The 229746-nt window shown below is 56.4% G+C and carries 215 protein-coding genes, 1 tRNA gene, 3 pseudogenes and 2 riboswitches (2 of these 221 cut by a window edge); of the genes and pseudogenes, 108 read left to right on the plus strand and 111 right to left on the minus strand.

Annotated elements, in window-relative coordinates; translation table 11 throughout:
* Nucleotides 1–417 carry the start of a DUF6685 family protein gene (locus tag JQR90_RS08305; RefSeq protein ID WP_434140708.1) on the minus strand. It extends 519 nt beyond the left edge of the window, so the window shows 417 of its 936 coding nt (coding positions 1–417); its start codon is at nt 415–417; its stop codon lies beyond the left edge, outside the window.
* Between the two features lie 395 nt (nt 418–812).
* Here JQR90_RS08305 and JQR90_RS08310 point away from each other — a divergent pair, with 395 nt between their 5' ends.
* Nucleotides 813–1841 (plus strand): quinone-dependent dihydroorotate dehydrogenase, encoded by a 1029-nt coding sequence (locus tag JQR90_RS08310; RefSeq protein ID WP_404627642.1) that lies wholly within the window; start codon nt 813–815, stop codon nt 1839–1841.
* A gap of 94 nt (nt 1842–1935) precedes the next feature.
* Here JQR90_RS08310 and rmf read toward each other — a convergent pair whose 3' ends face one another.
* Nucleotides 1936–2151, minus strand: coding sequence for a ribosome modulation factor (gene rmf / locus JQR90_RS08315; RefSeq protein WP_010797981.1), 216 nt, complete (start codon nt 2149–2151; stop codon nt 1936–1938).
* A gap of 312 nt (nt 2152–2463) precedes the next feature.
* Between rmf and rlmKL the strand changes: the two genes are divergently transcribed.
* Both rlmKL and JQR90_RS08325 read left to right on the plus strand, forming a co-directional pair.
* The gene (gene rlmKL / locus JQR90_RS08320; protein ID WP_434140709.1) at nt 2464–4656 is read left to right on the plus strand and encodes a bifunctional 23S rRNA (guanine(2069)-N(7))-methyltransferase RlmK/23S rRNA (guanine(2445)-N(2))-methyltransferase RlmL; all 2193 of its coding nucleotides are present in this window, start codon (nt 2464–2466) and stop codon (nt 4654–4656) included.
* 210 nt (nt 4657–4866) lie between these two features.
* The gene (locus JQR90_RS08325) at nt 4867–5907 is read left to right on the plus strand and encodes an acyltransferase family protein (protein ID WP_434140710.1); all 1041 of its coding nucleotides are present in this window, start codon (nt 4867–4869) and stop codon (nt 5905–5907) included.
* Here the strand turns inward: JQR90_RS08325 and JQR90_RS08330 are convergent, their stop codons facing one another.
* From JQR90_RS08330 to JQR90_RS08370, 9 genes are all read right to left on the minus strand, one after another.
* Entirely contained in the window at nt 5908–6969 is a 1062-nt protein-coding gene (locus JQR90_RS08330; protein ID WP_434140711.1) for an oxidoreductase, read from the minus strand. It abuts the gene before it with no gap.
* Between the two features lie 110 nt (nt 6970–7079).
* On the minus strand, nt 7080–7505 hold the full coding sequence (locus tag JQR90_RS08335; RefSeq protein ID WP_010797985.1) for an HPF/RaiA family ribosome-associated protein: 426 nt from the start codon (nt 7503–7505) through the stop codon (nt 7080–7082).
* Between the two features lie 74 nt (nt 7506–7579).
* Complete coding sequence (gene xylB / locus JQR90_RS08340) at nt 7580–9085, minus strand: xylulokinase (RefSeq protein WP_434140712.1); 1506 nt, start codon at nt 9083–9085, stop codon at nt 7580–7582.
* A 63-nt stretch (nt 9086–9148) separates the two neighbouring features.
* Entirely contained in the window at nt 9149–10630 is a 1482-nt protein-coding gene (locus tag JQR90_RS08345; protein ID WP_434140713.1) for a mannitol dehydrogenase family protein, read from the minus strand.
* A 48-nt stretch (nt 10631–10678) separates the two neighbouring features.
* The gene (locus JQR90_RS08350; RefSeq protein WP_434140714.1) at nt 10679–11776 is read right to left on the minus strand and encodes an ABC transporter ATP-binding protein; all 1098 of its coding nucleotides are present in this window, start codon (nt 11774–11776) and stop codon (nt 10679–10681) included.
* A gap of 17 nt (nt 11777–11793) precedes the next feature.
* Nucleotides 11794–12627, minus strand: a complete 834-nt coding sequence (locus JQR90_RS08355; protein WP_010797989.1) for a carbohydrate ABC transporter permease — start codon at nt 12625–12627, stop codon at nt 11794–11796.
* A gap of 10 nt (nt 12628–12637) precedes the next feature.
* Nucleotides 12638–13573, minus strand: a complete 936-nt coding sequence (locus JQR90_RS08360) for a carbohydrate ABC transporter permease (RefSeq protein WP_010797990.1) — start codon at nt 13571–13573, stop codon at nt 12638–12640.
* Between the two features lie 116 nt (nt 13574–13689).
* Nucleotides 13690–14997, minus strand: a complete 1308-nt coding sequence (locus JQR90_RS08365; RefSeq protein WP_010797991.1) for an ABC transporter substrate-binding protein — start codon at nt 14995–14997, stop codon at nt 13690–13692.
* A gap of 290 nt (nt 14998–15287) precedes the next feature.
* Nucleotides 15288–16190: an AraC family transcriptional regulator gene (locus tag JQR90_RS08370; RefSeq protein ID WP_037030876.1), complete on the minus strand. Its 903-nt coding sequence runs from the start codon at nt 16188–16190 to the stop codon at nt 15288–15290.
* A gap of 211 nt (nt 16191–16401) precedes the next feature.
* Here JQR90_RS08370 and JQR90_RS08375 point away from each other — a divergent pair, with 211 nt between their 5' ends.
* Complete coding sequence (locus JQR90_RS08375; protein WP_010797993.1) at nt 16402–17691, plus strand: mechanosensitive ion channel family protein; 1290 nt, start codon at nt 16402–16404, stop codon at nt 17689–17691.
* A gap of 112 nt (nt 17692–17803) precedes the next feature.
* The gene (locus JQR90_RS08380) at nt 17804–18493 is read left to right on the plus strand and encodes a CatB-related O-acetyltransferase (protein ID WP_010797994.1); all 690 of its coding nucleotides are present in this window, start codon (nt 17804–17806) and stop codon (nt 18491–18493) included.
* Between the two features lie 74 nt (nt 18494–18567).
* Here JQR90_RS08380 and JQR90_RS08385 read toward each other — a convergent pair whose 3' ends face one another.
* Entirely contained in the window at nt 18568–18747 is a 180-nt protein-coding gene (locus JQR90_RS08385) for a hypothetical protein (protein WP_010797995.1), read from the minus strand.
* Nucleotides 18748–18845: 98 nt separating this feature from the next.
* The gene (locus JQR90_RS08390; RefSeq protein WP_010797996.1) at nt 18846–19964 is read right to left on the minus strand and encodes a GNAT family N-acetyltransferase/peptidase C39 family protein; all 1119 of its coding nucleotides are present in this window, start codon (nt 19962–19964) and stop codon (nt 18846–18848) included.
* 197 nt (nt 19965–20161) lie between these two features.
* Here JQR90_RS08390 and JQR90_RS08395 point away from each other — a divergent pair, with 197 nt between their 5' ends.
* Nucleotides 20162–21655 carry a RimK family protein gene (locus JQR90_RS08395; RefSeq protein WP_010797997.1) on the plus strand — a complete coding sequence of 498 codons (1494 nt, stop codon included), beginning with the start codon at nt 20162–20164 and terminating at the stop codon, nt 21653–21655.
* A gap of 156 nt (nt 21656–21811) precedes the next feature.
* Here JQR90_RS08395 and JQR90_RS08400 read toward each other — a convergent pair whose 3' ends face one another.
* Complete coding sequence (locus JQR90_RS08400) at nt 21812–22618, minus strand: hypothetical protein (RefSeq protein WP_010797998.1); 807 nt, start codon at nt 22616–22618, stop codon at nt 21812–21814.
* Between the two features lie 57 nt (nt 22619–22675).
* On the minus strand, nt 22676–23641 hold the full coding sequence (locus tag JQR90_RS08405; RefSeq protein WP_177325227.1) for an alpha/beta hydrolase: 966 nt from the start codon (nt 23639–23641) through the stop codon (nt 22676–22678).
* Between the two features lie 175 nt (nt 23642–23816).
* Between JQR90_RS08405 and aroC the strand changes: the two genes are divergently transcribed.
* The 9 genes from aroC to JQR90_RS08450 all read left to right on the plus strand — a co-directional run bounded on the left by aroC (nt 23817) and on the right by JQR90_RS08450 (nt 30918).
* The gene (gene aroC / locus JQR90_RS08410; protein WP_010798000.1) at nt 23817–24908 is read left to right on the plus strand and encodes a chorismate synthase; all 1092 of its coding nucleotides are present in this window, start codon (nt 23817–23819) and stop codon (nt 24906–24908) included.
* Nucleotides 24909–25034: 126 nt separating this feature from the next.
* Nucleotides 25035–26216: an MFS transporter gene (locus JQR90_RS08415; RefSeq protein WP_010798001.1), complete on the plus strand. Its 1182-nt coding sequence runs from the start codon at nt 25035–25037 to the stop codon at nt 26214–26216.
* Nucleotides 26176–26793, plus strand: a complete 618-nt coding sequence (locus JQR90_RS08420; protein WP_434140715.1) for a methylthioribulose 1-phosphate dehydratase — start codon at nt 26176–26178, stop codon at nt 26791–26793. The genes JQR90_RS08415 and JQR90_RS08420 overlap by 41 nt, the downstream gene beginning before the upstream one ends.
* Entirely contained in the window at nt 26790–27341 is a 552-nt protein-coding gene (locus JQR90_RS08425) for a 1,2-dihydroxy-3-keto-5-methylthiopentene dioxygenase (protein ID WP_074825355.1), read from the plus strand. Before JQR90_RS08420 ends, JQR90_RS08425 begins: the two co-directional genes overlap by 4 nt.
* Nucleotides 27338–28021 carry an acireductone synthase gene (mtnC, locus tag JQR90_RS08430; protein ID WP_434140716.1) on the plus strand — a complete coding sequence of 228 codons (684 nt, stop codon included), beginning with the start codon at nt 27338–27340 and terminating at the stop codon, nt 28019–28021. The genes JQR90_RS08425 and mtnC overlap by 4 nt, the downstream gene beginning before the upstream one ends.
* A 94-nt stretch (nt 28022–28115) precedes the next feature.
* Nucleotides 28116–28331, plus strand: coding sequence for a PLD nuclease N-terminal domain-containing protein (locus JQR90_RS08435; protein ID WP_010798005.1), 216 nt, complete (start codon nt 28116–28118; stop codon nt 28329–28331).
* Between the two features lie 102 nt (nt 28332–28433).
* Nucleotides 28434–29294, plus strand: a complete 861-nt coding sequence (speE, locus tag JQR90_RS08440; protein WP_019365086.1) for a polyamine aminopropyltransferase — start codon at nt 28434–28436, stop codon at nt 29292–29294.
* Nucleotides 29295–29544: 250 nt separating this feature from the next.
* A complete protein-coding gene (locus JQR90_RS08445; protein WP_010798007.1) occupies nt 29545–29880 on the plus strand; it encodes a ribonuclease E inhibitor RraB in 336 nt (111 codons plus the stop codon).
* 150 nt (nt 29881–30030) lie between these two features.
* Nucleotides 30031–30918 carry an AEC family transporter gene (locus JQR90_RS08450; RefSeq protein ID WP_312600438.1) on the plus strand — a complete coding sequence of 296 codons (888 nt, stop codon included), beginning with the start codon at nt 30031–30033 and terminating at the stop codon, nt 30916–30918.
* Between the two features lie 355 nt (nt 30919–31273).
* On the opposite strand, the gene JQR90_RS08455 is transcribed toward JQR90_RS08450, so the two are convergent.
* Nucleotides 31274–31969, minus strand: a complete 696-nt coding sequence (locus JQR90_RS08455) for a crotonase/enoyl-CoA hydratase family protein (protein ID WP_434140717.1) — start codon at nt 31967–31969, stop codon at nt 31274–31276.
* Between the two features lie 202 nt (nt 31970–32171).
* Here JQR90_RS08455 and JQR90_RS08460 point away from each other — a divergent pair.
* From JQR90_RS08460 to bcsG, 4 genes are all read left to right on the plus strand, one after another.
* Nucleotides 32172–32261 (plus strand) — tRNA-Ser (locus tag JQR90_RS08460).
* A gap of 798 nt (nt 32262–33059) precedes the next feature.
* Nucleotides 33060–34625 carry a cellulose biosynthesis protein BcsE gene (bcsE, locus tag JQR90_RS08465; RefSeq protein ID WP_312271055.1) on the plus strand — a complete coding sequence of 522 codons (1566 nt, stop codon included), beginning with the start codon at nt 33060–33062 and terminating at the stop codon, nt 34623–34625.
* A complete protein-coding gene (locus JQR90_RS08470) occupies nt 34615–34818 on the plus strand; it encodes a hypothetical protein (RefSeq protein ID WP_010798013.1) in 204 nt (67 codons plus the stop codon). The genes bcsE and JQR90_RS08470 overlap by 11 nt, the downstream gene beginning before the upstream one ends.
* An 89-nt stretch (nt 34819–34907) precedes the next feature.
* Nucleotides 34908–36593, plus strand: coding sequence for a cellulose biosynthesis protein BcsG (gene bcsG / locus JQR90_RS08475; RefSeq protein ID WP_434140718.1), 1686 nt, complete (start codon nt 34908–34910; stop codon nt 36591–36593).
* A 48-nt stretch (nt 36594–36641) separates the two neighbouring features.
* Here the strand turns inward: bcsG and JQR90_RS08480 are convergent, their stop codons facing one another.
* The 7 genes from JQR90_RS08480 to bcsR all read right to left on the minus strand — a co-directional run bounded on the left by JQR90_RS08480 (nt 36642) and on the right by bcsR (nt 48166).
* Nucleotides 36642–37682, minus strand: a complete 1041-nt coding sequence (locus tag JQR90_RS08480; RefSeq protein ID WP_434140719.1) for an NADP-dependent oxidoreductase — start codon at nt 37680–37682, stop codon at nt 36642–36644.
* A 132-nt stretch (nt 37683–37814) separates the two neighbouring features.
* Nucleotides 37815–41270: a cellulose synthase complex outer membrane protein BcsC gene (bcsC, locus tag JQR90_RS08485; protein WP_434140720.1), complete on the minus strand. Its 3456-nt coding sequence runs from the start codon at nt 41268–41270 to the stop codon at nt 37815–37817.
* Entirely contained in the window at nt 41258–42361 is a 1104-nt protein-coding gene (gene bcsZ / locus JQR90_RS08490; RefSeq protein ID WP_434140721.1) for a cellulose synthase complex periplasmic endoglucanase BcsZ, read from the minus strand. Before bcsZ ends, bcsC begins: the two co-directional genes overlap by 13 nt.
* A 5-nt stretch (nt 42362–42366) precedes the next feature.
* Nucleotides 42367–44622 (minus strand): cellulose biosynthesis cyclic di-GMP-binding regulatory protein BcsB, encoded by a 2256-nt coding sequence (bcsB, locus tag JQR90_RS08495; protein WP_434140722.1) that lies wholly within the window; start codon nt 44620–44622, stop codon nt 42367–42369.
* A 2-nt stretch (nt 44623–44624) separates the two neighbouring features.
* Nucleotides 44625–47213, minus strand: coding sequence for a UDP-forming cellulose synthase catalytic subunit (bcsA, locus tag JQR90_RS08500; RefSeq protein ID WP_434140723.1), 2589 nt, complete (start codon nt 47211–47213; stop codon nt 44625–44627).
* A complete protein-coding gene (gene bcsQ, locus JQR90_RS08505; protein ID WP_122042768.1) occupies nt 47210–47941 on the minus strand; it encodes a cellulose biosynthesis protein BcsQ in 732 nt (243 codons plus the stop codon). Before bcsQ ends, bcsA begins: the two co-directional genes overlap by 4 nt.
* A 3-nt stretch (nt 47942–47944) precedes the next feature.
* Nucleotides 47945–48166, minus strand: a complete 222-nt coding sequence (gene bcsR, locus JQR90_RS08510) for a BcsR/BcsP family cellulose biosynthesis protein (protein WP_010798021.1) — start codon at nt 48164–48166, stop codon at nt 47945–47947.
* Between the two features lie 433 nt (nt 48167–48599).
* Here bcsR and earP point away from each other — a divergent pair, with 433 nt between their 5' ends.
* The 3 genes from earP to JQR90_RS08525 all read left to right on the plus strand — a co-directional run bounded on the left by earP (nt 48600) and on the right by JQR90_RS08525 (nt 51183).
* Nucleotides 48600–49748 (plus strand): elongation factor P maturation arginine rhamnosyltransferase EarP, encoded by a 1149-nt coding sequence (earP, locus tag JQR90_RS08515; RefSeq protein ID WP_434140724.1) that lies wholly within the window; start codon nt 48600–48602, stop codon nt 49746–49748.
* A gap of 30 nt (nt 49749–49778) precedes the next feature.
* Nucleotides 49779–50345, plus strand: coding sequence for an elongation factor P (gene efp / locus JQR90_RS08520; protein WP_010798023.1), 567 nt, complete (start codon nt 49779–49781; stop codon nt 50343–50345).
* Between the two features lie 91 nt (nt 50346–50436).
* The gene (locus JQR90_RS08525) at nt 50437–51183 is read left to right on the plus strand and encodes a sulfite exporter TauE/SafE family protein (protein ID WP_125887970.1); all 747 of its coding nucleotides are present in this window, start codon (nt 50437–50439) and stop codon (nt 51181–51183) included.
* Here JQR90_RS08525 and JQR90_RS08530 read toward each other — a convergent pair whose 3' ends face one another.
* The gene (locus JQR90_RS08530) at nt 51184–52044 is read right to left on the minus strand and encodes a LysR substrate-binding domain-containing protein (RefSeq protein ID WP_010798025.1); all 861 of its coding nucleotides are present in this window, start codon (nt 52042–52044) and stop codon (nt 51184–51186) included. It abuts the gene before it with no gap.
* A 99-nt stretch (nt 52045–52143) separates the two neighbouring features.
* On the opposite strand from JQR90_RS08530, the gene JQR90_RS08535 reads away from it, so the two are divergent.
* A complete protein-coding gene (locus tag JQR90_RS08535; RefSeq protein ID WP_150347573.1) occupies nt 52144–52374 on the plus strand; it encodes a DUF1127 domain-containing protein in 231 nt (76 codons plus the stop codon).
* Between the two features lie 52 nt (nt 52375–52426).
* Nucleotides 52427–53656 (plus strand): winged helix-turn-helix domain-containing protein, encoded by a 1230-nt coding sequence (locus JQR90_RS08540; RefSeq protein WP_434140725.1) that lies wholly within the window; start codon nt 52427–52429, stop codon nt 53654–53656.
* Here the strand turns inward: JQR90_RS08540 and JQR90_RS08545 are convergent.
* Nucleotides 53637–54983: a class II 3-deoxy-7-phosphoheptulonate synthase gene (locus JQR90_RS08545; protein WP_010798028.1), complete on the minus strand. Its 1347-nt coding sequence runs from the start codon at nt 54981–54983 to the stop codon at nt 53637–53639. The genes JQR90_RS08540 and JQR90_RS08545 overlap by 20 nt on opposite strands.
* Nucleotides 54984–55108: 125 nt before the next feature.
* On the opposite strand from JQR90_RS08545, the gene JQR90_RS08550 reads away from it, so the two are divergent.
* The 3 genes and pseudogenes from JQR90_RS08550 (at nt 55109) to JQR90_RS08560 (ending at nt 58553) form a co-directional block, all read left to right on the plus strand.
* Nucleotides 55109–55858, plus strand: a complete 750-nt coding sequence (locus JQR90_RS08550; protein WP_434140726.1) for a spermidine synthase — start codon at nt 55109–55111, stop codon at nt 55856–55858.
* 239 nt (nt 55859–56097) lie between these two features.
* A pseudogene (locus JQR90_RS08555) lies at nt 56098–57805 on the plus strand (DEAD/DEAH box helicase).
* A gap of 94 nt (nt 57806–57899) precedes the next feature.
* Nucleotides 57900–58553 carry a thiopurine S-methyltransferase gene (locus JQR90_RS08560; RefSeq protein ID WP_434140727.1) on the plus strand — a complete coding sequence of 218 codons (654 nt, stop codon included), beginning with the start codon at nt 57900–57902 and terminating at the stop codon, nt 58551–58553.
* 32 nt (nt 58554–58585) lie between these two features.
* Here JQR90_RS08560 and JQR90_RS08565 read toward each other — a convergent pair whose 3' ends face one another.
* Nucleotides 58586–59971, minus strand: coding sequence for an adenylate/guanylate cyclase domain-containing protein (locus tag JQR90_RS08565; RefSeq protein WP_010798032.1), 1386 nt, complete (start codon nt 59969–59971; stop codon nt 58586–58588).
* Nucleotides 59972–60194: 223 nt separating this feature from the next.
* Here JQR90_RS08565 and JQR90_RS08570 point away from each other — a divergent pair, with 223 nt between their 5' ends.
* Nucleotides 60195–60755 (plus strand): NAD(P)H nitroreductase, encoded by a 561-nt coding sequence (locus JQR90_RS08570; protein ID WP_239380610.1) that lies wholly within the window; start codon nt 60195–60197, stop codon nt 60753–60755.
* Here JQR90_RS08570 and JQR90_RS08575 read toward each other — a convergent pair.
* From JQR90_RS08575 to JQR90_RS08590, 4 genes are all read right to left on the minus strand, one after another.
* Complete coding sequence (locus tag JQR90_RS08575; RefSeq protein ID WP_434140777.1) at nt 60736–62070, minus strand: HAMP domain-containing sensor histidine kinase; 1335 nt, start codon at nt 62068–62070, stop codon at nt 60736–60738. The two genes, JQR90_RS08570 and JQR90_RS08575, sit on opposite strands and share 20 nt — an antisense overlap.
* Before the next feature lie 70 nt (nt 62071–62140).
* Nucleotides 62141–62587: a hypothetical protein gene (locus tag JQR90_RS08580; protein ID WP_010798035.1), complete on the minus strand. Its 447-nt coding sequence runs from the start codon at nt 62585–62587 to the stop codon at nt 62141–62143.
* A 130-nt stretch (nt 62588–62717) separates the two neighbouring features.
* Nucleotides 62718–63395, minus strand: coding sequence for a response regulator transcription factor (locus JQR90_RS08585; RefSeq protein ID WP_010798036.1), 678 nt, complete (start codon nt 63393–63395; stop codon nt 62718–62720).
* 78 nt (nt 63396–63473) lie between these two features.
* Nucleotides 63474–64058 (minus strand): septation protein A, encoded by a 585-nt coding sequence (locus JQR90_RS08590; protein ID WP_150347566.1) that lies wholly within the window; start codon nt 64056–64058, stop codon nt 63474–63476.
* 62 nt (nt 64059–64120) lie between these two features.
* Between JQR90_RS08590 and JQR90_RS08595 the strand changes: the two genes are divergently transcribed.
* The 3 genes from JQR90_RS08595 to JQR90_RS08605 all read left to right on the plus strand — a co-directional run bounded on the left by JQR90_RS08595 (nt 64121) and on the right by JQR90_RS08605 (nt 66476).
* The gene (locus JQR90_RS08595; RefSeq protein ID WP_010798038.1) at nt 64121–64993 is read left to right on the plus strand and encodes a PHP domain-containing protein; all 873 of its coding nucleotides are present in this window, start codon (nt 64121–64123) and stop codon (nt 64991–64993) included.
* Nucleotides 64990–65622, plus strand: coding sequence for an L-threonylcarbamoyladenylate synthase (locus JQR90_RS08600; protein WP_010798039.1), 633 nt, complete (start codon nt 64990–64992; stop codon nt 65620–65622). Before JQR90_RS08595 ends, JQR90_RS08600 begins: the two co-directional genes overlap by 4 nt.
* A 119-nt stretch (nt 65623–65741) precedes the next feature.
* On the plus strand, nt 65742–66476 hold the full coding sequence (locus tag JQR90_RS08605) for a segregation and condensation protein A (protein WP_167517283.1): 735 nt from the start codon (nt 65742–65744) through the stop codon (nt 66474–66476).
* Here JQR90_RS08605 and JQR90_RS08610 read toward each other — a convergent pair whose 3' ends face one another.
* The 11 genes from JQR90_RS08610 to JQR90_RS08660 all read right to left on the minus strand — a co-directional run bounded on the left by JQR90_RS08610 (nt 66477) and on the right by JQR90_RS08660 (nt 75183).
* Nucleotides 66477–67202: a cobalt-precorrin-6A reductase gene (locus tag JQR90_RS08610; RefSeq protein WP_434140728.1), complete on the minus strand. Its 726-nt coding sequence runs from the start codon at nt 67200–67202 to the stop codon at nt 66477–66479.
* Nucleotides 67199–68290, minus strand: coding sequence for a cobalt-precorrin-5B (C(1))-methyltransferase (locus JQR90_RS08615; protein ID WP_434140729.1), 1092 nt, complete (start codon nt 68288–68290; stop codon nt 67199–67201). The genes JQR90_RS08610 and JQR90_RS08615 overlap by 4 nt, the downstream gene beginning before the upstream one ends.
* Nucleotides 68291–68369: 79 nt before the next feature.
* Complete coding sequence (gene cobM, locus JQR90_RS08620; RefSeq protein WP_074825396.1) at nt 68370–69158, minus strand: precorrin-4 C(11)-methyltransferase; 789 nt, start codon at nt 69156–69158, stop codon at nt 68370–68372.
* Nucleotides 69155–69919, minus strand: coding sequence for a precorrin-3B C(17)-methyltransferase (gene cobJ / locus JQR90_RS08625; protein ID WP_125887982.1), 765 nt, complete (start codon nt 69917–69919; stop codon nt 69155–69157). The genes cobM and cobJ overlap by 4 nt, the downstream gene beginning before the upstream one ends.
* Nucleotides 69916–70680 carry a cobalamin biosynthesis protein gene (locus tag JQR90_RS08630; protein ID WP_434140730.1) on the minus strand — a complete coding sequence of 255 codons (765 nt, stop codon included), beginning with the start codon at nt 70678–70680 and terminating at the stop codon, nt 69916–69918. Before JQR90_RS08630 ends, cobJ begins: the two co-directional genes overlap by 4 nt.
* A complete protein-coding gene (gene cobI / locus JQR90_RS08635) occupies nt 70674–71372 on the minus strand; it encodes a precorrin-2 C(20)-methyltransferase (protein ID WP_434140731.1) in 699 nt (232 codons plus the stop codon). The genes JQR90_RS08630 and cobI overlap by 7 nt, the downstream gene beginning before the upstream one ends.
* Nucleotides 71369–72631 carry a precorrin-6y C5,15-methyltransferase (decarboxylating) subunit CbiE gene (gene cbiE / locus JQR90_RS08640; protein ID WP_434140732.1) on the minus strand — a complete coding sequence of 421 codons (1263 nt, stop codon included), beginning with the start codon at nt 72629–72631 and terminating at the stop codon, nt 71369–71371. Before cbiE ends, cobI begins: the two co-directional genes overlap by 4 nt.
* Nucleotides 72628–73269: a precorrin-8X methylmutase gene (locus JQR90_RS08645; RefSeq protein WP_150347560.1), complete on the minus strand. Its 642-nt coding sequence runs from the start codon at nt 73267–73269 to the stop codon at nt 72628–72630. Before JQR90_RS08645 ends, cbiE begins: the two co-directional genes overlap by 4 nt.
* Before the next feature lie 4 nt (nt 73270–73273).
* Nucleotides 73274–74302 carry a sirohydrochlorin chelatase gene (locus JQR90_RS08650; RefSeq protein WP_434140733.1) on the minus strand — a complete coding sequence of 343 codons (1029 nt, stop codon included), beginning with the start codon at nt 74300–74302 and terminating at the stop codon, nt 73274–73276.
* On the minus strand, nt 74302–74988 hold the full coding sequence (locus tag JQR90_RS08655) for a CbtA family protein (protein WP_434140734.1): 687 nt from the start codon (nt 74986–74988) through the stop codon (nt 74302–74304). The genes JQR90_RS08650 and JQR90_RS08655 overlap by 1 nt, the downstream gene beginning before the upstream one ends.
* Nucleotides 74989–74997: 9 nt before the next feature.
* Entirely contained in the window at nt 74998–75183 is a 186-nt protein-coding gene (locus tag JQR90_RS08660; protein WP_019365051.1) for a CbtB domain-containing protein, read from the minus strand.
* Nucleotides 75184–75279: 96 nt separating this feature from the next.
* Nucleotides 75280–75495: riboswitch (cobalamin riboswitch) on the minus strand.
* A gap of 58 nt (nt 75496–75553) precedes the next feature.
* Nucleotides 75554–75743: riboswitch (cobalamin riboswitch) on the plus strand.
* A gap of 123 nt (nt 75744–75866) precedes the next feature.
* On the opposite strand from JQR90_RS08660, the gene cobW reads away from it, so the two are divergent.
* The 5 genes from cobW (at nt 75867) to JQR90_RS08685 (ending at nt 83805) form a co-directional block, all read left to right on the plus strand.
* The gene (gene cobW, locus JQR90_RS08665; protein ID WP_019365050.1) at nt 75867–76919 is read left to right on the plus strand and encodes a cobalamin biosynthesis protein CobW; all 1053 of its coding nucleotides are present in this window, start codon (nt 75867–75869) and stop codon (nt 76917–76919) included.
* A 4-nt stretch (nt 76920–76923) separates the two neighbouring features.
* Nucleotides 76924–80673, plus strand: a complete 3750-nt coding sequence (gene cobN / locus JQR90_RS08670; RefSeq protein ID WP_434140735.1) for a cobaltochelatase subunit CobN — start codon at nt 76924–76926, stop codon at nt 80671–80673.
* Between the two features lie 42 nt (nt 80674–80715).
* Complete coding sequence (locus JQR90_RS08675) at nt 80716–81726, plus strand: ATP-binding protein (RefSeq protein WP_434140736.1); 1011 nt, start codon at nt 80716–80718, stop codon at nt 81724–81726.
* Nucleotides 81708–82412 carry a VWA domain-containing protein gene (locus JQR90_RS08680; protein ID WP_434140737.1) on the plus strand — a complete coding sequence of 235 codons (705 nt, stop codon included), beginning with the start codon at nt 81708–81710 and terminating at the stop codon, nt 82410–82412. The genes JQR90_RS08675 and JQR90_RS08680 overlap by 19 nt, the downstream gene beginning before the upstream one ends.
* A 73-nt stretch (nt 82413–82485) precedes the next feature.
* On the plus strand, nt 82486–83805 hold the full coding sequence (locus JQR90_RS08685; protein WP_434140738.1) for a DEAD/DEAH box helicase: 1320 nt from the start codon (nt 82486–82488) through the stop codon (nt 83803–83805).
* 43 nt (nt 83806–83848) lie between these two features.
* On the opposite strand, the gene JQR90_RS08690 is transcribed toward JQR90_RS08685, so the two are convergent.
* From JQR90_RS08690 to JQR90_RS08705, 4 genes are all read right to left on the minus strand, one after another.
* Nucleotides 83849–85672 carry a sensor domain-containing phosphodiesterase gene (locus tag JQR90_RS08690; protein ID WP_150347553.1) on the minus strand — a complete coding sequence of 608 codons (1824 nt, stop codon included), beginning with the start codon at nt 85670–85672 and terminating at the stop codon, nt 83849–83851.
* 214 nt (nt 85673–85886) lie between these two features.
* Nucleotides 85887–86846: an L-histidine N(alpha)-methyltransferase gene (egtD, locus tag JQR90_RS08695; protein ID WP_434140739.1), complete on the minus strand. Its 960-nt coding sequence runs from the start codon at nt 86844–86846 to the stop codon at nt 85887–85889.
* Between the two features lie 2 nt (nt 86847–86848).
* Nucleotides 86849–88132: an ergothioneine biosynthesis protein EgtB gene (gene egtB / locus JQR90_RS08700; RefSeq protein WP_434140778.1), complete on the minus strand. Its 1284-nt coding sequence runs from the start codon at nt 88130–88132 to the stop codon at nt 86849–86851.
* 198 nt (nt 88133–88330) lie between these two features.
* Entirely contained in the window at nt 88331–89548 is a 1218-nt protein-coding gene (locus tag JQR90_RS08705) for a maltoporin (RefSeq protein WP_434140740.1), read from the minus strand.
* Nucleotides 89549–89750: 202 nt separating this feature from the next.
* Between JQR90_RS08705 and JQR90_RS08710 the strand changes: the two genes are divergently transcribed.
* From JQR90_RS08710 to JQR90_RS08720, 3 genes are all read left to right on the plus strand, one after another.
* Nucleotides 89751–91244, plus strand: a complete 1494-nt coding sequence (locus JQR90_RS08710) for an MFS transporter (RefSeq protein WP_010798063.1) — start codon at nt 89751–89753, stop codon at nt 91242–91244.
* Between the two features lie 116 nt (nt 91245–91360).
* The gene (locus JQR90_RS08715; RefSeq protein ID WP_434140741.1) at nt 91361–95731 is read left to right on the plus strand and encodes a DNA glycosylase AlkZ-like family protein; all 4371 of its coding nucleotides are present in this window, start codon (nt 91361–91363) and stop codon (nt 95729–95731) included.
* A 1040-nt stretch (nt 95732–96771) separates the two neighbouring features.
* Nucleotides 96772–97377, plus strand: coding sequence for a methyl-accepting chemotaxis protein (locus tag JQR90_RS08720; protein WP_376738964.1), 606 nt, complete (start codon nt 96772–96774; stop codon nt 97375–97377).
* Nucleotides 97378–97414: 37 nt separating this feature from the next.
* On the opposite strand, the gene JQR90_RS08725 is transcribed toward JQR90_RS08720, so the two are convergent.
* Nucleotides 97415–98143 (minus strand): TorF family putative porin, encoded by a 729-nt coding sequence (locus tag JQR90_RS08725; RefSeq protein ID WP_010798066.1) that lies wholly within the window; start codon nt 98141–98143, stop codon nt 97415–97417.
* A gap of 330 nt (nt 98144–98473) precedes the next feature.
* Nucleotides 98474–99397: a DUF6279 family lipoprotein gene (locus JQR90_RS08730; protein WP_019365038.1), complete on the minus strand. Its 924-nt coding sequence runs from the start codon at nt 99395–99397 to the stop codon at nt 98474–98476.
* A gap of 210 nt (nt 99398–99607) precedes the next feature.
* On the opposite strand from JQR90_RS08730, the gene JQR90_RS08735 reads away from it, so the two are divergent.
* Both JQR90_RS08735 and JQR90_RS08740 read left to right on the plus strand, forming a co-directional pair.
* Entirely contained in the window at nt 99608–99754 is a 147-nt protein-coding gene (locus tag JQR90_RS08735; protein WP_010798068.1) for a PA1414 family protein, read from the plus strand.
* Between the two features lie 312 nt (nt 99755–100066).
* Nucleotides 100067–101206, plus strand: a complete 1140-nt coding sequence (locus JQR90_RS08740) for a PQQ-dependent sugar dehydrogenase (RefSeq protein WP_010798069.1) — start codon at nt 100067–100069, stop codon at nt 101204–101206.
* Between the two features lie 24 nt (nt 101207–101230).
* Here the strand turns inward: JQR90_RS08740 and JQR90_RS08745 are convergent, their stop codons facing one another.
* The 3 genes from JQR90_RS08745 to JQR90_RS08755 all read right to left on the minus strand — a co-directional run bounded on the left by JQR90_RS08745 (nt 101231) and on the right by JQR90_RS08755 (nt 102362).
* A complete protein-coding gene (locus tag JQR90_RS08745; protein WP_010798070.1) occupies nt 101231–101380 on the minus strand; it encodes a hypothetical protein in 150 nt (49 codons plus the stop codon).
* An 85-nt stretch (nt 101381–101465) separates the two neighbouring features.
* Nucleotides 101466–102074 (minus strand): hypothetical protein, encoded by a 609-nt coding sequence (locus tag JQR90_RS08750; protein ID WP_010798071.1) that lies wholly within the window; start codon nt 102072–102074, stop codon nt 101466–101468.
* A gap of 78 nt (nt 102075–102152) precedes the next feature.
* On the minus strand, nt 102153–102362 hold the full coding sequence (locus JQR90_RS08755) for a cold-shock protein (RefSeq protein WP_010798072.1): 210 nt from the start codon (nt 102360–102362) through the stop codon (nt 102153–102155).
* 243 nt (nt 102363–102605) lie between these two features.
* Here JQR90_RS08755 and JQR90_RS08760 point away from each other — a divergent pair, with 243 nt between their 5' ends.
* Entirely contained in the window at nt 102606–103454 is an 849-nt protein-coding gene (locus JQR90_RS08760; RefSeq protein WP_010798073.1) for a CvfB family protein, read from the plus strand.
* A 34-nt stretch (nt 103455–103488) separates the two neighbouring features.
* On the plus strand, nt 103489–104028 hold the full coding sequence (gene def, locus JQR90_RS08765; RefSeq protein WP_010798074.1) for a peptide deformylase: 540 nt from the start codon (nt 103489–103491) through the stop codon (nt 104026–104028).
* Nucleotides 104029–104033: 5 nt separating this feature from the next.
* On the opposite strand, the gene JQR90_RS08770 is transcribed toward def, so the two are convergent.
* Nucleotides 104034–104663, minus strand: a complete 630-nt coding sequence (locus JQR90_RS08770) for a DsbA family oxidoreductase (RefSeq protein WP_010798075.1) — start codon at nt 104661–104663, stop codon at nt 104034–104036.
* Nucleotides 104664–104709: 46 nt separating this feature from the next.
* Complete coding sequence (locus JQR90_RS08775; protein WP_010798076.1) at nt 104710–105144, minus strand: NUDIX hydrolase; 435 nt, start codon at nt 105142–105144, stop codon at nt 104710–104712.
* Nucleotides 105145–105463: 319 nt separating this feature from the next.
* Between JQR90_RS08775 and JQR90_RS08780 the strand changes: the two genes are divergently transcribed.
* The 4 genes from JQR90_RS08780 to JQR90_RS08795 all read left to right on the plus strand — a co-directional run bounded on the left by JQR90_RS08780 (nt 105464) and on the right by JQR90_RS08795 (nt 108397).
* A complete protein-coding gene (locus JQR90_RS08780) occupies nt 105464–106378 on the plus strand; it encodes a hypothetical protein (protein WP_010798077.1) in 915 nt (304 codons plus the stop codon).
* Nucleotides 106379–106380: 2 nt separating this feature from the next.
* The gene (locus JQR90_RS08785; protein WP_010798078.1) at nt 106381–106818 is read left to right on the plus strand and encodes a phage holin family protein; all 438 of its coding nucleotides are present in this window, start codon (nt 106381–106383) and stop codon (nt 106816–106818) included.
* The gene (locus JQR90_RS08790; protein ID WP_150347541.1) at nt 106815–107708 is read left to right on the plus strand and encodes a DUF3618 domain-containing protein; all 894 of its coding nucleotides are present in this window, start codon (nt 106815–106817) and stop codon (nt 107706–107708) included. Before JQR90_RS08785 ends, JQR90_RS08790 begins: the two co-directional genes overlap by 4 nt.
* A 353-nt stretch (nt 107709–108061) precedes the next feature.
* A complete protein-coding gene (locus JQR90_RS08795; RefSeq protein ID WP_051370197.1) occupies nt 108062–108397 on the plus strand; it encodes a hypothetical protein in 336 nt (111 codons plus the stop codon).
* Here the strand turns inward: JQR90_RS08795 and JQR90_RS08800 are convergent.
* Nucleotides 108391–108912 (minus strand): hypothetical protein, encoded by a 522-nt coding sequence (locus JQR90_RS08800; RefSeq protein WP_100217730.1) that lies wholly within the window; start codon nt 108910–108912, stop codon nt 108391–108393. The genes JQR90_RS08795 and JQR90_RS08800 overlap by 7 nt on opposite strands.
* Nucleotides 108913–109188: 276 nt before the next feature.
* Between JQR90_RS08800 and galU the strand changes: the two genes are divergently transcribed.
* Entirely contained in the window at nt 109189–110019 is an 831-nt protein-coding gene (gene galU, locus JQR90_RS08805) for a UTP--glucose-1-phosphate uridylyltransferase GalU (RefSeq protein ID WP_010798082.1), read from the plus strand.
* Between the two features lie 130 nt (nt 110020–110149).
* Nucleotides 110150–111511 (plus strand): glutathione-disulfide reductase, encoded by a 1362-nt coding sequence (gene gorA / locus JQR90_RS08810; RefSeq protein ID WP_010798083.1) that lies wholly within the window; start codon nt 110150–110152, stop codon nt 111509–111511.
* 63 nt (nt 111512–111574) lie between these two features.
* Here the strand turns inward: gorA and JQR90_RS08815 are convergent, their stop codons facing one another.
* Nucleotides 111575–112588, minus strand: a complete 1014-nt coding sequence (locus JQR90_RS08815) for a bile acid:sodium symporter family protein (protein WP_010798084.1) — start codon at nt 112586–112588, stop codon at nt 111575–111577.
* Between the two features lie 83 nt (nt 112589–112671).
* Between JQR90_RS08815 and JQR90_RS08820 the strand changes: the two genes are divergently transcribed.
* Entirely contained in the window at nt 112672–113463 is a 792-nt protein-coding gene (locus tag JQR90_RS08820; protein ID WP_010798085.1) for an AraC family transcriptional regulator, read from the plus strand.
* Between the two features lie 11 nt (nt 113464–113474).
* Nucleotides 113475–114101 carry a trimeric intracellular cation channel family protein gene (locus JQR90_RS08825; RefSeq protein ID WP_010798086.1) on the plus strand — a complete coding sequence of 209 codons (627 nt, stop codon included), beginning with the start codon at nt 113475–113477 and terminating at the stop codon, nt 114099–114101.
* Between the two features lie 3 nt (nt 114102–114104).
* Here the strand turns inward: JQR90_RS08825 and JQR90_RS08830 are convergent, their stop codons facing one another.
* The 3 genes from JQR90_RS08830 to JQR90_RS08840 form a co-directional block, all read right to left on the minus strand.
* Nucleotides 114105–114845, minus strand: a complete 741-nt coding sequence (locus tag JQR90_RS08830) for a PIG-L deacetylase family protein (RefSeq protein WP_010798087.1) — start codon at nt 114843–114845, stop codon at nt 114105–114107.
* A 91-nt stretch (nt 114846–114936) separates the two neighbouring features.
* A complete protein-coding gene (gene ligD / locus JQR90_RS08835) occupies nt 114937–117504 on the minus strand; it encodes a DNA ligase D (protein WP_010798088.1) in 2568 nt (855 codons plus the stop codon).
* Between the two features lie 11 nt (nt 117505–117515).
* On the minus strand, nt 117516–118421 hold the full coding sequence (locus JQR90_RS08840; RefSeq protein WP_073449675.1) for a Ku protein: 906 nt from the start codon (nt 118419–118421) through the stop codon (nt 117516–117518).
* Nucleotides 118422–118606: 185 nt separating this feature from the next.
* On the opposite strand from JQR90_RS08840, the gene JQR90_RS08845 reads away from it, so the two are divergent.
* From JQR90_RS08845 to nadE, 4 genes are all read left to right on the plus strand, one after another.
* Entirely contained in the window at nt 118607–119596 is a 990-nt protein-coding gene (locus JQR90_RS08845; RefSeq protein ID WP_010798090.1) for an XdhC family protein, read from the plus strand.
* Nucleotide 119597: 1 nt separating this feature from the next.
* Nucleotides 119598–120260 carry a nucleotidyltransferase family protein gene (locus JQR90_RS08850; RefSeq protein WP_051370198.1) on the plus strand — a complete coding sequence of 221 codons (663 nt, stop codon included), beginning with the start codon at nt 119598–119600 and terminating at the stop codon, nt 120258–120260.
* 84 nt (nt 120261–120344) lie between these two features.
* Nucleotides 120345–120848, plus strand: coding sequence for a CinA family protein (locus JQR90_RS08855; RefSeq protein ID WP_010798092.1), 504 nt, complete (start codon nt 120345–120347; stop codon nt 120846–120848).
* Nucleotides 120849–120852: 4 nt separating this feature from the next.
* Complete coding sequence (nadE, locus tag JQR90_RS08860; protein ID WP_010798093.1) at nt 120853–121686, plus strand: ammonia-dependent NAD(+) synthetase; 834 nt, start codon at nt 120853–120855, stop codon at nt 121684–121686.
* A gap of 52 nt (nt 121687–121738) precedes the next feature.
* Here nadE and JQR90_RS08865 read toward each other — a convergent pair whose 3' ends face one another.
* Both JQR90_RS08865 and JQR90_RS08870 read right to left on the minus strand, forming a co-directional pair.
* Nucleotides 121739–122476 (minus strand): ferritin-like domain-containing protein, encoded by a 738-nt coding sequence (locus JQR90_RS08865; protein ID WP_010798094.1) that lies wholly within the window; start codon nt 122474–122476, stop codon nt 121739–121741.
* Between the two features lie 9 nt (nt 122477–122485).
* Entirely contained in the window at nt 122486–123652 is a 1167-nt protein-coding gene (locus JQR90_RS08870) for a hypothetical protein (protein WP_150347533.1), read from the minus strand.
* Between the two features lie 557 nt (nt 123653–124209).
* On the opposite strand from JQR90_RS08870, the gene JQR90_RS08875 reads away from it, so the two are divergent.
* Nucleotides 124210–124716: a ferritin-like domain-containing protein gene (locus JQR90_RS08875; protein WP_010798096.1), complete on the plus strand. Its 507-nt coding sequence runs from the start codon at nt 124210–124212 to the stop codon at nt 124714–124716.
* A gap of 53 nt (nt 124717–124769) precedes the next feature.
* Here JQR90_RS08875 and JQR90_RS08880 read toward each other — a convergent pair whose 3' ends face one another.
* From JQR90_RS08880 to JQR90_RS08890, 3 genes are all read right to left on the minus strand, one after another.
* Complete coding sequence (locus tag JQR90_RS08880) at nt 124770–125753, minus strand: NAD(P)/FAD-dependent oxidoreductase (protein WP_233432143.1); 984 nt, start codon at nt 125751–125753, stop codon at nt 124770–124772.
* Between the two features lie 127 nt (nt 125754–125880).
* Nucleotides 125881–126615, minus strand: coding sequence for a DUF421 domain-containing protein (locus tag JQR90_RS08885; RefSeq protein ID WP_312271097.1), 735 nt, complete (start codon nt 126613–126615; stop codon nt 125881–125883).
* Nucleotides 126616–127314, minus strand: coding sequence for a DUF421 domain-containing protein (locus tag JQR90_RS08890; RefSeq protein ID WP_312271098.1), 699 nt, complete (start codon nt 127312–127314; stop codon nt 126616–126618).
* 155 nt (nt 127315–127469) lie between these two features.
* Between JQR90_RS08890 and JQR90_RS08895 the strand changes: the two genes are divergently transcribed.
* Both JQR90_RS08895 and JQR90_RS08900 read left to right on the plus strand, forming a co-directional pair.
* On the plus strand, nt 127470–129266 hold the full coding sequence (locus tag JQR90_RS08895; RefSeq protein ID WP_434140742.1) for a PAS domain S-box protein: 1797 nt from the start codon (nt 127470–127472) through the stop codon (nt 129264–129266).
* A 65-nt stretch (nt 129267–129331) separates the two neighbouring features.
* The gene (locus JQR90_RS08900; RefSeq protein ID WP_037030199.1) at nt 129332–129688 is read left to right on the plus strand and encodes a response regulator; all 357 of its coding nucleotides are present in this window, start codon (nt 129332–129334) and stop codon (nt 129686–129688) included.
* 31 nt (nt 129689–129719) lie between these two features.
* On the opposite strand, the gene JQR90_RS08905 is transcribed toward JQR90_RS08900, so the two are convergent.
* The 10 genes from JQR90_RS08905 to JQR90_RS08950 form a co-directional block, all read right to left on the minus strand.
* Nucleotides 129720–130394 carry a sulfite oxidase-like oxidoreductase gene (locus JQR90_RS08905; protein ID WP_434140743.1) on the minus strand — a complete coding sequence of 225 codons (675 nt, stop codon included), beginning with the start codon at nt 130392–130394 and terminating at the stop codon, nt 129720–129722.
* Nucleotides 130395–130407: 13 nt separating this feature from the next.
* Nucleotides 130408–131577, minus strand: a complete 1170-nt coding sequence (locus JQR90_RS08910; RefSeq protein ID WP_010798103.1) for a zinc-dependent alcohol dehydrogenase — start codon at nt 131575–131577, stop codon at nt 130408–130410.
* A complete protein-coding gene (locus JQR90_RS08915) occupies nt 131577–132413 on the minus strand; it encodes an SRPBCC family protein (RefSeq protein ID WP_244294332.1) in 837 nt (278 codons plus the stop codon). The genes JQR90_RS08910 and JQR90_RS08915 overlap by 1 nt, the downstream gene beginning before the upstream one ends.
* Before the next feature lie 159 nt (nt 132414–132572).
* Complete coding sequence (locus JQR90_RS08920; protein ID WP_010798105.1) at nt 132573–133922, minus strand: MFS transporter; 1350 nt, start codon at nt 133920–133922, stop codon at nt 132573–132575.
* A gap of 379 nt (nt 133923–134301) precedes the next feature.
* Entirely contained in the window at nt 134302–134715 is a 414-nt protein-coding gene (locus tag JQR90_RS08925; RefSeq protein WP_010798106.1) for a response regulator, read from the minus strand.
* A 273-nt stretch (nt 134716–134988) separates the two neighbouring features.
* A complete protein-coding gene (locus JQR90_RS08930; RefSeq protein WP_010798107.1) occupies nt 134989–136809 on the minus strand; it encodes an IucA/IucC family protein in 1821 nt (606 codons plus the stop codon).
* On the minus strand, nt 136806–137411 hold the full coding sequence (locus JQR90_RS08935) for a GNAT family N-acetyltransferase (protein WP_010798108.1): 606 nt from the start codon (nt 137409–137411) through the stop codon (nt 136806–136808). The genes JQR90_RS08930 and JQR90_RS08935 overlap by 4 nt, the downstream gene beginning before the upstream one ends.
* 1 nt (nt 137412) lies before the next feature.
* Complete coding sequence (locus JQR90_RS08940) at nt 137413–138576, minus strand: MFS transporter (protein ID WP_010798109.1); 1164 nt, start codon at nt 138574–138576, stop codon at nt 137413–137415.
* Nucleotides 138573–139898, minus strand: a complete 1326-nt coding sequence (locus JQR90_RS08945; RefSeq protein ID WP_010798110.1) for a lysine N(6)-hydroxylase/L-ornithine N(5)-oxygenase family protein — start codon at nt 139896–139898, stop codon at nt 138573–138575. Before JQR90_RS08945 ends, JQR90_RS08940 begins: the two co-directional genes overlap by 4 nt.
* A gap of 14 nt (nt 139899–139912) precedes the next feature.
* The gene (locus JQR90_RS08950; RefSeq protein WP_010798111.1) at nt 139913–141469 is read right to left on the minus strand and encodes a pyridoxal phosphate-dependent decarboxylase family protein; all 1557 of its coding nucleotides are present in this window, start codon (nt 141467–141469) and stop codon (nt 139913–139915) included.
* Between the two features lie 641 nt (nt 141470–142110).
* On the opposite strand from JQR90_RS08950, the gene JQR90_RS08955 reads away from it, so the two are divergent.
* Complete coding sequence (locus JQR90_RS08955; RefSeq protein ID WP_010798112.1) at nt 142111–142293, plus strand: hypothetical protein; 183 nt, start codon at nt 142111–142113, stop codon at nt 142291–142293.
* 86 nt (nt 142294–142379) lie between these two features.
* On the opposite strand, the gene JQR90_RS08960 is transcribed toward JQR90_RS08955, so the two are convergent.
* The 8 genes from JQR90_RS08960 to JQR90_RS08995 form a co-directional block, all read right to left on the minus strand.
* Complete coding sequence (locus JQR90_RS08960) at nt 142380–143975, minus strand: gamma-glutamyltransferase family protein (protein ID WP_010798113.1); 1596 nt, start codon at nt 143973–143975, stop codon at nt 142380–142382.
* 26 nt (nt 143976–144001) lie between these two features.
* Nucleotides 144002–144874: an ABC transporter permease gene (locus tag JQR90_RS08965; RefSeq protein WP_010798114.1), complete on the minus strand. Its 873-nt coding sequence runs from the start codon at nt 144872–144874 to the stop codon at nt 144002–144004.
* Nucleotides 144871–145818 (minus strand): ABC transporter permease, encoded by a 948-nt coding sequence (locus tag JQR90_RS08970; protein ID WP_010798115.1) that lies wholly within the window; start codon nt 145816–145818, stop codon nt 144871–144873. Before JQR90_RS08970 ends, JQR90_RS08965 begins: the two co-directional genes overlap by 4 nt.
* A 55-nt stretch (nt 145819–145873) precedes the next feature.
* Nucleotides 145874–147376, minus strand: a complete 1503-nt coding sequence (locus JQR90_RS08975; RefSeq protein ID WP_010798116.1) for an ABC transporter substrate-binding protein — start codon at nt 147374–147376, stop codon at nt 145874–145876.
* On the minus strand, nt 147373–148464 hold the full coding sequence (locus JQR90_RS08980) for an ABC transporter ATP-binding protein (RefSeq protein ID WP_010798117.1): 1092 nt from the start codon (nt 148462–148464) through the stop codon (nt 147373–147375). The genes JQR90_RS08975 and JQR90_RS08980 overlap by 4 nt, the downstream gene beginning before the upstream one ends.
* Nucleotides 148461–149456 (minus strand): ABC transporter ATP-binding protein, encoded by a 996-nt coding sequence (locus tag JQR90_RS08985; protein WP_010798118.1) that lies wholly within the window; start codon nt 149454–149456, stop codon nt 148461–148463. The genes JQR90_RS08980 and JQR90_RS08985 overlap by 4 nt, the downstream gene beginning before the upstream one ends.
* Nucleotides 149453–150190, minus strand: a complete 738-nt coding sequence (locus tag JQR90_RS08990; protein WP_125889078.1) for a FadR/GntR family transcriptional regulator — start codon at nt 150188–150190, stop codon at nt 149453–149455. Before JQR90_RS08990 ends, JQR90_RS08985 begins: the two co-directional genes overlap by 4 nt.
* A 355-nt stretch (nt 150191–150545) precedes the next feature.
* On the minus strand, nt 150546–151586 hold the full coding sequence (locus JQR90_RS08995; protein WP_434140744.1) for a purine-nucleoside phosphorylase: 1041 nt from the start codon (nt 151584–151586) through the stop codon (nt 150546–150548).
* 300 nt (nt 151587–151886) lie between these two features.
* On the opposite strand from JQR90_RS08995, the gene JQR90_RS09000 reads away from it, so the two are divergent.
* Together JQR90_RS09000 and JQR90_RS09005 are read left to right on the plus strand one after the other, a co-directional pair.
* The gene (locus tag JQR90_RS09000) at nt 151887–154304 is read left to right on the plus strand and encodes an ELM1/GtrOC1 family putative glycosyltransferase (protein WP_434140745.1); all 2418 of its coding nucleotides are present in this window, start codon (nt 151887–151889) and stop codon (nt 154302–154304) included.
* A gap of 58 nt (nt 154305–154362) precedes the next feature.
* Nucleotides 154363–155130 (plus strand): aspartyl/asparaginyl beta-hydroxylase domain-containing protein, encoded by a 768-nt coding sequence (locus tag JQR90_RS09005; RefSeq protein WP_010798122.1) that lies wholly within the window; start codon nt 154363–154365, stop codon nt 155128–155130.
* Nucleotides 155131–155183: 53 nt separating this feature from the next.
* On the opposite strand, the gene JQR90_RS09010 is transcribed toward JQR90_RS09005, so the two are convergent.
* From JQR90_RS09010 to lptF, 6 genes are all read right to left on the minus strand, one after another.
* Nucleotides 155184–155954, minus strand: a complete 771-nt coding sequence (locus JQR90_RS09010) for an aspartyl/asparaginyl beta-hydroxylase domain-containing protein (protein ID WP_010798123.1) — start codon at nt 155952–155954, stop codon at nt 155184–155186.
* Nucleotides 155955–156021: 67 nt separating this feature from the next.
* Nucleotides 156022–156990, minus strand: coding sequence for a hypothetical protein (locus JQR90_RS09015; protein ID WP_010798124.1), 969 nt, complete (start codon nt 156988–156990; stop codon nt 156022–156024).
* Nucleotides 156991–156998: 8 nt separating this feature from the next.
* Nucleotides 156999–157925, minus strand: a complete 927-nt coding sequence (locus JQR90_RS09020; RefSeq protein WP_010798125.1) for a diacylglycerol/lipid kinase family protein — start codon at nt 157923–157925, stop codon at nt 156999–157001.
* A 37-nt stretch (nt 157926–157962) separates the two neighbouring features.
* A complete protein-coding gene (locus JQR90_RS09025) occupies nt 157963–159147 on the minus strand; it encodes a CDP-alcohol phosphatidyltransferase family protein (protein WP_010798126.1) in 1185 nt (394 codons plus the stop codon).
* Nucleotides 159148–159252: 105 nt separating this feature from the next.
* Complete coding sequence (gene lptG, locus JQR90_RS09030) at nt 159253–160326, minus strand: LPS export ABC transporter permease LptG (protein ID WP_010798127.1); 1074 nt, start codon at nt 160324–160326, stop codon at nt 159253–159255.
* Nucleotides 160323–161396, minus strand: a complete 1074-nt coding sequence (gene lptF, locus JQR90_RS09035; RefSeq protein WP_010798128.1) for an LPS export ABC transporter permease LptF — start codon at nt 161394–161396, stop codon at nt 160323–160325. Before lptF ends, lptG begins: the two co-directional genes overlap by 4 nt.
* A gap of 148 nt (nt 161397–161544) precedes the next feature.
* Between lptF and JQR90_RS09040 the strand changes: the two genes are divergently transcribed.
* Nucleotides 161545–162327 carry an NTP transferase domain-containing protein gene (locus JQR90_RS09040; RefSeq protein ID WP_010798129.1) on the plus strand — a complete coding sequence of 261 codons (783 nt, stop codon included), beginning with the start codon at nt 161545–161547 and terminating at the stop codon, nt 162325–162327.
* Here the strand turns inward: JQR90_RS09040 and JQR90_RS09045 are convergent.
* Entirely contained in the window at nt 162318–163148 is an 831-nt protein-coding gene (locus tag JQR90_RS09045; RefSeq protein WP_010798130.1) for a nucleotidyltransferase family protein, read from the minus strand. The genes JQR90_RS09040 and JQR90_RS09045 overlap by 10 nt on opposite strands.
* Nucleotides 163132–164286, minus strand: coding sequence for a hypothetical protein (locus JQR90_RS09050; RefSeq protein ID WP_010798131.1), 1155 nt, complete (start codon nt 164284–164286; stop codon nt 163132–163134). Before JQR90_RS09050 ends, JQR90_RS09045 begins: the two co-directional genes overlap by 17 nt.
* Nucleotides 164287–164512: 226 nt before the next feature.
* Here JQR90_RS09050 and JQR90_RS09055 point away from each other — a divergent pair, with 226 nt between their 5' ends.
* From JQR90_RS09055 to JQR90_RS09080, 6 genes are all read left to right on the plus strand, one after another.
* Complete coding sequence (locus tag JQR90_RS09055; protein ID WP_037030207.1) at nt 164513–164962, plus strand: HIT family protein; 450 nt, start codon at nt 164513–164515, stop codon at nt 164960–164962.
* Nucleotides 164963–165004: 42 nt separating this feature from the next.
* The gene (locus JQR90_RS09060; RefSeq protein WP_010798133.1) at nt 165005–166753 is read left to right on the plus strand and encodes a fatty acyl-AMP ligase; all 1749 of its coding nucleotides are present in this window, start codon (nt 165005–165007) and stop codon (nt 166751–166753) included.
* Nucleotides 166754–166757: 4 nt separating this feature from the next.
* Complete coding sequence (locus tag JQR90_RS09065; RefSeq protein ID WP_010798134.1) at nt 166758–167672, plus strand: NAD-dependent epimerase/dehydratase family protein; 915 nt, start codon at nt 166758–166760, stop codon at nt 167670–167672.
* Between the two features lie 37 nt (nt 167673–167709).
* Nucleotides 167710–167973: an acyl carrier protein gene (locus JQR90_RS09070; protein ID WP_010798135.1), complete on the plus strand. Its 264-nt coding sequence runs from the start codon at nt 167710–167712 to the stop codon at nt 167971–167973.
* Complete coding sequence (gene spt / locus JQR90_RS09075; RefSeq protein WP_010798136.1) at nt 167957–169159, plus strand: serine palmitoyltransferase; 1203 nt, start codon at nt 167957–167959, stop codon at nt 169157–169159. The genes JQR90_RS09070 and spt overlap by 17 nt, the downstream gene beginning before the upstream one ends.
* A 168-nt stretch (nt 169160–169327) precedes the next feature.
* On the plus strand, nt 169328–171037 hold the full coding sequence (locus tag JQR90_RS09080) for an ABC transporter ATP-binding protein (protein ID WP_010798137.1): 1710 nt from the start codon (nt 169328–169330) through the stop codon (nt 171035–171037).
* Between the two features lie 44 nt (nt 171038–171081).
* On the opposite strand, the gene JQR90_RS09085 is transcribed toward JQR90_RS09080, so the two are convergent.
* A complete protein-coding gene (locus JQR90_RS09085; RefSeq protein ID WP_010798138.1) occupies nt 171082–171633 on the minus strand; it encodes a GNAT family N-acetyltransferase in 552 nt (183 codons plus the stop codon).
* A gap of 68 nt (nt 171634–171701) precedes the next feature.
* A complete protein-coding gene (locus JQR90_RS09090) occupies nt 171702–172487 on the minus strand; it encodes an exodeoxyribonuclease III (RefSeq protein WP_010798139.1) in 786 nt (261 codons plus the stop codon).
* Nucleotides 172488–172698: 211 nt separating this feature from the next.
* Between JQR90_RS09090 and JQR90_RS09095 the strand changes: the two genes are divergently transcribed.
* Nucleotides 172699–173394, plus strand: a complete 696-nt coding sequence (locus tag JQR90_RS09095) for a TerC family protein (protein WP_010798140.1) — start codon at nt 172699–172701, stop codon at nt 173392–173394.
* 396 nt (nt 173395–173790) lie between these two features.
* Here the strand turns inward: JQR90_RS09095 and JQR90_RS09100 are convergent, their stop codons facing one another.
* The 3 genes from JQR90_RS09100 to JQR90_RS09110 all read right to left on the minus strand — a co-directional run bounded on the left by JQR90_RS09100 (nt 173791) and on the right by JQR90_RS09110 (nt 175370).
* On the minus strand, nt 173791–174111 hold the full coding sequence (locus JQR90_RS09100; protein ID WP_010798142.1) for an Arc family DNA-binding protein: 321 nt from the start codon (nt 174109–174111) through the stop codon (nt 173791–173793).
* 180 nt (nt 174112–174291) lie between these two features.
* Nucleotides 174292–174873, minus strand: coding sequence for an acyl-homoserine-lactone synthase (locus JQR90_RS09105; RefSeq protein WP_010798143.1), 582 nt, complete (start codon nt 174871–174873; stop codon nt 174292–174294).
* Nucleotides 174874–174953: 80 nt separating this feature from the next.
* Nucleotides 174954–175370 (minus strand): DUF4902 domain-containing protein, encoded by a 417-nt coding sequence (locus JQR90_RS09110; RefSeq protein WP_083397884.1) that lies wholly within the window; start codon nt 175368–175370, stop codon nt 174954–174956.
* A 120-nt stretch (nt 175371–175490) separates the two neighbouring features.
* Here JQR90_RS09110 and JQR90_RS09115 point away from each other — a divergent pair, with 120 nt between their 5' ends.
* Nucleotides 175491–176204, plus strand: a complete 714-nt coding sequence (locus JQR90_RS09115) for a LuxR family transcriptional regulator (protein ID WP_010798145.1) — start codon at nt 175491–175493, stop codon at nt 176202–176204.
* A 66-nt stretch (nt 176205–176270) separates the two neighbouring features.
* Here the strand turns inward: JQR90_RS09115 and JQR90_RS09120 are convergent, their stop codons facing one another.
* Entirely contained in the window at nt 176271–176936 is a 666-nt protein-coding gene (locus JQR90_RS09120; RefSeq protein WP_010798146.1) for a nucleoside/nucleotide kinase family protein, read from the minus strand.
* A gap of 230 nt (nt 176937–177166) precedes the next feature.
* Here JQR90_RS09120 and JQR90_RS09125 point away from each other — a divergent pair, with 230 nt between their 5' ends.
* Together JQR90_RS09125 and JQR90_RS09130 are read left to right on the plus strand one after the other, a co-directional pair.
* Nucleotides 177167–178141, plus strand: a complete 975-nt coding sequence (locus tag JQR90_RS09125; protein WP_010798147.1) for a Gfo/Idh/MocA family protein — start codon at nt 177167–177169, stop codon at nt 178139–178141.
* A gap of 136 nt (nt 178142–178277) precedes the next feature.
* Complete coding sequence (locus JQR90_RS09130) at nt 178278–180239, plus strand: glycoside hydrolase family 3 protein (protein WP_010798148.1); 1962 nt, start codon at nt 178278–178280, stop codon at nt 180237–180239.
* A gap of 133 nt (nt 180240–180372) precedes the next feature.
* Here the strand turns inward: JQR90_RS09130 and pip are convergent, their stop codons facing one another.
* The 8 genes from pip to JQR90_RS09170 all read right to left on the minus strand — a co-directional run bounded on the left by pip (nt 180373) and on the right by JQR90_RS09170 (nt 189849).
* Entirely contained in the window at nt 180373–181359 is a 987-nt protein-coding gene (gene pip / locus JQR90_RS09135; RefSeq protein WP_010798149.1) for a prolyl aminopeptidase, read from the minus strand.
* 245 nt (nt 181360–181604) lie between these two features.
* A complete protein-coding gene (locus tag JQR90_RS09140) occupies nt 181605–183569 on the minus strand; it encodes a PAS domain S-box protein (protein WP_434140746.1) in 1965 nt (654 codons plus the stop codon).
* A 220-nt stretch (nt 183570–183789) separates the two neighbouring features.
* Complete coding sequence (locus JQR90_RS09145) at nt 183790–185073, minus strand: TRAP transporter large permease (protein WP_010798151.1); 1284 nt, start codon at nt 185071–185073, stop codon at nt 183790–183792.
* Between the two features lies 1 nt (nt 185074).
* Nucleotides 185075–185605, minus strand: coding sequence for a TRAP transporter small permease (locus JQR90_RS09150; RefSeq protein ID WP_010798152.1), 531 nt, complete (start codon nt 185603–185605; stop codon nt 185075–185077).
* Between the two features lie 89 nt (nt 185606–185694).
* Entirely contained in the window at nt 185695–186678 is a 984-nt protein-coding gene (locus tag JQR90_RS09155; RefSeq protein WP_010798153.1) for a TRAP transporter substrate-binding protein, read from the minus strand.
* Nucleotides 186679–186743: 65 nt separating this feature from the next.
* Nucleotides 186744–187646 (minus strand): SMP-30/gluconolactonase/LRE family protein, encoded by a 903-nt coding sequence (locus JQR90_RS09160; RefSeq protein ID WP_037030894.1) that lies wholly within the window; start codon nt 187644–187646, stop codon nt 186744–186746.
* A gap of 58 nt (nt 187647–187704) precedes the next feature.
* Nucleotides 187705–188526, minus strand: coding sequence for an NAD-dependent epimerase/dehydratase family protein (locus JQR90_RS09165; RefSeq protein WP_010798155.1), 822 nt, complete (start codon nt 188524–188526; stop codon nt 187705–187707).
* A gap of 399 nt (nt 188527–188925) precedes the next feature.
* Entirely contained in the window at nt 188926–189849 is a 924-nt protein-coding gene (locus JQR90_RS09170) for an AraC family transcriptional regulator (protein WP_010798156.1), read from the minus strand.
* 363 nt (nt 189850–190212) lie between these two features.
* Between JQR90_RS09170 and JQR90_RS09175 the strand changes: the two genes are divergently transcribed.
* Entirely contained in the window at nt 190213–190950 is a 738-nt protein-coding gene (locus tag JQR90_RS09175; RefSeq protein ID WP_010798157.1) for an SDR family oxidoreductase, read from the plus strand.
* Between the two features lie 46 nt (nt 190951–190996).
* Complete coding sequence (locus tag JQR90_RS09180; protein WP_010798158.1) at nt 190997–191359, plus strand: putative quinol monooxygenase; 363 nt, start codon at nt 190997–190999, stop codon at nt 191357–191359.
* Between the two features lie 45 nt (nt 191360–191404).
* Here JQR90_RS09180 and JQR90_RS09185 read toward each other — a convergent pair whose 3' ends face one another.
* Nucleotides 191405–192712 (minus strand): alpha/beta fold hydrolase, encoded by a 1308-nt coding sequence (locus JQR90_RS09185; protein ID WP_122042662.1) that lies wholly within the window; start codon nt 192710–192712, stop codon nt 191405–191407.
* A 710-nt stretch (nt 192713–193422) separates the two neighbouring features.
* Between JQR90_RS09185 and JQR90_RS09190 the strand changes: the two genes are divergently transcribed.
* From JQR90_RS09190 to JQR90_RS09225, 8 genes are all read left to right on the plus strand, one after another.
* Complete coding sequence (locus JQR90_RS09190) at nt 193423–194391, plus strand: DNA replication terminus site-binding protein (RefSeq protein ID WP_122042661.1); 969 nt, start codon at nt 193423–193425, stop codon at nt 194389–194391.
* A 581-nt stretch (nt 194392–194972) separates the two neighbouring features.
* The gene (locus tag JQR90_RS09195; RefSeq protein WP_010798161.1) at nt 194973–195134 is read left to right on the plus strand and encodes a hypothetical protein; all 162 of its coding nucleotides are present in this window, start codon (nt 194973–194975) and stop codon (nt 195132–195134) included.
* A 120-nt stretch (nt 195135–195254) separates the two neighbouring features.
* On the plus strand, nt 195255–196160 hold the full coding sequence (locus tag JQR90_RS09200; protein ID WP_434140747.1) for a SctD/MshK family protein: 906 nt from the start codon (nt 195255–195257) through the stop codon (nt 196158–196160).
* Nucleotides 196161–196203: 43 nt separating this feature from the next.
* Nucleotides 196204–196578 carry a hypothetical protein gene (locus JQR90_RS09205; RefSeq protein ID WP_010798163.1) on the plus strand — a complete coding sequence of 125 codons (375 nt, stop codon included), beginning with the start codon at nt 196204–196206 and terminating at the stop codon, nt 196576–196578.
* Nucleotides 196575–196922 (plus strand): tetratricopeptide repeat protein, encoded by a 348-nt coding sequence (locus tag JQR90_RS09210; RefSeq protein WP_239380753.1) that lies wholly within the window; start codon nt 196575–196577, stop codon nt 196920–196922. Before JQR90_RS09205 ends, JQR90_RS09210 begins: the two co-directional genes overlap by 4 nt.
* A gap of 14 nt (nt 196923–196936) precedes the next feature.
* Complete coding sequence (sctV, locus tag JQR90_RS09215) at nt 196937–199036, plus strand: type III secretion system export apparatus subunit SctV (protein ID WP_434140779.1); 2100 nt, start codon at nt 196937–196939, stop codon at nt 199034–199036.
* Nucleotides 199037–199088: 52 nt separating this feature from the next.
* A complete protein-coding gene (locus JQR90_RS09220) occupies nt 199089–200447 on the plus strand; it encodes a type II and III secretion system protein family protein (protein WP_434140780.1) in 1359 nt (452 codons plus the stop codon).
* A complete protein-coding gene (locus JQR90_RS09225) occupies nt 200437–200826 on the plus strand; it encodes a CpaD family pilus assembly lipoprotein (RefSeq protein WP_122042657.1) in 390 nt (129 codons plus the stop codon). The genes JQR90_RS09220 and JQR90_RS09225 overlap by 11 nt, the downstream gene beginning before the upstream one ends.
* 33 nt (nt 200827–200859) lie before the next feature.
* Here JQR90_RS09225 and JQR90_RS09230 read toward each other — a convergent pair whose 3' ends face one another.
* Nucleotides 200860–201648: a tetratricopeptide repeat protein gene (locus tag JQR90_RS09230; protein WP_239380756.1), complete on the minus strand. Its 789-nt coding sequence runs from the start codon at nt 201646–201648 to the stop codon at nt 200860–200862.
* Nucleotides 201649–201958: 310 nt separating this feature from the next.
* On the opposite strand from JQR90_RS09230, the gene JQR90_RS09235 reads away from it, so the two are divergent.
* The 13 genes from JQR90_RS09235 to JQR90_RS09295 are packed head-to-tail and all read left to right on the plus strand — an operon-like array spanning nt 201959 to nt 211018.
* Entirely contained in the window at nt 201959–202597 is a 639-nt protein-coding gene (locus JQR90_RS09235) for a type III secretion protein (protein WP_434140748.1), read from the plus strand.
* Nucleotides 202598–202636: 39 nt separating this feature from the next.
* A complete protein-coding gene (locus tag JQR90_RS09240; RefSeq protein WP_010798170.1) occupies nt 202637–202846 on the plus strand; it encodes a hypothetical protein in 210 nt (69 codons plus the stop codon).
* 44 nt (nt 202847–202890) lie between these two features.
* Nucleotides 202891–203292, plus strand: a complete 402-nt coding sequence (locus JQR90_RS09245; RefSeq protein ID WP_150347484.1) for a hypothetical protein — start codon at nt 202891–202893, stop codon at nt 203290–203292.
* Nucleotide 203293: 1 nt separating this feature from the next.
* Complete coding sequence (gene sctJ / locus JQR90_RS09250; protein WP_404627501.1) at nt 203294–204076, plus strand: type III secretion system inner membrane ring lipoprotein SctJ; 783 nt, start codon at nt 203294–203296, stop codon at nt 204074–204076.
* Nucleotides 204073–204744, plus strand: coding sequence for a hypothetical protein (locus JQR90_RS09255; RefSeq protein WP_150347482.1), 672 nt, complete (start codon nt 204073–204075; stop codon nt 204742–204744). Before sctJ ends, JQR90_RS09255 begins: the two co-directional genes overlap by 4 nt.
* Complete coding sequence (gene sctL, locus JQR90_RS09260) at nt 204741–205334, plus strand: type III secretion system stator protein SctL (RefSeq protein WP_434140749.1); 594 nt, start codon at nt 204741–204743, stop codon at nt 205332–205334. Before JQR90_RS09255 ends, sctL begins: the two co-directional genes overlap by 4 nt.
* A 20-nt stretch (nt 205335–205354) precedes the next feature.
* On the plus strand, nt 205355–206683 hold the full coding sequence (locus JQR90_RS09265) for a FliI/YscN family ATPase (RefSeq protein ID WP_425451155.1): 1329 nt from the start codon (nt 205355–205357) through the stop codon (nt 206681–206683).
* Nucleotides 206680–207162, plus strand: a complete 483-nt coding sequence (locus JQR90_RS09270) for a hypothetical protein (protein ID WP_434140750.1) — start codon at nt 206680–206682, stop codon at nt 207160–207162. The genes JQR90_RS09265 and JQR90_RS09270 overlap by 4 nt, the downstream gene beginning before the upstream one ends.
* Nucleotides 207162–208199, plus strand: coding sequence for a type III secretion system cytoplasmic ring protein SctQ (gene sctQ, locus JQR90_RS09275; protein WP_010798177.1), 1038 nt, complete (start codon nt 207162–207164; stop codon nt 208197–208199). The genes JQR90_RS09270 and sctQ overlap by 1 nt, the downstream gene beginning before the upstream one ends.
* On the plus strand, nt 208192–208848 hold the full coding sequence (sctR, locus tag JQR90_RS09280) for a type III secretion system export apparatus subunit SctR (protein WP_010798178.1): 657 nt from the start codon (nt 208192–208194) through the stop codon (nt 208846–208848). The genes sctQ and sctR overlap by 8 nt, the downstream gene beginning before the upstream one ends.
* 1 nt (nt 208849) lies before the next feature.
* Nucleotides 208850–209119: an EscS/YscS/HrcS family type III secretion system export apparatus protein gene (locus JQR90_RS09285; RefSeq protein ID WP_010798179.1), complete on the plus strand. Its 270-nt coding sequence runs from the start codon at nt 208850–208852 to the stop codon at nt 209117–209119.
* Between the two features lie 9 nt (nt 209120–209128).
* Nucleotides 209129–209941 carry a type III secretion system export apparatus subunit SctT gene (gene sctT, locus JQR90_RS09290; RefSeq protein WP_434140751.1) on the plus strand — a complete coding sequence of 271 codons (813 nt, stop codon included), beginning with the start codon at nt 209129–209131 and terminating at the stop codon, nt 209939–209941.
* A gap of 33 nt (nt 209942–209974) precedes the next feature.
* The gene (locus JQR90_RS09295; protein WP_010798181.1) at nt 209975–211018 is read left to right on the plus strand and encodes an EscU/YscU/HrcU family type III secretion system export apparatus switch protein; all 1044 of its coding nucleotides are present in this window, start codon (nt 209975–209977) and stop codon (nt 211016–211018) included.
* Between the two features lie 128 nt (nt 211019–211146).
* Here the strand turns inward: JQR90_RS09295 and JQR90_RS09300 are convergent, their stop codons facing one another.
* Both JQR90_RS09300 and JQR90_RS09305 read right to left on the minus strand, forming a co-directional pair.
* The gene (locus JQR90_RS09300) at nt 211147–211524 is read right to left on the minus strand and encodes an RcnB family protein (protein ID WP_010798182.1); all 378 of its coding nucleotides are present in this window, start codon (nt 211522–211524) and stop codon (nt 211147–211149) included.
* An 89-nt stretch (nt 211525–211613) separates the two neighbouring features.
* On the minus strand, nt 211614–212552 hold the full coding sequence (locus JQR90_RS09305; RefSeq protein ID WP_037030913.1) for an AEC family transporter: 939 nt from the start codon (nt 212550–212552) through the stop codon (nt 211614–211616).
* A gap of 189 nt (nt 212553–212741) precedes the next feature.
* On the opposite strand from JQR90_RS09305, the gene JQR90_RS09310 reads away from it, so the two are divergent.
* The 5 genes from JQR90_RS09310 to JQR90_RS09330 all read left to right on the plus strand — a co-directional run bounded on the left by JQR90_RS09310 (nt 212742) and on the right by JQR90_RS09330 (nt 216196).
* Nucleotides 212742–213122, plus strand: a complete 381-nt coding sequence (locus JQR90_RS09310; RefSeq protein ID WP_010798184.1) for a hypothetical protein — start codon at nt 212742–212744, stop codon at nt 213120–213122.
* A gap of 144 nt (nt 213123–213266) precedes the next feature.
* A complete protein-coding gene (locus JQR90_RS09315) occupies nt 213267–213731 on the plus strand; it encodes a DUF2243 domain-containing protein (protein ID WP_010798185.1) in 465 nt (154 codons plus the stop codon).
* Nucleotides 213732–213752: 21 nt separating this feature from the next.
* Nucleotides 213753–214574: a cytochrome c oxidase assembly protein gene (locus JQR90_RS09320; protein WP_010798186.1), complete on the plus strand. Its 822-nt coding sequence runs from the start codon at nt 213753–213755 to the stop codon at nt 214572–214574.
* A 79-nt stretch (nt 214575–214653) separates the two neighbouring features.
* Nucleotides 214654–214968, plus strand: coding sequence for a hypothetical protein (locus JQR90_RS09325; protein ID WP_010798187.1), 315 nt, complete (start codon nt 214654–214656; stop codon nt 214966–214968).
* Nucleotides 214969–215119: 151 nt separating this feature from the next.
* Nucleotides 215120–216196, plus strand: coding sequence for an alpha/beta fold hydrolase (locus JQR90_RS09330; protein ID WP_286790707.1), 1077 nt, complete (start codon nt 215120–215122; stop codon nt 216194–216196).
* A gap of 1 nt (nt 216197) precedes the next feature.
* On the opposite strand, the gene JQR90_RS09335 is transcribed toward JQR90_RS09330, so the two are convergent.
* Nucleotides 216198–216977 (minus strand): IclR family transcriptional regulator, encoded by a 780-nt coding sequence (locus tag JQR90_RS09335; protein ID WP_010798190.1) that lies wholly within the window; start codon nt 216975–216977, stop codon nt 216198–216200.
* Nucleotides 216978–217073: 96 nt separating this feature from the next.
* On the opposite strand from JQR90_RS09335, the gene JQR90_RS09340 reads away from it, so the two are divergent.
* The 5 genes and pseudogenes from JQR90_RS09340 to JQR90_RS09360 form a co-directional block, all read left to right on the plus strand.
* Nucleotides 217074–218606 (plus strand): MFS transporter, encoded by a 1533-nt coding sequence (locus JQR90_RS09340; RefSeq protein ID WP_010798191.1) that lies wholly within the window; start codon nt 217074–217076, stop codon nt 218604–218606.
* Nucleotides 218603–219634 (plus strand): HlyD family secretion protein, encoded by a 1032-nt coding sequence (locus JQR90_RS09345; protein ID WP_010798192.1) that lies wholly within the window; start codon nt 218603–218605, stop codon nt 219632–219634. The genes JQR90_RS09340 and JQR90_RS09345 overlap by 4 nt, the downstream gene beginning before the upstream one ends.
* Complete coding sequence (locus tag JQR90_RS09350) at nt 219634–221064, plus strand: efflux transporter outer membrane subunit (RefSeq protein WP_434140752.1); 1431 nt, start codon at nt 219634–219636, stop codon at nt 221062–221064. The genes JQR90_RS09345 and JQR90_RS09350 overlap by 1 nt, the downstream gene beginning before the upstream one ends.
* 323 nt (nt 221065–221387) lie before the next feature.
* A pseudogene (locus tag JQR90_RS09355) lies at nt 221388–222407 on the plus strand (PDC sensor domain-containing protein); the annotation flags it as partial.
* A 384-nt stretch (nt 222408–222791) separates the two neighbouring features.
* Nucleotides 222792–223313, plus strand: a pseudogene (locus JQR90_RS09360) (methyl-accepting chemotaxis protein); the annotation flags it as partial.
* A 189-nt stretch (nt 223314–223502) separates the two neighbouring features.
* Here JQR90_RS09360 and JQR90_RS09365 read toward each other — a convergent pair.
* The 4 genes from JQR90_RS09365 to JQR90_RS09380 are packed head-to-tail and all read right to left on the minus strand — an operon-like array spanning nt 223503 to nt 226680.
* Nucleotides 223503–223805 carry a hypothetical protein gene (locus JQR90_RS09365; RefSeq protein WP_125912895.1) on the minus strand — a complete coding sequence of 101 codons (303 nt, stop codon included), beginning with the start codon at nt 223803–223805 and terminating at the stop codon, nt 223503–223505.
* 45 nt (nt 223806–223850) lie between these two features.
* A complete protein-coding gene (locus JQR90_RS09370) occupies nt 223851–225032 on the minus strand; it encodes an MFS transporter (protein ID WP_010798196.1) in 1182 nt (393 codons plus the stop codon).
* A gap of 54 nt (nt 225033–225086) precedes the next feature.
* Complete coding sequence (locus JQR90_RS09375) at nt 225087–225851, minus strand: SDR family oxidoreductase (RefSeq protein ID WP_010798197.1); 765 nt, start codon at nt 225849–225851, stop codon at nt 225087–225089.
* Between the two features lie 31 nt (nt 225852–225882).
* Nucleotides 225883–226680 (minus strand): SDR family NAD(P)-dependent oxidoreductase, encoded by a 798-nt coding sequence (locus JQR90_RS09380; RefSeq protein ID WP_010798198.1) that lies wholly within the window; start codon nt 226678–226680, stop codon nt 225883–225885.
* Between the two features lie 104 nt (nt 226681–226784).
* On the opposite strand from JQR90_RS09380, the gene JQR90_RS09385 reads away from it, so the two are divergent.
* The 3 genes from JQR90_RS09385 to JQR90_RS09395 form a co-directional block, all read left to right on the plus strand.
* Nucleotides 226785–227741: a GlxA family transcriptional regulator gene (locus tag JQR90_RS09385; protein WP_010798199.1), complete on the plus strand. Its 957-nt coding sequence runs from the start codon at nt 226785–226787 to the stop codon at nt 227739–227741.
* 323 nt (nt 227742–228064) lie between these two features.
* Nucleotides 228065–228976 (plus strand): 5-dehydro-4-deoxyglucarate dehydratase, encoded by a 912-nt coding sequence (gene kdgD / locus JQR90_RS09390; protein ID WP_010797261.1) that lies wholly within the window; start codon nt 228065–228067, stop codon nt 228974–228976.
* A gap of 133 nt (nt 228977–229109) precedes the next feature.
* Nucleotides 229110–229746 carry the 5' portion of an Ldh family oxidoreductase gene (locus JQR90_RS09395; RefSeq protein ID WP_010798200.1) on the plus strand. Its footprint extends 419 nt past the window's final position, so 637 of the gene's 1056 nt are visible here — the first part of the coding sequence; its start codon is at nt 229110–229112; its stop codon lies beyond the right edge, outside the window.

Raw genomic sequence — 229746 nt, forward strand, 5'->3', positions numbered from 1 at the left:
ATAACTGATAATGCGTACATGGCGGCGACAGTAGGGTGTAGCGGCCAGCTCTTCAAAGCTGCTCGCCGAGACCGTGCTGACGGCGGGGTGGCGTGTATAGACGCCGTTGATCCAGCGCAGGTCGAAGCTGGAGTAGTTGATCTGCCGCGTCTTGATGAGCTGGCTGAGAAGCTCATAGGCAGGCGCCTTGTCTTCCTGAACCGGACCTGAAAGTGCTCCACGTGACAGGGAAATCAATTGATACAGGGGAAGCCCTTCATCCCACCAGATGCTTTCGACATCCTTCGGGAGTGGCTGAAAATTAAGATCCAGACGGCTGGCGCGATGCAGCACTCGACTGGCCGACTGACCAAGTTTCAAGCGCTGGGTAAGCGCCATGAACCGAGCACTGAGGCTTAGCGCATTCCGCGGGCTCATTTTCCCTCCGTGGGGCAATTCACTGGCGCTCCATTTGTATCCAAAGACCCGCTGGCTAACGGTGGGCCATCGGACTCTGCCGATTGATAAAGATTCACTGATTGCACTAACAATTAACTATGGCATGCACAGAAAAGTCTGCGCGTTTTTCTTCCGAACGGTTGGGACTAACCCGAGGAAGTGGAGCACGAGTTGAAAGGCACCAGATAAATACGAGCAGGTTTTGAAAAATACTCTTTTTATTCTGACATTTTATAACTTGTTCAGTTCGTTACTGATAACTGCTTTGCAATTACAAAAGAGCTGTACGGCTTATTCCCACTACGGGCATGGAGAGACTCGCGACTTGTTGAGCTGTATAATGGGCGGTCCTTCCATTCGAACAGCCCTTGCCCATGTACTCCACGGTTCGTAACCTACTGTTCAAGCTTTCTCCGGAAACGTCCCACGATCTGACCCTTGATCTGATTGGTGCTGGTGGCAGGCTGGGTCTCAATGGCCTGTTTCATCGCCAGCCTTCGTTCCCCGTCACGGTCATGGGGCTGGAGTTCGCCAACCCTGTAGGCCTGGCGGCTGGACTGGATAAAAACGGTGCTGCCATCGATGGTTTTTCACAGCTGGGGTTCGGTTTTGTCGAGGTGGGTACGGTAACGCCAAGGCCACAGCCGGGTAACCCTCGGCCACGGCTGTTCCGTATTCCCCAGGCTGAGGCCATCATCAATCGCATGGGGTTCAACAACCTGGGCGTCGATCATCTGATTCAGCGGGTTCGGGCCTCCCGGTACAAAGGCATTCTTGGAATCAATATCGGCAAGAATTTCGATACGCCTGTCGAGCGTGCCGCTGACGATTATCTGCTATGCCTGGACAAGGTCTATGAGCATGCCAGCTACGTGACCGTCAACGTCAGCTCGCCCAATACACCCGGACTGCGCAGCCTGCAATTTGGTGACTCGCTCAAAGCGCTTCTGGAAGCGCTTCGGCTTCGTCAGGAGGATCTGGCGGTGCGTTACGGCAAGCGAGTGCCGATTGCCATCAAGATCGCGCCGGACATGACGGATGAAGAGACTGTACTGGTAGCCCATGCCATTCATCAGGCAGGCATGGACGCGATCATCGCGACGAACACGACTCTGAGCCGGGACGGCGTGGAGAATTTTCCCTATGCTGCCGAGGCGGGCGGTCTTTCCGGTGCGCCGGTGCGTGATAAGAGTACGCATACGGTACGTGTGCTGGCGTCGGAGCTAAAGGGCAAACTGCCCATTATTGCGGCAGGCGGCATTACCGAGGGTATCCACGCAGAGCAGAAGATAGCGGCGGGTGCGAGCCTGGTTCAAATCTATACCGGCTTCATTTACAAGGGACCGGCACTCATTCGCGAGTCGGTAGATGCTATCGCTTCGACAATCAAAAGGGCTCCTTAAGGAGCCCTGTGCCTCGTTGGAGGCGTATCTGGTGTTCACCAGTGCGATCTGTTTGAGGGCGTTAAGTCACCCGTCCAAAACGAATTAGGTTGTATCAGCCTGCTACGTTGAGTTGATTTAAGCGATGAATACCTGCTGTGCCGATGAAGCCATCCCAGTGGTCGCCGCGGCCTTCGCGCCAACCGTTCATCCAGGCCTGGCGGATTTTTTGATGGTTAAAGGGGCAAAGATCGCGGGATTTTCCGCTAACGCCGTGCTGATAACCACGTTGAAAAGCTCGTTCCATCGGATCACGCTTAAGTCTTCTCATAGGGTGTTGCCCTCGTTTGTTGACTGTTTTTCCAATGGCCCTTGGGCCTCGTGGAAGCGTTGCCGGCGTGACGCTTCTCATCCCGCTCATTGCGAATCGGGATTGGTTAAGTTCTAACCAATGGTTACAGCTATGTGAATGATCGTTTTGGCATAACCATAGTGTTTTTATCAAATCTAACCATAACGACCGGCTAAGAAAGACCTTTACAAGGCCGGTCCTAACAGTCAAAGCCTTATGTAATAGGGCTTTTTATGGTTTTCAGTTTTCTGGCCGGTCAGTAAACCTGCCATCAATGAGTAATGACGATTCATGACCAATCAATACGAATTGTTTCTGACGTGCCCAAAAGGGCTGGACGGGCTGCTACTGGACGAGGCACAAGCGCTTGGTCTGGAGCAGGCGCGGGCTCAGGTCTCTGCCATACGTGGGCAGGGCACGTTGGAAACAGCCTATCGGCTTTGCCTCTGGTCACGTTTGGCAAACCGGGTGCTACTGGTACTGTCGCGCTTTACAGTAACCAATGCCGATACCCTTTACGACGGGGTGGCGGCTATTGATTGGAGCGAACACCTTGAGCCCAACGGGACATTGGCCGTTGAGTTTTCCGGAAAGGGTTCGGGGATTGATAACACACATTTCGGTGCGCTCAAGGTCAAGGATGCGATTGTCGATGGGCTGCGCAGGGTATCGGGGCAGCGTCCGTCGATTGACAAGGTGCGGCCGGACGTTCGCATTCACGTTCATCTGGATCGAGGTGAAGCGACGGTATCGCTGGATTTGTCCGGACACAGCCTGCACCAGCGAGGTTACCGTCTACAGCAGGGTGCAGCACCGCTCAAGGAAAATCTGGCGGCGGCCATTCTGATTCGTGCGGGCTGGCCGCAACTGGCCGCGCAGGGCGGCGCGTTGGCTGACCCGATGTGCGGGGTAGGGACGTTCCTTGTTGAGGCAGGGTTGATGGCTGCGGACATCGCGCCCAATCTGAAGCGGGAACATTGGGGGTTCTCGAACTGGTTGGGGCATATCCCGGCGGTGTGGAATCGCTTGATTGACGAGGCCGAGGATCGAGCTGTCGCCGGGCTTGCGCGTCCACCGCTATGGATTCGCGGGTATGAAGCCGACCCTCGGCTTATTCAACCCGCCCGCAATAATATCGAACGGGCAGGGCTGGGCGACTGGATCAAGGTTTATCAGGGAGAAGTAGCGAATTTTGAACCGCGACCAGATAAGAACCAGACTGGTCTGGTCATCTGCAACCCACCCTATGGCGAGCGCCTGGGGGATGAGGCAAGCCTGCTGTATCTCTATCAGAACCTGGGTGAGCGTCTACGCATGAGTTGCTTGAACTGGCGTGCCGGTGTGTTTACGGGAGCACCGGAGCTGGGCAAGCGCATGGGTATCCGCAGCCACAAGCAATATGCCTTCTGGAACGGTGCACTGCCTTGCAAGCTGCTCATGTTCGAGATCGAACCACGGCAATTTGTGACTGGTGAACGTTCTTCCACATCGTCACAATCCCGTGATGAGGCGCAGGTAGCAGCGGAACCTGCCAAGCTGAGCGAAGGCGGGCAGATGTTTGCCAATCGCCTGCAAAAGAACCTGAAGCAACTTTCCAAATGGGCGCGTAAGGAAGAGATCGAGTGTTATCGCGTGTATGACGCGGACATGCCCGAGTACGCTGTTGCCGTCGATCTGTACCGTGACTGGGTTCATGTGCAGGAATACGCACCGCCGAAGACTATCGACCCGGAAAAGGCGCAGTCGCGGTTGTTGGACGCATTGGCAGCCATTCCGCAGGCGCTGAATGTTGATTCTACTCGTGTGGTCGTGAAGCGTCGCGAGCGCCAGACCGGTAAGAAGCAGTACGAGCGTCAGGCTGCGCAGGGTCACTTTATGGAGGTGATCGAAGGGGGTGTGAAGCTTCTGGTCAACCTGACCGACTATCTGGACACCGGCCTGTTCTTGGATCATCGCCCCTTGCGCTTGCGTATCCAGCAGGAGGCCGCTGGCAAGCGTTTCCTGAACCTGTTCTGTTACACCGCGACGGCGACTGTACATGCAGCGGTTGGCGGTGCCCGCAGCACCACCAGCGTAGACATGTCACGGACCTATCTGGACTGGGGGCGTCGCAATCTGGCGCTCAATGGCTTCTCTGACAAGCATCGTCTGGAACAAGCCAATGTCATGGAGTGGCTCGATGAGAACCGGGGAGAGTACGATCTGATCTTTATCGATCCGCCAACCTTCTCCAACTCCAAGCGTATGGAGGGCGTGTTCGATGTTCAGCGTGATCACGTTTCACTGATCGATATGGCCATGGCTCGGCTTGCCCGGGGAGGCCTCCTTTATTTTTCGAACAACTTCCGAAAGTTCGAGCTGGATGCCTCGCTCGCAGCACGCTACCAGGTAGAAGAGATTACGCACGAGACACTTGATCCGGATTTTGCACGGAACAGCAAGATTCATAGAGCGTGGCGGATTTCGGCTAAGCCAAAAGCATAATGATGCGCTCGCTTGTGACCTCTGTCATGAAGCGGGCCAAAACTTGAAACCCTGAGGGTCGATGAGAGTCGACCCTGGGCGGATATAGCCTCTAAGGTTTGTCTGAACAGGTCAGCGTTGCCTAATCAGTACCGAAATGTGCTGTCAGAGCGGCTGATGCTGCAGCAGTCCTATCCGCATCAATGGGCTTCAAGGAGGCAAACGCTTTCAATGTTGGTTTCGCTTCAAGCGCTAAGGGCTCTGGCAGCCTGGCTCGTGGTGTTTCATCACTTCATGCAGGTCTTCTTTGATTTTCGGTCCGACACCCTGGTCGGCCATCTGCTCTCAACGCGAGGGCAAGTGGGAGTCGATATCTTTTTTGTGCTCAGTGGGTTCGTGATCTATATCTCGACAGCAGGTCGAGCCATGCCCACGTTCCGGTTCATGGTGAATAGGATCGCGCGAATAGTGCCCGCCTATTGGCTTTATACCGGTATTACCGCTGCCATCATTTTTTTTGCGGCGGATGTGATGCCTGTTTATGGAGTGACAAGCAAGGAGCTATTGCTATCGCTGTTTTTCATTCCGAGCCAGAATCCCGGAGGATTCGGTTTGTATCCCACGCTGCCGGTAGGATGGACGTTAAATTATGAAATGCTGTTCTATCTGTTGTTTGCACTGTCATTCAAAGTGCCGGAACGCTGGCGACTCTGGGTTGTATCGCTTCTGGTGGTTGGGGTCAGCGTTGCGTCAGCAGAGCAGCCTTTTATCAGCCATTTCTACCATAATCCCATCATGTATGAGTTCTTGTTGGGCATGGGTATCGGTGTGCTGTACCGAAAGGGGTTCATACCGCAAAGTCTGAAGGTAGCGCCACTGGTTGCAGGATTTTCGATAGCCACGATTCTGCATTTTGATGCCGGTAATGACTGGCGTTTGCTGACTTGGGGTGTTTTCAGCGCCTTGCTTGTAGCCAGCTGCATCGCAATGGAGCCACTGTTTGCGGGTAATCGGGTTCTCAAGGCGTTGGGTGATTGGTCTTACTCGGTCTATCTCATCCACGTCATCGTCCTATGGCTGGGCGACTACTGGCTACATCATCAGGTGGGGTTGAATCCCTATGAAACCCTGCTGCTGTGCTTGCCGATCATTCTTCTGTTGTCATGGCTCAGTTTTGAATTCATCGAGCGCCGAATGACCCGCAAGGTTAAGACGGCATTGGAAGCGGTCCCGGCGCGTATTGCCGAGACCCTGGAGGCGCGGGCTCGCTGATCAGCGCCAAGCGTTGCGCTCGGCTTCGCTAAAGTCGGGCACAACGCTGATCCCTTCTTCTGCAGAACGCTGGACAGCCTCGATGACAGCCATGAGTGAGCACGCCTGAGCTGGCGTAACCGGGTTTTCTGCCTCACCCCGTAACGCACTGATCACGCCTTGGTAATAACGACGATGATCCCCTGTGGACACCGCTACAAGCTCTTGAGTGCCGTCGGCATGGAGCAGCTGTCCGGCATCCTCATCCAGGCCCCAATTTTCTCCGCCCGGCAAAATACCCTGACGTAATGCGTCCTCCTGACGATCAGCGCCACGCTTCAGCCAGCTGGCCTGTGTACCCTGGATCATGAAGCGGGGCGATCCTCCAGCGCTCAACATTCCGGCCTGCAGGATCGCCTGAGTACGTCCATAGTCGAGTACGACGTGAAACCAGTCATCCGCCAGTGCGCCTTGCCGCTGCTTTACAAGCTGGGCAGTTACACGGTGCGGTACACCAAACAGGCAGAGTGCCTGATCCGCCAAATGCGGCCCCAGGTCGTACCACAGGCCGCTGCCCGGTCCATCACTTTCACGCCAACGTTGCCTAACCTCGGGCCGGAAGCGTTCGATACGCGATTCATACACGGCGATCTCACCCAGACGATTGCTGTTTATCAGCTCCTGAGCGCCTAGGAAGTCACTGTCCCAGCGGCGATTCTGAAAAACGGACAGAAATCTGTTTTCTGCCTGAGCAATGTCTGCCAGCTGGCGCGCTTCGCGAAGCGTCAGTGTAAAGGGCTTGTCCACCACGACATGCTTACCCGCTCGCAAGGCTGCTTCAGCCAGTGTTGCATGGGTATCGTTGGGCGTGGCCAGGACCACCAGATCGACTTCAGGATGCATTACTGCAGCGTGATAATCACTGATGACATTGATATGAGGGAGTTGAGAGCGAATCTTATCGAGCTGGCGAGAGGCAATATGCGTCAGAAGAAGGCCATCGACGCTTTCGATGAGAGGGGCATGAAAGATTTCCCCTACAAAGCCATAACCGATGAGAGCAACTCGAACCTGCGTATCCATGATGAACTAATACACTGACTGAAATGAAGTCGCAGTATAGCCAGGCTGGACACTATCGATAAGAAAGCCGCGAGAGGAAACAATTCTCTCGCGGCAAGGTGGGAGATACGTTATTCCTTACCTAACGCTGCCTGCTTGGCCAAGAAGTCGTCCTGCAGAAGCGAGTCGGTAAATTCCTGTGAATCTTCCAGATTAATCGGGTCGTCGATGTGGCCGGTAGACGTAACCTTTGCATCAAGTTTTCCGGTGAGGTGTTCAAGGGCGTGTCGCATTTTTTCTGCAGCGCCATCTACGGCAAGGTCTAGCGCTTCGGCTTTATGAGTCACTGAGATCGAGCGGTACCCCTTGGGGCGGGCTTCGATCTGACAACGCTTATCTTCCGCTCCGGATTTTTGAGCATTCTCATCGCTCAAGTGAATTTCAACGCGGGTCAAGAGATCTTCGAAACGCTCCAGGCGATCGACAACAGCAGAACCTACCCATTCTTGCAGCTCGGCACTGCCTTCGATCTGATTGGTGTTCACTTGGACTTGCATACCACATCCTCATGTTTTTTGACGTGCCTATCTAATAGGACGGGCTCGGCAGTAGGAGGTTCATCTTTTAAAGACTAATGGATGCCAAGTACTTCGCCATGCAAGGCATGAAGCTGGTGCCGATAACGCTGGTAGACAGTTTCATAGGCACGCGCGCGGTCGGGATCAGGAGAGACATGCGACGCGTCGTCCAGCTGCACGCAGCGTTTGCTCAGCGATTCAAGGGTGTCTGCCGAGTCATGCTGAGAAGACCAGCACCATGCTGCCTGTATGGCACCGCCAAGGGCCGCCGCTTCGGTGTGAAGGGTGCTGATGACCGGCGTATCCATGATATCTGCCACCAGCTGCCGCCAGACAGGGCTTTTGGCTCCTCCGCCAATCAGGCGAATGGTCTGGCTGTGCATGCCGGTGCCGCACAGCAAGTCCAGCCCATAGCGCAGGCCAAAGGTTACGCCTTCGATCATCGCACGGCACAGGTTGGCACGGGTAAGGTTGGAGGCGGTCAGGCCCAGCAGGCTCGCCGTAGCAGTAGGCAGGGAAGGGACGCGCTCGCCGTTCAGGAAAGGTAGAACCGTAATGCCCTCAGCCCCAATGGGTGCCTGTTCGACAAGGCGGTTGAAGGTATGCAGGTCGATGTTCAAAAGCTCGCGTAGCGCGCCGCTTGCGTTTGTCAGGTTCATGGTGCAGATCAGCGGCAGCCAGCCGCCAGTCGAAGAGCAAAACGTTGCGACAGATGCATGCGGGCTGACGCGGGGGCTAGCAGAGTAGGCGTATACCGTTCCGGAAGTGCCCAGGCTCATGGTAATAAGGCCTTCCTGGCTGTTTCCGGTACCGATTGCTCCCATCATGTTATCTCCACCGCCACTAGACACGATGGCGTGCTCATTCAGACCCAGCCGCTTGGCAACCGGTGGAAGCAGCGTGCCGACAGGCTGATGGGCCTCGATGAGTTCAGGCAGAGCCTTCATCAAGCGTCCAGTCGGATCAAGGTGCAGAAGCAGGTCGTTATCCCACTGCCGGGACCGCACATCGAAGTAGCCTGTCCCTGACGCATCGCCAAACTCGGTACAGCAACGGCCTGTGAGCCAGTAATTCAGGTAGTCATGGGGAAGCAGAATATGAGCGATGCGGGCGAAAAGGTCGGGAAAGTGTTTTTGTGTCCATCGAAGCTTGGATACGGTATAGCCCGGCGCAATGGCTATACCAAGACGTTCCAGCGAACCGGCAGGCCCGCCTAGGTAATCGAGCAGCTCCTCGTTCTCTAGTGTTGACTCGGTGTCGCACCACAGCTTGGCAGGGCGGAGCACTTGGCCTTCATTGTCAAGTAATACCAGCCCATGTTGTTGGCCTGATATTCCGATACCCCGGAGAGCGTTTCCTGGCAGGCCAGCATGAGCGAGTGCTTGCTGTGTAGCCGTTTCAAATGCCTGGATCCACTGTTCAGGCAACTGCTCACGACGGCCGTTGGGCCCGCTGATCATGTCGTGGGCTGCGGAGCCTTCCCCCAGGATCTGGCCCGTAGCTGAGTCGAGAATGACGGCCTTGGTGCCTTGTGTACCGCAATCAATACCAAGAAACATGTGTAGTCTCGCTGTTGTTCGTACTGAAAGGCCCTAGATGCATTTGCTTCTAGAGCCTGGGGATCACCTGTCTGACTTCAGAAGATTTTCCAGAGTTTTCTCTACGCCTAAGGTTTTCAGGCTGGCGAGGTTACGTTCGAAGGAGGCAATAAAGGCGGCGGATTTTGGGATAGAGGTTCCAAAGATTTCCTCAACACCCAGCAGCTGCTCGGTTAGGCGCTGATCGTTTCTGACCAGGGATTGGCAGAAGTCGGCGCGGGGATCAGGAATACGGTAGGTTTCGCCGCGCTCGTCTACGCCTTTGAGATAAAGCGCCCAGGCGGCCACGACGAGGGAGGCGCGATCCAGGTTCTGCTTGTCGGCAATCAGACGATTGATAGTGGGAATGGTGAACTTGGGAAACTTGGACGATCCATCCGAGCAGACGCGCTCCAGCTGATCGGCAATCGCTTGGTTGGAAAAACGCTCGATCAGCTTGTCCTTGTAGGCTTCCAGATCAATACCGGGAACAGGGGCGAGCTGCGGGGTAACATCCTTGTTCATGTAATCACGAATGTACTGGACGAATAGTGGGTCATTCATGGTCTCGTGAACAAAACGATATCCCTTGAGGAAACCCAGGTAGGTAAGGGCAAGATGGCTGCCATTGAGCAGCTTGATTTTCATCTCCTCATAGGGCGTAACGTCGTCAGTGAACTGAACACCTACCTTTTCCCAAGCCGGTCGGCCATTGACGAATTTGTCTTCCAGTACCCATTGCATGAAGGGCTCACACGCAACCGGCCAGGCATCTTCGATGCCGTAGCTGTCCTTTAGCTTTTGCTTGTGCGCGGTACTGGTCATAGGGGTGATACGGTCGACCATCGCGTTAGGAAAGGAGACGTTTTTGGCGATCCAGTCCGCCAGCTCCTTGTCTACCAGTTTGGTAAAGGACAGCAGCATTCGCCGGGTGACATCGCCATTATGAGGAATGTTGTCGCAGGACATGATGGTGAAAGGGGGTGTGCCTTCGCAACGGCGTTTGCACAAGGCCGCCAGCAGAAATCCGAAAACCGTTTTGGGATCTTCCGGGTGGGCGATGTCATGCTGGACCAGCGGAAGTTCATCGTTGAACTCGCCGGTGCTATCGTCCATGCAGTAGCCGCCCTCGGTGATAGTTAGCGAAACGATGCGAATATGGTGGTGGGCCAGTTTATTGATCAGTGCCTGAGCACTGTCTTCTGCCAGCAGCATCTCGCTGATTGCCCCCACAACACGGACTTCAAGATCTGGCGTGTCGCCCAGCTCGAAAAGCGTATAGAGATAGTCCTGCTCGGCTAGAGTGTCGCGCATGGCGCGGTCTTCACTGCGCAATCCCACCCCACAAATGGACCAGTCCAGCGCCTCGCCCTGATTGAGAAGGGCTTCGGTATAGATGGCCTGATGGGCTCGATGAAAGCCACCAACGCCGATGTGAGCAATGCCATGCCGGGTCTGACATGGCACGTAGCTTGGCGTGCGGACCGGGTCTGTCAGCTGTGCAAGATTCTGGCGATTGAGTTTCATGCAGGTGTCTCCAGGTGTGGCCCTATTGAGCCACGCGAATTCAGTTGATCAGGCGGCTTGTTGCAGGGCACGGCTTACGGCCTGCCCATGCTCATCGAAGAGATGACAGTGGCTCACATCAACGGCCAGCTTGAGCCGCTCGCCATAAGCACCGGAAAAGTCTCCCGGTACGCGTACGGTGAGGGGTTCGTCAGACGGCGTGGTCATGTGGCAGTAGGTGTCGCTGCCCAGGCGCTCGGTTACGTCCGTGACCACGGGCAGCTGACCTTGAGGGTCTATGACGAGATGCTCAGGGCGAATACCTAGGGTGACTTCGTGGCCGATTGCCAATGCTCTGCCGTCACGTGGCAGACGCAGTCGAGGCCCGCTGGCCAGCTCGATTTCCGTCACCTGAGCGCTGGTATGGATGACCTTGGCTTTCAGGAAGCCCATCTTGGGTGTGCCCAGAAAACCTGCGACGAAGAGATTGGCAGGGTGATGGTAGAGGTCCAGCGGCGAGCCGACCTGTTCGATACGGCCGCCGTTGAGCACTACCACTTTGGTTGCCAGTGTCATGGCTTCGACCTGATCGTGGGTGACATAGATCATGGTCGCCTTGAGTTCCTGGTGCAGCCTGGCCAGTTCCAGGCGCATCTGGACACGCAAGGCAGCGTCCAGGTTGGACAGGGGCTCGTCGAAGAGAAAGACCTTTGGATTGCGTACGATGGCGCGGCCAATGGCGACACGCTGGCGTTGGCCGCCGGAAAGCTGGCGAGGCTTGCGTTCAAGCAAATGACCCAATTCGAGGATACGTGCCGCCTCGTCAACTTTCTTCTCTATTTCGCTTTTGGCAATTCCCGCCAGATCCAGCGCGAACGACATGTTCTTGCGCACCGTCATATGGGGGTAAAGCGCATAGGTCTGGAATACCATGGCCAGATCCCGTTTGGCGGGGCTGACCTCGGTAATATCACGGCCGTCCAGCTCGATGGTGCCGCTGGTGACATCCTCAAGGCCGGCAATCAGGCGCAGCAGCGTGGACTTGCCACAACCGGAAGGACCGACAAACACCACGAATTCACGGTCGTTGATATCCAGGTCGACACCCTTGATGATCTCGATGGAGTCAAAGCCTTTACGCAGGTTACGAATCTTTAACGTAGCCATGGAAAATCCTCTTGTTCTTATTTGACGGCGCCGAAGGACAGGCCGCGTACGAGTTGCTTCTGACTGATCCAGCCGAAAATCAGGATAGGTGCGCAGGCCAGTGTCGAGACGGCAGACAGCTTGGCCCAGAACAAGCCTTCCGGACTTGAATAGGACGCGATCAGGGCAGTCAGTGGCGCGGCGTTGGACGAGGTGAGGTTGAGTGACCAGAACGCTTCGTTCCAGCACAGGATCAGCGACAGCAGGACCGTCGACGCCAGGCCCCCTTTGCTGATGGGCAGAAGAACCCTGACGATTTCCTGAAAGGTGGTGGCGCCATCCAGGCGAGCAGCTTCCAGGATGTCCTTCGGAATTTCCTTGAAGTAGGTGTAGACCATCCAGACCATAATGGGCAGGTTGATCAGCGTGTAGATGATGATCAGCGAAAGCTTGGTATCGAGCAGGCCCAGGCTCTTGGTCATCAGGTAGATCGGCATGAGAACGCCTACGGCCGGTAACATCTTGGTCGAAAGCATCCAGAGCAATGTCTGCTTGGTCAGGCGCGTCTCATGGAAGGCCATGGAGTACGCCGCTGGAACCGCCAGCAGTAAGCCCAGCACTGTAGAGCCAAAGGAGATGGCGACGGAGTTCCAGGCAAAATGAAAGTAATCGCTGCGCTCCTGAATGTGCAGATAATTCTCCAGCGTGGGCATAAAGATGAACTGCGGAGGGGTTGCAAAGGCATCGATTTCAGTCTTGAAGCTGGTGAGGATCATCCAGAAGATTGGAAAGAACAGCACCAGCGCAATGATCCAGGCCAGCGTGCCGAGAACGGCACTGTGCAGGCGACGAGATTGCTTGAGCGTCATCATGGTCGCATCCTCACTGTTGGGTCAGGTTCTTGCCAAGCATCCGAACCAGGATGATGGCGGCAATGTTGGCGATCACGACAGCGATCAATCCGCCTGCCGAGGCCATGCCTACATCGAATTGCAGAAGTGCCTGGTTATAGATCAGATACGCAAGGTTGGTAGACGCGAAGCCAGGGCCGCCACTGGTGGTGGTAAAGATCTCAGCGAAGACCGAAAGTAGAAAGATCGTTTCGATCATCACCACGACGGCAATGGGACGCGCCAGATGGGGCAGGGTGAGGTGCCAAAAAATGGCAAGCGGGCCGGCGCCGTCCAGCCGTGCTGCTTCTTTCTGCTCCTGATCAAGCGACTGCATGGCGGTCATCAGGATAAGAATGGCGAAGGGCAGCCATTGCCAGGACACGATCAAGATGATCGACAGCAATGGGTAATTTGCCAGCCAGTCGATTGGCTGTGCGCCAAAAAACTTCCAGACGGCGGCGAGAATGCCTGAAACCGGATGGAAGATGAGGTTCTTCCAGATCAGTGCGCTGACGGTAGGCATGATGAAGAAGGGGGAAATCAGAAAGACCCGTACAATCCCACGCCCCCAGAACTCGGTGGCTTCCAGAAGCGCTGAAATCAGTACGCCCAGGACCACACTGATCAACAAGACACTGCCCACCAGTAGCAGGGTGTTGGTCATGCCCGGCATGAAGCCGGTGTCGGTGATGAAGTATTCGAAATTCTCCAGACCGACGAAGTCATTCTCACCGGGGTAGAGCAGGTTATAGCGAATTAGCGAAAAGTAGATGGTCATGCCCAATGGCACGATCATCCAGAGCAGAAGCAGCAGGACCGACGGGCTGACCAGAAACCAGCCGGGGCTGGTCCGGCGCTTGCGGGCGGTGTGCTCACGAGCTCGTGCCTGGGTAGAGACGGGGCTTTTCAACGTGGTTGTATTCATGACAGTCGCTCCGAACCGTTGCAGCGAGAGGTCTACAGGGCGGCCATCCAGAAAGCTGTCAGGCCAGGCTTGTCCTGAAGCGGCGCAGCCATTACGGCCACGCCGAACCGGTTAAGCTATTTGGGATAACCCGCGCGTTTCATTTCGCGAGAGGTCGACTGCTGGGCAGCCTGCAACGCCTGCTGCACGGGCATCTGTCCGGTCAGTGCCGCCGAGAACAACTTGCCCACCGAGGTGCCGATAGCCTGGAACTCAGGAATGGTTACGTACTGAATACCCACATAAGGAACAGGCTTGGCAGCGGGATGCGCCGGGTCGGCCTTTTCCAGCATGGACAGGGATACCTTGGCGAAGGGTGCGGCCTGCATGTAGGCCTCGCTGTATGTAGACTTGCGCGTACCTGGCGGGACGTTGGCGATACCTTCCTTGTCAGCTACCAAGGTGGCGTATTGCTTGGACGTCGCCCATGTCACAAAGGACTGTGCAGCTTCCTTGTTTTTGGAGCTGGAAGGAATCGCCAGGGACCAAGCATAAAGCCAAGACGAACCTTTATCGGTTACCTGCGTTGGGGAGGCGGCAAAGCCCACCTGGTCAGCCACCTTGCTTTGCGATTTGTCGGTCGTAAAAGACCCGGCCACGCTGGCATCCACCCATAGGGCGCACTTGCCGCTGTTGAACAGCGCCAGGTTTTCGTTGAAGCCGTTGCTGGACGCACCGGGAGGGCCGTACTTCTTCATCGTATCGACATAAAAGTTGGCGGCCTTGGTCCATTCCGGGCCAGTGAATTCCGGCTGCCACTTTTCATCGAACCAACGTGCACCGAAAGCATTGGCCATGGTGCCGATCAGCGCCATGTTTTCACCCCAGCCAGCTTTGCCGCGCAGGCAAATGCCATACTGATCCTTGTCGGGATGGTGAAGTTTGGCGGCAAATTCACCGAGCTGTTCCCAGGTTGGCTGCTCGGGCATGGTCAGCCCGGCGTCCTTGAAGAGGTCCTTACGGTAGTAGGTAATTGAGCTTTCCGCATAGAACGGCAAGGCATACAGCGTGCCCTTGACGGACAAACCTTCTCGTACCGAAGGAAACAGATCGTTCACATCATAGTCGGCTGGCAGGTCTTTCATAGGTTCCAGCCAGCCTTTGGCACCCCAGAGACCGGTTTCGTACATGCCAATGGTCAGCACGTCGAATTGACCGCCCTGCGTGGCAATGTCAGTCGTCAGGCGTTGGCGAAGTACGTTTTCTTCAAGGACTACCCAACTGAGTTTGATATCCGGATGCTGCTCTTCAAAGGTTTTGGAGAGCCGTTGCATCCGAATCATATCGCTGTTGTTAACGGTAGCGATGGTGACCGTGGCGGCCTGAGCATAGGTGACGGCACAAATTCCGGCTGTAGCGAAAAGCGCTTTCAATAGCATGTTCATGTCGCACTCCCTTCTGCGCCGTAGCGACAGAAGCTCTTATTGTTGTTTTAACCCCCAGACTGCGAAACAGGAGGAGCGTGTTCGATTGATTACACCCCTTAAGTTAAGCGGTAGACAAATGCGAAAACACACTCAGGCTGATACTTTTTTGCACTTGTTAGCGAGTGATCTTTGCGTGTGAAATAGCAACAGAACGCTCTGCAGTAGGGCTTGGTGCGTTTTTGGCGTTGAGCCTGCGTGACAGAAATTGCAAGGTATTGGCAGGCAATGAGCAGTCGCCTGGACCCGGTTTATACGTTCTGCTCGGTCAAGCGTTTTACCGTGAGGCGCCGATAATGCGTAGGCGTCATGCCTTTCATTTGTTGGAAGCGGCGATTGAAATTGGAAATGTTATTGAAGCCTGACTCAAAACAGACGTCTGTCACGGCCTTTTCGCTTTGCGATAACAGCTCGCAGGATTTGCTGATACGCAGGCTGTTCACGAATTCAATAAAGCACCGCCCGGTAGCCTTGCGAAAGAAGCGGGAAAAATAGGTAGGCGTCATGCCCAGGTGCTCTGCTGCTTCTTCAAGCGTGAGCTCACTGGTATAGCGCTCGAAGATGAAGTTAAGCGCCTTGTTGGTACGGTCCAGAGTATGTTCGTCGTCTTCCGAACGAATCGGCGCGCCGCTCAGCAGGTGATAATCCTCACAGGTCGCCAGCAGCTCCATCAGTACGAAAAAGTGACCCAGACGGCTGGCACCCCGCGTCTCGGCAATACGCTGCAGAAGATCTGCCGATTCATTGATGGTGCGCGAACAGTGGAACTGAATGCCGAAACGGGCGCGCTCAAGCAGCGGGTTCAGTGCATTGAGTTCAGGAAAGACTGTCGCCGCGTTTTCAAGCGTCTCATCGGTAAAGTTAACCAGCATGTCGCGCTTGTCGACGACCTCACCTTCCGCTACTTGGCTGATCCAGTTATGGGGCAGGTTAGGACCGGTCAAGAACAGGCTGTAAGGATAAAAGCTGCCGATATAGTCGCCAATGAAGGCTGTGCCCGAGCTGGCTATGATCAGATGCAGCTCGTATTCCTTGTGAAAATGCCAGCGAACCAGAGGGCAGGGGAAACCGTGCTCGCGGTAGATCACCGAATGGCCGCTAAGGTCGTCCATCAGTTCATACGACGGATCGCGTTTGCGCAAAGGTCGAGTCATGGCCGGGTCCGTGGTGTTGTGGTTATACGGAAAAGGCCACCGCAGCATAGTCTGCTTCCTCCGAAATGTCTTTAGCGGCTCAACGATACGGCCATGCCGGGTCAGGTAACGCCGGTTTGTCGCCGGTCATACAGAAGCCGGTTGCATTTTGCTACCGTAACGCCTCCCCGCCGTCCGGATCAGGATGGTGCGACTCTAAAAAGCAAAGATTATGACTACTTATTTAGATGCCTCGTTAAACTGGCTCAGGAACTATCCCGAGCTCTACACGCTGTTCTGCCTGACCTTGTTGCTGCTGGCTGCCTGGCTATGTAACTGGATTGTGAAGCGTATTCTGGTGAAGGGTGTTTACCGGCTATTAAGCAGTGCTTCGCTGGGTCTTAAAAGCGAGGTCACCAATACCCCGATGATCGCGCGCCTGGCTAATGTCGTGCCAGCCTTGATCCTGTCGACGGGTATACTCGCAGTGCCCGGCCTGCCGGAGGCGTTGGTCACAGTAGTTGGGAACGTGTGTAGCGCGTTCATTATCCTTACTATCGTGTTGGCGATCAGTAATCTGCTCGATATTGTCAATGCGGTTTACCAGCGCCGTCCCGATGCGCGATTCCGGCCGATCAAGGGGTACATCCAGGTCCTCAAGATCGGCATATTCTGCCTGGCATCCATTCTGATCATCGCCACGCTGATTGATCGCTCGCCATTGATTCTCCTGTCCGGACTGGGCGCGATGGCTGCTGTGCTGCTATTGATCTTCCAGGATACGCTCCTGTCACTGGTGGCCAGCGTACAGATCTCATCCGGGGACATCGTGCGCATCGGTGACTGGATAGAGATGCCCCAGCTCAACGCCAGTGGGGATGTCATCGATATCGCTTTGCACACGGTCAAAGTGCAGAACTTCGACAAGACGATCACCACGATTCCCACCAAACGCTTTATCTCCGATGCGTTCAAGAACTACCGCGGTATGCAGGAATCCGGCGGTCGCCGCATCAAGCGCAGCCTTTTCCTAGATCAGCAGAGCGTGCATTTCATCGATGGTGATGAGTATCGACATCTGCATCGTTTCAGCTTGCTGGCGGACTACCTGGACAACAAGCAGAAGGAGCTGAAGGAGTGGAATGATAAGCTGGCTGAGCGCGGTCAGGAGCCTGTCAACACGCGTCGTATTACCAACCTGGGTACATTTCGGGTGTATGTAGAGCGTTACCTGCGTAGCCATCCCGGCCTTCGGCAGGACATGACCCTACTGGTTCGCCAGCTCGATCCTACCTCCAGCGGTTTACCCCTGGAGGTGTACTGCTTTACCAATACGGTGATCTGGGCACAGTACGAGAATATCCAGAGCGATATTTTCGATCATTTGCTGGCGATCCTGCCGGAGTTTGGGCTTCGTATCTATCAACAACCCAGCGGGGCGGACATGCGTGCCTTTCTGACGTCGGATCATCCGATCAACGCGGTAACTTCGCTGGATGACAAGCATCTGACCATACGATAGGCCGGGACGCTTTTTACCTTTGACGGTGCAACCTGGGTAATACTAGCTAGCGACGGAGCGTCTGGGTCAAGCCAACGCTCCAGCTTGCGTGTCGGGTGGTTGAGAAGGTGCCGTGATAAAAGAATTCAGAAATGCCTACTGGAAACGCTGGCTCAGAAAGCAGGGCTGCAAGCTGTCGAACGGACCTCTTGGCCTCAGTAGCAGAACCACATTGCTACTGGAAGAGCATGTTTCGATCGGTCCTGTGGATGTGGCTGCCCGTCATCTTTCTGTTGGAGCCTATACCTATATTCGAGGCGGCAGCGAGCTATATCTGGTCCAGTCTATCGGGCGTTTTTGCTCGATTGGCAACAACGTTCTGATCGGACAGGAGCGGGATACCCATCCCGTTCACTGGGCAACTTCTCATCCGTTCGCGTCTGATGAGGCGGGGCTACCTTACCAAGGCAAGCAGAAGATGAGCGTCATTGGCCATGATGTATGGATTGGCCGTGATGCCATGATTATGGATGGGCTCTCGGTGGGTACCGGTGCGGTTATCGCTGCCCGAGCACTGGTTACTAAGGATGTGCCGCCTTATGCCATCGTAGGGGGTTCTCCGGCCAGGATCATTCGATACCGCTTTGCGCCTGAGCTTATTGAACGATTATTGGCGTCTCAATGGTGGACGCTCAGCCCGGAGGCGCTCAGGCAGCTTCCTTTCGATGATCCAGAGCGTTTCGTGCAGCACGCATCCAGTCACGCCCAGCCGGCAGCGTATAAAACGTTGGAAGTTACCCGCAAAGGGTGTCGGGTGCGCTGATTCATTTGCCAGATCTCCGCCAGCCGGGCTGACTGGTGCTTTTGAGTACATGGCCACGTATGCTGGAGGGACATTTACTTCAGAACACAGGACGCACTGATGGAGGGATTCATTTTTATCAGCTGGGTCCGCGCATCCATGCAGGTTTTCTGAGAGTTGAACTCCTGCATGGCGACCATAGGCGAGCTGCCCTTATCGGTATGAGGATTGGTTGTATTCAGAAGGGTCACCACAAGAAGAACCCAAGTGCTCATAGGAGCTCCGTTTTAGAGACGTCAGTGTCGTTATCAAGCGTTTTTTACCTTGGAAAGCTAAAGCGGACTTACCGCACTGAAGCAGTACGCTACTGCCCTTACGCTACCGAATTTGTCTCTGGGGCTGGAGGATAAAGGATCACCGCGGCCCGTAGCTTGTTCTTGCCAAAGCGGCTGAGTTTATCGAACTCGGCATGGCTGACCGGAATGTGTTGGCAGTCCAGCTCCCGACGATGCTGGCTATGGTCTACGTCTGGGTCGTGGAAGTAAATGAAGTCTTCGTCGCAACCGGTTACAGCGATCCAGTGAGGGCCTTTGGTCTGGATAAGGCGAAAGCTGCTGATCAACACCAATGGCAGACCACCGTCGGCAATGATTTGCGGGATATCCAGCTTTGTTCGAATCAGGCGTTCAATATCAGTCTGTTTGAGTTCCCGGCTGAAGTCCTCATGCACCAGCCGCATCACGTCACGTTTTTCTTCGCTGCGTACGCCTTCCAGGAAAAGAGGGCCGCGGGTGTTAACCTGTAACTTCACACGAAAGCCGCGGCGTCGGGCGGCCAGGGCCAAGCCGTGTGGCCCGCAGCCACCGTGGCCGGCGGTCATATAAATAGTGGTAGCCTCACGCCAGAGACGTAACTCTTCCCAACGCTCCAGCGGGCGTCCAGGCTCCAGCGCGCCCATGGCCATCAGAAGCGAGGCCGGGCCGCAGGTGAAATCCGTGGTCTGTCTATAGAAGGGTACCTTGCGTAGCCGGCCTTCACCGGGCTGACGGATACGTTTCTCGAAGCGCAGCGCCTGACTGTGATCTTCGTAATAGTCATCGACGGTTGCAAAAGGGAGATAGCCATTGCGTTCATACAGGGCAATAGCTGCAGTATTGTCCGGGCGCACCTCCAGACGCATGTACGCACAGTCCCGCTCAATGGCACAGGCTTCCGCAGCTTCGAGCAGGTGCTGCCCAAGCTTGTGCCCCCGAGCTGCCGGGTCGATGGCAATGGAATACAGCCGCGCCAGGGAGGTGTTTTGGTGAAACAGAACCAAGGCGTACCCCAGGGTATTTCCAGCCTCTTCCACCAGCGTGAGAGAGGCATTGGCTCGAGTCAGCATCCATTGGAAATTGCGCCGCGAAAGGCGGTCGTATTCAAAGCACCGTTTCTCCAGCTCAACCAGTGCGTTGAGGTCCTCGTGAACAGCAGGGCGTAGCATGAAATTCATTTGTGTGAATCCCTAGCCAGGTCAAGCGCCTCAAAGACAGTCGCTCGGTCCTCAGCAGTGCGGTTAAGCCGCGGTTAATGGAGGCTGTGTTACGTAGTTTTCGTCTGTCCATCAACTGGTACAGACCGAACCTGAGTCGTTTGACAGGAACGTTGGTAATAGGCTCCCAAGGCGATTATCTGCACCGAGGAGGTGTTGTGAGCAAGCTGTATATCATCGTCGAGCGCAAGGAGGATTGGTCATCCTATTATCCGAGCGAAGACGTTATCACTGCCCAGGAATACCTTGAGCAGTCAAATGAGCAAGATAACGGCAAGCGTGTGCAGGTCATCAACCTGTGCCGTAACCAGAAGTACCTAGGGCACGGGTATTACTGCTCATTACTGGCAGAGGCCCGGGGTCACAAGGTAATTCCCTCCGTTCGCACGATCAGTGAGCTCTCCCGTAAATCCATCTATAACCTGGCGCTGGAAGATCTCGACAGGTTACTGAGCAAGGCCTTGAAGGGCCATCCCTACGCCAGTGCTGATGGGTTCACGTTGACCCTGTACTTTGGGCGAACCGATATCGAAGCCTTGCAGGATCTGGCCCGCCAGCTGTTTGAAGCTTTCCCCAGTCCACTGCTGCTCGTGGATTTTCGCCGCAATCGTGAGGGCTGGCATATTGGGGGCGTCAAGCTGGGAGCCATACACAAGCTGCACGAAGCTCAGGAAGACCTTTTTGCCAATGCCTTGGATGGTTTTAGTCGACAGGTCTGGCTCAAGCCGCGCGTACGCGAAAAATATCGCTTCGAAATGGCTATCCTGCATGACCCGAAAGAAGCGTTTCCGCCTTCTGATGCCAAGGCTCTGAAAAGCTTTGTCCGGATTGGCAAGCGCCTGGGAATTGATGTCGAGTTGATCGAGAAAAAGGATTACTCACGCCTTTCGGAGTTCGATGCGCTGTTTATCCGTGAGACAACTGCCATCGATCATCACACGTATCGTTTCGCCAAAAAAGCGGAAAGCGAGGGGTTGGTGGTAATGGATGATCCCCGCTCGATCCTGCGATGCACCAATAAAGTCTATCTGGCGGATTTGCTTAAAGCACACAAGCTGGACATGCCCAAGACGGAAATTCTGTACAAGGACAATGCCGCCCAGTTGGCAACGGTAGGGGAGCGGCTGGGCTTTCCGCTGGTGCTAAAGATTCCGGATGGTTCGTTCTCGCGTGGCGTTATGAAGGTCTCCAATCAGGAGGAGTTGAACAAGGCGAGCGCCGAGTTGTTCGAGCGCTCCGTGCTGCTCCTGGCCCAGGAGTTCTTTTATACCGACTATGACTGGCGCATAGGGGTGCTCAACCAAGAGCCTATCTTTGCCTGTCAGTACTTCATGTCGAAAGGGCATTGGCAGATCTACGATCACAGCGCCGGTGCGGTCGAGAGCAGTGGTGACTTTCGTACCGTACCCATTCAGGAGGCACCTCATGAAGTGGTCGAGCTGGCGGTTCGTACTGCCAACCTTATCGGCGACGGCCTGTACGGAGTTGACCTCAAGCAGGCGGGCGAGCGAATGGCGGTCATCGAGGTCAACGACAATCCCAATATCGACTCAGGGATCGAGGATGCCGTCCTGAAGGATGATCTGTATGCGTTGGTTCTGGAGGAGTTCATCCGCCGGTTGGAGTTGCAGCGCAACGGTCAGCGTTGGTGATCACTGATGTTCTTAAAAACATTTGGACGCTAAAGTGTCCCGCAGAGCGGTTGGAGCCCTAGAGGGAGGGTTCTCAATCCCAAGTAAGCACGTGCCAAAAGAGTGCCGATAAAGCATCGGCTTCAGGCGTAGCTGTAACGCCTGAAGCCTTTTGACTCAATGAAACACCATCCAGATCAGCAGCCCGGCCTCGAAGAGGCAGAACGCCATCAGGCATGCCATGGTGAACTTCAGGCCCGCATCGTCACGACGGTAGGCGGCAATCTGCTCCTGCAGCTTGAACACGCTGAGGTCACGCTCATGCAGGTTCTTGTCCGCCTGTTCCAGCATGCTGCCTACATCCAGCAGGGAAAGCACCTGCACCTTATCCATGTTCCATTCGCTTTTAAGCTCGCTGGCCTTGGGCGCGCTACAGATGGCCTTGAGGGTTTGCCCCTCAAGATAGGTAAGGGTAAAACCCTGAGCTTCCAGTGCATGGTCGCGGCGCTTGCGCATCTCCTCGACAAATCCATCACGGGCTGGCAGATCAAGGTTGGCCACCTTGTAGTGGCCCCACTTGGTCTTGGCCCATGCAATGCCCTGAGCCAACAGAAAGCGGCCCAGGCCACGATTGGATGGCTCGACTTGCAACAGTCCGCCTTCAAGTCCGCCGGGTTCGGCGGTGAAGCGGATCTCCTTGTTCTCGTGATCAGCCCAGATATTCAGGAAGTTTTGATCACGGTGAACGCGCTGTCCGGGCAGCTGAATGCTCAACGATAAAACGCTCAGATCGTCTCCATGCCGTTCGGTCTTACCAAACTGCACAAAGCGCAGCGGGCGAGGCCCGGTAATACGATCCGTAGGCAACGGTGTCAGACGCAGCAGGTAAAAATATTCCGGTCCGAGCTCGGCCCAGGGATGCGTCTGCTTCTCAGGGGCGGTTTCCTCGGCGGTAGTGGGTTCTTCAATATCGGTTTCAGTCATGGCCGCGATCCTTTTCTACCTCCGCATGGGGTAATTCAAATCGCTATATCGGCCAAATCAGCGTGAACTAGAGACTTTTTCCTGAATGAAGACAGTCATTCGCTCCACCAATTCGCCCGCTAATGGAAGATCCGGGTTGTTGTAGGTGGAAAGCTGAGCTTCGACATTGGCTGGCGTGATTCTGAGCATATGATTCATACCGGGAATCAGTGCCAGCTCGGCCTCGGGCCTTGCCCGTTTAAGCGCCTCGGCATCCTTGATGTCTACCTGAATGTCATGCTTGCCCTGGATGATCAATGCCGGAGCCTTGACCTGAGCGAAGGCCTGGGCGGGATTCTCCCGGAAGAGGGTGATCAGGTAAGGCTGAACGCTAGGGCGAAACAGCACCATCAGGGGCTCCGGTACCTGAAGCTGCATCTGGCCTTTATCCAGCTGATCCATGATCCATTGTGCGCTGGCCAGCAGCGGAGGGGACAGCTTGGTTGCCAATTGCTCGCGCAACACGTCGTCGATGGGGCGGCCACTTCCCGACAAGGTAATCAGGGCATCGGCACCTGCATCGTTGGCAGCGAGGCTGGCCATGAGGGCGCCTTCGCTATGGCCGATCAGGATCAGTTTTGTAAAACGCGGGTCTGAGTGGAGCTTTTTCGACCATGCGACGATATCTGCAACATAGCGTGGGACGCTCAAGTCTTCTTCCCGTGGCGCAGCAGGCGTACTTTGTGCAACGCCACGCTTGTCATAGCGAACGCTGGCAATACCGTTCTCAGCCAGGGCCTCGGCCAGGCGTTTCAAGGCAAAGTTACGCGCCATGGGGTTATTGCCGTCACGGTCTGTAGGCCCGGAACCTGCAATGATAAGAGCTACCGGCTGTGGCTTGTGACTTTCCGGCATGACCAAGCTGCCATACAGCGTTCCGTTGGCCGTCTCAAGGTTGATAGGGTGATATAGGATCGGCCCCCTGGCCGCGAATGCGGGTAGCGTCAGAAGGCAACACAGCAGAACAAGCAGACGGGACATCACAACACTCATGACCATAAACAAAGGACACCGGACGGTTCCGGTAACCCGTAATTGGACGCAGCGTAACGGTTAGGGTTCTAAAGATGAACTCGGGAAAGCCAGAAGGTATACTCGTTCGCTTTCTGTGCCGGCGCTGGATAGGCTCCGGTCCATCGATTCTGCGGAGCTTTGCGACATGTCCGGCAATACCTTTGGCACATTGTTCACTGTTACCACGGCTGGCGAGAGCCATGGGCCCGGGCTGGTCGCGATTGTAGACGGATGCCCACCGGGGCTGCCGTTGGCGTTGGCTGACCTTCAACATGATCTGGACCGTCGCAAGCCGGGCACCAGTCGGCATACTACCCAGCGCCAGGAGCCGGATGAGGTCGAGATCTTGTCTGGCGTGTTCGAAGGCGTCACCACCGGTACGCCTATCGCCTTACTGATTCGCAACACCGACCAGAAGTCAAAGGACTACTCTGCCATCAAGGACCTGTTCCGCCCAGCTCACGCGGACTATACCTATCACCATAAGTACGGGTTGCGTGACTACCGTGGCGGTGGCCGCAGCTCTGCTCGTGAAACATCCATGCGGGTTGCGGCTGGCGCCATTGCCAAGAAGTTTCTGGCAACCAAGGGCATCCGTGTCCGGGGCTACATGAGCCAGCTCGGTCCTATCGAAATTCCGTTCAAGACCTGGGATAGCGTGGAGGAGAATGCGTTCTTCTGTCCTGATCCAGACAAGGTCCCAGAGTTGGAAACGTACATGGATCAGCTGCGTCGCGATCAGGATTCGGTAGGCGCCCGGGTCACGGTCGTGGCCGATGGTGTTCCGCCCGGCTTGGGTGAGCCAATCTTCGATCGTTTGGATGCCGAGCTGGCGTATGCCCTGATGAGCGTCAACGCGGTAAAGGGCGTCGAGATCGGCGCCGGATTTGCCAGTGTGGCGCAGCGGGGCACCGAGCACCGTGATGAGCTGACCCCCGAAGGTTTTCTCAGCAACAACGCCGGCGGTGTACTGGGAGGTATTTCCTCCGGGCAGCCGATCGTAGCGCATCTGGCGCTCAAGCCTACCTCAAGCATTACCACGTCTGGCCGTTCCATCGATGTGAATGGCCAGCCCGTTGATGTGATAACCAAGGGCCGCCACGATCCTTGCGTTGGTATTCGGGCCACCCCGATTGCCGAGGCGATGATGGCGCTCGTCCTGATGGATCACTACCTGCGACATCGTGCCCAGAATGCGGATGTACACGTAGGAACGCCTGTCTTGGGTCAGCTCTGATTGCGGGCTTATCAGCCTATAGACAGGTTCAACTGCAGCTGCCCGTGGAGGGCAGCTGCATGAATAGGCACGCCGCTGATCAGCTGTACCGGCCTACTCGGGCACTGCATGAATACACATGAGTCAATGCCGATTCCTTATTGGCGTCTGTCCAGCTTCTATTTCTTCTACTTCGCCTTGCTGGGCGCAACGGCGCCGTTTCTGTCGCTCTACTTTCATCATTTGGGGTTTTCCAGCGAGCATATCGGTCAACTGGTCGCTATTCCCATGCTGATGCGCTGCCTGGCACCCAATCTCTGGGGGTGGCTGGGCGACCGTACCGGTAAGCGGTTGACCATTGTTCGTTTCGGCGCCTGCTGCACGCTCATCTGCTTTGCGGGGATTTACCTCAGTCATAGCTACGCCTGGCTCGCCCTGGTCATGGCGGCCCATGCGTTCTTCTGGCACGCGGTGCTGCCACAGTTTGAAGCCATTACCCTGGCACACCTGCGTGAACAGGCTTCGCTGTATAGCCGCATTCGCCTCTGGGGATCCGTCGGGTTTATTGCAGCAGTGGTAGGGCTGGGCAAGCTGTTCGAGCATTTCAGTCTTGATCTGTACCCAGCCGGCCTGCTGGTCATCATGGCCGGTATTGTCATAGGCAGTATCTGGGTTCCGTCGCCTCTTGCGGTAAAACTGGAAAACAGCGGAAGCGAAGGCGGACTCATGGGTTGTCTGCGTCAACCGGGCGTCATGGCTTTTTATTTGGGGGCCTGCCTCATGCAGCTCTCCCATGGGCCTTATTACACCTTTCTAACGATACACCTGGAAAACCTGGGTTATGCTCGCGGCACGATCGGTCTCTTGTGGGCAATAGGGGTTGTGGCGGAGGTGCTGATCTTTTTGGTCATGCCTCGTTTGTTGACCCTGTTCAGCCTGAGACAGGTACTTGCGGCCAGCTTTCTGCTTGCAGCGCTGCGCTGGCTGCTGTTGGGTCATCTTGCCGATTACCTAGGGGTTCTGCTCTTTGCCCAGGTCATTCATGCGGCTACATTTGGTTGTTTTCATGCATCGGCGATCCATTTCATCCAGCGCCGTTTCGGAAACAGACATCAAGGGCAGGGGCAGGCACTGTATGCTGCACTGTCGGGAACCGGAGGCGCCTTGGGGGCGTTTTACTCCGGTTATAGCTGGCAGGTGTTGGGTCCTGCCTGGACATTCGGCTTCGCCAGCCTGGCAGCGCTGGTGGGGGCATGCATGATCATTACGCGTTTGGAAGATCGACATCATGATGAATCATCGGGAGCTGCTGGCGCAGCAAATCATTGAGGCGGGTCAGTTTCTCTACAGTCGGGGATGGTCTCCAGCAACCAGTAGCAATTACTCTGCCCGGCTGTCCGAGACCCGCGCGTTGCTTACAGTCTCAGGCAAGCACAAGGGACAGTTGGGCCTGGATGATGTGCTCGTAACGGACCTGGAAGGTAACAGCCTGGAGCCCGGCAAGAAGCCGTCGGCCGAAACGCTGCTGCATACCCAGCTGTATCGATGGAAGCCGGAGATTGGGGCGGTGCTGCATACGCATTCGGTTAATGCCACGGTTCTGTCCCGGATGGTTGCCGACGAGGCGCTGGTACTGCATGACTATGAGCTGCAGAAGGCCTTCAGCGGTATCACGACCCACGAGGGCAGGGTACTGGTACCGATCTTTGAAAACGATCAGGACATCGCCCGGCTTGCCACGCATGTTCAGGCATGGCTCGACACGCATCCAGACTGCGTGGGGTATTTGATTCGTGGTCATGGTCTCTATACTTGGGGGGCTCGTATGAGCGATGCCTTGCGCCAGATCGAGGCGTTCGAGTTTCTTTTCGAATGTGAACTTAAAATATTGAGTATCCGGACATGAGCCGCCTGACTGTCTACCATGAGTCCCATCCCGAGCAGCCCAACAAGGTGCTTACCCAGGGTGATCATATCGCGGCAACGCTGGCCGAAGTAGGCGTTCGATTCGAACGCTGGCAGGCCACGGCGCCTGTAGCGCCGGGGGCGAGCCAGGAAGAAGTGATTGCTGCCTATCGTCCCGAGATCGATCGTCTTATCCAGGAGCGCGGCTATCAGACCGTGGATGTGATCAGCATGAAGGCTGATCATCCTCAGAAAGCCGAGCTGCGCGCCAAGTTTCTGGACGAGCATCGTCATGCGGAGGATGAGGTCCGCTTTTTCGTGGCCGGGCGTGGCCTCTTTACCTTGCATATCGGCGAATATATCTATGCCGTACTGTGCGAGAAGAATGACCTAATTTCAGTGCCCGCCGGTACACCGCACTGGTTCGATATGAGCGAAGAGCCCAACTTCGTTGCGATCCGGCTGTTCAATAATCCTGAGGGATGGATCGCCCAGTTCACTGGGGAAGACATTGCTTCCCGTTTTCCACGCCTGGAGGCAGATGCATGACTATTCGCGCTATCCTGACCGATATCGAGGGCACGACCAGCGCGGTCAGCTTTGTCTTTGATGTCCTGTTTCCTTTTGCGGCCAAGCATCTGCCGGGCTATGTGCGTGAGCATGCTCAGGAGGTGGCAGTGGCAGAGCAGCTGGATGCGGTGCGCGCCGAGGCCGGGGAGTTGACTGCCGATACCGAGCGCGTCATTGAGATTCTGCTGGGCTGGATCGCTGAGGATCGTAAGGTTACACCGCTCAAGGCCTTGCAGGGCATGATCTGGGCACAGGGCTACAAGGCCGGCGAGCTGAAAGGGCACGTCTATCCGGATGCCGTCGAAGCCCTTCGGCGCTGGCATGCGCTGGGGATTGCGCTTTACGTCTATTCTTCCGGCTCTGCGCAGGCGCAAAAGCTCATCTTCGGTTGTTCCGAGGCTGGAGACCTGACGCCGCTGTTTTCCGGCTACTTCGATACGATGACCGGAGGCAAGCGTGAAGCCGCTTCCTATAGCCGTATCGCCAGCGCAACCACGCATCAGGCAGATGAAATTCTCTTCTTATCGGATGTTGTCGAGGAGCTGGATGCTGCCCGGTCTGCCGGTATGAAAACCTGTGGCCTGGTTCGCGAGGGCGGCGAGCTGGCCGGTCACCCTTGCGTGAAAAGCTTTGCTGAAATCGACCCTCTGGCGCTCTGACAAAAGGGATATCAGCGACATTCGGTCGTTTGAGGCGAACTACCGCCTCGGGTGCGCAGTCCCAATTTTACCGGAACTGAATTGGAGAGCACCCATGATTAACTCAACTATAGGCGGTGTCATCGGTTTCATCGTCTTCTTGCTGGATATCTGGGCTATCGTTAGCGTGATTCGCAGCGACAGCACCAGTAACAAGAAGATCTTCTGGACACTGCTTATTATCATTCTGCCAGTCGTGGGGCTGATTGCCTGGGGGCTTGCGGGTCCTCGCGGAAGTACGTCCGTATCGGCGCCAACGCATAAAGGGTAGTAGAACGCGTCTGGAGACCGTCACGTATTGCCCTTACAATGCCCGCCTTTTCCAGGGCGGGCGTTTTCCGTTCCGCCCATCCGAGGAACGGGAGACCTCTCAATGAAAGATTATCTAGAAACCCTATATGACGGCTATGGCCAACGCTTTCGCATGGACGAGCTGCTCCATGAGGTTCGTACCGAGCACCAGCAACTCGTTATTTTCAAGAATGCCCGCATGGGACGCGTCATGGCGCTGGACGGCGTAATCCAGACGACCGAAGCCGATGAGTTCATTTACCACGAGATGCTTACCCATGTGCCGTTGTTTGCCCATGGTCAGGCCAAGCGTGTCCTGATCATCGGTGGCGGTGACGGCGGTATCCTGCGGGAAGTGGCCAAGCACAAGAGTGTCGAGCACATCACCATGGTGGAAATCGATGCGGCCGTGGTCGACATGTGCAAAACCTATCTGCCCAATCACTCCAATGGCGCATTTGACGACTCGCGTCTCAACCTTGTCATCGATGACGGTATGCGCTTCGTGGCAAATACCACTGACCGTTTCGACGTGATCATTTCCGACTCGACCGATCCCATCGGCCCGGGTGAAGTACTGTTCTCGGAAAACTTTTATCAGGCCTGCCATCGCTGCCTGAATGAAGGTGGAATCCTGGTCACGCAGAACGGCACGCCCTTCATGCAGCTTGACGAAGTGAAGACCACAGCAAGCCGGGTCAACGGGCTCTTTGCTGACTGGCATTTCTATCAGGCTGCCGTACCGACCTACATTGGCGGCGCGATGACCTTTGCCTGGGGCAGCCGAGACGCTGGCAAACGTTTCGTGCCGGTAGATACCCTACGCGAACGGTTCGCAGTCTCCGGCATTGTTACGCGCTATTACAATGCCGACATCCATATTGGTGCCTTTGCGCTGCCTCAATATGTACTAGGCGCCATTGGCAAGACTTCCAACGCCTGATACTTTCGGAAGGTGCCCTGTGATCATTTGCAGGGCACGCACCACTCGTCGCTATCCAAGGAACCGGTGCCGCCTCAAAGCTCTCTTTTAGTTGTGTGCAATGCTATACGTCAGGCGTTTGTGTTGGCGTTCTTTTAGTTGAAAGGGCTCTGCGGGTGGCTTCGCTGATACCGGCGATCACCGTTGCAACGCCTCTATCACGCTCTATCGCATTAACTAAAAATCCCATTCAATGAGCAGGAGGTGCCCTATGCCTTTAAACATCTCCGATGATGTAAGCCTTACTGTGCTCCGGCAGATGAAGGAGGGTGGTTTCGACTTCTCACGCATACATCCCATCGATTTCTTCGCTATTTTTCCTGATGAAAAACAGGCCCGAGAGGCTGCATGTCAATTCAAGGGAGAGTCGTTGAACGCTCAGATAATCCCGCACGAAGAGGGTGGGTGGCACTTACAGGTCAGTAAGGTCATGTTTGCTACCTATACGACAATTGACGATTTCGAGTCTGATCTTGAGGCTGTCGTCAGTCCTCTTGGCGGAACGTTGGATGGCTGGGGCGTAACCCAGGAAATCAGGAGGACCTGATCCTGACGTCGAGGCGTGGCCGTTAGTGTCATGCCTCATTTTAGTTTCTGCCACATGCTCCGTTTGATCTCACGTCCTGCGATACCGATTTACTACTCCCCGTTCCTGCCCAAGAGGGCATAATGAACCCTTGATTCAGGGGAGAAAGGCATGCTGTCAGAGTTATTCGCGGTCATGGCGCCTGTGCTCATTGGCGCAGGTATCGGCTATTTCTGGAAGCGCTGGGGCTATGAATATCCCACTGACTTCATCTCCCGCCTGGTCTTCAACGTAGCCTCTCCCTGTCTGGTCCTGGCGACACTGGGGCATGCACACATCGACAAGCACAGCTTTGGGCAAATGGCCCTGGCCTGCGTTATTATCTGCGCGATCATGGGTTTGGTAGCCTATGGGCTTGCTCGTGTCTTCAAGCGAGACTGGAAGGTATTGGCCCCGGCATTCATGTTTCCCAATGTAGGCAACATGGGCTTGCCGGTGTGCCTGTATGCGTTCGGCGAGCAAGGCATGACACTGGCCGTGGCGTTCTATCTGGTCTTGTCGATCGGCAATTTCAGTCTGGGTATTTTCTGGATGTCCGGCGAACGCTCGCTCAAGATGCTGTTGGGTAATCCCATCATGATCAGCGTAGCGATAGCGTTATCGCTCATGATGCTCGATGCCCAACTGCCGCGCTGGATTGCCAATACCGTCGACCTCATGTCTGGCCTCGCTATCCCGCTCATGCTTATTACGCTGGGCGTGTCACTGGCCAGCATACGGCCACAACACCTGGGGTCCGGCTTCCTATTCGGCGGAATCCGATTATGCCTGGGTGCTCTTGTGGGCTGGCTGGTGGGTTGGGCGCTACATCTGCCACCTCTGGCCCATGCTGTCCTCGTCACCCAGTCATCCATGCCCGTAGCGGTTTTCAACTATCTCTATGCCCTACGCGCTAACCGGTCTCCCCAGGAAGTAGCCAGTCTCGTATTGTGCTCAACCATACTGGCGTTTGGGTTCTTGCCGCTGATGCTGGCATGGTGGCTGCCTGCCACAGGATAATCAGCCCCCCAGCAGGCGGGTCAGGTTGGGAAGTACAAGTACGATGGTGGTGATGATCAGCACAAGACTCGCTTGCCGCCACTTGGGTGTCGGTTCTCTTAACATGACTCAAGCCCTTTCTTCTTATAGGGAGAAGCTCGATTGCTCTGTCGGCATTTATATGGCCCTCGCAAGGGCCATATCACATTGAGTCGAGACTAGGTCGCAAGTTACAGCCTGTTTAGATCTAAAGCTTTTCTAAATCTCTTACTTAATGATGTTTAGCGATTAAAAGGAGCGCTGTACAGCATCTTTTCACTGTTATAGACGCGTTTCACAGAGGCTTCGTGACAGCGTGCCGTTTGTCTGATGATTGTCAGGCGCGGTCGAAGTGTTGGGCGTCCAGCGCGATAGCCTCATCCAGTGCGGACAGTAATGGCGCTCTGGCCTTTACCTTCGTATTCCCATGGGCTGACATGTTGAGCTTGCTCAGGCGCATAGCGGCGCGGTGAACAGCGTCTTCCAACGCTTCTGGCGCTACGACTTCATCCAGAAAGCCTGCTTCGACAGCCGCTTCAGGTGAAAACATTTCAGCACCAATCACGGCTCGTTGAAAGGCGGGACGGGGCAACCGGTCGCGTGCGATTTCAATACCCGCCTGATGCATTGTCATACCAATGGCGACTTCATTCAGCCCTATGGTAAAGGCGCCTTTGACGCCAATCCGGTAGTCCGCCGACAGTAACAGGAAGGCACCTTTGGCAACGGCATGACCACCGCATGCAACTATCACGGGGAAGGGGTGGGACAACAGACGGCGTGACAGACGAGACCCCATTGTGACTAGGTCGATCGCCTGCTGCGGGCCGCTCATCATGACCTTCAGATCGAAGCCCCCGGAGAGGATTCCCGGTTGGCCTGTAATGACCACAATGGCTTTGTCCTTTTCGGCCTGATCGAGGGCCTCGTTCAGCGCATCGATAACAGCTGGCGAGAGTGCATTGACCTTACCGTTGTTCAGCGTAAGCGTTGCCACAGGGGATTCATAGCGATAAGAAACAAGTGCGTTCATGAGTGAGCCGTTGTCGTTATTGATATTGCGGTGAACGTAACGACTGTTTCGAGTCACGTAAAGCCGTTTGGTTGACTGCCTGGTCACGCGTGAACTGGGCTTTCTGATTTAAATGCATGAATACATTAAAAAAAATTTGCCATTTCAAAACTACATGGATATAGTAGCGCACCTCAACGACGCAGACGTTGAGAAAAATTCTGGTGAGGTGTCCGAGCGGTTGAAGGAGCACGCCTGGAAAGTGTGTATACGAGAAATCGTATCGTGGGTTCGAATCCCACCCTCACCGCCAGATTAACAAAACCCCTGAGAGCGAAAGCTCCAGGGGTTTTGTGCATTCTGAGTGAAATTTCTGCCGAATATACGGGCAGGATGTCAGCGTTTTAGATACCGAGCGCTTGGGGCGTAAGTTGCGAGTGTCAGATCCGGCAGGCAGGGTTCGCTGAAAGACGTTGGTTTGCGAAGTTCGCGCTCTATGTCCGTTAGCACAGTGTCCATCAGCAAAGGGTTCTGGACTTGCGCTGAGGTCAGCTTCCAGGTGAGCGGAGAATTCCCCGTTACGGGAGCTGCAGTAATGGTCAGGCTACCATCGCAATCGACCACTGTATTGACCTGGTAGCGTCCAAGCGAGAGATCCGACAGGTGAAGAAGTGACTTCATGATCAAAGAGCAGCGTTTTCCGTGATGAGTATTAGATACGGAATTTCCCAAACATTCCCGCACGGCTTGACCGTTTGTCAGATCTTCTTTTCCTGTCTTACGTCTTGATTTAGATCAAGAAAGAGGTTGTTTCACCGACGCTGTTGACTCAAGCCGCAGCGTGTCGTGGCGACATGTCCGCCGCGACTTGCCTTTTATGGCCAAAACTTCTGATGGCCTGAAGGCTATACGGGAAGGATGGTGGTAGGTGCGGTTATGAGGTCGCTGCTTAATCGCTCGACTGTTGTTTGCCAAGTTGCTGGCTATTGAATGGCTAGGCTGACTTTTTCCCCTGGGTACTGTCAAAAACCGGGATTGTGGCGTGTGGCCAACTGGATGTTCGCTGGGTTGTCTGCAATGCTGTGTTTATCTTCAGGCAAAGGCGAACAGTTTGCACATCGCTATTCATTCCCTACCTCAACAATATGGCCATATGCGCCAGCCTGGCCTGTACTGGTTGTTGGTTAACCAGGCTCTGGTGGCCGATACGTTGCTGCTGTCAACCCTCCATGAGCAGGCTTCGGACGTATCGTCAATTTGCGTATTGCCTGACCGGCCCAAGGACAGCTGGATCGACGTTCTGCTGGCTCATAAAACTAACGTCCGGTTTTATACGCTAGCTGAACAGAACCATGAGCGCTGGCTGGAGCGGTTGACCGAAGAGCTTGAATGGTACGGCAGGTTGGCCGGCCGGCTGATCGTGGTGCAGTACGATGTTCGCCAATTGGACAGTCTGACCGAGGCTGCGCTGAAAAAGCGGCTGGCTCATCTGGCCGGATGGGTCCGTAAGCACAAGGCTACATGGCTCATGATTGGGGTGGGAGATGGTGTCCAGCAGCGGACACGTCTGGCGCCGCTGAGTGATGAGTTATCCGGCCTGGGTGAAATGGAGCGCCATGCCTTTCATGTGCATTACCATATTGATCACTGGCGTAGCGGGGAGGGTGGCGTTTTTCATGCTGACTTCTCACTTGAGCTGAGTGAGTCCGGCCTGCGACTGGCCAATGCCGCTGATGTGGAAGTGTCTACCAGTAACCGTGATGACGAGGTGGTTCTGGCCTGGCGAGAATGCCTGGCAGGCCGACAGGCACCCTCCCGACATTGGCAGCTGTTTGACTCACTGGAAGATCTGCTTAATGCAGCCCATGGCGCCCATGCCGCTACGGTAGTGCTGGGCATTGCAACTGCGGGCAAGGTAGAGGAGCTGGCAAGACAGATCCATGGCTTACGCGCTGCCCGAGGCAATCGGCTCAAGATTGTGATTCGTGAAATCAGTCAGTGTCTTCGCCACGTGGATGAACGGCTGTTCTTTTCAGCGGGTACCAACCTCGTTGTGCCGTACCTGAACGATGTATCCCGTTTCTTTAGTCAGTTGCAAAGTGTACAAGGACAGATTTATCGGCGAACGGGCGATACGGACTTCGATAAGCTCCTGCAGGCATTACGTCCCCAGTTCATGCGTGGCTATGTGGCTGCAGAGACTTTTATTGGCAGTGTACAGGCCGAGCTGGAGCGCATCGTACAGGATGAGCTGCCCGGCATGGTATTAAAGCTCAAGCCCGCCCATGGTCTGACCGCACTGGATCTATTGGCACAGTGCGACATGAAGCGTCGTGGCGATTTTGTGACGGTGGTCGAGCAAAGCTTGTACCTGTATCTGTTTGCGTGTCGCCTTAATGATATCGAACCGGCCTTGCGAAATATTTTTCGTGTTTCTGTCGATACGCTGGCATCGAGTGTCGAGATTTATGACAGCGCCGAGCGGTTGGGGCTGGAGCTGAGTCGAATGAATGCGCTACCGGCCCAGCATGACTATACGGATGACCTTGCCTTCCGGCTCAAAGGTATTGCCGAGCCGGCTGACATCAAAGATGTCTCTCCCGAATCGGGTGAGCCACAGCCTGTATTGAGGCGTGTTTCGCTTATGGTAAAGAGGACTGCAACCCATGAGCGATGAGCTGTTTCACTACGCCATCATTCTGACCGGCATTCTGGCCTTTCTGGCGGGTTTTTTGCTGCGCTCGGCTTGGAAGGCCATACTGGATTGGATATTTCACAAGACACAAAGGCCTCGTTACCTGAAACCCTCGATAGAGCTTAAAGGGGGCAAGATTCGTGATGGCGAGACAAAAGGGCGGGGTAATCAGTAAACCTGGCGGACGTTTATGCTCCGTCATCCATTCGACTACGCCTCGCTATCGCCTTGAGCGGGCAGGACGCCTTGATTGAAGATGTGTTTATGACCGATAGACCACTGCTGCCGCCACCCACCGCGCTTCAATACTGGCGAGGGTTGGGCTTCTGGAATTATTACTTCCTCACCAAATTCGTGCTGGTCTGGCAAGGCCTGCTAAATTTTCATGCGTTGGAGAATTTGGCCTTTGCGGCTTTTCTGTTGGTGCCGCTGCCGCCGGTATGGCTGCACCGTCTGAGGCATGTCGTGGCGATTCCCATTGGCGTGTCGCTTTATCTATATGACACCTGGCTACCCCCTGTCAGCCGGCTCTTTGCCCAGTCTGCTGAGATATCGGCGTTCAGCTTTGACTATATCCTTGAGCTGGTAGGGCGGTTCATTAATACTTCCTGGCTGGCCGCAGGTCTCGTGCTGTTGGTGGGGTACCTGTTCTTCAGTCAGTGGATACGTTTCACGGCGGTAACGGTTGTAGCCTTGGTAACGATTCTGATGGCTGGCCAGACAACCTTCTGGCGTTCATTAAACCCTGCCGCAGGACCAACACTTGTAGACGTCCCAACCACGGCTGTACAGCCTGGAGGACAGGCGTCGCCTGTGCCCAGGCCGGTGGCGGGCGGAACGGTAGAGCCAACCGATGCTAATCTCAATGCAACACTCAGTGATTTTTATACCCATCAGAGCACTCTGGTCAGCCAGTTCCCTCCAGCTCTAGGTAGCGACGCGGCCCCCTTTGACGTGCTGATCCTGAATATCTGCTCGTTGGCCTGGGACGACATGGAGGATGTCGGACTCAGTCAGCATCCGCTCTGGAACAAGATGGACGTGCTGTTTGATGACTTCAATTCGGCCGCTACTTACAGCGGACCAGCTGTATTGAGGCTGCTTCGAGCGAGCTGCGGCCAGTTGCCTAATGCCGGGTTGTATCAGCCTGCCAGCAAGCAGTGCTTTCTCTTCGAAAATCTCAAGCAGTTGGGTTTTGACGAGGCTATGGTCATGAACCATACCGGTCGCTTCGATAATCTGATCGGGCAGGTCAAAGACAACGGTGATATGCAGGCGACTCTTTTCCCGTTTGGGGACTTGCGGCCCGTCATGACGGGCTTTGATGGCTCGCCCATTTACCGTGATGGACAAGTGCTCTCCAAATGGTGGCAACAGCGACTAGACAATGCGTCAGCGCGCGAGGCGATGTTCTATAACACAATCTCGCTGCACGACGGGAATCGGGTCATTGATCCAACGTCCGGCAAGACGGTCACGGCAGAATACAAGCCGCGTCTGCAAAACGTACTAGATGACCTGAGCGGATTTATTGATCGCCTCCAGGCTTCTGGAAAGCCGGTTCTGCTGGTGATCGTGTCCGAGCATGGCGCCGCATTGCGAGGCGATCTCATGCAGATCAAGGGTATGCGAGAAATTCCAAGCCCTACCGTGACGCACATTCCGGCCGGCGTCAAACTCATCAATGCCAAGGCGACGTTGAGTGGGGCGCCTGTTCATATCCGTACGCCTGCCAGCTACTTTGCGTTGTCGGAATTGATCAATCACTTGGTGGATGGCGCTGCCTGGAAAAATCCGAATTTCGACCTGAATGCCGTTATTACCAGCCTGCCGCAGCTGGATCATGTGGTGGCGGAAAACGAAGGCAGTGTGATGATGCGTTTCAACAGCACGCATTATTTGAGGCTGGATGGTAAAAGCTGGATCAAGTATCCGGAGCGGGGGAAGTAAGCGAGAAAGGCCAGTCGTAATGTACGGCTGGCCTTTCTGGCGCTAGCTTCAGTCGTTGCCGACCCGGACGACCAGCTTACCAAAGTTCTTGCCTTCCAGGAGGCCCGTAAACGCGTCAGGGGCGTTTTCCAGACCGTCCACGACCTGCTCGCGGTACTTGATCTTGCCTTCGCTTACCCAGGGCGTCATGTTTTCCAGGAACTCACCGTAACGGTCGCCATAGTCCATGGTGATGATGAACCCTTGCATGCGAATGCGCTTGTGCAGGAACGTAGCCTCCAGCATCGGGAGGCGATCCTTGCCGTCAGGCAGATCCTTTGGATCCTTGTTGTAAGTGGCGATCAGACCGCACACCGGTACGCGTGCCTTGGTGTTCAGGAGAGGCAGAACCGCATCGAATACCTTGCCGCCTACGTTTTCAAAATACACGTCGATACCCTTAGGGCAGGCCTTGGCCAGTGCCTCGGCAAAATGCTCACTCCGGTGGTCGATGCATTCATCAAAGCCCAGGGCTTCTACGGCATGCTGGCATTTTTCGGCTCCGCCCGCGATTCCTACAACGCGGCAGCCCTTGAGCTTGGCAATCTGTCCCACCGTCGAGCCAACGGGACCGGTGGCCGCGGCAACCACAACGGTTTCACCCTCCTTGGGCTGTCCAATATCAAGCAGCCCCATGTAAGCAGTAAAACCAGGCATTCCAAGAACGCCCAATGACCAAGAGGGATGCTCCGGGTTATCGCCGAGCTTGTTGAGACCATCGCCATTGGAGACGGCATAATCCTGCCAGCCATTAGCAGCTAATACCCATTCGCCTTCCTTGTAGTCCGGATGTCGGGAGCTTTCCACGCGGCAAACCGTGCCTCCTACCATCACATCGCCCACTTGCATCGGATCGGCATAAGATTTCGCATCGCTCATCCGGCCCCTCATGTAGGGGTCGAGAGACAGGTAGACCGTGCGCAGCAATACTTCACCGTCTTTTGGCTCAGGGCGAGGCTCGCGCTCCAGACGAAAGTTCTCTTGCGTCGGTGCGCCTTGCGGGCGCGAGGCCATTACGATGCGGCGATTTTCGTTTTGGGATTGGGTCATGTCTCACTCCTGTGGATCATCCAGGGTCAGCGCTGTACCTGTTCAACGAGAGCAGGCGGGCTGTTGGTTACAGGGAAGGGACTGACCCAGATGCCCAGGGTTCCTGAAAATCTCTTTCAGGCTGGCCTGGGTTTAATTGAACTGTGCATATTCCTGAAGTGGCTCGGGCGGCATCCTGAGATCGCCTTCCCAGGGAGCAAAACTGTAGCGCAGGTACACGAGTGCCTGGTTGGGTTTGTAGTCACTCCCCACGGAGCGCTCGATTCCGGCAGACGTACCGATGAACCAGTTGGGCGAAAGACGACGCTCCAGCGAAAAGCTGGCTCGATAGCCAAGGCCTTTGCTGCGGCCTCCCGTCAGTACAGGATTTCCTGCTTCGCGCTGCCAGGCGGACTTTGTCGGGAAGTAATCCGCATCATCCTCTTTCACCCACGAGTAGCTGGCTGATGCTTCGGCGTAAAACGACCAAGCATCCCAGCGTTGCGCAAAGTTGATCGGGACAGAGTAGGACAGGTATTGCTGTGGGCTATAATAGCCTCCCTGGCCGAACGTATAACCGCTCAGGTTTTCCTTGAAGTGCCAGTACATGACGTTACTGCCAACCCGCAGGCGTCGATTGGGCTCGTCGATCAGGCGAAAGTAGATTCCACTCATCAGGCGCAGGCGATCATTGCTTTCCACGTTTTTACCAGTCAGACGATGAGCCTGCAGGCTCGACCAGATGCCATAGAAGCCGCCCTGGTCGTAGCTCAAACCAAGCGATACCCCATTGGTGCGGACGCCACCCCAGGTTTTGCCTGTGCGAGGGTCTTCAGTACCTGCATAGGCCAATAAGGACGTGGACAGGGCGCGGCGGGAAATATCCATTGTCCAGCCAAGGGGCTCAAGATCGCCGCTCAGGCGTACGCCCCCTACGATATCCTGTACTGGAAACCCCAGCGGCGTAGTACCTACGTCCCATTGGGTGTCTTGCCCACGCCAGCCAACAGCCAGGCTGGTACCTTGGGCACGTTGGTTGATATGCCCGCGACTGCATTCCTCACGGGTCTGGCAGAGGGCGACACTTCCAAAGTTGTTCTGCTCAAGAATGTTTCCCAGGCTGCCATTATCCATCGTAATGGTTTCCGCCCGGAAAAAGCCTTTGCCATCCCTGAGGGGATGATCAGCTTCAAAGCGTAGATAATGGGCTTTGAGGTCCGATATACCCGGTGTGCCTGAGCTGTCCCATGCGTCATATTGCAGTGTCGCAGTAGCGGTCTGCTGTTGATAAAGCTCAGCGGTATCGCTGCGAATGCTGCGGTTGAGCCAGTCGTCGTCAGGTTGTACTCGGGTTTGCCGGGTGAACTGCGCATCGTTTTGGCCCGGATCGCCCATGTTGCTTGTGCGCATGGCCTGGCGATAGCGATCAAGCGCCAGGTTCGGCTGCTGATTATGCCTGGCGAGTCGCGCCGCGTCGCGCCACAGGAATGGATCGCTGGTTTCGATCTCCAGTGCTGCATTCATGTAGTGGTTAGCTTTCTCCGGCTCTCCCAGTTCTGACCAAAGATTGGCCATCCGACGTTGCTGTCCTGCAGTGGCTGCTTTGGAGGACAGCTCGGCCAGCTGGCGCCGTGCCTGGATATCAAGGCTCTGCTGATGGGCAAGCTCTGCCAGGCTGAGTCCGGCTTCTATATTGTCAGGCTCAAGTACCTGAGCTGCACGGTAATAACGTTTGGCCTCGTCAGGATGTCCACCTAATACCGACCACTCGCCCAGCAGGAGAGGAATACCCGCTTCCTTGGGAAAGCGCGTACGTGTCTTTTCAAGCAGGGCGGTCGCATCCTGGGTGCGGCCCTGATTGTTTAAATCGCGCGCTTGAGCCAGGGTCAGGCCATAATCCAGTCGATAGGCAAGGCTGTGCATATCCTCACTCCACTGGTTGGCCGGGACTTGACGCAGGCTATCAAGCGCCCTTTGCGCCTGGTTCTGACTGTCGAGAAAGAGCGCGTGGGCATACCGCAGGACCGGATCAGTGGAGCGCTGACGCAGCTGATTTGCAAAGGCGTCTTCTGCCTTTGGATTACCCAGTGCTGCGCGCGCTCTAGCAAGGTTATAGGCCAGCCAGGGATCCTGCGGCTGCAGCTCAAGGGCTTCTGTCAGCTTGTGCTCAGCGGTTGCCCATTGACCTTTGGCGGCATGGGCATCGGCCTCGCGCGACAAGATGTTCGCCTGAATCCGGTTCAACTCAGGTGTATAACGTTGACGCTGATCCTGGGGAAGGGAGGCGATAAGAGATTTGGCCGTGTCGATCTGGTTTTGCTCAAGATAAAGGTTGATGAGGCCCCGTAGTGCTGGACCGTTTCGACGGTCATAGGCCAGCGCCCGCTTGTAGGTCTGCTCGGCTCTGTTCGTATCACCCTGCGCTGCATAGACATCGGCAAGGCCCGTCAAGGGCTCTACGGCGCGAGGTTGCAGTCTGGCAGCGTTCTGGTAGGCCTTTGTCGCTGCAGTGTAATTGCCTGCACGCAATGCAGTATCCCCGTCATTGAGGGTTGCCCAGAATTGGGCTGTGTTGATCAGGCTTTGCCATTGGGCTCGCTGGTCGATGTTTTGTTCGCTGGCCAGGGCCTGTTGGTAAAGCGCCAACGCTTCCTGATGCCTACCTTCGCGCTGCCGTAGTCTTCCCAGATTGCCTAACGCATCTGAATCATTGGGAAAGCCCTTGAGGGCCTGCTGCAGGGCGCGCTCGATAGCAGCATAGTCCTGTGAGTTTTGCTCCAGAAGCTGCTGAGCCCTTTGCTTGGCTCTGAAAGTCGGGTTTGCCAGCAGTTGCTGCTGCGCGGCTAATCCCTCGTGGGCGATAGGAGCTGCATCCGGGTAGGACTCAAGGTAACGCTTCCAGAGCGTGACAGCCCGATCTTCAACTGGCATTCGCTGGAGTTGGTCCAGCCATACTGCAGAGGCGCCCTGGCGGGCGTAGGGGTCCTGACTGAGCTTTTCCAGGTCCTTATAGGCTTCTGGATCATAACGATTCAGATCGAGGCGCTGTCTGACCAGCGCCAGCCGATAATTGCCACTTTGCGGATAGCGATTTACCAGTGATTGAATACCCTGTAGGGCTCTGGTATGACCCTGCGGCGTATTGGCAACCGCTTGCCAGTATTCCAGCTCGTATTCCGGCGACGGCAGGCCTGGCTTGAATAGCTCATCGTATAGCTTCAGGGCTTCGTCATAGCGACCCGCCCGGGCGAGCAGCCTGGCTTGAAGAAGCTGCGATTTTTTCTTTGGCTGATCAAGCTCGATATCAAGCCGTACCAGACTCAATGCCTGCGAACCCGGAGCAACCTTTTCCAGATGCTCCAGTGCAGACTGTGCTTCCTGAGGCTTGTTCTGTCTTAACCTCAGGCGGGCGAGGGCAGCCAAGCCTTCCGGATGATCAGGTGCCACTTTGAAAAGGCGGTAAAGGCTGTCTTCGATCAGGTCATCTTTGTTACGCGCCTCGCCAGCCCTGACTTGCGCCATTAGCCGATCCTCCGGCGTAACGGGCCCCTCGGCCTGGGCCGACAGGCTAACCAATAGAAGAGACAGCAGAACAATCAGCGTGGGCATGCAGCGGTATCCGGCAACTGCAATTCACCATGAACGTTGAAGCGGAAGCGACCTTCTTGCCAGCCTCGTCCAAACAGCGACAGGACATTGCCATAATAGGCATCTGCCTCGAGCGGCTCCTGCTTCAGACGGGTTAGCTGAGCGTCGAGAGCCGCCTTGTCACCCAGGCTTGCCAGAAGCGGAAGTACAGCCGCCGAGAAGCCTAAAGGCCCGCGGTTTTGAGTAGTCCCTGTCTCGGCATTGACCTCTTCGGGCGGGTACCCCCGTTGCGAGATATAAGTCTGCATGGGCTGAAAGCGCGAAAGCAGGCTATCCCGGCCGGCTGATCCAGGCGCCTGCATACCTGCCCACAGGTAAACACGAATGGCGTTATAACTGCCTTGCCAGCCGCTCCGCTCGGAGCCATGCCAGGCGCCTGATCGCCAATCAATCCAGTCAGGTGCAAAGCCTTTGGGCGCGGTTTCGTTTAGCAGTCGCAGCGTAGGAGCAATCATGCCTTGCCAGGGGCCTTCCGGATGCTTGTAAGCGAAGCTGCTGAGCAAAAAGAGCGGCGTGTAGCTGGGGTTTAGCGTCCAGCTGTCATCGTCGGTAAAACCGACCGGGGCGGGCAGAAGCACCGGACCAAGCCCCTCAACCCGCGCGACTTCCTGCTTTTCGATCTGCTGCAGAAGCCGATTGGATAACGTCTGGTAATTGTGAATCCGCCAGAGGCGTGAGGCTTCCTGAAGGCTGTAGGCAATCCAGAGGTCGGCATCGGAAGCTGCGTTGTCATCCAGTATTTGAAAGTTGCCGTTTTCCGCTCGCCCCCAGAGCCAGGCGGGCAGGTGTTTGGAAAAGTCTCCCTGGCTCAGGTTGCCCTGCGTCCAGTTGACTAAACGCTGAAACGTGGTTCGGTCACCTGCCACCAGGGCGAAAAAGAGCGCGTAGGATTGCCCCTCCGATGTCGTAATTGCGCGCTCGTCGCTGCGATCAATCACCCTGCCATTTTCGATGAACCCGCGCTTGAAACTTTCCCAAGCCGGCCACTGGCAGGCAGCCGAGACGGGGCTGGCGAGACTGATCAGACAGAGGGAGGCAAGCACTTTTTTCATGAAGGTTACTCCTGTTCCTGCAGGCGACGGCGCGCCAGCCAGCGGAGGACATTCCAGAGCAGGGCAGCCAATATCAGTGTGGTCACGATTGCAATGAATGCCAGTAGCAGCGGATGTGCGGACAGGTGATACCAGAGAAGCAGCCACCAGGGCAGGCTGCCTACGTAGTAAGGCTCTCCTACGATATGACTGTCGATCCGGTCTCCGCGGAAAAGACTGACGGACCCGGTGACATTCTCAAGCCCGGTATTCTGGCTCAAGGCCTCTTGCAGCTGCTGATAGCTGTTTTCGCCATAACCCATCAGAGCGACTACGCTGCGCGAGCTAGCGTATGGGGATTCAAACCCGACCAGCGCCGAGATCGGCCCCGACGACGACGTTTGCAATTGTGTGTCTGCCATGGCAGACCCGGTGTCCTGTAGCGGTGACTCAAGGCGGGATGTCTTGCGGTTGGGAAGCATGAGCGACGTTCGGGTCTCATCCACGAACGCTGTCATATTCTTGTCCAACTCGGTCCGAGCCTGCTCGGGAATTTCACCTATTATCAGAACGTCGCGTTCGCCTTTCTTTATGGTTGACCAGTCATCACCAATGGAGACCTGTGTCGCGGGATAGCCTGTAATGGCCCCCATGCGTCCCATCAACGTAAACAAAAGGCCTGTCTGTTCCGGCGTTGGCTGCGAGGGCATCATTACCTGCGTCTGGGATAGATCGGCAAGGCGAGTAAAGGGATATCCGGCACTGACAAAGGCGCGTAGATCGGGCATAGCCTTGTAGTGATAGAGCGAAGAAAAATCAATGCTCGAGTCCGGATCGATTGCGGCCTGAACATTGAGCGGAAGCGTCGTGCTACAGCTGGTATTGTCGCCATTGGCCGGGAAGGCGCCGAAAGAAAAATCAAAACGCAGCTCATTGCGAGCCCCTAGCTTGAGTGACGGCACTTGAAAGCCGGTACTGGTCCCTAGCAGATTTTCGTTAAGAATTGGCAGATTAACACCGCCCATGCTCTGGTTGGCATTCTTGCTCAGCGTAAAGGCCTTGATGAACTGGTTGTTGGCGTTGACCGTCAACAGGGCCGTATCGTCACGGAGCGGGGGCGTGTAGCGGTATTTAAGATCCAGCGGGATACCGCGATTACGCCACACGAAGAGGTCCGGCGGAATATTAAACGCCAGCGTAATCGGTCGCGGCACCATGCCGGTGACTTCCAGCTGATTGGGATAATCCATCAGCTCGCCCAATCGAGTAGGGCGATCCAGTGAAACCCAATTTGGGGCATCGTAGGGTTGGCGGGGTGCCAGGGTTTGCAGAGAGTCCACGGTGGTGGATTGCCCTCGTAGCGTAACAGCGCCCAAGGCGACAGCTTTCGCTGCAGTCAGCAGGTCGTTGTCGTCGCGCCCAAGGATTAGTAACAGCTTCCCGTAGGGATTTTGCGGATTCTCGACAATCTCAATGGTCGGTGCTGTCACCTCCGCATACCCTTCAATCAACGCAGGCAACTGTGCATTCGTTGCAAACACAACGGCATTGCCTTGGATGGGCAGGTGTCCAAAAGAAGTCGGGAAGCTGGCGCCTCGCCAGCCGCTCAGCGTTCCAAACCAGGAGGCTATCACCGCGCCAGCGGTCTGCTGGGCACTGTTGGGACGATCTGCAAAGATGAATGGAACGCTCAGGGCCGCCGGGTCGCGCTGATCGAAAAAGGGCTCTGGTAATTTGGATAAGTCATTCTGGATCTTTAGTGCCTGAGTGCTCAGGAGCAGCTGGCTTTTCGCGCTGAAGTCAACCCATAGGCTGGAGTGCAGCGGGTCTTCGCAAATGGGGGCATAGTGGCCAACCAACTCAAAGCGCACGTTGTTGTAATCAGAAATAAACTGGGCATCGAGCGGTAGATCCCGAGTAATTTCCTTGCCCAGATCCGCCTGATTGATAGGCAATACCCCCATCAACTCATTGTTCAGATAGACTTTCAGGTGCGACTGCACCGGAATCAGCGCCGGCGAGGGGGTATACACCAAATGGAGTCGAGCGCCTGTGACGACCTCATCGCTACGTAACCCAAACGATGCGTAGAGATTTCTCAAGACATTACGGGTCGTCAGGTTTCCCGCTGATGAGATCTGATTGAAGCCCAGCTGCCGCTCCTGTACCGGTGGGGCAACGGGTGTCGTGTTGGGAGCAGGCGCAACCGTAGGCGCCGCGGTAGTCCAGGGAGCGCAGGTCAAGAGAGCCGCTGCGATGAGAAAGCGGATTACGCCTTTCATGCTTATCCTTGCTGTTGTGTTCGTTTTGGCGGTAGGACAGGGGTTACAGGTATGAACGACACGAGTTTCTCCACCAGCCATACCGAGCCCTTGATAAACGGACGGGAAAACCTGGGGGAGTGCTGCAGCATGCGTTTATAACCTGATAATCCGACCCGGATAATGGCCAGGATGCTGCGTAGCGGACTGTCTTGCACGAAACTTTCCTGCCATTGGGCCCAAGTGTCGGCACGTGCAAACGTACACTGCACAAAATTGATGCGTGTCTGAACATCCATCGGTTCAAGCTCTAGCCCTGCCACCCGGCCTCGCTGGTTCCGAACGCGAGTGGCAAAGCTGTACTCCTCAAGGCCGCGCTTTAGTTGCAGAAAGATCTGCTCGTCCGTCTTGAGGTCCAGCTCTGGCGGCAGCTCCAGTCCTACACCGCCGTCGGAGTAGTCCGTCAGCGTACACGCATAAACGTGGCCGCCTATCAGGCGTATGGCGGCAGGCAGTCTCAAGTCGACGCGATGGGTACGACGAACCTGACGAACTTCTGCGGCAACTGCAATGGCGCCTCCAAGGATAATCAGGTTATAGACGGTCCAGAGCATGCTGATGATGACAGTGCCTTGTTCGACGGCTGGGCCGGTAACGTAACGATAGACACCAAACAGCAGGCCTACCACATTCAATCCAGCCAGGAACAGAAAGGACTTCGAGATCGTCCAGTCAAAGACGTTTTCCTCAACCAGTCCCCCTTTAGCCGTTACGTTGAATTTACCCTTGTGCGGATTGATCAGCGCCACTGTGGTAGGCCGGGCGATGTACCAGGACAGCACCGTCTCGTAGATCTCGCTCCAGAAGGAATAACGGTACCGACCCTGGATGCGCGAATTGGTAATGCTGGCATGGGCGATGTGAGGCAGAACGAACAGCAGAATCAGCAGCGCCGGGGCATACAGGATATACGCATGCAGGATCAGGAAGGCCAATGGTGAAAGCAGGTAGATGAGCCTGGGTACGCCGGCGAGAAAATGTAGCATTGCGTTGCAATAGCAGAGTCGCTGGGGAAGCGAGAGGCCTTTGCCCATCAGCGGATTGTCCAGGCGGAAGATCTGCACCATGCCCCGTGCCCAGCGAATTCGCTGGCCGATATGGGCTGAGAGGCTTTCGGTGGCGAGGCCGGCTGCTTGGGGAATACGAATATAAGCGGACGTCCAGCCGTTGCGGTGGAGACGCAGGGACGTGTGAGCATCCTCGGTTACGGTTTCCACGGCGAAACCACCGATGCTTTCCACGGCGGTGCGCCGCAAAATGGCGCAGGAGCCGCAGAAGAACGTGGCGTCCCACATGTCGTTTCCGTTCTGGACCAGACCGTAAAACAGGGTGTTCTCGTTCGGCGTACGCCGGAAGTTACCCAGGTTTCGCTCGAAGGGGTCTGGCGACAGAAAATGGTGAGGCGTCTGCATAACGCCCAACTTTGGGCTTTTCAGGAACCAGCCCATGGTCATCTGTAGAAAAGAGCTGGTCGGAATATGGTCGCAGTCAAAGATCACCAGGAAATCACCTTTGGTGACTTTCATGGCCGCATTCAGATTGCCTGCCTTGGCGTGGCGATTATCCGAGCGAATCAGATAGTACACCCCAACTTCCGCGGCAAACTGGCGAAATGACTCCCGTTTACCGTCATCAAGAATGTAGATGTTCAGCTTGTCTTTTGGCCAGTCGATACCCAGGGAGGCCAGTACCGTCGACCGAACGACAGACAGGTCTTCGTTATAGGTGGGAATATAAATATCGACCGAAGGCCATTCGGCAATGTTGAGGGGGAGCGGATAGGGCTTGCGATCCAGCGGCCAGATTGTCTGGAAGTACCCAAGGATCAGTACCAGCCAGGAATAGGTTTCTGCCAGTAGCAGGAGCAGACCGCACACGACGTCCATGGGGTGCTCCCAGTTCAGCGTCTGCGTATAGCGCCACCAGAAATACCGACACGATACAAGCAGCGAAAGGATAATAAGCGCTAACGTCGGGAAGCGCCCCGGCATCTTGCGAATGACCATTGCCAGCGCCCATAGCATGGCGATAAAAACGATCTGCTGGCCGATCTCGAATGGCTGCGTTACGCAAAGCAGCAAAAGCGGCGTGGCAATAAGCGCAAAGGCACCACCTAAGATACATTTCGTTCTAACCGAAAGAGACGACCAGGTCTCTTCTTTCAGCGTAGCGAGTGGCAAACGTTCCGGCAGGCGTGCGGCTGAACGATAGAGGCGACGCCGATGTTCAAGCAGGGCAGGAAAACGTTGGAAACCCTTGGAGAGAGCAGCCAGGTAATCGGGACCTTTGCCATTGACGGGCCTGACCAGAATAAGCCAGATACTTTGCATGACAGTTCTGAGAGGATTGCCCAGGCGCCGCGTGGATAACTGAGGGTACAGCGCACGCCAGTTGATGGCGACCCATTGCCAGGTGGGGCGCTCGAATCGCAGGAATGTCCAGCCCAGTAGCCACAATGCCGTCATCAGTAAGGCAACCGGCGCGCGATGGCGCTCGCGGCTCTTGTGGTAGTACAGCGAAAGCCAGGATTTGGCAGCCGGTGCCAGGATCATGTGGCGCCTGCCTGCGCCACGCTCCATGTAGCCAGCGAAAGGAAGTTGTGGCTGGCCAGAGAGGCCGGAGCGCTATCTGCGAGCGGCCGCTTCAGGGCCAGGGCCTCGCGTACAGCTTCATCCTCGTGGATGATGGTTGAAATCAGTGTCCTGCCCAGGACCAGGCGCCAGAGTTGTATGAGATCCCGAGAGAGCTTGTAAGCGGGTTGGTAACGGTTCACCAGCCAGAAGCGGTTGGGTGTATTCAGCTGGCCCACCAGCGACTGCTGATTAATCAGGGCATGGCAGGCGGGATCGGCCTGCACGATTTGAATCCATTGCAGGTCCGTAATCTGACCTAGTGCCTCGCGAAAGCTCGAGTGCTGTGGCACGTCGAAAATCACATAGGTATCGTCCGGCATCGCAAGTGCGCGCAGGGATGTGGGCAACCAGTCTGCAGCCAGCTCATGTAGATGGGAAAGCGAGGTCGGACGACCAAAGGGCAGCAGCCAGATGTGCTCTTTATAAAGGAAGGCGGTGCTTTGCCAGGGGTATCCTTCGGCGAGAGCCTGTGCCCATCCGGCATCCTCTGTAACGGATAAGCCAAAGTGCAGTCCCAGTAGATTGCTGGGGCAAAGATCGATCAGCAGAACATGCTTCTGTAAGGTGGCTAGACTGGCCGCCAGGCCTGCGGCTACTGAGGTGGTTCCACAGCCGCCCCGTATTCCCTGGACGGCTATAACGTGCATATTTTATGAGGCATTCTTCAGTTTGGCTTGCTCTTGAGTCGGTAGTACGACCTGAAGCGTCTCCAGGAGAAGAGGCCATTCGGCCAACGCTTTATTCAGATTCTGTACAGTCTGAATCTCAGCGTAGCGGAAATTTTGCAAATCGTAATGACGAATTAGCGTGGAAACGTCTTCACGACCACTGTTGCCTGTGGCAACGATCTCAGTAACGGGCAGGGTAGCCATTCTGGTATTGCTCCTGTTTGCAAAGCATCTGGGCTTTGCCGCGTTTATTTCTAGTGCACCCAGCGGCGTAAGGTGCAATGGATAAGGCACTTGGAAATAAAAGCGTCATCAAGGGCCGCCATAATAGAGTTGCCCCACTACCGCCTGCGATCTGTGTCTTGAGTACAGTCTGTCCGGTCGCAGCCATGTCTTGAATTTGATTTCCTTAATCCACTCGATTCATTTTGTGAACCAGTGCAAATTATCGGCGGCTATTCCCACTGCTTAAAGGTCTATCCGGCGCCTTCTGACCGAACGATTTTTTCTCAGGACGAATGGCGTTTTGATGGCATCTGTCTGTTTCCCTTATTTCTAGTTGACCTGAGCGCTGTGTCTGGCTAAATGCCGTCCGGTTGTGACGCTGAGTGCGTCATCCGCTGAGCAGTGAGGATGAATGAACGCTTCGTGGGATATCTTTTGCAGTGTCGTCGATAATTATGGCGACATTGGTGTGACATGGCGCCTTGCGCGTCAGCTGGTAGCCGAGCATGGTCAGCAGGTACGCTTGTGGGTGGATGACTGGTCGTCCTTTGCACGTATTCATCCAGCCGCAGGCACCAGTGATGATCCTGTCCAGCGTCATCTGGGCGTCGAAGTGCATCGGTGGACAGCCGTATGGCCCGACGATGTCATTCCGGCAGAGGTCGTTGTCGAAGCGTTTGGCTGTCCATTGCCGGCTCCCTATATCGACGCAATGGCTCGACGTGCCTCCCATCCCCTCTGGATCAACCTTGAATACCTGAGCGCCGAAGCCTGGGTGGAGAGCTGCCATCGCCTTCCATCGCCGCAGCAGGGGATGCAGAAATACTTTTTCTTTCCCGGCTTCACTGAGGGAACGGGAGGGCTGCTCAGAGAACAGGATCTGCTCGACAAGCGTTTGCACTTTCAGGCGTCTACTGACGCACAAGCACGGTTTCTGGCTGCCCTGGGCGTTACCCAGACGCCTGGCGAGCGCATCCTTTCATTGTTCAGCTATGAGATTCCAGCACTATCGGAGTGGTTGGATGAACTGGCCCAGGGCGCTGAGCCCACCTTGCTGCTCATTCCTGAAGGCCGTGTATTAAGTAACGTGGCCCATTGGCTGGAGGCTGAAGAGTTAAAGGCAGGCGAGGAATATCACCGAGGCGCGTTGCGGCTCTGCATTGTTCCGTTCCGCCAGCAGGATGACTATGACCTGCTCTTATGGTGCTGCGACTTCAATGCTGCACGGGGCGAGGAGTCATTCATTCGAGCGCAGTGGGCTGGTCGACCCTTCATCTGGCATATCTATCCGCAGGAAGAGCGTGCCCATATGCTCAAGCTGGATGCGTTCCTGGACCGGTATCTCGTCGGAGCAAGCCCGGCTGCGCAGGTAGCTACGCGTACGCTATGGCACGCATGGAACGGAGAAGGATCTCTTGGGCAGGCCTGGCGTGAATGGTCAAAACATGAAGCCGAAATGACCGCTCATGCGGAAAACTGGTGTGCCCGACAGAGTGAACTCAATGACTTGGCGTCAACGCTAGTACAATTCCATACAGAGCGGCTATTATACGGCGCTTGATTTTCTATCTTCTTCCAAACGGATAACCGCATGAAAACCGCACAAGAGTTCCGTGCCGGCCAAGTGGCCATGATCGACAACGCTCCCTGGGTCATCCAGAAGGCTGAGTACAACAAGTCCGGCCGTAACGCTGCAGTGGTCAAGATGAAGCTGAAGAGCCTGCTTTCCGGCAGCAGTACCGAAACGGTATTCCGTGCTGACGACAAGCTGGAACCAGTCATTCTGGATCGCAAGGAAGTAACCTACTCCTACTTCGCCGATCCGCTGTACGTGTTCATGGACAATGAATACAACCAGTACGAGATCGAAAAAGACGACCTGGGCGATGCGGTTAACTACATCGAAGACGGCATGACTGACGTCTGCGAAGCTGTTTTCTACAATGATCGTGTAATCTCTATCGAGATGCCGACCACTATCGTTCGTCAGATCGCTTACACCGAGCCGGCTGTTCGTGGTGATACGTCTGGCAAGGTGATGAAGACTGCTCGTCTGAACACCGGTTTCGAACTGAAAGTTTCCGAGTTCTGCGATATCGGCGACCATATCGAAATCGATACTCGTACCAACGAGTACAAGTCACGCGCCAAGGTTTGATCGGCGAGTGTCACAAGAGCCCGGCTGATGCCGGGCTTTTTTGTGGGCCGTGTTTCGTTGGCCCAAAGCACAGTGATGGACAGGATGATGTATGGATGTAACGGCGATTGTGCTTGATATCCTGCTGGGTAGTGTTCTGGGCGTAGTGGGTGGTCTTTTTGGAATTGGGGGTGGTCTGATTGCGATCCCTGTGCTGGGGCTGCTCTTCGGGCTCGATCAGCAGTTGGCACAAGGCACAGCGTTGGTCATGGTCGTTCCTAATGTGCTGGTGTCAATCATCAAGTACAACCAACGCAATCGCATCGATTGGCGCCGTGCAGGTATTCTCTCGGGAGCGGGTATCCTGTCAGCCATTGCAGGAGCGATGCTGGCGGTAGGGCTGGATGCAGACCTGATGAGAAAAGGCTTTGTAGTCTTCCTGCTGTTTCTTGTGGCCTACAATCTCTGGCAGCTGCGCATGAAGAGCCATACGGTGACCAATCCACCTGGAGTCGCCTGGTTGGCAGTGCTGGGCGTGTTTGCCGGTCTGGTAGGAGGCCTCTTCGGCGTAGGCGGCGCGGTGATTGCGACCCCCATGTTGACGAGTGTCTTCGGCCTGTCCCAAGTCGTAGCGCAGGGGCTCTCGCTAACCATGGCGCTCCCGGCCACCAGCATTACGCTGGCAACCTATGCGATTCATCATGAGGTCGACTGGCTTATTGGCATACCACTGGCAATTGGTGGTTTCTTCAGCGTCGGGTGGGGTGTAAGAATGGCCCACGCCTTGCCGGAGCGTCTGCTGCGTGGGCTGTTTTGCGGTTTTCTTCTGGTATGCGCCATATTGCTTGCGCTCAAATGATCAGCCAAGACGGAAGCCTTCGACAATGAAGTTTGCGAAGGCCTCCGTAACTTGGGACTCAGTGTTCGAATTACGAACCAGCATGATCCGGGCGGAGGGCAGGCGGGGCAGACCGGCTTCTTCCTCGTTGATGATTTCCAGTTCTGGCGTAGCCAGGCTGTGCAATTGCGCTGTTACGGCAAGACCGGTGCCGGTCATGGCCAGGATGGCCGACAGGCTGTGGCTGCTATAGGCAACCCGGTAATCGATGCCCGCTGTCTCCAGGGCATTGCACATCCATAGACGGCAAAAACAGCCATGATTGAAGACCGCTACAGGCAACGGGCTTCGCTCAAGAGCGGAGCTGCCAATGGCCTGCATCCAGCGAACGGGTTCTTCTCTAAGGAACTGACCGATTTCGTGGCCTGGCTCGCAGGTCACGATGCTCAGATCAAGGTCATGCCGCTGCAACAGCTGCGCTGATGTCTCGCACTGAACTTCGACTTGCACAAGCGGATAGGCCTGAGCAAAGCGTGACAGAATACCGGGCAGAAAGCGCATAACGTAATCATCAGGAGTCCCGATGCGAACGGTACCTACCATATGGGGCTCGCGTAGCGTATTCAGCACTTCACTGTGCAACGCCATGATACGGCGAGCGTATCCCAGCAGCACCTGACCCTCAGCCGTGAGGCGAACCTGGCGTCCCTCTCGATCGAACAGCTGACGTTGAACGATATCCTCCTCGAGACGTTTCATCTGCATGCTAACGGCAGATTGGGTTCGGTTGACGACCTCGGCCGCACGCGTGAAGCCACCGCTGTCAGCAATGGCGATAAAGGTGCGCAAGAGTTCACTGTCAATACTGGGGAAAAGGCTCAAATCATCAATCTCCTGAATGCAAGGCATCAGAACTATTCGTTGGATTGATCTTAGACGCGGGCCAAGAATGATGCCACTACATGAAGAGGAGGTATCAGCATGAACGCTCATGAGGTTATCCAGGCTTCCGATAGTGCGCGCCGCAAAATATCGGCTCTCTTGTTCTGGCAGAAAACACATGGAGTCATCAGGGCTTGGCGTGAGCAGGCCAGGCAACGCCAAACCCTGGCGATGTTAAGTGATGACGCCTTGAAGGATCTGGGCTTGAGCCGGGCGGATGCAGAGCGGGAGGGTTCCAAATGGTTCTGGGAGGGGCCGTTTTCGCGTTGATGTCTGGCAGAGGGTTGACTAGGGTGTCCGTACCTGGTCCTTGGAATTCATCATGTCTGTCCCTTTGTCCCTGTCGTTGAAAGAGGCTCGCCGACTCGCCCTGACGGCCCAAGGCTTTTACGGCTTCAAGCCCAGGGGCGAGGTACGGCATCGGCATATCGAAGCGTTAATGAAGCGCTTGTGCATCCTGCAGATCGACTCGGTCAATGCGCTCGTGCGGTCACATTACCTGCCATTATTTTCCCGGCTTGGGTTCTATCCCCGAAAGCTTCTGGATGAGATGGCATGGTCATTGGAGAAACCGCACCAGCTGTTCGAGTGTTGGGGGCATGAAGCCTCCCTGATGCCTATGGAGGATTATCCGCTGATGCGCTGGCGCATGGAGCGGGCCGCTCAGGGGCAAGGCATCTATCGGGAGCTGGCACGGGTTGGGCGTGAGCAGCGCGCCGTGATTGAAGCGGTGCTACAGGCGGTACGGGAACGGGGCGCGCTTGGCGCGGGAAGCCTGACGACCCGAGTCGGCAAGGCGGGACCCTGGTGGGACTGGAGCGTCGAAAAAAAGGCACTCGAATGGTTATTTGCGGCTGGAGAAGTAACGGTGGCAGGCAGGCGTGGCTTTGAACGTCTATACGATCTGCCTGAAAGGGTGATCCCAAAGGCCATACGAGAAAAACCGCTACTGAGTGAGGCGGAGGCCCAGCGCGAGTTGATCCGCCGAAGCGCAGCAGCCATGGGTGTGGCGGCCGAAAAGGACCTAAGAGATTATTACCGGCTCGATCCTGCTGATGCCAAGGTGCGTATCGCAGAATTGGTGGAATCCGGCGAGCTGCTGATGCTGACTGTAGAGGGCTGGAAAAAGCCGGCCTTTAGCCTTGGCGAACCGCAGCAATCCCTGCGCGCGCGACACGTGAGCGCGCTGTTATCACCTTTTGATTCGCTCATTTGGGAGCGCGCCCGTACGGAGCGATTGTTCAATTTCAAGTATCGACTGGAGCTCTATACGCCTGCTCATAAGCGAGTGTATGGCTACTATGTCTTGCCTTTTCTCTTCAATGAGCACCTGGTTGCACGGGTAGACCTGCGGGCTGAGCGCGCCCATGACCGGCTGGCGGTACATGCCCTGCATGGTGAGGAGGGACGTTTGAGCGAGGAGGCTAGTCGTTCGCTGGCAACCAATCTCCGCCAGTTGGCCAACTGGCTTGGCCTGGCGGAGATCAGTCTGCATGGCAGTGCAGCGGTGCTCAAGGCACCGCTGGCTAAGGTCAGCGGCGGACCTGCTTGAGGGTTTCCGCAATCATGAAGGCCAGTTCCAGAGACTGGTCGGCATTCAGACGTGGGTCACAGTGGGTATGGTAGCGGTCGCACAGGCCGGCCTCGGTAATAGGTCGCGCCCCCCCAATGCACTCAGTCACGTTCTGGCCGGTCATCTCGATATGAATGCCGCCCGCGTAACTGCCTTCGGCTTGATGCACCTGGAAGAACTCACGAACTTCCGATAGAACGCTGGCAAAGTCACGCGTCTTGTAGCCACTGGAAGCCTTGATCGTGTTGCCATGCATCGGGTCCGAACTCCAGAGCACCAGGCGGCCCTCTTTTTGTACAGCCTGAATCAGGCGGGGCAGGTGATCACCCACCTTGTTGGCGCCCATCCGTACAATCAGATTCAGACGGCCGGGATCGTTGTTCGGGTTCAGCGTATCGATGAGGCGTATCAGGTCTTCCGTTGACGTCGTCGGTCCAACCTTTACGCCGATCGGGTTATTGACACCCCGCAGGAACTCCACATGCGCGCCGTCGGGCTGGCGGGTACGGTCGCCAATCCAGAGCATGTGCGCAGAGCAGTCGTACCAGTCACCCGTCAGGCTGTCACGACGGACAAACGCCTCTTCATAATTGAGCAGCAGGGCTTCGTGAGCGGTAAAGAAGCTGGTTTCCTTAAGCTGCGGTGCGCTTTCCAGTCCGCAGGCACGCATGAAGGCGAGAGTTTCGTCAATGCGGTCCGCCAGTTGATGGTAGCGCTCGGCCAAAGCCGAGTTCGCAATGAAGTCCAGGTTCCATTTATGTACCTGATGCAAGTCGGCAAAGCCGCCCTGAGCGAAGGCACGCAACAGGTTCAGGGTTGCCGTCGCCTGGTGATAGGCCTGCAGCAGACGCTGAGGATCCGGTACGCGGTTGGCTTCATCAAAGGTGATGCCATTAACGATATCGCCGCGATAGGCTGGCAGCGTGACGCCATCCTGGGTTTCTTCACCCGAAGAGCGAGGCTTGGCGAACTGGCCGGCCATGCGACCTACCTTGACCACAGGGCACCCGGCGGCAAAGGTCATCACCACGGCCATCTGTAGCAGCACCTTGAACGTATCGCGGATCTTGCCGGCAGAGAACTCCGCAAAGCTCTCCGCGCAATCACCGCCCTGAAGCAGAAACGCCCGGCCATGGGTAACTTCGGCAAACTGGCGACGCAATTCACGGGCTTCACCTGCAAATACAAGCGGTGGAAAGCCGGCCAGGGTGCGCTCGACGTCGTTTAGACGCTTGGCATCGGGGTAGACGGGTTGTTGCTGGATGGGCAGTGCTCTCCAGCTGTCAGGGCTCCAGGGTTGAGTCATGATGGCTACTTGCTTTACAGATTATCCAATTGGGCAGGCATGTTAACCGATTAATAGCCTTTGGCGCTGATAGACGTGCTATATCAGTCTGCCTAAGATGGTGTGCTCTGTATAAAGGAGTCGACATGGACACTCAGGAGCGGTTACTGGCGGAAGTACACGACGAACATGGTCGTATTCGAGTCGTGGAAGCAGGAGAATACCGCTTTCTCGAGTTTGGAGACGAAATCGAGCAGAGTTGCGTATCGACTGCCAATCCCGGCTGGCTGGAATATGAGTATGGCCGGGCCATGCTGATGGGCGCGCTTTGCCATCCTGAACCACGGCGGGCGGTATTCATGGGCTTGGGTGCCGGAACACTAACGCGTGCCTGCCTTGATCATCTGCCATTGCAGGATGTTGAGGCAATCGAGCTGCGCGAAGCGGTACCGCCGCTGGCTCGACAGTATTTCGGTCTTGGTGACGATCCGCGCCTGCATATCCGCATTGGCGATGCGATGGATCTGCTGGACAGCTGCGAGCCAGCCGATCTGATTTTCGTCGACCTCTATACGGATGTAGGCCCCTCAGCCGCTCACTTGGCATGGGGGTTTCTGACAGGCTGCCAGAGCCGTCTCAATCCTGGTGGCTGGCTCATCATCAATCAGTGGAGCAGTACCGATGACAAGCCCCTGGGATCTGCATTCCTGCGTGGCATGTTCAGGCACCACTATTGGGAGTGCCCGGTGCCTGAGGGTAATGTCATCATTCTGGTGCCGGCCAGCTTCGAGCAAACCCTGGACCGGAGCGGACTGTCGGTACGTATCGGTGCCATGGAGGAGAAGACTGGTTACTCACTGGGCCATCTGGTCGATCTGATTCGTCCGGCGAGCTAAATGCTTAGCCTTGAAAGCATTTTTGAGAAAGGCTGGGCTAATCCTGAGTTTTCCGGTATGATACGCCTCGGTCTTTTCAGACCTTTCCGTTCAGGAACTGCATTTTCCCGGTTCGCACCGGCCATAGCCTTGCAGTGCGAACTATTCCAGATGTAACACCACGTAATTTACTCATTCGCAAATCCTCACCTCGTCTGCCTGGGTGACTTCGGTCTATCGGAAATTAGCAGCACTAGGTCTTGGGTCTTTGCGATGTACAGAGGCAAGACAATGACCCAGGAAATCGGCGGTTTCGCCGCTCTCGATCTTAATCCTAACGTACTGGCGGCAATCAAGTCCGTTGGCTACGAAGAACCTTCTCCTATTCAGGCCCAGTCGATTCCAGTCATTCTGGCTGGCCACGACATGATCGGCCAGGCTCAAACGGGTACTGGCAAGACAGCCGCTTTTGCGCTTCCGTTGCTGTCCCGTATCGACCCTGCTCGCCGTGAGCCACAAGTCCTGATATTGGTGCCAACCCGTGAGCTGGCCCTGCAAGTGGCAACAGCCTGCGAAACCTACTCAACAGAAATGCCGGGCGTTAAGGTCGTTGCCTTATACGGTGGCGCGCCCATGGGCCCACAACTGCGCACGCTGCGTTTGGGCGCTCAGGTTCTGGTTGCTACGCCAGGCCGCCTGTGTGATCACCTTCGTCGGGATGACAAGATACTGTCCACTGTTGGACGTCTTGTACTCGACGAGGCGGATGAAATGCTCAAGCTGGGCTTCATGGACGATCTCGAATTCATTTTCGAAGCGATGCCTGAGTCGCGTCAGACCGTGCTGTTCTCCGCTACGCTGCCGCCGTCGATCCGTGCGATCGCCGAGCGTCATCTGAAAGAGCCCAAGCACATCCGCATTGCAGCTAAGACCCAGACAGTTGCCCGTATCGAACAGGCTCACCTGATGGTTCACGCTGATCAGAAGCCAGCCTCCGTGCTGCGTCTGCTGGAAGTGGAAAACTTCGATGCCCTGATTGCTTTCGTGCGTACCAAGCAAGCCACGCTGGACATGGCTGAAATGCTCGAGCGTCAAGGCTATCGCGTCAGTGCCTTGAACGGCGACATGCCCCAGGCTCAGCGAGAAAAAGTGATCGAGTCGCTCAAGGACGGATCGCTGGACATCGTGGTTGCAACAGATGTTGCTGCGCGGGGTCTGGACGTGTCTCGTATCACGCACGTACTGAACATCGACATGCCCTATGACCCAGAGTCCTACGTACACCGTATCGGTCGTACAGGTCGTGCCGGTCGTGAAGGTCGTGCGCTGCTGCTAGTAACGCCGCGTGAGCGTCGCATGCTGCAGGTCATCGAGCGTGTAACAGGTCAGAAGGTTGGCGAGATTCGCCTGCCCGATGCCGAAGCGGTACTGGAAGCCCGCATTTCCCGCCTGGCGGACAGTCTGGGTGCGCTACTCGCGGACGCAGAAGAAAACCGCGGTGCGCTGCGTGACGAGCTGTGCGAGCGTCTGCAGTGTGATCCGACAACATTGGCCGCTGCGGTATTGGCCAAGCTGACTGCTGGCCGTGCGCTGGATATCGACACGGTTCGCCGTGAGCAGCCGCTGACACCGGCGCCTCGCTCCGATCGTGGCGAGCGTCAGAGCAGTGGTGGTCGCAGTGAGCGTGGCGAGCCACGTGATCGTCGTCCGATGGCACCACTGCCGGAGGGTCGCGTACGTTGCCGTACAGCCCTTGGTGCACGTGATGGCATCGCTGCCAAAAACCTGCTGGGTGCTATCCTTAATGAGGGTGGTGTTCAACGCGAGGCGATTGGTCGTATTCAGATCCGTGAATCCTTCAGCCTGATCGAGTTGCCGGAAGAGGGACTCGAAGGGCTGCTGAATCGTCTGAAAGATACGCGTGTAGGTGGCAAGCCGCTGCGTCTGCGTCGTTATCGCGAAGACTAAGCAGTGTGATCTGCAAAAAGCCCTGGCCTTGTGCCGGGGCTTTTTGTTTTCGGGTGTTGGATGCCTACTGTCTAGTTATCAGCAAGGAGGTCATGTGGAAGCAGCATTCTGGATATCCAAGTGGGAGCGCAACGAGATCGGTTTTCACGTGCCTGAAGTCAGTGCTTATCTCACACGAAACTGGGTGTCATTGGAGCTAGCTGCCGGGTCGCGTGTACTGGTTCCGCTTTGTGGAAAAACACTGGATATGGTCTGGCTGGCAGAGCAGGGCTATCAGGTCGTGGGCATTGAACTCTCCCAGGTGGCGGTCGAGTCATTCTTTGCCGAGCAGGGGCTGAGTCCTATGCAGGAAAAGCGCGGTGATCTGGTGCTCTACAAGGCGGGACCTTATGAAATTGTGCAAGGTGATTTCTTCAAGGTAGGCGCAGAGCAAGTGGCGGCATGCGCTGGCTTCTATGACCGAGCAGCTTTAATTGCCTTGCCGGAAAATATGAGACCTTCTTACGTTAAGCAAATGGGCAGGCTTATGCCAGCCAAGGCGAAGGGACTCCTCGTAACTCTTGAATATGACCAGGACAAGCGCGCGGGCCCACCGTTTTCAGTGTCAGAGCACGAACTCCATGCCTTATATGGCTCTGCTTGGGGGCTGACCTGTCTGGAGCGCAATGATGTACTGGCGGAAAACGCCAAATTCGCCCGGCAGGGGGTGATCCGGCTTGATGAGGTGGTGCACCGAATCAGTCGGTAGGAAAGGAGGGGCAGCAATGCGCTGCCCCTGAGTCAGAGAATGACTTTATCTCGCAGCTTTTCAGCAGCCTGCTGCAAGGCCTGGATGACTTTTTCCTTGTCATAATTCTGGATGCTATTGGTATCCAGGTACATGGAAAAGCCTGGGGCTTCATGCTCCATGTAACTGGGTGAAGCGCCCAGATCACGGCGGAAGTCCACAACCTGATAGATCTGAACCGGACGGCTGAAGCCCTTTACGCTGATCTGGCTTTTATCCCGGCACATGATGACGTCCTTGATCAACGAGTAGGTCTCATGGCTGATCAGAATTTCCCCGGCATCGGCCGCACTTTCAAGCCGGCTGGCAAGGTTTACTTCACGGCCGATGATCGTGTAGTCCATCCGTGTGCTGGCACCGAAGTTACCGACCGTGCAGTAACCCGTATTGAGGCCCATTCGGATTTCCAGAGGCTTGGTAATGCCCTGGCTACGCCACTGCTGCCTGAGAACTTTCATGTGCTTGCGCATGGCGATGGCCATGGATACCGCTGCAACCGCGTCCTTCTTCGCGCCTTGGGTATTGGGGTCACCAAAAAACACCATGACGCAGTCCCCAACGAACTTGTCGATCGTACCACCGTACTTGATGGCAATTTTCGACATCTCGTTGAGGTAGTTGTTGAGCATGTCCGTCAGTGCTTCGGCTTCAAGCTCTTCGGACAGCTCCGTAAACCCTTTGATGTCGGAAAAGAACACGGTGAGCTTTTTACGCTGGGTCTCCAGGATGACGTTCTTTTTACCGGTAAAGATCGACTCCCATACTTGAGAAGGCAGGTATTTAGAAAGATTGTGGGCCAGGTTCGCAGCTTTTTCATGTTCAAGCTTGAGCTCTTCCTGCGCCTGACGCAGGCGAAGCCGCTGTTCATACATGAAGTACGCTGTCATGCAGAGGTGCAGACTGGTGCCTACGATACTGACAAAGGTAACCAGAAGCGGTGTGTGCGGTTCGATGTGCTCCAGCGCGACCGCACTGGTCGCCAGTAGAGCGCTGAAGGCTGTCAGCAATGCAATAGCAGCATAGCGGCCCCCTCCCATCAACAGGGAGGTAAACGTCAATAGCAGCAGGACCATGAAGCTGGGCACCAGCGAAAAGCCCAGCAGCAGAATGCTGATACCCGCATGCACCGAGTCGATGAACAGCAGGATCAGGTCGGTTTCCTGGTTGCGGTTGCGGCGGAAGCGTATGCTGACCTGTTGAGCCACATGGGGATACAGCAGTGTATAAGGCACCAGCCACAAAATGTTGTATGCGAAGTGGTGGGCATAGGCGCCTGCGGCAATGGTGGCTGCCAGGGCAAGATAGGCCAATGCGCGAGAATAGTATTCGCCTAGGTACTCGGATGGGCTGTTGGCGTGTCGATGGGTCAGAAACTTCATAGAATCGAACCATCTGGAAGAAGAAGTGATGCCATAGTAACCCTCAAAAGTCTTGCAAAGAGCTGTGCCAGAATAGCGTCGCTGGCGAGCGCGATCTTATCTGAGGTCGTTATTCTCGTCCAAAGTCTTTACTTGTTACCGATGAGCAGAAGTTTGGCATGGAGTAATGGCACAATTCAGCCGGTCTGTACAACAACGATCGTTTTGATGAAAAGAGGTGTTCATGGATGCACTCGATGTGCTGCTCAACCGCGTTTCCGTTGCTCGCTTGACCGAGCCCGCCCCTACGGCAGAGCAATTGGAAACCCTCTTTGCTGCCGCGTTAAGGGCGCCCGATCATAAGCAGTTGCGCCCTTGGCGCTTCCTGACGATTCAGGGGGAAGGGCGCCAGGCGCTGGGCGAGTTGTTTTCAAGGGCGGTTCTGGCTCAACGCCCAGAGAGCCCGCCCGAAGCCTTGGCCAAGGCGCGTAACATGCCTATGCGTGCGCCTTTGCTGGTGGTGGCTGTGGCCTGCATTCAAGAGCACCCTAAAGTACCTGCGCAGGAGCAGATCCTGGCAGCAGGATGTGCCGCTCACGCTCTGGAGCTGGCAGCTTATGCCATGGGGTTAGGCGCTATATGGCGCTCCGGCGATCTCACGCATGATCCTGTCGTACGCGAAGGGCTGGGCATTGGTGCTCACGAGGAAATCGTCGGTTTCATTTACCTGGGGACGCCGGACGTTACTCCGCGCAAGCCGGTAGCGTTGGAAACGAAGCAATTCGTCAAGACTTGGCCGGCGTAATCAGGCTTGCGGGAAGCTCCAGTGTGGCGACGAACCCACCCTCGGGATGGTTGGCGAACACGAGCTTTCCCCCGTGTCGCTCGACCGCGCGCCGGGCGATGGCCAGGCCCAGGCCGTAACCCTGACTCGTCTGGTTGGCTGCACGATAGAAGGGTTCGCCCAACCGTGGTAGGTCTTCATCCGCCACCCCTGAGCCATAATCGCGCACTACGATAGTCAGTGTTTCCCCGGTCTGGTGGGCTGTAATTTCCAGAGGCGTTTCAGGTGGATTGAAGCGCAGTGCATTACGGATCAGGTTATCGATGGCGCGTTCGAGCAGGTCAGGCCATCCGTGCAGCATCAGGGTGGCGGATACATTTACCTCGATCCGCTGCTCGGGTGCGGTCAGCTGAGCGTCATCGCACAGGTGTTCGATGAGTGCATTCAGAGGGATGTCTGCCCTGTCGCCAGATTCGCCGTCCAGGCGGGCCAGCGCCAGGATCTCACCGATCAGCGTTTCCAGACGATTGCATTCCTGTTCCAGCCTGGGCCACATGGCGGCGCGATCTTCAGGGGTCGCGCGCTCGGCCAGCGCAAGGGCAATGCGAAGTCGGGCAAGAGGCGAGCGTAACTCGTGAGAGACGTCTCGAAGCAGTTGACGCTGGCTGACTATGAGACTTTGCAGGCGGTCGCCCATTCGGTTGAAGTCTTGCGCCAGTACGCCAAACTCGTCTCTTCGCCGAGAAAGCTTGGCAAGGCTGTCCTGCTGATAGGCCGTACGTCCCAGATCATGCACAGCGCTGCGCAGGCGGTTCAAGGGTCGGGTAATCGCCAGCGTTAACAGCAGACTGAACAGCGTCAGAACTACAAAGGCAATGACCAATACACTGATAGGGAAGAGCACTGAATCGCGCCGCCAGGCGTTCAGCTCGGGCAGTGGGATATGGTAAATGAACAGATAACTGCGCCCGCTTTCGCTGCTGGTATATTCTGTAGTAATCCGGCGCCAGGGCGGCGGTCTTCTGGGGCCGCGTTTTTCCATTTCCATAACGTGCGGAGGGAGGGTGCCGGGCACCAGTGGCGTCCCGTTCTCGCCCAGTACCTGTATATCGACGCCAAAGCGGCGCTTGCGGTGTTCGAGCAATCGTTGGGCCGCGTCTTCGCCTTCATGCTCGTAGCGCTCGACCCACTTGGCGGGCAGTTGTTGAAGGCCAGGATGGCGGGAAAGGATCCAGGAATCTTGATCGAGAATATGCCCCAGGAGCATGGTCAGGCCGACTGCCGACAGGATTGCCAGCCAGAAGGTACCGAATATTCGCCAGAACAATGTTCTCAAGACCATGTGGAACCCTGGTTTGGATGGAAAACTGCCCAGCCGGACTAACCGGGCTGGGCAGTTTCAAGCGTCAATTGGATTTGTGTTCTTTCTTCCACTGCTGGAATTCAGCCCATTCCGCTTTGCGCTGTTCCTGCTTCTTGGCCAGCTCGTCGAACTTTTTGCGCTGATCAGGCGTGAGCTGATCGCGAATGGTCTTCTGCGTCTTTTCGCGGTTGGCCTTGAGCTCATCCTTCATGGCCTGGCGCTCTTTTTCTGGCAACTTGTCCAGGTACTTGTGAATGATGTCCTGGCGATCGTGCATCTCCTGACCCATCAGCTTACCGATGGTACGGTGCTGCTCAGGCGTTAGATCAAGCTCCCGGAACGGGCCGCCCATCATGTCGCGATGTCCCTTGGGACCGTCCATATGCATGCCGGGCGGGGGCGGCGGCATGTCATCGGCTGGCGCAGGTGCTGCAAAAGACAAGGTAGGCAGCAGGGAAGCGAACAGCAGGGCGGGAATCATCTTGCGCATAAGGTTCTCCTTTTTGAGAGCCGGTATCGACCGGATGAGTCCACTTTAGCGGAGGCAAGGTCAGGCGCCGTCAATCAAGGTAAAGCTTGGGTAAATACGCAGTCAGTAAACTGTGTCAGTACCGTGCCGGCTATTCACTGTAGTAATAGCCGCGGCCTCTAATGGCCATGATGCGGGGTCTGCCATCCGCATGGGCACCCAGTTTCTTGCGCAGATTGCTGACATGCATGTCGAGGCTGCGATCGTAAAGCGTAAGCTTACGTCCCAGGGCAATCTGGGCCAGAGCCTGTTTATCCAGAGGGTCACTGGGTTGGCGAAGCAGGGCTTCCAGAATGCGGCTCTCGGTAAGTGTCAGGTTGACCTCGTGCTCGCCGATGTTGGCGACGCCTCGGGCAACGCTCAATGACAGATCGCCCAGCTGTAAACGGGCTGCGGGCTGCGCCGGGTGGCTGCGGCGTAGAACGGCGCGCAGGCGCGCAGTCAGCTCTCGCGGGTCGCAGGGTTTGGCCAGATAGTCATCCGCGCCCAGCTCCAGGCCCAGGATGCGATCCAGGGGTTCGCCACGGCCGGACAGCATCACGACAGGTAGCTCGGGGTAGTCGCTGCGTAGCTGCTTGAGCAGCTCCAGACCACTTCCATCAGGCAGCATGACGTCGAGTACCACTGCAGAAGGGGTGTGGGCAGCCAGTTCCTGGCGTGCAGTCACGCCATCGTGGCTGGCGCGCACTTCGAATCCTTCCTGCTGCAACCAGGCACTTAGCAGATCGCAAAGCTCACGATCGTCATCGATCAGAAGAATTTGGCTCATTACGTTAGGCTCGTCGGGAACCGGAAGCAGGCTACCGACGTATGACAGGCCGGCAGCTGTATGAAGACTTCAGCGGTTCTAGGATTTCTTGGAGTCGCTGTCATGCAGATGCTTGGACAGGTAAATGCCCTGACCAATCATGAAGAGCAGTGTCATGCCCAGGCTGCCAAACACCTTGAAGTCCACCCAGATGCTCTCGAACGTAAAGGCGACGAACAAATTGGCAAAGCCGCAGACCAAGAAGAAGATGATCCAGGCAATGTTGAGGCGTACCCAGATCGCATGGGGCAGGGTCATGGCATGGCCCAGCATCCGCTCGATCAGCGGTTTATCACCAATGAAATGACTGCCGATGAAGGCCAGGGCAAACAGCCAGTTGACCACAGGCGCTTTCCATTTCAGGAAAGTTTCGCTGTGGAACGCCAGGGTCATGCCACCAAACACCAGACAGGCCACCAGCGTCAGCCATTGGCCTTTCTCCAGACGTCGCTGCTGGATGAAAAGGATGCCATAGACGATGACTGACGCAATGATCAGAACCGCTGTTGCACTAAAGATGCCGCCCAGTGAGAAGGCATGACCTGCGAACTCGACGGTTCGAGGTTCAAGCTTGAAGACGATGAAGAACAGAAGCAGGGGGATGAAATCGATAAGTTGTTTCATTTAAGCAGCCGGAGCCAAGACATCCGGGCATAATAACAGACGAATCAAGACGAGGAACCAGGATGCGTGTCGATCTGCACTGCCACAGTACGGCTTCCGATGGGACATTGGCCCCGGCCGAGGTGGTTGCACGCGCCTATGAGCGGGGCGTTCGGTTACTGGCCCTGACCGATCATGATACCCTGGAAGGATTTGCCGAGGCGCGACAGACGGCCGATAAGCTGGGATTGACGTTACTGACAGGCGTTGAGCTCTCCTGTACCTGGGGCGGCGCAACCATCCATGTATTGGGCTACGGCTTTGACAGCGACTCTCCAGACCTGAAGCAGGCACTGGAGGCCCTTTACACGGGGCGTTGGGCGCGGGCCGAAGAAATTGATCGACGTTTGGCTGCCAAAGGCATGCCGGGGGCGCTTGAAGGCGCTCAGGCTATTCAGCAGGCGCTGGGTGATAGCCGTAATGCGCCTTCCCGCCCTCATTTCGCTGAGTTTCTAGTGCAGGCAGGTTATGTGAAGGACAGGGGCGAAGCATTCCGCAAATGGCTGGGCGGAGGCAAGATCGGTGATGTCAAGCAGCACTGGCCGACCTTGGAGGAAACAGTCACAACCCTGCGTGCGGCCAAGGCGTGGATCAGTCTGGCTCATCCATTGGCTTATGACTTTACACGGACTAAACGGCGCAAGCTGATCGGTGACTTCATTATGGCCGGCGGGCATGCCCTGGAAGTGGTCAATGGAGTCCAGCCGGCCGAACAGGTTGGCATGTTGGCAATTCTGGCGCGTGAGTTCGGTCTGATGGTTAGTGCCGGAAGTGATTTCCATACACCGAGTGACTGGTCTGACCTGGGCATGTACCGTCCGGTCCCTGAAGACCTGCCTCCGCTGTGGGCACGATTCGGCCATGCCATCTACCCAGCCAGTCAGGAGCCAACGTGAGCCAGTACATCGAGATACATCCGCAAAATCCCCAGCCGAGGCTGATCCGTCAAGCCGTGGATATCATTCAAAGCGGCGGCGTGATCGCTTATCCCACCGACTCGTCTTATGCATTGGGCTGTCGGATCGGTGAGAAAAATGCCGTAGAACGCATCCGGCGAATTCGCCAGCTGGACGATAAGCACAACTTCACTCTGGTATGCCGCGATCTTTCCGAGCTTGGTTTGTATGCCAAGGTCGACACGAGCACCTTTCGACTGATCAAGGCGCATACGCCAGGACCTTATACCTTTATTCTCAACGCCACCCGTGAGGTGCCACGCATTCTGCTGCATCCCAAGCGACGTACCATTGGTGTGCGGGTGCCCGAGCATCCCATCACTCAGGCGCTTCTGGAAGAGCTGGGGGAGCCGCTGATGAGTGTCAGCCTTATCATGCCCGGCGAGAAAGAGTCGCTATCCGACCCTTATGAGATGAGAGACCAGCTGGACCATCTCGTTGACCTGATCATTGATGGTGGAATGGGGGGACTTGAGCCCTCTACGGTGGTCAGCCTGACCGACAGCGAGCCGGAAGTTCTACGTGTTGGTGCTGGTGATCCAGAGCCGTTTGAGCGTGAGCGTGCATGAGCGAGCCAGGCAGTCCTGACGTGAACGAGCCTTCGGCACGCATAGAGGCGGCAGTACCGCTGGTTTACGGGCAGGCTTTTACCGAGCTGCCACAGGACTTGTATATCCCGCCAGATGCGCTGGAGGTCTTCCTCGAAGCCTTTGAGGGACCGCTTGACCTGCTGCTTTACCTGATCCGCAAACAGAATATCGATATTCTCGATATTCCAGTGGCTGAGATCACGCGGCAGTACATGGGTTATGTCGAACTCATGAAATCGGTTCGTCTGGAGCTTGCTGCAGAGTATCTGGTCATGGCAGCCATGCTGGCGGAGATCAAGTCGCGCATGTTGCTGCCTCGCTCTTCGGAGGTGGAAGAGGAAGAGGATGACCCTCGAGCTGAATTGATTCGCCGGTTGCAGGAGTACGAGCGCTTCAAAAAAGCTGCTGAGGATATAGATACTTTGCCTCGGGTAGGGCGTGACATTACCGTACCCACTTTACCGGCACCTGACGCCAAGGCGCGCAAACTCCTGCCGGATGTGGGGCTGAACGAGCTGATGCTGGCCATGAGTGAGGTTATGCGGCGGGCGGATCTCTTCGAGAGCCATCAGGTATCACGGGAAGTCTTATCGACTCGTGAGCGCATGAGCGATGTGCTCGAACGCCTCAAGGGGGGGCAGTTCGTACCCTTTATTGCCTTGTTTACCGTCGAAGAAGGCCGTTTAGGTGTGGTGGTGACATTCATGGCTATCTTGGAGTTGGTAAAGGAATCGCTGATCGAATTGGTACAGAACGAGCCCTTTGCAGCGATTCATGTACGGGCCCGAGGCGAAGACGCGCCTGTTGCCGATGCAGATATTGCCCAGTCCTGACTACCGGCCTAGGCCTAGCGCCGTCATCAGGGAATCGATTGCAGTAAATGTCTGGTCGGCCTGTGGTAATGGGGGGCGAGCACGCATCAGGACAGGGATTTTCAAGTCGCGCGCAGCGATCAGTTTAGCCTCGGTGGCGCTGCTGCCGCTGTTCTTGCATACAATCACCTCGATCTCTTGATCTTTCAACAAGGTGTATTCGTCTTTTATCCGGAATGGTCCTCGTGCGTTCAGGAGCGTAACGTTGGAACGACTCTGCTCCGAAGTGACCAGGCAGCGAACCCACCAGCGCTGGTGACGGGGTATCTCATCGATATGGGTTAGCGGCTCTCGCCCGAGCGCCATCAGGACTCGGGCAAAGGGATAAAGCTGGGCCGTCAGCTCGGGCCAGTGATGCCATTCCCGCCACTCATCACCCGCGCAAGGATGCCAGGCCGGACGATGCAGCACCCAGTATGGGATACCTGTTTGTCTAGCGGCTTTCTGAGCATGTCGGCTGATCTGTTCAGCGTACGGATGGGTCAGATCGAGCAGCAAATCAATTCGTTGTTCATGAATGAAACGAACCAGCCCATCGATACCGCCAAAGCCACCCACGTGGCAGCGGCAGGGTAAGTCATCGGGTATCTGACCCAGGCCAGCCAGGCTATAGATGGCATCGGCGGGAAGCTGGTAGGCAAGGCGCAGACCCTCGCGAGTGCCGCCCAGCAGCAGAATTTTCTTCAAGACGCGCTTCCCATCAGATTGCCGGCGCGGTCGATGGCAAAAACGTCCAGTGCCGTGGCATCGGGCAGTTTACTGAGCGCCACATTGTGGGCGAGTCGGCAGATATGGTCAGCCAGGAGGAAACCGGCCTCATGGGAAAGCTTGAGCGCCTGTTGACTGGTAGTGCAGGAAGCAATAGCCGCTTGCAGGGAGGCGCCTGCGCCGAGAGCTGCCGCCTGCTCAGCCAGCCAGGGCAGGTCTATGCTGGAGCTACGGCTGTGGAGATCCATGTGTCCGGCTGCCAATTTGCTGATCTTGCCAAAACCGCCACAGAGAGACAATCGTGGCACCGACACGCGCTTGGTGTGTTTTAAGACTGCGCCGACAAAATCTCCCATCTCGATCAAGGCAATTTCAGGCAGGCCGAAGTGGGTCCGCATGGCCGCCTCGCTGGCATTGCCGGTACACGCAGCCAGGTGAGACTCCCCGTTGGCGTGGGCAACATCAATAGCCTGCTGAATTGAGGCGATATAGGCTGCGCAGGAAAAGGGACGAACGATGCCGCTGGTACCCAGAATCGACAGCCCTCCCAGGATGCCCAGGCGGGCATTCATGGTCTTTTGCGCCAATACCTCACCGCTTTCAACGCCGATAGTCACTTGGAACCCGCCAGGGTAGCCAGCCTCAAGGGCGAGCCGCTCCAGATGGTGGCGCATCATCTGCCGGGGTACCGGGTTGATCGCGGGTTCACCAACCTCCAGTACCAGACCTGGTCGGGTTACTGTGCCAACACCAGGACCTGCTAGAAAGGTAATACCGGGTTCGGCTGTCAGCTCGACCTGAGCGAAAACCCGTGCGCCATGGGTAACGTCCGGGTCATCTCCAGCATCCTTGATGATCGAGGCGGTGGCACCCGTAGCACTACGCTCGCAATGCTCGATGCGGAGCAGAAGGGTTTTCCCGCCCTTGGGCAGGTCGATGGTCAAGGCATCACAGGTTTCGCCACGCAAGAGCAGGCGTGCCGCTGCCAGGCTTGTGGCCGTGGCGCAGCTGCCTGTTGTAAAGCCGCTGCGCAGCGGACCTTTACGCTCGGGAGATTCCTCGCGCATGGGCGTTGAGTCGTCCTTCAGCCCACCACTGACATGAGTGCGTCAGGTTTGGAATGGACGAACGGGCAGGTGAACGGTCTCATGCAGGCGGCTCCTCGCTGGCTTTCTTGCGGCGCTTGTATGCCGGACGATATACATGAGCCTTGTCCTCCCGGTAAAGAAAGGATTCGGAAAAATCATCTGGTGCCAGCACACGCCCGACAAGAATCAGCGCCGTGCGGTGGAAGCCTTTGGCCCGAACCTTAGCCAGGATGTCTTCCAGCGTACCCATTACCCAGTCCTGATCCGGCCAGGTAGCTCGGTGCACCACAGCCACCGGGCAATCGGCGCCATAGTGCGGGATCAGGTCCTCGACAATCTTGTGCAGTCGGTTGATTCCCAGGTGTATGGCAAGGGTTGCGCCATGCCGAGCAAGGTCCGGCAGTTGCTCACCTTCGGGCATAGCTGTCTTGCCTGCATAGCGCGTGAGAATAATGGTTTGAGAGATATCCGGAAGTGTCAGCTCTGTACCGAGCAAGGCAGCGCACGCAGACGTGGCTGTGACGCCCGGTATCACTTCGAAAGGAATGTCCAGCTCACGTAAACGGCGAATCTGTTCGCCAATTGCGCCATAGAGTGACGGGTCGCCTGAATGCACGCGTGCTACATCCTGGCCCTTGGCATGGGCAGCTTCGATCAGCGTCATGATTTCCGCCAGATGAAGCTCGGCAGTATTGATGACTTGTTCGGCTGTGTTGCCTTGGAGAACAGCCTCGGGGACCAGAGAGCCTGCATAGAGAATGACCGGGCAGCTGTGAATCAGTCGCTGGCCTTTGATGGTGATCAGCTCAGGGTCGCCAGGACCGGCGCCGATGAAATAAACCGTCATGCATCGGCTCCCAGTTTTTTAGCATAGCCGCGGGGCGTGTATACCCATTGGCCAACTCGGCGGGTTTCGCTGTTGCCCACCAGCACAATAGTCAGCATATCGACCTGAGCTGGGTCCAGTTCGCCTAGTGTAGTGATAGTGATCTGCTCTGTTGCCCGGGTGACGTTGCGACCGATAATGACAGGCGTGTCTGCTGGGCGTTTTTCCAGTAACAGCTCACGGGCACGTGCCAACTGCCAGGTACGCTTTTGGGAGACCGGGTTGTAGAAGGCCACCACAAAATCTCCCAGGCCTGCCGCACGGATGCGTGTCTCGATGGTTTCCCAAGGAGTGAGCAAGTCTGAAAGCGAGATGGTGCAGAAATCGTGGGCAAGTGGGGCGCCCACACGGCTGGCGCAGGCTTGCAGGGCTGAAATGCCGGGCACTACGGCAATCTCCACCTCGTGCCAGGCGGGCAGCGCCTCGTGCTCCAGTAGCTCGAACACCAGAGTCGCCATGGCATAGATGCCTGCATCTCCACTGGAAATCAGCGCCACGCTTCGGCCTTCGGCGGCCAGCTCCAGGGAGCGGCGGGCACGGCCGATTTCATCACCCAGCGGGCTATCGTGACGTGCCTTGCCGGCCACGATCTCGCCGAGCAGGTCGACGTAGAGCGGGTAGGCAACCAGGTCTGTAGCGCCTTCCAGCGCGCGGCTGGCAGCGGGGCTCAAGTGCTCCAGCCCGCCTGGGCCGGTACCGATGATAACTAAACGTCCAGTCATGAAGGATCCTGATAGGCGCGTGCAAGAGCAAAGGTCGCACGGGCGTTCTTGTGTTTGGGAATGATCAGCTCGGCCGGGCCGCCCGTTACCTGCTCGGCCATTGCAAGGGCCGCTGCCTCTGCCACGCCATAGCAGCCCGTTTCGCGAAAAACGATAGCGGAGCGTTGAGTGAGCTGGTTTTCGTACCGGTTGAGCGTGTCGGTTTCGAAAAACCGAATAGGTACATTTAATGTTTCAGCCAATGCCAGCATGCCGACTTCGTCGTGTTTCAATGCGATGCTGGCGAAGCCATTGATGTCGGCTACGGTCAGCGAATGGGCAGCCAGGGTTTCTGTCATCAGTGTATGCAGAACTGATTCCGGGCAGCCTCGCTCGCATCCCAGGCCAGCAATGTAGAGAGGACGGGTGTAGCGCCGGGCACTGGTGATAACGCATTGAGCCTGCAGCTGCTCCGACCATTCCTGCGCCCAGGCGTTGGCGCCGCCTTCATGGCCGGACAGCAGGGGAATGATGAACCGACCGGCTTCATCCAACACCAGCACCGGCGGGTCGCGGTACTTGTCTTGCAACACTGGCGCCAGGGTGCGTACGGCGATACCGCTGGCGCAGATCAATGCCAGCCGATGTCCGGCCTGGAAGCGTTGCTGTACGATTTCGATAAAAGGCTGAGGACGATGCAGCCACTCGGCACTTCGATCCAGTAACTGCAAGCGTTGAGCGAGCGCAGCACCGGCATCCGTCAGACTGACGATGGTCAGCATGGCTGTGCCCCGATTAGGAACAAGGCAAAGTAGGGGCCTTGTTCTCCATCAGGCATCGCTTCATGACATCGGATGATCCGCTGTGTGTCACGGCTGGCGTATTCGACATAAACGCTATCAGCGTCACGTCCGGTACGTCGCAGCAAGCGCAGGATTTCACCATACTGGCGGCCGGGTTTCATGATCACGAGCGGTCCGGGCTCATGCAGGGCGCTGGCCAGCCGCTCCGGGCCGGCAGTAGCGGGCAGGATGCGCAGGCTTTGTTCGAGTCGCGTCAGCGGGTGACGCGCTGCAGCGGCGGCGGCCATGATCGAACTGATGCCCGGCACAATCTGGCAGGGAAACCGCTCGCCCAGCCGATCATGTAGATAGATGAAGCTGCCGAACAGTAGAGGGTCGCCTTCGCATAGAACCGCCACGTCCTGCCCACGCTCAAGCCGATGGGCAATATTGGCAGCAGCTTGATCATAGACAGAGAGCGCCGCATCGCGCTGACGCTCGAACGGCATGTAGATAGGCAGCTCCAGCTGATCGATCAGATGTTCCTGGGCGATGACCCGCGCCTGGGAGGCACCTTGCTGATTGGCAATATAGGCTACTACCGGACACTGCCGGATCAGGCGGGCAGCCTTGAAGGTAAGCAGTTCGGGGTCGCCGGGGCCGACACCGATGCCATAAAGTGTACCAGTCATGGTTTGATTCGCTTGAAAAGAAGTACAGGCAGGTGCGGGCGCATGAGGCGTTGACCGGCGAGACGGTCGCCTCTGGAAACGGCCAACTGGATCCATTCGTCGTCCTGGGCAGGCTCAATTTGTGAAAAGCCATGCAAAGCCATACGCGCATCCTCGGTGACGGCACTGGCAATCAGGCGTCCTCCTGACGGGAGTCGAGCCCAGCATGCTTCAAGAATCGCAGCCAGATCACGGCCGCCACCGCCTACAAATACGACGGTCGGCGATGGCAGTTTAGCGATATGCTCAGGCGCACGGCCTTCATGAATATGCAGATTCTTGACGACGCCGAAGCGGTCACGGTTCGTAGCTAGATGGGTGAGTCGCTCGGCGTGATACTCCAGGGCATGAACCTGCCCATAAGGGTTCCATCGGGCCCATTCCACCGCTACGCCACCACACCCTGCACCAATATCCCAGCCGATATCACCTGCACGGGGCTCAAGCAGCGAAAGAGCACACAGCCTTACCTCGCGCTTGGTCAGCAGACCTCTGCCTGCCTCGTCACCGTCTGTGCTGAACGCGGCGTCGGCGATGCCCGGGAATTCAGGCAGTACGCCACCTGCACCTTGAGTCCTGAAGATCACGACGTTCAAGGGAGAAAAGACTTCAGTCGACTCACTGAGAAGGCTGGCCGTATGAGTGGACACACGTTCCTCATGGGTACCCAGGTTTTCTGCTACCCAAACGGTGGAATCACCAAAGCCTCCGGCAACCAGCTCGTCTGCGATCGCGGCAGGATGGCTATGGGCATCGGTGAGCGTTGCAAACCAGCGGTTGACCTTCAGGGTGGCGCGCAGACTGGAAAGGGGACGACCATGCAGGCTGACCACTTCAGCCTCTTGCCAGGGTTGGCCGATCCGGGCAAAGGCGGCCTGGATACTGGACACTGCCGGATAAAAGCGAAGCTTTTCAGCGGTGAGGTGCTTGCGCAGATGTCCGCCAAGGCCATAAAAAAGCGGGTCGCCAGAGGCAAGCAGGACGATGCGCTGACCGGAATGTTCTGCCAGAAGCGACCAGAGCGCTGAAAACGGGCTTGGAAAATAGGCTCGGCGAGGAACATCGAGGCCTTGCTGCTCGAGCGCTTCGAAATGACGCGGTGCACCAATGACCAGCTCAGCCGAGTCCAGTGCCTGCCGCGCTTCGGCCGAAAGGGCTTCGCCTGCGAGCCCAAGGCCGATGACCTCCAGCGTAGGGCCATTCCAGGTTCGTTCGCTCACCAGCGTATCCCTTGCTGCACACGTGCCAGTGCATTGAGCGTAGCGGCGGCCAACGCGCTGCCGCCCCGTCGGCCACTGAGTGCTATCCACTCGATGCCGAGTGCTTGCCCATGAGCCATGAGCGCATCCTTGGATTCTGCTGCACCAATGAAGCCAACCGGCATCCCGATGACAAGGGCGGGCCTGGGGCCACCCGATTCCAAGTGCTCAAGCAGTCTGAACAGGGCTGTCGGGGCGTTGCCAATGACTACAATGCTGCCGGGCAGATAGGGCTCCCACAGCGACAGCGCCACCATGCTGCGCGTTTCACCCGTTGCTTTTGCCAGTGCCGGGACGCGCTCGTCATTCAGAAAGCATAAGGGACGTTCACCGAACAGGCGTCGGGTCAGGCCGTGCCTGACCATTTCGACATCACAGAGGATAGAGGCCTGCGCCTCCACGGCGGCAAGACCGGCTTCCATGGCATGTGGGCTGAAGTGCAGCGCTTCCACAATCTCCGGTTCGCCACAGGTATGCACCAGGCGCATGGCAATCTGCGCCTGGTCAGGGTCGAAGCGGCTGAGGTCGGTCAATGTCCTGATCTGCTCAAAGGACTGACGCTCGATGGCCTCCGGGTCGCGCTGATAATCGAAGGGCATGCAATCAATCCGCCGGGGTCAGTTTCTGAACACCTTTGAGCGGCGCTGCCTGGGCAGGTGACAGAGCATGATCATGACTGTGGTCATGATCGTGGTGGTGGTGGTGATGACCATGATGGTGATGATGGTGGTGGTCATGATCGGCATCGGTGCCAATACCGCGCACATGGTGGTGGTGTCCGAACTGGGGAGCACCGACACGGTCTTCGAAGCCGATGATCTGCTCGCGGTAATGACAAAGCTGGCAGTTCATGTTGCCAGTGCCTTCCTCGGTTTCATGGAGTTTGTCCACCAACGCCTCGATGACCAGGGGATGGTCGTTGAGATAACCGGCCTTGACAACCCGTACTTCAGGATGCGCCTCGGCATAGGCATCTACGTCTGCATAGATGCGATCGATCAGGCGTCCTGTGAAAAGGAAGTAGGGGAATACGATGACATTGCGGTAGCCCAGGCGATGCACGACAGGCAGCGCGTCGGCTACCAGCGGCTTGGTTACGCCGGAATAGCAGGTCTCGGCCCAGGCGAAGCCCATGCCTTCCCACAGAAAGCGCGTGATCTTGGTGATGTTGGAGTTGGCGTCAGCATCGGACGCGCCTCGCCCGACAACGACCAGGAGGGTTTCATCGCGACGGTAATCATCGCCAAACTGCGCTTCGGCCGCCTCGATACGATCGCGTGCAGCGCGCATCATCTTGGCGTTGACGCCCAGTTCCACTCCGTAGGTGATCTTGACTTCCGGGTTCGCGGCCATGAACTCGTTGAGTTCGCTGGGAATGTCGTTCTTGGCATGGCCGGCGGCCATCAGCATGCCAGGAATGGCGGTAATGTTGCGAGCACCTTCTGCGATCAGCTTGTTAAGGCCTTCAGCAATGGTCGGGCGGGCGAATTCGAGAAAGCCTGTGGTGCACAGACGATCCGGAAAGCGGCTCTTGAGGTGTTCGGCGAGGCGGAAGAACTCTTCGACGCCCGGCCTGCTGCGAGTGCCATGCCCCACGACGAGAATGGCGGGTGCGCTGTTACTTAATGTCATCAGGTGTTCTCAGCTGTATCACGGGTGTAGAACCAGGCGCTCAGCCAGCCCAGCACAATCCAGAAAACGGCATTGGAGACAAGTGCTGCCAACTGGAAATGTTGCTGCAGGGATTCAGGGGCCAGGCTTGCCTGTTCGGCAGGTTGTGGTGCGCCAATTATATGGGGCAGCGCAAAAAGGGCCAATGCGGCCAGACGCAACACCCTATGGCGGGTGAAAAATAGCAGGGCCAGGGCGCAGGCTGTGGCAGCCGCGGTGCCGATCCACCAGCCTTGCCGTGCGGTCAGTTCAGCCGCTGCGGTGCCGGGCAGTTCCGGTGGCAGCCCCAGGGAGGGCGCAAGACAAAAGGTCAGATAGCCGGTAGCGCCCCAAAGCAAGCCATGCCAGGCGTGGCGCGGGGCTCGTAGCGTAAACAGGCCTGCCAATATCAGGCTGAATCCAACCGCAACGACCAGGTTGCCGCCGAGTGTCGAAAGCGTTCGTTGCCAGCCGTCTTCAGGCGCCCAGGCCTCGTCGTCATGGTGGTGAGCAGGTGTGTCAGCGGCATGCGCGTGCGCTTCACCCGCTACCTCATAGGTTTCGGCTTCCAGGATCAGCGGCGTGATCCAAAGATTCTGCAGTACGCTCAGGAGCAGTGCCGCCAGTAGTCCGGCAAAGCCGGCTGTAAAGGCAATCCGTTTGTACATGTCACAGCCTCAATGGCAGGGGAAGCCTTCACTATGACGGGTGTCATGAGCGCCATTATGAAGGGCGTCGATGTGTGAGAAGCCGGCTAGAAAGACCAGGCCTGCTCCCAACACGCACGCCAGGGCGGCGGCAGTCAGGCGTTGAGTCAGGGTGCCGGATGCCGTAGGCACATGAGACAGGGATTGGCTATTCATGGATTCCCTCCTAGGAGTGTGGCGAGGATGAGGGAACGCACGAAGGCGCGGTCGCTTGCGCGCCACGCCATTCAGCTGCGCCCGCCCACCGCGGGTTGCTCAATCGTCAATCAGGCCGGTCTCCGGACTTGTGAAGGGGGTGGAGCAAGGGGCTCCAACGCCTGCAAGATCGGCCTTCCCATGCTCTACAGCCGAGCACAGTGGATATCGATCTACACTCACGTACCGTTGCGGGGGCAGTGCCGGACTTGAACCGGCTTCCCGTTTCACCGCCACGAACCGCGTGGCGACACCTGAAATCAGGCGCAAGCAGACCACGAACACGGGCGAAGCGTCAACTTCATCGATTGACACTCCAGAGTGTCGCTCGTAGCCTTTGCGCCTTCAGGGTGCTTTGGCACATGACCAAAGCTAAGAGGGAATGCGGTGCGAGACCGCAGCTGCCCCCGCAACTGTAAACGGTTGTTTAATCGATGCTTTTCAGGAAGCCACTGCTCTTGGGCGGGAAGGCGAGAAGCGTTGCCGTGAGCCAGGAGACCTGCCTTGAACACATTTCAGAATGCGGCTGCACGTGTGAGCCGTATTCTTTCCGACAACCGGGCGGGGTGATCCGGTGTGGCGTCTGGACTGCGTATGAGCGCGTCTTCGTCATGCCTGCCTGTCCCTTTTTCATAAGGCAGCTCATGAAAACCTTGGCCAAGATTCCTGTCACAATCATTACCGGCTTTCTCGGCGCCGGCAAAACCACATTGCTGCGCCATATTCTGGAAAATGCCCAAGGGCGGCGCATCGCCGTCATTGTGAATGAATTCGGTGAGCTGGGTATCGACGGTGAAATCCTGAAGCAGTGCAGCATCGGATGTACCGAAGAAGAAGCCGCAGGCCGGGTATTCGAGCTGGCTAACGGCTGTCTGTGCTGTACCGTGCAGGAAGAGTTCTTTCCGGTGATGCGCGACCTGGTGGCCCGACGTGCCGATATCGACCACATCCTGATCGAGACGTCTGGCCTGGCGCTGCCCAAGCCGCTCGTACAAGCCTTCCAGTGGCCGGAAATCCGTAATGCATGCACCGTGGATGCCGTTGTCACCGTGGTGGATAGCCCGGCGGTTGCCCTGGGTACGTTTGCGGCCTATCCCGAAAAAGTCGATGCCCAGCGTCAGCTGGACCCCAACCTGGATCACGAGTCCCCACTGCATGAGCTGTTCGAGGATCAACTGGCAAGCGCCGATCTGGTCATCCTGAACAAGGTCGACCAGATGCCGCAAATGGCCCTGGCGGCCGTGCGTAGCCAGATCGAGAGCGAATTGCCAGCGTCCGTGAAAATCATCGAAGCGAGCAATGGGCAGCTGCCGTTGTCTGTCCTGCTGGGGCTGAATGCCGAGGCCGAGCTGCATATCGACGCGCGAAAGACGCATCACGACCATGAGCCTCATGAGGAGCATGATCATGACGAATTCGACTCGTTTGCGGTCGATCTGCCAGAGGTAGAGGAGAGTGTCTTGCTGGACGCATTGACCGGGCTGGTGCAGCGCCACGGCATCCTGCGTATCAAGGGCTTCGTCGCCATCAAGGCCAAGCCGATGCGCCTGCTGGTGCAAGGGGTAGGTACCCGCTTCGACAAGCACTTCGATCGTGCCTGGAAGGCGGATGAGGTTCGGCAGACACGTCTGGTCGTGATTGGCCAGGATCTGGATCAGGCTGCCATCAGCGCTGAACTCCGCAGCGTACTGGCTTAATACGATGCATCTCCTCAGGACTCAGCCCGGCGGCTTTACTCCCGACGACGGAATCGCTCATCTTGCACAGACCCCGGGCGACCTGGTGATCCTGTGCAGTGCCGATTCTCATCTAGCGCTGCTGGCCGAAGCGGCGCGCGGGCTGCCTGAGGACTTTCCAAGCCTGCGCCTGGCCAACCCCATGCAGCTGATGAATCACGCCTCGGTTGATCTGTATGTCGATGAGGTGCTTCAGCATGCCAAGGTCATCATTGTCTCGTTGCTGGGCGGGGCGGCGTACTGGCGCTACGGTGTAGATCAATTGGCCCAGCTGGCCGCACAAGGTGCCAGGCTGATTCTTGTACCCGGAGATGACAAACCCGATCCTGAGCTAATGGCGTTGGGTAACTCTTCCGTTGAGGATGCCGAGCGGATCTGGCAGTACCTGCGACAGGGCGGCATGGATAATGCCCGCATGCTGTATCGCTTCATCGGCCAGCGATGGTTTGGACGTGAGACGATGTGGGTCGAGCCTCAGCCGCTACCGCGTGTTGCGGTGTATGCGCCAGAGCGTGATAAAGATAAGGCGCTGGGCTCGTGGCAGCAGCGTTGGCAGGAGGATGGGCCGGTAGCAGCCCTGTTGTTCTACCGCAGTCATCTACAAGCGGCCAATACCGGGTTCATCGATACGTTCTGCGAAGCATTGATAGCTCAAGGGATTAATCCGTTACCTGTTGCCGTAGCCAGTCTCAAGGAGCCGGAGTGCCTTGCTGAGGTCGAGGCACTGCTGGAGGCGACAGAGACCGAGCTGATCATCAATACGACAGGTTTTGCCCAGTCCAACCCGGATTCCCCTCATCTCCGCCCGTTTCGTCGCGATGTGCCGGTACTGCAGGCTATTTGTGCCCAGGATAACGAACCGGGATGGCGGGAGAACGCCCAAGGGCTTGGTCCACGCGACCTGGCGATGCACATTGCCTTACCGGAACTGGATGGGCGGATCATCACGCGCCCCGTCAGTTTTAAGGGCCTGGCCTGGCGAGATGAGCGCAGCCAGAGCGATGTGGTGTGTTATCAGCCCGTTCATGAGCGAATGGCGTTTGTGGCTGAACTGGCTCGGCGCTGGATCATGTTGGCTCGATTGCCAAATAGTGAAAAGCGTACCGCCTTGATCCTGGCCAATTACCCGACCCGGGACGGCCGGATTGGTAATGGTGTAGGGCTGGATACGCCTGCCGCTGCACTCAATATTCTCAAAGCGCTGGAGACCGAAGGGTATCCGGTCGAAGGCCTGCCCGAGAGCGGAACGGCCCTGGTCCATTCTCTACTGGACGGCGTGACGAATGATCTGGGAAGCTTGGATCTACGGCCATGCCATCAAAGCCTGGGGTTGGAGGACTACCTGCGCTTTTTCGCCGAATTGCCGCAGGTGAACCAGGACGCGGTGCGGGAACGCTGGGGCGATCCCGAGCAGGACCCCATGTTTCGCCGCGGCCGCATGATGGTTGCCGGGCTGCGGTTCGGACTGACGTTTGTAGGTATCCAGCCGGCGCGGGGCTATCACCTTGATCCCAGTGCGGTTTACCACGATCCGGACCTTGTACCGCCGCATGGGTATCTGGCGTTCTATTTTTGGCTGAGGCACGTCTATCGCGCCCATGCGCTGATGCATGTCGGCAAGCATGGCAACCTTGAGTGGCTTCCAGGGAAGGGTGTTGGTCTGTCTGAAACCTGTTGGCCAGATGCCGTGCTTGGCCCAACGCCCAACATTTATCCTTTCATTGTCAATGATCCGGGCGAAGGGGCGCAGGCCAAGCGTCGTACCCAGGCGGTTATCATCGATCATCTGATGCCTCCGCTGACGCGCGCCGAGAGCTATGGGCCTTTGCGCGATCTTGAGCGGCTTGCCGATGAGTTCTATGAAGCGCAACTGCTTGATCCGCGTCGCGCCCGCGAGCTGCAAGGCGATATCGCACAGCTGTTACGCAGCTCCAGCCTGGACCAGGAGCTGAAACTCTCGGATACCGAAGCGCCCGAAGACTGGTTACCCAAGGTAGACGCCTACCTGTGCGAGCTGAAGGAATCGCAAATACGCGACGGGCTCCATATCTTTGGTGAGTCTCCGCAGGAGCGCCTGCGGCTTGATACCCTGCTGGCGTTGGTTCGTATTCCCCGCGGTAACGGGCAGGGCGGTAATGCCAGCCTGCTTCAGGCATTGGCTAAAGACCTGAGCCTGAATATTGATCCCCTTGATGCTGCGTTGGGAGAGCCCTGGCCTGGGCCGCACCCTGAAGCGTTACGGGCAGTCAGTACGGAGCCTTGGCGTATCGCCGGTGACACGCGTGAGCGCCTGGAATTACTGGCCGGTCGACTGATTGAGCAGGCACTGGGCGGTGAGTTGAATGAGGCGCAGTGGCCCTATGCGGGGCTGGTGCTGGCCCAGCTCAAAAGCCATATAGCACCGCTTCTTGACGCCTGCGGTCCGGCGGAGATCGAGGGCATTACCAGCGCACTGGCAGGACGGTTCGTCCCGGCAGGTGCCAGCGGAGCACCCAGTCGAGGCCGTCTGGATGTGTTGCCTACGGGCCGCAATTTCTATTCGGTAGACGTCCGCAACCTGCCAACCCAAACGGCATGGCGAATCGGTTGGCAATCAGCCAACCTCTTGCTGGAGCGTCATTTGCAGGATCATGGCGATTACCTGCGGCAATTGGGGCTGTCCGTTTGGGGAACCGCTACCATGCGAACAGGTGGCGACGATATCGCCCAGGCCATGGCATTGCTGGGCGTGCGCCCCGTCTGGCAGGCGGGTAGCCAGCGTGTCAGTGATTTCGAGATCCTGCCTTTGACAATCCTGGACCGGCCGCGTGTAGACGTCACGTTGCGGGTTTCGGGTTTTTTCCGTGATGCCTTCGCCAACCTGATTAGGCTATTTGATGCCGCGGTGCAGGCGGTGGCCGCGCTGGACGAGCCGGACGATATGAATCCATTGGCCGCCCGGGTCCGTGAGGAGCAACGTGTCCTCGAAGCGAAGGGGCTGGCGACTGACGAGGCGCGGCGCCAAGCTGGCTGGCGGGTATTTGGTTCCAAGCCCGGCGCCTATGGGGCGGGTCTGCAAGGCCCGATCGATGAGCGTCAGTGGCAATCTCGCGATGATCTGGCGGAGGTATACCTTAATTGGGGCGGCTACGCCTATGGCGCAGATGACCCAGGCACGCCTGCACGGGAGCGCTTCGTCGAGCGGCTCGGCCATCTACAGGCTGTCTTGCACAACCAGGATAACCGTGAGCACGATCTGCTGGATTCGGACGACTACTATCAGTTCCAGGGTGGCATGCTGGCCGCCGCAGAGACATTGCAGGGCGAGGCAGTAGCGTCTTATCACGGCGACCACAGTCAGCCGGAGTCGCCTCGCATCCGTACACTCAAGGAAGAGCTCAACCGCGTCATTCGTTCCCGGGCTGCCAATCCCAAATGGATCGATGGCGTGAAGCGGCATGGGTATAAAGGTGCCTTTGAGCTGGCGGCCACGGTGGATTATCTGTTTGCCTTCGACGCCACGACAGCGTTGATCGATGACCACCAGTATGCGCTGTTGGCCGATGCCTATGTGCTCGATCCGGCCACCCGCGAATTCATCCAGCAGCACAATCCTGATGCCTTGCGAGAAATGACCGAGCGATTGCTGGAGGCCCAACAACGCGGGCTCTGGCAGGAGCCGGGGCATTATCGGGAAGCGCTGGAAAACATTCTGATGGACAGCGAGGAAAGCTAAGTAGATGTTTCCTCATAATACCAGCCCATTAATGAGCCCTCTATGACTGATACTCCGCAATTTCCTTTGGCTGCCATTGTAGGAGCTGACTCCTTGAAGTTGGCGCTTTGCCTCAATGCCATTGATCCGGGTATCGGTGGGGTATTGATCGAAGGCCCGCGCGGTATGGCGAAGTCCACCCTGGCACGCGGCGTGGCCGCCCTGATGCCGGGTGGTTCATTCGTGACCTTGCCATTGGGGGCCAGCGAAGAGCGTATTACCGGCACACTCGACCTGAACGCCGCCCTGGGTGAAAAGCGCGCTGCATTTTCACGTGGCGTGTTGGCCAAGGCGGACGGCGGAGTGTTGTATGTGGATGAGGTCAATCTGCTGCCGGATCATCTGGTTGACCTGTTGTTGGACGTAGCCGCCAGTGGTGTAAACACCGTGGAGCGCGACGGGATTTCCCATCGGCATCCGGCGCGCTTTGTACTGATTGGCACCATGAACCCCGAGGAGGGGGAGTTACGTCCTCAATTACTGGATCGGTTTGGTTTCAATGTGGCGCTGAATGCCCATCCTGCGCCAGCAGAGCGAGCCGAAATCATGCGTCGTCGGCTGGCGTTCGACCTTGATCCGCCCGGCTTTATTGCCAGTTGGGCCGGAAGCCAGGCGGACCTTGTCGAGCGCTGCCAGGCTGCACGTAGCCGGTTGGCAGGGGTCGCACTGGATGATCTGTCGCTGTCGCGTATTGCCGAGCGCTGTTTTGCAGCGGCAGTGGATGGCATGCGTGCGGACCTGGTATGGCTAAGGGCAGCACGCGCCCATGCGGCTTGGCGCGGTAACGAAATGATTACTGAAGATGATATCGATGCGGTGGAAGAGTTCGCGTTGCGTCATCGCCGACGACAGCAACCCCCTTCGGAGTTACCGCCACCGCCATCTTCTGATCGTCCCGTCTCCGAACCCTCTTCAAGCCATTCGAAGAGTGAAGGGCAATGGGGTGAGCTACCGCCTCAGGCGACGGCGATTGGAGAAAAGCGCTCAGGTGAGGGTTGGCCAAAAAAGCGCTGAGCATTCGCCCGCGTGTAACCCAAGTGGCGGATGCTCGACCTTTACCGGGGAAGGCTAATAGTGGTCGGCACGGTGCTTCTCGCACAGGTGAGGCAGGGGCAGTTGCCTGGGTACCCACCTTACTGAGGGGGCTTCCTCGACGTGAGGCTGACCTGATACGCCAGCCTCGCTCTCAGTTGCCACGAGAGCATTGGTTGTTCATTGTCGATGCCTCGGCGTCCATGCGACGTCATGGCGCCCTGGTTCAAGCCAAGGGCGTATTGCTGGGTTTTCTCGAGCAGGCTTACCGCGCGCGGGCAAGCGTAGCGGTGCTAGGGGCAACAGGTGTACAGCCGCACTGGCTTGCCCAGGCTCGTCGAGCCAGTCAGCAGGTTCCGGGTTGGCTTGAAGACCTGGGTGCAGGGGGCGGTACTCCCTTGCTTGAGTCCCTGGAACACGCACATGAGTGGCTAAAGCAACACCAATGTCGTCTCGGCAATGAGCCGGTAAGTGTCGTTGTGATGACCGATGGCCGTGTACGCGCCTGGACCTCATTGCCTCGTCTTGATGCGTCTGTCCTTGTCATCGATACCGAGCGTGCTCCGGTTCGCGTTGGACGTGCGCGTCAGCTGGCAGCTGATCTACAAGCCGTCTACTGCCACGTCGATGAGTTACCCATTGGGAAGCTGAAACATCCGCTGCGCTAAATAAGGCAGCGATTTTGTTGCGTAACCGGTAGGCTATACAGCAGAACTACGATTTTCTTTGAGGTATGCGTCCTTGTTTTCCGATTTCGACCTGCACGAGCGTCTGCTCAAGGCACTGGACACGCTGAAATTCAAAAAGCCCACGCCGGTTCAGGAGGCCGCCATCGGCCCGGCACTGGATGGGCGAGACCTGCGTGTGACTGCCCGTACTGGCAGTGGCAAGACGGCTGCCTTTGTCCTGCCGATTCTGCATCGTCTGTTGTCCGAGCCCAAACCCCAAGTGGGTGCTCGGGTGTTGATATTGCTGCCTACCCGCGAGCTGGCCCAGCAGACGCTCAAGGAAGTCGAGCGGTTTGCCCAGTTCACGTTTCTAAAGGCCGGACTCATTACCGGAGGTGAGGGGTTCAAGGAGCAGGCCGCGGCGATGCGTAAGAATCCCGAGATTCTTATCGGAACGCCCGGACGGCTGATCGAGCATCTAAATGGCGGTAGCCTTGAGTTGGACGATGTCGATTTTCTCGTCCTGGACGAAGCCGACCGGATGCTTGACATGGGTTTCTCCGAAGATGTGCTTAAACTGGCCGACGCGTGCACTTCAGAGTCCCGACAAACGTTGCTGTTCTCGGCTACCAGCGGCGGTAGCTCCCTGCGTACTGTCATAGAACATGTCCTGCGTGAGCCGGAAGTGCTCATGCTTGATCGCACCGGGGAACTCAACGAGGCGGTCACCCAGCAGATCATCACTGCCGATGACGTGGCTCACAAGGAGCGCCTGCTGCAATGGTTGCTGGCCCACGAGACCTATCGCAAGGCCATTGTCTTTACCAATACCCGTGTACAGGCCGACCGCCTAGGTGGCGTGTTGACCGCCAGCAACATCAAGGTTTTCGTTCTGCATGGCGAAAAGGACCAGAAAGACCGCAAGCTGGCGATGGAGCGCTTGAAGCAGGGCGCCGTGTCCGTGCTGGTTGCTACGGATGTAGCGGCCCGTGGCCTGGATGTGGAAGGCATGGATCTGGTCATTAACTTTGATATGCCGCGCAGCGGGGATGAGTATGTCCACCGTATTGGCCGTACCGGACGTGCCGGCGAGGCGGGCATGGCAATTTCGTTGATCTGCCATACCGACTGGAACCTGATGTCCAGCATCGAACGCTACCTGAAACTGCGTTTCGAGCGGCGCGTGGTGCAACCGCTTAAAGGCACCTATCAAGGGCCGAAGAAGCTCAAGGCGTCTGGCAAGGCTGCCAGCACCAAGAAGAAAAAGACCGACATCAAGAAGCCAGTGACGAAAACCAAGACATCGCCACGGCCCAAGCGCCCCAGCGCTTCCAAGGTGGTCAGCCAGGATGGCATGGCGCCTCTACGGCGTAAGAAGACGGACGCGGAATAAACGAATTGGCCCTGTTGATTACAGGGCCAACTTCGTTTCAAGGCTAGTTCGTTGCGTAAGACGAGGAGAAAGGCGAGCCGCCCTGGCCAGAGGTCTGAGGCGTTACGGGTCGCCTGAGCCAGTGCTCAAGCTCAAGCGCACCCATGGGTTTGGCAATGTGGTAGCCCTGACCTTCATCGCATCCTAGCGCCAGCACGGTGTCCAGAATCTCGGGTGTTTCCACGCCTTCCGCGGTGACTTCGTATCCCAGGCCGTGTGCCAGTTCCACCATGGTGCGAACGATGAGTGCGTCCTTGTCGTCGCCTGGCAGGCAGCGAATGAAACTCTGATCGATCTTGATGTAATCCGTTGGTATCTGGCGGAGATAGATCAGGTTGTTGTATCCCGTTCCAAAGTCATCGATTGAGATAGAAGCTCCTAGATGCCGAAGCGCATCCAACTGGATGCGAGCGTTCTCAAAATTGCACATGAGAGAATTTTCCGTCACCTCGAACTCCACGCAGGAGGGCGGTACGCCATGTTTGGCCATTTTTTCCGCTACCCGCTCGGCAAAATCTGGATCGTCCAGGTCGTGGGACGAAATGTTGATCGACACATTGAAACAATGGCCGTCTGCTTTCCAAAGCGCATACTGGCTCAAGACAGCATCGATGACCCAGTAACTGATAGAGCGAATCAGGGCCGTTTTCTCAGCCAGTGCTATGAATTCGGTAGGCCCGATGGCGCCCAGCTTTGGGTGAGCCCAGCGCAACAGGGCTTCCACGCAGCGGCAGGCACCCGACTTGAGGTCTACACGAGGCTGATAAAACAGGGAGAGCTGACCTTCGCTGTGCAGGGCGACCGGCAGGCTGCTCAACAGGGCAAAGGCCCGTTGCTGAGCAAGATCGTGGGCGGAGTCGTAATAACGGCTCCCCATTCTACGTTCGCGGGCTATATCGGCCGTCGAGATGAGCGCCCTCAGCCAATCACGGGTGTCGCCGGGCTTGAGCTTGAGAATCCCAAGACCGGGACGGGTTTCAATCGGGATGCCGTTGTAGTCGATAAGCCCTGTCATGCCGCGCTCGATGCAATCAAGCACTTCCTTGCCTTGCAGATCGGTCATGCCGTGGACCAGAAATGCAAAGCGGGCCGTACCGATGGAGTACAACCGTATCCCCGAAGGCATCAGGGAAAGCAGTCGCTCCTTGATGGACTGGAGCAGTCCTTCGTAGTGGTCCTGGCCCAGCGCATTGAGCAGGCCATTGAGATAGAACGGGTCGAACACATCCATGGAGACGGCCAGCAGCTCTTCGGAGCTGCGCAGCATCGATTCGGCATCTTCCAGCAGACGGCTGCGGTTAGGCAGCTGGGTAATAGGGTCTACGTAGCTGAGTGAACGCAGCGTCTCGATGCGCTCCATCAGCATATCGCGTAATTTACTGAGGAGTCGTACCTGGGCACCACTGAGCTCAGACCGTGGGTTGGTATCTATCAGGCATAAGGTGCCTAAGGCCAGACCTTCGTGGGTCCGTAACGGGATGCCGGCATAGAAGCGTATGCCAGGGTTACCGGTTACCAGTGGATTATCCTTGAACCGTGGGTCGGTCTGGGCATCACGCACCTGCATGATGTTTTCATCCAGGATGGCATGAGAGCAAAACGAGATATCCCGAGGCGTTTCCTGCGCGTCGAGTCCGCGGATAGACTTGAACCATTGTCGATGCTCATCCACCAGCGAAACGATGGCAATAGGCACGTCGAAGAGTTCGGTAGCAATTTCGGCTATGTGGTCAAATGCGGGGTCAGCTGGGCTGTCCAGCAAGTTTGAACTGCGTAAAGCAGCCAAGCGCTCTGTTTCATTAGGCGGAAGGGCAGCGCCGTTACTCATAAGCTAAATCCTGCAGACATGTCTGCTAAATAACACACCCATACTTTCGCATGAGCGCTCTACAGCTCATTTCCACTAAACAGTTAGTAATCGCAACGGTTTAGTACAACTATAGGAATAGCTTAGCCTTGGCATCTGCGCCAGAGTGGCGCATCGGCATCATGAGTACCCTAACGGTCAGCTCTTAACGACGCGGCTGACCGCTGCTCGAGCGCTATCGTCCCAGATAGTGCACGCTAAAGAGGGCCGCGGGATCTTTCCATACGGCTATTGGGGAAAAACCGGCTTCCCGGCTCAAGGTTTCAAATCCTTTCAGACTGTATTTATAAGAGTTTTCGGTATGCAGCGTTTCGCCCTGACGAAACATGAAGCGCTGGTCTTCGACACGAATCGTCTGGGCGCGGCGGCTGACCAAGTGCATTTCAATACGAGACTGCGGTTCGTTATAAAAGGCGTAATGGCTGAAGCGCGAAGGATCAAGGTCGGTATCCATCTCCCGACGGATACGCTCCAGCAGATTGAGGTTGAATGCCGCGGTAATGCCCTCAGCATCGTTATAGGCCGCCTCCAGGCGGGCCTTGCTTTTGACCAGATCCACACCGATCAACAGTCCGCTGCCCGGTGGTAGTAATCGGTGAAGGTTGCGCAGAAAGGAGCGTGCTTCTGTTGGCGTGAAGTTGCCGATGCTCGAACCGGGAAAGAAGGCCAGTACAGGCGCTTTTCCCAGCGTTTGTGGAAGCTTCATCGGCTGTGTGAAATCCGTGCACAGCGCACTTACGTCCAGCCAGGGATAGTCGGCGGCCAGGCGGTGCGTGCTGGACAAAAGAAAGTCTCGGGAAATGTCCACACCCAGGTAGCTTTGAGGACGCAGGGCTTCCAGCAGGAGCCGAATCTTGCGGCTGGCACCACTGCCCAGTTCCATGAGCGTCATGCCGGAGCCTGCAATAGCAGCGATATCGCCAGCCGCTTCGGTCAGGATGCGCTCTTCAGTACGAGTCGGGTAGTACTCTGGCGTACCGGTAATGGCTTCGAACAGTTCGGAGCCGCGCTGATCATAGAAGTACTTGGGCGGAATGGCCTTGGGTTCGGCTGCCAAACCATTCAGGACATCTTCACGTAGGGAGTCGCTGGCGACGTCCGGTTGTTGATCGTAGAAGCGAACCGCTAGAGCCATGATCAGATCTCCTTGGCAAGGCGAAGGCCGGCGAATTGCCAACGCATGGCTGGGTAGAAGAAGTTACGGTAGGTCGCGCGAATATGATCGGCAGGGGTAGCGCAAGAGCCGCCCCGCAAGACCATCTGCCCGGACATGAATTTGCCGTTGTACTCGCCCAGACTGCCATCCAGCGGCTTGAAGCCGGGGTAGGGGCGATAGGCGCTGCCGGTCCATTCCCAAACGTCTCCAAACAGCTGGCAGGGTTGATCGGGCGTGTGAGTCCTATAGGCCACAGGCGAGAGATGGTCCTGCTCGACAAAGTTGCCTGTACGCGAAAGACCGGCGGCGGCCACTTCCCATTCGGCTTCGGTTGGCAGGCGGGCGCCGGCCCAGCTGGCGTATGCATCCGCCTCGTAAAAGCTCAGGTGACAGACGGGTGCCTGTTCATCGACAGGTTGCAGGCCGCCCAAGCCCATGGCGTACCAGCGGCCGTCTACGTTCTCCCAGTAGAGGGGTGCTTGCCAGCCGGCCTGCCGCACTTGGCTGAAGCCATCGGACAGCCAGAGATCACTGCGGCTATAGCCCTGATCTTCGATAAAGGCCATGTACTCACCGTTGGTGACCAGGCGATTCGCCAACTGGAACTCATCGACAAAGACGCGGTGGCGTGGTGTCTCGCAATCAAAGGCAAAACCGTCACCGCTATGGCCTATGTGGCGTACGCCAGCCGGATATGAATGCCATGTCAGCGGAGTGGAATCAGCGTGTGTGGCTGGCTTGAGATCGTGCCGATACACCGGATGGAGAGGGTTCTGGGCCAGGATATGCTTGATGTCCATGAGCAGCAGCTCCTGATGTTGCTGCTCATGGTGTAGCCCGAGTTCTGTTCGACGGGCGATTTCTTCAGCATGCTGTTCCGGCAGATGGTTCAGCAGTTCGAGCATGGCCTGATCGACCCATTGGCGAAAGCCATAGACCTCTGCAACGGTTGGACGGGAGATCAGCCCGCGCTTGGCTCGTGGGAATGGGGTGCCATGGGTTTCGTAATAGGAGTTGAACAGGTAATCGTAAGCGGGATCCAGCGTCTTGTAGCCCGGCAGGAAGGGCTTGAGAATGAACGCTTCGAAAAACCAGGTCACGTGGGCCAGATGCCATTTGGGCGGACTGACGTCTGGCATGCTTTGAATCAGGTAGTCTTCGGTCTGAAGGGGAGCACAAAGCTTTTCAGTAGCGGATCGAACCTGTGTAAAGCGTTCGATGAGGCAGCCAGGGGTGTCGAGAGCGAAGGCATCCACAGTGTTCATCTCGCGGGCGAGATGGCTCATGGCATTATCTCCAGGTCGTTCCGACAGATGCCGGAGGTGGGCTTCGTAGAACGGACCCGGAGATAAACTTAAAGTTCTTTCTAGAATAGAGCCGACTAAGATCGATTGCTTCTGGATGGTCGAAGGCTTATAGCCGTATCGGGGCTGATGTCAGAATACGGCTATAATGCTACCGCTTTACCACCAGGTTTCCAATTGCACGCCGAAGTTTGAACCGTGACGCTGAGAGCCGAATGCCCCTGAATCAGACAGTGCAGTGTCTTGCGCTGCGCTTAGCTGAGCGGCGCGGTTCCACTGTGCATAAGTCCAGTAGAATCGGATTTCGGGACGATCCATCAGGCCCATCCCGCCTAACGCAAGGGTGGGAGCCACGGTGAACTTGGTCAATTTGCGTGTGCCGCCTTCTTCAGGATCGATCTGATCGTGGCCTGCTTCTACCAGAAGCTTGAAATGCTCGCTGAACGCATAGGATGGGCGGACACCAAAGGAGTACCACGTCTGGCCAGCGTTGTTAGGCGCGCGGTCACGCTGTACCAATGCCAGCAGCATTCCGCCAAAGCGCGGGGTAATCTGCCAGCGGGGCGATTCTAGAACCCTTATGCTCTTTACATCCTTGTCGGCTTGTACGTTACCGGTCTGGCCAAGCCCGATACCGGGACCTTCGCCGTATTGAACCGTAAACCGGTTCTCGCCGCCAAAGAAATTCACCTGCTTATGTTCGGCCGAGATGGACCAGCCACTGTGCGAGTCTTCAACATGTCCGGCTTTCTGAATGTAGCTCAGGCCAATTTCAATCTCGGCGTCCTTGTTGGCCTTAATGCCACCCAGGTTGATGTCGTGTCGGTTGGCCTTGTGCTTCTGTTCGATATTGTCTTCTCGGGAGAAGGCATAGCTCAGGCGTAGTCCTGTGTCGCCCAGGCCATAGTCCTCGATACCCGCGCCTGTGCCGCTTGGGTTCCAGTAGTAGAAGTCATTGATGTGAATGTCGTGACGCTTGTAGTAGCGGCGACCGAACCAGAGGCCACCGCCGTTCAGTTCGGGCAACGCCAGACTGGTCCAGATTTGTGGCAAGCGGACATTGCCATTGTCGCCGCTAAACGTGGGTGACTGGTCATAGACATTGTAAAGGCTTGCCATGCCGTGCAATTTCCAGAGCGTCCCGTCAGTGCCCTTGTACAGTTCCTGGTGACCCTCTAGCTCCCAGTAGGTCTCGCACTCGTTACCCAAGCGGTATTTGGCAGGTGCTCCTGGAAGCTGAAAGCAGGACTGCTTACCGCCTGCATCGGCACCCCCTATACCAACACGTCCGTACCCATCAAATTCGAATGCCTGCCCTGTGAGCGGAAAGATGCATGCTAAAAAAGCCGCAGAGGTGCCGCGAATCATTGTTTTCATTAGTTATTTTCTCTATCCCGATAACGCAATAGTTCTTTTTTTAAAAAAAGCTTTTCTCGGACTCGCTGTTTCTCGACGAGTTGCGTAGCGCCTCGCTGAACTACTTTTGTATGACCTAGCTCTCAATTTGTAGACGAGCTGTACAAAAGTGCCAGTCGCATCGCTGTGCGGCCCCTTTATAAAAATAGTGAGGACAAGAAATATGGCGGCCTCAGATGTTTCCGCTGTCCAAGAGACGGATTCCCCTTCTGGCAAAAAACTGCACGAGCACATTTACGAAACCAACCTTCCGGCCCGGCTCGACCGCCTGCCCTGGGGGCGCTTTCATACCCTGTTGGTCATGGCCCTGGGTATTACCTGGATTCTCGATGGTCTTGAAGTCACGCTGGCGGGTTCGGTAGCCGGCGCCTTGAAGGCGAGTCCCGCGCTTCAGTTGACCAATGCTGATGTTGGATTGGCAGGTGGCGTTTACATCGCCGGTGCAGTTCTGGGGGCGTTATTTTTTGGCTGGCTGACGGACCGGCTAGGACGTCGCAAGCTCTTTTTCATCACACTGTTTCTCTATGTAGGTGCAACGTTTCTGACGGCGTTTTCCTGGAACCTGTGGAGCTTTCTGCTGTTCCGCTTCCTGACAGGCGCAGGCATTGGAGGCGAGTACACGGCCATCAATTCCACCATTCAGGAATTCACGCCAGCGCGTTATCGCGGCTGGGTTGACCTGACGATCAACGGCTCGTTCTGGGTGGGCGCAGCCCTGGGTGCCATGGGCTCCATTGTGTTTCTGGACCCCGAACTGCTTCCAGGCGACCTGGGGTGGAGAATGTGCTTTGGCATTGGGGCAGCGCTCGGGTTGATCATTTTATTCATGCGCATGTGGATACCCGAAAGCCCGCGCTGGCTCATGATTCATAATGAGCCGGAAGAGGCCAAGCGCATTGTCGATAACATCGAAAAACGCTTCGAAGCCGAAGGCTACAAGCTTGAGCCGGTCGATCCCAAATTCCATTTGCGCATGCGCGGTCGGGACCATACGCCACTCAAGGAAGTCTTCCAGAGCTTGTTTGTCGTGCATCGCCAACGCGCATTGGTAGGCATGACCCTACTGACAGCTCAGGCCTTTTTCTACAATGCAATCTTCTTTACCTATGCGTTGGTACTGACAGATTTCTATGATGTACCCTCAGAAAATGTCGGCTGGTATGTACTGCCATTTGCGCTCGGTAATTTCTGTGGTCCACTGCTCCTGGGGCGACTGTTCGACGTGGTTGGCCGCCGGATCATGATCAGCTCTACCTACGCTATTTCAGGTGTCCTGCTCATCATCACAGGCTATATGTTCCAGCAGGGTATGTTGGATGCAACGACTCAGACGATTGCCTGGATGGTTATCTTCTTCTTTGCATCGGCGGCAGCCAGCTCGGCTTATCTGACCGTTGCCGAAACCTTCCCGCTGGAAATCCGCGCCTTGGCGATTGCAGTGTTCTACGCCTTTGGTACCGGGCTTGGCGGAATTATTGGCCCAACCCTGTTTGGTCAGCTGATTGAGAGTGGTAGCCGAGTCAACGTTTTCTATGGTTACGCCATTGGCGCTAGCCTCATGATTGCAGCAGGGATCGTGCAATCGATCTGGGGCGTGGCAGCCGAACGCAAGTCACTTGAGTCAGTCGCGCGACCGCTGTCGCTGGCAGACAATTGAGTCAGAAGGCTTGATGCAATCGTCTGTCACTAAGCCGGGCGAAGTGGAGAAATCCACTCGTCCGGCTTCGTTTATACCGCCTTGTCTGTTATCGAAGTCGCTCCCATAGTGGGATCATGACTTATCCTTTACGTCCCGCTTCCAGCCAAGAGACTCTGGCAGGTTTTCATCCTGCCGTGCAGTCCTGGTTCTCGCGTACCTTCGCCTATCCAACCCAAGCCCAGCAGCATGCCTGGCCTGCCATCAGGGCAGGACAGTCGACGCTGGTCGCAGCCCCTACCGGCTCTGGCAAGACCCTGACAGCCTTCATGGCGGCAATCGATGAACTGGTACGCCTGGGTGTTGAACACAACGGTGCCTTGCCGGATGAGACCTGGGTTGTTTACGTTTCACCGCTCAAGGCGTTATCGAACGATATTCGAATCAATCTGGAAAAGCCGCTCGCAGGTATCACGGCTGAGCTTGAACAGTTTGGTTTGCCGCCTGTAGCGATCCGAACGGCCGTCAGAACAGGCGATACACCGCAGCGCGAGCGTAATGCCATGCGTAAACGGCCGCCACACATCCTAGTGACGACGCCAGAATCGCTTTATGTACTGCTGGGCTCAGACTCTGGACGCGCGCTTCTACATACGGTGCGCAGCGTCATTGTGGATGAGATCCATGCCATTGCTGACGGAAAGCGGGGCAGTCATTTGAGTCTTTCTCTTACGCGCCTGGAGGCCTTATGCGAGCGGTCTCTGGTGCGTATTGGATTGTCGGCTACACAAAAGCCTATCGGCGCCGTCGCGCGCTTCCTGGTGGGGTGCGATAGAACAGGGCAGGAAAGACCTTGTGCGGTCGTTGATATCGGCCATGATCGTGTTCGGGATCTTGCTCTTGAAGTACCGCCCGCTCCGCTGCAGCCTGTGATGTCCAATGAAGCGTGGGAAGGGCTTTATGATCGTCTGGCCGAGCAGGCTGAGGCCCATCGAACGACGCTGATTTTCGTCAATACGCGCCGTATGGCCGAGCGCATGGCCAGGCATCTGACGGACCGGCTCGGCAGTCGGGCAGTGGCCGCCCACCATGGCAGTCTGGCCAAGGAGCAGCGCCTCGATGCCGAACAGCGCCTCAAGCGTGGCGAACTCAAGGTGCTTGTAGCAACCGCATCGCTGGAATTGGGCATCGATATTGGTGAGGTTGATCTGGTCTGCCAGATCGGGTCACCTCGCTCCATTGCCGCTTTTCTTCAGCGTGTAGGCCGCTCGGGTCACCATGTTGAAGGGATTCCGAAAGGGCGACTGTTCCCAACGTCTCGGGATGATCTGATCGAATGTGCAGCGCTGCTTGATTGCATCCGACGTGGCGAAATGGATACGTTGGTTATTCCTAGGCAGCCGCTGGATGTGCTGGCACAACAGGTCGTAGCGGAAACCGCATGCCGTGAGTGGGACGAGGACGCCTTGTTTACGCTGGTCCGATGTGCCGAGCCCTATGCGGCACTGTCACGAACTGACTTCAACGCGGTAGTGACGATGCTGTGTGAAGGCTATAGCCATCGGCGAGGTGTTCGGACCGCCTATGTGCACCGCGACGCCGTGAACGGGCTCTTGCGCGGTCGTCGTGGTGGCAAGATGACTGTGGTCATGAGCGGTGGGACCATTCCTGAAACCGGCGATTATTCTGTTGTGCTGGAGCCGCAGGGGCATGGGATCGGGACGGTCAATGAGGACTTCGCGGTCGAGAGCCTGGTTGGCGATATCTTTCAGCTGGGCAATACGTCCTATCGAATTCTCAAGATCGAAAGTGGACGTGTCCGCGTTGAGGACGCACAGGGTCAGCCGCCCAATATTCCATTCTGGCACGGCGAAGCACCTGGGAGAACAGATGAGCTCTCACACGGTGTTTCGCGCTTGCGTCATGAGCTGGAGCTACGCTTATCCGATACGGCGTCGGTCATCGAATGGCTGAAAGTGGAAAAAGAGCTTCCAGCGGCGGCGGCTGAGCAGATCGTCGATCATCTGGGACGTGCTCGACAGATGCTGGGTGCGTTACCGACCCGGCAGACGCTGGTAATGGAACGGTTTTTCGATGAGGCAGGCGGCATGCAGCTTGTCATTCATTCGATTTATGGAAGCCGTGTCAACCGAGCCTGGGGACTGGCGCTGCGCAAGCGATTCTGCCGCCGTTTCAATGTGGAGCTGCAAGCGGCGGCGACAGAAGATGCCCTGATCCTTTCGCTCTCTACGAGCCATAGTTTTCCGCTGGAAGAGGTGTGGCGTTACCTGCATTCAACAAGTGCGGAGCACATTCTTATACAGGCGCTGCTTGAGGCACCGCTTTTTGGCATTCGCTGGCGCTGGAATGCCACCACCGCGTTGGCCTTGCCGCGGTTCACGGCAGGTCGGAAGGTCGCGACTCAGGTCCAGCGGATGCGCAGCGATGATCTGCTGGCAACCGTTTTTCCCGATCAGGTGGCTTGTCTGGAAGACATTGTTGGCGAGCGTGAGGTTCCCGAGCATCCGCTGGTCAAGCAGACCCTGCATGACTGCCTACAGGTATCCATGAATAGCCGCGCCTGGCTGGAGCTGCTCGGGAATATCGAGGCGGGTACGGTCGCGACAAAGGTTTGCGATCTGCCTGCACCGTCACCCCTTGCAGCCGAAATTCTTACCGCACGTCCCTATGCCTTTCTGGACGATGCTCCTTTAGAGGAGCGCAGAACGCTGGCTGTGATGAATCGGCGTTGGTTGGATTCCGCGACTGGCGATGACCTGGGTGCGCTCGATGCCGAGGCGATTGACTCAGTACGGGAGCAGGCCTGGCCGCAGGCACGTGATGCCGATGAGCTGCACGAAGCGCTCACAGGACTGGTGTGCATGACTGAAAAAGAGATGTCTGCGCAAAACAGCTGGAAACCGTTTCTGGCCAGGTTACTCAAGGCAGGGCGGGTATGCCGTGTTGTTACGCCGCATCAGGTCTTTTGGGCCCCGGTTGAGCGTGTACGCCTTTTGGAACTGGTTTATCCGGGAATGACACGTGATCCTGATGGCTCACTGCCTGTCGAACTTGATGAGATATGCACTCGGGAAGAGGCGCTGGTAGAGCTCATACGTGCCCGGCTGACAGGCTTCGGTCCGCTGACGTTAAAAATGCTGAGCCAGCACACGGGGCTTTCAATCTCAGAGCTCATGGTGGCACTCGCTGCACTGGAGCAGGAAGGTTATGTTTTGCGGGGGCGTTTCACGCCTGTCGCTGCTGAAGAGGAATGGTGCGAGCGTCATCTGCTGGCTCGCATTCACCGCTATACCGTCAACCGGCTACGTCGTGAGATTGAGCCGGTGAGTTGTACGGATTTCATGCAGTTCCTGTTTGACTGGCAGCACGTCACACCTGAGACCCAGGCCAGAGGGATCGAAGCCTTGTCAGCGGTACTGACCCAGCTGGAAGGGTATCAGGTGGCTGCTGCAGGCTGGGAAAGTGAGATATTACCTGCGCGCCTGCCGGATTATGGCTTTCATTGGCTGGATGATCTGTGTCGTAGCGGGCGTATGGTGTGGATGCGCCTGGATCCCGTAAGCAAAGCTGCTGGCGGACCTGTACGAGCTTCTCCCATTGTTTTATTGCCCAGACGCGACTTGGCTGTCTGGAATGCGCTGTCTGCTCATTCGGCCGAGCCGGAGCTTTCACCTAAGGCACAAAAGGTCATGGATGCCCTGTCCCGTCGCGGCGCGCTGTTTTTTGACGAACTGATGAGCGAAGCTCGTTTGTTGCGGACAGAGCTGGAAAATGCCCTGGGCGAGTTGGTCAATACAGGGATGGTCAACGCAGACAGCTTTGCCGGATTGAGGGCGTTGTTACTGCCAGCTGCCAAGCGAGGCAGCCGTACCACGAGTCGTCGGGGCAGGGTGCCTCTGTATGGCGGGATGGACGATGCAGGCCGCTGGGCATTGATTCGGCGGCCTGCAGCAGAAGCCGAGCAGCAGGTATCCAAACCCCCACGCTGGGGTGATGACGTCATGGAGCACATTGCCTGGGTGTTGCTGAGGCGATATGGCGTCATCAGCTGGCACCTGCTGGCACGGGAGGCAGACGCCTTGCCGCCCTGGCGCGAACTGCTGCGCATCTACCACCGTCTCGAAGCGGGAGGAGACATACGCGGCGGGCGTTTCATAGCGGGTCTTTCCGGTGAGCAGTTCGCCTTGCCGGAAGCTGTTGCGCTACTACGCGCCGTGCGAACACGTGCCGCAACTGAATGCTATGTGCGTATTGCCGCCGTAGACCCACTCAATCTTGCCGGTACACTGCTACCTGGAGCCAAGGTTCCTGCGGTCATGGGGAATCGGCTGCTGTTCAGAAATGGCGTACCGATTGCGGCCTGGGTGGCCGGTAAGTTCAAGGCGTTGATCGCCTTAGAGCCAGAGGAAGAACAAAAGGCCCGGCTACTGCTGATTCGAGGTGACGCCTACCTTGCACAGACAGGCGTAAGCAGCGTTTATGAATAGTGTGCTCATTACTTTGCCATTTGTCGTGATTAGATAAGTTTAATCAGGCGCTTACTCAATAAATTCAGGCAGCAGGTCGATACCTCCTACGACACGACTGTGTCGACCCATTAAACAATTATTTCTTGGTAGAGGGCATGCCTGTGTCCGAGTCCGTTTACTCCCTAACTACCTACTACCGCAAGGCCGATAAGTTGATGTTGGCTGTGGTTTGGGTCATGTTCGTCTATTCGCTCTGCCTGACCTACTGGGAAGGAAGTCTTACGCAGGCCCTGCTTGTCGGTGGAGCACTGGCTGCTTTGCCCACAGTGCTTTATAGCGTTGTACCCGGCTCACGCCTGATGCGTTGCACCATAGCCGTTGTATTCATGGGTTTTGCTGCATTGCAGATCCACCTCTTGCGAGGCATGGAAGAAATGCACTTCGGCGTCTTTGTACTGTTGGCGTTTCTGGTGTATTACCGGGACTGGTTACCTATTCTCATAGCGGCGGGCGTTATCGCTGTTCATCATGTTGGATTTTATGCAATCCAAGCGTCAGGATGGGATCTGCATGTCATCCATCGTAGCGAAACATGGGGCGTTATTTTCCTGCATGCGTTTTATGTGGTGTTGGAAAGCGCCATTCTTATCTATCTGTCGCTTCATACCCGTAAGCAGGCGGTTGTCAGTGAATCCTTGTTACTGGCAGTAAACTATCTGACACGTCATGGTCAGGCGGTTGATCTGAGCTATCGCATTTCACTGAAAAACGAACTGACAGACCGGTTCAACAGATTTCTTGACTCGCTCGATCACACTGTTGGAAGTGTCGTTTCTAACAGCCAAGGGCTCTCTGTTGCCGGTGAGGGTATGGCTAAAGCCACTTCTCACATGCGTGAGGGCTCACGCATACAGCATGAGCAAATTACTAAGGTTTCATCTGCTATTGATCAGATGGGAGCCACAATCGGTATAGCTGCTGAACAGGCTCAGCAGGCTGCTCAAGTAGCCGGCCAGGCGACTGAGCGTGCTTATAAAGGCAGTACCGATCTGAATGCCATGCAAAAGGAGTTCAGCCTTCTGGCTGAGCATCTTGAGGGAACCGATGAGGAAATGCGCGCTTTGGCCGCTCACTCTCAACAGATCGGAAAAGTACTGGAAGTCATCAAGGCGATTGCCGAGCAAACTAACCTTCTGGCGCTTAACGCAGCCATCGAGGCGGCCCGGGCTGGAGATCAGGGTCGAGGGTTTGCGGTGGTGGCAGATGAGGTGAGGGCATTGGCGCAGAAGACAGCGGCCTCGACCTCAGAGATCGAAAACATCATTGGCTCATTGCAGATGGGAAGCAAAAGTGCAGTAGAAGCCATGCAGGAAAGCCGAGAGCGCGCGGTTCGCTGCGCTAGCGATGTGCACAAGAGCGCTCAGTCCTTGCAATTGATCTCCGATGACATCCGTGCCATTAACGATATCAATGCGCAAGTAGCAGCTACCTCCTGTCATCAGGTTGAAGTCACTGGCGAGGTAAGTAAACACCTCTACTCTGTACGGACAATCACCGAAAAGAATGCTTTAGAAGCGGAAGGGCTTGAGCATGAAAGCCAGCGTTTGAAAAGCCTCTCAGAGCAGTTCCATCAATTGAGTAGTGTTTTCAAAACCAGCCTTTAACCTATTGCATCCAGCGGTCCTATGACCGCTGGGTGACTTAAAACAGAGGGTGCGACGCCTTTAGCAATAAAGCGGTATCGCAGTAGGCGTTGTGTCCTGAATAGGATGAGCAATCCTGTCCCTGAAGACTGGTTCCGGTGTAAGAAAAGTTGAACTGAGTATCAGCCCATTTGCGGGTCAGATTTACCGACCAATCATTATACGAGCGAACCATGTCGCCACTTGCCAGCGTCACCGGCGAGTTCAGCATGTAATTTCCATAACGCATGGAAAGGCCCATTCCGAGAATCGGAGTAGTACCCAGGTCCGCGTAAAGAGATGTGTTGCTACGGTCGGGATCATTGGCGAACGCCGCGCCAAAGCGGCTACCGAGAATGCTAATACCGGAGTAGATTTCCCGGCTGGGTTCTACGTCCTGCGTGACGTGATCGTAATTGATCAGGCCGAATTCATAACCGTATCCGCTGCTAGCAAAGCGATGCTTGTAGCCCGCATAAGTGTCCATTTCAATGGACAGGTTATCCGCGGAGGATCCGCTGTTCGCCGTCCACTGGCCAAAATACAAGCCAGTGTCATGGGTGAAATCCAGACCGCCATTTACTGCGCCGTTAGAAGGCTTGACGAGCCCCTGGGCCATAGTGCGCGTCTGGGTCGTTCCCAGGGTCATATCGAAGCCGCCCAGGTCACGCTGCAAGAGCGTCTGGGCTGTAGCAGGACCGGAGGCAAGAGCCGCCACAATAAAAACAAGCCATGAAGGGTTTGGCATGGGTTTCACTCCCCTAGGTTTAACAGGAGCGGCGATTGCTCAGCAGCCTGCACTAGCAGGCAAACAGCCAGAGGCCAAAGCAATGCCTGACGTCAACATTCATCCGTGGTTGAGCAGGTAGTTAATATTCAAAAAAGTCCGCCACGTGGAGCACGCTACGTTCTTGTTATGACAGGAGGAGCCAGGGCACTCAGGCACGTAAAACAGGCTCAGGGGAATAATATCGATCTAGCCGAATTGGAAAAGGTCATTCGTCGGTTAAATTTTGACCAATATTACAAACTTAGGAATAAGACCTCAGGTAATTACTCAACAGTTCCGCTGATCGTGCTAATTTTTCGTTCTATCGCACCGTTGAGGTTCAAGGTCTTTTTGTATATCCGTTAATCGACTGACGATCTGATTACGCTGTGTTTCATCCGTGGTTTTGTACACGTCGTCAATAAGCGAAATCGCTGCCTCCTGAGTTTTCGAAAAGCTTTCCCGGTAAGCAGGCGTCCACAGGCTTTCCCGATCCTGCAGCAGCTGTTTGACGCGCTGTGGGAAATCTGGCTCGCCGCGATGTTGCAAGGCCTCAAGTAGTTCTCGCTGCCACTGAATCCGATTGCCGACCCAGGCCTGATTTTGATCACCAAGTTGCACCGACCATTGCATGATTCGGTCTTTCTGAGCCGGATTGAGCGAGCCTGTCCAGAAGCTGATGCGTTCCTCCATACGAGCGGCCCGATCTCGAATCTGTTCGCCGCGAGAAGGGTCGAGGTACTTTTTACGACGGTCCCTGATGTCACGGTCCAGCTCTTCCTTCAGCTCTGCGACCTGCTGATCGGTCAGCTGTTTTAACAGATCGGTACTGGTCGGTGTGATTTCAACCGCCAGGGTATCGACGGCCTGTTTGAGTTCATCCATGCGAGCCCTGATCGTTACTGGGGATACCTGCTGGTTACGCACCATAGTCTTGATGCCATCCATCCACTCCAGATAGCGAGGCAGCTCGTGGCTACAGTGCCAACGCAGATGGTCCGCCAACCGTTCGTCAAACCAACGACGCTGCTCGGAGTTCATGTCGAGGTAATCGTTCATCGACCACGGTATAAGCGTATTGAGGTGCTTATAGGCAAATCCGACACGGGTACAAGCCCCGACGCTTAGGGCAATGGCAAAGATGACCAGCCAGGGTGAAAGCGGAACACGCATGAATACTGCCTCTTCCAGAGCACTACTGTTTAGTCCTTCAAAAACTGGTTCTGGTTGCATACTTGTCTGTTTGCAACGTAGCGCACAGGCCGTTTGGGTTAAGCGAAATATAGTGTTACGGCTGGGGCAATAGTTCTGGAATTGAATAGGGCAAAATTGACTCAATATTAAGGTAAGCCTGCCGATAATCTGTTGAGTGCGTTATTCAGGCAATTTTCCGGCAGACACGTAGTCTCTGTATTACAGGTAGTAGATCTCAGGAGATCGGTAATGAAAGAACGTATTCAAGAGCTGGCGTCCAAATTGATCGAGGCGCTGGGCCTGGCTGATCAGCCGCGTCTTCAGCCTATTCCTGTGCGCAGCCGCGAGCGGGAGCGTTTGGCAGAAGAGCAGCGTCGTCGCGCACGTCGTCGCTAACCCCTACTTAAATTCTATGCATTGAACGCTTGTCTTTGCCGTAGCCCGTATAGTCAAGTCGGTAACGGCAACGTCCAATGCAGGAGTCGATGCTGATCACGGCTCCTCTTCCCTGATTAACCCCTGCAACCTGAATCGCTAACACTGCTTTCACAGCACTGATCTGCTATAGGGTAATACCATCCCTGTTAAAAGGTGCCGAAACGGACTACGTCTGTAAGCGTTCGCTTATTGTAACTGTCTATGTGAGTGGGCCTTTTTAGCCGAAGTAAAGCGCTACAGTCAGTTTTCCGGTTAAAAAGGGGGAACACTATGTTTAAGTGGGCGTTGGCAGCAGGCGCGTTGCTGTTAAGTGATGTAGTCATTGCTCAGGGACAGGTCGCTACCTATCCCAGTGAGAAAGGCAAGGTGAGCGTTACGGTCATTAAGAAAGGCTTGGACCATCCGTGGGGGCTGGCTTTTTTGCCTGATCAAAAGGGAATGCTGGTAACCGAGCGGCCCGGGCGCCTACGTGTACTCAAGAGCGACGGCTCTGTATCTAACCCTATTGCAGGCTTGCCGGATGTCTACAATCGCAGCCAGGGCGGCTTGATGGACGTGGCTTTGTCTCCTTCTTTTGCTGAAGATCGTCTTATTTATCTCAGTTACTCCGAAGGGGGAGGCAAGGATGACAAGGCTGGTACGGCGGTTGGGCGAGGCACGCTCTCTGCTGACATGACCCGTGTGGAAGGCTTTACCGTGATTTTCAGGCAAGAGCCCAAACTTTCCACCGGTGCGCATTTTGGCTCACGGCTGGTGTTTGATCAGCAGGGCTATCTATTCATTGCGCTGGGTGAGAACAACCAGCGTATCACGGCGCAGGCGCTCGATAAGCTCCAGGGCAAGCTTGTTCGCATCAAGGCCGATGGCACCGTTCCGAACGATAACCCCTTTGTAGACCAGTCAGGTGCTCGCCCGGAGATCTGGTCCTATGGGCATCGCAACCAGCAGGGCGCGGCCCTGAATCCCTGGACCGGACAGGTCTGGACGAATGAGCATGGGCCTCGTGGAGGAGATGAGGTCAATATTCCGCTGGCAGGTAAAAACTATGGTTGGCCTGTGGCTACCCACGGGATCAACTACTCCTATACACCCATTCCGGAAGCAAAGGGCAAGGACGTACCAGGGACAGAGCAGCCATTGTATGTATGGGAGAAGTCGCCGGGCGTCAGCGGCATGGCCTTTTACTCAGCCGATCGGTTTCCCGCCTGGAAAAACAGCCTCTTCATTGGCGCTCTTGCTCAAGAGAGTCTGATCCGGCTGCAGCTGGAGGGCAACAAGGTTGTCCATGAGGAGCGTTTGCTGGAAGAAAAAGGGGCACGTATCCGGGACGTTCGCCAGGGACCTGATGGTTATCTGTACGTATTAACGGATTCGTCAGAAGGGGAAGTGTTGAAAATAGGGCTTGAATGAAGAAGGGCGCATACGCGCCCTTTCTTAGTTATAACCCGTGCCGTCTTTCATGCGATCAGGGCTGTTGGGAGAGGGCGGGTTACGCTCCGAATCCACCTGGGCATGTTCTGTGCGGCGTGGCTTTTCTGCTTGATCTCTTTTTTCGTTTTCGGCATTTCGCGTTTGTTCAGTCATGGCTCACCTCGCATTGCGTGGTTATGAATGGCTCATAAGGTGTGACTGAACTTATACAGACCCGTTCAATGTTTTCGGCCAACGGTCATTGCAGTGTCTGTAACGTTGGCTGCTCAGCTATCAAGGTCTTTAGCAGCTCGTTGACCTGCCGGGTAAAGGTATCGGTAATCGCTTCGCCGGTTGTATGTCCCATGAAGGGAAGAAACCAGATACCCATCCAGGTCTTGATGGAATCATCGTTACGGTGCCGGGCAACTGGGTGCAGGCTAGGGTCGAATAACTCGCCTGTCAGGGTAAAGTTGTCCTTGGCCACGCCGGGGACAATAAATAGCGTTGCGCCGGTAAGCATGCCGCTGGCAACAGAAGCTGCCATGGCGCTGTGGTTGTATAGCTTCAACTTGAGTACGTAATCACCAGGCTCGGCACGATCAGGCGCCAGGTTGTAATGACTGAAGAGCTCCGAGGTCTGCAATGCCTGGATGAGGGCCGGTTCCAGGCCTTCACGCGCTACTGGAATGGATCGGGCATTCCCGTCGTCGGGTTCGCCCCGGTAGAAATTGAATTCCACGTGTAATCCAGGACGGGCGAAAGACGGCGAAGCGATGGGCGCTGGTGTAGGGGCGACCTGATCGCCTGGAAACACCGCACATCCTGATAGGGTCAGAAGCAGAACGAGTCCCAGTTTACGAAGCATATATCACCCTGTTATCTGTCGTGCAGGCATAAAAAAAGCCCAGCTTTGCAGCGGGGCTTTTTCGAGAAGTCGGGGTAGTTAGACTACCTGAACCTCATCAGCCTGCAGGCCCTTCTGGCCTTGCACGACCAGGAAGGAAACGGCTTGACCTTCCTTCAGGCTCTTGAAGCCAGTGCTCTGAATGGCACGGTAGTGTACGAAAACGTCCGGGCCGCTCTGCGGAGTGATGAAGCCGAAGCCTTTTTCATCGTTGAACCACTTGACGGTACCGGTTTGGCGAGTAGACATGGATTGCTCCCTGAACAAAGATTTTTGACAGCGCTGGAACTGCCCAGGCTGCAACTGAGTGCAAAGAGTCACCACTGCTAAGCGTGGCCATGGCCTCGCCGATAAACGGTACACGTGCAACACAGTGCAGGCACTGTAACGCTTTCGAAGATTTTGTCTAGCCCTTTTGCCAGGGCATTTCATGGTTTATCGGTTGAGCAGAATATGTCAGGTATGATAGTGGCTTCTTAATGAGGTACTAGCATGGCTTTAATCGGGCGTTTTAATAGTCTGCAAATTATCAAGCGGACGGACTTTGGCTTATATCTGGATGCCGAGCAGGACGGTGAAATCCTGTTGCCGAACCGCTATATCCCGAAGGATCAGCCCAACGAGGCGGGTGATTGGATCAATGTATTCGTTTATCTCGACAGTGAAGACCGGATCATTGCGACGACTCAAAAGCCCAAGGTTCAGGTAGGGCAGTTCGCCAGTCTGAAAGTGGTCGAGGTCAACCGTATCGGAATTTTTCTGGATTGGGGCCTACCCAAGGACCTGTTGCTCCCGCACTCCGAAGAAAAGCGCCCGTTGCAGGTTGGGGATTACTGCGTGGTCTATGTCTATATTGATCAGCGCACCCACCGAATTACCGCAACGGCGCGCCTGGATCGATACCTGGATACCGTACCGGCGTCTTACACAAGTGGTCAGGCAGTCGATCTGCTGGTGGCCGAACAAACGCCCATGGGCTTCAAGGCCATTATCGAAGGGAAGCATTGGGGACTCATTCATCAAAATGAGGTCTTCAAGTTTCTGCGTAGCGGTATGCAGGAAAAGGGCTTTATCAAGGAAGTGCGCCCCGATGGAAAGATCAGTCTTTCCCTGCAACCGTTGGGACGTCAGGCTGTCGATGCGCTGGGTCAGCAGATACTTGGGCTGGCAAAAGCCCGCAATGGCGTTCTCGAAGTCAGCGACAAAAGCTCGCCAGAACTGATCAGCAAGCTGTTCGGCGTCAGCAAGGGGACGTTCAAGAAGGCCATTGGCGGTTTGTACAAGCAGGGGCTGATCGTTATATACGACGACAGGATCGAATTACCTGAGACGGACGATTGATAGCCGCCTCACCTGAACATTGACGGAGGCAGAAATGATTCGTGAACTGGTGAGAATGGGTGATGAGCGCTTGTTGCGCATCGCCAAACCTGTGCCGGCATCCATGATTGGCAGCCAGGAGCTGGATGCGCTGGTGGCGGATATGTTCGAGACTATGGAACAAGCTGGTGGTGTGGGTTTGGCTGCTCCGCAGATCGGTGTGGATCTGCAGTTGTTCGTAATGGGCTTCGACAGCAGCGAACGCTACCCGGATGCACCTGCAGTGCCCCAAACCGTTGTTATCAATCCTGTGATAACGCCGTTGTCACAAGAGATGGAGGAGGGGTGGGAAGGCTGCCTTTCCATCCCCGGCCTGCGCGGTGTCGTTGATCGGTATGCCCGTATCCGTTACAAGGCAGTGGACGCGAGAGGCGAAACGATTGATCGGATCGCTGAAGGTTTTCATGCGCGCGTGGTGCAGCACGAATACGATCATTTGATCGGGCGGCTCTACCCGTCGCGTATCACTGACTTTTCCCGGTTCGGATTCACGGATGTCCTCTTTCCGGAAACCTCACCGGCAGCTCAACGCTAGCAGGCTCAGCGTTGAGTCGTGAGCGTCTCGATTGCCCGTGTGAGACGCTCATAGTCCACCGCGCCGCTAAGCTGGGTTGCTTCTTCGTAGGCTTGGCCTTCCAGACGGATTAGTAAAGTGGGCACCGCTGTAATACCCAGTGTCTGGGCCAGCGCTTCATCGTCGAGCACGCTCTGGGTATGACGATTTTCTTCAAGCGCCACACCTAATTCGAATGTATCGATGCCCTGCAGGTTTGCAATATCCAGCAGGATGTCGTCACGACCGATGTCGCGCCCTTGTTCAAAAAAGGCCTTGAATATCCCTTGATGCATGGCATCGAACTGTCCAGATTGCCGGGCATGTTCAGCTACTTCCAGTGCTCGTCGGCTACGGGGTTGCACGGGAGGCAGGCGCAATGTCAATCCCCGTTCTTCCGCCATGGGATATACCGCTCGCGCCCATGTGCTGCGTAAGTAATGGCTATCCGGGATAAGGGTTGGGATGGGGTCTGGTCTCAACTCGAAGGCATGCCATGTAACGGTCAGCCTGTCGCCATAATGCGCCTTCAGCTGATCGAGCAGCGGCAATTCCAGATAACAGAATGGGCAGACGTAATCGCTCCAGACGTCGATGTGGATAGGCAGTGTGCTCATAGGACTCTCCTTTGCAGGAACGACAGGCGTAGACTCTTGACTCTCGTTATGCCTGTCGGTTCGCAGGGGAAAAGCCCGTATTCCGCTGCAATAGCGGTAGAACGTGTTCAGACAGCAGGGGCGCCAGAGCAACCTCATAAGGTGGTGCCAGCGGTATCCAGGCCAGCGCCTCAAGCTCCGCCGCTACAGCCAGCGAGGGTGTATCTACATAAGCCATGAAAAGCTCTGCCTCGATCATGGTGTCTGGCTCGTTGGCAGCGGGCGCCTGGAAGAGGCCGAGCGGCTGGCAGGTCTCGGTATCCAGCAGCAGATTCAATTCTTCCTGAATCTCTCGTGCAAGTGCTTCGAGACCGCTTTCGCCTGCCTCCAGTTTGCCGCCAGGCAACATGAAGAATCGGGTATGTCGTTTACGTACCACGAGTAATTCGTTTGCCGGGTTGAGCAGGCAAGCGGCGGCAATCTTTAGGCGAGTAATAGGCATGACACATCCTTGTCTTGGAAGAGGGCCGCTATTGTCCGCACCTTGGTCAGTACTGACCAGCCCTATGTGCAGCTGGGGTATGAGGAATTGATGCGAAAACCAGAGGTAATCGATTTTTCCAACATTTCACAAAAAAACCTTTAAAGGCGGCGTATACCGATGCCGGTTATCGTGAATAGCGCTACTTGACAAAATCGAAACGAACTCCTCCGTGCCGCTGAAGTCACCTTATTAACGCGCAGTTTTATGTCTTTTGAGTCACCGCTGCGCTTACCAGCCGCTATTGTGCGGAAAAACGTAAAAATGGTGGGACCAAGCTATGACATCACCCTACGAGAGTAATACTCGAGAAAGCCAGCAGCAGAGTATGCCGTCTGCCCAAGAACAGGCCGAAGCCATGAAAGATAAGGCCCGGAGTGTGGCGGACAATGCAATGGTGCAAGGTAAAGGTCAGATTGATCGTTACAGCGACAAAGCCGCCAATGAAATCGAAACCGTCGCTAACAGTTTCAAAGCGGCAGCGTCGGAGCTGAGCGACCAGGATCGTGCCGGTCTCTCAGGCTATGTCTCCGATATCGCCCAAAGCATGGCCGGGCTAGCTGATACGCTACGTGGCAAAAGCGCTGATGAGTTGATCCAGGAAGCAGGCCGACTGGCCCGTGAAAACCCGGCACTCTTTTTGACCAGCAGCATCGCTATTGGCTTCGGACTGTCTCGCTTCGCCAAGGCCAGCAGCCGCAAAGCCAATACCTCCGGCATGGAGATGTCGTCCTCGAACACCAGCGGCTCCGGAGTAGGTTCCGATCTGTCCTCCGGTTCGTCCTATACCGCTCGGGCAGGTGCAACGGGTGAAACCATGACCACACCGCCAACGCTGGGCGAGAGCGACAAGGAAACATCCTGTCGTGTAATGGGCTCTAGTGCGGCCATGGGAACCACATCTTCGGTTAACCATGCCGGTATGGGTGGCTTTGAGCATTCAGATGGCACGCGTACCATCGATCCGGCATCCCAGACCAGCACACCTGTTATCGCCGAACAGGAAAGCACCTATCAAAACAGTACCTCCCAGTTGCCTAAAGGCGATACCACGGCCACTACCTCAATTGTCCGTCCAGTGCCTACATCCGACTTGGGCGATACCCCACCCTATGGTTCCCCCGCGCTTGATCCTGATCGTGCATCAACCACAGCGCTAGGCAATACCAAGAAGGACACTAACGGAGGTCTGTAATCATGAAAGAACAACCGAACCTACGTGATGCTACCTATCAAGAAGAGACTGGCATCGATTCAAATTCAACCTCGATTGCAGGTCTGGTGCGTCAGCTGACACGCGAAGTGCCTTCTCTGTTTACCAAGGAATTAGCACTAGCCAAGGCTGAGATTACCGAAGCCTTGAATACTACCAAGGCTGCCACAATCAGCATGGCATCAGGCGGTATTGTTTTGATGGCCGGTTTTATCATGCTGCTGCTTTCAGCCGTTCTTGGACTGAGCCAGGTCATGGCGCCCTGGTTGGCCGCCCTGATCGTGGGCGGTGTGGTGTGCATAGTGGGTCTGGTAATGGTATCTGCGGGCAAGAAGAAACTTGACCCTGCGGCGTTCAAGCCAGAGCGAACCATTAATAGCATGCAGAAAGATAAAGAAGCCGTGAAGGGGAAAGTAGCATGAGCACCGATACCCATAGCCGACTAGACGCTGAATCGCAAAAAGATCCTGCGACTCTTGAGCGTGAAATCGATCAGCAGCGTGACAGTATCAACGATATCGTGAATGCGCTGGAAAGCCGCCTTTCTCCCGGCGAGTTGCTTGACAAGGCAATGACCTATGCCAAGGGCAATGGAGGCGAATTTATCAATAACCTAGGCTCGACCATCAAGGCGAACCCAGTGCCGACACTGCTTACCTCGGTTGGGCTCATGTGGATGATGATGGGCCAGAATCGCAGTCAGCCCTATACCAATGCAGGCATGTCCTCCACAGGCATGTCCTCTACAGGCACGTCCTCCACTGGTATCGTCGATTCGCTAAGGGACAAAGCTTCAGGCCTGAGCGACACATTACACGACAAGGCCAACAGTATGTCCGGCGCGGTACATGACAAGACAGACAGTATGAGAACGCAAACTCAGGGCTTTAAGGACAAGGCTGCGGACATGCGCAGCAGCACGTCTGACTCCATGAGTTCAGCCCGTCAGACTGTAAGCGAAAAAGCTCAGACTGCATCCGAAACCATGCGTAACCAGACGGCCAAGGCCAAAAGTGGTTTCCAGTATATGCTGGAAGAGCAGCCGTTGGCGCTGGGTGCCATTGGGATTGCAGTAGGTGCGCTACTTGGAGCGACCTTGCCTGCAACCGAGCGTGAAAATCGCTTGATGGGCAAGACCAGTGATCGGATCACTGACAAAGTGAAGATGAAAGCCGAGCAGGGTTATGCCAAGGCAACTGAAGTAGGGCAGGATCTGGCTGATCAGGCGACAAATCGTGTTAAGGAAGAAGCCGACCACATGTCTTCCAAGCATCAGGAACAAGAGCCACAGCGCGCATCACGCTCCATGTGATATGTGCTTTCCCGCTAGCGGCCTGCGCTCGGTAGGCCGCTAGAATTTCTCTAGCTTTTGATTGGATTCTCCTGAGTCGTATCGGGTATAGCGGCCTTCTAACGGAGGTACGAACGTGCAATCGATATCTCACGATCCACTCCTTCCCGTATCCCTTTCTTTTTTCGTCTATAGAAAGCCTTTGTTGGGACTTTATTGAGTCCTGCCAGAATACTCTGCCTACGAACGCCGTCCTGGCTTCACACGCCCTACGCGGCACCACCGAAAAACTGAAAAGGTGTGCGACGGGACCAATGGTTTGAAACAGGCCCTTTCGTAGAGGTCTTAATGTGGAGGAGGAGCAGGAGATCGAAATGAGCGTATTTAAAATAGCAATGTGCGGGCTTGGGCTGGCATTGGCGTTGGCCGCTAATACAGGTATTGCAGACGAGTTTGATAGACGTGCGATACCCCGAACCTATATAAGCCCCGGAGCGTCCGGGAGCATCGAGACGCAGCAGCGTAGCCAGTACTATAATCTATACGGTGGTCAGGCTGTCCCGCGTGGAACGGTTCGGGAGTACCGCTCTCATTCCAGCGGACAGTATGAACAGCGAGGCTCGATTCGCCAGAGCACGGAATACCCTGGCGGAATCGAAATTGAACGGACGCCGGGCTCTACAACCAACCGGCTTGAACGTCGTCAGTGAGTCATGGCCGCTGTTTCGGAAGGCTTGTCACTGCTCAGACGCTCCACCAATACCAATGCCTTCTCGAAAGAAGGATAGCCGCTCTTGGCAACGTCAAGATCGCTGTAGCTGTCCTTGTAGGTTTCCGCTCGAATAGGGTCTGCTTCAGTTACCAGGTAAGGCTTGGAATAGACCTGATAGAGCATTGCATAGGCCAGCGGATACTCTTTCTTGGCTGAGGTTTCCAGCAGGGACAGCACGTCATCTGCTTGCGGGCCTTGCTTGATCATTACCAGCGCCTTGTAGAACTCGATCTCGCCGGTGCCTTCTTCAGCTTTGTCGGTTTGCATCGAGGCGCGATTGAGCAAGGCGTCAGCCAGTTTGAGTTCATCTTCCCCTCCGGATACTACAAGCATCTTTGCCTGGAGGAGGTCATTCTGGGTGAGCAGATGCAGTTCTTCCTGAGTAAGTTGAGGGGATTTACTGGCGCAGCCTACCAGCAATGCGGTAGCGAAAAGAGGAATCCATTTTTTCATAATAGATCGTTTGATCCCTTGTCTAACCATCTGAAGCAGCTTGTCTTCGACGGTGGTGGTGCCAACGAGTTCACTACTCATCATATCTCGTCTGCGGAAAAGCGCTTTATAATCGAACCGCTGGGCGCTTTCGTGGTCGGATCTCCCAACGCTCGGGGTCGAGCGCTTTTAGACGTCCATTTAATCGGTCACTGAGAGCCTCATGCTGAGCATTGTAACCCGATGAACGGCTGTTTAGACTGCCATAGTATTGCTCCCACAGATCAAAGGACGCCCATGATCACCAAATGTCTGTTCCCGGCCGCCGGCTACGGCACTCGCTTTCTTCCAGCAACCAAAGCGATGCCGAAGGAAATGCTGCCCATCGTGAACAAGCCCCTGGTCCAGTACGCCGTTGAAGAGGCACTCGACGCTGGGCTCAAGCAAATTGCTATGGTCACCGGGCGTGGCAAGCGCTCTCTGGAAGACCATTTCGATATCAGCTACGAGCTGGAAAGCCAGATCAAGAACACAGCGAAGGAAAAGTACCTGACCGGGATTCGCCGCCTGATCGACGAATGCTCCTTCTCTTATACCCGTCAGATCGAAATGAAAGGTCTGGGTCATGCCATCTTGACTGGCCGTCCTCTGATCGGTGACGAGCCGTTCGCCGTTGTGCTGGCGGACGACCTGTGCCTGAACCTCGAAGGCGATGGCGTTCTGAAGCAGATGGTCAAGCTGTACAACCAGTTCCGCTGCTCTATCGTGGCTATCCAGGAAGTACCTGCGAACGAAACACACAAGTACGGTGTGATCTCGGGCGAAATGATCCGTGATGATATCTACCGTGTGAACAACATGGTTGAGAAGCCCAAGCCGGAAGATGCACCTTCCAACCTGGCGATCATTGGCCGTTACATCCTGACGCCTGATATTTTCGACCTGATCGAGCAGACCGAGCCGGGCAAGGGCGGTGAAATCCAGATTACTGATGCCCTGATGAAGCAGGCTCAGGACGGTTGTGTTCTGGCTTACAAGTTCAAGGGTCAGCGTTTCGACTGCGGTAGTGCGGAAGGCTTCGTTGAAGCAACCAACTTCTGCTTCGAGAACGTCTACAAGGAGCTCTGATCTCCTTGTTAGCCTGTGTTTGACAGAAGCCACCTTAGGGTGGCTTCTGTCGTTTAAGGCAACAGTATTTTCGTCAGCAGCGATGCAGGTGCGTTAAGCTGGTGAGCAGTTGAGCCGATCAGGATTCGTCATGACATACGATTTTGACCTTTTTATCATCGGTGCGGGTTCGGGCGGTGTTCGTGCAGCGCGTTTTTCCGCCGATTTTGGTGCTCGCGTGGCCGTAGCGGAAAGCCGCTACCTGGGCGGCACCTGCGTAAACGTCGGCTGTATGCCGAAAAAGTATTTCGTCTACGGGGCTTCGTTCCACGACGAGTTCAGGCAGTCGCGCAGTTATGGCTGGAAGGTCGAGGAACAGGGGTTCGATTGGCAGAATCTGCTAGCCAATAAAGACCATGAGATTCGTCGACTGAACGGCATCTATCGTGCATTGCTCATCAACAGCGGTGTGACACTGCTGGAAGACCATGCGCGAATCATTGATGCGCATACTGTCGAGGTAACGGGCAAGCGCTACACCACCGAGCGAATCCTCATCGCTACCGGCGGTTGGCCGTCAGTGCCTGAGTTGCCTGGCCGTGAACACATCATCACGTCCAATGAAGCCTTTTATCTGGATAAGCTGCCCGAGCGAATGATCATCGTGGGTGGCGGTTATATCGCGATTGAATTTGCATCGATCTTTCACGGCCTGGGTGTGAAGGCGACTCTCATGTACCGCAAGGAGTTATTCCTGCGCGGGTTTGATGACTGCGTACGGGTGCATCTGCGGGATGAATTGCTCAAGCGAGGCCACGATCTGCAGTTTAATGCGGAAATTGCCCGTATCGACAAGCAGAGCGATGGCAGTTTGAAGGTTACGCTCAAGGATGGCCGTGTTCAGGAAACTGACTGCGTGTTCTATGCGACAGGCCGTCGCCCCATGCTGGATAACCTGGGCCTGGAAAACGTTGGCGTCGAGCTCGATGAACGTGGCTTTGTGAAGGTGGATGAAACCTTCCAAACCACGGAGCCCTCAGTGTATGCGATTGGGGATATCATTGGCCGTGTGCAGCTGACGCCTGTTGCCCTGGCAGAGGCCATGACCTTGGCCCGCAGCCTGTACAAGCCTGAAAGTTACAAGCCACTTGATTACAACCTCATCGCTAGCGCGGTTTACAGCTTGCCTAACGTCGGAACGGTAGGACTGAGTGAAGAGCAGGCCCGTGAAAAGGGCTACAAGCTCAGGATTTTCCAGACGACCTTCAAGCCTACCAAGCTCAGCCTGACCAATGAGACGGAGCGTACGCTCATGAAGCTGGTCGTAGACGCTGAGACTGATAAGGTGCTGGGTTGCCATATGGTCGGGCCCGATGCTCCTGAGCAGATCCAGTGTCTGGCAGTGGCTCTCAAGGCCGGTGCAACCAAAAGCTGCTTTGATGACACCATCGGTATTCACCCGACAGCAGCGGAAGAGTGGGTGACCATGCGCTCCCCAGTGAGAGAAGACTGATTTACGTAATACATAAAAAAGGCCGGTAGTGACCGGCCTTTTTTATAGGTTAAGCAAAAGAATTCAGTGCGCCTTGGCTACCTTGGTTTCACTGGCGGTTGTCTCTTCACGCCGCCCGTAGCGCTGTGACAATACCGCACATACCATCAGCTGGATCTGATGGAACAGCATGATGGGTAGCAGAATGGCACCCATGCTACTGCCAGCGAATAACACCTTGGCCATCGGCACGCCAGTCGCCAGACTCTTCTTGGAGCCGCAGAAAACCACTGTGATCTCGTCTTCTTTGTTAAAGCCCAACAGGCGCGCCGTATAGCGGGTAATCAGCAGCGCCAGCGTGAGGATTACCGAGCAGACTGCAGCAAGGCCCAGCAAAGCGGTCAGTGGAATGGATGACCAGAGGCCTTCAAGAATGGCAGCGCTGAACGCAGTATAGACAACAAGCAGAATGGAGCCCTGATCGACAAACTTGAGGCTGGACTTGTGTTTGTCGACCCATCCGCCAATCCAGCGGCGCAGGATTTGACCCGCAATAAAGGGAACCAGAAGCTGAAGGAAAATCTTGGTAATGGCATCTAGGGTGGACATGCCGTTGGTGTCTCCACTGCTTTGCGTGTCCAGCAGCAGGCTTACCAGTAGCGGCGTCAGGAACACACCAATCAGGCTGGACGCCGAGGCACTGCACACGGCGGCAGGCACGTTGCCGCGGCCCATTGAAACAAAGGCGATGGAAGACTGTACGGTTGCCGGTAGGGCACACATATACAGTACGCCCATGTAAAGCTCAGGCGTGACGAGGGGCGAAAGCAGCGGCTTGAGCGCCCAGCCCAGCAGCGGGAATAACAGGAAGGTGCAGCAGAAGATCAGGAGATGAAGGCGCCAGTGGGTAACGCCCGCTACAATGGCCTCGCGTGACAGCTTGGCGCCATGCAGGAAAAACAACAGGCCAATGGCGATGTTGGTGATCACATTGAGTACCCCGGCAGCGGCTCCGCTACAGGGAAAGATGCTAGCCAACGTGACGGTTGCTATCAGGTACAACGTAAAGTTGTCGGGTAAAAAGCGTGGACGAGCCATTCACATCTCTCGAACAGTTGTTGAGTCTGACTTCGCAGTCTACTGTGGTGTGATTATTCCGACTAACGTCAAAAAGGCTTTCAATGTCGCCTAACGGACAATCCGCTGAATTACGCCGGCAGATTCCTTCTCTCAAAGCGCTGCCTCGCCCGGTTTATGCCCGGGCCGAGTCGCTGGCACGTGGCTCCTGGACGCCTTGGCATAGTCATCCGTGGGCGCAGCTCTCCTACGCCATCAAGGGGGTGCTTTCGGTGCACACTAGCGCGGGTAGTTTTGTCGCACCTCCTCAGCGGGCCGTGTGGATTCCGGCGGGGCTGGAGCATGAGGTGCGCTCTTCAGCCGAGGCTGAAATGCGCAGCCTCTACCTAGGACCGCAGCTATTGCCGAACCGGGGGGCCGAGTGTCGGGTACTGAGCGTCAGTTTGTTGTTGCGCGAACTGATAAGAACGTTCACAACCTTTCCCGTCGAGTACGATGAAGAGGGTGGTGAAGGGCGCCTGGTCGAGGTGCTGATCGATCAACTGGCAATCGCGCCTCATATGGCGTTATCGCTGCCATTACCAGCAGATGCTCGACTGCGCCGATTGTGTGAACACTTGCAGCAAGCGCCGGATGATCAGCGCACCCTGGCGGAGTGGGCATTACTGCTGGGGGCTTCCGAAAAAACCCTGAGTAGACATTTTCAGCGGGAAACCGGTCTTACCTTCAGAGCCTGGCGGCAGAAGCTGCGTCTGCTAAGCGCACTGACCCTGCTTGAGCGGGGCGACAGTGTCACGGCGGTAGCTTTGAGCTGCGGCTATGATTCGCCGTCAGCCTTTATCGCTGCGTTTCGAGCGCAGTTCGGAACAACGCCGGGTGACTTCTTTACCCTCTGATGGAGCCCTCGATGGTTTCGCTGTTTTATCTGTGCGATCTATTTGGCGTTGCTGTTTTCGCTATTACCGGCGCCCTGATGGCCGGGCGCAAAGCAATGGATCTGTTTGGTGTTCTGGTAGTGGCCCTGGTAACTGCACTGGGTGGCGGAACCCTGCGAGACGTGATTCTGGGGTTGCATCCGGTAAGCTGGATACGGGACGACACCTACATTGCAGTGGTTGTCTTTGCCACTTTAGGTACGGTGCTGTGGGTACGTCTGACGCGACCGATACCGGAAAAAGCGCTTCTGATCGCCGATGCATTTGGTCTGGCAGTGTTTACCGTGATCGGAACGGAAGTCGCCCTGCGTCAGCAGGTACCTTTAAGCACAGCCGTCATCATGGGTGTCATGACCGGTGTGGCTGGTGGTGTCATCCGAGACATTATCTGCAATGACATTCCACTGATCTTTCATAAGGAGATCTACGCTACACCCTGTATTCTCGGCTCGCTGGTATATATCGGGTTGAACCGCCTGGCGCTGCCGGCAGAGCTAGTCACAGGCGTTGGGATGCTAGTGGTGCTTCTTATTCGCCTTGCCGCGATCCGTTGGCATTTCGCCTTGCCTCGCATGCAGTTGCTTGACCGTAACCGGTAGTGCTCAAACCAGAAAGATCTCCCAAGGCCGAAACAGGCGCGACAATACATGGGATGGCAGGATAGGCTCTGGCGCCGGGCCGTTGGCTGTGTTGAATGCCTCGACAGCATAGCGCTTAGCGGCAAGACTGGACTCATCCAGCGGCAGCCGTCGAGCCCGCTCCCAGGGAAAGCGGTCATCACCCGGACGGAGCCATTGCCATGCCCAAAGCGGGACTTCAATACAGCGAGCCCCTGTGACTACACAGGCAAAGCTGGCGGCACGGCCTGTCGCTTCGTGATCGGCATGACCATCCTCGCGCCAGGCGGTGAACACCGTATCGGTCGACTTGATGAGTGCCGCCAGTTGTTCGCTAAGCCGTTGTTCTTCATTGCTGGCGATGCCGTCGGAAAAGTCCAGCCGGCAGATGTCTACGGACTCCAGGCACAGCCGTCGGCTGGCTTCACGACTTTCCGGCAGGGTAGGTACATGGAAAACCGGTTGGCTGCCCAGTCCTTGCTTGTATTCACCCCGTGTTACGCTGACTAAAAGAACTTTGCGCCCCAGCTCGGCAAGCTGGGCCAACAAGCCGCCACAGCCCAGAATTTCGTCATCCGAATGAGGCGCAATGATTACGGCCCGTCGACCTGGCGGGACCAAATGATTGGCATCAACTTCCGGAATTCCGGCAAATCGGGGCCAGGCGGCCCACTCCTGCGCAGAGGCGCTTTTTTCCTCCAGGGTGCGGGTATTGAGCGTCGTCATATCGCTGTTCCTCGTGCGAGGCCACTACCTCGCATAATGCCGAACTGATATTGGGCGCTTTTGAGGCACATCAACAGTACAGGCGAATCATTTACTCCATACCTAACGTTTTTCGCTGCGCAGCGGTAATCCTCTGGCGCACGGTTGCGTAATCTGCCCAAGGATCATCTTGCCGATGATCCAAATGGTCGAACAGCGTTTCCAGTGTCCACTGGTCGCCTCGTTCAAGTGTTTTCAGCTCCTCACGGCCTATAGGGACCGATACGCCTAGACCTGGGCGTGCCCGTAGCGAATAGGCCGATACCGTAGTAGCACCTTCGCGATTGCGCAGGTAATCGATAAAGATCTTGCCGACTCTGTTCTGCGCGCCCATCTTGGCGGAGAAGCGCTCTGGAATAACCGCCGCCATATGCTGAGCAATGGCCTGTGCAAAGTCTTTCACGCTATCCCAGTCATCTCTGCGTTGCAGAGGAACAACAATGTGCAGGCCCTTGCCGCCACTGGTCTTGATAAAGGCTTTGAAGCCCAGCTCATCCAGTAGGGTCAGCAACAGCTCCGTTGCCTCCAGCATCTGTTTCCAGGGCAGTTTGGGATCAGGATCAAGATCGAAGATCATGCGATCCGGTTTACCGATCTGGTCAGCCCTGGCGTTCCAGGTATGCAGTTCGACTGTGCCCATCTGCGCAGCGCCCAGCAGTGCCTCAAGGCTATCAATCACCATAAGCGGTGCATGGCCTGGATCCAGAGCCGGGTCCAATTCGCGGATATGCGGGATTGCCAGGGTTTGCTTGTGCTTCTGGAATATCTGTTCGCCTTTGATGCCTTCAGGAGTCCGTACCAAGGCAACCGGCCGGTTTTTTAAGTGTGGCAACATCCATGGCGCAATACGCTCATAGTACTCTGCGACGTCTAGCTTGGTGGTTTTTGAAGACGGATCGATAACGCGCTCTGGGTGGCTGATGCGCACGCCTGCGACTTCAGCACCCTCTTTTTTCGTTAAGGCTAACGCTTTCTTTGGCGCAAGGGACGAAGCCTTACGCGGGACGACCTGCGCCTGTTCGAGCCCAATATCCTGAGCCGGCTTGTCTTGCCGCAACCCATGGAAAACACCCTGGCGTACAATTCCGTCGTTGGTGATAGCTGCAAACGCTACTTCACACAGTAATTCCGGCTTGAGCCATGTAACGCCGCGGGCTTGAGCACCCCGAGGCGGGTTCTTAAAGGGGGAGGTGTCAGTTGTGTAGGGCTGCATATGCTCATGGAGTGCAGCCAGGCTTTCCCGGGTAAATCCCGTTCCGATCTTTCCTGCAAAGCGTAGTGAGCCGTCCTTGTCATGCAGGCCGATCAGCAGCGCGCCAAAATGACTTCTTGCTCCCTGGGGTTGGGTATAGCCGCCAATGACGAACTCCTGCCGGCGCTTGCACTTAAGCTTGATCCAGTCGTTGCTGCGCCTGGAGGTATACGGGCTGCCAGCACGTTTTCCAATGACGCCTTCCAGGCCAATGGCGCAGGCACTTTCCAGTATCTTGTTGGCGGGTACGTCGAAGGCTTCCGAATACCGTATGACGTAAGACTGGGTGGTATCCAGTACGGCTTTGAGAGCACGACGACGTTCTTCGAGTGGATAACTGCGCAGGTCCGTACCGTTACAGAACGGCATATCGAACAGGTAGTAGAGGATGGTGGTGTTTCGGCCGGTATCGAAAGCGTTTTGCAGGGCCTGGAAATCAGAGACGCCATTGTCGTCGAGTACGATAATTTCGCCATCAAGCCAACCATTATCCAGGCCAAGTGTTGAGAGAGCCTTTGCCTGTTCTGGCAGACGATGGGTCCAGTCTTTGCCGTTGCGTGTGATAAAGCTGACCTTGCCATCATTAATACGGGTCAACAGGCGATACCCGTCAAACTTGATCTCATAGAGCCAATCGCCTGCTGGGGGCGCGTCGACCAGCGTGGCCAGTTGGGCTTCGACCACTTCAGGCAGTGCCAAAGGCGCAGCGGAAGATGTTGCCTTTGCCGCCGTGGTACGGGCCCGCCTGGGTTTTGCTGGCTCCGCTGCCTTAGCAACAGGCGCCGCTGCTTTGCCCAGTCGCGGTAAAGTCTTCTCGCTCAGTACGCTGTCAGGTAGAGCCTCGGTTACGTCATATTCGCTATGAGGTTTGGCGTCATCGTCTTTTTCCTTGATCAGCAGCCACTGCTCTTTTTTGCCGTTGCCATGCAGGCGCGTGCGCACCAGCGTCCAGTTGCCCTTGAGCTTTTCGCCTTGCAGCTCGAACTTGAGCTTGCCCGCCGCATAATCGGTAGCTGCATCGCCATGGGGTATCCAAATGCCACGATCCCAGACGATGACGTCTCCGCCACCGTATTCGCCTTCTGGAATGCTGCCCTCAAAGGTGCCGTATTCGATCGGATGATCTTCAACGTGAACAGCCAGGCGCTTTTCCTTGGGGTCATAGCTGGGACCTTTGGGAATGGCCCAACTCTTCAAGGTGCCGTCCAGCTCCAAACGAAAGTCATAATGCAGCCGGCGTGCATCATGTTTCTGAATGACGAACTGTAGCGCTTCGGGCGAGGTGCGCGTATGGGGCGCATTGCCTTCAGGCTCTGCAGTCACCTTGAAGTTTCGCTTACGGGAGTACTCGCTCAGCGGGTTCGCCATGGCCGGGTTCCTTATTTGGCTGCTTTACGGCCTTTGGGTGAGGCGGTACCTGACGAACGTCGGGTGGTGCTGGTGCGCTTTGGCTTTGCCTTGGGGGGTTGGGCTTTTTCTTCGTCGCTCTCGGGCGGCGTGCGTGTGCCTCTCAGGCTACGTTTGAGCAGCTCGGTAAGGTCAATGACATCGGCCGTACGTTTGGGTGCTTCCTGTTCAGGCGCTTCAAGCGTTTCGAGCTTGCCCTCACGTACCTTGCGCTCAACCAGCTTCATGACGTTGTCTTCGAAGGTGTCATGGTATTGCTCTGGATCCCACGACTCGGTCATGTCTTCAACCAGGCGCTCGGCCATGTCGATCTCGCGCTTGGACACCTTGGCGTCCAGGTCTTCAAGGCCCACGTCCTCGGCTGAGCGAACCTCGTTGGCCCAGCGCAAGGTGTTGAGCACGAGCGTATCGCCCAAGGGCATGATCACAGCAAGGTGCTGCTTGGTGTGCATCACGACGTTGGCTACGCCAACCTTGCCGGTGCGTTTGAGTGTCTCTCGCAAAAGGATGTATACCTTCTCGCTGTGTTTCTCAGGAGATAGAAAATAGGGCTTTTCGAAGTGCAGGATGGAAATCTCGCTGGCCTCGACAAACGCCAGAATGTCGATCGTCTGGGTGGCTTCCGGCAGGGCGTTGTGAATCTCCTCGTCGCTAAGCACGACATACTCGCCTTTTTCGTGCTCGATACCTTTGACGATGTTTTCCCGGGAGACCTCTTTGCCCGTATTCTTGTTGACGCGCTTGTAGCCCACCGGGTCCATGCTGCGCTTGTCCAGCCAGTCGAAATCGATTCCATGGCTGGAGGTGGCGGATACCAGGGAAACCGGAATATTGACCAATCCAAAACTGACGGCGCCTTTCCAAATCGAACGTGGCATACCGGTTACCTCCAGGTGTGTGCTTTCCAGTTTTGAGTTGGCCGCTGCGTCCGAGGTTCCAAAGCGCCATGACGGACGGGGAACCAGATACGTTTCAAAGGCTCTACCCGTGACTGTCGAGGCAAAGCGCGCCTGCTATACACTGGCAGCGCATGGCCTCCTGGCTTACCGATTGAGTGAATTGAATGGATAGTGTGGATTCGAGCGTGTTGCGCAGCGCCTTGGCTTGGCGTCGGGAAGGGCATCGCGTTGTGTTGTTTACGGTGGTTCAGACCTGGGGAAGCTCCCCGCGTCCACCGGGTGCCATGTTGGCTCTGCGGGACGATGGTCGTGCTGCCGGCTCGGTTTCTGGTGGCTGCATCGAAGATGATCTGATTGCACGCATGCATGATGGCCGGATTCCCGAAACTGGAATAGAACTCATCACCTACGGTGTGACGCAGGAGGAGGCCGCTCGGTTCGGGCTTCCCTGTGGCGGAACGCTGCGTTTGGTGCAGGAGCCTTTAGGTGATCCACAGTGGATTGCCGAACTACTGAGCCGCTGTGACAATCACGAGCTGGTGGCCCGGCAGCTTGAGCTTGGCACCGGAGCCGTTCAGTTATTTCCGGCGCAGGCGGACGACGCCCTGCATTTGGATGGGCAGACCTTGCGTGTCGTCTATGGACCGCGTTGGCGATTGCTGTTGATTGGCGCAGGTCAGCTGTCCCGCTACGTTTCCGAAATGGCTCATATGCTGGATTTCGACGTGTTGATCTGCGATCCGCGGCAGGAATTCAACCACGGCTGGGAGACTTCAAAGGCGCGTTTCGTCCCGGGTATGCCAGACGATGCGGTGCTTTCCATTGTTCCTGATGAGCGGACGGCGATCGTGGCGCTGACTCACGATCCGCGTCTGGATGACATGGCGCTTCTAACCGCGCTCAAGTCCTCGGCTTTCTATGTCGGCGCGCTGGGCTCGTTGGGTAACAGTCGCAAGCGTCGGGAACGCTTGGCCTTGTTTGATTTGAGCGAGGATGAAATCGATCGCTTGCACGGCCCTATTGGCCTGCATATCGGTAGCCATACGCCGGCCGAGATTGCTGTTTCACTGCTGGCCGAAGTGATCGCTGTAAAAAATGGTGTTGCGCTGACGCAAAAGAAACAGCCCAAGCCTGTTGTCGATCAAGTGGCCTGACGTGGCTGATTCGCTGTGCGTGATCGTGATGGCGGCCGGGCAGGGCAGTCGCTTTCGCGCCCAGGCCGGGACTGACAAGCTGCTGGCCAGGTATGAAACTGGGGTAGGCGAGTCGACCCTCGTGCTTCAGCAAACTTTGCGCAACCTCAAGGGTATCGGGCAGCGGCGGGTGGTCGTGACCCGACCGGATAATGGAGAGGTGGCGGCTCTCGCCAGACGCGAAGGCTTTGACGTACTGGCCGTACAAACCCAAGGGATGGGCGAAACACTGGCGCAGGCGATTGCGGCCGAGCCAAATCATCGAGGCTGGTTGATCGCCTTGGGCGACATGCCGTTTGTACAGCCGGAGACGTTCCGCCAGATAGCCGAGGCGGTGTCAGAGGACGTGATTGCCGTGCCGTTCTGCTCTCTAAAGAACAGCGTTTCACCAGCATCCAGTAATTCTCCAGACGGTACTCTGGTGGTCGGCACTCCGGTGGCCGGCAACCCGGTGGCCGGCAATCCGGTGGCGTTTGGCCGTCGTTACTTCAAGGCGTTGTGTGCGCTCACGGGCGACCGTGGCGGGCGAGGGCTGTTTGGGCAAGGTGAGCTACGCTGGGTAGAGTGCAGTGATCCCGGCATCTATCGTGACGTGGATGTGCCTGACGATTTGAAGCGCACCTGACGGTACGTAAGCTCTTTCCAATCGAACTTGCGCGGCGGCTGCCTTTCATAACGGAAATGCGCACTTCGTTTCGTGGGAGCATCCATGAGGTCAGATATCCAACCGGTTCTCGATTATTTGAAAGAGTACGACATGCTGCTGGTGACAGCCGAGTCCTGCACGGCAGGGCGGGTCATTCACCTGCTGTCTGAAATTCCAGGCAGTGGATCCTGTCTTGATGCCGGTTATGTCGTTTATTCTCCTGCTGCCAAGCAGCGTTTGCTGGGCGTTCACCCGTACACGATCGATACGTTCAACCTGACCAGTGAAGAGGTGGCGCGGGAAATGGCCATCGGTGCCCTGCATGACAGTGATGCAGCGGTCGCCATCTCTAACACGGGGCTTGCAGGCCCGGATGGAGTAGATGGAATACCCCCTGGCACCGTATGCTTTGGCTGGGGCTTTCGTTATCAGGGCGAGCTGGTAGTCTTCTCCCGAACCGAGCGGTTCTTTGGTGGCCGGGAGGACGTGCAATTGGCAGCAGCCGTCTACAGTTTGACGAATATTCCATTATTCCATGCACGACTATTACGCGGAGAGAGAGGCTAAACGCATGTCAGACGATTACGAATCCATTCAGCGTGACATTATCAAGGCACTCGAAATACCCACCGAATTCGATGCCCAGCGTGAGGCCGAGCTGCGTATCAAGTTTCTCAAGGATTACCTGATCAGGACCGGCATGGAAGCCTATGTGCTGGGCATTAGCGGAGGGGTAGATTCCTCGACTGCCGGCCGTCTCGCCCAGTTGGCCGTCGAGCAGGCTCGTAGTGAAGGTCACAACGCCCGCTTCATTGCCATGCGGCTGCCCTATGGCGTGCAGAAGGATGAAGAAGATGCCCAGCGCGCATTAGGCTTCATTCAGGCGGACGAGGTGCTGACCGTGAATATCAAGCCGGCTACCGACGGGATGCTGCAGGGCTTGCAGGACAGCAAGCTGGCCTTTCGTGATGAAGGGCAGCAGGATTTCGTTATGGGCAATGTAAAGGCGCGTCAGCGCATGATTGCTCAGTATGCGGTGGCGGGTGCCCGCAAGGGGCTGGTCATCGGGACTGACCATGGTGCTGAAGCACTGATGGGGTTCTACACGAAGTTTGGCGACGGTGCCTGCGACCTGACTCCGCTGCATGGGTTGAACAAGCGCCGTGTACGCATGATTTGCGAATACCTGGGTGCGCCTGACAATCTTGTGCACAAGGTTCCCACGGCGGATCTGGAATCACTGTCGCCCGGTAAGCCGGACGAAGAGGCGTTTGGCATTAGCTACGCCGAAATCGATGATTTCCTTGAAGGCAAGAAGGTCAGTGACCATGCCTATCAGGTTATTTTCAAATACTACAGCGGTTCGCATCATAAGCGAGCCCTACCTGTTACACCGTATTCCTGAGACCAAACAAAAGGCCCGCATTATGCGGGCCTTCTGTTAGGACAATACTCAATCAGCTGAGCTGGGCCTTGAGTTCGTCACTCAACATCGTCTTGATCTTGACGAGGTGCTCTTCCTCATGGCGCATAGGCACCTCGAAGCTGGAAGCAATATTGGGATGGTTCGCCTGGCGAGCCAGCTCGATTAGCAACTCCCATGCAGCATTGTCTGTCAGCTCGATGGTCAGCATGGCATTAAGGCATTGCGCCATGTTGGTTCTGGGATCGGTCAATACCTGGATAATCCCCTGAGCCATGGTGCCAGAGACATGGGCGCAGGGCGTCATGGCAGTAGGGTCCGCACCCAGTGTTTCGATGGACTCACGTAGCAGCTGCATGTGCTCGGCTTCCTGCTGCTGGATAGTCCTGAGCGTTTCCAGCAGTTCCGGACGAGCATCCGGTGCTGCGGCGACCTTGGCAATGAAGGCTTCATACAGACGAACCCCGGTGCGCTCGTAGGCCAGGCGCTCGCCCAGCTTGTCGAGAAGCAATTCAGGGTTTTTACCCATCATTTTGTCCAGGCCGGTTTTCAGTACGCCTTTCACCGAGCCAGGTGGAGGAACGGAGCCGACCTGCTCATCAATAGCTTCATGCTCACGAATGAACTTGACGCGCTCTTCAGTAATGCGCGAGGCATCGCCTGGGGGGATATCCTGGCGGAACTGCTCAGTAGCCTCAATTTGTCTTTTGGTGTCCTCGGGGGACATTTGTGCGCCGGTGCGATTCAACCCCATGGGTGCAGAAGTAGTCATGGCGAGTCCTCAAGGTTTACGGAAGAGTTCGGTGCCGGGTGTCCAGATATAACCTGCCGAGGCCATATCCGAAGGGATACCTTCTGAGTTCAGGTGGTTGCGGTAATCCTGAGAAGCCCTGTCTTCCTGTTCTTTTGGTACGTAATGGATGCCGTGGGCGCGCAGGTCGATTTCTTTCGAAAGGGTCTCGCGTACAAAATCGCGGTTGCGCTTCAAGGGGCGCATTTTGGGCAGCTCGCCAACCAGCACTTCAGCCGGATCGCGACGCTCGTATTTCTTGAACAGGTCACAGGCAAATTCCAGGTGGCCCAGTTCGTAATCCAGGAAGCGCTCCCACAGGGCCTTGATGCGCGGGTTCTCTTCCTGTTCGGCACAACTCGCGTAGGCATACACTTCCATCGCCTCATGAACCAGCCACTTTTCCATGAAGGTTTCGCTGGCATCCATGAGGGACTCATATTGGGTCACATGCTGCTCTTCAACCGAAGCGATTTCCGCATACAGCGCGCGTGCAACCGGATCGGCAAACGTGTTGCCGATATTCATGTAATAATCGTGAGTCTGGTATTCCGAGCTGGTAATCATCGCCGCATGGATCTTAGTGATCAGCTGCGCGGTAGTTTTGTCATAGCTGTCACGTACATCGTCACTGGGATTCCGGTGGTGCTGGCTGGTCGGACGACCCGGAATGATGTCCGTGTACCCTTGCAGGATATTGTTCGGATCCTTGCCCTCCAGTCGGTCATACATGGCCGAGTAGCGATACAGGTGATCGAAGTCTTCCAGAAGTCCGAAGCGGTATGACTGTGCCTGGTAGGGGTCAGGCTCGTTCTGGGCGACTGCCGCCGTAACTTCAATAGCCACCTGCTCGTAGGCAATGGTTGTTTCCAGCGGGGAGTGGTCACCCGAGATCAGCCAGTTGATGGCGGTAGCTTGATGGTGCTCTACGCGGCGGATATGGGCCAGATGAGGTTGCAGCTCCTTGTGGAATCGCGCGCCGATATGCTTGAGTCGAAGGGCTTCGGTTTCGATGCCGTTCATGAGAATGATGCGGATGCGAGTCGTCGCATCGTCATCCAACTTGCTGATTGGCCGAGTGGCCATTTCACGCCAGGTAAACCGCTGCTTATCCAGCGGCGTGCCTTTCATATCCAGAAGTCCAGCAAATGTATCCATCTTGTCCCCCAGGTTTAATCGCTTCGGGAGAGGGTTAATTCCCTTTATCGCCTCGTCAGTAATAGTCACGGTTGCACACAATAGTGGCACCTGAGGATGGACTCTTGAGGCGTCATAGCATTCCTCTTGCCACAAAATAACTGACCAGTGGAATGTACTTTGAGGAAACTTTATTTTTAGATCTGATTAGTCCACTTATGACTAAAGAGTCGACTCGGTTGTTGTATAAATCTTGTATAAATTCAAGTCGTCTCGCTATAGACATATGGCGCTTCATTGCTAACAGAGCGCTCTAGAATGGGATTTGAAGGTATTATGTCTGTGGGTATGTATTTTTCAGCCGGTCGTAATGCGATGGTTGGCGAGAACTTTGTGAGAAGGGCAGTTGACTAAACAGAAGTGGATAGCGAAGAAACTAAGGCGTTGTGCATTACTTAATACAAGAGTTGTAAAACTTTAAGTAATAACAGCCGCTTATGTATTTCGGATTTAGCCGCTTAAGTTGGAAAGTTCGCTTCGCTTAACTAACTTCTACCCTGACCAAAAGGTGAAGAGACATGACTACTCGTCAAGAACATTTGATCGACTGGCTCAAAGATGCCCATGGTATGGAACAGCAGGCAGACAAAATGCTGAAGGGCCAGCTGGAACGTCTTGAGAATTATCCTAAGCTCTCCGCCCGTATTCAGCAGCACATCGAAGAAACCCAGTCCCAGCTTCAGCTGATCGAAGGCTGCCTGACTCGTCTGGGTACCAGCCCCTCTACCATGAAGGACTTTACCGGTAAGTTCATGGCCATGGGCCAGGCAATGGGCGGCATGTTCATGACTGACGAAGTGGTCAAGGGGTCCATGGCCAGTTATGTCTTTGAGAACGTCGAGATCGCCATGTACACCGTGCTGATCTCTGCCGCCGAAGCGGCTGGCGATCTGGAAACCAAGCGGGTATGTGAGCAAATCCTGCCACAGGAAATTGCCATGGCCGAGTGGGTGAGAGAGCATCTTCCGGAAGTCACCATGGCGTTCATGGCGCGCTCCGAAGCCGGTGAAACTGCCAAGAAGTAAGTATCCTGTTGTATCGAGGGCCAACCATACGGCTGGCCCTTTTTGTTGCCTGCTTACTGTGTCGGGGCCGCGTTCCGCGCTGTCCAGGGATTGGTCTCAAGACTGTTGTGAATGGCCGTCGAGCAGAGTGCGGCGTGGCCGGTCGCTACGCTGATCTGCTTGAGTGATTTGACGACATCGCCTGCCGCATACAGGCCTGGAATGGAAGTACGCAGGTGTTCATCAACAATTAATGCTCCCGTATCGTCGGCTTCGGCGCCCAGGCGTATGGCCAGCTCGGAACGGACTCTAGAGCCCAAAGACGGGTAAACGATGTCGAACCGATGAATCTCGCCCTTGCAGGTCCTGAGTTCTACCTGCTGGTCCTCCAGCAGGCGGATGCCTTCAACGCGATCACTGATCAGGCGAATGTCATAATGTTCGGCCAGAGCAAACGCTTCCTCACAGGCCTTTGGCTCTCCGTGTATGACAACGGTCACCCGATTCGTAAACGTGCGCAGGAATACAGCGTGTGAGATGGCGCATTCTGCCTCGCCATACACCGCCACATTATCACCATTGATCTCGTAGCCATCACAGATCGAGCACAGGCGCACGGAAGATGCTGCAATGGCCTCGTACACACTAGGCATATCGGGCAATTCATCCTGTATACCGGTGGCCAGCAATACACGACGGGTCAACACGCTCTGGCCATTGAAGAACACTTCGAAACCTTCCGGGCGCTGTTGGATGTCATCGACTCGGGCATTTTCAAAACGAGCACCATAGGTCGTTGCCTGCTCCCGCAAACGCTCCAGCAGACCTTTGCCCGAAATGCCGGGTGGAAAACCGGGATAGTTATGAGAGAGGGGAATCAAGGCGGCACGACTGGCACCGTCGTCGACGATCAGCGTCTTGCGGTGAAAGCGTGCCAGGTAGATGGCAGCTGTAAGGCCCGCTGGCCCTGCGCCCACAATAACGCAATCCAGCTCATCGGCTGCGCTGGTACCTGTAATGGATTCAGGTTGGTCAAATATCTGCTCATAATCTTTCATGATGGGGAGGCCCTGTTGCGTATGGTTAAGATCACACCCAGTAGGGCTGTCGACCACCTATGAGAAATAGAAGGCTGCGCACGTTTGAAAGTTCTCTACAATTGCTATTGTCTGGCGTGCGGTAGGGTTACTCCGACGCTTTCTGATCGTCTTCTTTCTCCTGCATCTTTACCCCTAGACGCCTCACAGCGGGTAGCCATTCCTTGTTGCCGCAGCAGTCGCACTCCTGATCTTCAGGCGCAGGGTTGCACTCCGTTACGTGACCGCATCGTGAGCAGGCATAGTGGCTATTGACCTGGATACGCTCACTCATTTCATCGTCTGGCGTTGGCAGCAGCCAGAGTCCATAGTGCGGCGTACGGTATTTGATCAGGCTGAAGTGGCCGGATGACTCCAGGTAGACACGCCGAACCTCGCCCAGATGCTGGATGTTCTGCGCGCGCAGTTCGGAGTGAATACGCTCGGGTGAGAGGCGGGCCTTGACCATGTTGTCGATGACCAGACGGCCATCTTTGACGAGAATGGTTGAGTCCCCCTGGGTCGCCACTTCTACCGAGCGTCTCTTGAACGACAGAAACGACAGGCCTCGCTGAAAGACCAGAGCCGTCAGCAAGAGGACAGCAGCAGGCAGGATGCCTTTTTCCGGTGTCTGCAGGGGCACACCAATCGCCGCACCCAGCGTAATCATGACGGCCAGTTCCGAGATGCTGAGCTGAGCGGCGACACGGCGGCCCATCATGCGCATCATCATGAGCAGAAGCAGGTAGATCACGCCGGTACGCAGCACCACCTCGATCATGAACGGCCACTGTGTTTCGCCCAGCAAAATACGGTGCCAATCCCAGGATGTAACGTTCAGCATTCAGTCCTCCAGCTCTACAGCGGCTGGCATCCAGCGCTCAGCCTTGCAGTAATCGCAGGCACATTGTGGTTCTTGCTGAGTCTTGAGTGTGTACCCGCAGCTCGTACAGGAAAAATGGTCCCGGCTGGCTACTGCTTCCCGCAACTCGGTGTCGATCTCCGGAATAATAGAAAGCCCAGGGCAGGGCTGGTCAGTCAGTACGATGGAAATGGAGCCGGAAGGCTCGATATAGACGCGGCTGAGCTGGCCCAAGTGCTGAATGTTGCGCATGCGCAGTAGTGCAAAGATTTTTTCCCGAGACAGGACAGTCTTTCGCAAGACCTCCAGTTCCAGTCGCCCATTGGTGATGGCAGTCATCACACTGCCCGAGACGGCATGGTTTACCTTGGGATGGCGCATGGTCAGACGCGCAGTTACTCGCTGAAAGATGATGACGCCTGCCATGATGATCAGAGGCGGCAACATGCCGCGCTCCTGCGCTTGCAGCGGTACACCAATTGCACCGGCCAGGGTAACGACTACGGAGAGTTCGAAGAGCGTATATTGGGATGCCACGCGCCGCCCGAGGAGCCGCATGGCCATCATGATCAGAACATAGGTTAGCCCAGCCCGGATAACCACTTCTATCAGGAACGTCCAAGGTGTTTCGCCGATGAGAATGCGGTGCCAGTCTGCCAGGGAAAATTGCTTAGCTTGCATAACGGCCTCAACATCAATACGCCATGTTTGAAGCAGGGAAGGGCAAATCGGTTCGCTTGTTCCGACGAGGCGATAATCCTTTGATCGGTTAATGACCGTTTGTCGAGACGGGCATGACGCGCTTAAGGCACAAAACTGTAAAATACCGACCTTTTATGGCCGGCTTGTTGAGCACCTCCTGGATTATGAACTGCACGCTGGAAGTCTCTTCCCCTGATCCTGCTTCAATGCCACCGCTATCGTCAGATATCTTGAACGACATGGTCTTCGAGCTTCTGCCTGCCGCTGCGTTCGTGTGTGACGCGACGGGAGCCATTGTTCGCTACAACCGCAAGGCGGCAGAATTGTGGGGACGGGAGCTCGTTCCTGGTGAAACCTATTACATTGGAATCGACCGGGTTTTCCATGCCGACGGGCGCGTGATGCGACCAGAAGAGTCACCCATGGCCAGTGTGCTGCGCTCCGGCACTCCGGTGCGCGATCATGAGCTGCGAGTCCAGAACTTGACGGGGCAGGAGCGTTGGGTGCTAGTTAACATCTCGCCGATTTTCGATGCGGTCGGACAGATCCAGGGCGCCATCAATTGTTTTCAGGACATCACCGAGCGCAAGGAAAGCGAGCGAAGACTGCAGGAAAGTCAGGCTTTTCTACAGGCTATCGTTGATGCAACGCCCGAGTGCATCAAGATCGTAACCGAAGACGGCTCGCTGATGCAGATGAACGGGGCCGGCCTTGCCATGATTGAGGCCGACTGCCTTGAAGCGGTACAGGGGTCTTGCGTATTCGATCTCATCGTGCCCGAGCATCGGGAGATATGGATCGCGAATCACCTGCGCGTGTGCAACGGTGAGCAGCTCAGCTGGACCTACGACATCATTGGCTTGGCTGGCTCCCGGGTAAACATGGAAACCCATGCGGTTCCGCTGCGCCTGCCGGATGGTCGTAGAGTTCACCTGGCCGTGACCCATAACATCACCCAGCGAATAAAAGACGAGCAGGCCGTGCGCGAAAGCGAGCGGCATTTGAGTGAGCTGCTCGATGGGCTTGCCGTGGCCGTTTACACCACCGACGCGAAGGGTTACCTGACCTTTTACAACGAAGCCGCAGTGGAGCTTTGGGGGTATCGTCCCCGATTGGGTAAGGCCCAGTGGTGCGGCTCTTGGAAGATGCAGTGGCCGGATGGTCGTGAGCTGAACCATGATGAATGCTTCATGGCTGAAGTACTTAGCGACGGTAAGGCCATACAAGGTGGAGAAGGCTTTATCCTGCGGCAGGATGGCTCGCGTGTTCCGTTTGCGGCGTACCCGTCCCCCTTGCGTAACGCGCAAGGTGAAATCACTGGCGCCGTCAACATGTGTGTGGATATCAGCCGCCACAAGAAGGCGGAGGCTCAGCAGCGTGAGCTTATCAACGAGTTGAACCACCGGGTGAAAAACACGCTGATGACGGTGCAGTCCATTGCAACCTATAGCCTGCGTAGCGCAAATGCCGAGTCTCGATTCCGCGAAACATTCGATGCCCGTTTGCTGGCTTTGAGCAAGGCCCACGACCTGCTGACCCATGAGCAATGGCAAGGGGCTCAACTCCGAGCGGTAATCGAGCAGGAGATTGCGCCTTATACTGAGCAGGAAAAGTCTGATCGCATTGCGCTTTTTGGCAGTGATTATGCGCTTGAGCCCCGAGAAGCACTGGCCTTGGCCATGGTCTTTCATGAACTTATCACCAATGCCGCAAAATACGGTGCACTCTCCGTCCCGGAAGGGCGCTTGCAGCTGGAGTGGTATGTCGGTAAAGATGAGCATACGGGGCATGATTGCCTGGAACTCAGCTGGCTGGAGCGCGACGGTCCCACTGTCGAGGCTCCCCAGACCAAAGGCTTTGGCTCTCGCCTGATCGATCGCAGCATTACGCGTGAACTGAAAGGGCGCGTCGTAACCACATTCGTACCGTAAGGCCTCGAATGTCACTTATCCATCCCGCTGTTGTGCCTGCAGGTCAGGCCCAAAGGAAGCTTCGTTTGACCACTACCCGTAAACGTGTCCTGCTTGTCGAAGACGAAACACTGATCGCCATGCTGCTGGAAGATATCCTGGATGAGCTTGGCTACGACGTGGCAGGTAGCGCGGCTGATTTTGATGAAGGCATGCGGCTGGCCAGCTCAGAAACCTTCGATCTGGCCATTCTGGATGTAAATGTAGGTGGGCGTGAAATTTTTCCGATTGCCGAGCAGCTGGCCGCGCGCGACATCCCCTTTATGTTCTCTACTGGTTATGGGGCCTACGGGTTGCCGGAAGAGTGGAAAAATCGGCCGGTTCTGGCCAAGCCGTTCAAGCCTGACGATTTGGAAAGGGCATTACAGGGCAACTTCCCTTGATGAAAACAAGAGTGAGTGATGCCTGAAGGCATCACTCATCGTCGGAATAACGTTCTTCCTGCCAGGGATCACCACGATTGTGATACCCGCGCTCTTCCCAATAGCCGGGCACATCGCTGACCCGAAACTGGATTCGCCTGATCCACTTGGCACTTTTCCAGAAGTACAGGTGGGGTACGATCAGGCGTACCGGCCCGCCGTGCTCGGTTGAGAGGGGATTGCCTTCCCAGGAGTGGGCAAGCAGGGCACCATGAGCTGCGAAATCCTCCAGCGTCAGGTTGGTGGTATACCCGTCGTTGGAGTAGAGCAGTACAAAACGCGCGTCCGGGTGCGGCTGTACACGATCCAGCAGGTCCTGTGTGGTTACGCCCTGCCATTGATTGTCGTAGCGAGACCAGCTGGTTACACAGTGAATATCGCTGACTAATCGAGACTGGGGTTGCGCCATGAAGGCATCCCAGTTCCAATTCTGTGGGTTTTTCACTGCGCCGATTACGTTTAGCTGCCAACGCTCCCGAGTAACGGTGGGCCTGACGCCCAGATCCAGTATGGGCCAGTTCTTGACCAGATGCTGACCGGGCGGTAAACGCTCCTCTTCGGGCCGTGAAATACGGCCTGTCAGATAGCGCCCCTCACTGACCCAGCGCTCTTTGGACTGGGTCAGCTTGGTGGGTTCTGGAGGCTGGTGATCCTTCTCGTCGTCCATGCACAACTCCCATTTACGGCATGAATACCGCGCGCATGCAGTCCTCGGTCTTTTCCTTGAACATGGCATAACCGCGCGGTGAATCTTCCAGACTCATCGGGTGCGTCAGCAGGTAGGACGGATCCAGCTCGCCTTTCTGAATGTGCTCGAACAGCTTATTGGCATACCGCTGGCCTGGCTGCTGGCCGGAACGAACCGTAAGGGCTTTGTTGACGATGGCGCCCATGGGGAATTTGTCCAGGAGGCCGCCGTAAACGCCCACCACGGATACCGTCCCGCCTTTGCGACAGGCCCGAATGGCCTGACGAAGCACAGTACCGCGCTCAGTGTGCAGGTGCATCAGTTGTTTAGTCTTGTCGTATACATAATCCAGCTCGGTGCCGTGTGCTTCCATGCCGACGCAGTCGATGCAGCGGTCTGGCCCGCGCCCACCAGTCAGCTCCAGCAAGGCTTCGTGGACATTCGTGGTTTCGTAATTGATGGTAATCGCCCCGGCCTTCTTCTCAGCCAGTTCAAGGCGAGAGGCGAAGCGGTCGATAGCAATAACCCGCTCGGCACCCATCAGGTAGGCGATGCGAATAGCCATCTGGCCAACACCGCCACAGCCCCAGACGGCGACAGTATCGCCCCGCTGGATATCGGCATTATCGGCGGCAAAATAGCCAGTCGGCGCAGCGTCCGACACAAAGACTGCCTGCTCATTGGTAACGCCGTCGGGCACCTTGAACAGGTTGACGTCGGCAAAGGGCACCCGGATATACGTCGCATGGCTTCCGGCATATCCGCCAAAGGCATGGCTGTAACCAATAATGCCGCAGCACGGTTGGCCGTAGGCCAGATCTGTCGTTTCCGGGTTCGGGTTGGAGTTGTCGCAGCAGGAAAAATCGCTACGCTGACAGTGTTCGCAGTTGCCGCACCCTATGATGGAAATGGTAACAACGCGATCACCCTTCTTGAATTGGCTAATGCCGGAGCCAACTTCAACTACCTCACCCATGAATTCATGGCCGATGATGTCTCCCGGCTTCATGGCCGGCACGTAACCGCCCAGCAGGTGAAGGTCGGAGCCGCATACCGATGACATGGTGACGCGAAGAATGACATCGCGTGGATTAACGATTTCCGGGTCCGGTACGGTTTCTACTTGAAGAACGTTAGGGGCTTGCCAGGTGAGCGCGCGCATCAGTAAGCCCCTCCCTGACGAGTCTCATCGGTATGTGACGCGATGGTGCGCGGCTCGCTGATCACTTCGCCTTCCAACGGTACGGTTGCTGACACTTCATCCACCGGGACCCGTTCAACAGCACCTGTTCTCATGAGGCTGTTGGTAATCTCGCCGGTCTCCAGGAGCTGCTTCAGGCGACGCAAATCAAGATTAAGCTCACGTCCCGAGAATTGGCTGATCAGACTGGCTGCGGCATAACCCACCCGGCCGGCTGGCGGTTCGCACGCCAAAACGACCTGTAACTCCGTTCCCATGCCGTTAGGGGCATCTCTGAAGGTGAGGGTGGCTTTATGCTGAAGGTATGCTGTGGATTCGGTGCTCCAGACAATACGTTCCTGCGCAATCTCTTCCTCCAGGAACGCATTCCACTCTACTGTCCGATTCTGTGGGCCTACCGCAACCCAGCGATAGTGAGTGGCGTCCATCTGCTGGACGCGTTCGAGGCGACGCAGGAAGAGGGGGAGATTTTCAATGCTGCGTACGAAGTCGTAGACCTCGGCACGAGGCTTGCCAATGGTAATCGTGCGGGAAATCGCTTCGGCATTGGTCCAGCCGTACTCTTCCTGCAGAAGCGATTCGTATGGCGTAGGCGTAAGCGCTGCCTTGGCCTTGCAACGACCAGTGACGCCACGGGCTGTTACCAGTGCGCCCAAGGCCATTTGTGCCAGCCCCAGAAGACCGCCACGGCGAAGGCCGCCTGCCAGGAGTAAGCCACCACCTACAAGGGAAAGGGTGCGCTCGGTTCCCTGTACATTAGGCTCATTGAGTGACTGCTGGGATTTGCGTGTGGCCATTAGTGGTTCATGCAGGGCTTTCATCGTGTGTTATCTCCATATAGAACCAATCGGTATCTAAAGGGGACTCCACTGCGAGACGTCCTGTTCCCTGGTCGTTACAAAGGCTGACAAACGTTCAGGCGATGGACAGGTTTGCCGCCTGACGCTGAAAGCGTCTCAGGTGGTTATGCTGGTCAAGGAAGCCGTCTCCGCAGCGGGCACACGCCCGGTTACCTCGCTCAGTTCAACCTTTGACGTCTCGGGTAGCAGCAGACCTCCGATCAACGCCATTACGGATATCGCGATGAGATAGAACGCTGGTGCCAGGTTGCTACCGCTCTGTGCAATCAAATAGGTTGCCATGAGAGGCGCAGTACCGCCGAAAACGGTATAAGCCATGTTGTAGGTAATGGCTGAGGCGGTGTAACGCGTCCGGGTGGGGAAGACTTCTGACAGCAGTGCAGCGGTAACGACACCGGACAGTACCGCTCCGACGGCCAACAGCAGTACACCCAGAACCGACAGCAGCAGGTTACCTGAGTTGGCCATCCAGAACGACGGATAGACCACAACGATCAGTAAGGTACAGGTTGTAAATACTGTAGCCTTGCGCCCGACCCTGTCTGAAAAGAGACCTGCGAATGGGCATAGCATGGCTGCAAAAACCAGGGCAATGACGGTAACCAGAAGGGCGGAGGCGCGATCAAGCCCACCGGCTACCTGCAGGTAAGTCGCAAAGTAGGTTGTGAACATGTAGAAGGACAGGGCCGTTACGGAAATAAACGCGCCCAGCCGACAGATAGCTCCGCCATTGGACTTTAGCGTTTCACGCAGTGGCGCATGTGCTACTGCGTGTTGAGCCTCGACAGACTGGAACGCCGGGGTCTCGCCTAGCCGCAACCTCAAATATAGGCCTACGAGGCCCAGAGGCGCTGCAATAAGAAAGGGTATACGCCAGCCCCAGCTGGCCATGGCGTCTTTGGTAAGCGTAGCATCCAGACCGTAGGCCAATACGGCTGCACAGGCAAAGGCCGAGAACGTCGATACGGGTACGAAACTTCCGTACGTGGCGCGTTTTTCCCGTGGTGCATGCTCCATGACATAGGCGCAGGCACCAGCGTATTCGCCTCCGGCCGAGAATCCCTGGACGCATCGGATAACGGTCAGCAGTAGCGGAGCGGCCATGCCTATGGCGGCATAGGTAGGTAACAGGCCTATCAGCGTCGTGGCACCGGCCATCATCAGGATTGTCAGGGCCAGTATCTTCTTGCGGCCGATCCGATCGCCCAGCATGCCGAAAACGATGCCGCCCAATGGCCGGAAGGCAAAGGCGACGGCGAATACGGCAAAGGTCTTGAGCAAAGCGGCTTTCGCGTCGCCGCTGGGAAAGAATTGCTCGGCAATGATCGTTGCAAGAAAGCCATAGATGGCAAAGTCGAACCACTCGACGAAATTACCGATCGAGGCGGCGGCAATGACTTTTCGCAACGTATGGGTGTCGACGGAACCGGATGCTGCCTGGGTCATGATCACGCTCCAGAGGAAAGGGATTCGCAACGGGCAGGAAAGAGCAGGCGCACGGATTATTAGGATAGTGAGGATAGGTGGCCTGGTGGTATCAAACGCTACCGTTCTGAACTGTAAAGGCGGTTTCCCAGGCACAGTGGTCTGCCACCGACCCTTACTATTGAGCAGGCGACATGTGGGTGGCAGTGTCTCTCATCATGGCGGTCTGCTCGGAAAGGTAATGTCGACCGGCACTGTCATAGCGTGTCACTTCCACAAGTAGTGGAAGTTCGTCTTGCTCGGAAAGAGGAAGGGTAGGCAAGGGCAAGACTGCGCGCTTGGTCTCTTTAACGGGCGCTCAAAACAAGCGAATTAGTCCTACTGTGGCCATAGGCTTTATTCAAAGACTGACGGATGTTTTATTTAGCATCTGGATAATGGCTTTTTTCATTTGCACCAGATCCCATGGTTTCTGCAGATAAAGCATGCCGTCTGGTAGCTCAGGAATGGTCTCCAGATCACGTCCGGTGGTTACAATGACCGAAAGACCTGGCCAGCGTGCGCCAACCATGGTTGCCAGCTCGGCGCCCTTGATCTGCCCAGGCACTAGATGATCGGTGACGACCAGAGAGGGCTTTTCACCTGCACTGAGCATATAAACCAACGCATCATCAGCCGTCTCGAAGCTGCTGACACGACCGCCCAGTTCTTCCACGAAGCCCGATAAGATACTTTGCAGAAGTGGATCATCTTCAATCAAGACAAGCCAGTGGCCTTCAAGCAAAGCTTTAGGCTCTTCGATAACACCATTCATAACTTTGCCAGCCCAGATCAGACGCGCTTAATGCGCAATCTCTTATTTTCTCAAATTTCAGGACGCTTCGCTTTATGGGTGGACGAACGTACACCTGTAAGTTACTTGATCCAATTAACACAACGCGACATCAGTAGTGATGCAGAAGGTGTTACACCCTAAGCGCACTGCGTGAAGATGCCATTAACAAGTGCAACGTCTGGCTGTTTCTACGGTTTCCCATCCTGTCCGCTCCGGCTGTCTATGCAGGCGGCCGGAGCGGAGTTATTCACGTTAACGCTTGAATGGTGCGATCGGATTGATCAAGGTTCCGGCAAGCTTCAGGTTTCCAGCCGGATCTGCCAGATTGACCATTTGTTGGTTGTTGCCCAATTGAAGACGGTTCAGGCAGGAGCGGATGAACTCGGGCGCAAACAGGTCGTATCGGGCAAATTTCTCGGCATATTGAGGATGGCTCTGCTGATAGGTGCTGACGCACTCGGCTACCAGCGACCAGAAACGGTCCTCAGAGTAGTCGGCTTTTTCCACCAGAATGGCGCTCATGTAGCGGAAGAAGCAGTCGAACACGTCGGTGAAGAGCGACAGGATTTTCAGCTCTTCGGGTACAGAGACCGCCAATCGCTTGATCTTTTCCGGCAGCTTGGCATCAGGGTTCAGCACGGCGATCTCTTCCGCAATGTCTTTCATGATTGCCCGCGACGGAACGTTGTTATCCAGCACCAGAATCAGGTTCTCCCCGTGAGGCATGTACACCAGATCGTGAGCATAGAAACAGTGCAGCAGGGGCGTCAGGTAGGCGTTGAGATAACGGCGCAACCAGGTGTCCGTATCTATGCCGGAGGAGGCAATCAGCGCCGTGAGGAGCGAGTCTCCCTGGGCGTCCAGATGCAGCAGCGAGGCCATCGTCATCAGGCGCTGCCCCGATTTTAACTGAGGGACCGGGCTTTCCCGCCAGAGGGCAGAGAGCATCTTCTTATAGGGCGTATCGTTAACCAGCGCTGTTTCATAATAGTGGTTTCGATAGCCTACCGCGGCGACTTCGCGCAGGATGCTGAAGCCGTTTTCCGTCAGGAATGGATCATTGTCAATTAGCGCTTTCAGCCATTCGTTAATGGCTGGGGTCGCCAGCATGTAGTAGGGCGACAGACCCCGCATAAAACCCATGTTAAGAATGGACAGGGCCGTCTTCACGTAGCGCTTTTCAGGGTGGCTGGTGTTGAAGAAGGTACGAATGGATTGCTGTGCAAGATAGCTGTCCTCTCCGTAACCCAGGCAGACAATATTCCGATTGGCAACGTCTGCTGAGAACGCCATGGAAAGCTTGTTGAACCACTGCCACGGGTGGGCAGGCATGAAGAGATAATCGTCCGGATCCAGGCCTTGCTCGGTGAGCTGGGCCGTGAAATCGGTGATTGTCGCTGTGCCAAGCTCCTCTTCTAGAAGCTGCTCATAGGTCAGGTCTGACAGTGACGAGAATGTTGCCTTGGTCTTACGCACAGCCAGCCAGATCAGCTGGATGGGCGAGGCGGCTTCGGGTGCATAGGCCCGGTAATCATTGGCGTCAAAGCCCATACGGCCGTTATTTGCGACGAACCCGGGGTGGCCTTCCATCATGCCTGTTTCTACAGCTTGGAAATCGGCACGGGTGAGCTCTTCGGCGGTTAGCCCCGGCTTGGCATGTTTGTAGGCGCTGCCATATAAGGTGCTACTGATCTCGTCCAGGTACACCGGCATCATGCTTTCCTGAATACCGAGGTGCTCCTTGAATTCAATAATGAACTCTAGCGCATCCAGCGGTACGGCCTGGCCATCCCTGGTCTTCTCGATAGAGGCGGTGTCGATCAGCCAGTGATCCAGCGCGAGCTTGCGAGCGCGAAAGCGGTATTCCAGCGTTGTATGTCCGTTATCCAGGCGATAGTGATCCCAGCCATTTCCGGATGTGGTCAGCACCGGCTCAATGAGCTTTTCATGGGCGAATTCCGCCAGCGCTTTACGTACAAGCAGCCGATTGACCTTACTCCAGCGTTCAGGTGTGAGATGCAGTGCAGCGTGCCCGGGCGTGGCAGCGGGCAGGGCGGTAATCATCTGGTTCATGGGCGGTTCTCCATTACAAGGCTGGCGGCGTAGTGTTCGCGAGTGCAGAAGGCGAGGTGGGCAGTTTTTTCGCCCAGTTGAATGACACGGTCGTACTCGAAACCGACACGCTGATTGAGCACGTGGATCTTGTCGTTACGGACATCGGGCTCGACGACGACGCGGCGGGCAAAGGGATCGCTGAAAATGAATTCCATGATGGTTCGCATCACGGCCAGGGTGAAGCCTGAAACAGGTTTCTCGCAGGGCGCGACGAGAAAATGCATGCCCCGGTCACCGGGCTTCACGTCGTAGTGCTGGCCTACCGGGTCATGAAGCGGCATATAGCATTCGACCAGGAAAGCCGGTGCGCCATCATGTAAACCCAGGTAGGCGTTGGCATGAGGAGAGGCCATGAGGTTGCGGTAGAATGCTTCCACTTCTGCCTGGGTCGCATTCTGCATCCCCCAGAAGCGTGCATAATCGCGAGTCAGCCAATCATGTAGTCGCGCCGTATCCTCTGGCAGGCTGAGTGGACGCAGGCTGAAGTGGCCGAGTCCATGCTGTGGCTTGCTGAAGCACGGGCGGGTATCGATGGGTGTTTGCAAGGCAATGGCAGTCATATCAGACCCCCTTGTCGATAACAGGTGTTGTCGTGGGCTGGGCCGTGCGGACCAGCAGCGGATAGGCAAGGGCGGTCAGGGCAAAGCCCGCCGCGCCGATCAGAAAGGGCACAGTCAGGCCAAACGTGCTGACCAGGGACCCCGCCGCAAAGGACGAGCCCACTACGCCGAGTTGTTGAAAGAAATTGATCTTGCTGAAGTCAGCGGCATACGCATCGGGCGTGCTCAGCTCGAAGAGCAGGGCATCCAGCCGTACCGTGACCTGGAACATGGCCCAGCCATACAGGCAGCGGCCAGTCAGGATCAGGGCGGTCTGCTCACCAGCTTGAAGCAGCAGGCCGCACACACCCAGCAGCAGCGCACCGCTCAGGGCCTGCTGTCGGCTGCCGGTACGCCGGTTCAGCCAGAGTCCGAGCAGGGCCATGCCACCAGGAATGGCATACACCAGTCCGGTCAGGGCGGCGTGGTCCAACTGAGCGACCTGCTCCCAGTACACCGTAAAGAAAGGCTTTACCAGGTAACCGCTGAAATAGAACAGCAGCATCAGCAGGCAGAGCCGGTAGATAGGCCATGCCTTGCCGGTACGGTGCGTAATGGCTTGTTCCGGCTTGGCATGGGGTGGTTCCCGCCGTAGCAGGCGCAGGCAGATCGCCATTTGCAGAAAATCCCCCGCGGCCATCACCACAAAGACATCTCGTGGCTCCAGTACCTGAAGGACCAGGCCGCCCACCACGGCGCCGAGGATGGCGCCGAAGTGAACGACAACCGACAGCATGCCGATGGTATGGGTATGGTTCCTGGAGTCCTCCAGGCTCATCACGTAGGGGTACATGAGCAGGTAGCTGCCCTTGAATACGATCATCCCCAGCGAGACAAGCCAGAACTCCAGGAGCGCCGATGCCCAATAGCAGTACAGGCACAGCAACCCGGCGGCGAGCTGCGTCCAGATCAGCAGCCGGATCGGGTGCACCCGCCGCGCCACGCGCGCCCAGAGGGGCAGCGCGAGCATGACCGTAAAGCAGATGGCGGCCAGATAGGCCCCCACATGCTCCGGCCGCGTTTCACCAAAACGGCTGGCAAAGTACTGCGGATAGAACGGAATCAGCATGGTGTCGCTGATGACGGCAAGGGCCGTCATGGCGATCAACGAGGTACGCAGCGTCATGTCTTGGCCGGCTCCGGCTGGAGCAGTGTCGAAGAGGGCGCCGTGAACTGCTGGAAGGCGATCTTGCGTTCGACGGGGTAATGTTCGCGGCCGAGCATCTCGCGAATGATATAGGCGTTGCGGTAGCACGCCATGCCCAGGTCGGGCGTTACCAGGCCATGCGTATGAAGCTCGGCGTTCTGGACGAAGATCTCCTGGCCGGCGGTATCAATCGTATAGTTTCGATTGACGGCGAAGCGGCCACGCTCATCGAAGCGCAGGCGTGAGCGTAACCCTTGAAGGAAAGGAGGGGTTCTGTAGCAATACCCAGTAGATAATACCAGCCCATCAGTCTGAAGCGTATAGCGGCTCTCCTGTTCCTCCTGAAACAAGGTAAGCGTAAAGGTGCCGGTACGCTCATCGTAGCGGCAGTCCTGCAGCTCCGTGTTGGTAAGCAGGTTGGTCCTGACCGGACCGCATAAGCTCTTGTTGTACAGCAGGTCGTAGATGTCATTGATCAGGGCACTGTTGATCCCCTTGTAGAGCCCCTTCTGACTGCGCATCAACGCGTCACGCTTGTGGGTAGGCAGCTGATGGAAGTAGTCGATGTACTCGGGCGATGTCATCTCCAGGGTCAGCTTGCTGTATTCCAGCGGGAAGAAGCGAGGCGAGCGGGTGATCCAGTTCAGGGTGTACTCGCGCGTGTCGATTTCCTGCAAGAGGTCATAGTAGATCTCCGCCGCGCTCTGACCGCTGCCGATCAGCGTAATGGTACTTTTTGCCTGTAGAGCCTGTTTGTCGGTCAGGTAGGTCGACGTGTGGGACAAGTGGCTGCTGGCGTCCTGGCAGCAGTCAGGGATATAGGGTGACGTGCCAGTTCCCAGGACCAGACGGCGCGCCTGATAAACCAGGCGTTCTCCTGTTTTGGTGCAGGTACAGTTCACCGTATAGAGGCCGGTTGCCGGATCATGGTCGATACGTTCGACGTATCGGTTGAACTCGATATTGGGCAGCCGATCGATGACCCATTGGCAGTACTGGTTGTACTCGCGACGCATCAGGAAGAAGTCTTCCTTGATGTAGAACGCATAGATGCGGCCTGTGGATTTAAGATAATTCAGGAAGCTGAACGGGCTGGTCGGGTCCGCCAGGGTGACCAGATCGGCCAGGAAGGGCGTCTGCAGGGTTGCAGATTCCAGCATCATGCCGGGATGCCAATCGAAGCACTCGTTCTTGTCGAGAAACAACCCATTGAGCTCGTCGATGGGAGCAGTCAGACACGCCAGACCCAGGTTGAAGGGGCCAACACCAATCGCGATGAAATCGTAGGTTGAAGCCGTCATGGTGGTTCTCCAGATCAGCACGTGGCCAGGGCAGATTGTTGGTTAACGTAACGGGCACCTTCATGCTTGATGGCGTCGAGAATGCCTCGCAGGTCGTCCAGGGTGGTCATGGGGTTGAGCAGGGTGAACTTGAGGTACTGTTGGCCGCCTACCTTGGTGCCCGCGACGATGGCGCGTCCGCTACGAGACAGCGCTTTGCGAATGGCTGCATTGGTCGCATCGATCTGCTCGGCACTCAGCGGCTCCTCGGGGATATAGCGGAAGACCAGGGTGCTCAGTTCAGGAACATGGGCAATGTCGAAGCGTGGGTCACGCTCGATAAGCGGATAGGTTGCGCGAGTCAAGTCGATTACGTGATCAAACAAGCTACCCAAGGCATTCGCACCCATGGTGCGCAACGTCATCCAGAGCTTGAGCGCATCAAAGCGGCGTGTAGTCTGAATGCTCTTGTTAACGAGGTTGGGTGTGCCTTCCTGGGTCTGGCTCTTGGGGTTCAGATAATCGGCATGGCAGGTGACATGGCCCAGCTCTCGACGATCCCGTACCAGAAACGCACTGCAACTGACCGGCTGGAAGAATGATTTGTGGTAATCGATAGTGACCGAGTCGGCATGTTCGATACCGGTCAGACGGTTACGGTATTTAGGCGAAATCAGCAGTCCGCCACCGTAGGCGGCATCGACATGCATCCAGATTTTTTTCTCGCGACAGATTGCCGCGATGTCTTCCAATGGATCGATGCTGCCGAAATCCGTAGTACCGGCAGTAGCCACTACCGCCATCGGAATCAGCCCTTCGGCTTCGCATTCTTCCAGCACGCGGCGCAGATCGCTCAAGTCCATTTTCTTGCGCGCATCGCTGCGTACCGGTATCACGGCGTCATAGCCCAGGCCCAGGATGGCCGCGGATTTCTGTACGCTGAAATGACTGACCTCGGATGACAGGATGCGCAGGCGTTTGAAATCGGTCGGCAAGCCTTGCGTCTTGTTGCTGGCGTGACCGGGCTGACGGTTGCACACATGATCACGTGCCAGCAGCATGGCCATCAGGTTGGACTGAGTACCACCACTGGTGAATACCCCATCGGCTTCGCTGCCCAGACCGATACGCTCAGCCGTCCAGTCAATCAACTTTTGTTCGATATACGTGCCGCCGGCACTTTGATCCCATGTATCCAGTGAGGAATTGATAGAAGAAAGTACCAGTTCGGCAAGAATAGCCGGAATAACAATAGGACAATTAAGATGAGCAACATAGTGAGGATGATGGAAGTAAACAGCATCTTTCAGGTACAACGCTTTTAATTCTTCCAGTGCCTCGTTGAAGTTACCCAGTTTTTCATCCAGATTCACTTCGTCAAACTGCCGCTTTAGTTCATGCGGCAATATGCCGGTATAAGGCTTATTGATACCGAGCAATGTTTCCTTTATACATTCAGCCCCTTGAACCATAAGGCTTTCATAGGCCTGCGCATTCTTTTCGTTGAAAAGATGCGAAGTCGCCTGATCATCCTGTAGGCGAGCGGAAGGGTATGCAGTAATGGCCGCATACGAATGCAATGGATTATTCACGAATGGAACCTCGGCAATTGATTAAACAATTCTGCAATAACCCAACATGTTGTCGGGATATATGCCTCGCCGGGCTCTCACGGTAGTTTGATATTAATAGTTAGCTATATGCCATTATCAAACGGCTTAGCCTTTATAATTTAAAAGCAGTGATAACGCATTAAAAGTAAGTGTTCATTACTATCGCAAAGCCCATTCAGAGTAGACCCTGTGTTGAATGAAAATCAATATCATTTAACACAATGCAGGTTATGAAGTGTGATGCACTTCGCTTAATGGTGCGCTCTTTTGGTGCTGTGGCGCGGTGATATTAGAAAAAAACGGATCGATGATGGAGCGAAACAAACACAACAGCGCTAACTTGGCCAGTCGCCTTGAGTTTACTCACATGGGCCAGCAGCGAGATTCGTGCGGAGCTGCCAAGGCCGAGGATCAATAGGAAAACCCGTCCAGTGACGGTTAAGGCACGACGGTTGCCTGTACCAGACTGAGCATAAACCTGTTGTATGAACAAAAAGGTCGTTGCTGTGATTGAAGCGAATTGCCAAGGAATATTTGGGTCCCATTAAAAGGGCGCCCAATTGCATGTACTGAGGGCGTGACGATAACGAATTCACCGTCCTGAGAAAGGGAGCGCACTCATGCAAGAGAAAGTCGTCAGCAGTTCCAATGGTTACTACGTGTTCGAGTGTGCAGATGCGACTGGCGGCAGCTGTTATGAAATCAGAATGGGCACACGCTGCGTCAAGCGCGTCGGCAGCCTCGACGAGGCCAAGCGATTCATCCAGTTCGCTTATGCAGAAGAAGAAAACTATCAGGACTAGCACCTTCGTGAAGACCTGGAATGAGCTAAGGCTCGATCAGGTGTAAGGAATGGGAGGAAGGCCTGCGCGGCCTCCCTCCGGCAAGGTCAGAACGCGACGGCCTGGCCGTCCTTGCGTGGATCAGAGCCACCGACATAACCATCGGCCGTTTTCTGAATGATCTGAGCCCCGCCGAATGCAAACACGCCGCTTGGCGCCTCAACCTGGATATCATGTCCTTTGGCGCGTAGGGCAGCTACGGTCTGTGAGTCGAACTGTCGCTCAACGGCAACCTTCCGACCTGACTCAATCCGCCAGCGGGGTGCGTCGGCCGCCGCCTGCGGGTTCTGCTTGTAGCGCAGGATACGCAACATCATCTGCAAGTGTCCCTGCGCCTGCATGGGACCGCCCATAAGGCCGAACGACATCAACGGCGTGCCGTCGGCATTCATGGCAAAACCGGGGATGATGGTGTGGAAGGGGCGCTTACCGGGAGCGACGGTGTTGACGTGCTCTGGGTCCAGAGAAAAGCCCGCCCCGCGGTTTTGCAGGCTGATTCCCGTGCCTGGAACCACTACGCCGGAGCCAAAACCCATGTAGTTGGATTGAATGAACGACACCATCATGCCGCTTTCATCTGCCGCTGACAGGTACACCGTACCGCCGGGCTTGGGCGAGCCATGGCCTGGGTCAGCAGCAGTCTCGCCGATCAGCCTGGCGCGCTCCTTTAGATAGGCCGGGTCAAGCAGATGGTGAGCCAGAACGCGCATATGGTCCCGATCTGTAATGTGATGATTGAGGTCCGCCAGGGCCAGCTTCATCGCTTCCAATACCACATGCAGGGTTTCGGGGCTGTCGACAGGATGATCGCCAATACCGATGGCCTCCAGAATTCCCAGGCCGCTGAGCGTAGCGATGCCCTGGCCGTTAGGAGGCAACTCATGGACCATGGCGCCTGCAAAGGGCGTGGATAGGGTATCGATCCAGTCAATTGAGTGATTGCCCAGGTCATCCAGGCTCATAACGCTGTTGTTGGCTCTGGCATGAGCAACCATGGCTTCGGCCAGGGCGCCTCGATAGAACGCTTCGCCGCGGGTTTCGGCGATCAGCTCCAGCGTTTTGGCATGGTCCCTGAGTTGAATCTTCTGCCCGGCTCTGGGGGCTCGGCCATCGGGCAGAAAACACTCAGCAAAGCCGGGCTGATCTTTCAGGAGCTGACCGCCTCTGTGCCAGAGCTCAGCGATTATAGGCGTTACCTGGTAACCCTCTCGCGCATAGCGTATGGCGGGTTCGGCCACCGTGGTGAAAGGCAGCTTGCCGTAACGCTCGGAAAGCCCGACCCAGGCGGAAACCGCACCGGGCACGGTCACTGCATTCCAGCCGCGCTCCGGCATGTGTTTGTGCCCTGCAAAATACTGGGGCGACCACGCTGCCGGTGCGCGTCCAGAGGCATTCAGGCCCTGTAATGTCTTGCCATCCCAGACGATGGCAAAGGCATCACTGCCGATACCACACCCTGTTGGCTCTACTACCGTAAGCACCATGGCAGCAGCAATTGCCGCATCTACCGCATTACCGCCACGGCGCAGCATGTCCAGGCCTGCCTGGGCGGCCAGTGGCTGGGAGGCCGCTACCATGTTCCGTCCCATGACAGGGGAGCGGGCAGAGGCGTAAGGCTGGCTATAATCCAGATGATCGAACATGGGATCACTCTCTTCTTGTCTGACGGTTAGTCTTTGGGATCCAGCGCATCGCGCAAGCCGTCGCCCAGCAGGTTGAAGCACAGCACCGTGATATAGATGGCCACGCCTGGAGCAATAGACATCCAGGGCGCCTGTTCCATGAAATTCTTGGCTGTGTTGAGCATGGAGCCCCAGGAGGGCGCTGGCGGTTGCTGGCCAAGGCCCAGGAACGACAGACTCGCTTCTGCGAGAATGGCTGAGGCAATGGTCAAGGTTGCCTGGACTACCAGCGGCGAAAGGACATTCGGTAATACATAGCGCAGAACGATCCAGCGATCCGGCAGGCCAATGGCGCAGGCACCTTCCAGGTAGTCCTCGTGTTTAATCGAAAGGACCTGTCCGCGCGTCAGGCGCGCAAAGATAGGCATGGCAGACAGGCCAATGGCGATCATGGCGTTAGTCAGGCTAGGGCCAAGAAATGCCCCCAGCGCGATAGCCAGCACCAGAAACGGACAAGACAGCAGTGCTTCCATGATCCGGGAAATAAGGGCATCCAGCGCGCCCCCAAAATAGCCGGCTATAAGACCTAGCGGAACACCGATGGCCATGGCGATGGCGACCGATACTCCACCCGCCAGCAACGAGCTGCGCGCACCCCAGAGCAGGCGTGAGAACAGATCGCGGCCCAGCTCATCCGTGCCTAACCAATACAGGGCCGAAGGTGCCTTGCGAACGGCCAGAAAGTTCGCCTTGAGTGGATCATGGGGCGCAATCCAGGGTGCCAGAACAGCTGCCAGGACAAATAACAAGAGGATAGCTGCACCGATGACAGCACCCTTGTTCTTCAAAAACTTTGCCAGGAAACGAGACTGTAGACGGGTCTGTAAGACAGGAGGGAGAGGGGTGGCAATGGCATTCATGCGGCAGTCCTCAGGCGCGGGTTGATCAGGCGATAGAGCACATCGGCCAGCAGATTCATCAATACGAATCCAATGGCTACGCACAGCACTACACCTTGCACCACGGCATAGTCCCGGTTGAAAACGGCATCGACGATCATCTTGCCGAAGCCGGGAATACTGAACACCTGCTCAGTCAGGACTGCGCCCCCAAGCAGTTCGCCGAACAGCAGTGTAGTCAGCGTCACGATGGGCATCAGCGCGTTACGAAAGGCGTGCTTGAGAATGACTGTTCTGGGAAACAGCCCTTTCGCGCGCGCTGTCCGCACATAGTCTGAGCGCAGCACTTCAAGCATGGCGCTGCGGGTATGACGCATCAGGGTTCCGGAAAGACCTGCACCCAGCACGAAGGCTGATAACAACAAGGTTTTAAGGTTTTGCAGCGGGTTTTCACTGAACGGTACAAAACCGGAGGCGGGCAGCCAGCGCAGCTTTACCGCAAACACCATGATGAGCAGTATCCCCAGCCAGAAGTGCGGAATAGAGATACCAGAAAGGGCAACGATGTTCGCACTGTAATCTACCGCGCTCCCTTTACGCACCGCCGAGAGAATACCGGTGGGGATACCTATCAACAGCGCAATCAGCAAGGCGAAAACTGACAATTCCAGGGTGACCGGCAGTTTCGAGACGATAAGCGCGGTCACTGGTTGCTCGGTGCGCAAGGAAGTACCGAAATCACCTTTCAAGACATTGCCCACCCAGTTCAGGTATTGAACCGGTACGGGATCGTTAAGACGATACTTGTCTCTTAAGTATTCGATGACAGCGGGGTCGCGCTCCTCCCCAGCCATGGCCAGCACCGGATCGCCGGGCAGCAGTTTTTGCAGGGTGAAGACAAAGAGCGAGACCAGAACCAGTGTTGGGATGGCACTGAGCAGGCGGCGAAGGATGAACGTCAGCATGCATAACCCTCGTGGATTACCGGCCCGTGCGGTTTACTGCAACGGGCCGTATCGGTCATTGCGCGAATGACACGTTGGCCAGGCGGATCAGTCCGTCCGGGTTGGAGACATACCCTGTCACTTTGCGATTCGCCACAATCAGTCGAGGCTCGAAGTAGAGGTAAATGTTCGGCGCTTCGTCCGCCACGATGGTCATCGCCTGGCGATACAGATCCTGACGCTGGGCCTGGTCATTGACAGTACGTGCCTTATTAAGCAGCTCATCCAGCTTTGGATTGCAGTAATGGCCATCGTTCTGGTTTCCTTTGCAGGTCACGAACTGATGGATATTGCCATCTGGATCAGGACGACCGGACCAGGCGCTCATACCTACCTGGAAGTTTCCGGATTGCTGCTCGTTAAGAAGCGTCGCGTACTCGGTGGCGACCAGATTGACGTTGAAGCCCGCTTCGGACGTCATCGCCTGGATAATTTGGCCTACCTGCTGAGAGACAGGTGTATTGCCAACCTTGAGCTCAACGTTTACCGGGAGCTTCACGCCTGCTTCCGCCAGCAGCGCTTGGCTCTTGGCAATGTCTCGCGAGGGGAGTGGTAGCTCCTTATCGAAATAAGGGCTACTTTGTGGAAAGGGTTGATTGCCCGGCGCGTAGAGCCCTTCGAATACCACCTGGTTGATAGCGTCCCGGTCCATTGCCAGCTCGAAGGCCTTGCGGACACGCTTGTCACTTCCCAACGGATTTTTGGCTTTGTCACCATTGGCGACATTGACCATCAGTTGCATATACCCCAGGCCGGGCGTGTTGTAGACCGTAAGATTCCGGTCATCCTTGACCGCCTTGATGTCCGTGGGAGCAACACGTTCGACGATGTCCAGGTCTCCAGAGCGCAAGTTTGCGAGACGAACCGACGTGTCAGGTATGGGCAGGAAAATCACTTTATCAAAGTGATAGGCCTGCTTGTTCCAGTAATGATCGAAGCGCTCCAGCACGATGCGATCCTGCTGTACGCGCTGCACGAATTTATAGGGTCCGGAGCAGACAGGTTTGGACCCGACATCGCTTTGTGATGCGTTGGGGGCAAGCATCATGCCGGCCCGGTCGGAAAGCTGGGCGATCAGGGTAGCGTCCGGTTGCTTCACCTTGATCGCTACGGTCTTGGGATCGATTACATCCACGTGTTCGATAGAGGCCAGTTCGCTCTTGCGCAGTGAATCGGGCAAGGTACGAGCTCGGTCCAGATTGAATTTGACCGAGGCGGCATCAAAGGCTTCGCCATCATGAAAGGTCACTCCTTCACGTAACGTCATGGTCAGGGTTAGGTTGTCGTCGCTCCAGCTCCAGCCTGTGGCCAGTTGCGGTACAAAGGTTAGGTCCGGCGCAACATCCACCAGTTTGTCGCACAGGGCGGTGTATACCAGACGTCCCGAATAGGTTCGTGAACGGTGCGGATCCAGAACATCCGGGTCGTCCTGGATGCCGATGCGCAGGGTGGTTTCGGCAAATGCCGTGGTGCCGATCGTCAATAACAAGGCTCCAGTCAACAGGCGTACAGGATTCAAGGCTGGCTCTCCAGGGCAAGGGGCTGATGGCTTTTGAATAGATGAAGGCGTTGGGAAAAGGCGGGGCTGGGAGCTGGCACAATCAAATTGCCTGCTCCGGCATTCGCAACTTCGCGCCAGAAATGGCAGGCAACCTGACGCGCCCCTTCGACAGATTCAAAGGCAGGTTTTGCCTCTTTGCAGAGGGGGCGGGCATGGGGACAGCGCGTGTGAAAACGGCAACCGGGCGGTGGATTGGCCGGGCTTGGCATATCCCCACCCAATACGGGGCGAGCCCGTCGCAGACCGGGGTGGCTGACAGGCACAGCGGCCATAAGCGCTTGTGTATACGGGTGAAGTGGTGTTTCGAACAGCGTGTCGACCTCGGCCAGCTCCACGATCTCCCCGAGATACATCACGGCGACTCTGTCGCTCATATGGCGGATCACGGCCAGTCCATGGGCCACGATAAGCAGCGTCAGCCCAAACTGATGCTTGAGGTCTTCCAGCAAATTGACGACCTGCGCCTGGACCGACACATCCAATGCCGAAACCGGTTCATCCCCCAGGATCAAGCGTGGATTGGAGGCCAAGGCGCGAGCAATGCCGATACGCTGGCGTTGCCCACCGGAAAACTCATGGGGATAACGGTTGGCATGTTCAGGGGCCAGGCCCACGGTATGCAAGAGTTCTGCTACTCGTGCTGCGCGATCTGCGCGGTGGCTATCGGTGTGCAGCCAGATGGGTTCGCCAATGATAGAGGCCACTGTCATCCGGGGGTTGAGTGAGGCAAAGGGGTCTTGAAAGATGATCTGCAATTCCCGCCTTGCCTGCCGGAGCTTATCCGCAGGCAGGTTTCCCAGGTTTCTGCCTTCGTAGATGACATCGCCAGCGGTAGGCGCCAGCAGGTTGAGCAGCAATCGCCCCAGGGTTGACTTGCCGGAGCCCGACTCGCCTACCAAGGCTAACGTCTCGCCTCGCTTGATCGACAGGGAAACATCCGTGACGGCTTGAACAGGAGCCTTCTTGCGTTGCAGAAAGCCTGTAGGTGACGTGAAGTGTTTGGTCAGATGAAGGCCTTCAAGAATAGGGCGTTCGGGCGTTTTCATGCGCTAACTCCCAAGTGCTGCTCCAGCGGTGTACGAATGCATGCTGCCAGATGCCCTGGTGTGATCTCGCGTAGCGGGGGACGATCTGCGCGGCACGCCTGAATCACAAAAGGGCAGCGGCTGGCGAAGCGGCAGCCACTGGGCATTTCTGCAGGCGTGGGAACACGGCCGGCAATGGTGGCCAAGCGATCTTCACGCGGGCCCATCGAGGGCATCGAGCCCATCAGGCCAATGGTGTAGGGGTGCTGAGGGTCATCGAACAGCGCAGTAACGGGACCGCTTTCGACAACCTGGCCCGCATACATGACCGCTACATCGTCAGCTACTTCTGCAACGACGCCCAAATCATGGGTAATCAGCATCATGGCTGTTCCGGTTTCGGCTTGCAGGTTTGCGATCAGGGAAAGAATCTGCGCCTGAATGGTTACATCCAGTGCAGTGGTTGGTTCATCGGCAATGATGAGGGCTGGGTCGTTGGCAAGCGCCATGGCAATCATGGCCCGCTGGCGCATACCCCCTGACAATTCGTGGGGAAAAGCCTCCAGCCGTTGAGCCGCTGCGGGTATACGGACTTTTTCCAGCATCTCCAATGCCCGGCGGCGGGCTTGTTGGGGAGACAGGCTTTGGTGACGCACGACGCTCTCGGTGATCTGATCACCTATGGTGAATGCCGGATTGAGTGACGTCATGGGTTCCTGAAAGATCATTGCCAGGCGGTTACCGCGTACATCCAGGCGACGCTGCTCAGTCATTGCCAGCAAAGGTTCGTTAAGGAAGGTCGAAGTATCGGCATGCACTTGGGCGCTATCCGGTAGAAGCCCCATCAGCGCCATGGATGTTACGCTCTTGCCGCAGCCGGATTCACCAACAATGGCCAGGGTTCGACCTGGCGCAATGTCGAATGACAAGCCATCTACTACATTGGCCGCTGCACCTTTAAAGCGAACGGTCAGGTTACGGATACTCAAGACAGAGCATGGGGATTCGCTCATAAACTGTTCACCAGATCGTGATGGATAACGGTGTCGAGCGCCTGTTGCAACGCACGCAAATGGCCACGCATGGCCATCGCCGCCTTGCCGGGGTCACGCTGTTCGATCGCGGACACAATGTCGTCGTGATCATGGCTATACGCATGCATGCGGTCAGTGTTGCGGGCACGCTGGCGCAGGTCGCGCCAGACAGAGTCCAGGCGAATGGCATCGAACATTTCGAAAATATCCAGCATCAGTCGGTTGCCAGCGGCTTCCGCAATGCCTCTATGAAAGGCGCTGTCCCAGAGTTCCAGTGCTTCTGCATCGGGCGTCTGGGCATTGAGTTGTTGGCCGGTACGTTCAGCGAGCCTCCGCAGCATTGCCATCTGCTCGCCGCTGGCGCGAATGGCAGCCAGTGAGGCAAGAGCAGGTTCCAGGTAAAGGCGGGCCTCCATGATTTCGATGAAGTTGGTTCGGCTGGACAGCTTGGTAAAGCTCAGGGACGCACTGGGTGGGGTTGGGCCTACAAAGGTGCCTTTGCCCTGGCGGCGCCACACCTGTCCTTCTGCTTCAAGCACTGAAAGGGCGCGGCGAACCGAGCGACGGCTAACGCCAAAGCCAGCAGCCAGATCACGCTCCGGAGGCAGAGGTCGTTCCGGAAATGCCGAATGCTGTGCCACCAGCTGGCGAAGGGCATCGAGTGCCATCCGGGCTGATTGATCGATAGGAGTTTCCGTTTCGCACGTTTGCATCATGCTCTCTCAGGCCAACATGAATGTCTGTCTGTGCGCCTCGTATATGCTTGATAGTAGGGCGCAACAGTTACAGGCAGTTTTGCAAGCGAGATGCCAATAGCGATTGGTTCATACTGGCGAAACGGTTATGACCGGGCGCTTAGGCTATGACTACAGGCGTGTCAGGCTTTTGGTACAAAGGTGTGGAGGCAGGGAGTAGGGGATGATCTGGCATTGGTTCAGTCTCTATGCGAACCAATTTCTAGAATGGTTACGGGAATGGTCCGTTTACGGGCGACACTGCACGTTAACGGTGCGGCTAGGGTGACTGACAGGACCGAACATCTATTATGCCCGGTCCTGTTTTCATTAATCAGGAGGAGGGAACGCCCTTTTCCCAGGCACTCCAGTTCTTAACGATGTCCTGTACCAGAGGATTGCCTGTACGGAACAGGTTTTCCAGGGCGGGTTCGAAGCCGCCTTGCTTGGCGTAGTCGATCAGGTTCTCAACATCTGAATACCCCTCATAAGGGCGATCGAAGTCAGAGCCGCCACGCACTACGGCCAGGCGCTGGATATCGACACGGCCCGTACGGCTGGCCCGTAGCAGCGCCTCATAAGTGGCGTTGTCTTCTTGCTGCGTAGTGCAGTAACGGCCTTTTCCATCCGTCAGCGTACGCGTCCATTCTTCGGCGCGCTGGGAGAGCAGCGTACCGGAGAACCAGGTATCGCCGGCGACGGTGTCACAGCGGGTAACCACAGGAGGCTGGTTGGCAGGCGCATAGTTGTACTTCTTGCGCCACGCAGTAGACTCGGGGCTTTCGATGAGCTTGACGTCCTTGGAAAGGGCATAAGCCTTTTCCATCAGCTTCTGGTTAACCTCGAACACCTCGGTCTTGTAGTCCAGAGGAGGCTTTTGAGTGGGATGACGCGTATTGATACCCAGATAGCCACCTTTCCAGTCAGCCGGAGCTTCTCGAGCGTCCAGCTCCCATTGGATGCCAAAATCCACGAGATAGTGCGCCCATGCCGTAGTGCCAATGGTGCCCTCGTGCGGGTTGATTCCTGCAATACCAGCAACCAGGAAATAGGTCTTGCGCAGATCGAACTTGGGCGAGAAGGCTAATGCCATGGTCGAGGCCGCGGCATTGGTGTGCCCCATTGCGGTCGTCATCAGACACACCTGCGCCTCATTACAGAGCACATCCGGATACTCGGCAGACAGCCCTTCGACCGGCACCTTTCTATCGAGCTTGAGTTGCTCGGTCCAGGTCTTGGCTTCCGGGCCAAACATGGCGATCAGCATGACTTTGGGCGCAATGGGTTTTTCCGCTGCGGATACCTGGGGCGCCGCGGTAAGCCCGCCCAGCAGACCTGCCAGTCCTAGCGCGCTTGCGAGGGATTTTTTCAGCATGGGATGGAATAGCCTCTTATAGAGTGAGCGTGAAAAACCTGACCGGATGTTCAAGGTACATGCCAGCGCTAGGCGCAAACGCGCAAAAGCGGTTGTCTGCAACACGAATCGCTGATAGAACGCGGGTTGGCTTCACGGGCTGGCAGTATAGGAAAAGCAGTGATAGCAAAGGGCCAGCCACGCGCTTTGTGATGTGTGCAAGAACCTGTTCAATCTGAACAGGGGAACTATAGTTCTTCCGTCAGCAACCAAGGCAGGTTGTACAGCTGTTCTGCCTCAGATCGAAGCATAAGAGGACGCATGACTTTCTTTGCCTGGAAAGCGCCGCGCGCTATACGTAAGTGGAAACTGCCCCGTTCGGAAAAAAAACGAGTGTCTCCCTCCACCGCTTCGGCCGGAACATCCGGTAGCCAGGCTGCCCACGCGCCCATGGCGGTTCCGCATATTGTGCCGATTGTGTTGGAAGCAAGGGCAGGGGCGCCCGAACAGCCGGCTGTACGCATTTTCCTGGGAACCGAGCCTGCACAATACCGCGCCGAGCGGATCTTCGTGTATTCGTTGGAGCAGGTGCGCAATCCTGATCGGCGTTACGAGGTCTACCGCATGACCCGTCTGCCTGGCTTTGATGAAAGCCGCTGGCGTACCGGGTTTACGAATTATCGGTTTGCCATTCCGGATCTGGCCGGACGTCACGGGCGCGCCATTTATAACGATGTGGACCAGATCTATACGGCTGATCCGGCGGACCTCTTCGACCAGCCCATGGGTGAGCATGGTTATCTGGCGTTAACCCCAAACGACACGGCCGTCACCTTGATCGATTGCGAGCGCATGGTCGAGGTATGGAATTTTGAAAAGGCACGTTGTGAAAGCAAGAAAGTTTTGCACGCCCAGGCTGCCGAGAAGCCCGGCCTGTGGGGACAGCTCGACCCCGTCTGGCATGCGCGTGACCTTGAGTATGAGCATGGCCGTTCCAGATTGCTGCACTACACCACGCTGCACTTGCAGCCCTGGCGGCCAACACCTGAGCAATACTCCTATCAGATCAACCCGTATGCCGAGTATTTCCTGAGCCTTGAGCAGGCGGCCAATGCTAAAGGTTACGAGCCTTACACCATGGCGAGTCCTAGCCCAGACTTTAACGCAGCCTGTCAGACGCTGGCATCGCCTGCTGCGTCTCTGCCATCGGATGTCCTGTCCTTTGCAAGCGCACTGAGCGGCAACGATATCGCCTTCGTAGGGCATTGGACTGATGTTCATAAGGACTCACTGGCTACGACCCACTACCGCTTCGAGCAATTGCGCCAACCAGACCTGCCCAGCCATGACCTTTTGGCGGTCAGTGGTCTTGAGCATCTGCCACCGGAAGATGTGCCCTGGCTCGTGGACCGGCTGTTCAGGCTTAGCCGCGGTTTTGTCTACATCCGGACAGGACTGGGGACGGATGAGTCACTCATCAGCTCGATCAAGGGATGGCGGGCACTGCTGCGCCGTGTGTCCCAGCGCTATCCGGATCGTTGCTGGCAGCTTGATTGCGAAGACGATAACGGCACCTTGCAGCGTTATCTGGCGGACTTCCCGTTACGTTCCCGACGGGCAGAGGCGCTGCCCAGGGTGTGGGTACTGCTGGGCCAACATGCGGGCGATAATGCACAGCTGGTTGCCATTGCCGAGTCGCTTGGCTGGCCATATGAATGCAAGGAAACGCGGTTCAAGCCGGCCAAGTATGTGCCGGGTGCCTTGTTGCAGGGCAAGATGGCTCAGTCCGCGCCGGGTCTTGCCGCGCCCTGGCCGGATCTTGTCTTGAGTTCGGGACGACGTACAGCACCGGTGGCGCACTGGATCCAGCGCCGTTCCGAAGGGCGGAGCCGTCTGGTGGTCGTTGGGCGCCCACGCGCACCGTTATCCAGCTTTGATCTGGTCCTGACCACACCTCAATACAGCCTGCCACTACGGGACAACGTAGTGGATTTACCCGTGCCCTTTATCCAGAATCAGATACCGTCTGACCAGGAGCTGGCGGTCTGGAAAGAGCGTTTTGCGCATCTGCCGCGGCCCTGGGTTGCCATGTTGGTAGGGGGAAGCAGTATTCCTTATGAACTGGATAAGGCCGCAGGGCGAGCGCTGGGTGCCCAAGCCAGCGCTGCTGTCGGGGCCAAGGGGGGATCGCTTCTGATTTCTACAAGCCCCCGTACCGCAGAACCGGTTACCCAGTCGCTATTACAGGCCATCGAGACGCCGCACTGGTGTTACCGTTTCGACAAGGGTAGCGATAATCCCTACCGGGCATTGCTGGCGTTGGCTGATGCCTTCATCGTGACCGGCGAAAGTGTCTCCATGCTGACGGAGGCTGCCCTGACCGGCAAACCGGTTGCAGTTTTCCCATTACCGGTACGGCGCCATTTCAAGGCGCGTGTGCATCATGCGCTTGAACGCAAGCTGGGCGTGATTGACCGGGTGGCAGGTAGCCGTGGCACGCCCCGGCAGCAGAACAAGACCGGACGACTCTACGACAGTCTTGTAGAGGAAGGACTCATCAAGCGTGAGCGAAGAATCGAGGAAGTTCATGTAGCGCTGGGGCTTTTGCCTTTGCCGCAGGGACTTGATCAAATGCCAGGTCTGTCGCCAGCACTTATGGCTACCTCGCGCCAGCGTGCTATCGAGGCCGTACGGGCCGTGATTACAGGCGAGCGGGCCTTGTCGGCAAATCGCATCTAGGCGCATACATGCAGGCGGTCCGCTGGGCCGCATCGAATACCGTCAGGACACACGTACAATGACCAACGCCGCACCTCCTGTTGCCGCTAAAACAAAAGTCAAACGCAGCGCCCTCTACCGGACCGGTAAAAAGCTGCGGCCCGCGCTTAACAGCTATCTGGCCAAAAATTCTCTGGTCGGCGATCCGCCTGTATTCGATAAGCAGCTGTTTCCCTGGACGGCCTCGCTGGAGCAGCATTGGGAGGGTATACGACAGGAGGTACAACAGCTCTTGCAGGGCATGGATTCAATTCCTGCGCTTCGCGATATTTCGCCTGATCACCGCAGAATTGCCGAGGGTAATAGCTGGCGCTCCTATTTTCTGTGGGGGTATGGCTACAAGATCGAAGAGAATTGCCTGCGTTGCCCAAAGACCACCGAGGCCTTGTCCGTAGTGCCAGGTCTGAACAGTGCTTTCTTTTCCATCCTGACGCCGGGTGCGCACATTCCACGGCATACCGGAGTGACCAAGCGCATCATGACGTGTCACCTGGGACTGCTGACGCCCACTCCACGTGAAAATTGCCGCATTCAGGTAGGGGATGAAATGGTCTATTGGGACGATGGCAAATGTATCGTGTTCGATGACACCTATCCCCATGAGGTCTGGAATGAAACCGATCAGACGCGGGTCGTGCTACTGATCCAGTTCAAACGGCCATTGCGCCTCCCGGGACGGCTCTTGGGCGACCTGTTTTTAGGTGCAGTAAAGCGGAGCCCCTTCGTTCAGGAAGCACGTCGCAATCTTGCTGCGTGGGACGATGCTCAGAAATTGCTGGATGAATAACTACGTTTGAGTGACAGCTCGACGCCAGGAAACGCCGAGCCGTTATTCTATCGTTACGGCTCCAAACCACGTTCCCAGGCGCGATGGTTGCGCCGCGCATCCTGAATGAAGGGTGACCAGCGAATCAATCGTAAGATGATCCGGTTAAGCAGCGAGCCCGGCCAAGCCAAGGGTCGTTGAATGTCCAGGAACAGCACTACGCGGACGCCATCGGTCTCGTTCCAGACCTGATGTCGGTAGGTATCGTCAAAGATCATGCATTTACCGGTTTCCCAGTGCCGGGTCTCGCCACCCACCTCAATACGGCACTTTTCTTTCGGCTCGGGGACGACTAGCCCCAGGTGAGCCCGGAGCAGTCCGTTGTAGGGACCGCGGTGCAGTGGGATGTGCTTTCCAGGCTCCAGAATGGAAAAGAACGCCGTGAACATGCCTGGGATGGACTCGATGATGCGAGTTGTCTCCGGGCAGCGCAGGCAATTGCCATCCATCTTGTAGCCGTATCCGTACAGGAAGAAGGTTTTCCAACGATCATCCTGGGTGATGTTTTTCTGGTCCTTGGAGATGTCCTGGAAATTGGGAATCTTGTGCTTGTTTTGCAAGACTTCGTTCAGCTCGGCACGAATCGTTTCCCAGTGGGTTTCCAGTTCAGGCACCCAGGCAAACTGGCCGGCATCGATAAAGGGTGTCGTTTCTACCTTGGAGTAGTGCTTGATCGCTTTTTCCAGGCGCTTGATGATCCAGAGACCGATCGCCACACTGGGGCGGTGCTTTTTGCGTTTACGTTTCTGAGTAGACAGCGTGGCGTTGTCCTGGGTCTTTTCCACTCTTCACCTCGTAGGCAGTGCCGCATGGTTCCTGATGCAAGCGAAGAGCGCTCCGCTTGCGTTCGATTTAGCGTAAACGACGTTCCCTCAATAACCGCCACAGCAACGGCCAGCCGAAGATCAGCGGGTAGCGGCGCAGCCGAGGCGTTACCTCAATTGGCCGGCCCATATGCCGTTCTAGCTTCCAAGCGATGTAGTCCACTCCATTCTCGAATGTGAAAACGGACTTCATGAGCCGAAGAATATTCAGCATTCGTCCCTGACGCCGCCGGGTGCTCCACATCTGTCGGCTTTGCTGCAAGCGCTCGCGGGAAGGCATATGCGAATAAAGATCCTCTTCAGACGCTATTCGATGCATGCCGGAAAAGTCACTGACAACGGCTGCCGTTAACTGACGGTAGTAGGTTTTATCATAATGAACCAGCTCGGCAGGCCGACTTGCGGCTTCTGGACGCAGTTCAGTACCGTAGCTCAAGGCAAGGCCCGTTTGCCATAACTGTTCACTGCTAAAGCGTTCCGGCATCGAGGGCAGTGTTTGTTCCACTAACCTCAAGACGGCGTAGCCCAGTGCCTGATAAATACGCTGCCGTATCGTGTCGTCCCGGCAGTACACCAGGCGAGACGGCTGCGCAAACCGGCCCCATAGATAGCTCTGGAACCAGCGGGCAGTGCCGCGCTCCAGATCCTTCAGCGAAAGCACCGCGCATTTGGTTTGCAGCACTTCTCCTTCTGGCGTTCGGGCTTGAAGCATGAAGACATTAGGCGGTAGCCATGCATTAGCGGCCCTAAGCAGCGCATTGGCATGTACCTCTGCGTAACTATCGACAACGGCATACAGGTCAACGATGCCTTCGGCCGGATTGCCACTTCGCAGGCAGGAGCCATAAAACAGTACGCCAACAACGGACGCGCCAAACCTTCTCTGGACCGCTTCACACAGGCAATCGAGTTCCTGGCGTACCGGTTGCCCGCTTTGCCTGGCGATTACCTCAAGCAATGCCGGTGAAGGACGGGGGAGCGGGGCAAGATCTGGCATGGCCGGCCTCAGTAAGTTAGAAAGCGCAGGGGAGCGGTGGTTGAAAGACGAATCGGGCAAGTAGCCTCGAACTGTTCGCCGTCCAGAAGAAAATGTGAGCTGCCCTCAAGACTGAGTGTGCTGAGGTTACGACTGATATAGCCGTCCCGCTCATGCGCGACCGATTTGCCGCGACCGCACAGCAGGAACGGTAGGACGCGTATCAGCCGTCGCGGCTGATGCTCGACGGCTGTGAAATGCATGGGGGCCGCTTCGGTGCCCCAATACGGGCGGCAGCCGATCAACAGATTATCGAGCGTTGACGCGAGTACCAGAAGCCAGCTGCTGCTCCAGTCATGCGTGTCGGTTCTCAGTGACGCGGGTGTGGCTGGGAGAAGTGGATGGGGTTTGCTGCGCAGCAGCGACAGCAGCATACGGATAAAGGCCAGGGCAGGGCCTAGCGCACCGCGTACACCCGTTGGGCGAACATGCTGATGAAAATACCGGACACCGCTCAGAATCGCTCCCGTGCCGAAAAACATCCCGTACTGTGGCCCGCTCGTCTCGTTGCCCTCGACCTTTATCGCGGCGCGCTCCACCTGGCGCGGCGCCGCTCCCTGGCCCTCCAGCCAGGCGCGCAAGGCCTTCAGTACGGCCTCAGGTTTCGCCCGTGTGCCCAGGTCGGCGGCACTCATGTTTGTGGTGCCACCGGCAATTACCAACAAGGCAGGTAAGGGCGTGGAGGACGTTTGTAGCAGAGCCGTTAGGACGGCTTGTAACGTGCCGTCGCCGCCGATTACAACCACAAGTTCTGGTGAGGTTCCCTGCCATTGAAGCAGCGCGCGGGTAATATCCGCTGGTTCTGAAGCCTCATGCAACATGACACCGGGCAGGGTGGCAATCGATGCACGTAAAGGCTGCAGACGCCGACGAACACGACCGCTTAATGGATTCATGAGTATCCCGATCCGTTTCGGTACGGGAAGTTCGTATTCAGGCATCGGCCAGCCCGGAGCGGGGAGCAAATAGCCGAACCACCGGACGATGCCCTTCAGCCTTGAGGTCGATCTGGCTCAACCACGGCTGCAATTCAGCACCGCGTCGCCGCAACGTAATGGCCCATATGACGCGCCACGCCAGAACAAGCGTCGAGATGACTGTCCAGGCTGCCACCAGTAGCAGTCCCACATCATTGGCCCCAGCAGCCCATGCCAGCGTGAGCAGCAAGAGGTTGGGATTGCGACGGGCCGTAACCAGTCGGTTCAGCGAGTCGAAGGGTTTCCAGAGGAACATCGAAAAAGGGGCGGCAAACTTGAACGAGCCTTCGCACAGGCGTCCTGCTACATAGCCAATAAAGATGGCCCAGAACACTAAAGAAAGCGGCAGGCTGTAGCTCCAGGTTGCAGCAAGCCCCATACCCCAGGCGATGTACCAGAGCGGGGGATGCACGATATCAAGAGCGTGGTCGAAAATATTGCCAAAGCGGGTCGAGGTTACCGTTACGCGGGCAAGTTTGCCGTCCACGGTGTCGAGAAAGGTCATGATCCAGCCGGCGATCAGGCCCAGGCCGAACTGCCCGTTCCAGAACCACCAACCGGCCAGGATGGCCAGCACATAACTGGCGGTCGTGACGTGGTTGGGACTCAGGCCCAGACGAACACACAGGTGGGTTACCCAGCGTGCCGGCACAGGCCAGACGCCGCGGGTGATAAAGTCCGTTACACCCTTGTAAGCACCATTGAACAAGGACTTTTCCAGATGCTGGCGGTTGCTTTGGGTGATTCTTGCTACCCAAGGCTGATCGAATTTGCGCAGCTGGGTCTGTAGGCCGGAGGCTACGGTGTCAGGTTGCGCAGGACGCAGCTGAGCGACAGCAGGTGCATTCAGGTCGGCCACGCTAGACAGGCGCGAGGCGGAGAGTCGGGCCGCGACAACCGCGCCATCCCGAGGGTCCTGCAAGGCAACGTCTTGGGTATCCAGCAATCCTCTCAATACCCGGTCATCGTAAAGGTAATCCTCGCGCAGCAGCAGAACATCACCTTCAGCAGGAAGCGCTTCGCCGGGGCTGACCAGATGCGCCTTGGGAAATTTCTTCAGGATTCTTCGCAGTCGCTCCCGTGAGGTCAGGCCCCACAAGATCACCTCGCAACGGCCTACCAGATGGACCTGTATCGTCATAAGTTCTGCCTTAGTCCACGCAATGGATGTGTTATTTAAATTATTAAGCCTTGCAAGCCCTATCTGCCGAGGGCCGCAGCCTGTTTGGCAGCCTTTCGTACCGCCTTATCGTTTTCTGTCGAACCGAAAAATCAGGCTCATCGAGAATACCAGCATTAACAGCGCCGGAACGGTTCCCACCAGAACAGGAACAAGTCCGAACAGAATGCCTAGATTTACAATAATCTGATTGGTCAGATAAACTAGCAGCCCCGTTACTGCGCCAAGGGCCAGCTTGCTGCCCAGCCCGGTGGAGCGTACTTGGCTAAATGAAAAAGGCACTGCCAGCAGTATCATGGCCAGGGTCAGCAGAGGTGTTCCAAGCTTTTCCCATAAGGCCACTTCATACTGGGCCGATGGTTGCGCGGTACCCTTCAGGAATTCGATGTAGTGGTAGAGCTGCCGGGAGGAAAGACTGTCCGCCGGAAGCGCAACCTCCTGCAGGCGCGTTTCAGGCAGCACTGATTGCCAAATCATCTGATCCATGTGCTCGACCGTCTCGTCACTATCGACCCAGCGCTTCACTGTCACTTCATGCAGCTGCCATATCCCCTTGGGCTGAATGTCGGCATAGTTGGCAAACAGATATTCCTTGAGTACCTGGTCGCCGTCAAAGCTGAACACTTCGATATGGGTAGGAATCCGTCCCAGGCGCAGCCCGCCTACACGAACGAACTGCTGGTCCTTACGCCCCCAGATGCTGCCATCCTTGCCATTCCCTTCGACTGAGGCAATGGCATGTGCACGTAGCTGAATAGCGCTTTGCTGAAGAGGCGAGGCAGCAAACTCATCGACTGCCGCCAGTGCTACCGCAAGCAGCGCGCCGGCTAACACGGTACTCAGTCCGATACGAGCAGCAGAGATGCCAGCAGCACGCAGCGTGTTGAGCTCTTGCGTCAGAGCCAGCTGCCCCAGTGCAGCGATACCGCCCAGCAAGGCAATGAAGGGGCCGAGTTCTACCATGCGTCGAGGCAGCGTCATGGCGACTACCTCAATGGCCTGGACAAGCCGGTAATCTCCGCCAATGTCATCAAGCTCCCCGACAAGGTCCAGGGTGCTGAACAGTGGCAGTAACAATGCGGCAGCGGCTATGAAGCCCATGAAGAGGGACTGCAACAGATATTTATCAATGATCTTCATGCCGTGCGGATCCGCTTCTTGCCTACGTCCCGCCGGATGGCGACAAGCAGCGCCAGCATCATGAGAATAGGGATCAGCCACATGCCGGGAAAGAGGGGCAGCGAGCCATTGCCAACCATGCTCCGGCAAATGTCGCTGGCATAGAAAACCAGAGCAAATGCTGCCGTGACCGGTAGCATTCTCGCAAAACGGCCCTTGCGGGGAGCGGTATAGCTAAGTGGTATGGCAAAAAGTGCCAGCAGTAGGGTGGTGATGCCTCGGGTCTGGCGCCATTGCAGCTCTGCCTGATCAGATAAGGCTGACGAAGCTGCCAGTGCACTGCTGGGTGCGGCCTTGCGGCGATACTCGGCTGTTTGTGCAACCGGCGCCAAGTGCAGGGTCATATCCTTGAAAAGCATGGTCTGGTCCCGGCTGCCCTGGCGCTCCAGCGAGTAGGCAGTACCCTGTTCCAAGGACAGAACAGGGTCTTCCGGATTAGGGTCTGTAATCGATGCTTGGCGGGCCCTGAACAGGTGGGCTCTTTCTGCGCCGCTGTCGTAGATCAGCACATCCTTTAACGCGCCTGAGTCAGGCTCGATGTGTTTTGCCAGGATCATCCTGCCATTGTCTTCATTGACGTTGAAGCGTTCGGCCTGCAAATGATTGACGTCCAGATCCGTTTTGGACTGCTGTTCGAGTCGATAAGCGTTGTCATATGCCCAGGGTCGGCCATAGAGGGAAAGGCAGGCAACCGCGATCGCAACGGGCAGCGCAATCAACAGGATGGCTTTATACAGGCGCAGCGGGCTGACACCTGATGCAGCAATAGCCGTCATTTCCGTATCGTGGTACAAACGTCCCAGGCTCAGGACGACCGCGACATAAAGCGCTACAGGGACAAGCACTTCGAGCGCAATAAGTACCTTGTAATAGACGATATCCAGAACGACACTCAGTGCCAACGTGCCATTCGCAGCTTCAGCCAGATAGCGTTCCGAGGAGTAGCTGGCAAAAATGAAGGTAAGAATGCCCACCATGGCCAGTAAAGGACGGCATACCTCGGAGATAACATAACGCTCAATTAGACGCATGAACTCTGGAGCCTTCTGTGGTTCCAAAACACCCGCCGGTTACTATACCGTTTATTCATACGTAACTGGCTGAATAACCATCCTTAAATGTTTGGCCGGGGTTTGGCTGCTTCGAGGTGGTTAAGTTCCTTCCTGTTAGGAGACGGCATTGAATCATCTTGAACGGAATGAGCCCCGTCGGGCGATCATTTTAAGTGCGGGGCAAGGACGTCGGCTTCTTCCTTATACTGAAAACAAGCCCAAGTGCCTTATCGAGCTTGAGGGGCGTACGGTTATCGAATGGCAGATCGATGGTCTGATGGCCGCAGGAATAGAAGACATTACGGTTGTCGTAGGCTATGAGGCGGGTCAGGTAGAGCGTGTATTGAGTGACCGTTATGGTGCAGGCGTCATCCACACGCTGTTCAATCCCTTTTATGAGGTTGCGGATAACCTGGCCAGTTGCTGGATGGCGCGAGAAGCCATGCGTGATGATTTTCTGCTACTCAATGGCGATACGCTGTTTGATCTACCGGTACTCAAGCGTCTTTTGGGTGCGTCGCCGCGGCCTATCACACTGGCCATCGACCGCAAGCCCTCTTATGACAGCGATGATATGAAGGTCTGTCTCGAAGGCGATCAGCTGATGCGTGTGGGCAAGACGTTGCCGTTGCCAACGGTCAATGGCGAATCAATCGGCATGATGTACTTCCAGCCGGAGGGGGGCGTTCTGTTTCGCAAGGCGCTTGAAGACAACATGCGCAAGCCTGAAGCCCTGCAACGCTGGTATCTGAGCATTATCGATGAAATCGCTCAGCAGACCGGCCAGGTTTACGTACAGTCCATCGAAGGACTGAGCTGGGGCGAGCTGGATTTCCCCCAGGATCTCGAAGCTGCCAAGCACAAGGTGCATACCTGGCAGATGGCGACATCAGCGGCGGCTCAATACTGAGCCGCTTCACGCCCAACTCTTTCCGCCAGGATCGTCTCTACCAGTTGACGGTCCGCTGGCGTATCCACATCAACTGCGGCTTCGGCGAAGGGCAACACCACCGCGCCAATTCGCATGTTCAGTTTGCGTGACAACCGCTCCAGCGCCTGCTCCAAGGTCAACGTTCCCGCCAGGTAGCGAAGCACTGCCGTCCAGCCCAAAGCACCCGTGATGACTCGCCATGGTCGCTTGCGCTCCTGCTCGATCCGTCTCCAGAAGGGAGCCAGCTGATGACCACGCTCCGTCATAAACGCAAACAGGTTGCAGCCACAGAAAGGGCCGTCCTTGAGCTTGATCGCCGTACGGCGATTTCCGGGAAAGCGCGCCTTGACTGTTTCCAGGCGAGCAACGCCCACCACAAAGTCACATCCGCTGCGCCGGGCCTCGGTCAGGAAGTAATCGACTATGTCCGGCGTCAACAGTGCATGGTCGGCAGTCGTCAATAACACCGGTTGCGTTGGATCTTCCGCCTCAAGACCGAGCGCGGCGCTGGCGCTGGGAGAGTTAGCATGGCTCAGCCAGTTGATTTCACCGGCTTGCAGCCATGCTTCTACCTGAGGTTCCTGGCGCAACAGGGCGCGGGTAGGGCCTATGAGCGTAATGCGCTCCACCAGAGGGCTTGAGCGCAGGGTGCTAGTCACGCGGCGAACCATTGGAATGCCGTCTACGGTTGCCAATGCCTTGCAGTCCACACCGGCCGCCGTTGCCACTGCGTCCCCGTCATGTCGGTCAGCAGCCAGAACCAGTGCCGAAAAGGGTTTGGATTCAGAGCTGCTTTTCATAAACGCGGTATCGCTTGTACTGGTGGGTGCCAATCTGCTCGAGAATAGTGCGCATGCCGGTATTGCTTTCCAGAATCCAGGACATCTCCAGGGCTTCGAGGCCGTGCCTGACGAAGGGTGGTTTGAGCGCTTCGATCAGGAGCAGCGCCAGCGTAGGACCGAGGCGGCTAAATTGATGTTCCTGACGTACCCCCATCAACGGTACACGAGCCGTGGTTGGCTTGCGAATCTTCAGTCGCCACAGCAGACGCAGCCAGCCAAAGGGCAGGAGCTTGCCGTTGAGTGGCCTGATCACCTCATTCAGGTTGGGCAGGGCAATGATGAATGCGCTGGGCTTGCCATCTACTTCGGCGATGTACAGCAGGTCATCGGGCACCAGCAGCTTGAGGTTATTACCCATCTCCCGGAACTCGGCTTCGGTAAAGGGAACGAAGCCCCAGTTGTTGGCCCAGGCATCGTTGAAGATATCGCGCAGCGTCTGCATTTCTTCGGCGAAACGGCTACGGTCCAGCGTTCGGATGCGAACCCGCCCACGGTAGCGATCCATCATCCGGCGCATGGTCGGCGTGAAGTTGAGCTCGTCCGTACGCATCCAGTACGCCAGAAGATCGGCAGCGGGCCGGTAGCCATTGTTCTCCAGCTGCTGGCTGTAGTAAGGGTGGCCATGGCTCATCATGAACATTGGCGGTGTATCGAAGCCTTCGACGAGAAGGCCACTCTCCTCATTGATGGTCAGGCTGAAAGGGCCTGTAATACGACGAGCGCCTTGCTCGAGCAGCCAGGCTTCAGCCGTCTCGATCAGTGCCTGAAAGACGGTCGGATTATCAATGGCTTCGAGCATGCCGAAGTGACCGGTGTCCTGACCATGACGCTCTCGATGGAGCGTGTCCACCTGCGCCGTGATACGTCCTACCGGCTCGTGGCCTGACCAGGCGATCCAGGCCCGCCATTTCAAATGTTCGAATACGGGATTTTTTCGGGAGAGGTGCTCGTGGCGCTCGAAATGCAAAGGTTCGACCCAGTTCGGGTCGCTCTTGTAGAGGCGGCCCGGGAAACCGATAAAGATCGCCATATCCGTCTTGCTGACAACCGGTCTGACTTCGATTGTTCCTTTGATCCCGGAAGTAAGTTGGTCCACATGAAGGCCTTTGGCTTGGTTAGCTGAACAATGCTTCGCGTTGCACTAGAAACATGCTTCCTTACATACACACATTACTTCTTCCCACGGCACGATTATGCGCTTATGGTTTACGGATGTTTCAAAAAATAACAAGCATTAGTGATTCGAATAGGCTTTCAAAGCAGCGCATAAACATTTAACTTCCGTAGCCGAACCTAATCATACGATGATCAATGGGGTCTGGATGGAATCGACTGATGCGTTGAACGCCACCATGAAGAAGTTTGGCGCTCCTGATACTGTGATTCGTGATTACCGATATTGGGCGGTGCTGTTGCGACCCCAGCAGGTAACGTTGGGCTCTCTGGTATTGATTGCCAAGGAGCAGGTGACGGCCTTTGCCGAGTTGAGTCCGGCAGCATTTGCAGAGCTCAAAGCTGTTACTGTCGACATTGAAAGCACTTTAAAAACTATCTTCAACTACGACAAACTGAACTATCTAATGTTGATGATGGTCGATCCAGACGTCCATTTTCATGTAATACCTCGTTACAAGAGTCCCCGTACTTGGGCTGACCGGGAGTTCAGTGATAGTGCCTGGCCAGGACCCCCTCAGCTGAATTCATCGATTGAGTTTCAGGAGGTCGACAACATTAATTTACGTGATGAACTGATGCGCTGCTGGCCTTGCTGATCGGCCCGCTGCATGCGATGTGCTGAAAGCAGGACCAAAGGGATGGCCGAACTGTACATGTCTGCAACACTAACTCAACACGGTTTACCTCAGCGCCTGGCTGATTTTTCGACGTTGTCGGAAGCGCTTGATTATGCGGCTGAAGGTGAAACAGGGCTGAACTTCTATGATGGCCGTTGCCGCCTGACGGCTGTTGTACAGTACGGTGCCCTTAGAAGAGAGGCTCTCAAGGTCGCTAAACGGCTTCATGGTTTGGGCCTTGAGCGGGGAGATCGGGTTGCCCTGATCGCCGACACCGATCTGTCCTTCATGGAGGTTTTCTACGGCTGTCAGTACGGCGGCTTTGTGCCCGTTCCGCTGCCGATTCCCTCGGGGCTAGGCAGTCACGATATCTACGTCAAGAAACTCAAGGGACTCCTCAAGAGTTGCGAAGCCTCTGTCGTATTCGCACCGGCCGAGTTGGTCAAGTTTGCCAAGGAGGCCGCTGAGCAGCCGATGCGATTCATCGGTACGGCCAAGGAGCTCTCCTTGCGCCCGCTTATAGCAGTCGAGCTGGCGCCTTCCCGTGCCGATGAGGTCGCGTATTTGCAGTACACCTCCGGCAGTACCCGTTTCCCGCGTGGTGTCGTTGTAACGCAGCGGGCTGTGATGGCGAATCTGCAAGGCATTACGCGAGATGGCCTGGGCGTTCAGCCGGGTGATCGCTGCGTCTCGTGGTTACCGTTCTATCATGACATGGGGTTGGTCGGATTTGTCCTTGGCCCGATGGCGTCCCAACTGTCCGTTGACTATCTGCGGACTCAGGACTTTGCCATGCGTCCCAGGCAGTGGCTGAGTCTGATCAGCCAGAACCGCGGTACGATTTCGTTTGCACCTCCTTTTGGTTACGACATTTGCACGCGCCGTGTTCGCGAAAGCGATATGGAGCGTTTTGACCTGTCCAGCTGGCGCATCGCAGGTATTGGCGCCGAGCCTATCAGGGCAGAGGTGTTGAACCGTTTCGCCATGCAGTTCGAACGGACGGGCTTTGATCGCAAGGCGTTTTTGCCCTGTTATGGACTGGCGGAAAGCACCCTGGGCGTCAGCTTCGCGCGTCGTGATACCGGTATCCAGACGGACCGTATCAATCGCTGGGAGCTTGAGCACCATTCCCAGGCCATTCCTTTCGACGGGCCGGACAGCAACGCCAGCAGCTTTGTCAATTGTGGTGCGGCCCTGCCCGGACATACGCTTGAAATCCGTGATGACAACGGACATGCCTTGCCTGAGCGTGCAATCGGTCGTATTACCCTGAAAGGGCCGAGCCTAATGTCGGGTTATTTCTGCGACGAAGAGTCTACCCAGGCAGTCATGAGCCCTGAAGGTGATTGGCTGGATACGGGAGATCTGGGCTATCTCTCCAAGGGTGAGCTCTATATTACCGGTCGCCGCAAGGACTTGATCATTGTGCGCGGACGTAATATCTGGCCTCAAGACATTGAGTACCTGGCCGAATGCCAGCCGGATATTCGCCCCGGCGACGTCATTGCCTTTCTTATTCCAGGCGAAGAGGAGCCTCAGGTCGTCGTCCAGGTTCAGTGCCGTATCATGGATCTGGAACAGCGTGAGCATTTTGCTCAATCGCTGACCAAGCTCATCAACAGCGAGTTTGGCCTTACCTGCCGGGTGGAGCTGGTGCCGCCTCATTCATTACCGCGTACGTCCTCCGGCAAGCCCTCGCGAGCCGAGGCACGCAAGCGGTTTATCCAGCAGATCGAGGCTGATTGCGGCCTCTCTCTTGCTGCTGGATAAGCCTTTGACCGCTCAGGTTGTCGCCCTCACGGGGGCGACAGGCTTTATCGGAACCATCTTGCGCAAGCGTCTGGTTGAAGCGAATCTCACGGTACGCGCTCTAAACCGACGCGAAGACGGCCCCCGCGACGGTGTCACCTGGATCAAGGGTTCCCTTGGGGAGCCTGATTCACTTGAGCATCTGGTAGACGGGGCGGACATTGTTATCCACCTTGCCGGTGCCGTTAGAGGCAGCACGCCCCATCAGTTCAACCGGATCAACGTCGACGGCAGCGCCCATCTGATGGAGGCTGTACGGCGGATTGGTGCAGGCCGGCGGTTTCTTTTGATGTCTTCTTTAGCGGCTCGGCATCCAGAGTTGTCCTGGTATGCAGCCTCCAAACGTGAGGCAGAGCAGGCTATCCAGCAACGGGCCGGCGACCTTCCGGTTACGGTATTCAGACCTACCGCAGTTTATGGGCCGGGCGACAAGGAGATGCGGCCACTCTTCCAGTGGTTGCTGCGTGGCTGGCTATTGACGCTGGGTGAGCAATCCGCACGCTTGTCATTCATTCATGTGGAAGATCTCGTCCGCGCTGTGGTGGCCTGGGTCGGTGCCTCGCAGGTACACTCGGCTACCTATGAACTTAGTGATGGTCATCCTGACGGCTATGACTGGCAGAGCATTGCCGAGATTGCTAAAAGAGTTCGCCAAGGGCCGGTGCGTAAGGTTACTGTGCCTGCCGCAGTGCTTGAGGGAATGGCACAGGTCAATCTGTCCCTTTCCCGCCTGACACGACGTGCACCCATGCTGACACCCGCCAAGGTAGGTGAGTTGAGACATCCTGACTGGTCATGCAGTAATGCAGCCGTTGAGCAGGCACTGGGATGGCATCCAAATATCCTGCTGGAGAAGGCTTTGCAAGAGCGTAGTTTCTGAAAGGCCTAGGGCATTCATTCCGTTTAGGGACTTAGTCATGACATCCCAAGAAAAAATACTAGAAAAGATCTTTGCTTACCTCAATCGCCTTGCGCCTCCCGGTACGCCTATTCATCCCGACATCGATCTGATTCAGGAGCTTGGCCTGGACTCCATCAAGGTCATGGATCTTCTGATGGAAATGGAAGACGAGTTCGATATCTCCATCCCGCTCAATGTCCTGACCGACGTCCGAACCCCCGCGCAACTGGCACATGCTGTCATCGCCTTGCTGGAGCCTGCAGATGGCACTGTTCGATAAGTTCAACAAGCTGGCACAGGAACGTACCGCTCTGATCCAGGCGGAGCCCAGTCCCTTTGGTACGCGCATCGACGAAATCTATACGCCTACTGAAGGACGTATTGGGCAGTGGCGTGTAGTGCTTGCGGGAACCAACAATTACCTGGGGTTGACCTTCGATGCTGAATGCATCAAGGCTGCCCAGCAGGCGTTGGAACATGAAGGCACTGGTACGACCGGCTCGCGCATGGCCAATGGCAGCTACGGCAGCCACATGGCACTTGAAGAGGAATTAGGTGATTTCTTTCAGCGCCGCTCGGTCATTGTATTCTCGACAGGCTATCTGGCCAACCTGGGCATTATCGGCACCCTGGCGGGGCCGGACGACATCGTGCTGCTGGATGCCGATTGCCATGCCAGTATCTATGATGCCTGCCGCATGGGTGGGGCACAGGTCATTCGCTTCCGGCATAACGATGCCGCCGACCTGGAAAAGCGCATGCTTCGCCTGGGCGAAAAGGCCCGTGATGCGATCATCATTGTAGAAGGCATCTACAGCATGATGGGTGATCAGGCGCCACTCAATGAAATCGTCGAGATCAAGCGTCGTCTGGGTGGATATCTGCTGGTTGATGAAGCGCATTCCGTTGGGGTGCTGGGTGCCAACGGCCGCGGTCTGGCCGAGGAGCTGGGCGTCGAGGACGAAGTAGATGTCATCCTGGGTACGTTCAGCAAGAGTCTGGGTGCGATTGGCGGCTTTGCAGCAAGCCAGCACGCTGAGTTCGATCTGCTTCGTTATGCAAGTCGCCCTTATATCTTTACAGCGTCACCTTCGCCTTCAGTGATTGCTTCCGTGCGTACGGCGTTACGTAGCCTGCGTACCCGTCCCGAGCTTAGAACGCAGCTTTGGGACAATGCACGACAGCTGCACAAGGGATTGTCGGCGTTAGGCTATCGGGTAAGTTCAAGACCGAGTCCTGTCATTCCGGTCATGCTGGGTTCGCCCAAGGAGGGCGTTGCCTTCTGGGAAGCGCTGATCGAGCAGGGCGTTTATGTGAATCTGGTGCTGCCTCCTGCCAGCCCCAACGGGGATGCGCTGGTTCGCTGCAGTGTCAGCGCCGCTCATACGCCAAAACAGATCGACCAGATCATTGCTGCCTTTGCAACGCTACGTGATGTGTTTTCGACCGCGGCGCAAGTCAGCTGACGTGTCTGCCTTACGCCGCTTTTACAGGGGTAAGGCAGATCAAGAGTTTATGAACCAAGCTATAGGCTCACAGGGATACGGAGCTGGATTACCCCTTTGTAGTCTGGCGATAGGTCGAGCCGTGCGCTCCCTATCCAGTTAACCGAGCCCATCGCTAACGGATATACCATGCGGATTCTTTTTGCTTACGGCCGGGCTTACCCGGTGCGTACGTTTCTGATGTTGATAAGCCTGCTGCTGGCAGGTATCGCGGAAGGGGTCGGCTTGACGACCTTACTGCCGCTACTCTCCATTGCCCTGGGTGATCAGGCGCATTCCGACTTGGCCAATAAGGTCATTCATGTCCTTGGGCTGGTGGGTCTTGAGCCTACGCTGGTAACGATGCTGGTCGTGATCGTTGTGGGGCTGACGCTGAGCAGTACATTGGTGCTCTTGGGTAACCGTCAGGTCGGTTATGCCGTAGCCCATGTGGCCACTGACCTTCGAATCGATCTGATTCGTGCGTTGCTGGGGAGTCGCTGGGAATACTATCTGCGTCAGCCTGCCGGTGCGCTGGCCAATGCTGTAGCGACCGAAGCCTATCGTGCATCGACAGGGTATGAGCATGCGGCCAACATGTTGGCACTGGTCATCCAGGCGGTTGTGTATGCCGTCATTGCGTTCATCGTTTCTTGGAAGGCAACGCTGGTTTCGCTCATCCTTGGAGGTTTTCTCCTGATGGCCCTGCAGCGCCTGGTAAAGACGTCCCGGCGCGCCGGCAAGAGTCAGACCAGTCTCATGCGCGAGCTGCTGGCTCATCTGACCGATACGCTGGGATCGGTCAAGCCGCTCAAAGCCATGGCGCGTTATGACATTGCCGATTCGCTGCTTCGCCATCAGGCAGCCGAGCTCAACAAGGCGATGGAACGTGAGGTCATGAGCCGTGAAGCGTTGCGTGCGCTTCAGGAGCCCATGCTTGCCATCCTGGCAGCCGCTGGGCTGTATGCGGCGCTGGTGGTCTGGAAGCTGCCTCTGTCGTCTGTCATGGTGCTCATCTTTCTGGTGGTGCGGGTACTGGGTCTGCTTCACAAGGCACAGCAGCGCTATCATCGGATGGCCGCACAGGAGAGCGCTTATTGGGCGTTACAGGATTCCATCAACGCGGCGCTGGCGGATGCTGAGCCCAATGGCGGCACCCGCACACCGTCTCTGAAAAGCGCTATCGTGTTCGAGCAGGTGTCCTTTCATTACGGAAGCAAACCGATCCTGAGCGAGGTGGACCTTACTATTCCGGTCGGAACATTCACCAGCCTTATAGGGCCGTCTGGCTCGGGAAAGACCACTATTCTGGATCTGATATGTGCGCTGCTGGCTGCGCAGTCTGGGCGCGTCCTGATCGACAGTGTTCCGATTGAGGAGATCGACAAGCGCCAATGGCGTCGCCTGATTGGCTATGTGCCGCAGGAAACCTTACTGTTGCATGACACCGTTCTGGCTAACGTTACGCTGGGGGATCCCGAGCTTACGGCTGCTGATGCCGAGCGGGCGCTGAAGCAGGCCGGAGCATGGGAGTTCGTGGAAAAACTCACCGGCGGTATGAATGCTGTCGTAGGGGAGCGGGGCGGACGTCTTTCGGGCGGGCAGCGTCAGCGTATCGTTATTGCCCGTGCCCTGGCGCATAACCCTCGTTTGTTGATTCTGGATGAGGCCACCAGTGCGCTAGATCCTGAGTCCGAAGCCGCGATCAGCCATACCCTGAAAGCGCTAACCCCTGGTATTACCATAATTGCCGTATCGCACCGGCCTGCACTGATTGATGTGGCCGATCAGGTGTATCGCCTGTTCGAAGGGCGGCTGACGCAGATCAAAAGCAATGAGCTCGACGAGGTGGCGCATTGACCTCTAACACGGATGCCGTCCGGTCTGCCCCGGAGGGCATCCGTTCAGACGCTGGCTGCCTCACTTTGTGGGCTACGGGTGAGTCGATAGAACATCATCATTTCGTCTTCCGTTTTCAGACCTAGCGAAGCGGTTTTGGAAAACAGATACTCGAAGCCGCTCTTGACCAGAACCCTGCCTGAGGCAGGATTGCGCGCAAGGTGATTGCCGCGCACCTCGGTCAGGTCCAGCGTTTGAAAGCCAAAGTCTGTAATAGCCTTGCAGGCTTCGGAGCCGTATCCCTGATTCCAGTAATCCACGCCGATCCAATAGGCAACGATAGCGCGTCGGTCACGGATGTGATTCAGCGAAATGACGCCAATCAGCTGCTCTGTCTGTTTCAATCGAATGCCAAAGGCAGCCAGCTCGCCGGCTTCCCAGCGAGCGGTGTGAGTAGCGATCCATGATTCGGCCAATCCGTCGGGATACGGATGGGGAATGTGCGCCGTTACATCGGCAATCAAGGGCGAATTGGCCAGCAACTGAATGCGTGGCGCATCACTTGGCAGGAGCGGGCTTAATAGCAAACGGTCCGATAGGAGGGTAGGCTGAGTCACGGTCTGTTTTGTGGCGATGGACAGATCCCGAATGTAGCATGGTGTCCATGACCGGATCGTGTCTTCGTCTATGGGGCCTTGAGCGTAATCCAGGTAGGAGCGTGATCACTGGCATGGGGCTGGTCACGTACCCAGCGGTCTACACCGGCATCCAGCAGGCGTGGCGCAAGTGATGCACTGAGCAGGAGATGATCGATACGCATGCCCGAGTTTTTCTGCCAATGCTGGCGGAAATAGTCCCAGAATGTATAGATGCGCTCGTTAGGGTGGCAGGTGCGCAGGGCATCGGTCCAGCCTTGTTCCAGAAGCTGCTCGAAGCAGGCTCGGCTTTCCGGTTGCAATAACGCATCTTTCTGCCAGGAGCGCGTGCTATAGATATCCTCATCTGTAGGAATGACATTGTAGTCGCCTGCAAGAACGACCGGATGACCACTTGCCTGCAGCTGGGCAGCATGAGCATTCAGCTTTTCAAACCAATCCAGCTTGTAGTCAAATTTAGGACCTGGTTGTGGGTTGCCATTGGGAAGATACAGGCAACCCACGACGACTCCATGAGCGACCGCTTCCAGATAACGGCTCTGGGGGTCGTTCTCATTACCCGGGAGGCCGCGTCGACTTTCCTGGGGCGTTTCGCCCTTTGCCAGGATAGCCACTCCATTCCAGGACTTCTGGCCCTGCCATAACGCACCGTAACCGGCATTCTGGATCTCATCGACAGGAAAACTGGCATCAGCCATTTTCAATTCCTGCAAACACACAATGTCGGGGGATTCACGGTGTAGCCATTCGAGCAGATGAGCACGTCGTGCCTGCAGGCCATTCACATTGAATGTGGCGATTTTCAGCGGTTCCACAAGAGCTCCTTGTAGCGGTAATGTCATCCACAATGCGTTGTAGGGATAGACGTATGACCTCGGCAGCAGGCGTTCTTTCCGGTCGTCTGCACTTCTTCATGAAACCTTTGGATACATTGAGGCTCCACAAGGGGGTGTAAATCCTCACCGGCAGACTTTGCGTGTTCTGGCTCGGCACGTTGCGGCTGTCTCTGTTTCAAGGGAGATAGTGTTGACTGATTTGATGAATAATCCTGATCTTTGGCTTGCTGTTGGACAGATCATCCTGATCGATATCCTCTTGGGTGGCGACAATGCCGTGGTAATTGCATTGGCTTGTAGAAAACTGCCCGAGGCGCAGCGAAATAAAGCCATTCTGGGTGGCGCGCTCGGTGCCATCCTGCTCAGGATCGTATTGATCTTTTTCGCTCTTGAATTGTTGACGTTGCCTTATCTCAAGCTAATCGGTGCGCTGCTGCTCGCCTGGATCGGTGTAAAACTGATGCTGCCCGAGGGTGAGGACGAACATGCTGATTTGAAGGCAAGCCCGAAACTGCTGGGCGCTATCTGGACCATTATCGTGGCAGATGCGCTTATGAGCCTGGATAACGTTGTGGCGGTGGCAGGGGCGTCCCATGGCCAGCTCGAACTGGTCATTTTTGGAATCGTGGTCAGCATCCCGATCATTATTTGGGGGAGCAAGCTGGTGTTGCGCCTGATGGAGCGTTTTCCAATCATCATCAAATTGGGCGCGGCGCTGTTGGGCTGGATTGCGGGTGGAATGGCGGTGGCCGATACCAGCCTGCCTGCCTTGCCTTCATGGGCGCATTACGCAGCGGGTGTAACAGGCGCGCTGATCGTTGTCGCGATAGGTACGTTGCTGGGGCGCTATCAGCAACATCGTGCGCTACGGTCAGGTGGTGCTTAAGGTGAGGTTAGCCTGGCGCCTGATAAAGCCCAGGCACCAGAAGTATTCACGAGAACGTGATAAGGCCGGGGATATCAGAGAGTGATAACCAGAGAAATGCAAGACCAGTGGTAAGAATCAAGAGAAAGTAAAAGACGCGCATGGCGAAAGCCTCTGAACATACAGGCACGCAAGGGCAAAGAAGCAAGCAAACATTGCAGCCTGTTAAGATGACAAGAAGAGAGCAAAGGCAGAATCCAATTATAGATAATGCGGCGCTGTTGTCATCTGCGGTTCGCTTGTTTTTAGAGGGGATGAACCTAGGGCGGGGCTGGGGAGGTAGGGATGAGCCTTGGGCTGTACCTGAAAAGATCCGGACCCGCCCTTATGGCGGAAGGCAGGCCCGGATAAGAGTGCCTATTCGCGTGCTGCTGTCGCTGCGTTATCGGCGATCAATGAAATCAAGGCGTTCTGCTGACGTCCTGACAAGCCCCTGAAGCGCTGCAGCAGTTCGCGTTCATGGGCGCTCAGCTCAGGGCTATCCAGCCGCATTCTGGCGCTACCGTCCATTTCACCATTCTGGATCAAGCTCTGCTCAAGGCGAGCGATAATTTCGGAGTTCATGCTCCGGTGATGGTGACGGGCTACATCCGCAATATGATCGCGCATTCCTTCAGGAAGACGGACGACAAATTTGTCTGCTGTACGGCTGGAATAAGATCTGATTGCCTGAGTCATGAGTTTAAGTCATCTAAATGATTGGGAAGCGTATATTCAAGGTCAAGCTGGCTTTCAGGTGTTGAAAGGCAGGGATCACCTGATGTGTTTTTAAAGCCAAACTAGGGCCTTTTTATCAACGTCCTTTTATTGATTGGTCTATCCATCTTTTTATTAAGCACGCATGGCAATCAGGTCGTTTTATTGAAGACCTAATGCATTTCTTGTCTGGTTGTCGATTTCTATCCAGAAAGCGACGACCGGTTTGTTATCAATAAGATGTGGTTTGGAAATACGGTGAATATTCAGGCCGGCACGTTTGAGCAGTCTTTCGTTGCCAACACCGGAAAAAGCGATCAGGCGGTGCGCTCCTCGAGCACTTGCAGCATCAACTACTTTTGACATCAAGGCGATATTGTTTTGCCATGATTGCGCGGCGGTTAATACTTTATTTTTGGGGGTGCTCAAGGCAAAGCGAGACAGTTCCCAAATATCGGAAGAATGCGGTAAGGCCGCGCCTTCCATTAATTCGGGGAAGACTTCACCCAGTAGATACGGCTTATGGGTAGGCAGTAAGCGGGCGCAGCCACAGACTTCGTTGTTGCTGTCATGTGCCACTACATAAAGGGTGTCTTCACGGTCGAACTCATCTTGTTCGTTACCTTCCTGACACTCGAGAGGCCAACCCATCTTTTCAACAAAAATGTTATATCGATATACCGAAAGGGCCTGTGCCATGGCCGGTTTTAAATCTTTAACCGTCCCTGTTACCATATTAAGCATATCGCATCTCCGTAAGTGTCTTTACTCCATTACAAGAGAGCGACGTTTTTTTGGACAGCTGCCCATCTGGACAGGTCTGCTTATAAGGTGACTGGAATTCCGGACTGCCAGTTTTGTCGAGAGAGCCAGGATATTAGTAGTTCTTCTGTAGCCCGTGGTCCCAGATCGTAACCGGTTGCACATCGCAGCATCAGATTGGTGCTGATTCCACCGGGAGCAAGGTAGGGGCTTCCAATTGAACTTTGTCTGAACCAGGTCCAGCCAATGCTGATGGAGGGTGAATGTGTCGTGCTGGCCCATTCGCAAAATCCGGCAGAAGCGGCGTCTATTCCAAGGCTGTGCAGCTCCTCGACGAGATCCATGTCCATCCAGGCCATGTATTGGTAAAAGGTGACGTCGCTGAACTCCTTGTAAGACATGCGGATGAAATGATCTGGTGCTAATAAAGACATGGCAGCGCCCTTGGGATGCGACGAAAGAATACCTAAATCGACCAAGATTCATCACCTTACAAGTTGTTTCGCAATAATTAAGTCATCACCAATAGATGATGGTACGGAGCCTGTTAGAAACAAACCACTGCCCATTTGGGCATCTTTTACAAAGGTTGAAGTAATGTGAAAGACTGGCGTGAGGATTATCTCTCTTTATGCTCCGGGGCTAAATCCGAACATCAATTGTTCAGTGAGCTTGGAAAGATCATTTCAGGTCTGGGGTTTCAATTCTGTTCTTATGGCCTTCAGGCGCCACTTCCTGTTTCTAGCCCAAAAATAGAACTTCTTACAACATTTCCTGATGCCTGGAAAAGTAAGTATGTAGCTAATAATTATTACTGCATCGACCCAACCGTACGGCACGGTATCCGGGAACAGTCCCCTCTGATCTGGTCAGCGGAGCAACCAGCGGTGGAGCATGATTTCTGGGAAGAGGCGATGCAGCATGACATTCGTCATGGCTGGTGCCTGTCGTCGCGAGGGCAGTTTGGAACGATGGGGCTGTTGTCGCTGGTTCGTTCTTCGGAAAAACTTACCGTTACAGAACTCGACGAAAAAGAAGCCAAGCTTATATGGCTGACCACGCTTGTTCATTCTTCAATGGTGCGTTTTCTGGCTCCGAAAACCATGCCTGAATGTACGAGTGAACTAACTTGCCGTGAGCGGGAAGTTCTCAAATGGACAGCCGTAGGCAAGACGTATATCGAAGTTGGACTGATTCTTAATATCGACGAGCGTACCGTTAAGTTTCACTTGGTAAATGCCATGCGGAAACTTCATGCATCCAATAAGGCGGAGGCGGCGGTCAAAGCGTCTTTGTTGGGGATGTTATTCTAGTGAGCACTGCCTCAAGGGCCTGTCTGAAACGCATCAGCCAGGTCCTTGATTCATTACGCAGCTCACTTACCGGGCCGGTCCATCAGACCAGGGAATCTGAAGATGGGCTCGATCCTTGTACTGGTCGATACGCAGAGCGTTGGGCTCATCAGTCTGCTCAACCCAGGCCTGAGCAGCTTCGCGGCTTCGCCCAAAATGCATATGGCGCTCGATCAGCCGGGTACGGCGCTCATCAGGGTCGACAGCAACGTACCAGCACTCGTCGAACAGTTCGGCCACGGGTTGCCAGGGGCCCTCATCAAGTAGCAGATAGTTTCCCTCACTGATGATCAGCGACACTTCGGATGAGATTGGAATCGATCCGGCAATGGCTTCCTCAATGTCACGATGAAACGAGGGCGCGTAGACCGTTTCGTCTGCCTGCTGGTGCCTGAGACGCTTCAGCAGGGCCCGGTATCCATACACATCGAACGTATCCGGTGCCCCTTTGCGTTCCGCGCGGCCAAGGCGAGCCAACTCCCGATTGGCCAGATGAAAGCCGTCCATGGGTACGACCAATGCTCGCGTGCCCAACTCAGCCGCCAGCAGATCCGCCACGGTCGACTTGCCAGCACCCGGTGGGCCAGCGATTCCCAGCAGGCGACGACCACCTTGCTGCAAAAGGGCTTCGGCCCGCTCGATAATGGGTTTAGGTAGGGAGAGGCCCGCTACCGGGCGTTGGCTGCTGGTCATCGTGGCTCGCTTCTTGTTGCGGATGGATTGTCTATGCCGAACGGGCTGTATGCCTGGGCAGACGGTTTGTCACCGCGCCGTTACCAACTAACAGTTCGCAGCATAGGGTGCAGTGACTACTATTCCGACACACCTGTTTTGTACGGTAGTCCTGAGTCTGCGTGGTCGCATCGCACGAAGACAAGGGAAAAAGTGCCAAACCTATTGATTCCTTGAACGGGAGAGAATTCATGGATGTTGTGCGCTGGGGAATGATTGGCTGTGGGGATGTGACGGAGCGGAAAAGCGGGCCAGCCTTTTACAAGGCGCCTGGCTCTGCGCTGGTAGCGGTGATGGGCCGCCGTGCCGAGGCTGTCACCGATTATGCGGCGCGTCATGGCATTGCGCGGATATACACCAATGCGCAAGCCTTGATCGATGATCCAGACGTGGACGCTGTTTATATCGCAACGCCTCCCGACAGCCATCATGCCTACAGCATGCAGGTGGCCACCGCAGGCAAACATTGTTGTGTCGAAAAGCCGATGGCGCTCAGCAGTACGCAGAGCGAGGAGATGCAGCAGGCATTCGACAAGGTGGGTCGCCATCTTTTCGTATCGTATTACCGTCGGTCACTGCCCCGGTTTCAGCGGATACGCGAATGGTTGACGCAGGGCCATATTGGCGAGGTCAGGCAGCTGACCTGGAGCCTGATAAAGCCGCCTTCGCAAAAAGATCTGGAGCAGCAGGCCAACTGGCGAACCGACCCGGCTGTCGCAGGGGGTGGATACTTTGCCGATCTGGCCAGTCATGGCCTTGACCTGTTCCAGTACCTGTTGGGCGATATCGTGGCCGTAAGCGGTTTCACTGCAAGACAGGCAGGGCTCTATGCGGCGGAAGATGCAGTAGTTGCAAGCTGGCGTTTCTCATCCGGCGCGCTCGGCATGGGGTGCTGGAATTTTGTGGCTGACCGCCATGAGGATCGAGTCGAAATCATTGGCAGTCGAGGGCGTATTCTCTTTTCAGTATTTGGTGATGAGCCGGTCCGGCTGGACGCTGAAGAAACTGTTAGCGAGTACATCCAGCACCCTGAGCATATCCAGTGGTATCACGTGCTGGGTATGAATGCGCATATTCGAGGTGAGCGTGACTACGCTGCGCTGGCGCGGGAAGCCGTTAAGACGGACCGGGTAATGGACCAGATTCTGGGGCGTGCCAAGGCATAGATAAGCTTGTTGAAATACCTGCGCCAGACAAATCGGTGCGGTTAGCAAGCGGATTCGTAAAACCTGCTCTATAGTTCCAGTGCCCTAGATCATTAGTGCGCTACGTTAACCAATAACAAGGAAAAGAGAGGGTTCGATGAAAAAGGCCGCTGCTTTAATCAGCTTAGCCACACTGGCGACAGGAGTCTCGGCGCAAGGTATTTCTTCGCACGGTGTAACGCTTGAGCAGAAAGACCTGCCTGTACTAACGGTGGGCGGCTTGCAGTTCAAGGACATGAACCGTAACGGTCGGCTGGATCGTTATGAGGATTGGCGACTGCCTGCCGAGGACCGTGCCCGCAATCTGGTTACCTGGATGACGCTTGAGGAGAAGGCAGGAGCCATGATGCATGGCACCTTTCCGACCGTAGCGGATGCCGGTGGGCTGGGTGGCGGTGCCGTCTATGATCAGGAGGCGATTGCCAAGACGATCGAAACCAAGAAGGTAAACACCTATATCACGCGCCTGGATACAGACCCCGAGAATTTCGCCAAACAGAACAATGCGCTGCAAGTCTTGGCTGAACAATCGCGGCTGGCGATTCCCCTGAGCATCAGCACCGACCCCCGTAACTCTTTCCTCTACACACCAGGCGCCAGCAACCAGTCCGGTTCGTTCTCCAAATGGCCGGAAGCCTTGGGGTTGGGCGCCATTGGGGACGCTAAGGTCGTCAAGACCTTTGCCGAGGTCGTACGCGATGAGTATCGCGCGGTAGGCATCAACGTGGCGCTATCTCCGCAGGCGGATCTCTATACCGAGCCGCGTTGGCCTCGCGGCAGTGGTACCTTCGGACAGGATGCCCAGTTGGCCAAGCGTCTGGTTCGCGCCTATGTTCAAGGCATGCAGAATGGTAATTTCCTAAACCCTGGCAGTGTGGTGACGGTGGTCAAGCACTGGGTAGGCTATGGAGAGGCGAAGGATGGCTGGGACAGCCACAATGCCTATGGCAAGTACGCAGACTTCTACGGCAAGGACATTCGCCAGCATATCGTTCCGTTCATAGGGGCATTCGAGGCGAATGTAGGCTCTGTCATGCCGACCTATTCGATTCTGCAGAACGCCTCTCACCAGGGACGGCCGATCGAAGAGCAGGTGGGGGCGGGATTCAACCGCTTCCTGCTACAGGATCTCCTGCGGGACCGCTATGGCTTCAAGGGCGTCGTCGTGAGCGACTGGCTGATTACCAAAGACTGTAACGAGGCCTGCCAGAACGGCAGCAAGCCGGGTGAGCCGTTCTCGCTGGGAATGCCCTGGGGTGTCGAGTCGCTGACTGAGCTTGAGCGTACCGCCAAGGCCATCAACGCCGGGGTCGACCAGCTTGGCGGAGTGGATGACAGCAGTCTCGTAGTGAGTGCGGTCAAGCAGGGGCTCGTGTCCGAGCGTCGTGTGGACGAGGCGGTCATCCGCATCATGAAGCAGAAGTTCGAGCAGGGACTCTTCGAGAATCCGTATGTGGATGAAACCAAGGCCGCCGAGGTTGTAGGCAGTGCAGAGCATCAGCAATTGGCAGATGACGCGCAAAAGAACTCGCTGGTACTGCTCAAGAACCGCAAGTTGCTGCCTATTGGCCAGGGCCGAAACGTTTATCTTTATAACGTCGATGCCACTGCGGCGCAAAAGGCCGGCCTGAATGTCGTGGATTCGCTGGACAAGGCGGACGTTGCCATCATGCGTTCCACAGCGCCCTACGAGCTGTTACATCCGAATTATCTGTTCGGAAGCATGCAGCATGAGGGTTCGTTGGACTACCCGGAGGACAATCCAGACCTTATCCAGATCAAGGCTGCCAGCGCAAAGGGTGTGCCGACTATTGTAAGTGTGTATCTGGATCGTCCGGCCGTGCTGACCAAGCTTGAGGGGCAGGTAGGTGCCCTGATCGGCAACTTTGGTGTATCCGACGAGATCCTTCTGGACGCGGTAGTCAATCCGACCCGCTTCAAAGGCAAGCTACCGTTTGATCTGCCGCTTTCCATGGAACAGGTAATCAACCGTCACTCAACTAACCAGGAAGGCAACCGCAAACCTCTGTACCCGATGGGGTATGGATTGATGTTCTAACTGCTCTCTGGAAAGGCTTGCCGTGTGGTTGCCGGTGTGGCAAACCCTGCCAGCAGCCTCGACCACGCCACAGGTCTTGTGTGGCGTGGTTTATTGCAAGCGCTCCAGCGGTATCTGTGTCGTGACAGAGCTATCAAGGCTGGTGGAAATCGCCGGTCTTCTTGAAGACCTCGAACGCCTGGATCAGCCCACTCAGCGTTCCGGGTTCCATTGGTGAGTGGCCTGCATCAGGCACCATGTTCAGCACGGAGCCAGGCCAGGATTTGTGCAGCCGATAGGCAGCATGAGGCGTTGCGATCATATCGTGCCCACCTTGCACAATGGCGCACGGCAGGTGGTTGATACGGTCAATGTTGCGAAGCAACTGGTCGTCTTCCAGAAACATGCTGTGCTTGAAGTAATACGGATCCAGGATACCCATGCCCATCATGGTCGTATCGTCAGCGGCTTGCTCTTCAACGCCTTCAGGATCATGGCGCAGCAGCGCACAGCTGCCGGAATATTTTACCCAGTAACGGGCGGCCTCCTGCCGAACGTCTCTATCTTCGGAGGTCACCCGCTTGCAATAGGCTTCTAACAGGTCACCTTGTTCCTCCTCCGGCAGCCACTTGACGAAGTCTTCATGGGCCTTTGGGAAAAACAGGCGCATACCGTAAACGAACCAGTTGATCTCATCGGTTGTGCCCAGAAAGATGCCACGCAGGACAAAACCCAGGCAACGCTCAGGATGGGCTTCGCCATAAGCAAGCGCCAGGGTGGTTCCCCATGAGCCGCCACAGACAAGCCATTTGTCAATGCCGAGCATCTCCCTCAGGGTCTCGATATCATCGATCAGATGCTGGGTCGTGTTGTTTTTAACCTCGGCCAGGGGAGTGGAGCGTAACGCGCCACGCTGATCGAAGAGGATGATGCGGTAATAGTCCGGGTCCCAGAATTGGCGCTTGGAGGGCGGGGCCCCTTCGCCAGGTCCGCCGTGCAGATAGACGACGGGTAACCCCTCAGGATTGCCGGACTCCTCCCAATAGAGTTGATGGGTGTCGTCAACCTGAAGCATCCCGCTTCGGTTGGGATTCTCGATGGGAGGGAAAATTGAATAACAAACTTCACACTGAGCATCCATAGATAACTCCGCAAGACAGATTTAATGCTCTATTCGACTGTGCGGCTTCCTGCTGAATGTGAGGCAATACCTGCCATATCAGGTTAGGGCGAATGAGGTATGAGCTGAGAAGAGGGTGGTAATCCAGATCAGGTTATTGATTCGGATACGTTTTATAGGAGCTGTTTCGCTGGCGTGGAGTTTCTATTGAAAGGTATCGAGCCGATAGAAGGCCGGGTGCGCGATGGCCACCCGGCGTGAGAGCATCAAGCCGAGGTTATGGCGTCCGGACGCATGGCCTGATCAATGGCCTTGGCCAGCTCTTCCAGGCGGAAGGGCTTAGCTAGCTTGTGCAGATCAACCGAAAGCGTTGCTGGCAACTCGGCATACCCTGATGCGAGCACTATGGGAAGGTCCGCCCAATGAGCCCGTATGGCCTCTGCCAATTGAGTGCCGCTCATGTAAGGCATGGCCTGATCAGTAATGACCAGATCGACAGGCGGATATGCCTTCCTCATTATATCGAGCGCCTGGGTGCCACTGGAGGCCTTGTAAACGGTGTTTCCCAGGTCTTCCAGCATGGCAGCGGTACTGGTCAGGACGAGCGGGTCGTCGTCTACCACCAGGATATGAAAGGTATTTCCGGGTTTGTCTGTTGAAGGCGCGGGTAGGGGTTCGTCAGTGGTCTGCATGCCGGCATCAGATACGTGTGCGGCGGGTAACCAGATTTCGGCTGTAGTGCCTTCGCCCAGCCGGCTTTTGAGGATGAGCCTGCCACCGGATTGTTCGGTAAGGCCGTGCACCATGGACAGTCCAAGCCCCGTTCCCTTACCGATGCCCTTGGTGGTAAAGAAAGGCTCCATGGCACGGGACAATGTGTCTTCATCCATTCCCTGGCCGGTGTCCTGTACCGATAGGCAGACGTAGGCCCCCGGTTTCAAGTGGCTGGGATGGCCTTGGGAGATCAGTTCATCACGGGCCGAGATGATGATGGAGCCGCCCTCCGGCATGGCGTCTCGTGCATTCATGGCCAGGTTGAGCAGGGCCAGCTCCAATTGATTGGTGTCGGCGTGGGCAGGTCTGAGAATCAGCGGAAAGCGGGTTTCGATCTTGATCGACGGGCCCAGGGAACGCTGAAGCAGTTCGGCCATACCGCGGACCAGAGTAGGCAGTTCAATGGTCTCCGGATTCAGTTCCTGACGGCGTGCGAAGGCCAGCATGCGCTGGGTCAGAGAAACGCCTCGCTGTGCCCCCTGGATGGCATTGTCGAGCAGCGGTGTAACCTTGGGATCATCCGGCAGACGCTTGCGAACCAGTTCAAGGCAGCCAATGAACACCATGAGCAGGTTGTTGAAGTCGTGGGCAATCCCACCGGTCAGCTGGCCCAGGGCTTCCATCTTCTGTGACTGGAACAGGGCCTCCCGGGCTTGCTCCAGAGCCAGTTGGGTTTCCCGTTTCTCGGTGATGTCACGGGTGACCTTGGCGTAGCCGAGGAGGGTGCCGTTGTCGTCCCTTATTGCATCGATGACAACATTGGCCCAAAAGCGTGTACCGTCCTTGCGGATTCGCCAGCCTTCCTTTTCAAAACGACCCTCACGTTGAGCCGTTTCCAGCCCCTGTTGGGGCAGGCCTGCTTCCCGATCTTCAGGGGTGTAGAAGCGTGAGAAATGCTGACCGATGATTTCCTGTGGGGTGTAACCCTTGATCTTCTCGGCACCGGCATTCCAGCTAGTCACCTGACCGGTCGGGTCCAGCATGTAAAGGGCATAATCGGAGACGCCTTGAACCAGCAGGCGGAACTGCTCTTCACTTTTTCTCAAGGCGTCTTCCGCCGCCTTTCGCTCGGTAAGGTCGCGCGTCACCTTGGCAAAGCCCAACAGCGTGCCTTGTGCGTTACGAATAGGGTCGATTACAACATGCGCCCAGAAGCGTGTGCCATCCTTGCGTACACGCCAGCCTTCCTGCTCGAACCGGCCTTCACAGCGGGCCTGCTCAAGTGCCCGGCCGGGTAGGCCGGTCAGCAAGTCCTCAGCGGTATAGAAGCACGAAAAGTGATGACCGAGGATTTCTGCTGTCTCGTACCCTTTGAAGCGGCGAGCGCCGGGATTCCAGCTTGCTACGAAACCGTCCGGATCCAGCATGAAAATCGCGTAGTCAGAAACGGCTTCCACGAGCAGACGATACTGCCCCTCATCGATGAGAGCGGCAGGCAGCCGTTCGGCATGTTGCATCAAGGCATCCTCCAGGTGGGGCTTTATCGTTCTTATAGGTTCAACAGGCTCAGGCCATTAATGCAGGCATTAACGTACTGAAAGGCTATCAATAATGGCACGTTCACTATAGGAAAAATTGCGGGGAAACGAAGCGAATTGCAGGGGTGATCCGATGAGCTGCCAGTCGGCAGTAGAGAGGGGCTGCTGGTCCCGATGAGACCAGCAGTCATGCGATGGATCAGTTACCCATCAGGCTGGGTAGGAAGAGAGAGATTGCGGGGATATAGGTTACGGCCATCAGGGCAGCAAACAGGGCTACATAGAACGGCAACAGTGCCTTTACGGTTTGCTCGATAGTCACCTTGCCTACAGCTGCGCCCACGAACAGCACGCCGCCTACCGGTGGGGTGATCAGACCGATACCCAGGTTGACCAGCATAATCATGCCGAAATGCACGGGATCTACGCCAATGGAGATCATGACCGGTAACAGGATAGGCGTCAGGATCAGGATCAGCGGAGCCATATCCATTACCGTACCCAGGATCAGCAGCATGATGTTTACGCACATCAGGATTACATAACGGTTTTCCGAAATGGTCATGAGGGCGCCGGTGATCTGTGCCGGAATCTGCATGAGCGTCATGATGTAGCCAAAGCTTGAGGCAAAGGCAATCAGGATCATCACCACAGAGACCGTACGTACGGTTCGATGCATGAGCTTGGGCAGTTCATTCCACTTGTAATCGCGGTAGATGAACATTGTCACGAAGAATGCCCACAGCACGGCAACCGCAGCAGATTCCGTTGCTGTAAAGATGCCGGAGATAATGCCACCGAGAATGATCACCATGGTCATCATGCCCCAGAGCGCCTCGACGCAGATCTTCAGCGCCTGCTTCATGGGAATGACTTCACCCTTGGGGTAGTTGCGCTTCTTGGCGAAGAACAGGCACATCAGCATCATGATGGCGCTGAGCAGAAGCCCCGGTCCAATGCCGGCGATGAACAGCGAGCCGATGGAAACCGTACCACCGGCGGCCAGCGAGTACAGGACGGAGTTGTGGCTGGGTGGAGTCAGCAGCGCCTGAACCGAGCCGCTGACCGTAACGGCAGTGGCATAGTCACGCGGATAACCCTTCTTTTCCATTTCCGGAATCAGCACCGAACCTACCGAGGCGGTATCCGCCAGGGAGGAGCCGGAAATTGCGCCAAAGAAGGTCGAGGCCAGGATGTTGACCAGCGACAGCCCACCGCGGATGAAGCCTACCAGTACGTTGGCGCACTCCACCAGCCGCCGCGACATACCCCCTTCGGCCATGATGGCCCCCGCCAGCACGAAGAAGGGAATGGCCAGCAGGGAAAACTTGTTGATACCCCCAGCCACCTGAATCATCAGCGCATCGAACGGAATATCGATCCACCAGGCGCCGACGAGCGCCGCTAGGCCAAGTGCGTAGGCAACCGGCATGCCCAGCAGAATCAGCAGTATGAAACTGCCTAGTAATACGAACGCATCCATATCAGGCAACTCCTTCGGCCGCTTCTTCTACCGCATCGTATTGCACGACGCGCCGTTGGCTTTGATCGCCAAAAATGATTCTTTCGAGCACGAACCAGAGGGTCAGCGCGCCACCGATTGGGATAGGCGAATAGGCAATCCCTACCCGGAGCCAGGCCAGGTCACTGGTGAACTGGTACCAGGTCGCCATGCACAGCTTGATACCCCAGATCGTCATGAAGAGGCTGATGGCGGTCATCAGCAGATTGACCAGAACGGCATCGTATTTCTTGAGCAGTGGCGGAAGACGATCGGTAAACATTGCTACAGCCATGTGCGCACCGGCACGGTAGCTGGGCGCTGCGCCAATGAACGTGAAAATGGACATGAGCAGAATGGCGATAGGCTCCGGCCAGGATGAACCGGTTCCCATTACGTAACGGGTAAAAATACCCCACGGAATGATGAGCGAGATGACAAGAATTGACAGGCCCGCTATCCAGACACAGAGGGTATAGATGACATCGTTGACACGCAGAAGAGCATGTTTCATGAAAAGCTCCGAGCGGCCGCATGCTCGCTGCGAGAGGACCTCGGAGCGAGCAGGGCATGTCAGGTTGTTGTTGTAATGGCCGTCAGGCCTTATTGCACCGCTTCAACACGCTTGACCAGCTCGGCGAATTTGGGTCCGTACTGCTGGCTATATTTTTCACGTACCGGCGCGGTGGCGTCATAGAAAGGCTTGCGGTCAACTTCGATAAACTCAACGTTGGCAGCTTTCAACTTGGCGACACTTTCCGCGTTGTACTTGTCCCACAGCTCACGCTCTTCCATCTGCGCTTCGCGTGCAGTTTTCTTGACCAGCGCCTGTTGATCCGGCGTCAGCTTGTTCCAGGTGGCCTTGGACATGACCAGCATTTCCGGCAGGATCAGGTGACCTGTCTGGGTGTAATACTTGGCTACCTGGAAATGGTTCTGCGTAACCATGGTAGGCGGGTTGTTTTCCGCGCCATCGATCACGCCGGTCTGCAAGGCGCTATAGATCTCACCGGTTGCCATCGCAATACCGCTGCCGCCCATGGCGTTCAGGGTGTCAATGAAGATCGGGTTGCCGATTACACGGATCTTCATGCCGCCAAGGTCTTCTATCTTGCGCACCGGCTTTTTGGTGTACAGATGGCGAGTACCGCCATCCATCCAACCCAGGGCCACGAGATTGAAGTTGGAGTTGGTTACGGTATCCAGCAACTCCTGGCCTACCTCACCATCAATCACTTTGCGCATATGCGCTTCGTCGCGGAAGACGAAGGGCAGGTTGAACACGTTGACTTCCGGTACCACCGGGCCTACCGATCCGATGGAAATGCGGGCCATCTGAATCGCGCCCAGCTGAACCTGCTCGACTACTTCCTTTTCGCTACCCAGGACGCCGCCGGGGAACATGCGAATGCTGAGTTCGCCGTCGGTTTCCTTCTTGAGTTTCTTGCCCATGTTGTCGACGGCAACGACCGTCGGATAGCCTGCCGGGTGAACGTCCGAAGACTTCAGGGTGATATCAGCCAGTGCGATTGCGGGAGTCAGAAGCGCACAGCATGCAGCGGCCAACAGGTTACGTTTGAAATTCATGAGATAACTCCTTAGTACATCTTGTCTTTGTTATGAGGAGTACAGCGGTAGTAGAAGGCGTTGTTCTATCCTCTGAACGTCGGCTCTTCCAGGCCTTTCACGCCAGGCCTCAAGGCAAACACACCGCCCGCCAGAGGTTGATCAGATAGATCACCGCCAGGTCGGATGGAGGTGACGAACAGCGTATCCAGGCCCGGTCCGCCAAAGGCGCACATGGCCGGTTTTTTTACCGGTACGGTCAGCGAACGATCCAGCTTCCCATCCGGGGTAAAGCGATGGATCTGGCCAGCATCATTACCGCAGATCCAATAGCAACCGTCCTCATCCACCGCGGCGCCATCAGGGCGACCAGGATAATTGTTCATATCAACGAACAGACGGCGGTTGTGAGGGGTGCCGGTATCCGTGTCGTAGTCGAATGCCCAGATCAGCTGTGCATTGGGATGCGAGTCGGACAGATACATGGTCCGGCCGTCTGGGCTGAAGCCCAGACCGTTGGGTACGATAAGGTCTTCCAGAATCGGGGTCAGGCCATCGGCTGCGGTCGAGTGTTGCTCAGGGAAGCGGTATAGCTTTCCCGCCGGTGTTGCAGCTGCCATATCCATGACCATGGTTCCCGCCCAAAAGCGACCCTGGCGGTCACAGCGTCCGTCATTGAAACGCATGTTTCCGGTCGGGTGCGTTACGTTGGCCAGGGCTGTGGCTTGCAAGGTGTCTCCGTCGGTGATCTCTACCTTGAACAGACCACTCTCAAGGCCTGCCAACCATGCAGTGTCACTGCCGTCATAGCGTGCCACGCAGGCGATCATTTCTGGAGCCAGCCAGGCGCGGGTGCTGCCATCGGCAGCACTCCAGCGGTTGAGGGTACGAGCAGGGATATCGACCCAGTAGAGCGCCTGTTCCCGTAGGTTCCAGACCGGGCTTTCTCCCGTACCGTTGCGGGCATCCAGAATCAGTTCAGCTTGCATCATTCTTATCTCTCTTGTTCAGTCCGATCGTCCTGATCCATCGCAAGCAACGGCGTACTTATTCAAACGGACCCGAGGCAACGAAAGCGCCGCCCTGATACACCATGGACGGATCATCCGCCGCCGGAGCCGGCTCTGCTTCGACTTTCTCGCGGAACTGCTCGGAGGAGTCCTGTGGCTCCCAGCCCAAGTGAGCGGCCAGGCGGTTATCCCACCATACGTCACGGTTCTTGGAGGCTCCAAACACGACGGTGTGGCCAACATTGGGCGTGAACAGGGAGCGGGCGATCAGATTGGTCAGATCGTTGTAGCTCAGCCAGGTAGCCAGCATGCGGCGGTTCTGCGGCTCGGGGAAGGAGGAGCCGATACGGATGCTAACGGTTTCGATGCCATAGCGATCAAAATAGAAGCTGGCGACGTCTTCACCATAGGATTTGGACAGCCCGTAGTAGCTGTCTGGGCGGCGCGGCGAGCTAGCATCGATACGTTCGGTCTGCTTGTAAAAGCCGATGACGTGGTTCGAGCTGGCGAAGATGACGCGCTTGACGCCATGGCGGCGTGCCGCTTCGTAAATGTGGAAGACGCCTTTGATGTTGGCTTCCAGGATTTCCTCGAAAGGACGCTCAACCGAAACCCCGCCAAAATGCAGAATCGCATCTACACCTTTGACGAGTTCATCGACGGCGGCTTTGTCAGAAAGGTCGCACGGAACGACTTCTTCATGGGGGCCTTCGGCGGGTGCCATGTTGGCGATATCGGAAAGCCGAATCACTTCAGCGTAAGGGCGGAGGGCTTCGCGGAGTACCTTCCCGAGACCGCCTGCGGCGCCGGTGAGAAGGATACGGTTCAAACGCTGATTCTCTACAGAACTGGTCGCCATGTCAGTTTCCTGGTTATTAGTATTATTTTGAGTCGTAAGACATCATACGACTAGATGGCGAAATTTTTAACAGTGCTTACCTGCGATGTCAACGACGCCTTTTTCTTGGAGGCGGTAAGTTGTCGTATCTTACGAGTTTCGCCAAGACTCCTGTAAGGAAACCCTTCGCTGGAAACATTCTCTTACAAGCTTTTAAGGGTGTCGATTAAGCTCAAAGCCAGGGTACAAGCGCCCTATAGTGGCGTAATGACCTGATTGATAAGAGCGGAGCAGAGAAATGCTGGGTTTGACCGATAGGTCATTGCTGTTGGTTAGACAAAGGTCTAATCCCGCCGGGGTAGTCTGCCGTGCTAGGTGCGCGCAAGGTTCTAAGTGCGGGCGGTAGGACGTCAGGTGTTACTACGCGCTCGCTCTTAAGCGGGCCATATCTTTCATGGGTGGTGCTCCAAATAACCGGCTGTATTCGCGGCTAAATTGGGAGGGGCTTTCATAACCCACCCGGTGCGCTGCCGACGAGCAATCGATGCCCTCATGGAGCATCAGGCGCTTGGCTTCCTGAAGGCGTAGCTGCTTCTGATATTGCAGTGGGCTCATCGCAGTCACCGCCTTGAAGCGATGATGCAGCGTTGAAGGGCTCAGATTGACGCGCCGGGCAAGCTCATCGATCTTCAACGGCTCAATGTAGTTCTGATTCAACCAGTTGATGGCGCGATTTACACGGTGGGTTTGGCTGTTCGTTATTGCCATTTCGTACAGTCGATATCCCTGGGGGCTACGCAGTAACCGATAATAGATCTCTCGTAGCACCAGAGGGGCCAGCATCGCCGCGTCACGCGGGGTGTGCAAGAGGCGAACCAGTCGAGTCACGGCATCGAGCATGGCATTATCCACGCGCTCGACGTACAGGCCCCGGTGAGCTGGTACGACGGGGACACCTGTCGGGCCGGCGTCGGCTATCAGGCGGGTAATTTCCGCCGGGTCCAGGTTGATCCGAATACAGAGATAGGGGCGCTCGGGGGTAGCCTCGATAATCTGGCCGGTCACAGGAAGCGAGACAGAGCCCACCAAGTAATACAGAGGGTCATAGGTAAAGCATTCATCGCCAAGCGTAACCTGCTTACGACCTTGTGCGATGACACAAAAGCTGGGGTTGCTGATCCCATGCACAGGGTCTGAGGGCTGGCTTGCACGCATCAAGCAGAGACCGTCGATCCGGGTGGTATGAGCGCCATCGGTCAACGTAAGCTGATCAATCAGCGCTGCCAGTTCCTGCTGCAGAAGCGTGTCTCGACTATGAGTGGATTCATGCGTTACACAGTCCATGCTGATCCCCTGAAGCTTGCGGTTCCCATTGTATCGGCGTGCACAGGCGTACCGATCAAGTCAGGCGTCACGATAACCAAAAGTGGCAATGCAGGGTTATATCAATTCTGCTGACTTCTTGCCTGATCCTGTCATGGTATGCCCGCGGTCCGCAGGATTGTGAAAGCCAGCGTAGTCCAACCTTGCCTGCAGAGCGCGAATAATCGTGTTGGACAGGCGCTCCCTGGCCCACTGCGTTCTTCTCCGTGCAGGATCAGGCAAGAAGCGAGCAGGATCCGTCTAACGTCTGAATGCCTTTCGGCTCTAGCCTTGTCACTAACGCGGCAATACCGGCCGCCCTCACTGACAGGCAAGGAGATTCGTATGAAAGGTCTAGAAGGCAAGGTCATCGCAATTACCGGCGCAAGCAGTGGCATTGGCGAAGCAACCGCACGGTATCTGGCGGCACAGGGCGGCTTCGTCATTCTAGGGGCGCGTCGTACAGAGCGGCTTGAGACCCTGGTAGCTGAAATCAGGGCGCAGGGCGGCAAGGCTGACTACCGCCGGCTCGACGTTACCGCATTGGAGGATATGGAGTCGTTTGTGCAGTTCGCTCAGCAGCAGGGCGGACGTCTGGATGTATTGGTCAACAATGCGGGTGTGATGCCGCTTTCCAAGCTTGAAGCGCTCAAGGTTGACGAATGGAATCGCATGATCGATGTAAACATTCGGGGCGTGCTCCACGGGATTGCGGCGGGCTTGCCGGTCATGCAACAGCAGCGTAGCGGACAGTTCATCAATCTGTCTTCGATTGGCGGGCATGCTGTCAGTCCTACTGCCGCGGTTTACTGTGCAACCAAGTTTGCCGTCAGGGCCATTTCCGAAGGGTTGCGTCAGGAGGTAGGAGCCGATATCCGCGTCACTGTGATCTCGCCCGGGGTAACGGAGTCTGAGCTGGCTGACACCATCACCGATCCAACCGCTCAGGCAGCCATGGACGCGTTTCGCCGAGGGGCTATTTCACCGGAGTCCATCGCGCGCGCCATTGCGTTTGCAATTGAACAGCCTGCTGAAGTGGACGTAAGCGAGATTATCGTCAGGCCGACCGCGAGCCCTTATTAAGGGCTTCCGGTTTCAACCCGTGGCACTTCATCTCGGAGGAGGACTCATGTCCGCATCGCCTTGTACATCGTTGCTCTTGATCCATGCCCGCACCGGGCGCTCCGCAGCCCTCAGGGCATGTCTCAGGGGATTGCCTTATCCAGGGCAGACGTGTCTCACCTTTACCGTCATGCCATCGCCGGAAGAGGAAAACTGCTGGTTGGTGTATGGCCAATGGCAGTCGCAGTCGGATATGGACAGCTACTTCAACACGCTTCCAGCCGAGCTGTGGATGCGCCTGGTAAATGGCTCCCTTGCGGCCCATATGGAGTTCATGACGTTCGAAGGTAACGAGTTGCCCAACGCCTATCGTTGGGCAACTCCACGGTTCAGCTCGCCTGGTTGCGCCTCCTATGCCTGTTGTGGCTAGGCGCAGGCGCCATGTCTCCCTGTAAGTTGTGAGCTGCGTTTTACGTCATTGGGAGTAGGTGTTCTCATCGGCGGTAGCCGGGTGGTAGTCCGTAGGAGCGCAGAGGCTCAGGTTTTGCACCGGCACCAGGCGAGCCGGGCCCATTGGAACTCGTGTTGCCGCCACAGCCAGCAGATTGAACGTACCTTGAGCCGCAACGGCCCAGCGTCCGGTTACGGGCTCGCCGCGAAGCAAGGTAGCGGCGGCCAGAAGGAGCTTCAATCCGCTGCAGGTATCGATATTGAGATGAACCGTCATGGGCAGCTTGCGCACCAGACCATACTCGTAGTTGGTCAGAAGGCTGTAGGTTGCGGTTGAAAGACCTGCAACGGCAAACAGTTGGCGGGTGCGCGGTCCCCACTCGTTGACACCTGCCAACGCCAGACAGAGGCCTGCTGAGGCATAGTCCAGAAGGCCGTGCATGCGAGGTGATAATAATTTGGCTGGCGCCAGCCGATCACGACCCTGATCCATGCCAGAGACGACAATTTCATTACTCATGTCGGTTGCCCGGGTATCGAAACGACCGGTGATGAACCGATGGACCAGCTGCGACATGAGCGGCGCGGCGGTGTAGTGCGCGTTGTGCGCCGCGCCTTCTACAACCACCAGTTTGCCGTTGGGAAGTAGACTGGTGAATTCCTCTGCCCACTGCTGGGTAAGGGTCTTGTCGTATTGGCCACGGATTACAAGGGCAGGAACATGCACGTGGGAAAGACGGTTTTCTATGGGGTCGTCCACCGTTCTGCGAAGCTGCTGAACCATGCGCGGTAGGCCATTGGAAAGATACTCCATGTGCATCAGCGGGTTGATCGAAGGTGCCTCGAACGGCATGTTCAAGACGAGGCGGGCGTACTGCCGCGCCGGTGTCCGATAGGCCGGGTCTGGCGTAGGTGCGATCAGGATCAGGCGCTCGACTCTATCCGGAAAGCGTGCCGCAATTTCAACGGCGATTTGTACGCCTACGGAGTTGCCGCACAGCACCGCCTTGTGGATTCCGTTGGCATCCATCCAGGCCAGCAGATGATTCGACTGCTCTCTGACATCCGGACCTGCTGGCCACTTGGACATCCGCGGCGCAGGCGAGCGCCCGAAACCGGGCAAATCGGGTGCCATGACGTCATGACCCATCGATGCGAGACGTCTCCCCAGCGGGACCATATAGCGGCTTGAAAGCGCCAGGCCATGAATCAGGATGATTGGAACCTGATGTGGATCATCTTCATGGGCTAGCCAGGTGCGGGCGTGCATGCGAATGCCGAGCGAAGGAATAGTCGTCCAGGTTTTGTAAGGGGCGTAAGCGAGTTTGAACATAAGGGACAGCTCCCATGTATATCGAGCCTTGCCCAGGTCGCAGCGTGCCTGAAGGCATCATGAGCCAATCATGCGGCATGCGCGGGCTCCTGGGCGTGAGCATTGTAAATGTCGTCTGAACATGCAGAAAAAAGAAGGCCCGCAGAGCGGGCCAAAACGAGCTTTGAACAGCTCGCTGCCGCGAAAGGGCCCGTTCCATCAAGGGCCCAGAGGGGAGGTTATTGCCGGGAAGTAATCAGTGATGATGAGCAGGTTCCGCAGTGAATAGCGGCTGAAATAAAGGGGGCTGCACATCTCAAGACTCCTCATGTCACGGCGTATCACCATCGGTCTGAGCATAAGCTCGTACCGATTCGAATGTGAAAAGGGCAAGGTCAGCAAATATATGCCTTGCTTAATGACCGATAGTTTGGAAAAGAAAAAGTGCCTTGGAAGCGACGAACGTAAGTACCTTTTATCCCTTGCAAAACGATGACGGAGCCGATCAAACGATACGTTGAAGCTGACTAGAGAGGTAGACGGAACCCTGTCTTGTAATACCAGCCTAATAATAAGTAAACGAGCCGCATTTCCAGCCTGTTGCAGCTTAATGCAGTTTAATAGACGTATCGACAAGGGCTTTATCTGATTGTGAATCTGTTTAATCGGTCAGATTGGGATGAGACGGTTATAATGAATGTTGGTATTACTTATTGAGGAAAGAGGTGCTCATGATCACTGACGTGCGCGAAGCGTGGCAGGAAATGGTAGAAGCTCAGCGAGCCTTCAACGCAACGTGGCCTTCGGCGGTGGTTCATGCACAAGTCTGGTTGCTTCCCATCAACAAGGAGCCTAAAGGCCAGACTAAAATCACACCGATGGAGCTAGTGGGTGAGCCTGCCATCGAGGCTGCGAAAAAGGCCATCCTGCAATTCGAGCAGGAGGAGGGGCAGCACCCTAGTACCGTCATGCGGCTCCCAGGGTGGATCGGCGTTTCGCAGTCAGTGCTGGAGTACGCCCGTGAGGCCAATGCCGCGCGTGATCGTTTTCTTGAGGTTCTGGCTCAGGAAACGGCCTCCATGAACCTGAAATCGCTATCCAAGGGAAAGCATCTTCGGAGCATTCTCAAGCTGCCGATTGTCATCAAGCAGATCGAGCGCCATATCCAGGTGTTTGAAGGGGTGCCACGGCGTATCCTGTTCACCTGGGCGGGCAAAACGGCGGCCCCCGAAAGCATCCCTGTCAAGGATGTGATCGAAAAGATCGAAACGCAGCTGGCTGATGCCGTGGCCAAGGCTGATATGGACAAGGAACGCAATCTGAGGCTTGAGCTCAAGGCGTTGGGGTTTCTGGATGCGAAGGCCGAACTGCATCGCTACCGTCCTATTGCGCCCCATCCGCGCGTGATGCTGTATTTCTCCAAAAGCCCTCGTTATGACGCCATGCCTCACGCCAATCTGCCGATTTTTGTTTCACTGGATGAGAAGCAGCCGTGGCCGCGGGTCGATGCGCTCGAAGAGTTTGATGCAGAAAACGCTCAGGCTGAGCGCTCGGACAAGGTGCCCCGCCAGGAAATCATTCCGCGCCTGGGGCTGTACCTTAAAACCGCGCCCGACCGTAAGCGCAGCCCCAGGACGGCCCGTGGGGACTCGACCGCCGTGGCACGAGCGTTAGTCTCGTCTACTTATCAAAAGCGTTGAGTGGTAAACGGACACTCACAATATGTACGCAGAAGATGGATTAAATAAGGGTCAACAGACTAACGCATTGGTTGAGTGGAATATGTTCCGTTTCGATGACTGAAAGACTCTATCTTTAATTCATATGCGGGGCATTGCCAAATCTTATTCATATGCTGTTTGCTAAGCGAGTAATGCTTTATACAAAGCAATACTCGCTCAGCCCATATATAAGCATCTGCTTGTTAGCGGTTATTTACAAATATTTACTCAATTAACTGTTTGAATATGCTGCTTAGTGAATCTGTTCGCATAATTAGTGCGTTGCAATCTTGACCGATAAAGTGACAAAGAATTCTTAATTGCTTGGAAATCATGGCATTAAGACATTAAAGCTCATTATATGAAGGGTCGGTTTGCAGCTATTTATAATTCTTAATATTCGTGTAATTAAATGTTCATGCCTTGCGGGGCAACATTCACTCGTCTGGCAGCGATTGGGGTTCGAAAGAATCAGGACGTTGCTGGAAATATGCTCTTCTCTGCAGCCGTGTAGTAGCAGTTGGCGCATGTCTAATTTTTTTCAATAAGGAGATATTGATATGAGTAATGTTACTCCGACCAGCACCAGTTCTTCCGACGCTGCTATCGACAAAATGACTGCCGCTTTCGATGCCGCTATCGAAAAATCCGCGAAGATCACTGAGATCACCACCGAGAAGAAAACTGAGCTTGACGCGACCAAACAGCGTCCTCAGAACTAAGGTGTGGACGGGCGGCGCCTTATGGCGCCGTCTGTTTGTTCAGACAGCTTTCCAGATTGGACCTGCATGCAGGCTGGCCTTGCCATGCGTGCCGGGTCAGGCAAAACAATGATGTCTGCAATGTCTTCTCTTCCCGGCTCAAAACCTGCAGTGCCTACTCTTGAGGTCATTGCGGGACTGCATACTGGCGTATCGGTATCGCTGGATGAACCTGCCTATTGCCTGGGTGCCTCCGACGAGGTGGATCTGGTGCTCAGGGATGCAGGCGTTGCGCCTCGCCATGCCGTGTTGCGTCTGGAGAAAAATACAGTCGCCGTTGAGGCAATTGGAGGCGATGTACTCACGGCTGAAAAACGAATCCCTTTGGGCAAGGGGCTGCGCCTGCCATTACCGGTGGAGTTATCCGTTGGAGAGGCTCGAATCCGCTTATCTGCTCCGCTGACAAGGTTGGTTGCGCCTCCCAAGCGATGGCCTGTTACCCACGCCGGTATGATGGCACTTTTTGGCGCGGCGGTATTGCTAGGCCTGTATACGTTGATCGGCACCAGCGAAGCCGAAGATCGCTTATCGCCTGTTGCCAACGCGCCAGTTAGCCCGGTACTCGACAGCGGCGCTGGTCAGGAGCCCGTAGTGCGGGACGATCAGGTTACCCGACAATTGCTGTCCCGACTTGAATCCGCTGGACTTTCTTCGGTGCATGTCGAATCGCAAGGCCGTCATCTGATGCTCTTCGGTGAAATCGATGCTGCTCAGCAGCCAGCCTGGGTCGATATCCAGAGGTGGTTCGACGGTGAGTATGGCAGCAGCCATGTACTGGTCAGCTCGGTCACGCTACGCAAGGCGCCGGTTTCTCCCCGTGTCAGGTTCCAGGCGGTATGGCTGGGACAGGATCCTTATGTGGTTAGTGAGTCCGGTACACGTCTTTACCCCGGCGCATCGCTGGACGACGGCTGGGTGCTCAAGGGGATAGAGCCGCAGCGGATTGTCCTGAGTCGCAACGGCCACGAGTTTGCCCTGACCCTATGACGCTGCCATTGCTTACACAACCCCTGGGTGGGAGGCCTTTTCGATGAGAATCGATACCAGCCGACCGCTGGACCTGCAGCGGCCTGAAGAGGCGTCCAGCGAATCCCTGCGTCGGACCGGCTCGGTTGCCAGAGCCAGGCAGAGTGAGGTGTTCGAGTCGCTGCTGCGGCTGCGCAGCCGGACTCCGTTCAAATCCCTGCGTAACGAGCTGGCGGAGCTGATCGGCCCTCCCGTTAACGACCCTGGCATCTTCAGCCCTGGCCATTCGCTTCAGGTACTGGAGCACATCATTGATACGGTGTTGCCTCGGCTGGACGCCGAGCCGGAGATCAAAGCACTTGCTGCCAGCCTGCTTGAGCAGGAAATCCAGCAACGTCGGGAGCTTGGGATGCGGTTGAGCGAGATCGACGATTTATGAACGTACAGGATCGCGAGGCAGTACAGCTGCTTCACTCGCTTGGCGCTCTGTATCTACGCAGCGGACAACAGCGACAAGCGCTGATCTATCTGCTTCTGGCTATTCAGATCGACCCGGCAGATACCGCTTTGCTGCGTACGCTCACCAATGGCTTTATTGCCACAGGTGATGGGGAGCGGGCACTGGCTGCTATCGGAAGGCTGGAGCAGCTTGAAGGGTCAAGCATGCCGCTCAAGTTTCTGCGTAGCCGCGCATTATGGGCGTTGGGTGCCAAAGACGAGGCACGACGCTGTTTTCGTGAATATCTGGATAGTCGGAGGGCCGTAACGTGCTCGCCAGATTGAACCGCCTGGCTGTAATGGCCTCACAGCGTACCGATATCGTCATTGCACTGTTCATGATGCTGGCCATCGTGATGATGATCATCCCGCTACCCACAGTAATGGTCGATGTGCTTATCGGCACCAATATCGCGTTCAGTCTGTTGGTTCTGGTCGTTGCGTTCTACGTGTCGCATTCAGTGGATTTCTCTGCACTCCCGCCGGTAATTCTGCTCAGTACGCTGTTTCGCCTGTCGCTTTCCATCACCACGACCCGGTTGATCCTGCTCAACGGAGAAGCGGGGGATATTGTCGAGGCATTTGGCAATTTCGTGATTGCCGGTGAGGTGGTCATTGGCCTGGTGGTTTTTCTGATCATTACCGTGGCGCAGTTCATCGTTATCACCAAGGGCGCCGAGCGAGTGGCCGAGGTGGCGGCTCGCTTTACTCTGGATGCGATGCCAGGCAAGCAGATGAGTATCGACAACGATCTGCGTAATGGTGATATCGATCAGGCCGAAGCCCGTCGACGTCGCTCACGCCTGGAGCGGGAAAGCCAGCTCTATGGGGCCATGGACGGTGCCATGAAATTCGTGAAAGGAGATGCGATCGCCGGATTGGTCATCCTGTGCGTGAACCTGCTGGGTGGCTTGCTGATCGGTATGATCAAGCGGGGCATGCCCTTTGGCGAGGCGGTGCATACCTATTCGCTATTAACCGTAGGCGATGGGTTGATCGCCCAGATTCCTGCCCTGTTGATTGCGGTTGCCGCAGGCACGGTAGTCACGCGCGTAACAACCGATGCAGAGACAGATCTCGGCACGGAAATTATTAGTCAACTAAGCGCCAACCAGCGGGCGTTGGCACTGACGTCTGCCATTCTGCTGGGCGTTGCGTTTATTCCAGGATTCCCGGCGCCTGTATTCATTGCCATTTCGCTGGTCCTGGGCGGAACGGCCTTCTACATGCATCGGCGTAAACAGACCGCGGAACAAGTTCCGGCTGCTCAGGAGGAGCCGGAACCACGTGAGGTTACGGCTGAGCCAATACAAGATGTAGAGGACACGGGTCATTTCCGCATTACGCTATGGATTAGTGAAGCCCATGTGTCACAGGTCTCGCTCAATACGCTCAGGCAGCGACTGGACAGTACTCGTTACGAGATCAGTGAGGACTTGGGCGTCGAGCTTCCCCGTATCGGCTTGCGCATTGACCGCAACGCCGTGGCGGAGCGGTTCAGGATTGATCTGGAGGGCGTGCCCGTCATGGAGGGAGCTATCCGCCCTGATGCGGTGTTGCTGCAGGACGATGAAGTTCATCTTGAGCTGCTGGCAATCGAGCATACAGCCTCGGCCCCGTTGTTACGCCGTAAGCCTGCCCTGTGGGTGGATGCACAACAGGCTGCCACGCTGGTAGAGGCTGGGGTAGGGCATCTGGATCTGGCGCAGACGTTTGACGCCTGCATGGATCAGACCTTACGCCGCTATGCGGCTGAATTCCTGGGTATCCAGGAGGCCCGTCAGATCCTGACCGAGATGGAAGAGCAGTATCCCGAGCTCGTTAAGGAGGCCCTCCGCGTGCTGCCCTTGCAGCGAATCGCGGATGTGCTGAGGCGGCTGGTCAGTGAGCATATTTCCATCCGCAACCGCCGCGCCATTCTTGAGGCGATTGTGGAGTGGGCACCGCGTGATCTGGATACGCCCATTCTGACCGAGCATGTCCGTGCTGCGCTAGCCCGGCAGATTTGCTATGCGTACGCCGACAGTCACCGCGTCATCTCGGCCTATGTCTTTTCCCGGGACCTGGAGGAGGCACTACGGGCGCCACTGCGCCGCAGTGATAAAGGCCGCCCTACGGTACTGCCGCCCGACTTGACCCGCACCATTACGATCCAGCTTCAGCACGCGTATGACGCTGCCAGTCATGATCTGAATCCGGTGGTCATGGTGACGGCGGACATCCGTCGCCCGCTCCGGCAGTTGCTGACCCGGCATGATCTGGATGTTCCCGTGCTGTGCTACCAGGACCTGACCCGGGAATTCACCGTGCAGTCGCTGACGACGCTCACGCTACCGGAGGCCAATGCGGCCTTGCCACACACCGTAACGGAATCGTTGACGGCTCCACAACCGTTGTAAGGGAACAGAAAGGATGGTGAGGGTGTTTGAGGATTACCGGCAGGCAGGGTGTGTGCCGAGACCGACGTTAAGACAATGGCTGATTATCGGTTTCGGTTGTCTTTTACTGTCCGGCGGCTGGCTGGCTCCCGGGCGGGCCGTTGCGCAACCTGTTGAGGGGGTGAGTTCTGAGGGGCGTGTGCTTTACCTCGCCTCGGGGGAGGGCCAGATTGTGAAATTCAAGGCGCCGGTAGAGTCGGTATTTGTCGCTGATCCTGCCATTGCCGATCTGCGCGTTGTCTCGCCGGGAGTGGTGTATGTCTATGGCAAGACCAGTGGCGAAACTAATCTGATTGCCCTGAATGCAAACGAGGACATTCAAGGCACCTGGCAACTCAAGGTCCAGCCCAATGTCGGGCCGATCAAGGAGGCCGTACAGGCATTGCAGCCAGGCAGCAGCGTTTCGGTGGCGCAATCCGGCAAGCGGCTGATAGCCAAGGGAGCCACCCAGGATGTTGCGTCGGCGCTGGATATAAATGCATTACTCGATAGCCAGACACCAGCCGGTGGCCCGCCACCCCTGAACACCACGACTTATCCTGAATCGCCCCAGGTCAATATCCGGGTACGTTTCGCCGAGGTGTCACGCGAGCAGTTGCTGCGGTATGGGGTGAACTGGAATGCGCTCATTACCCGTGGTTCGTTTTCGTTCGGGCTGGTGACAGGCGGTCCGCTGGCGCAGTCGGCAGTAGCCGGGGCCACGAATCTGATCTCGGCAGGTTACAGCTCCGGCAGCGCCAATATCGATGTGCTACTCGATGCGCTGCAAAGTAACGGCATTCTCGAAATTCTGGCAGAGCCAAACATCACGGCGGTAACGGGGCAAACGGCCAGTTTTTTGGCAGGGGGCGAAGTGCCGGTACCTATTCCTGTGAGTCGTGACCTGGTAGGTATTGAATACAAGCCATTTGGTGTATCGCTGCTCTTTACGCCTACGCTGCTTCCCAGTGGGCGTATCGCCATGCAGGTTCGCCCCGAGGTCAGCAGTCTTTCAACGACCAGTGCCGTGCAGATAGCGGGCACCAGTGTGCCAACGTTCCAGGTCCGGCGGGCCGATACGCGTGTTGAGGTAGGCAGTGGTCAGACATTTGCCATCGCCGGTCTTTTCCAGCGCAACAGCGCGCAGGACATGGATAAGCTTCCCATGCTGGGTGACGTTCCGATCCTGGGCGCATTGTTCCAGTCCAAACGCTTTCAGCGCAACGAAACCGAACTGGTCATTCTGATCACGCCGTACCTTGTCGAGCCTGAGTCAGACCACACGCTGGCTACGCCACTTGATCCGAGCGCGTCCAATCCTGCACAGCACTTGGCGCGAACGTCTACCGCGCCCACCAAGCCTTACTCGGAGTTCGGGTTTTATGTGGATTGATTCGAGACGCTCCCTTGCTGTGCTCGGCGCGGCTGTCATGCTGCTGGCGGGGTGCTCACTGGAGCCGGTGTCCTATGCATCGGATTATGTCCGTCTGGCTGATCGCAACGGTCAGGCGGTATGGGTGCCCCGTGTGTGCTTGAGTCCCGAAACAGCGGCAGCGCCCGATCGTTTACCCATGGGCTGCGCCAATGCGCTTAATCTGGCCAGAATGATCGAGCGACCTACTGACCTACAGCGTGGTCGTCCGATGGGACCCGCCATGGCCGCTCCGGTAGCACGTGCGGCAGAAGCTTATATCACCGGCCACACCGCCGATGACATCAGGCGGCAACGGCTCGAGCAGGAAGCGGCAAACCGTAACGCTGCCGGAATGTGATGATGTTCGTCAGATCAGGTCTGGCGAGCATTTTTAATTGGAATGAGTGGCGATAAGCCCTACCGCCTGGGCGCGTTGCATCGGGTCGCGCAGGGACTTGATTTGCCGGGCCTGTTCGAGCAGCCGGGCTTTTTGAGCCGGTGTCGTTTGGGGAATGACCAGGCCCGTAGCCTCCTGCTCGTGACCGGCCAGTACCAGTGCCAGAAGCAGGTTGCGGTAATGGCCTGGCATGGCCAGAGGGGAACGGGTGACTTCACGCAGCCGTGTGACGGCACGATCCGGTGAGCCTCCCAACGCCATGGCGACGGCCTGATTGCTTTGGATGTCCAGATTGCCGGGCGCCAATTCAAGCGCCTGGGAAAAGGCTGTTTCCGCTGCGGCTGACTGGCCCAACAGACTGTAGGCCGTGCCCAGCTTGCTATAGGTACTGGCCGTTTTCTTGAGCGGGGCAACTTCCTTCAGCGCATTGGCCGCACTGCTGGCATTGCCGAGCCGTAGCTGGGCACTACCAAATCCCAACAGCGCGTCGGGATTATGGGGTTCCTTTATCAAAGCCTCGCGAAAGGCCTGGGCAGCACCGTTGGCATCTCCGCTGCCAAGCCGGGCATTACCCAGACGAATGAACGCGGGAGCGTCCTGCTGCTGTTGAGCCGCGCGTGCATACAGGGCCGACGCGGTGGCAGGGTCGCCCCGGCGTTCGATGTCGGATGCCAGTTTGTCCAGCTGAAGATCAGAGTGGGGATTGGAAGGTGCAGAGCTGCAACCGGCCAGCCAGGAGCACACAACAGCCAGGACGAACCGGGTAGGGCGGGAGGTAGGCAAAATCACACTCCATGTTTTGACTGCAAAGAGCCACATCCTGCGCATTTGGCCGGACAAACATGACAGTGCGATGACAGCGCCCGGCTGTGTTTGAGGCTTGTCCTGTACCGCCCTGGTTCTGTGATACAGACAACACTCATTGGGTGACTTGCAACGGGCTTGTCACAAAGCCTCACCATACTCGGGGCATCGAGAAAGTGTCCGAACGTTCCGGATAAAGGATAAGCCGGAGTCGTCGTTTGGTTTGCTTCGTACAGGGATGGATCACTGTCTGCCATCGGTTCGAGTCGTATGAGGCATCGAGCCGGGTATGGAAGAGATGAAGAAGAACGAGCAAGCCATGCCGTTGCCTGTTTTTACCGCTCGCTGTTTACGTTCACTGTGTTGCCTGTTTGCGCTTGCAGGGGTTGCGCTTGATGGCTGGGCACAGACAGAGAAACCTGTCTGGCTGGACCAGCCCTATCACTACGTTGTGATTGATCAGGATGTACGCGGCGTACTGATGGAGTTCGGTCGTAATCTGTCATTGCCTGTGGTCTTGTCCGATCAGGTCAAGGGCCGGGTACAGGGCCATGTGCGGGCGGAGCACGCGGGTGAGTTTCTCTCGCGTATCAGCGCCACCCAAGGGCTGGTCTGGTACTACGACGGCAGCGCCCTGCATGTGAACGCCAACCGCGAGCTGATCAGTCAGATCATCGATACCCGCCGGTTCGATCAGAAGGCTTTGAGAGGCGTGCTCGACCAGCTGGGCCTGGTAGGCGAGAACGTATCGATACAGCTCAACCCCGGCCGCTCGGTTCTGAGCGTATCCGGGCCGCCTGCCTACATTGGCTATGTGCAGCGCAGTCTCGAAGGCCTGGAAAGGCCCGTTATTTCGAGGGAAAAAAGCCAGGGCATTCGTATCTTTAGGGGCGGCGCGGAAACCGAAGTCTTTAGCGGACAGGGTTGAACATCTGGCCTTTTGGCCTTTACAGACAAGGAGAAGGACATGGCAACAGCACCCATAGACAACAGCAGTACCGGCAGCGTCACTAACAGCGAGCAGACATTCGACGCTGCGCTCGAGTCGTCCGATACCGGCATGACCGATGAAGAGTTCACCCAGCAGTTGGTGGACGGTGCGGTGACCGTCGCCGGGCAGATGATCATTATGCCCCGCGCGAACGAGATCCTGAATGAGGCAATGTCGGACGAGTAAGTCTGGCGGCCCTGTGCATTATCGATGTGTGTCTGGAGATATTCATGACTGTCAGTATTCCTCCTGTAGCCCCGCAGCCCATGCCGGAACCTGCCGCGCAGGCTGCCCAGAATCTCTTCGAGCACATGGCGATGCATGCCCAGGGCCTTCCTCAGGGAGCAAGCCCGGCTCAACTGAGCCAGGGATTGATAGAGCGGCTGGATGGCTTTCTGGATCGTTCCCATCGCTTCGCTGAACGGGCCAACGGCGGGGTCGATCAGACGCAGACCTTCGGCCCGGTGATCCGTAGCTCCCAGGCCGAAGGCGCGGCGCTTCCGGACAGCCAGATGGACAAGGTTGTCACCGCACTGAGCCGCATGTTCGATCATTCGATCGAAACCCAGATGGTTGTCCGAGGCGCGACCCAGGTTTCCGGGGCGGCCAACACCCTGCTGCGTGGTCAATAAGATGACCGGTTGGAACGGATGGTTTGCAAAAGCGGTAGTACTGCTCACGCTGGTGGCGTTGCTGCAGGGATGTAAAACGGACCTGTATACCAACCTCTCAGAACGCGATGCGAACAGCATGGTGGCGGAGTTGTTGCGGCGCGGCATTTCTGCTGAACGCGTCGTTCAGAAGGACGGCCATCTTACCGTCAAGGTAGACGAGGCACGCTTTGCCGAGGCCATGCATATCCTCGACGAAGCTGGCTTGCCAGGGCAATCCTTTGCCAACCTGGGCGATGTATTCAAGAGCAATGGACTGGTGTCTTCGCCTGTTCAGGAACGTGCTCAGATGGTCTATGCCCTGAGCGAAGAACTCTCTCATACCGTATCGCAGGTCGATGGAGTGCTGTCGGCCCGGGTGCATGTGGTATTGCCCGATAATGACCTGCTTAAACGCAATGTCATGCCATCTTCCGCATCGGTTTTTATCCGGTATGAACCGGGGCTCGATATCAATCCGCTGATTCCACAGATCAAGACCCTGGTCGCCAATGGCATTTCGGGCCTGACTTATCAGAACGTTTCAGTCGTACCGGTCGAGGCAGTCAGGCGGGTCGAAGGCTCCCAAGAGGGCGAACCCCTGGCTTCGTTCATGGGGGTCTGGATGCTTCAATCGAACGTCGGCAAGGCCGCTTGGATCATGGGCGGGCTGCTTTTCCTCGTGCTGGCGCTGGCCACTTCACTGGTTTACGTGGTGTGGCAGTCCCGGCGTGCTCAACCCTACGAATTGGTGCCATTGAAATGAGCCTGACACAGTCTGCAGAACTGCCGTTGTTTCGTGGTGAAAACGGGTGGAACCTCTTCAAGACCAACCCTTTGCGCTTCGTACACGGCAAGCACGTTGCTGAGTGCTTCAGTGAATGGGGCGAGTATTCCATCGTGGCTGCGATCCAGGCCGAGCAGCGGTTTCAGTCTCGACTTGAGCGTTTGTTCCAGGATCACTTCGCGCTGCCGCCATTAAATGAGGTAGAGCCGCCCGTTGAAGAGGACTTGGCCATTGCGTTACTGGCGCCGGAACACTTTGCTGCACTGGTGGTGCCGTGTGGTGTGGTCCTTCATGGACGCTCCTTCACCCAGGAGATCAGAGCGTCGGCCTTGCGTACGCTGAAAGCGCGCTTTGGTGATGACTTATTCGCCCTGGCCGTAACCAATGCCGATCTGGCCAGCACCTCCACCGTTCTGACCGATCTCGATGAACTGGAGCGGGCCGTTCAGTTGGATGGAGAGGCCTGTATCGCCGCCTGGCTGGCTGCTCAACCTACCTCGCTCGCCGCCTGGCTGCGACTGAAGGCGACGGATGAGCCTGTCTACAGCCGCGCACTTTCGACGGACCTGCTGCAACGCGGGCCCGCCATCGTCAGGCGTATAGCGCCGCACGTTCAGGCCTATGCAACAGTGAGGAAGGCTTCTTGAGCGAACTGCCCCGTCAACCTACCCAAACCATTCTTCGGCAAGCTGAGGCCGCCCAATGGATGGATGGCTACACGTTTCTCGAGCAGGCCCGACAGGAAGCGGATGCCCTGCTGGCCAGTACACAGGCGCAAGTCGATGCCGCCCGCACTCAAGGCTACGCTGAAGGCCAGCGCGCCGGCATCGAGGCGGCAAACAAGATCCTGGTGAATACCACCCGCCAGATGGACCGGTATTTGGCCAGTCTGCCGGAGGCTTTGACCGACCTTGCTCTGGATGTAGTCCGCCGCGTTCTGGGCCAGTTTGAGCCCGGCGAGCTGGTGGCCCGTCTCGCTCGCGAAGCCCTGACGACCTTTCGTGGTCAGCACACGATAACCGTGAGGGTAGCGCCAGAGCATGTGGCCCACGTGGAAGCAATGCTGCTGGAAGGGGCTGGACCATCAGCCTCATTTCGCGTCGAGCCCGATGCCCAGCTCACAGCGACTCAATGCGTTATCGCCAGTCCTGTCGCTGTGGTGGATGCCAGCCTGGACATGCAGCTGGACGCGCTTCGTACCGCCTTGGTCAGCCCTGGCGAGTCTGAGGCGGTGTAATGCAGGAGTCGGTGTTGGAAGTGTTAGATCTCCAGACGATCATCCCCAGCTTGAAAGCGCGCCTGGATCGGGCAGAGTCGCGTCCGGTACGCGGACGTGTGAAGTGTATTCGCGGGATCATGGTGCATGCCATGTTGACCCAGGCGCGGGTTGGTGAACTCTGCTACCTACGCGACCCGCTCACGGGACGCACGATTCCCGCTGAAGTCATCGGCTTCGAGCATGACGAGGCGCTGCTGACACCGGTGGGTGAGTTGGAGGGTATGTCGACCCGTACAGAAGTTATCTCCACCGGTCAGGCGATGACAATCACCGTAGGTGATCATTTGCTCGGCGCGGTTATCAGTCCGACCGGCGAGCGGCTGGATCGTGTCGAAGGAACAGTTGATGGGCATGATACGCGCCGCTATCCGCTTCAGGCCGAGCCGCCAGCGCCGTTCGAGCGAAGCCTGATCAAGGAGCCCTTGCAATTAGGTATTCGCGCCATTGATGGACTCATGACGGTTGCCCGGGGTCAGCGCGTCGGGATTTTTGGTGAACCCGGTATCGGCAAGTCTTCTCTGTTGGCCAGTATTGTCAAAGGCACCGAGGCGGACATCATTGTTCTGGGATTGATTGGCGAGCGTGGCCGCGAAGTACGCGAACTGCTGGATGTACAATTGGGCAGGCGGGCACGGGCGCGTACCGTAGCGGTGGTGGCTACCTCGGATCGGCCTGCCATTGAGCGCGTCAAGGCCGCCTACGTGGCGACCAGCGTTGCCGAGTATTACCGTGACCAGGGCAAGAATGTATTGCTGCTCATGGACAGCATTACCCGGTATGCCCGTGCGCAGCGGGAGATCGGCCTGGCGGCAGGGGAGCCGCCTACTCGACGAGGGTACCCGCCATCCTTCTTTGCCGCATTGCCACGGCTGCTCGAACGGGCCGGCCCCGGGCAGCACGGAACGATCACTGCGTTGTATACCGTCCTGACTGAAGGGGACGGCACCCTTGATCCCGTCGCCGAAGAAACCAAGTCCATTCTGGATGGACATATTGTGCTGAGTGCAGAGTTGGCTCAACGCAATCATTTCCCAGCCATCGACGTATTGCGTAGTCGTAGCCGTTTGATGGACACGGTTGCGTCCGAGGCGCACCGCCGATGGGCGGGCCAGGTACGTGAACTGATGGCGCGCTATGCCGATATCGAATTGCTGCTCAAGGTGGGTGAATACACGACTGGCAGCGACGCCATGACAGATCAGGCCATTGCGCAACAGGGAGCGATCGAAGCCTTTTTACGGCAGCCTACCGAGGAACGCGCGGCGTTCGCCGAAACCGTGCGGCGCTTGGCGAGCCTTGCATCATGACCCATTCCAGAAGTCGTCTGAATGTGTTGATTGCGTTGCGCACACGGCGTGAAGAACGTGCCATGGCAGCACTGGCAGCTGATACACAGCGCTCCAGCGAGGCGCAGGAGGCTGCTGCAAATGCCCGGAAACAGTATCACGCCTATTGCGTCGACCAGCATCAGCAGGAGGCGCAGCTTATGGCCACTCTGGCTCATGGAGCCTTTGGGCATCGTGATGTACAGCAGGTGGTCGAGGCGCTCAAGGCATTGACCGGACGTCGGATGGATCTGGAAGACGAACTCCGCCGACTGGACGAGCAGCATGCCATGGCGCTGCTCAGGCGTAGCGAAGCCCTGCAGACGCGTAACCAGTGCTGGAAAGCGAGGCAGGCCGTCAGCCTTTTACTGGCCAATGAGGATAAAAACGTGCGTCTTGCAGAAGAGATGCAGGCTGATATCGAGACGGAAGATCGCCCGCAAGCTAGGAAGACCCCGTGATGTGGATGACCGATCCATCAGCTGGTGATGAGTTTTGCACGAGTAAAGAGGTTGCCCCTCTGGTGTTTCCCCTTGTCACACTCGAAGACGTCAGGCTTGCCAATCGTGTGTATCGCTCGCGTGAAGACTGGCAGGGAAAGATTACAGGTCATCCTGTCAGCGTTCGGCTTGCATGGAACTCCCAGCCCATCCAGTCCGCCTTGTCGTTTCCGCTCATGTTCGATGAGCAGCCAGCCTGTCTGCAGCTGCCATCATCGCTGACTCAGGCACTTGGCGGAGCGCTACTGGAGGGCATCGGCGCTCCAGCGCGTTTCCGGGCCTTGCTGATCGAGCAGGCGCTCCTGACCTCTATTCAGCCCATTGAGCAATCCACCGGATTCGCCATTCGATTCGCAGCCGGTCCCGTGGACATTCCTCATCCCATACGGCTCTCGTTTCAGGTAACGCTGCGGGACAAGACCTATCCCGTGATGCTGGATCTTTCAGCCACAACCCTTGGTCCGCTCTTGCCATGCCTCGATCAAACATTTCCTGCCAGTGATTTGCCTCTTTCTCAGCTGCGGCTCCCCGTAACGCTCTGCATCGGCAGCCAGCAGGTGCGCCTGAGTGAACTGCAAGGTTTGCAGCCTGGTGATGTGGTGATGCTGCGCTCGAACCAGGGCGCCTGGATATCGGTTGAAAACCGGCTCAGGGCGCCTCTGGCAGTAGTGGCCTCGGGATACCAGCTGCAAACCGGATTGGTTTTAACGTCTGTCAGTAAGGAATGGGACATGAGTGATACGTCCATGCATAAAACAACCGCCGAGGACGATCCATTAGGGGAGGTGCCTGTTACATTGGTATGTGAGGCGGGGCGGCTGGAGTTGCCGCTAGGTGAGGTCAAGGCGCTGTCGGAGGGAAGCATCCTTGCGTTTCCGGACTCGACTGACGAGGCCGTTGAGATCACTGTGAACGGCCGCCGACTCGGCCGCGGTACCCTGATCAGGATTGGCGAAGGGCTAGGCGTACGGATCACGAGCCTATCAACACATGGATGAATTTCAGCCCAACCTGATTGAGATCATCATTGTAGTTGCGACGATCGGGCTGGTTCCGCTTGCAGTCGTCACGATGACGGGATTTCTCAAGATCTCTGTCGTCTTGTTTCTGATCCGCAATGCTTTGGGCATTCAGCAAACGCCGCCGAACCTCGTCTTGTACGGTATTGCTTTGATTCTGACCGTGTATGTGACCACTCCGCTGGTAGGTGAGATGTACCGGCAGCTGGAGCATCAACCGATCAGTTTGGAGAGCGTGGACGGTGTCAAAGCAGCCGCCGGAGCGCTTCGCCAGCCATTGCAGAACCATCTTTCGAGGTTCGCCAATGATAATGAGCGCGCATTCTTCATGCAGGCGACAGAGAGCATCTGGTCGGAGGAGGCGCGGGCAGACTTACGGGACGACGATCTGGTTGTACTCATTCCCGCCTTTGTCAGTTCGGAGCTGACCCGCGCATTTGAGATAGGCTTTCTTTTATATATCCCGTTTCTGGTGATCGACCTGATCGTCTCCAATGCCCTCATGGCCATGGGCATGATGATGGTGTCGCCTACGTTGATTTCCATTCCCCTGAAAATTTTCCTGTTCGTGGCGGTTGAAGGATGGTCACGCCTGATGCACGGATTGATCATGAGTTACGGAGGCTGAGGTGGGACAGGATCTGTTTCTTTCCTTGATGAAGGAGTCACTGCTTACCGTGTTGCTCCTGTCGGCGCCGGCTCTGATCGTCGCCATCGTGATCGGCTTTGGGGTAGGGCTCATGCAGGCTCTTACACAGATTCAGGATCAAACGCTGCCGCAGGCCGTCAAGCTGGTGGCTGTGCTGCTTGTGCTGATCTTGGTCGGCCCGCTTCTGGCCGGGCAAGTGGGGCAATTGGCCGAACGGATGCTCGATAATTTCGCAGCCTGGACACGGTAAGGCACTGACGTGAATTTTGCCGTTGCCCAGGCGCTTCTGGACTATGTCTACCCCTTCCTCGCGGCCTTTGGCCTGGCAGTGGCACGGGCGTTGGGCATGGTCATCATCAGTCCGGCATTCAATCGTCTGGGACTGACCGGCATGATCCGTTCGGCGGTAGCCGTCGTGCTGGCCATTCCGGTGGCGCCAGTCATCTATGCCGGGCTTTCGCTGGCAGACGCACCGACTGGTTTTGCCATTGCAGGGCTGCTGATCAAGGAAATGGCGATTGGCTTGGTGATTGGTCTTGCCTTCGGTATTCCGTTCTGGGCTGCAGAGGTTGCAGGTGAGTTGGTCGATCTTCAGCGTGGGTCTACCATGGCCCAATTGGTAGATCCACTGGGCGCCGGTGAGACGAGTATTTCCTCCACGCTTCTGACGGTTACCCTGATCACACTGTTTTTCATGTCTGGGGGCTTTACGCTCATGGTAGATGGGTATTACCGCAGCTATGGCCTCTGGCCGACCCTGACCTTTAGCCCGATCGTGGTAGAAAACACGGCGCTGGAGATCGTGCGGATACTGGACCGTGTGATGCAGATCGGGGTGTTGCTGATCGCACCCATTGTCGTGGCGCTGCTAGTGGCTGACATGATGCTGGCCTATCTCTCCCGTATGGCGCCCCAGCTGCATGTATTCGATCTGTCTCTCCCGGTAAAGAATCTGCTGTTTTCGTTCTTGATGGTGCTTTACGCATCCTTCCTTGGGCCGCTCATGTTATCGGAGCTGGGTAGCCTGTATGAGGTGTTCGACTGGTTGGAACAGGCCGTCTCTAAGGGCTAGGGCAATGAACAGGCGCTTTCAGGTAGTGGTGTCATGAGTCAGCAGACTGAGGAAAAATCCCTCCCGGCCTCAGCCAAGAAACTGCGTGATGCACGTAAGAAAGGGCAGCTACCCAAAAGCCAGGATCTGGTAACCGGTATGGTTATCCTGGCCTGCACCCTGTGCGTGGTCGTGATAGCGCCCGATATCGAGGCGCGTGTGGAGGCGCTGTTGCTTGAGGCAGGCCGAATCTACGTCGAGCCATTCACCCAGGTCTGGCCAAGGCTGCAAATGCTGGGGCTTGATGTCCTAATGGCCGCTACGTTACCGCTGTTTGCTGTCACGGTAGTCACAGTGATTCTGACGAATATTGTGGTCATGCGCGGTATGGTCTTTTCGGCCGAGCCGGTGAAGCCAACGTATGAGCGGATCGATCCGGTTGCTGGCTTCAAGCGTATTTTTTCCATGCGCAGCGTTATCGAATTTCTGAAGGCGCTTATCAAGCTCTGCGCAATGGCGGTGGCGTTCATCATCGTCTACCGGCTGGGGCTGCAACGGCTAATGGAGTCTTCCTACTGCGGTACCTCCTGCCTGTATGCCACGTTCCTGGGGCTTCTAAAACCGTTAGTCATCACGGCTATCATCGCTTTTTTGATCGTAGGCGGTTTCGATGTGCTGATGCAGCGCTGGCTCTTTGCTCGGGAAATGCGCATGACCAAGAGCGAACAGAAGCGCGAACTCAAGGACACTGACGGCAACCCGATGGTCAAGCGTGAGCGCCAACGGTTACGCCGCGACATGCAGAGCCTTTCAGCCAAGCGTGGCCTGCAGCATGCCTCGCTCATTATTGGTGCGCCTGGGCAGTGGGTCGTAGGGTTGAGATATGTCAGGGGAGAGACACCGGTGCCGGTCATCGTCTGCCGTGCAGAACCCGAGCAATCCCACCAGATGATTCAGGACGCGCAGCGGCAGCGGCTCCCTTATGCGGTCAACGGAGGACTGGCTGAGCGCATTGCCCAGCGGACAGCCGGAGAAGGGGTGCCGGAAGCGACCTTTCAGGCCGTGGCGGACATTCTGGTAGGTGCTCGCCTGATTTAGCTGATAGACAAGGGCGCAGGCTAAGGAGTAAGTCAATAAAGGCCAAACGTATGAAGAATGCAAACAATAAGGGCCGGTAACTGTTCCGGCCCCTATGCGTAGTACTGACAGGCTTGATCAGCCCGCTGTTACTTCTTCGAGTCCTGCCCTTTGACGATCTTGATGATCGCGCCTTCGGTGTCTTTCAGGAGCACATAATCGTTACCGATCTTGACCCAGTGCTGGTTCTCTTCGGGAGCGCTCAGGCCGTGGGCTTTCCAATCCTTGATTCGGTAGGTATCACGCTGATATTTATCAGGCGCTTCGCTGCCTACCTTATATTCGTTGTTGCTGTTCGGGTCCTTGACGGTGGCATCTTCTGACTGATTAGGTGCCTTTTTCATTACTTCGGACTGGTACTTGCTGTTGGAAGGCTGGTGATCGCCAGCGGCTTGCTGGGCGAAGAGGGCACCGCTTGCAAGGGATGCGCTGATGGCTACAACGGCCGATAGTGCTTTGATATTCATCTCGTCCTCCAATGATCGAGTCTACACATGAGACCTGCATTGGCTCCTGGATATCCCCAAGGCGTTTTATTTTCCGCTGCGGCCCCGCGTCACGGTGCAGGGCTGATAAACATGAGCAAAGCACTGATTGTAAAAAACGAGGCGGTTGTGGCTACCATGAGCGCAGCCGCGCAACGGCCTTCCAGTCCATAGCGTTGTCCTATGATCGGATAAATACTCATCATCGGCGCGCTGGCGAACAAAACGGCTGCGAGCTTGAGCGTTGGATCAATGGAGGGCAGCATCAGGGTCATCAGAAAGACGGCCAGCGGATGCAGAATGAGTTTGCTGCCCGCAATCCGGCCGACGTCGACCAGCATGCCTTTTGCCTTCAGGCCATACAACGTGGCGCCAATTACGAAGAGCGCAGTGGGCGCCGAGGCGTGGGCCAGCATGTCGATCACCGTATAGATCGCGATAGGCAGTTTGATCTGTAGTGCCGACAGCAGGAGCCCGACAAGAATCGCAATGATCATCGGGTTCTTGCCCAGTCGCTTGACGATGTCCAAGAGCACTTTCAACACACCGCCTTCGCTGGAGCGACTAGCTTCAGCCAGCGCCAGCGCCAATGGAATCATCAGCATGTTTTCCACCAGCATGTTGAGGGCCAACGCTACCGCAGCCGGTTGTCCCAGTACCAATACGGCAATCGGATAGCCTATGAAGCCACTGTTGGACACAGACATGCCCATGCCTGTAATGGCGCTGACATCCAGGGTCTGTTTGAGCTTGTAGCGGGTAAAGCAAAAGCCGCCGGTGAAGACTAGAAGCGATCCTACCGCGTAAGCGATGAGATAGGATTTATTGAACACCTGATCGATCGGGCTTTCGGATAACGCTCGGATGATCAGGGCCGGCATTGCGAATGTGATGACGAAGCTACCCAAACCACGGATCTGCTCCCGCACCAGAATGCCGCTCTTGGAAGCAAAAAAACCAAGACCAATCAGGATGAAGATAGGGGTCGTGATGGACAGTATCTGTAGCACGGTAACCGCTGCGTCCTTGTTGTTTTGACTCATCATGGCAGCTTGGCAGGATCAGGGCCAGGCTCGATGCCAGCGTTCTTACGGCTATGATCCGTACCGCCTTTCTTAATTCATTCAAATAATGATTAATTGCATCGAACCTGCTGCATCGAACACTGTCATAGCGCCATCATTGCATGGAGCGACTTAATGGCAACCCCAAGGAAACACCCGAATCACAGGCTGAAGGCCGCGCAAACCCTCATGTTAAGCCTGGCTTTTTTGGGTGCCTCTTTCTCCTCGATCACAGTGCATGCGGCTGAAGTTTCGTTTCGTGAAGCAGGTCCCGAGCAAACCTGGCATGTGCAGACAGACAACGTGTTGGTGCGTAAATGGCCTGTTGTGTATGACACGGCAGCGGCTCGGCGGGGGAATGTGCAGACTCGTCTGGCAGCTGGCACATCCGTACGGATAGTGGATACGCGTGAATACAAGCGCTGGAAAAAGATCCAGATCTCTACGGGTGATCAGCAGCCGGTAGAGGGATGGATTGAAAGCAAGGATGTGCATTCCGCCATACGAGTAGAGTAATAAATTGCCTGACAGGTAATTGCTGCCTGCGCTGAACCAGTGGCTTTCCTCGAACGATCCCGCTCGTCTTGCGTCTTACTTCACAGAGGTTTGTCCAGACCACTGGATAAGACGAGTGAGTGACCGAGACAAGAAGGAATGCCCATGGCTACCGGAACATCAGCCACGCTACTGGCGCGCCGATCCCTGACAGCTGCGTTGCTTATTGGGATCGGCTTCATGGCCGCCATCGATGAAATCATTTTTCACCAGGTCTTGGCCTGGCATCATTTTGTGGATCGTGGCACGGGTGCTTTCGCCTTGCTTTCCGATGGCATCCTGCATTCGGCCGAACTCATTCTGATTATTGTCGGGTTTTTCATGGTGGCCGAACTGCGGGAGCGTAAAGCCTTTGCCAAACCTCAGGCCTGGGCCGGCTTTTTCATGGGGATGGGGGCATTTCAACTGTTCGATGGCCTGATTGATCACAAAGTCCTGCGCCTGCATCAGGTCCGATACGTCGACAATTTAATGCTGTATGACCTGCTCTGGAACCTCGCGGGTATCGTATTGCTGCTGATTGGCCTTTTATTGCTGAGAAGAGCCCGACGCACCTACGTCAGCCCATAACCCCTAGGAGCCTTGCTGATAATGCATGCCTATTTCCTGGGGCCGGGCCACGTAGCGGTATTCCCGATCCTGCTGGCTATCATCGTCTGGTTGTTCTACTGCTTCGGTGTAATCTGCTTGCAGCGGCAAGGGCGGACATGGTCCGGCTGGCGTACGCTCAGCTTTGCGGTTGGCATCGTCCTGATCGTGGTCGCCTTCATGCCACCGGTATCGAGCTTTGCTCATCAGGACCTTCGCGGACATATGCTCCAGCACCTTCTGCTGGGCATGTTTGCGCCGCTGGGCCTGGTATTTGGCGCACCGGGTACGCTGGTGCTGCGCACTATACCCATTGATACGGCACGGGTACTGGTTCGCTTGTTGGCGACGCGCTTCATGCGTGTGCTGACTCATCCGATTACGGCGGCGCTTCTGGATATAGGCGGTATGTATGTTCTGTATCTGACCTCATTTTTTGCGCTAAGCCAGACCAGCCCATGGGTTCATACCTGGCTGCATCTGCACTTTATCCTGTCGGGGTATCTGTTCACCTGGGCCATTGCCGGACCTGATTCCGCGCCTCATCGGCCTACGCTGCGCCTGCGGCTGGTCGTGCTGTTCATCGCTATGGCCGCCCACGCAGGGCTGGCCAAGATCATGTATGGGTTTGGTTATCCCCATGGGCTTGGTTATGCGCTTACCGAGATCGAATCTGCCGCTCAATGGATGTACTACGGTGGTGATTTGGCAGAGGTGCTACTGGCCGTTGCGTTCTGCAGGGTGTGGTTTCGTCATCGCAAACGCCTCCAGGTCCAGGCATACAGTCATCAGCCGCTGGTTTATGGGCTGACCAGGACAGGATAAGGAGAACCTGCACATCCTTTCAGTTATCGAAGCGTTAAAGACATGCTAGATTCGCGTTCCCACGGCTAGAGGTCCCGTTGTGAAAGAAGATAAAAGCCCCCATACCCATCTTAATACCGATGAGCCCGAGCCGCCGCCCAGTAAGGCCGGTTGCCTCTGGATGACCGTCGGTGCCATTGCCTTTGCCTTCGCACTGTTTGGCGGCATGATCTATCTCTTTACCCGCGGGCCTTCGCCTCAGGTTGAAGCCAACGAACGGAGTACGATCGAAGCCTGTCATCAGCGCGCTGATGCTGCCGCCGCTGGCTCAGGGGATCGTCTCTCGATCCAGCAGGCCTGCCAGGAAATGGAAAAGCAGTTCATCAAGAAATATGGCCACGCGCCTAACCAGTAAGGTCCTACACGGCGCCTTTCAGCGTTAGGCTCCGATTATTCAGAGGGTGTTGTCTGCCTTGCCAGTACACGCCCTTTGTCGTCTCTCTGGTTCTGACCGGAACCTCCGGTCTCATATTGTGGCCCACACCTTGAACAGGTTTGGAGGTCACATGAACAAGTCATCTTTCAATTTCGACAAGAAACGCTTGATCTTGAGTAGCGTGGCGGCGGCCTGTGCACTGGCCATGCCCCGTGGAGGGCTGCGCAGTATGGTGTCGGCTGCAGCGGCGTTGGGGCTGGGTAGCGCGTTGCTCAAGCCGAGTGCCAATGAGGCGTCAATCGATGCGAATGAGCAGGCAGCGCCCGAGCTTATTCGTACAGCCCTCGTCAATGGCATCACTATGCGGTGGGAGGAGCACGGTGATTCCGACCCAGGTGCAGTACCCGTCATCATGGTACATGGTATTCCTACTCATCCACGTCTGTGGCGTTATGTGATTCCGCAGGTCTGCAAGCCGGGTGTGCGTTGCCTTGCCTGGGAGCTGGTGGGCTTTGGCTGGTCGATAGAAGAGGGCCTTGAGCGCGACATTTCGCTTCCCAAACAAGCGGACTACCTGTACGACTGGCTGCAGCACATGAACATCACCCAAGCCGTCTTCGTCGGACATGACCTCGGCGGGGGCGTACTTCAGGAACTCCTGGTCAGGCATCCTGAGCTCAGCAGCGGATTGGTGCTAGTCGATAGCGTCGCGTATGACAATTGGCCCGTTCCTACGGTGCGCTTGGCCAAACTCAAGGCGTCGGTCATCGAACAGCTTCCACCCAGTCTGTTCAAGCCACTCTTTTTAAGCGGTGTGTACAACTTAGGACACGATAACGAAGCCCGCCGCCAGGAGTCGATCAGCCTGCATTGGCAGCCGTACTCGCGAACAATCGGCCCCAAGGCCTTTGCGCATCAGATCAGTTGTCTGGACTCGAAAGACACCCAGGCACTGGCGGGGAAGCTGTCCGTCATCCGTGGGCCCAAGCGGATCGTCTGGGGAGATTCGGACTCCATTACGTTCGCTTCAGGCCAGCAGTTGGCAGCTGAGCTGAACGCCTCTCTGGTATCCATTCCCGGCGGGCGACATTTCAATCCTGAAGACCACCCGAGCATTGTCAGTCAGGCAATCAGCGAGGTGCTTCAGTTGGCCGACAAAAATGCTGGAGTCGATCCATTGGTTGCAGAAGGTGCAGAACTCGCCTGACTCATCCAGCCGGCGGATGATCGACCTGAGGGCTACGCAGCGCGTCGGCTAGTGCGTTACGGCAATCTGTTAACGCGCGGCGCAGGCCCTCGTCATTTGCCTCCATCCGCCAGGCAGGGCCAACCAGGGAAATGGCATACCGGCCTTGAGGCGTTTCAATGCCGATAGCCATGGCATGGACACCCAGCATGTGCTCTTCGCGATCATAGGAAAAGCCATCCTCCCGAATCTGCTGCAATTCATCGAGCAAGGCGGGCAGGGTGGAAAGGGTCTTGTGAGTAAGCACTTTTAGCTCGGGTCCAAGCAGCTGGGTTACTACGCCGTCCGTCATGCCCGACAGCAGCATTTTTCCACCCGAAGTAGCGTGAATGGCCAGAAAGTTACCGGGGGTGGGTGCTACTCGTAGTTCCTGACTGGATATAACCGAGTGCAGCACCATCAATTCAGCGCGATTGGCATGCACCAGTACAGCCGTCTCGCCGGTGTGCTTGGACAACTCTTCCAGAAAGGGGCGCACCCGCTGGGTGATATCGCCATGGCTCCGGGACGCCAACCGGATCAGGGCTGGTCCTAACCGCACGCCGCCAGCGCCATGAACCTCGAGCAGCTGCTCCAATGCCAGTGCATCCACCAGCCGCTGCACGGTGGAGCGGGGCAGGTCGATGCGTTTGGCGATAGCGCCAAGGCTTAGCCCTGCGGGTTCATTTTCAAGGCAACGAAGGATGGCCGCTGCCCGTGAAATGACCTGAATGGCACCACGTTCCGGCTCAGAGGTCGTCATGGATATTGTCCTGTGTATCACTGTTCGGTACACTGTACCGCATATTGCTTCTGCACCATAGGCTTAGTTTCGAGCCCTTTCGTTTCTGGAAATTCTATGTCTCCTACTGCGCCACCGGCGCCAGCTCCAGCACCCTTTGGCTGGCGTTTGGCTATTGGACTTATCGGTGTCCTGATTGCAGCGTTGACTTCAGGTCTCAACGACCGCGTAACGGAAATCGCCCTTGCAGATATACGGGGCGTATTTGGAATCGGTCATGACGAAGGCACCTGGATCAGCGCATTGTACGGAGCCGCCGAGGTGTCGGCGATGCTCATTTCACCGTGGCTGGCGGTCACGTTCTCGCTGCGCCGATTTGCTATCGGGGTAACACTGGCGTTTGCCTTCCTGGGATTGCTGTGTCCGTTTGCACCAGATCTGCCGTCGCTGCTGTTTTTACGCGTCCTCCAGGGATTGGCCGGAGGGGCGCTGCCGCCGCTCCTGATGACGGCGGCGCTACGCTTCCTGCCCTGGCATATCAAGTTGTATGGTCTTTCAGCCTATGCCCTGACCGCGACGTTCGGCCCAAACCTTGCCGTACCGCTGGCTGCCGTCTGGACGGATTATCTGGACTGGCATCTGGTGTTCTGGCAGGTGGTGCCTTCCTGCCTGATCGCCGCCGCCTGTATCGCTTATGGCTTGCCGCAGGACCCGCTGCGTCTTGAGCGCTTCAAACAAGCCGACTGGCTGGGTGCACTGCTTGGGTGTGGCAGTGTGGCTATGTTTGTGATTGCCCTGATGCAGGGGGAGCGGCTGGACTGGCTGGCTTCGCCACTGATCCGCACGTTGTTCATCGGCGCTGCCATCCTGTTTCCTCTGTTTCTGATCAACGAGTGGTTTCACCCGCTTCCGCTGGTAAAGCTGCAACTGCTCAGTCGACGCAATTTCTCATTCGGCATCGTTACGCTGGCCAGTTTTCTGATCCTGGGCATGTCGGGTGTGGCGATTCCGTCCGCTTATCTTGCCCACGTGCATGACTACCGTCCCCTGCAAACCATGCCGATTGCTCTGATGATCGCCTTGCCACAGCTTCTTATGGCGCCATTGGTAGCCACTGTCATCAATCGCAACTGGGTGGACTCCCGTTGGGTCATTGCCTGTGGCCTTGGCCTGATGACGCTGGCTTGTCTGGGTGGCTCCCAACTGACAAGCGATTGGATTCGGGACGATTTCTATACCTTGCAAATCCTGCAGACCCTGGCGCAGCCGATGATTGTGGTTCCGCTGCTCATGTGCGCCACGGGTGTGGTACAGCCTATTGAAGGTCCTTTTGCCTCCGCCACCGTCAATACCGTACGGGGTCTTTTCTCTGTAATCGGTGCGGCGCTGCTGGAGCATTTCATCACGGTGCGTGAGCACTTTCATTCTAATGTCCTGCTTGACCGGCTCGGGTCGGCGCAGGCCCAGCTATTACCTCTGCTGACCAACGATTCGATGTCGGCCTTGAGCCACCGCGTTCGCGAGCAGGCCTTCGTTCTGTCGTTCAGCGACGCCTATCTGGCTCTGATCGGCGTCGCGGCATTCATGCTGCTGGTCCTGCTGACCCTGCCCAAGCGGGCTTATCCACCTCAACCTCCGGTAATGCCATGAGTCATAAAACCGCGTTTTCTCTTGTCGGCGTCGCCGTTGTGCTTGGCGCCCTGTATGCCTGTGTCCATGTCGCTCAGAATGATGGAACGCAAAGCACAGACGATGCTTTTATCACCGCTGATTCAGTACTGGTCGCGCCCAAGATCGCAGGTATGGTGTCCGAGGTGCTCGTCTCGGATAACCAGCCAGTCAAGGCAGGCCAATTGTTGGCCCGTATCGATGACCGGGATTTCGTGGCGGCGCAGGCTTCGGCTCAGGCGGCGGTGAAGGCTGCTGCGGCCGAGGTGGCCAACCTGACTGCTGAAATCGATCGTCAGGCTGCCATCATCGATCAGGCGGCGGCGACGGTGCGTGCCACCGATGCATCGCTTACATTTGCCCAAGCCAATGCCAAGCGCTATCGCAACCTGTCCAAGGCAGGGGCCGGTACCGTCGAGGAGCAGCAGAAGGCTGAGGCCGAACTCCTGCAATGGCAGGCCGCCAGGGATCGTGACAGTGCAGCCCGCGTCGCGGCCCAGAAGCACTTGGCCGTACTCAAGGCGCAGCGCGATGTCGCAATAGCCACCCAGGCAAAGGCCGAAGCTGCACGCGAACAAGCCGACCTGAATGTGTCATACACTCATATTGTAGCGCCTCGCGATGGCGTGATTGCCCAACGCTCGGTTCGGGTAGGTGCCTACGTAGCGCCGGGCAAACCGTTGCTTGCCGTGGTACCGGTCAGTGAAGCCTATGTGGTGGCGAATTTCCGTGAAACACAGCTGGGAAGGATGCAGGCCAATCAGCCGGTCGATGTGCGGGTCGATGTTTTCCCGGATCAGGTCCTGCATGGCCATATCGACAGTCTCGCACCCGCTACGGGTCTTGCGTTTTCAGCGATTGCACCCGATAACGCCACCGGCAACTTTACCAAGGTCGCCCAGCGGGTCCCGGTCAAGATCGTGTTCGAGCCTGATCAGCCAGCCGTTGCCAATCTGCGTGTAGGGTTGTCGGTGGTGGCGACTGTTAATACTCAGGGAGAGGTTCACTGATGCGCCGCTCTCTATTGGCTATCACGTTGGCCGTGCTTTCCGGGTGCAGCGTGGGACCTGATTTTCATAGACCTGAGGCGGTCCTGCCCGAGGCTTGGCAAGGCCCGTCACAGGCCGTTGGCAGCGTGACGGTTAGCCATCCTATTGAAAAGGCGTGGTGGACACAGTTTAACGATCCACTCCTGACCTCACTCGTTGAGCGGGCCGCCTCCACCAACCTGGACCTGGCTCTTGCCAGCAGCCGCTTCGAGCAGAGTCGTTCGCTGCTGCAGATTGCCGGTGCGGATGTACTGCCAGACGTCTCGGCTACAGGAGGCTACCAGCGTGCACGCAACAGCGAGCAAGGCCTTATGGATGCCTCGGGCAATAATGGAAAGTCCGACTTCAATCTTTGGCAGTACGGCCTCAAGGCGAGCTGGGAGGTAGACCTTTGGGGCCATGTCAGGCGTACCCTGGAGGCTGCCAACGCAGGCGTTGCCTTGAGCGAGGCTGAACGGAATGGCGTCGCCTTGAGCATTGCGACAGAAACCGCAGCGGATTACCTGCGCCTGCGGGGTATTCAGGCAACGTTGGCGGTTACCCGGCAGAACCTGGATATTGCCAGGCAAAGTCAGGCACTTACCAAAACCCGTTTTGAGAATGGTGTAACAACCAACCTGGACACTGCCAACTCGGCTGCCCAGGTGGCCACGATCGAAGCCCGTATTCCGTTGCTGGAGGCAGAGGAGGCCCGTCTCATCAATGCCTTGAGTTATCTGCTTGGCCAGGAGCCCCATGCGCTCGGCCAGGAGTTGGGGCAGCCGCGAGACTTGCCAGAGCCGCCGTCGGCCGTACCGGTGGGGTTTCCGTCGGAGCTTGCCCGTCGTCGTCCGGATATCCAGAAGGCCGAAGCAGCTCTGCATCAGGCTACAGCAGCCGTAGGCGTGGCCCAAGCGGATTTCTATCCACGCATCAGCCTGGGCGGCAATTTTGGCTTCCAGGCACTAGAAGGCTCTAATCTCGGGTTATGGAGCGCCCGCCAGTTCTCGATCGGTCCCAGCCTTTACCTGCCTGTTTTCCAAGGTGGACGCCTGACCGGCACGTTGGAGTTGCGCGAACGTCAGCAGCAGGAAGCGGCTTTGAATTACCGACGCACCGTATTGGCTGCCTGGCATGAAGTAGACGATGCACTGACATCCTACAGTGCTGAGCAACGTCACCATGCGGCGCTTGCACAAGCGGTCAGTCAGAACCGTATCGCGCTGGAAACAGCCCAGGCGCGCTACAAGGAAGGCGCCATTGATTTCATCAACGTGCTGAATGTCCAGCGTGAGCTGATCCAGACTCAAAGCGCCTTGGTGGACAGTGCCACCCGCGTCTCGACGGATCTGGTGCAGGTGTACAAGGTATTGGCCGGTGGATGGCCGAAGTCTTCGGGCCATCAAGGTTAAACCGTAACCCTGCAATAGGAATGTTTAAATCCTTCATAGGAATAATCTAATCAAGCGCAGCGGGAGTAGGCCGATAGCAAAGGCATCAATTTAATCAGGCCTTTACTATGTTCAACCGTCTTTCAATCCAGCTGAAGATCACTGCGCTGGCAGGCTTATGCCTGCTGGCTATTGTGACACTGCTAGTCGGTGCGTCTCTTTACCAGGCCAAGCGTAGCGGTGAGGTGGTCAAGCAGACCAGTTCCAGCATGCTTGAGCAGTCCGCGGAGCTTCGCTTGCAAACCTCAGGCGAAGCCCAGGCGCTGCGCATCCAGCGAGACTTCATGAGTGCCTATCACTACGGACTGGGCCTGGCAGGCCAGGTCAAGTTGCTGAGTGAGCAGCAGGCAAGAGGGGCTATCAGTGCCCGTGAATTGCGTCAGGAGCTGGTTGAGGTAGTGGGCAACGCACTCAAGGCACGCCCTGACCTGTTGGGGCTGTACATTGCCTTCGAACCCAACGCGCTAGACGGACAGGACAGACAGTTCATCAATGCGGAAGAGGAAAGCAGCAACGCAAGTGGCCGTTTTGCCTTGTACTGGTCTCAAGGGGAGCCGGGAACATTCGATTTCGAATCAATGACCGAAGAAGAGCTTACCAAGACGACTCCCGGGCCGAGTGGTGCAGCCTATAACGCTTGGTACACTTGTCCTCGTGATACGCGTAAGGCCTGTCTGCTGGACCCTTATTTCGATGAGGTGAATGAGCAGCAGGTCCTGATGACCAGCATCGCCCTGCCTATTGAGCAAAACGGCAAGGTGACCGGTGTTATCGGCATTGATATCAGCCTGAACACACTTCAGCAGATTGCCGAAAAAGCCAGCGACAAGCTGTACAAGGGGGAGGGCGAGGTCAGCATCATCAGCCCAGCTGGTCTCCTGGCGGGTCATAGCCTGGATGCCAAGCGGTTGGGAGAGTCCCTGGACAAGATCTATGCCAGTCAGGCAGGTGAGCTGAAGCAGGCTTTGGCGACAGGCGAGTCTGCCATGTTGTCCCATGATGATCTGGTACGTGTCATCGAGCCAATCAGGCCCATCCCGGAAGCCAAGCCGTGGGGCATCCTGCTTGAGGCGCCCAAGAAGCTGGTTCTGTCCCGTGCCATTCAACTATCCGATGAGCTGGACGAGCGGCGCGTTTCCGACAGTGTGTTCTCGGTTGTGGTGGGCCTGATTGCGGTGCTGAGCGGTCTGGTATTGATGTGGTTCGCTGCCCGCAGCGTAACCCGGCCGATTCTGGCCGTTGCCGCCATGCTCAAGGACATCGCCAGTGGTGAAGGTGACCTGACCCGCCGCCTGGGATATGCCAAGCAGGACGAATTGGGACAGTTGGCGGGCTGGTTCAACCGGTTCCTCGACAAGCTCCAACCCATTATTGCGGACGTAAAGCGCTCGGTTCAGGATGCGCGCACAACGGCGGACCAGTCTGCGGCCATTGCGACTCGTACAAGTGAGGGCATGCAGCACCAGTTCCATGAGGTGGAGCAGGTTGCAACGGCATCTCACGAGATGAGCGCCACGGCCCATGACGTTGCTCGCAACGCTGCACAGGCCGCAGAGGCTGCACGTGGGGCCGATCATGCGACCCATGAAGGTCTGGACATCATTACCGAGACCACGCGCAGCATCGAAAAGCTGGCAGCTGATATGAGCGCGTCCATGAGTCAGGTCGAGGGTCTGGCGGAAAGCAGCGAGCAGATTGGCAGCGTTCTGGAGGTCATCCGGGGAGTTGCCGAGCAGACCAATCTGTTGGCGCTGAACGCTGCCATCGAAGCGGCACGGGCTGGTGATGCGGGCCGTGGCTTTGCGGTCGTGGCCGATGAGGTGCGTGGCCTTGCCAAGCGGACCCAGGAGTCGGTCGAGGAGATTCGTCAGGTGATCGAAGGGTTGCAAAAGGGCACGCGGAACGTAGTGGATTCCATGCACGATGGTCACCGGCAGGCTCAGGGTAACGTCGAGCATGTAGGTAAAGCCGTGTCGGCCCTGCGTCAGATTGGTGATGCCGTCTCGGTCATTACCGAAATGAACCTGCAGATCGCCAGCGCTGCTGAAGAGCAAAGCGCCGTGGCAGAAGAAATCAACCGTAACGTCAGCGGTATCCGTGAGGTCACGGAGTCGCTTTCAGAGCAGGCGGAAGAGTCCGCTCGGGTCAGCCAGTCGCTGAATGCGCTGGCCAACCATCAACAGACCCTAATGGATCAGTTCAAGGTGTAACCGCAAAGGCCGCCCTCCGGGGCGGCTTTTCATTTTTGACCGTCTTTTACGGTGCCGTACTATCCCGCCTGCATCTGGTATACAAACTTCCACTCCTTGGTTACGGACATGCTGAGCCGATCGTAGGGCCGCTTGGCTGGGTTGTTCTAGAGTACGGTCAAGACCACCGGTATGGATGCACATCGCGCTTCACGCAACAGATTTGTCACCAGGGTAGTGGCAATACCGTTGCCCTGTTGCTCCGGGATGATTTGGAGCTGAAGCAGTTTCCACGTACTGTCTGATTTCACTACCTTGATGAGCCCCTATGGGTGTGTTCTCAAGCACTATCAGTTGGCCACTTTCAAGGTGCGCCAATACCCGGGCCTTATGCTCTTCCTCGGAGCGCTGCATACCGGCTGCCACTTCATGAGGTACAAGCACGCGTCTCCTCAAACCAAGAGGAAAAGACACATCTGCTTCTGATATCGGCTTGAGGGTCAGCGTATCCATACGGCTCTTCTACGATGGGTCGTTGTGGTTAACCTTTCATACGATTTACGCCACTGGAATAGCAGCCTTAGTCTGACTGTATGACACCACAAGGCAGACAGTTGCCATAACAAAGAACAGTAATGAGGCGCTTAGCACGCCCGTATAGCCATAGGCAGGATAGACCCAGCCCGCCACCGCCGATCCAAATCCAATGCCGCAAAACATGAAGGAAGCCGTCAGCGCCAGGGCGATACCGCGTCGTTCCGGCATACGCTCGACTACCCGCCGTTGCTGTGAAGGCCATACCATGTCCGTAGCGAATGCCCACAGAACCAGCACAGGCAGCAGCCAGCCCAGGTGAGCGGGACCGTATCCCAAGAGTAGAAGCGTTACGGCCAGGAGGCTGATTCCGGACAGAAGCATATGCTCTGCACTGTAACGTCCGGCAGCCCGTGTCACGAACAGGTTGCCTGCTACGCCCGCTATGCCCAGCACGGTCAGGGCAACAGACACGTCCTCTGGCCCACCGTGATACACATCGCGGATGATGGGGGACAGAAACGCATAGGTAGAAAACACGCCTGAAGTGATGAAAAACACCACCAGAAAGGTACTGAGCGAACCAAGGCGTGTGAGCAGGGATACAACCGTTGAAACCGCGATGCGCTCACCTTGCACATAGTCGGGAACGAATCGGGCAATCAGAAGGGCAGTCATGAAGCCCGCGACGCTCAGCATCAGATAAAGCGAGCGTACGTCCCAATGCTGAGCGATCCAGGCGGCCAAGGGAATGCCTGCCATCCCGGCCACGCTCAATCCCAACAATACCATGGCAATGGCGCGGCCTTGCTGGGCCCGGTCAACCAGGGCTGAGCCCAGTGCACCCAATACCGGACCGATAAAGCCTGCGCCCAATCCCATAAGAACGCGAGCCAGCACCAGCACGCCGTAATTTGGCGCCAGTGCGAATAGAAGCGAAGCGCTGCTGAAAAGGCCCAGGCCAAGCAGAACCTGCCGCCGTCTGGGTAGATGTCCCAGAACGACCTGCAGCAGGGGCGCAGCCAGGGCAAAGGTGATGCCGAAGAGGGAGATCAGGTACGCGCTTTGGGTATCGGTCAGCAACCATTCCTGGGAAATCTGCTGCAGACAGCCAACCACGGACAAAGCACCTACCGCCTGGACGAAATACGCAAAACTCAAGGATCGCAATGCAAGCAAGGTGGGTGGCGCGATAAGACCTTTCATGAGCGTCTCCAGTGAATCACCCAGGCCACCCGTGACGAGTGGCCTGGGGCGTATTCAGCCGACAGGAATAGGGTTGGCAATCAGGGCCTGGTTGAATTGCTCTACCAACGCATGCTCATTGGGGCCGGGATTGGCGCGGAAGGCCGCAACACGATCGACAATGACTTCCGTTTCAGCGCTTTGCAGCTTCTCCAGAATCTCCGTAATGAATTCATCCAGCGGCATGGCGCGTGGATCACCACTCTTGTGAGTGAGATCGGTATCGACCCATGGCGGTGCGATTTCCAGCACCTTTACTGACGTATCCCGAAGCATGAAGCGCTGCGACAGGCTATAAGAGTGAATCGCCGCCTTGGTGGCGGAGTACAGTGCGGTAACTGCCAGCGGTACATAGGCCAGAATCGAACTGTTGTTGATGATGTACGCTTCGGGCTGCCGCTTTAGATGTTCTACAAATGCAGCACTGACCCTGACCGGACCCAGGAGGTTGGTCATGAGCAGCTGCACCGCCTGTTCATCGTCCAGTGCGCCGGAGGCCGCATTATCGAACGGCATGACGCCAGCATTGTTGATGATGACGTTAAGGGTAGGGTGGCGCTTGATGACTGTTTGGACGACGGCTTTGATCTGTTCCGGATCGTTGATATCCAGCGCGATGGTATCGATACCGGGATTAGCCCTGGCGACTTCATCGAGCAGTGCTTGGCGTCTGCCCGCAACGATAACCTTGTTCCCGCGTTGATGAAAGGCTTCGGCCAGTGCACGACCAATGCCAGACGTACCGCCAGTGATGAAGATAGTGTTTCCGCTTGTGTTCATGGTGAAGTCTCCTGGTTGAATGTAGAAGTGATCAGTACGAGGCGTAGCGGGAAGCAGGCGTATTGCTGGAGAGCTGCGTGGCCAGGGCCTGGCGGGCCGCTTCAAGGGCTTCCCAGCGTTCGAGGGCGTGCAACGAAGGAATGGTGATCAGCTCGCCCTGGTCAAAGCCGGCCAGCGCTGCTTTCACCAGGTCTTCCGGTGACATGACGATGCGTTTGTCGAGGTTTTCCAGCGGCAGACCGCCGATATCCCAGAATTCAGTGGCCGTAGCGCCGGGCAGGACGGCCTGTACGCGGATGCCTTTGTCGGCCAGTTCATGGCTCAGAGACTGAGAGAACGCCGTCACGTACGCCTTGCTGCCGCCGTAGACGCCATTGAGGATCTCTGGTGCAAGGCTGACGATGGAGGAGATATTGATAATGGCGCCCTTGCCGCGGTGGACGAATCCCGGAACGGCAGCGTAGGTAAGGCGAGTGAGTGCCGTCACGTTCAGGTAAATCATTCGCACCATCTGCTCGATATCGCTCCCAAGTAATGGGGTGTGAGTACCGATTCCCGCGTTGTTCACCAGAAGAGTGATGCTGGCGTCTTCCTTGAGCTTTGCCTCAACGGCTGCTAAAGATGATTTATCGTTGAGATCGGCAGGCAGGACCTCCACGGCTCGTCCGGTCAGCGTGGCAATGCGCTCGGCCTGAGTGTTGAGTCGCTCACGGTTGTGGGCAACCAGAATCAGGTCATAACCGCGACGGGCCAATTGCTCGGCATATACCGCGCCGATACCGGAAGAGGCGCCAGTGATGAGTGCAGTGCCTTGATGAAGAGTGTTCATGATGCTGCTCCGTTTGGGTGGGTGTGGAGGCATCATGCAGTGAATTGACCGCGACCTAAATGACGTTTATGGTGCGTTTTCAGGACATCGTCAGGGAGACGATCATGCACCGGGTAGGCTACATGCTGTCAAACGGGTTCCAGATCCTTTCACTGGCGACGCAAACGGTTTTCGAATATGCCAACGTGGTGGCAGGCGAGCCGTTCTACGAAGTCGAGAACTTCTCGCTGGAGGGCGGCGAGGTCCGCTCCTCGCTTGGCCTGACGGTGGGTTCTCGGGCACTCGGGCCCGATAGCCAGGCGGATACCTGGATCGTGGCGGGGGTAAACAATCCACTGGCTGGACCATCACCTGACGCTGTGCTTGGTTTTATTCAGGACGCCAGTACCCAGGCGCGCCGGATGACCGCAATCTGTACCGGTGGCTTTGTACTGGCGGAAGCTGGATTACTGGCGGGACGACGTGCGACCACCCACTGGGCATATGCACGGGAGTTGCAGCGGCGTTATCCTGAGATCCGTGTCGAGGAAGACCGTATTTATATCACGGACGGTCCGATGTGGACGTCAGCCGGGATGACGGCAGGGCTTGATCTGACGCTTGCAATCGTGGAAAAGGATTTGGGTAATGAGGTTGCCCGGTCGGTAGCACACAAGCTGGTCATGCACCAACGACGTGCCGGTGGTCAGAGCCAGCATTCCGAAATGCTAAACCTTGCACCTAAGTCTGATCGTATCCAGAACGCCCTGAACTATGCCCGACAACACCTGAGCCGCCCTTTGAGCGTGGAAGAGCTGGCCGAATCCGTTCACCTCAGCCCGCGTCAGTTCAGCCGTGTCTTTACTGCGGAAACCGGCCAATCACCTGCCAAGGCTATCGAGAGTCTTCGCCTGGAAGCGGCTCGACTCATGATCGAGCAAAGTCGTCATTCATTAGATGTGATTGCCAAGGAAACCGGCTTTCGTGATCGCCGCCATATGCGAGAGGCCTTTATACGCGGCTTCGGCATGCCACCACAGGCAATACGGCGAGGTAATGCGATGACTGAAGAGATGCTCTGAAGGGAAGGGCGCATACAGCCGTGCGGCAAGATGCTTGGCAATATTCAATCGGTTGGAAGCATAAAAAGGACTGGGAATAAGCCAACTCTACCGATTTGAATAAAAACGGTTAGGCTCTTCATGCAGCCAAGCCATGACGCCTATTAGCCCTGTAATTGTAAGAAATTGTTCTGTTGTTTCAGCCACTTGCTCTAGGTTGCGCCTTTCCAGTCAGACATAGACTCTCATCTAGGTTGCACTTTACTTTCTATAGTCATACGATGTCGTACAACAAGTAACGGTTATTCCTTAGCCACGTACGCCATCAAGCAAGGTGCAACAAAATGACTCCACAAGAACTCAAGCACACCCTTTCATCCGGATTGCTGTCCTTTCCGGTAACCGATTTCGATGCGCAGGGCGACTTCCGCCGCGATACCTATATCAAGCGCCTGGAATGGCTGGCGCCCTACGGTGCCAGCGCCCTGTTTGCGGCTGGCGGCACCGGTGAGTTCTTCTCGCTGGACCAGAAGGAATACTCCGACATCATCAAAACGGCCGTGGACACCTGCAAGGGCATGGTCCCGATCCTGGCCGGTGCCGGTGGTCCGACCCGCGTAGCGATCCAGCAGGCTCAGGAAGCCGAGCGCCTGGGCGCCCAGGGCATCCTGCTGCTGCCGCACTACCTGACCGAAGCCAGCCCTGAAGGCGTGGCCGCGCACGTCGAGGCAGTGTGCAAGTCCGTCAAGTTTGGCGTGGTGGTGTACAACCGTAACGTCTGTCGCCTGAAGCCTGACCAGCTGGAAATGTTGGCCGAGCGCTGCCCCAACCTGATTGGTTTCAAGGATGGCATGGGCGATATCGAGCTGATGGTCTCCATCCGCCGTCGCCTGGGTGATCGCTTCACCTACCTGGGTGGCCTACCGACCGCTGAAGTCTACGCCGCGGCCTACAAGGCGCTGGGTGTACCGGTGTACTCCTCGGCGGTGTTCAACTTTGTTCCCAAGACGGCCATGGACTTCTACAAGGCCATCGCTGCGGATGACCACGAGACCGTGGGCAAGCTGATCGATGATTTCTTCCTGCCATACCTGGACATCCGTAACCGCTGCGCAGGCTATGCGGTAAGCATCGTCAAGGCGGGTGCGAAGATCGCAGGGTACGATGCCGGTCCGGTACGCGCACCGTTGACCGACCTCAAGCCTGACGAGTACGAGCGTCTGGCTGCGCTGATGGACAAACTCGGTCCGCAGTAAGGCTCTGTGAGTGGGCTGGCCTCTTAGGCTGGCCCACCAGTTAATAAACCTGCAAGACTGGCCGCCTGCCTGGCCATTTCCATAACCCATTTCAAATGCTTCTCTGACACGACAATTCTAAAAAGGAGAATCCATGACTGCCTCAAGCGCTTCCCAGACCCATGCTTCTGGGCAAGACACGGTTCACCTTACGCTTGATGACGTACGGGCACTGGCGACGCGTGTGCTCCAACACTATGACTTTACCGCACCTCATGTCCGCTACGTTACCGAAACGTTAGTGGCTGGCGAGCGCGATGGATGTTCATCCCATGGTCTGTATCGGCTGTTGTCCTGCATCAATACCTTCAAGGCAGGCAAGGTCTCTCCGGATGCCGAGCCAGAACTGCATGACATGGCGCCCGCTCTGGTACGTATCGATGCCAAGGGTGGCTTTTCGCAAGTCGCTTACCAGATGGCACTGCCACATCTGATCCAGAAAGCCAATACACTGGGTATTGCTGCATTGGGCATCAACCATTGCGCTCATTTCTCAGCCCTATGGGCAGACATCGAACCGCTTACGGATGCCGGTCTGGTTGCCTTGGCCTGCACGCCCAGCCATGCCTGGGTGATGCCTGCCGGTGGGAGCAAACCACTTTTCGGAACCAACCCTTTTGCCTTTGGCTGGCCTCGTCCAGACAAGCCGGCATTTATCTTTGATTTTGCGACCAGCATGGTGGCGCGGGGTGAAATTGAGCTGCATCGCCGCGCTGGCAAGCCTATTCCTG

This window comes from Pseudomonas sp. JZ114, from assembly GCF_051027705.1.
Classification (GTDB): domain Bacteria; phylum Pseudomonadota; class Gammaproteobacteria; order Pseudomonadales; family Pseudomonadaceae; genus Chryseomonas; species Chryseomonas luteola.

Bases quoted from the DNA above. Each gene is read 5' to 3' on its own strand.
- JQR90_RS08730 (WP_019365038.1), bottom strand. From the start codon at position 99,397: ATGCAACCAGAACCAGTTTTTGAAGGACTAAACAGTAGTGCTCTGGAA.
- JQR90_RS08355 (WP_010797989.1), bottom strand. From the start codon at position 12,627: ATGATGACGCTCAAGCAATCTCGTCGCCTGCACAGTGCCGTTCTCGGC.
- JQR90_RS08800 (WP_100217730.1), bottom strand. From the start codon at position 108,912: ATGAAAAAATGGATTCCTCTTTTCGCTACCGCATTGCTGGTAGGCTGC.
- JQR90_RS09295 (WP_010798181.1), top strand. From the start codon at position 209,975: ATGAGTCAGCAGACTGAGGAAAAATCCCTCCCGGCCTCAGCCAAGAAA.
- JQR90_RS08360 (WP_010797990.1), bottom strand. From the start codon at position 13,573: ATGAATACAACCACGTTGAAAAGCCCCGTCTCTACCCAGGCACGAGCT.
- def (WP_010798074.1), top strand. From the start codon at position 103,489: ATGATTCGTGAACTGGTGAGAATGGGTGATGAGCGCTTGTTGCGCATC.
- JQR90_RS08770 (WP_010798075.1), bottom strand. From the start codon at position 104,663: ATGAGCACACTGCCTATCCACATCGACGTCTGGAGCGATTACGTCTGC.
- JQR90_RS09000 (WP_434140745.1), top strand. From the start codon at position 151,887: ATGACTTTCTTTGCCTGGAAAGCGCCGCGCGCTATACGTAAGTGGAAA.
- JQR90_RS08990 (WP_125889078.1), bottom strand. From the start codon at position 150,190: ATGCAAACGTGCGAAACGGAAACTCCTATCGATCAATCAGCCCGGATG.
- JQR90_RS08945 (WP_010798110.1), bottom strand. From the start codon at position 139,898: ATGACGGCTTCAACCTACGATTTCATCGCGATTGGTGTTGGCCCCTTC.
- nadE (WP_010798093.1), top strand. From the start codon at position 120,853: ATGTCAGACGATTACGAATCCATTCAGCGTGACATTATCAAGGCACTC.
- JQR90_RS08525 (WP_125887970.1), top strand. From the start codon at position 50,437: ATGGATGTAACGGCGATTGTGCTTGATATCCTGCTGGGTAGTGTTCTG.
- JQR90_RS08690 (WP_150347553.1), bottom strand. From the start codon at position 85,672: ATGAGTAACGGCGCTGCCCTTCCGCCTAATGAAACAGAGCGCTTGGCT.
- sctV (WP_434140779.1), top strand. From the start codon at position 196,937: ATGGCCTCACAGCGTACCGATATCGTCATTGCACTGTTCATGATGCTG.
- cobM (WP_074825396.1), bottom strand. From the start codon at position 69,158: ATGACGGTTTATTTCATCGGCGCCGGTCCTGGCGACCCTGAGCTGATC.
- bcsQ (WP_122042768.1), bottom strand. From the start codon at position 47,941: ATGCACGTTATAGCCGTCCAGGGAATACGGGGCGGCTGTGGAACCACC.
- JQR90_RS08445 (WP_010798007.1), top strand. From the start codon at position 29,545: ATGCCTTTAAACATCTCCGATGATGTAAGCCTTACTGTGCTCCGGCAG.
- rlmKL (WP_434140709.1), top strand. From the start codon at position 2,464: ATGACCAATCAATACGAATTGTTTCTGACGTGCCCAAAAGGGCTGGAC.
- bcsB (WP_434140722.1), bottom strand. From the start codon at position 44,622: ATGAAAGGCGTAATCCGCTTTCTCATCGCAGCGGCTCTCTTGACCTGC.
- JQR90_RS08720 (WP_376738964.1), top strand. From the start codon at position 96,772: ATGCAAAAGGAGTTCAGCCTTCTGGCTGAGCATCTTGAGGGAACCGAT.
- JQR90_RS08750 (WP_010798071.1), bottom strand. From the start codon at position 102,074: ATGCTTCGTAAACTGGGACTCGTTCTGCTTCTGACCCTATCAGGATGT.
- JQR90_RS08885 (WP_312271097.1), bottom strand. From the start codon at position 126,615: ATGCTGAACGTTACATCCTGGGATTGGCACCGTATTTTGCTGGGCGAA.
- JQR90_RS08580 (WP_010798035.1), bottom strand. From the start codon at position 62,587: ATGCGCAAGATGATTCCCGCCCTGCTGTTCGCTTCCCTGCTGCCTACC.
- JQR90_RS09045 (WP_010798130.1), bottom strand. From the start codon at position 163,148: ATGAAAAGCAGCTCTGAATCCAAACCCTTTTCGGCACTGGTTCTGGCT.
- JQR90_RS08535 (WP_150347573.1), top strand. From the start codon at position 52,144: ATGAACGCTCATGAGGTTATCCAGGCTTCCGATAGTGCGCGCCGCAAA.
- JQR90_RS08345 (WP_434140713.1), bottom strand. From the start codon at position 10,630: ATGAAACTCAATCGCCAGAATCTTGCACAGCTGACAGACCCGGTCCGC.
- JQR90_RS08735 (WP_010798068.1), top strand. From the start codon at position 99,608: ATGAAAGAACGTATTCAAGAGCTGGCGTCCAAATTGATCGAGGCGCTG.
- JQR90_RS09345 (WP_010798192.1), top strand. From the start codon at position 218,603: ATGAGTCATAAAACCGCGTTTTCTCTTGTCGGCGTCGCCGTTGTGCTT.
- JQR90_RS09180 (WP_010798158.1), top strand. From the start codon at position 190,997: ATGTCCGCATCGCCTTGTACATCGTTGCTCTTGATCCATGCCCGCACC.
- pip (WP_010798149.1), bottom strand. From the start codon at position 181,359: ATGGATGCTCAGTGTGAAGTTTGTTATTCAATTTTCCCTCCCATCGAG.
- JQR90_RS09330 (WP_286790707.1), top strand. From the start codon at position 215,120: ATGAACAAGTCATCTTTCAATTTCGACAAGAAACGCTTGATCTTGAGT.
- JQR90_RS08570 (WP_239380610.1), top strand. From the start codon at position 60,195: ATGGATGCACTCGATGTGCTGCTCAACCGCGTTTCCGTTGCTCGCTTG.
- JQR90_RS08415 (WP_010798001.1), top strand. From the start codon at position 25,035: ATGCCGATTCCTTATTGGCGTCTGTCCAGCTTCTATTTCTTCTACTTC.
- JQR90_RS09190 (WP_122042661.1), top strand. From the start codon at position 193,423: ATGATCACTGACGTGCGCGAAGCGTGGCAGGAAATGGTAGAAGCTCAG.
- cobN (WP_434140735.1), top strand. From the start codon at position 76,924: ATGCATCTCCTCAGGACTCAGCCCGGCGGCTTTACTCCCGACGACGGA.
- JQR90_RS09370 (WP_010798196.1), bottom strand. From the start codon at position 225,032: ATGAAAGGTCTTATCGCGCCACCCACCTTGCTTGCATTGCGATCCTTG.
- JQR90_RS09160 (WP_037030894.1), bottom strand. From the start codon at position 187,646: ATGCAAGCTGAACTGATTCTGGATGCCCGCAACGGTACGGGAGAAAGC.
- JQR90_RS08775 (WP_010798076.1), bottom strand. From the start codon at position 105,144: ATGCCTATTACTCGCCTAAAGATTGCCGCCGCTTGCCTGCTCAACCCG.
- JQR90_RS08660 (WP_019365051.1), bottom strand. From the start codon at position 75,183: ATGAATAGCCAATCCCTGTCTCATGTGCCTACGGCATCCGGCACCCTG.
- JQR90_RS08960 (WP_010798113.1), bottom strand. From the start codon at position 143,975: ATGTTCGATCATCTGGATTATAGCCAGCCTTACGCCTCTGCCCGCTCC.
- JQR90_RS08595 (WP_010798038.1), top strand. From the start codon at position 64,121: ATGCGTGTCGATCTGCACTGCCACAGTACGGCTTCCGATGGGACATTG.
- JQR90_RS08350 (WP_434140714.1), bottom strand. From the start codon at position 11,776: ATGGCTACGTTAAAGATTCGTAACCTGCGTAAAGGCTTTGACTCCATC.
- JQR90_RS08870 (WP_150347533.1), bottom strand. From the start codon at position 123,652: ATGGATACATTTGCTGGACTTCTGGATATGAAAGGCACGCCGCTGGAT.
- JQR90_RS09105 (WP_010798143.1), bottom strand. From the start codon at position 174,873: ATGCTTAATATGGTAACAGGGACGGTTAAAGATTTAAAACCGGCCATG.
- JQR90_RS08425 (WP_074825355.1), top strand. From the start codon at position 26,790: ATGAGCCGCCTGACTGTCTACCATGAGTCCCATCCCGAGCAGCCCAAC.
- JQR90_RS09150 (WP_010798152.1), bottom strand. From the start codon at position 185,605: ATGAAACATGCTCTTCTGCGTGTCAACGATGTCATCTATACCCTCTGT.
- JQR90_RS09195 (WP_010798161.1), top strand. From the start codon at position 194,973: ATGAGTAATGTTACTCCGACCAGCACCAGTTCTTCCGACGCTGCTATC.
- JQR90_RS08940 (WP_010798109.1), bottom strand. From the start codon at position 138,576: ATGACGCTGCGTACCTCGTTGATCGCCATGACGGCCCTTGCCGTCATC.
- rmf (WP_010797981.1), bottom strand. From the start codon at position 2,151: ATGAGAAGACTTAAGCGTGATCCGATGGAACGAGCTTTTCAACGTGGT.
- JQR90_RS09240 (WP_010798170.1), top strand. From the start codon at position 202,637: ATGGCAACAGCACCCATAGACAACAGCAGTACCGGCAGCGTCACTAAC.
- JQR90_RS09310 (WP_010798184.1), top strand. From the start codon at position 212,742: ATGGCAACCCCAAGGAAACACCCGAATCACAGGCTGAAGGCCGCGCAA.
- JQR90_RS09320 (WP_010798186.1), top strand. From the start codon at position 213,753: ATGCATGCCTATTTCCTGGGGCCGGGCCACGTAGCGGTATTCCCGATC.
- JQR90_RS09380 (WP_010798198.1), bottom strand. From the start codon at position 226,680: ATGAACACTCTTCATCAAGGCACTGCACTCATCACTGGCGCCTCTTCC.
- JQR90_RS09070 (WP_010798135.1), top strand. From the start codon at position 167,710: ATGACATCCCAAGAAAAAATACTAGAAAAGATCTTTGCTTACCTCAAT.
- JQR90_RS08980 (WP_010798117.1), bottom strand. From the start codon at position 148,464: ATGAAAACGCCCGAACGCCCTATTCTTGAAGGCCTTCATCTGACCAAA.
- JQR90_RS08995 (WP_434140744.1), bottom strand. From the start codon at position 151,586: ATGCTGAAAAAATCCCTCGCAAGCGCGCTAGGACTGGCAGGTCTGCTG.
- JQR90_RS09120 (WP_010798146.1), bottom strand. From the start codon at position 176,936: ATGACCAGCAGCCAACGCCCGGTAGCGGGCCTCTCCCTACCTAAACCC.
- JQR90_RS08865 (WP_010798094.1), bottom strand. From the start codon at position 122,476: ATGACTACTTCTGCACCCATGGGGTTGAATCGCACCGGCGCACAAATG.
- bcsA (WP_434140723.1), bottom strand. From the start codon at position 47,213: ATGATCCTGGCACCGGCTGCCAAATCCTGGCTTTCGCTGTACTACCAC.
- JQR90_RS08565 (WP_010798032.1), bottom strand. From the start codon at position 59,971: ATGAAGTTTCTGACCCATCGACACGCCAACAGCCCATCCGAGTACCTA.
- JQR90_RS08545 (WP_010798028.1), bottom strand. From the start codon at position 54,983: ATGACTCAACCCTGGAGCCCTGACAGCTGGAGAGCACTGCCCATCCAG.
- earP (WP_434140724.1), top strand. From the start codon at position 48,600: ATGAACGCTTCGTGGGATATCTTTTGCAGTGTCGTCGATAATTATGGC.
- JQR90_RS08540 (WP_434140725.1), top strand. From the start codon at position 52,427: ATGTCTGTCCCTTTGTCCCTGTCGTTGAAAGAGGCTCGCCGACTCGCC.
- efp (WP_010798023.1), top strand. From the start codon at position 49,779: ATGAAAACCGCACAAGAGTTCCGTGCCGGCCAAGTGGCCATGATCGAC.
- JQR90_RS09270 (WP_434140750.1), top strand. From the start codon at position 206,680: ATGACCCATTCCAGAAGTCGTCTGAATGTGTTGATTGCGTTGCGCACA.
- JQR90_RS09210 (WP_239380753.1), top strand. From the start codon at position 196,575: ATGAACGTACAGGATCGCGAGGCAGTACAGCTGCTTCACTCGCTTGGC.
- JQR90_RS08905 (WP_434140743.1), bottom strand. From the start codon at position 130,394: ATGGACGACGAGAAGGATCACCAGCCTCCAGAACCCACCAAGCTGACC.
- JQR90_RS08830 (WP_010798087.1), bottom strand. From the start codon at position 114,845: ATGACGACGCTCAATACCCGCACCCTGGAGGAAAAAAGCGCCTCTGCG.
- JQR90_RS08920 (WP_010798105.1), bottom strand. From the start codon at position 133,922: ATGACCCAGGCAGCATCCGGTTCCGTCGACACCCATACGTTGCGAAAA.
- JQR90_RS08745 (WP_010798070.1), bottom strand. From the start codon at position 101,380: ATGACTGAACAAACGCGAAATGCCGAAAACGAAAAAAGAGATCAAGCA.
- JQR90_RS08825 (WP_010798086.1), top strand. From the start codon at position 113,475: ATGGTTTCGCTGTTTTATCTGTGCGATCTATTTGGCGTTGCTGTTTTC.
- JQR90_RS08795 (WP_051370197.1), top strand. From the start codon at position 108,062: ATGAGCGTATTTAAAATAGCAATGTGCGGGCTTGGGCTGGCATTGGCG.
- JQR90_RS08645 (WP_150347560.1), bottom strand. From the start codon at position 73,269: ATGCCCTTCGATTATCAGCGCGACCCGGAGGCCATCGAGCGTCAGTCC.
- cobJ (WP_125887982.1), bottom strand. From the start codon at position 69,919: ATGACTGGACGTTTAGTTATCATCGGTACCGGCCCAGGCGGGCTGGAG.
- JQR90_RS08370 (WP_037030876.1), bottom strand. From the start codon at position 16,190: ATGACTCGACCTTTGCGCAAACGCGATCCGTCGTATGAACTGATGGAC.
- sctJ (WP_404627501.1), top strand. From the start codon at position 203,294: ATGACCGGTTGGAACGGATGGTTTGCAAAAGCGGTAGTACTGCTCACG.
- JQR90_RS08790 (WP_150347541.1), top strand. From the start codon at position 106,815: ATGAGCACCGATACCCATAGCCGACTAGACGCTGAATCGCAAAAAGAT.
- JQR90_RS08480 (WP_434140719.1), bottom strand. From the start codon at position 37,682: ATGACCCAATCCCAAAACGAAAATCGCCGCATCGTAATGGCCTCGCGC.
- JQR90_RS08375 (WP_010797993.1), top strand. From the start codon at position 16,402: ATGACTACTTATTTAGATGCCTCGTTAAACTGGCTCAGGAACTATCCC.
- JQR90_RS08985 (WP_010798118.1), bottom strand. From the start codon at position 149,456: ATGAGCGAATCCCCATGCTCTGTCTTGAGTATCCGTAACCTGACCGTT.
- xylB (WP_434140712.1), bottom strand. From the start codon at position 9,085: ATGTTTCTTGGTATTGATTGCGGTACACAAGGCACCAAGGCCGTCATT.
- JQR90_RS08760 (WP_010798073.1), top strand. From the start codon at position 102,606: ATGGCTTTAATCGGGCGTTTTAATAGTCTGCAAATTATCAAGCGGACG.
- bcsC (WP_434140720.1), bottom strand. From the start codon at position 41,270: ATGCCCACGCTGATTGTTCTGCTGTCTCTTCTATTGGTTAGCCTGTCG.
- JQR90_RS08880 (WP_233432143.1), bottom strand. From the start codon at position 125,753: ATGAAAGATTATGAGCAGATATTTGACCAACCTGAATCCATTACAGGT.
- JQR90_RS08890 (WP_312271098.1), bottom strand. From the start codon at position 127,314: ATGCAAGCTAAGCAATTTTCCCTGGCAGACTGGCACCGCATTCTCATC.
- mtnC (WP_434140716.1), top strand. From the start codon at position 27,338: ATGACTATTCGCGCTATCCTGACCGATATCGAGGGCACGACCAGCGCG.
- JQR90_RS08615 (WP_434140729.1), bottom strand. From the start codon at position 68,290: ATGCGCGAGGAATCTCCCGAGCGTAAAGGTCCGCTGCGCAGCGGCTTT.
- JQR90_RS09015 (WP_010798124.1), bottom strand. From the start codon at position 156,990: ATGCCAGATCTTGCCCCGCTCCCCCGTCCTTCACCGGCATTGCTTGAG.
- JQR90_RS08325 (WP_434140710.1), top strand. From the start codon at position 4,867: ATGTTGGTTTCGCTTCAAGCGCTAAGGGCTCTGGCAGCCTGGCTCGTG.
- JQR90_RS08740 (WP_010798069.1), top strand. From the start codon at position 100,067: ATGTTTAAGTGGGCGTTGGCAGCAGGCGCGTTGCTGTTAAGTGATGTA.
- cobW (WP_019365050.1), top strand. From the start codon at position 75,867: ATGAAAACCTTGGCCAAGATTCCTGTCACAATCATTACCGGCTTTCTC.
- JQR90_RS08435 (WP_010798005.1), top strand. From the start codon at position 28,116: ATGATTAACTCAACTATAGGCGGTGTCATCGGTTTCATCGTCTTCTTG.
- JQR90_RS09170 (WP_010798156.1), bottom strand. From the start codon at position 189,849: ATGGACTGTGTAACGCATGAATCCACTCATAGTCGAGACACGCTTCTG.
- galU (WP_010798082.1), top strand. From the start codon at position 109,189: ATGATCACCAAATGTCTGTTCCCGGCCGCCGGCTACGGCACTCGCTTT.
- JQR90_RS08820 (WP_010798085.1), top strand. From the start codon at position 112,672: ATGTCGCCTAACGGACAATCCGCTGAATTACGCCGGCAGATTCCTTCT.
- JQR90_RS08815 (WP_010798084.1), bottom strand. From the start codon at position 112,588: ATGGCTCGTCCACGCTTTTTACCCGACAACTTTACGTTGTACCTGATA.
- lptF (WP_010798128.1), bottom strand. From the start codon at position 161,396: ATGCGTCTAATTGAGCGTTATGTTATCTCCGAGGTATGCCGTCCTTTA.
- JQR90_RS08455 (WP_434140717.1), bottom strand. From the start codon at position 31,969: ATGAACGCACTTGTTTCTTATCGCTATGAATCCCCTGTGGCAACGCTT.
- JQR90_RS09365 (WP_125912895.1), bottom strand. From the start codon at position 223,805: ATGGATACGCTGACCCTCAAGCCGATATCAGAAGCAGATGTGTCTTTT.
- JQR90_RS08400 (WP_010797998.1), bottom strand. From the start codon at position 22,618: ATGACTGAAACCGATATTGAAGAACCCACTACCGCCGAGGAAACCGCC.
- JQR90_RS08650 (WP_434140733.1), bottom strand. From the start codon at position 74,302: ATGACATTAAGTAACAGCGCACCCGCCATTCTCGTCGTGGGGCATGGC.
- spt (WP_010798136.1), top strand. From the start codon at position 167,957: ATGGCACTGTTCGATAAGTTCAACAAGCTGGCACAGGAACGTACCGCT.
- JQR90_RS09165 (WP_010798155.1), bottom strand. From the start codon at position 188,526: ATGGCGACCAGTTCTGTAGAGAATCAGCGTTTGAACCGTATCCTTCTC.
- JQR90_RS09225 (WP_122042657.1), top strand. From the start codon at position 200,437: ATGTGGATTGATTCGAGACGCTCCCTTGCTGTGCTCGGCGCGGCTGTC.
- bcsR (WP_010798021.1), bottom strand. From the start codon at position 48,166: ATGGCTACCCTGCCCGTTACTGAGATCGTTGCCACAGGCAACAGTGGT.
- JQR90_RS08840 (WP_073449675.1), bottom strand. From the start codon at position 118,421: ATGCCACGTTCGATTTGGAAAGGCGCCGTCAGTTTTGGATTGGTCAAT.
- JQR90_RS08930 (WP_010798107.1), bottom strand. From the start codon at position 136,809: ATGAACCAGATGATTACCGCCCTGCCCGCTGCCACGCCCGGGCACGCT.
- JQR90_RS08955 (WP_010798112.1), top strand. From the start codon at position 142,111: ATGCAAGAGAAAGTCGTCAGCAGTTCCAATGGTTACTACGTGTTCGAG.
- JQR90_RS09020 (WP_010798125.1), bottom strand. From the start codon at position 157,925: ATGAATCCATTAAGCGGTCGTGTTCGTCGGCGTCTGCAGCCTTTACGT.
- egtB (WP_434140778.1), bottom strand. From the start codon at position 88,132: ATGAACACTGTGGATGCCTTCGCTCTCGACACCCCTGGCTGCCTCATC.
- JQR90_RS08335 (WP_010797985.1), bottom strand. From the start codon at position 7,505: ATGCAAGTCCAAGTGAACACCAATCAGATCGAAGGCAGTGCCGAGCTG.
- sctR (WP_010798178.1), top strand. From the start codon at position 208,192: ATGGATGAATTTCAGCCCAACCTGATTGAGATCATCATTGTAGTTGCG.
- JQR90_RS08915 (WP_244294332.1), bottom strand. From the start codon at position 132,413: ATGGCCACACGCAAATCCCAGCAGTCACTCAATGAGCCTAATGTACAG.
- JQR90_RS08970 (WP_010798115.1), bottom strand. From the start codon at position 145,818: ATGCTGACGTTCATCCTTCGCCGCCTGCTCAGTGCCATCCCAACACTG.
- JQR90_RS09080 (WP_010798137.1), top strand. From the start codon at position 169,328: ATGCGGATTCTTTTTGCTTACGGCCGGGCTTACCCGGTGCGTACGTTT.
- JQR90_RS08470 (WP_010798013.1), top strand. From the start codon at position 34,615: ATGAGCGATGAGCTGTTTCACTACGCCATCATTCTGACCGGCATTCTG.
- JQR90_RS09155 (WP_010798153.1), bottom strand. From the start codon at position 186,678: ATGAATTTCAAACGTAACCTGTTGGCCGCTGCATGCTGTGCGCTTCTG.
- JQR90_RS08875 (WP_010798096.1), top strand. From the start codon at position 124,210: ATGACTACTCGTCAAGAACATTTGATCGACTGGCTCAAAGATGCCCAT.
- JQR90_RS08710 (WP_010798063.1), top strand. From the start codon at position 89,751: ATGGCGGCCTCAGATGTTTCCGCTGTCCAAGAGACGGATTCCCCTTCT.
- bcsZ (WP_434140721.1), bottom strand. From the start codon at position 42,361: ATGAAAAAAGTGCTTGCCTCCCTCTGTCTGATCAGTCTCGCCAGCCCC.
- JQR90_RS09315 (WP_010798185.1), top strand. From the start codon at position 213,267: ATGGCTACCGGAACATCAGCCACGCTACTGGCGCGCCGATCCCTGACA.
- JQR90_RS08385 (WP_010797995.1), bottom strand. From the start codon at position 18,747: ATGAGCACTTGGGTTCTTCTTGTGGTGACCCTTCTGAATACAACCAAT.
- kdgD (WP_010797261.1), top strand. From the start codon at position 228,065: ATGACTCCACAAGAACTCAAGCACACCCTTTCATCCGGATTGCTGTCC.
- lptG (WP_010798127.1), bottom strand. From the start codon at position 160,326: ATGAAGATCATTGATAAATATCTGTTGCAGTCCCTCTTCATGGGCTTC.
- JQR90_RS09375 (WP_010798197.1), bottom strand. From the start codon at position 225,851: ATGAACACAAGCGGAAACACTATCTTCATCACTGGCGGTACGTCTGGC.
- JQR90_RS08420 (WP_434140715.1), top strand. From the start codon at position 26,176: ATGATGAATCATCGGGAGCTGCTGGCGCAGCAAATCATTGAGGCGGGT.
- JQR90_RS08365 (WP_010797991.1), bottom strand. From the start codon at position 14,997: ATGAACATGCTATTGAAAGCGCTTTTCGCTACAGCCGGAATTTGTGCC.
- bcsG (WP_434140718.1), top strand. From the start codon at position 34,908: ATGACCGATAGACCACTGCTGCCGCCACCCACCGCGCTTCAATACTGG.
- JQR90_RS08895 (WP_434140742.1), top strand. From the start codon at position 127,470: ATGGCCGGCTTGTTGAGCACCTCCTGGATTATGAACTGCACGCTGGAA.
- JQR90_RS08630 (WP_434140730.1), bottom strand. From the start codon at position 70,680: ATGCTGACCATCGTCAGTCTGACGGATGCCGGTGCTGCGCTCGCTCAA.
- sctQ (WP_010798177.1), top strand. From the start codon at position 207,162: ATGTGGATGACCGATCCATCAGCTGGTGATGAGTTTTGCACGAGTAAA.
- JQR90_RS09205 (WP_010798163.1), top strand. From the start codon at position 196,204: ATGAGAATCGATACCAGCCGACCGCTGGACCTGCAGCGGCCTGAAGAG.
- JQR90_RS08330 (WP_434140711.1), bottom strand. From the start codon at position 6,969: ATGGATACGCAGGTTCGAGTTGCTCTCATCGGTTATGGCTTTGTAGGG.
- JQR90_RS09255 (WP_150347482.1), top strand. From the start codon at position 204,073: ATGAGCCTGACACAGTCTGCAGAACTGCCGTTGTTTCGTGGTGAAAAC.
- JQR90_RS08310 (WP_404627642.1), top strand. From the start codon at position 813: ATGTACTCCACGGTTCGTAACCTACTGTTCAAGCTTTCTCCGGAAACG.
- JQR90_RS09130 (WP_010798148.1), top strand. From the start codon at position 178,278: ATGAAAAAGGCCGCTGCTTTAATCAGCTTAGCCACACTGGCGACAGGA.
- ligD (WP_010798088.1), bottom strand. From the start codon at position 117,504: ATGGCGAACCCGCTGAGCGAGTACTCCCGTAAGCGAAACTTCAAGGTG.
- JQR90_RS08855 (WP_010798092.1), top strand. From the start codon at position 120,345: ATGAGGTCAGATATCCAACCGGTTCTCGATTATTTGAAAGAGTACGAC.
- JQR90_RS09340 (WP_010798191.1), top strand. From the start codon at position 217,074: ATGTCTCCTACTGCGCCACCGGCGCCAGCTCCAGCACCCTTTGGCTGG.
- JQR90_RS09025 (WP_010798126.1), bottom strand. From the start codon at position 159,147: ATGACGATACAGGTCCATCTGGTAGGCCGTTGCGAGGTGATCTTGTGG.
- JQR90_RS08655 (WP_434140734.1), bottom strand. From the start codon at position 74,988: ATGTACAAACGGATTGCCTTTACAGCCGGCTTTGCCGGACTACTGGCG.
- JQR90_RS08780 (WP_010798077.1), top strand. From the start codon at position 105,464: ATGACATCACCCTACGAGAGTAATACTCGAGAAAGCCAGCAGCAGAGT.
- JQR90_RS08935 (WP_010798108.1), bottom strand. From the start codon at position 137,411: ATGACTGCCATTGCCTTGCAAACACCCATCGATACCCGCCCGTGCTTC.
- JQR90_RS08585 (WP_010798036.1), bottom strand. From the start codon at position 63,395: ATGAGCCAAATTCTTCTGATCGATGACGATCGTGAGCTTTGCGATCTG.
- cobI (WP_434140731.1), bottom strand. From the start codon at position 71,372: ATGACTGGTACACTTTATGGCATCGGTGTCGGCCCCGGCGACCCCGAA.
- JQR90_RS08845 (WP_010798090.1), top strand. From the start codon at position 118,607: ATGGATAGTGTGGATTCGAGCGTGTTGCGCAGCGCCTTGGCTTGGCGT.
- JQR90_RS08715 (WP_434140741.1), top strand. From the start codon at position 91,361: ATGACTTATCCTTTACGTCCCGCTTCCAGCCAAGAGACTCTGGCAGGT.
- egtD (WP_434140739.1), bottom strand. From the start codon at position 86,846: ATGGCTCTAGCGGTTCGCTTCTACGATCAACAACCGGACGTCGCCAGC.
- JQR90_RS08390 (WP_010797996.1), bottom strand. From the start codon at position 19,964: ATGAATTTCATGCTACGCCCTGCTGTTCACGAGGACCTCAACGCACTG.
- JQR90_RS08910 (WP_010798103.1), bottom strand. From the start codon at position 131,577: ATGCGCGCGCTCACCTGGCAAGCCCCTAACGTTCTTCAAGTAGAAACC.
- JQR90_RS09140 (WP_434140746.1), bottom strand. From the start codon at position 183,569: ATGCAACATGCCGAACGGCTGCCTGCCGCTCTCATCGATGAGGGGCAG.
- JQR90_RS08725 (WP_010798066.1), bottom strand. From the start codon at position 98,143: ATGCCAAACCCTTCATGGCTTGTTTTTATTGTGGCGGCTCTTGCCTCC.
- JQR90_RS08590 (WP_150347566.1), bottom strand. From the start codon at position 64,058: ATGAAACAACTTATCGATTTCATCCCCCTGCTTCTGTTCTTCATCGTC.
- JQR90_RS09100 (WP_010798142.1), bottom strand. From the start codon at position 174,111: ATGACTCAGGCAATCAGATCTTATTCCAGCCGTACAGCAGACAAATTT.
- JQR90_RS09060 (WP_010798133.1), top strand. From the start codon at position 165,005: ATGGCCGAACTGTACATGTCTGCAACACTAACTCAACACGGTTTACCT.
- JQR90_RS09385 (WP_010798199.1), top strand. From the start codon at position 226,785: ATGCACCGGGTAGGCTACATGCTGTCAAACGGGTTCCAGATCCTTTCA.
- JQR90_RS09005 (WP_010798122.1), top strand. From the start codon at position 154,363: ATGACCAACGCCGCACCTCCTGTTGCCGCTAAAACAAAAGTCAAACGC.
- aroC (WP_010798000.1), top strand. From the start codon at position 23,817: ATGTCCGGCAATACCTTTGGCACATTGTTCACTGTTACCACGGCTGGC.
- JQR90_RS09185 (WP_122042662.1), bottom strand. From the start codon at position 192,712: ATGTTCAAACTCGCTTACGCCCCTTACAAAACCTGGACGACTATTCCT.
- JQR90_RS09125 (WP_010798147.1), top strand. From the start codon at position 177,167: ATGGATGTTGTGCGCTGGGGAATGATTGGCTGTGGGGATGTGACGGAG.
- JQR90_RS09350 (WP_434140752.1), top strand. From the start codon at position 219,634: ATGCGCCGCTCTCTATTGGCTATCACGTTGGCCGTGCTTTCCGGGTGC.
- JQR90_RS09200 (WP_434140747.1), top strand. From the start codon at position 195,255: ATGTCTTCTCTTCCCGGCTCAAAACCTGCAGTGCCTACTCTTGAGGTC.
- speE (WP_019365086.1), top strand. From the start codon at position 28,434: ATGAAAGATTATCTAGAAACCCTATATGACGGCTATGGCCAACGCTTT.
- JQR90_RS09245 (WP_150347484.1), top strand. From the start codon at position 202,891: ATGACTGTCAGTATTCCTCCTGTAGCCCCGCAGCCCATGCCGGAACCT.
- JQR90_RS09300 (WP_010798182.1), bottom strand. From the start codon at position 211,524: ATGAATATCAAAGCACTATCGGCCGTTGTAGCCATCAGCGCATCCCTT.
- JQR90_RS08450 (WP_312600438.1), top strand. From the start codon at position 30,031: ATGCTGTCAGAGTTATTCGCGGTCATGGCGCCTGTGCTCATTGGCGCA.
- JQR90_RS09235 (WP_434140748.1), top strand. From the start codon at position 201,959: ATGGAAGAGATGAAGAAGAACGAGCAAGCCATGCCGTTGCCTGTTTTT.
- JQR90_RS08550 (WP_434140726.1), top strand. From the start codon at position 55,109: ATGGACACTCAGGAGCGGTTACTGGCGGAAGTACACGACGAACATGGT.
- JQR90_RS09055 (WP_037030207.1), top strand. From the start codon at position 164,513: ATGGAATCGACTGATGCGTTGAACGCCACCATGAAGAAGTTTGGCGCT.
- JQR90_RS08785 (WP_010798078.1), top strand. From the start codon at position 106,381: ATGAAAGAACAACCGAACCTACGTGATGCTACCTATCAAGAAGAGACT.
- JQR90_RS09145 (WP_010798151.1), bottom strand. From the start codon at position 185,073: ATGGATGCGTTCGTATTACTAGGCAGTTTCATACTGCTGATTCTGCTG.
- JQR90_RS08925 (WP_010798106.1), bottom strand. From the start codon at position 134,715: ATGAATGGTGTTATCGAAGAGCCTAAAGCTTTGCTTGAAGGCCACTGG.
- JQR90_RS09335 (WP_010798190.1), bottom strand. From the start codon at position 216,977: ATGACGACCTCTGAGCCGGAACGTGGTGCCATTCAGGTCATTTCACGG.
- JQR90_RS08965 (WP_010798114.1), bottom strand. From the start codon at position 144,874: ATGAATGCCATTGCCACCCCTCTCCCTCCTGTCTTACAGACCCGTCTA.
- JQR90_RS09175 (WP_010798157.1), top strand. From the start codon at position 190,213: ATGAAAGGTCTAGAAGGCAAGGTCATCGCAATTACCGGCGCAAGCAGT.
- JQR90_RS08675 (WP_434140736.1), top strand. From the start codon at position 80,716: ATGACTGATACTCCGCAATTTCCTTTGGCTGCCATTGTAGGAGCTGAC.
- JQR90_RS08755 (WP_010798072.1), bottom strand. From the start codon at position 102,362: ATGTCTACTCGCCAAACCGGTACCGTCAAGTGGTTCAACGATGAAAAA.
- gorA (WP_010798083.1), top strand. From the start codon at position 110,150: ATGACATACGATTTTGACCTTTTTATCATCGGTGCGGGTTCGGGCGGT.
- JQR90_RS08705 (WP_434140740.1), bottom strand. From the start codon at position 89,548: ATGAAAACAATGATTCGCGGCACCTCTGCGGCTTTTTTAGCATGCATC.